Annotated in this window: 211 protein-coding genes, 6 tRNA genes, 1 other RNA gene, 4 pseudogenes and 1 riboswitch (2 of these 223 running past the window's edge); of the genes and pseudogenes, 96 read left to right on the top strand and 126 right to left on the bottom strand. The window is 46.1% G+C overall.

Features of this window, described 5'->3' with window-relative positions; all coding sequences use genetic code 11:
* A protein-coding gene (locus FD977_RS03945; protein WP_215306518.1) for a phosphomannomutase/phosphoglucomutase crosses the window boundary here: on the top strand, positions 1–442 show its 3' end. Its footprint begins 944 nt before the window's first position; only the last 442 of its 1,386 coding nucleotides appear in the window; the start codon falls outside the window, past its left edge; its stop codon occupies positions 440–442.
* A 33-nt stretch (positions 443–475) separates the two neighbouring features.
* On the opposite strand, the gene FD977_RS03940 is transcribed toward FD977_RS03945, so the two are convergent.
* Positions 476–1,897 (bottom strand): sensor histidine kinase, encoded by a 1,422-nt coding sequence (locus FD977_RS03940; RefSeq protein WP_215306517.1) that lies wholly within the window; start codon positions 1,895–1,897, stop codon positions 476–478.
* 116 nt (positions 1,898–2,013) lie between these two features.
* Between FD977_RS03940 and nadA the strand changes: the two genes are divergently transcribed.
* The 5 genes and pseudogenes from nadA to FD977_RS03915 all read left to right on the top strand — a co-directional run.
* Entirely contained in the window at positions 2,014–3,141 is a 1,128-nt protein-coding gene (nadA, locus tag FD977_RS03935; RefSeq protein WP_215306516.1) for a quinolinate synthase NadA, read from the top strand.
* 23 nt (positions 3,142–3,164) lie between these two features.
* Complete coding sequence (gene nadC / locus FD977_RS03930; RefSeq protein WP_215306515.1) at positions 3,165–4,019, top strand: carboxylating nicotinate-nucleotide diphosphorylase; 855 nt, start codon at positions 3,165–3,167, stop codon at positions 4,017–4,019.
* A 104-nt stretch (positions 4,020–4,123) separates the two neighbouring features.
* Complete coding sequence (locus tag FD977_RS03925; RefSeq protein ID WP_215307040.1) at positions 4,124–4,384, top strand: type II toxin-antitoxin system RelE/ParE family toxin; 261 nt, start codon at positions 4,124–4,126, stop codon at positions 4,382–4,384.
* A gap of 9 nt (positions 4,385–4,393) precedes the next feature.
* A complete protein-coding gene (locus tag FD977_RS03920) occupies positions 4,394–4,696 on the top strand; it encodes an addiction module antidote protein (RefSeq protein ID WP_215306514.1) in 303 nt (100 codons plus the stop codon).
* 43 nt (positions 4,697–4,739) lie between these two features.
* Positions 4,740–4,952 (top strand): annotated as a pseudogene (locus FD977_RS03915) (BrnA antitoxin family protein); the annotation flags it as partial.
* Positions 4,953–4,957: 5 nt separating this feature from the next.
* Here the strand turns inward: FD977_RS03915 and nadB are convergent.
* From nadB to FD977_RS03895, 4 genes are all read right to left on the bottom strand, one after another.
* Positions 4,958–6,619, bottom strand: coding sequence for an L-aspartate oxidase (nadB, locus tag FD977_RS03910; RefSeq protein ID WP_215306512.1), 1,662 nt, complete (start codon positions 6,617–6,619; stop codon positions 4,958–4,960).
* A gap of 97 nt (positions 6,620–6,716) precedes the next feature.
* The gene (fdhF, locus tag FD977_RS03905) at positions 6,717–9,611 is read right to left on the bottom strand and encodes a formate dehydrogenase subunit alpha (protein WP_215306510.1); all 2,895 of its coding nucleotides are present in this window, start codon (positions 9,609–9,611) and stop codon (positions 6,717–6,719) included.
* Positions 9,612–9,648: 37 nt separating this feature from the next.
* On the bottom strand, positions 9,649–11,451 hold the full coding sequence (locus FD977_RS03900) for an NAD(P)H-dependent oxidoreductase subunit E (RefSeq protein ID WP_215306508.1): 1,803 nt from the start codon (positions 11,449–11,451) through the stop codon (positions 9,649–9,651).
* Positions 11,452–11,650: 199 nt separating this feature from the next.
* A complete protein-coding gene (locus tag FD977_RS03895) occupies positions 11,651–11,875 on the bottom strand; it encodes a hypothetical protein (RefSeq protein ID WP_215306506.1) in 225 nt (74 codons plus the stop codon).
* A 126-nt stretch (positions 11,876–12,001) separates the two neighbouring features.
* Here FD977_RS03895 and FD977_RS03890 point away from each other — a divergent pair, with 126 nt between their 5' ends.
* Positions 12,002–12,598, top strand: coding sequence for a DUF1080 domain-containing protein (locus FD977_RS03890; RefSeq protein WP_251369540.1), 597 nt, complete (start codon positions 12,002–12,004; stop codon positions 12,596–12,598).
* Between the two features lie 112 nt (positions 12,599–12,710).
* Here the strand turns inward: FD977_RS03890 and FD977_RS03885 are convergent, their stop codons facing one another.
* The 8 genes from FD977_RS03885 to acs all read right to left on the bottom strand — a co-directional run bounded on the left by FD977_RS03885 (position 12,711) and on the right by acs (position 20,993).
* On the bottom strand, positions 12,711–13,058 hold the full coding sequence (locus FD977_RS03885) for a winged helix DNA-binding protein (RefSeq protein WP_215306504.1): 348 nt from the start codon (positions 13,056–13,058) through the stop codon (positions 12,711–12,713).
* A complete protein-coding gene (locus FD977_RS03880; RefSeq protein ID WP_215306502.1) occupies positions 13,055–13,408 on the bottom strand; it encodes a DUF6516 family protein in 354 nt (117 codons plus the stop codon). Before FD977_RS03880 ends, FD977_RS03885 begins: the two co-directional genes overlap by 4 nt.
* 79 nt (positions 13,409–13,487) lie before the next feature.
* Positions 13,488–13,790 (bottom strand): YciI family protein, encoded by a 303-nt coding sequence (locus FD977_RS03875; protein ID WP_215306500.1) that lies wholly within the window; start codon positions 13,788–13,790, stop codon positions 13,488–13,490.
* Positions 13,791–13,887: 97 nt separating this feature from the next.
* Complete coding sequence (locus FD977_RS03870; RefSeq protein WP_215306498.1) at positions 13,888–14,460, bottom strand: phasin family protein; 573 nt, start codon at positions 14,458–14,460, stop codon at positions 13,888–13,890.
* A gap of 567 nt (positions 14,461–15,027) precedes the next feature.
* On the bottom strand, positions 15,028–17,838 hold the full coding sequence (locus tag FD977_RS10820) for an autotransporter domain-containing protein (protein WP_251369539.1): 2,811 nt from the start codon (positions 17,836–17,838) through the stop codon (positions 15,028–15,030).
* Positions 17,839–18,112: 274 nt separating this feature from the next.
* Positions 18,113–18,694: a recombinase family protein gene (locus FD977_RS03850; RefSeq protein ID WP_215306496.1), complete on the bottom strand. Its 582-nt coding sequence runs from the start codon at positions 18,692–18,694 to the stop codon at positions 18,113–18,115.
* Between the two features lie 173 nt (positions 18,695–18,867).
* Positions 18,868–18,958: transfer RNA gene (locus FD977_RS03845), tRNA-Ser, on the bottom strand.
* A 61-nt stretch (positions 18,959–19,019) separates the two neighbouring features.
* On the bottom strand, positions 19,020–20,993 hold the full coding sequence (acs, locus tag FD977_RS03840; RefSeq protein WP_215306494.1) for an acetate--CoA ligase: 1,974 nt from the start codon (positions 20,991–20,993) through the stop codon (positions 19,020–19,022).
* A 166-nt stretch (positions 20,994–21,159) separates the two neighbouring features.
* On the opposite strand from acs, the gene FD977_RS03835 reads away from it, so the two are divergent.
* Genes FD977_RS03835 through FD977_RS03815 form a run of 5 tightly spaced genes read left to right on the top strand, consistent with a single transcriptional unit; the run spans position 21,160 to position 25,327 of the window.
* Positions 21,160–22,683 carry a fumarate hydratase gene (locus FD977_RS03835; RefSeq protein ID WP_215306491.1) on the top strand — a complete coding sequence of 508 codons (1,524 nt, stop codon included), beginning with the start codon at positions 21,160–21,162 and terminating at the stop codon, positions 22,681–22,683.
* Positions 22,680–23,522, top strand: coding sequence for a glutamate racemase (murI, locus tag FD977_RS03830; protein WP_251369537.1), 843 nt, complete (start codon positions 22,680–22,682; stop codon positions 23,520–23,522). Before FD977_RS03835 ends, murI begins: the two co-directional genes overlap by 4 nt.
* On the top strand, positions 23,519–24,214 hold the full coding sequence (locus FD977_RS03825; RefSeq protein WP_215306489.1) for an energy transducer TonB: 696 nt from the start codon (positions 23,519–23,521) through the stop codon (positions 24,212–24,214). Before murI ends, FD977_RS03825 begins: the two co-directional genes overlap by 4 nt.
* 4 nt (positions 24,215–24,218) lie before the next feature.
* Positions 24,219–24,911 (top strand): MotA/TolQ/ExbB proton channel family protein, encoded by a 693-nt coding sequence (locus FD977_RS03820; RefSeq protein ID WP_215306487.1) that lies wholly within the window; start codon positions 24,219–24,221, stop codon positions 24,909–24,911.
* A gap of 2 nt (positions 24,912–24,913) precedes the next feature.
* Positions 24,914–25,327, top strand: a complete 414-nt coding sequence (locus tag FD977_RS03815) for a biopolymer transporter ExbD (RefSeq protein WP_215306485.1) — start codon at positions 24,914–24,916, stop codon at positions 25,325–25,327.
* On the opposite strand, the gene FD977_RS03810 is transcribed toward FD977_RS03815, so the two are convergent.
* Positions 25,324–25,755 carry a hypothetical protein gene (locus FD977_RS03810; protein WP_215306484.1) on the bottom strand — a complete coding sequence of 144 codons (432 nt, stop codon included), beginning with the start codon at positions 25,753–25,755 and terminating at the stop codon, positions 25,324–25,326. The two genes, FD977_RS03815 and FD977_RS03810, sit on opposite strands and share 4 nt — an antisense overlap.
* Before the next feature lie 45 nt (positions 25,756–25,800).
* Positions 25,801–25,889: transfer RNA gene (locus tag FD977_RS03805), tRNA-Leu, on the bottom strand.
* Positions 25,890–26,022: 133 nt separating this feature from the next.
* Between FD977_RS03805 and FD977_RS03800 the strand changes: the two genes are divergently transcribed.
* From FD977_RS03800 to purU, 4 genes are all read left to right on the top strand, one after another.
* Entirely contained in the window at positions 26,023–28,488 is a 2,466-nt protein-coding gene (locus FD977_RS03800) for a penicillin acylase family protein (protein ID WP_215306483.1), read from the top strand.
* A gap of 78 nt (positions 28,489–28,566) precedes the next feature.
* Entirely contained in the window at positions 28,567–28,977 is a 411-nt protein-coding gene (locus FD977_RS03795; protein WP_251369536.1) for a surface-adhesin E family protein, read from the top strand.
* Positions 28,958–29,365, top strand: coding sequence for a hypothetical protein (locus tag FD977_RS03790; protein ID WP_215306482.1), 408 nt, complete (start codon positions 28,958–28,960; stop codon positions 29,363–29,365). Before FD977_RS03795 ends, FD977_RS03790 begins: the two co-directional genes overlap by 20 nt.
* Positions 29,366–29,413: 48 nt before the next feature.
* A complete protein-coding gene (purU, locus tag FD977_RS03785) occupies positions 29,414–30,268 on the top strand; it encodes a formyltetrahydrofolate deformylase (protein WP_215306481.1) in 855 nt (284 codons plus the stop codon).
* A gap of 7 nt (positions 30,269–30,275) precedes the next feature.
* Here purU and soxA read toward each other — a convergent pair whose 3' ends face one another.
* From soxA to FD977_RS03755, 6 genes are read right to left on the bottom strand one after another with little or no spacing between them, the layout of a single operon-like run.
* The gene (gene soxA / locus FD977_RS03780) at positions 30,276–31,061 is read right to left on the bottom strand and encodes a sulfur oxidation c-type cytochrome SoxA (protein WP_251369535.1); all 786 of its coding nucleotides are present in this window, start codon (positions 31,059–31,061) and stop codon (positions 30,276–30,278) included.
* Positions 31,058–31,387, bottom strand: coding sequence for a thiosulfate oxidation carrier complex protein SoxZ (locus FD977_RS03775; protein WP_215306480.1), 330 nt, complete (start codon positions 31,385–31,387; stop codon positions 31,058–31,060). The genes soxA and FD977_RS03775 overlap by 4 nt, the downstream gene beginning before the upstream one ends.
* On the bottom strand, positions 31,384–31,869 hold the full coding sequence (locus FD977_RS03770) for a SoxY-related AACIE arm protein (protein WP_215306479.1): 486 nt from the start codon (positions 31,867–31,869) through the stop codon (positions 31,384–31,386). The genes FD977_RS03775 and FD977_RS03770 overlap by 4 nt, the downstream gene beginning before the upstream one ends.
* A 23-nt stretch (positions 31,870–31,892) precedes the next feature.
* Complete coding sequence (soxX, locus tag FD977_RS03765; RefSeq protein ID WP_215306478.1) at positions 31,893–32,327, bottom strand: sulfur oxidation c-type cytochrome SoxX; 435 nt, start codon at positions 32,325–32,327, stop codon at positions 31,893–31,895.
* Positions 32,328–32,346: 19 nt separating this feature from the next.
* The gene (locus tag FD977_RS03760; RefSeq protein WP_215306477.1) at positions 32,347–34,569 is read right to left on the bottom strand and encodes a xanthine dehydrogenase family protein molybdopterin-binding subunit; all 2,223 of its coding nucleotides are present in this window, start codon (positions 34,567–34,569) and stop codon (positions 32,347–32,349) included.
* A 9-nt stretch (positions 34,570–34,578) separates the two neighbouring features.
* Positions 34,579–35,028: a (2Fe-2S)-binding protein gene (locus FD977_RS03755; RefSeq protein WP_215306476.1), complete on the bottom strand. Its 450-nt coding sequence runs from the start codon at positions 35,026–35,028 to the stop codon at positions 34,579–34,581.
* Between the two features lie 131 nt (positions 35,029–35,159).
* Here FD977_RS03755 and FD977_RS03750 point away from each other — a divergent pair, with 131 nt between their 5' ends.
* The 4 genes from FD977_RS03750 (at position 35,160) to FD977_RS03735 (ending at position 39,045) form a co-directional block, all read left to right on the top strand.
* Complete coding sequence (locus FD977_RS03750; RefSeq protein ID WP_215306475.1) at positions 35,160–35,513, top strand: CidA/LrgA family protein; 354 nt, start codon at positions 35,160–35,162, stop codon at positions 35,511–35,513.
* Positions 35,510–36,235, top strand: a complete 726-nt coding sequence (locus tag FD977_RS03745; protein ID WP_215306473.1) for an LrgB family protein — start codon at positions 35,510–35,512, stop codon at positions 36,233–36,235. The genes FD977_RS03750 and FD977_RS03745 overlap by 4 nt, the downstream gene beginning before the upstream one ends.
* A gap of 171 nt (positions 36,236–36,406) precedes the next feature.
* Positions 36,407–37,405, top strand: a complete 999-nt coding sequence (locus FD977_RS03740; RefSeq protein WP_251369534.1) for a tripartite tricarboxylate transporter substrate binding protein — start codon at positions 36,407–36,409, stop codon at positions 37,403–37,405.
* A 50-nt stretch (positions 37,406–37,455) separates the two neighbouring features.
* Positions 37,456–39,045 carry a gamma-glutamyltransferase family protein gene (locus tag FD977_RS03735; RefSeq protein WP_215306471.1) on the top strand — a complete coding sequence of 530 codons (1,590 nt, stop codon included), beginning with the start codon at positions 37,456–37,458 and terminating at the stop codon, positions 39,043–39,045.
* Here FD977_RS03735 and FD977_RS03730 read toward each other — a convergent pair.
* From FD977_RS03730 to FD977_RS03710, 5 genes are all read right to left on the bottom strand, one after another.
* Positions 39,042–39,242 carry an AbrB/MazE/SpoVT family DNA-binding domain-containing protein gene (locus FD977_RS03730; protein WP_215306468.1) on the bottom strand — a complete coding sequence of 67 codons (201 nt, stop codon included), beginning with the start codon at positions 39,240–39,242 and terminating at the stop codon, positions 39,042–39,044. The genes FD977_RS03735 and FD977_RS03730 overlap by 4 nt on opposite strands.
* A 430-nt stretch (positions 39,243–39,672) precedes the next feature.
* Complete coding sequence (locus tag FD977_RS10870; protein ID WP_215306466.1) at positions 39,673–40,998, bottom strand: ATP-dependent RecD-like DNA helicase; 1,326 nt, start codon at positions 40,996–40,998, stop codon at positions 39,673–39,675.
* Positions 40,999–41,001: 3 nt separating this feature from the next.
* Positions 41,002–41,787 carry an SUMF1/EgtB/PvdO family nonheme iron enzyme gene (locus tag FD977_RS03720; RefSeq protein WP_215306464.1) on the bottom strand — a complete coding sequence of 262 codons (786 nt, stop codon included), beginning with the start codon at positions 41,785–41,787 and terminating at the stop codon, positions 41,002–41,004.
* Positions 41,788–42,013: 226 nt separating this feature from the next.
* Positions 42,014–43,384 (bottom strand): HD domain-containing phosphohydrolase, encoded by a 1,371-nt coding sequence (locus tag FD977_RS03715; RefSeq protein WP_215306462.1) that lies wholly within the window; start codon positions 43,382–43,384, stop codon positions 42,014–42,016.
* A gap of 127 nt (positions 43,385–43,511) precedes the next feature.
* On the bottom strand, positions 43,512–44,633 hold the full coding sequence (locus FD977_RS03710) for an HD-GYP domain-containing protein (RefSeq protein WP_215306460.1): 1,122 nt from the start codon (positions 44,631–44,633) through the stop codon (positions 43,512–43,514).
* Positions 44,634–44,911: 278 nt separating this feature from the next.
* On the opposite strand from FD977_RS03710, the gene FD977_RS03705 reads away from it, so the two are divergent.
* Positions 44,912–45,625, top strand: a complete 714-nt coding sequence (locus FD977_RS03705) for a GGDEF domain-containing protein (protein ID WP_215306458.1) — start codon at positions 44,912–44,914, stop codon at positions 45,623–45,625.
* A 2-nt stretch (positions 45,626–45,627) separates the two neighbouring features.
* On the opposite strand, the gene FD977_RS03700 is transcribed toward FD977_RS03705, so the two are convergent.
* The 5 genes from FD977_RS03700 to FD977_RS03680 all read right to left on the bottom strand — a co-directional run bounded on the left by FD977_RS03700 (position 45,628) and on the right by FD977_RS03680 (position 50,119).
* Positions 45,628–46,572, bottom strand: coding sequence for a hypothetical protein (locus FD977_RS03700; protein WP_215306456.1), 945 nt, complete (start codon positions 46,570–46,572; stop codon positions 45,628–45,630).
* On the bottom strand, positions 46,569–47,735 hold the full coding sequence (locus FD977_RS03695; protein WP_251369533.1) for a glycosyltransferase family 2 protein: 1,167 nt from the start codon (positions 47,733–47,735) through the stop codon (positions 46,569–46,571). The genes FD977_RS03700 and FD977_RS03695 overlap by 4 nt, the downstream gene beginning before the upstream one ends.
* A gap of 259 nt (positions 47,736–47,994) precedes the next feature.
* Positions 47,995–48,070: transfer RNA gene (locus tag FD977_RS03690), tRNA-His, on the bottom strand.
* A 65-nt stretch (positions 48,071–48,135) separates the two neighbouring features.
* On the bottom strand, positions 48,136–49,218 hold the full coding sequence (dusA, locus tag FD977_RS03685; protein ID WP_215306452.1) for a tRNA dihydrouridine(20/20a) synthase DusA: 1,083 nt from the start codon (positions 49,216–49,218) through the stop codon (positions 48,136–48,138).
* Positions 49,219–49,225: 7 nt separating this feature from the next.
* Positions 49,226–50,119: a pseudouridine synthase gene (locus FD977_RS03680; protein ID WP_215306451.1), complete on the bottom strand. Its 894-nt coding sequence runs from the start codon at positions 50,117–50,119 to the stop codon at positions 49,226–49,228.
* Positions 50,120–50,235: 116 nt separating this feature from the next.
* Between FD977_RS03680 and FD977_RS03675 the strand changes: the two genes are divergently transcribed.
* The 3 genes from FD977_RS03675 to FD977_RS03665 all read left to right on the top strand — a co-directional run bounded on the left by FD977_RS03675 (position 50,236) and on the right by FD977_RS03665 (position 51,855).
* A complete protein-coding gene (locus FD977_RS03675) occupies positions 50,236–51,009 on the top strand; it encodes a TSUP family transporter (protein WP_215306449.1) in 774 nt (257 codons plus the stop codon).
* A 112-nt stretch (positions 51,010–51,121) separates the two neighbouring features.
* Entirely contained in the window at positions 51,122–51,547 is a 426-nt protein-coding gene (locus FD977_RS03670) for a universal stress protein (RefSeq protein ID WP_215306447.1), read from the top strand.
* Between the two features lie 71 nt (positions 51,548–51,618).
* Positions 51,619–51,855, top strand: coding sequence for a hypothetical protein (locus FD977_RS03665; protein ID WP_215306445.1), 237 nt, complete (start codon positions 51,619–51,621; stop codon positions 51,853–51,855).
* A gap of 34 nt (positions 51,856–51,889) precedes the next feature.
* On the opposite strand, the gene arsB is transcribed toward FD977_RS03665, so the two are convergent.
* The 15 genes from arsB to scpB form a co-directional block, all read right to left on the bottom strand.
* Positions 51,890–52,939, bottom strand: coding sequence for an ACR3 family arsenite efflux transporter (gene arsB / locus FD977_RS03660; protein WP_215306443.1), 1,050 nt, complete (start codon positions 52,937–52,939; stop codon positions 51,890–51,892).
* Between the two features lie 8 nt (positions 52,940–52,947).
* Positions 52,948–53,427 (bottom strand): arsenate reductase ArsC, encoded by a 480-nt coding sequence (locus FD977_RS03655; protein ID WP_215306441.1) that lies wholly within the window; start codon positions 53,425–53,427, stop codon positions 52,948–52,950.
* Positions 53,424–53,753, bottom strand: a complete 330-nt coding sequence (locus FD977_RS03650) for a helix-turn-helix transcriptional regulator (protein ID WP_215306440.1) — start codon at positions 53,751–53,753, stop codon at positions 53,424–53,426. Before FD977_RS03650 ends, FD977_RS03655 begins: the two co-directional genes overlap by 4 nt.
* A 37-nt stretch (positions 53,754–53,790) precedes the next feature.
* Positions 53,791–54,549 carry a molybdate ABC transporter substrate-binding protein gene (modA, locus tag FD977_RS03645; RefSeq protein ID WP_215306425.1) on the bottom strand — a complete coding sequence of 253 codons (759 nt, stop codon included), beginning with the start codon at positions 54,547–54,549 and terminating at the stop codon, positions 53,791–53,793.
* Positions 54,550–54,639: 90 nt separating this feature from the next.
* On the bottom strand, positions 54,640–55,056 hold the full coding sequence (locus tag FD977_RS03640) for a type II toxin-antitoxin system VapC family toxin (protein ID WP_215306423.1): 417 nt from the start codon (positions 55,054–55,056) through the stop codon (positions 54,640–54,642).
* Positions 55,056–55,310, bottom strand: a complete 255-nt coding sequence (locus FD977_RS03635) for a type II toxin-antitoxin system Phd/YefM family antitoxin (protein WP_215306421.1) — start codon at positions 55,308–55,310, stop codon at positions 55,056–55,058. The genes FD977_RS03640 and FD977_RS03635 overlap by 1 nt, the downstream gene beginning before the upstream one ends.
* Positions 55,311–55,391: 81 nt before the next feature.
* Complete coding sequence (locus tag FD977_RS03630) at positions 55,392–57,755, bottom strand: Tex family protein (protein ID WP_215306419.1); 2,364 nt, start codon at positions 57,753–57,755, stop codon at positions 55,392–55,394.
* A gap of 114 nt (positions 57,756–57,869) precedes the next feature.
* Positions 57,870–59,687 carry a translational GTPase TypA gene (typA, locus tag FD977_RS03625; RefSeq protein WP_215306417.1) on the bottom strand — a complete coding sequence of 606 codons (1,818 nt, stop codon included), beginning with the start codon at positions 59,685–59,687 and terminating at the stop codon, positions 57,870–57,872.
* A gap of 70 nt (positions 59,688–59,757) precedes the next feature.
* Positions 59,758–60,669 carry a tRNA pseudouridine(55) synthase TruB gene (gene truB / locus FD977_RS03620; RefSeq protein ID WP_215306415.1) on the bottom strand — a complete coding sequence of 304 codons (912 nt, stop codon included), beginning with the start codon at positions 60,667–60,669 and terminating at the stop codon, positions 59,758–59,760.
* Positions 60,670–60,675: 6 nt separating this feature from the next.
* Positions 60,676–61,044: a 30S ribosome-binding factor RbfA gene (rbfA, locus tag FD977_RS03615; protein ID WP_015420788.1), complete on the bottom strand. Its 369-nt coding sequence runs from the start codon at positions 61,042–61,044 to the stop codon at positions 60,676–60,678.
* A 14-nt stretch (positions 61,045–61,058) separates the two neighbouring features.
* Positions 61,059–63,836, bottom strand: coding sequence for a translation initiation factor IF-2 (gene infB / locus FD977_RS03610; protein WP_215306413.1), 2,778 nt, complete (start codon positions 63,834–63,836; stop codon positions 61,059–61,061).
* A 13-nt stretch (positions 63,837–63,849) separates the two neighbouring features.
* Positions 63,850–65,331 carry a transcription termination factor NusA gene (nusA, locus tag FD977_RS03605; protein WP_215306411.1) on the bottom strand — a complete coding sequence of 494 codons (1,482 nt, stop codon included), beginning with the start codon at positions 65,329–65,331 and terminating at the stop codon, positions 63,850–63,852.
* On the bottom strand, positions 65,328–65,819 hold the full coding sequence (rimP, locus tag FD977_RS03600) for a ribosome maturation factor RimP (protein ID WP_215306409.1): 492 nt from the start codon (positions 65,817–65,819) through the stop codon (positions 65,328–65,330). The genes nusA and rimP overlap by 4 nt, the downstream gene beginning before the upstream one ends.
* Before the next feature lie 174 nt (positions 65,820–65,993).
* A complete protein-coding gene (locus FD977_RS03595; protein WP_215306407.1) occupies positions 65,994–67,736 on the bottom strand; it encodes a pseudouridine synthase in 1,743 nt (580 codons plus the stop codon).
* Positions 67,737–67,742: 6 nt separating this feature from the next.
* A complete protein-coding gene (scpB, locus tag FD977_RS03590; RefSeq protein ID WP_215306405.1) occupies positions 67,743–68,468 on the bottom strand; it encodes an SMC-Scp complex subunit ScpB in 726 nt (241 codons plus the stop codon).
* 202 nt (positions 68,469–68,670) lie between these two features.
* On the opposite strand from scpB, the gene FD977_RS03585 reads away from it, so the two are divergent.
* Positions 68,671–69,585 carry a patatin-like phospholipase family protein gene (locus FD977_RS03585; protein WP_215306404.1) on the top strand — a complete coding sequence of 305 codons (915 nt, stop codon included), beginning with the start codon at positions 68,671–68,673 and terminating at the stop codon, positions 69,583–69,585.
* On the opposite strand, the gene FD977_RS03580 is transcribed toward FD977_RS03585, so the two are convergent.
* From FD977_RS03580 to FD977_RS03560, 5 genes are all read right to left on the bottom strand, one after another.
* Positions 69,582–70,265, bottom strand: a complete 684-nt coding sequence (locus FD977_RS03580) for a C40 family peptidase (protein ID WP_251369532.1) — start codon at positions 70,263–70,265, stop codon at positions 69,582–69,584. The two genes, FD977_RS03585 and FD977_RS03580, sit on opposite strands and share 4 nt — an antisense overlap.
* 126 nt (positions 70,266–70,391) lie before the next feature.
* A complete protein-coding gene (locus FD977_RS03575) occupies positions 70,392–72,071 on the bottom strand; it encodes an ABC transporter ATP-binding protein (protein WP_251369531.1) in 1,680 nt (559 codons plus the stop codon).
* Entirely contained in the window at positions 72,068–73,093 is a 1,026-nt protein-coding gene (locus FD977_RS03570) for an ABC transporter permease (protein WP_215306402.1), read from the bottom strand. The genes FD977_RS03575 and FD977_RS03570 overlap by 4 nt, the downstream gene beginning before the upstream one ends.
* Positions 73,090–74,154 (bottom strand): microcin C ABC transporter permease YejB, encoded by a 1,065-nt coding sequence (locus FD977_RS03565; protein ID WP_215307031.1) that lies wholly within the window; start codon positions 74,152–74,154, stop codon positions 73,090–73,092. The genes FD977_RS03570 and FD977_RS03565 overlap by 4 nt, the downstream gene beginning before the upstream one ends.
* An 11-nt stretch (positions 74,155–74,165) precedes the next feature.
* On the bottom strand, positions 74,166–76,034 hold the full coding sequence (locus FD977_RS03560) for an extracellular solute-binding protein (protein ID WP_215306400.1): 1,869 nt from the start codon (positions 76,032–76,034) through the stop codon (positions 74,166–74,168).
* Positions 76,035–76,084: 50 nt separating this feature from the next.
* Here FD977_RS03560 and fabI point away from each other — a divergent pair, with 50 nt between their 5' ends.
* From fabI to FD977_RS03530, 6 genes are read left to right on the top strand one after another with little or no spacing between them, the layout of a single operon-like run.
* Positions 76,085–76,870, top strand: a complete 786-nt coding sequence (fabI, locus tag FD977_RS03555; protein ID WP_215306398.1) for an enoyl-ACP reductase FabI — start codon at positions 76,085–76,087, stop codon at positions 76,868–76,870.
* Positions 76,867–78,192, top strand: coding sequence for a chromate efflux transporter (chrA, locus tag FD977_RS03550; protein ID WP_215306396.1), 1,326 nt, complete (start codon positions 76,867–76,869; stop codon positions 78,190–78,192). The genes fabI and chrA overlap by 4 nt, the downstream gene beginning before the upstream one ends.
* 31 nt (positions 78,193–78,223) lie before the next feature.
* The gene (locus FD977_RS03545; protein WP_215306394.1) at positions 78,224–79,108 is read left to right on the top strand and encodes a MaoC family dehydratase N-terminal domain-containing protein; all 885 of its coding nucleotides are present in this window, start codon (positions 78,224–78,226) and stop codon (positions 79,106–79,108) included.
* A 14-nt stretch (positions 79,109–79,122) separates the two neighbouring features.
* A complete protein-coding gene (locus FD977_RS03540) occupies positions 79,123–80,493 on the top strand; it encodes an MmgE/PrpD family protein (protein ID WP_215306392.1) in 1,371 nt (456 codons plus the stop codon).
* Positions 80,494–80,524: 31 nt separating this feature from the next.
* Entirely contained in the window at positions 80,525–81,370 is an 846-nt protein-coding gene (locus tag FD977_RS03535) for a CoA ester lyase (protein ID WP_215306390.1), read from the top strand.
* Positions 81,371–81,429: 59 nt separating this feature from the next.
* A complete protein-coding gene (locus tag FD977_RS03530) occupies positions 81,430–82,422 on the top strand; it encodes a tripartite tricarboxylate transporter substrate binding protein (protein ID WP_215306388.1) in 993 nt (330 codons plus the stop codon).
* Positions 82,423–82,490: 68 nt separating this feature from the next.
* On the opposite strand, the gene FD977_RS03525 is transcribed toward FD977_RS03530, so the two are convergent.
* The 3 genes from FD977_RS03525 to FD977_RS03515 are packed head-to-tail and all read right to left on the bottom strand — an operon-like array spanning position 82,491 to position 86,085.
* Positions 82,491–83,114 carry a hypothetical protein gene (locus FD977_RS03525; protein WP_251369530.1) on the bottom strand — a complete coding sequence of 208 codons (624 nt, stop codon included), beginning with the start codon at positions 83,112–83,114 and terminating at the stop codon, positions 82,491–82,493.
* Complete coding sequence (locus FD977_RS03520; protein WP_215307029.1) at positions 83,111–84,367, bottom strand: exo-alpha-sialidase; 1,257 nt, start codon at positions 84,365–84,367, stop codon at positions 83,111–83,113. The genes FD977_RS03525 and FD977_RS03520 overlap by 4 nt, the downstream gene beginning before the upstream one ends.
* Complete coding sequence (locus tag FD977_RS03515) at positions 84,364–86,085, bottom strand: glycosyltransferase family 39 protein (protein WP_215306386.1); 1,722 nt, start codon at positions 86,083–86,085, stop codon at positions 84,364–84,366. The genes FD977_RS03520 and FD977_RS03515 overlap by 4 nt, the downstream gene beginning before the upstream one ends.
* Before the next feature lie 183 nt (positions 86,086–86,268).
* On the opposite strand from FD977_RS03515, the gene FD977_RS03510 reads away from it, so the two are divergent.
* Positions 86,269–86,598: a c-type cytochrome gene (locus FD977_RS03510; protein ID WP_215306384.1), complete on the top strand. Its 330-nt coding sequence runs from the start codon at positions 86,269–86,271 to the stop codon at positions 86,596–86,598.
* Between the two features lie 9 nt (positions 86,599–86,607).
* Positions 86,608–87,885: an NAD(P)/FAD-dependent oxidoreductase gene (locus FD977_RS03505; protein ID WP_215306382.1), complete on the top strand. Its 1,278-nt coding sequence runs from the start codon at positions 86,608–86,610 to the stop codon at positions 87,883–87,885.
* A gap of 49 nt (positions 87,886–87,934) precedes the next feature.
* On the opposite strand, the gene FD977_RS03500 is transcribed toward FD977_RS03505, so the two are convergent.
* Positions 87,935–89,290 carry a DUF3422 domain-containing protein gene (locus FD977_RS03500; protein ID WP_215306380.1) on the bottom strand — a complete coding sequence of 452 codons (1,356 nt, stop codon included), beginning with the start codon at positions 89,288–89,290 and terminating at the stop codon, positions 87,935–87,937.
* Between the two features lie 29 nt (positions 89,291–89,319).
* Complete coding sequence (locus FD977_RS03495) at positions 89,320–90,726, bottom strand: TAXI family TRAP transporter solute-binding subunit (protein WP_215306378.1); 1,407 nt, start codon at positions 90,724–90,726, stop codon at positions 89,320–89,322.
* A gap of 72 nt (positions 90,727–90,798) precedes the next feature.
* Here FD977_RS03495 and FD977_RS03490 point away from each other — a divergent pair, with 72 nt between their 5' ends.
* The gene (locus FD977_RS03490; protein ID WP_215306376.1) at positions 90,799–91,503 is read left to right on the top strand and encodes a pirin family protein; all 705 of its coding nucleotides are present in this window, start codon (positions 90,799–90,801) and stop codon (positions 91,501–91,503) included.
* 49 nt (positions 91,504–91,552) lie between these two features.
* Here the strand turns inward: FD977_RS03490 and FD977_RS03485 are convergent, their stop codons facing one another.
* From FD977_RS03485 to FD977_RS03470, 4 genes are read right to left on the bottom strand one after another with little or no spacing between them, the layout of a single operon-like run.
* Positions 91,553–92,524 (bottom strand): tripartite tricarboxylate transporter substrate binding protein, encoded by a 972-nt coding sequence (locus FD977_RS03485; protein WP_215306374.1) that lies wholly within the window; start codon positions 92,522–92,524, stop codon positions 91,553–91,555.
* Positions 92,525–92,546: 22 nt separating this feature from the next.
* Positions 92,547–93,593, bottom strand: a complete 1,047-nt coding sequence (locus tag FD977_RS03480) for an Ldh family oxidoreductase (protein WP_215306373.1) — start codon at positions 93,591–93,593, stop codon at positions 92,547–92,549.
* Positions 93,594–93,608: 15 nt separating this feature from the next.
* Positions 93,609–94,358, bottom strand: coding sequence for a GntR family transcriptional regulator (locus tag FD977_RS03475; RefSeq protein ID WP_215306371.1), 750 nt, complete (start codon positions 94,356–94,358; stop codon positions 93,609–93,611).
* Positions 94,345–95,277 carry an SMP-30/gluconolactonase/LRE family protein gene (locus FD977_RS03470; protein ID WP_251369529.1) on the bottom strand — a complete coding sequence of 311 codons (933 nt, stop codon included), beginning with the start codon at positions 95,275–95,277 and terminating at the stop codon, positions 94,345–94,347. The genes FD977_RS03475 and FD977_RS03470 overlap by 14 nt, the downstream gene beginning before the upstream one ends.
* 144 nt (positions 95,278–95,421) lie before the next feature.
* On the opposite strand from FD977_RS03470, the gene FD977_RS03465 reads away from it, so the two are divergent.
* Positions 95,422–96,357 (top strand): 3-hydroxyacyl-CoA dehydrogenase family protein, encoded by a 936-nt coding sequence (locus FD977_RS03465; protein WP_215306369.1) that lies wholly within the window; start codon positions 95,422–95,424, stop codon positions 96,355–96,357.
* Here FD977_RS03465 and FD977_RS03460 read toward each other — a convergent pair.
* A complete protein-coding gene (locus FD977_RS03460; RefSeq protein WP_215306367.1) occupies positions 96,344–97,489 on the bottom strand; it encodes a mandelate racemase/muconate lactonizing enzyme family protein in 1,146 nt (381 codons plus the stop codon). The genes FD977_RS03465 and FD977_RS03460 overlap by 14 nt on opposite strands.
* Positions 97,490–97,555: 66 nt before the next feature.
* On the opposite strand from FD977_RS03460, the gene FD977_RS03455 reads away from it, so the two are divergent.
* The 5 genes from FD977_RS03455 (at position 97,556) to FD977_RS03435 (ending at position 102,233) form a co-directional block, all read left to right on the top strand.
* Complete coding sequence (locus FD977_RS03455; protein ID WP_215306365.1) at positions 97,556–98,518, top strand: tripartite tricarboxylate transporter substrate binding protein; 963 nt, start codon at positions 97,556–97,558, stop codon at positions 98,516–98,518.
* Between the two features lie 28 nt (positions 98,519–98,546).
* Positions 98,547–100,094, top strand: coding sequence for a UxaA family hydrolase (locus FD977_RS03450; protein ID WP_215306363.1), 1,548 nt, complete (start codon positions 98,547–98,549; stop codon positions 100,092–100,094).
* Positions 100,095–100,226: 132 nt separating this feature from the next.
* A complete protein-coding gene (locus FD977_RS03445) occupies positions 100,227–101,186 on the top strand; it encodes a DnaJ C-terminal domain-containing protein (protein WP_215306361.1) in 960 nt (319 codons plus the stop codon).
* A 5-nt stretch (positions 101,187–101,191) separates the two neighbouring features.
* Complete coding sequence (locus FD977_RS03440; RefSeq protein ID WP_215306360.1) at positions 101,192–101,509, top strand: chaperone modulator CbpM; 318 nt, start codon at positions 101,192–101,194, stop codon at positions 101,507–101,509.
* 52 nt (positions 101,510–101,561) lie between these two features.
* Positions 101,562–102,233 carry an alpha/beta hydrolase gene (locus tag FD977_RS03435; RefSeq protein WP_215306359.1) on the top strand — a complete coding sequence of 224 codons (672 nt, stop codon included), beginning with the start codon at positions 101,562–101,564 and terminating at the stop codon, positions 102,231–102,233.
* 11 nt (positions 102,234–102,244) lie between these two features.
* Here FD977_RS03435 and FD977_RS03430 read toward each other — a convergent pair whose 3' ends face one another.
* Positions 102,245–104,164 (bottom strand): ATP-binding cassette domain-containing protein, encoded by a 1,920-nt coding sequence (locus FD977_RS03430; protein ID WP_215306354.1) that lies wholly within the window; start codon positions 104,162–104,164, stop codon positions 102,245–102,247.
* A 101-nt stretch (positions 104,165–104,265) separates the two neighbouring features.
* Between FD977_RS03430 and FD977_RS03425 the strand changes: the two genes are divergently transcribed.
* The gene (locus FD977_RS03425) at positions 104,266–104,862 is read left to right on the top strand and encodes an ATP-binding protein (protein ID WP_215306352.1); all 597 of its coding nucleotides are present in this window, start codon (positions 104,266–104,268) and stop codon (positions 104,860–104,862) included.
* Between the two features lie 4 nt (positions 104,863–104,866).
* On the opposite strand, the gene FD977_RS03420 is transcribed toward FD977_RS03425, so the two are convergent.
* The gene (locus FD977_RS03420; RefSeq protein WP_215306350.1) at positions 104,867–106,477 is read right to left on the bottom strand and encodes an NAD(P)/FAD-dependent oxidoreductase; all 1,611 of its coding nucleotides are present in this window, start codon (positions 106,475–106,477) and stop codon (positions 104,867–104,869) included.
* An 89-nt stretch (positions 106,478–106,566) separates the two neighbouring features.
* Between FD977_RS03420 and FD977_RS03415 the strand changes: the two genes are divergently transcribed.
* Together FD977_RS03415 and FD977_RS03410 are read left to right on the top strand one after the other, a co-directional pair.
* Positions 106,567–107,115 (top strand): YaeQ family protein, encoded by a 549-nt coding sequence (locus FD977_RS03415; protein ID WP_215306347.1) that lies wholly within the window; start codon positions 106,567–106,569, stop codon positions 107,113–107,115.
* On the top strand, positions 107,112–107,528 hold the full coding sequence (locus FD977_RS03410; protein ID WP_215306345.1) for a putative toxin-antitoxin system toxin component, PIN family: 417 nt from the start codon (positions 107,112–107,114) through the stop codon (positions 107,526–107,528). The genes FD977_RS03415 and FD977_RS03410 overlap by 4 nt, the downstream gene beginning before the upstream one ends.
* Here the strand turns inward: FD977_RS03410 and FD977_RS03405 are convergent.
* On the bottom strand, positions 107,518–108,534 hold the full coding sequence (locus FD977_RS03405; protein ID WP_215306344.1) for an LLM class flavin-dependent oxidoreductase: 1,017 nt from the start codon (positions 108,532–108,534) through the stop codon (positions 107,518–107,520). The genes FD977_RS03410 and FD977_RS03405 overlap by 11 nt on opposite strands.
* A 33-nt stretch (positions 108,535–108,567) precedes the next feature.
* On the opposite strand from FD977_RS03405, the gene FD977_RS03400 reads away from it, so the two are divergent.
* The 5 genes from FD977_RS03400 to FD977_RS03380 all read left to right on the top strand — a co-directional run bounded on the left by FD977_RS03400 (position 108,568) and on the right by FD977_RS03380 (position 110,129).
* Positions 108,568–108,789 carry a hypothetical protein gene (locus tag FD977_RS03400; RefSeq protein WP_215306342.1) on the top strand — a complete coding sequence of 74 codons (222 nt, stop codon included), beginning with the start codon at positions 108,568–108,570 and terminating at the stop codon, positions 108,787–108,789.
* Between the two features lie 22 nt (positions 108,790–108,811).
* Complete coding sequence (locus FD977_RS03395) at positions 108,812–109,015, top strand: SlyX family protein (RefSeq protein ID WP_215306340.1); 204 nt, start codon at positions 108,812–108,814, stop codon at positions 109,013–109,015.
* 68 nt (positions 109,016–109,083) lie between these two features.
* Positions 109,084–109,416 (top strand): type II toxin-antitoxin system RelE/ParE family toxin, encoded by a 333-nt coding sequence (locus FD977_RS03390; RefSeq protein WP_215306338.1) that lies wholly within the window; start codon positions 109,084–109,086, stop codon positions 109,414–109,416.
* A complete protein-coding gene (locus FD977_RS03385; protein WP_215306336.1) occupies positions 109,413–109,718 on the top strand; it encodes a helix-turn-helix transcriptional regulator in 306 nt (101 codons plus the stop codon). The genes FD977_RS03390 and FD977_RS03385 overlap by 4 nt, the downstream gene beginning before the upstream one ends.
* Positions 109,719–109,778: 60 nt before the next feature.
* Entirely contained in the window at positions 109,779–110,129 is a 351-nt protein-coding gene (locus FD977_RS03380; protein ID WP_215307027.1) for a phage holin family protein, read from the top strand.
* A gap of 2 nt (positions 110,130–110,131) precedes the next feature.
* Here FD977_RS03380 and FD977_RS03375 read toward each other — a convergent pair whose 3' ends face one another.
* The gene (locus FD977_RS03375) at positions 110,132–111,946 is read right to left on the bottom strand and encodes an AsmA family protein (protein ID WP_215306335.1); all 1,815 of its coding nucleotides are present in this window, start codon (positions 111,944–111,946) and stop codon (positions 110,132–110,134) included.
* Between the two features lie 241 nt (positions 111,947–112,187).
* Here FD977_RS03375 and FD977_RS03370 point away from each other — a divergent pair, with 241 nt between their 5' ends.
* A complete protein-coding gene (locus FD977_RS03370) occupies positions 112,188–113,063 on the top strand; it encodes a hypothetical protein (protein WP_215306333.1) in 876 nt (291 codons plus the stop codon).
* A gap of 10 nt (positions 113,064–113,073) precedes the next feature.
* Here FD977_RS03370 and FD977_RS03365 read toward each other — a convergent pair whose 3' ends face one another.
* The 3 genes from FD977_RS03365 to FD977_RS03355 form a co-directional block, all read right to left on the bottom strand.
* A complete protein-coding gene (locus FD977_RS03365) occupies positions 113,074–113,343 on the bottom strand; it encodes a hypothetical protein (protein WP_215306331.1) in 270 nt (89 codons plus the stop codon).
* A gap of 66 nt (positions 113,344–113,409) precedes the next feature.
* A complete protein-coding gene (locus FD977_RS03360; RefSeq protein WP_215306329.1) occupies positions 113,410–114,474 on the bottom strand; it encodes an extracellular solute-binding protein in 1,065 nt (354 codons plus the stop codon).
* A 62-nt stretch (positions 114,475–114,536) separates the two neighbouring features.
* The gene (locus tag FD977_RS03355; protein WP_215306327.1) at positions 114,537–116,093 is read right to left on the bottom strand and encodes an iron ABC transporter permease; all 1,557 of its coding nucleotides are present in this window, start codon (positions 116,091–116,093) and stop codon (positions 114,537–114,539) included.
* 68 nt (positions 116,094–116,161) lie between these two features.
* Here FD977_RS03355 and FD977_RS03350 point away from each other — a divergent pair, with 68 nt between their 5' ends.
* A complete protein-coding gene (locus tag FD977_RS03350; protein ID WP_215306325.1) occupies positions 116,162–117,250 on the top strand; it encodes an ABC transporter ATP-binding protein in 1,089 nt (362 codons plus the stop codon).
* 133 nt (positions 117,251–117,383) lie between these two features.
* Here the strand turns inward: FD977_RS03350 and FD977_RS03345 are convergent, their stop codons facing one another.
* Complete coding sequence (locus tag FD977_RS03345) at positions 117,384–118,043, bottom strand: glycosyltransferase (protein ID WP_215306323.1); 660 nt, start codon at positions 118,041–118,043, stop codon at positions 117,384–117,386.
* 60 nt (positions 118,044–118,103) lie between these two features.
* Between FD977_RS03345 and FD977_RS03340 the strand changes: the two genes are divergently transcribed.
* Complete coding sequence (locus tag FD977_RS03340) at positions 118,104–118,649, top strand: YggT family protein (RefSeq protein ID WP_215306321.1); 546 nt, start codon at positions 118,104–118,106, stop codon at positions 118,647–118,649.
* A 4-nt stretch (positions 118,650–118,653) separates the two neighbouring features.
* Here FD977_RS03340 and recQ read toward each other — a convergent pair whose 3' ends face one another.
* From recQ to FD977_RS03315, 5 genes are all read right to left on the bottom strand, one after another.
* Entirely contained in the window at positions 118,654–120,495 is a 1,842-nt protein-coding gene (gene recQ, locus FD977_RS03335; protein ID WP_215306319.1) for a DNA helicase RecQ, read from the bottom strand.
* Positions 120,496–120,582: 87 nt separating this feature from the next.
* Positions 120,583–120,672: transfer RNA gene (locus FD977_RS03330), tRNA-Ser, on the bottom strand.
* A gap of 56 nt (positions 120,673–120,728) precedes the next feature.
* A complete protein-coding gene (gene serS, locus FD977_RS03325) occupies positions 120,729–122,039 on the bottom strand; it encodes a serine--tRNA ligase (RefSeq protein ID WP_215306317.1) in 1,311 nt (436 codons plus the stop codon).
* Positions 122,040–122,070: 31 nt separating this feature from the next.
* Entirely contained in the window at positions 122,071–122,751 is a 681-nt protein-coding gene (locus FD977_RS03320; RefSeq protein WP_215306315.1) for an outer membrane lipoprotein carrier protein LolA, read from the bottom strand.
* 10 nt (positions 122,752–122,761) lie between these two features.
* On the bottom strand, positions 122,762–125,074 hold the full coding sequence (locus FD977_RS03315) for a DNA translocase FtsK (protein ID WP_215306313.1): 2,313 nt from the start codon (positions 125,072–125,074) through the stop codon (positions 122,762–122,764).
* A 39-nt stretch (positions 125,075–125,113) separates the two neighbouring features.
* On the opposite strand from FD977_RS03315, the gene trxB reads away from it, so the two are divergent.
* A complete protein-coding gene (gene trxB, locus FD977_RS03310) occupies positions 125,114–126,070 on the top strand; it encodes a thioredoxin-disulfide reductase (protein ID WP_215306311.1) in 957 nt (318 codons plus the stop codon).
* A 79-nt stretch (positions 126,071–126,149) separates the two neighbouring features.
* Here trxB and FD977_RS03305 read toward each other — a convergent pair whose 3' ends face one another.
* The gene (locus tag FD977_RS03305) at positions 126,150–128,210 is read right to left on the bottom strand and encodes a sodium-translocating pyrophosphatase (protein WP_215306309.1); all 2,061 of its coding nucleotides are present in this window, start codon (positions 128,208–128,210) and stop codon (positions 126,150–126,152) included.
* 170 nt (positions 128,211–128,380) lie between these two features.
* Here FD977_RS03305 and ppa point away from each other — a divergent pair, with 170 nt between their 5' ends.
* The 3 genes from ppa to glnK are packed head-to-tail and all read left to right on the top strand — an operon-like array spanning position 128,381 to position 130,955.
* Complete coding sequence (gene ppa, locus FD977_RS03300; protein ID WP_215306307.1) at positions 128,381–128,920, top strand: inorganic diphosphatase; 540 nt, start codon at positions 128,381–128,383, stop codon at positions 128,918–128,920.
* 24 nt (positions 128,921–128,944) lie between these two features.
* Positions 128,945–130,564: an NAD+ synthase gene (locus FD977_RS03295; protein ID WP_215307026.1), complete on the top strand. Its 1,620-nt coding sequence runs from the start codon at positions 128,945–128,947 to the stop codon at positions 130,562–130,564.
* Positions 130,565–130,616: 52 nt separating this feature from the next.
* On the top strand, positions 130,617–130,955 hold the full coding sequence (glnK, locus tag FD977_RS03290; RefSeq protein ID WP_215306305.1) for a P-II family nitrogen regulator: 339 nt from the start codon (positions 130,617–130,619) through the stop codon (positions 130,953–130,955).
* A gap of 34 nt (positions 130,956–130,989) precedes the next feature.
* On the opposite strand, the gene FD977_RS03285 is transcribed toward glnK, so the two are convergent.
* Positions 130,990–132,033, bottom strand: a complete 1,044-nt coding sequence (locus FD977_RS03285) for a hypothetical protein (RefSeq protein ID WP_215306303.1) — start codon at positions 132,031–132,033, stop codon at positions 130,990–130,992.
* An 81-nt stretch (positions 132,034–132,114) separates the two neighbouring features.
* Positions 132,115–132,741: a response regulator transcription factor gene (locus FD977_RS03280; RefSeq protein WP_215306301.1), complete on the bottom strand. Its 627-nt coding sequence runs from the start codon at positions 132,739–132,741 to the stop codon at positions 132,115–132,117.
* A 228-nt stretch (positions 132,742–132,969) separates the two neighbouring features.
* Between FD977_RS03280 and ilvD the strand changes: the two genes are divergently transcribed.
* Positions 132,970–134,661, top strand: coding sequence for a dihydroxy-acid dehydratase (ilvD, locus tag FD977_RS03275; RefSeq protein WP_215307025.1), 1,692 nt, complete (start codon positions 132,970–132,972; stop codon positions 134,659–134,661).
* A 76-nt stretch (positions 134,662–134,737) separates the two neighbouring features.
* Here the strand turns inward: ilvD and FD977_RS03270 are convergent, their stop codons facing one another.
* On the bottom strand, positions 134,738–135,205 hold the full coding sequence (locus FD977_RS03270) for a copper chaperone PCu(A)C (RefSeq protein WP_215306299.1): 468 nt from the start codon (positions 135,203–135,205) through the stop codon (positions 134,738–134,740).
* Between the two features lie 81 nt (positions 135,206–135,286).
* Between FD977_RS03270 and FD977_RS03265 the strand changes: the two genes are divergently transcribed.
* Entirely contained in the window at positions 135,287–135,778 is a 492-nt protein-coding gene (locus FD977_RS03265; protein ID WP_215306297.1) for a TlpA disulfide reductase family protein, read from the top strand.
* A 4-nt stretch (positions 135,779–135,782) separates the two neighbouring features.
* On the opposite strand, the gene FD977_RS03260 is transcribed toward FD977_RS03265, so the two are convergent.
* The 8 genes from FD977_RS03260 to FD977_RS03225 all read right to left on the bottom strand — a co-directional run bounded on the left by FD977_RS03260 (position 135,783) and on the right by FD977_RS03225 (position 145,526).
* Positions 135,783–136,805, bottom strand: coding sequence for a TonB-dependent receptor (locus FD977_RS03260; RefSeq protein WP_215306295.1), 1,023 nt, complete (start codon positions 136,803–136,805; stop codon positions 135,783–135,785).
* Between the two features lie 84 nt (positions 136,806–136,889).
* Complete coding sequence (locus FD977_RS03255) at positions 136,890–137,261, bottom strand: DUF2946 domain-containing protein (RefSeq protein ID WP_215306294.1); 372 nt, start codon at positions 137,259–137,261, stop codon at positions 136,890–136,892.
* Between the two features lie 89 nt (positions 137,262–137,350).
* Positions 137,351–138,613 (bottom strand): oxalate/formate MFS antiporter, encoded by a 1,263-nt coding sequence (gene oxlT / locus FD977_RS03250; protein WP_215306292.1) that lies wholly within the window; start codon positions 138,611–138,613, stop codon positions 137,351–137,353.
* Between the two features lie 664 nt (positions 138,614–139,277).
* On the bottom strand, positions 139,278–140,777 hold the full coding sequence (locus tag FD977_RS03245) for a tripartite tricarboxylate transporter permease (RefSeq protein ID WP_215306290.1): 1,500 nt from the start codon (positions 140,775–140,777) through the stop codon (positions 139,278–139,280).
* A gap of 40 nt (positions 140,778–140,817) precedes the next feature.
* Positions 140,818–141,345, bottom strand: coding sequence for a tripartite tricarboxylate transporter TctB family protein (locus tag FD977_RS03240; RefSeq protein ID WP_215306288.1), 528 nt, complete (start codon positions 141,343–141,345; stop codon positions 140,818–140,820).
* A gap of 83 nt (positions 141,346–141,428) precedes the next feature.
* The gene (locus tag FD977_RS03235) at positions 141,429–142,427 is read right to left on the bottom strand and encodes a Bug family tripartite tricarboxylate transporter substrate binding protein (protein WP_371743121.1); all 999 of its coding nucleotides are present in this window, start codon (positions 142,425–142,427) and stop codon (positions 141,429–141,431) included.
* A gap of 310 nt (positions 142,428–142,737) precedes the next feature.
* A complete protein-coding gene (locus FD977_RS03230; protein WP_215306284.1) occupies positions 142,738–143,214 on the bottom strand; it encodes a DUF1854 domain-containing protein in 477 nt (158 codons plus the stop codon).
* Positions 143,211–145,526 (bottom strand): ABC transporter ATP-binding protein, encoded by a 2,316-nt coding sequence (locus FD977_RS03225; RefSeq protein WP_215306282.1) that lies wholly within the window; start codon positions 145,524–145,526, stop codon positions 143,211–143,213. Before FD977_RS03225 ends, FD977_RS03230 begins: the two co-directional genes overlap by 4 nt.
* A 210-nt stretch (positions 145,527–145,736) precedes the next feature.
* On the opposite strand from FD977_RS03225, the pseudogene cphA (FD977_RS03220) reads away from it, so the two are divergent.
* Together cphA (FD977_RS03220) and cphA (FD977_RS03215) are read left to right on the top strand one after the other, a co-directional pair.
* Positions 145,737–147,905: pseudogene (gene cphA / locus FD977_RS03220) on the top strand (cyanophycin synthetase); the annotation flags it as partial.
* 24 nt (positions 147,906–147,929) lie between these two features.
* Positions 147,930–150,500 (top strand): cyanophycin synthetase, encoded by a 2,571-nt coding sequence (gene cphA / locus FD977_RS03215; protein WP_215306278.1) that lies wholly within the window; start codon positions 147,930–147,932, stop codon positions 150,498–150,500.
* Between the two features lie 100 nt (positions 150,501–150,600).
* Here the strand turns inward: cphA (FD977_RS03215) and FD977_RS03210 are convergent, their stop codons facing one another.
* The 6 genes from FD977_RS03210 to FD977_RS03185 form a co-directional block, all read right to left on the bottom strand.
* Entirely contained in the window at positions 150,601–151,611 is a 1,011-nt protein-coding gene (locus tag FD977_RS03210; RefSeq protein ID WP_215306276.1) for a class 1 fructose-bisphosphatase, read from the bottom strand.
* A 60-nt stretch (positions 151,612–151,671) separates the two neighbouring features.
* The gene (gene pepN / locus FD977_RS03205) at positions 151,672–154,284 is read right to left on the bottom strand and encodes an aminopeptidase N (protein WP_215306274.1); all 2,613 of its coding nucleotides are present in this window, start codon (positions 154,282–154,284) and stop codon (positions 151,672–151,674) included.
* Between the two features lie 34 nt (positions 154,285–154,318).
* Positions 154,319–154,894, bottom strand: a complete 576-nt coding sequence (locus tag FD977_RS03200) for a TMEM165/GDT1 family protein (RefSeq protein ID WP_215306272.1) — start codon at positions 154,892–154,894, stop codon at positions 154,319–154,321.
* A gap of 74 nt (positions 154,895–154,968) precedes the next feature.
* The gene (ald, locus tag FD977_RS03195) at positions 154,969–156,087 is read right to left on the bottom strand and encodes an alanine dehydrogenase (RefSeq protein WP_215306270.1); all 1,119 of its coding nucleotides are present in this window, start codon (positions 156,085–156,087) and stop codon (positions 154,969–154,971) included.
* Between the two features lie 10 nt (positions 156,088–156,097).
* On the bottom strand, positions 156,098–157,423 hold the full coding sequence (locus tag FD977_RS03190) for an amino acid permease (protein WP_305849427.1): 1,326 nt from the start codon (positions 157,421–157,423) through the stop codon (positions 156,098–156,100).
* A gap of 305 nt (positions 157,424–157,728) precedes the next feature.
* Complete coding sequence (locus FD977_RS03185; protein WP_215306266.1) at positions 157,729–158,478, bottom strand: ThiF family adenylyltransferase; 750 nt, start codon at positions 158,476–158,478, stop codon at positions 157,729–157,731.
* A gap of 22 nt (positions 158,479–158,500) precedes the next feature.
* Between FD977_RS03185 and pdxH the strand changes: the two genes are divergently transcribed.
* Positions 158,501–159,136: a pyridoxamine 5'-phosphate oxidase gene (gene pdxH / locus FD977_RS03180; protein WP_215306264.1), complete on the top strand. Its 636-nt coding sequence runs from the start codon at positions 158,501–158,503 to the stop codon at positions 159,134–159,136.
* Positions 159,137–159,139: 3 nt separating this feature from the next.
* Here pdxH and msrA read toward each other — a convergent pair whose 3' ends face one another.
* On the bottom strand, positions 159,140–159,712 hold the full coding sequence (gene msrA / locus FD977_RS03175; RefSeq protein ID WP_215306263.1) for a peptide-methionine (S)-S-oxide reductase MsrA: 573 nt from the start codon (positions 159,710–159,712) through the stop codon (positions 159,140–159,142).
* A gap of 51 nt (positions 159,713–159,763) precedes the next feature.
* Here msrA and FD977_RS03170 point away from each other — a divergent pair, with 51 nt between their 5' ends.
* The 3 genes from FD977_RS03170 (at position 159,764) to FD977_RS03160 (ending at position 163,575) form a co-directional block, all read left to right on the top strand.
* Positions 159,764–161,167, top strand: coding sequence for a coniferyl aldehyde dehydrogenase (locus FD977_RS03170; RefSeq protein WP_251369528.1), 1,404 nt, complete (start codon positions 159,764–159,766; stop codon positions 161,165–161,167).
* 252 nt (positions 161,168–161,419) lie between these two features.
* The gene (locus FD977_RS03165; RefSeq protein WP_215306261.1) at positions 161,420–163,000 is read left to right on the top strand and encodes a DEAD/DEAH box helicase; all 1,581 of its coding nucleotides are present in this window, start codon (positions 161,420–161,422) and stop codon (positions 162,998–163,000) included.
* 2 nt (positions 163,001–163,002) lie between these two features.
* Complete coding sequence (locus FD977_RS03160) at positions 163,003–163,575, top strand: chorismate lyase (protein WP_215306259.1); 573 nt, start codon at positions 163,003–163,005, stop codon at positions 163,573–163,575.
* Here FD977_RS03160 and FD977_RS03155 read toward each other — a convergent pair.
* Both FD977_RS03155 and hemC read right to left on the bottom strand, forming a co-directional pair.
* On the bottom strand, positions 163,572–164,381 hold the full coding sequence (locus FD977_RS03155) for a uroporphyrinogen-III synthase (protein ID WP_215306257.1): 810 nt from the start codon (positions 164,379–164,381) through the stop codon (positions 163,572–163,574). The two genes, FD977_RS03160 and FD977_RS03155, sit on opposite strands and share 4 nt — an antisense overlap.
* Positions 164,382–164,417: 36 nt before the next feature.
* Entirely contained in the window at positions 164,418–165,398 is a 981-nt protein-coding gene (gene hemC / locus FD977_RS03150) for a hydroxymethylbilane synthase (protein ID WP_215306256.1), read from the bottom strand.
* Between the two features lie 43 nt (positions 165,399–165,441).
* Here hemC and argH point away from each other — a divergent pair, with 43 nt between their 5' ends.
* The 3 genes from argH to FD977_RS03135 are packed head-to-tail and all read left to right on the top strand — an operon-like array spanning position 165,442 to position 168,946.
* Positions 165,442–166,860, top strand: coding sequence for an argininosuccinate lyase (gene argH, locus FD977_RS03145; RefSeq protein WP_215306255.1), 1,419 nt, complete (start codon positions 165,442–165,444; stop codon positions 166,858–166,860).
* A 5-nt stretch (positions 166,861–166,865) separates the two neighbouring features.
* Complete coding sequence (locus FD977_RS03140) at positions 166,866–167,417, top strand: TRAP transporter small permease subunit (protein WP_215306254.1); 552 nt, start codon at positions 166,866–166,868, stop codon at positions 167,415–167,417.
* Positions 167,414–168,946, top strand: a complete 1,533-nt coding sequence (locus tag FD977_RS03135) for a TRAP transporter large permease subunit (RefSeq protein ID WP_215306252.1) — start codon at positions 167,414–167,416, stop codon at positions 168,944–168,946. Before FD977_RS03140 ends, FD977_RS03135 begins: the two co-directional genes overlap by 4 nt.
* 17 nt (positions 168,947–168,963) lie before the next feature.
* On the opposite strand, the gene FD977_RS03130 is transcribed toward FD977_RS03135, so the two are convergent.
* From FD977_RS03130 to FD977_RS03110, 5 genes are all read right to left on the bottom strand, one after another.
* Entirely contained in the window at positions 168,964–169,227 is a 264-nt protein-coding gene (locus FD977_RS03130) for a Txe/YoeB family addiction module toxin (RefSeq protein ID WP_215306250.1), read from the bottom strand.
* The gene (locus FD977_RS03125) at positions 169,217–169,474 is read right to left on the bottom strand and encodes a type II toxin-antitoxin system Phd/YefM family antitoxin (RefSeq protein ID WP_215306249.1); all 258 of its coding nucleotides are present in this window, start codon (positions 169,472–169,474) and stop codon (positions 169,217–169,219) included. The genes FD977_RS03130 and FD977_RS03125 overlap by 11 nt, the downstream gene beginning before the upstream one ends.
* A 118-nt stretch (positions 169,475–169,592) precedes the next feature.
* Positions 169,593–171,860 (bottom strand): arginine/lysine/ornithine decarboxylase, encoded by a 2,268-nt coding sequence (locus FD977_RS03120; protein ID WP_215306247.1) that lies wholly within the window; start codon positions 171,858–171,860, stop codon positions 169,593–169,595.
* A 48-nt stretch (positions 171,861–171,908) separates the two neighbouring features.
* Entirely contained in the window at positions 171,909–172,475 is a 567-nt protein-coding gene (gene dcd, locus FD977_RS03115) for a dCTP deaminase (RefSeq protein ID WP_173959774.1), read from the bottom strand.
* A gap of 41 nt (positions 172,476–172,516) precedes the next feature.
* Positions 172,517–173,359 carry a formate dehydrogenase accessory sulfurtransferase FdhD gene (locus tag FD977_RS03110; protein WP_215307023.1) on the bottom strand — a complete coding sequence of 281 codons (843 nt, stop codon included), beginning with the start codon at positions 173,357–173,359 and terminating at the stop codon, positions 172,517–172,519.
* Between the two features lie 133 nt (positions 173,360–173,492).
* Here FD977_RS03110 and metG point away from each other — a divergent pair, with 133 nt between their 5' ends.
* The 4 genes from metG (at position 173,493) to panC (ending at position 177,225) form a co-directional block, all read left to right on the top strand.
* Complete coding sequence (gene metG / locus FD977_RS03105) at positions 173,493–175,163, top strand: methionine--tRNA ligase (RefSeq protein WP_215306245.1); 1,671 nt, start codon at positions 173,493–173,495, stop codon at positions 175,161–175,163.
* Between the two features lie 151 nt (positions 175,164–175,314).
* A complete protein-coding gene (locus tag FD977_RS03100) occupies positions 175,315–175,503 on the top strand; it encodes a DUF3460 family protein (protein WP_215306243.1) in 189 nt (62 codons plus the stop codon).
* The gene (locus FD977_RS03095) at positions 175,496–176,377 is read left to right on the top strand and encodes a ScpA family protein (RefSeq protein WP_215306241.1); all 882 of its coding nucleotides are present in this window, start codon (positions 175,496–175,498) and stop codon (positions 176,375–176,377) included. The genes FD977_RS03100 and FD977_RS03095 overlap by 8 nt, the downstream gene beginning before the upstream one ends.
* A complete protein-coding gene (panC, locus tag FD977_RS03090) occupies positions 176,374–177,225 on the top strand; it encodes a pantoate--beta-alanine ligase (protein WP_215306239.1) in 852 nt (283 codons plus the stop codon). Before FD977_RS03095 ends, panC begins: the two co-directional genes overlap by 4 nt.
* Before the next feature lie 16 nt (positions 177,226–177,241).
* Here the strand turns inward: panC and FD977_RS03085 are convergent, their stop codons facing one another.
* The 7 genes from FD977_RS03085 to FD977_RS03055 all read right to left on the bottom strand — a co-directional run bounded on the left by FD977_RS03085 (position 177,242) and on the right by FD977_RS03055 (position 184,344).
* A complete protein-coding gene (locus FD977_RS03085) occupies positions 177,242–177,523 on the bottom strand; it encodes a hypothetical protein (RefSeq protein WP_215306237.1) in 282 nt (93 codons plus the stop codon).
* A gap of 15 nt (positions 177,524–177,538) precedes the next feature.
* Complete coding sequence (locus FD977_RS03080; protein WP_215306235.1) at positions 177,539–177,880, bottom strand: hypothetical protein; 342 nt, start codon at positions 177,878–177,880, stop codon at positions 177,539–177,541.
* A 170-nt stretch (positions 177,881–178,050) separates the two neighbouring features.
* Complete coding sequence (locus FD977_RS03075) at positions 178,051–178,983, bottom strand: methionyl-tRNA formyltransferase (protein WP_215306233.1); 933 nt, start codon at positions 178,981–178,983, stop codon at positions 178,051–178,053.
* 1 nt (position 178,984) lies between these two features.
* Positions 178,985–180,232: a formyl-CoA transferase gene (gene frc, locus FD977_RS03070; protein WP_215306231.1), complete on the bottom strand. Its 1,248-nt coding sequence runs from the start codon at positions 180,230–180,232 to the stop codon at positions 178,985–178,987.
* Positions 180,233–180,472: 240 nt separating this feature from the next.
* Positions 180,473–181,723, bottom strand: a complete 1,251-nt coding sequence (frc, locus tag FD977_RS03065; protein WP_215306229.1) for a formyl-CoA transferase — start codon at positions 181,721–181,723, stop codon at positions 180,473–180,475.
* An 83-nt stretch (positions 181,724–181,806) separates the two neighbouring features.
* Positions 181,807–183,516 (bottom strand): oxalyl-CoA decarboxylase, encoded by a 1,710-nt coding sequence (gene oxc / locus FD977_RS03060; protein WP_215306227.1) that lies wholly within the window; start codon positions 183,514–183,516, stop codon positions 181,807–181,809.
* Positions 183,517–183,726: 210 nt separating this feature from the next.
* Positions 183,727–184,344, bottom strand: coding sequence for a Crp/Fnr family transcriptional regulator (locus FD977_RS03055; protein ID WP_215306226.1), 618 nt, complete (start codon positions 184,342–184,344; stop codon positions 183,727–183,729).
* Positions 184,345–184,414: 70 nt separating this feature from the next.
* Positions 184,415–184,630: riboswitch (cobalamin riboswitch) on the top strand.
* 147 nt (positions 184,631–184,777) lie between these two features.
* Between FD977_RS03055 and FD977_RS03050 the strand changes: the two genes are divergently transcribed.
* The 5 genes and pseudogenes from FD977_RS03050 to FD977_RS03030 all read left to right on the top strand — a co-directional run bounded on the left by FD977_RS03050 (position 184,778) and on the right by FD977_RS03030 (position 188,696).
* Positions 184,778–186,898, top strand: coding sequence for a TonB-dependent receptor (locus FD977_RS03050; RefSeq protein WP_215306224.1), 2,121 nt, complete (start codon positions 184,778–184,780; stop codon positions 186,896–186,898).
* A gap of 171 nt (positions 186,899–187,069) precedes the next feature.
* Positions 187,070–187,354 (top strand): hypothetical protein, encoded by a 285-nt coding sequence (locus FD977_RS03045; protein WP_215306222.1) that lies wholly within the window; start codon positions 187,070–187,072, stop codon positions 187,352–187,354.
* Positions 187,329–187,559, top strand: a pseudogene (locus FD977_RS10885) (cell division protein ZapA); the annotation flags it as partial. The gene FD977_RS03045 and the pseudogene FD977_RS10885, both read left to right, overlap by 26 nt.
* Before the next feature lie 99 nt (positions 187,560–187,658).
* Positions 187,659–187,877: non-coding RNA, 6S RNA (ssrS, locus tag FD977_RS03035), on the top strand.
* The gene (locus tag FD977_RS03030; protein WP_215306220.1) at positions 187,878–188,696 is read left to right on the top strand and encodes a sulfite exporter TauE/SafE family protein; all 819 of its coding nucleotides are present in this window, start codon (positions 187,878–187,880) and stop codon (positions 188,694–188,696) included.
* A gap of 18 nt (positions 188,697–188,714) precedes the next feature.
* Here FD977_RS03030 and FD977_RS03025 read toward each other — a convergent pair whose 3' ends face one another.
* From FD977_RS03025 to FD977_RS03000, 6 genes are all read right to left on the bottom strand, one after another.
* Positions 188,715–190,238 (bottom strand): malonyl-CoA synthase, encoded by a 1,524-nt coding sequence (locus tag FD977_RS03025; RefSeq protein ID WP_215306218.1) that lies wholly within the window; start codon positions 190,236–190,238, stop codon positions 188,715–188,717.
* Between the two features lie 48 nt (positions 190,239–190,286).
* On the bottom strand, positions 190,287–191,243 hold the full coding sequence (locus tag FD977_RS03020; RefSeq protein ID WP_215307022.1) for a tripartite tricarboxylate transporter substrate binding protein: 957 nt from the start codon (positions 191,241–191,243) through the stop codon (positions 190,287–190,289).
* Positions 191,244–191,392: 149 nt separating this feature from the next.
* Entirely contained in the window at positions 191,393–192,697 is a 1,305-nt protein-coding gene (locus FD977_RS03015; RefSeq protein WP_215306216.1) for a malonyl-CoA decarboxylase domain-containing protein, read from the bottom strand.
* A 129-nt stretch (positions 192,698–192,826) separates the two neighbouring features.
* Positions 192,827–193,624 carry a prolipoprotein diacylglyceryl transferase gene (gene lgt, locus FD977_RS03010; RefSeq protein WP_215306214.1) on the bottom strand — a complete coding sequence of 266 codons (798 nt, stop codon included), beginning with the start codon at positions 193,622–193,624 and terminating at the stop codon, positions 192,827–192,829.
* Positions 193,624–194,088: a DNA polymerase III subunit chi gene (locus FD977_RS03005; RefSeq protein ID WP_215306212.1), complete on the bottom strand. Its 465-nt coding sequence runs from the start codon at positions 194,086–194,088 to the stop codon at positions 193,624–193,626. The genes lgt and FD977_RS03005 overlap by 1 nt, the downstream gene beginning before the upstream one ends.
* Before the next feature lie 3 nt (positions 194,089–194,091).
* On the bottom strand, positions 194,092–195,687 hold the full coding sequence (locus FD977_RS03000) for a leucyl aminopeptidase (RefSeq protein ID WP_371743120.1): 1,596 nt from the start codon (positions 195,685–195,687) through the stop codon (positions 194,092–194,094).
* A 124-nt stretch (positions 195,688–195,811) separates the two neighbouring features.
* Between FD977_RS03000 and lptF the strand changes: the two genes are divergently transcribed.
* The 3 genes from lptF to FD977_RS02985 all read left to right on the top strand — a co-directional run bounded on the left by lptF (position 195,812) and on the right by FD977_RS02985 (position 199,082).
* Complete coding sequence (gene lptF, locus FD977_RS02995; RefSeq protein ID WP_215306208.1) at positions 195,812–196,927, top strand: LPS export ABC transporter permease LptF; 1,116 nt, start codon at positions 195,812–195,814, stop codon at positions 196,925–196,927.
* Positions 196,924–198,078 (top strand): LPS export ABC transporter permease LptG, encoded by a 1,155-nt coding sequence (gene lptG, locus FD977_RS02990; RefSeq protein WP_215306206.1) that lies wholly within the window; start codon positions 196,924–196,926, stop codon positions 198,076–198,078. The genes lptF and lptG overlap by 4 nt, the downstream gene beginning before the upstream one ends.
* A gap of 62 nt (positions 198,079–198,140) precedes the next feature.
* Positions 198,141–199,082 (top strand): CysB family HTH-type transcriptional regulator, encoded by a 942-nt coding sequence (locus tag FD977_RS02985; protein ID WP_215306203.1) that lies wholly within the window; start codon positions 198,141–198,143, stop codon positions 199,080–199,082.
* A 42-nt stretch (positions 199,083–199,124) separates the two neighbouring features.
* On the opposite strand, the gene FD977_RS02980 is transcribed toward FD977_RS02985, so the two are convergent.
* Positions 199,125–199,209 (bottom strand) — tRNA-Leu (locus tag FD977_RS02980).
* Positions 199,210–199,350: 141 nt separating this feature from the next.
* On the opposite strand from FD977_RS02980, the gene FD977_RS02975 reads away from it, so the two are divergent.
* The 8 genes and pseudogenes from FD977_RS02975 (at position 199,351) to rng (ending at position 206,048) form a co-directional block, all read left to right on the top strand.
* On the top strand, positions 199,351–200,070 hold the full coding sequence (locus FD977_RS02975) for a YebC/PmpR family DNA-binding transcriptional regulator (RefSeq protein ID WP_215306201.1): 720 nt from the start codon (positions 199,351–199,353) through the stop codon (positions 200,068–200,070).
* A 47-nt stretch (positions 200,071–200,117) separates the two neighbouring features.
* On the top strand, positions 200,118–201,401 hold the full coding sequence (gene purD / locus FD977_RS02970) for a phosphoribosylamine--glycine ligase (protein WP_215306199.1): 1,284 nt from the start codon (positions 200,118–200,120) through the stop codon (positions 201,399–201,401).
* Positions 201,402–201,445: 44 nt separating this feature from the next.
* Positions 201,446–202,357 carry an oxygen-dependent coproporphyrinogen oxidase gene (hemF, locus tag FD977_RS02965; RefSeq protein WP_215307021.1) on the top strand — a complete coding sequence of 304 codons (912 nt, stop codon included), beginning with the start codon at positions 201,446–201,448 and terminating at the stop codon, positions 202,355–202,357.
* Positions 202,358–203,059: a nicotinate (nicotinamide) nucleotide adenylyltransferase gene (gene nadD, locus FD977_RS02960; protein ID WP_215306198.1), complete on the top strand. Its 702-nt coding sequence runs from the start codon at positions 202,358–202,360 to the stop codon at positions 203,057–203,059.
* Positions 203,060–203,113: 54 nt separating this feature from the next.
* Positions 203,114–203,500 (top strand): annotated as a pseudogene (rsfS, locus tag FD977_RS02955) (ribosome silencing factor); the annotation flags it as partial.
* A 13-nt stretch (positions 203,501–203,513) separates the two neighbouring features.
* Positions 203,514–203,957: a 23S rRNA (pseudouridine(1915)-N(3))-methyltransferase RlmH gene (rlmH, locus tag FD977_RS02950; protein ID WP_215306194.1), complete on the top strand. Its 444-nt coding sequence runs from the start codon at positions 203,514–203,516 to the stop codon at positions 203,955–203,957.
* Between the two features lie 7 nt (positions 203,958–203,964).
* Positions 203,965–204,588, top strand: a complete 624-nt coding sequence (locus FD977_RS02945) for a nucleoside triphosphate pyrophosphatase (protein ID WP_251369570.1) — start codon at positions 203,965–203,967, stop codon at positions 204,586–204,588.
* Positions 204,585–206,048 carry a ribonuclease G gene (rng, locus tag FD977_RS02940; RefSeq protein ID WP_215306190.1) on the top strand — a complete coding sequence of 488 codons (1,464 nt, stop codon included), beginning with the start codon at positions 204,585–204,587 and terminating at the stop codon, positions 206,046–206,048. Before FD977_RS02945 ends, rng begins: the two co-directional genes overlap by 4 nt.
* A 7-nt stretch (positions 206,049–206,055) precedes the next feature.
* Here rng and msbA read toward each other — a convergent pair whose 3' ends face one another.
* Complete coding sequence (gene msbA / locus FD977_RS02935) at positions 206,056–207,819, bottom strand: lipid A export permease/ATP-binding protein MsbA (protein ID WP_215306188.1); 1,764 nt, start codon at positions 207,817–207,819, stop codon at positions 206,056–206,058.
* A gap of 10 nt (positions 207,820–207,829) precedes the next feature.
* Between msbA and FD977_RS02930 the strand changes: the two genes are divergently transcribed.
* From FD977_RS02930 to FD977_RS02920, 3 genes are read left to right on the top strand one after another with little or no spacing between them, the layout of a single operon-like run.
* A complete protein-coding gene (locus FD977_RS02930) occupies positions 207,830–208,609 on the top strand; it encodes a glycosyltransferase family 2 protein (RefSeq protein ID WP_215306186.1) in 780 nt (259 codons plus the stop codon).
* Positions 208,606–209,385, top strand: coding sequence for a glycosyltransferase family 2 protein (locus FD977_RS02925; RefSeq protein WP_215306184.1), 780 nt, complete (start codon positions 208,606–208,608; stop codon positions 209,383–209,385). The genes FD977_RS02930 and FD977_RS02925 overlap by 4 nt, the downstream gene beginning before the upstream one ends.
* Positions 209,386–209,405: 20 nt before the next feature.
* Entirely contained in the window at positions 209,406–210,563 is a 1,158-nt protein-coding gene (locus FD977_RS02920; RefSeq protein ID WP_215306182.1) for a glycosyltransferase family 9 protein, read from the top strand.
* 22 nt (positions 210,564–210,585) lie between these two features.
* Here FD977_RS02920 and dnaE read toward each other — a convergent pair whose 3' ends face one another.
* Entirely contained in the window at positions 210,586–214,212 is a 3,627-nt protein-coding gene (gene dnaE / locus FD977_RS02915; protein ID WP_215306180.1) for a DNA polymerase III subunit alpha, read from the bottom strand.
* Between the two features lie 15 nt (positions 214,213–214,227).
* Between dnaE and gluQRS the strand changes: the two genes are divergently transcribed.
* Positions 214,228–215,181, top strand: a complete 954-nt coding sequence (gene gluQRS / locus FD977_RS02910) for a tRNA glutamyl-Q(34) synthetase GluQRS (RefSeq protein ID WP_251369527.1) — start codon at positions 214,228–214,230, stop codon at positions 215,179–215,181.
* On the opposite strand, the gene FD977_RS02905 is transcribed toward gluQRS, so the two are convergent.
* The 3 genes from FD977_RS02905 to FD977_RS02895 all read right to left on the bottom strand — a co-directional run bounded on the left by FD977_RS02905 (position 215,168) and on the right by FD977_RS02895 (position 218,255).
* The gene (locus FD977_RS02905) at positions 215,168–216,586 is read right to left on the bottom strand and encodes a DEAD/DEAH box helicase (RefSeq protein ID WP_215306179.1); all 1,419 of its coding nucleotides are present in this window, start codon (positions 216,584–216,586) and stop codon (positions 215,168–215,170) included. The two genes, gluQRS and FD977_RS02905, sit on opposite strands and share 14 nt — an antisense overlap.
* A 6-nt stretch (positions 216,587–216,592) precedes the next feature.
* Positions 216,593–217,000, bottom strand: coding sequence for a heme-binding protein (locus tag FD977_RS02900; protein ID WP_215306177.1), 408 nt, complete (start codon positions 216,998–217,000; stop codon positions 216,593–216,595).
* Positions 217,001–217,070: 70 nt separating this feature from the next.
* Positions 217,071–218,255, bottom strand: coding sequence for an alanine--glyoxylate aminotransferase family protein (locus FD977_RS02895; RefSeq protein WP_215306175.1), 1,185 nt, complete (start codon positions 218,253–218,255; stop codon positions 217,071–217,073).
* Positions 218,256–218,434: 179 nt separating this feature from the next.
* Here FD977_RS02895 and FD977_RS02890 point away from each other — a divergent pair, with 179 nt between their 5' ends.
* Together FD977_RS02890 and FD977_RS02885 are read left to right on the top strand one after the other, a co-directional pair.
* A complete protein-coding gene (locus FD977_RS02890) occupies positions 218,435–219,118 on the top strand; it encodes a GntR family transcriptional regulator (protein ID WP_251369526.1) in 684 nt (227 codons plus the stop codon).
* Positions 219,115–222,192, top strand: coding sequence for an FAD-binding and (Fe-S)-binding domain-containing protein (locus FD977_RS02885; protein ID WP_215306173.1), 3,078 nt, complete (start codon positions 219,115–219,117; stop codon positions 222,190–222,192). The genes FD977_RS02890 and FD977_RS02885 overlap by 4 nt, the downstream gene beginning before the upstream one ends.
* A 19-nt stretch (positions 222,193–222,211) precedes the next feature.
* Here the strand turns inward: FD977_RS02885 and FD977_RS02880 are convergent, their stop codons facing one another.
* The 3 genes from FD977_RS02880 to queG are packed head-to-tail and all read right to left on the bottom strand — an operon-like array spanning position 222,212 to position 224,482.
* Positions 222,212–222,553, bottom strand: coding sequence for an AzlD domain-containing protein (locus FD977_RS02880; RefSeq protein WP_251369525.1), 342 nt, complete (start codon positions 222,551–222,553; stop codon positions 222,212–222,214).
* 17 nt (positions 222,554–222,570) lie between these two features.
* Complete coding sequence (locus FD977_RS02875) at positions 222,571–223,356, bottom strand: AzlC family ABC transporter permease (protein ID WP_215306169.1); 786 nt, start codon at positions 223,354–223,356, stop codon at positions 222,571–222,573.
* A gap of 22 nt (positions 223,357–223,378) precedes the next feature.
* The gene (gene queG, locus FD977_RS02870; protein WP_215306167.1) at positions 223,379–224,482 is read right to left on the bottom strand and encodes a tRNA epoxyqueuosine(34) reductase QueG; all 1,104 of its coding nucleotides are present in this window, start codon (positions 224,480–224,482) and stop codon (positions 223,379–223,381) included.
* A 43-nt stretch (positions 224,483–224,525) separates the two neighbouring features.
* On the opposite strand from queG, the gene tsaE reads away from it, so the two are divergent.
* From tsaE to FD977_RS10865, 4 genes are all read left to right on the top strand, one after another.
* Positions 224,526–225,038 carry a tRNA (adenosine(37)-N6)-threonylcarbamoyltransferase complex ATPase subunit type 1 TsaE gene (gene tsaE / locus FD977_RS02865; RefSeq protein ID WP_215306165.1) on the top strand — a complete coding sequence of 171 codons (513 nt, stop codon included), beginning with the start codon at positions 224,526–224,528 and terminating at the stop codon, positions 225,036–225,038.
* Positions 225,039–225,040: 2 nt separating this feature from the next.
* The gene (locus FD977_RS02860) at positions 225,041–226,378 is read left to right on the top strand and encodes an N-acetylmuramoyl-L-alanine amidase (protein ID WP_215306163.1); all 1,338 of its coding nucleotides are present in this window, start codon (positions 225,041–225,043) and stop codon (positions 226,376–226,378) included.
* Between the two features lie 86 nt (positions 226,379–226,464).
* Positions 226,465–226,540 (top strand) — tRNA-Lys (locus FD977_RS02855).
* A gap of 289 nt (positions 226,541–226,829) precedes the next feature.
* A complete protein-coding gene (locus FD977_RS10865) occupies positions 226,830–227,339 on the top strand; it encodes a type IV pilin protein (RefSeq protein ID WP_215306161.1) in 510 nt (169 codons plus the stop codon).
* A gap of 79 nt (positions 227,340–227,418) precedes the next feature.
* On the opposite strand, the gene FD977_RS02845 is transcribed toward FD977_RS10865, so the two are convergent.
* From FD977_RS02845 to FD977_RS10860, 4 genes are all read right to left on the bottom strand, one after another.
* Positions 227,419–227,994 (bottom strand): type IV pilin protein, encoded by a 576-nt coding sequence (locus FD977_RS02845; RefSeq protein ID WP_215306160.1) that lies wholly within the window; start codon positions 227,992–227,994, stop codon positions 227,419–227,421.
* Positions 227,995–228,043: 49 nt separating this feature from the next.
* On the bottom strand, positions 228,044–230,011 hold the full coding sequence (locus FD977_RS02840; protein ID WP_215306158.1) for a tetratricopeptide repeat protein: 1,968 nt from the start codon (positions 230,009–230,011) through the stop codon (positions 228,044–228,046).
* Between the two features lie 58 nt (positions 230,012–230,069).
* On the bottom strand, positions 230,070–230,540 hold the full coding sequence (locus FD977_RS02835; protein WP_215306156.1) for an STAS domain-containing protein: 471 nt from the start codon (positions 230,538–230,540) through the stop codon (positions 230,070–230,072).
* Between the two features lie 62 nt (positions 230,541–230,602).
* Positions 230,603–230,686 carry the 3' portion of a type IV pilin protein gene (locus tag FD977_RS10860; protein ID WP_215306154.1) on the bottom strand. 537 nt of this gene lie beyond the right edge of the window, so 84 of the gene's 621 nt are visible here — the last part of the coding sequence; its start codon lies beyond the right edge, outside the window; the stop codon is at positions 230,603–230,605.

Here is a 230,686-nt window from a genome sequence, read left to right as displayed (position 1 = left end):
GACTGGTGCCCCACTCGCTGGCGAGATGAGTGGTCATATTTTCTTTAAGGATCGTTGGTTTGGTTTTGATGATGGTCTTTATACGGGTGCTCGTTTACTTGAGATCCTCAGCAAAGAGAAAAATCCAAGCGACACCCTCAATCACTTGCCTAATGCCATCTGCACTCCAGAGTTACAGTTAGCCTGTGCTGAAGGTGAGCCATTCACCATCCTAGAAACTATTAAAGCCAATGCCAAGTTCCCTACTTCTGAATCAATCAACACGATTGATGGTGTACGCGTGGAATATACCGATGGATTTGGCCTGGCTAGACCATCCAACACCACTCCAGTCGTAGTGATGCGCTTTGAAGCTGATAGTGAAGAAGCGATTAAACGAATTCAGGCGGAATTTAAGGCTGTACTGTTAGCAGCTAAGCCGGAAGCAAAACTACCGTTCTAGATTAATCGCATACTAACTGAATATAAATGATGTTCAGGAGGCTTTTGGTAGTCTGAAATGAAACTGCGCGCCACCACCCTCAACATCTTCATGCCAAATAGAACCCTTATAACGGGTAACAATATGCTTGCAGAGCCATAAGCCAAGACCCATACCAGTTTGCTTAGTAGTGCTGAGTAACTCGAATAAGTTTTGTTTAAATTCCACTGGGACACCCACGCCGGTATCACGAATACTAAGGAGCACAGAGTCCCCGTCTGCTTTAACTACAATCACGATGGATCGCAAGGATGAGTTGGCACCTTCTAATGATTGAATGGCATTGTTGAGTAAGTTCAGAATCACCTGCTCAATCTCATTCGAGCTAATTTTGACAAGGAGACCCTTATCTATACTCAGCTGCATTTGAATCCGCTTAGCCTTCAGCTCTGGCTTGACGATTTCTAATACATTCGCGATCAAGTCAGCCAGATCGTATTCTTCGAGATTGGATTCATGCTCAGTAAAGATAGATCTGAGGGAGCGCACAATCGTTGCCACTCTTTTGTTGTCTGACTCCAAAGCATCCAATACCTCTTTCCCGATTTCGAGATTTAATAAACCTCCCTCTAACTTTCTTCTCAAAAATTGAATATTGATACTAGAGGCACCCAGAGGCTGATTTAACTCGTGGGCAATGGATGCCGATAAGGCACCTGTTGCTGCGGTCTTATTAGCCTTTAATAAATTGGCAATTAAAGCTTCTCGCTCTTTAAGTAAGCTTTTGATTCTGATGTTGTCTTCAATATTTTTAGAATTTTCCTGGCTTAAGACTTCGGCCCAAAATCCCAGAATCGAAACGTAAGATAAAACAGTAAATGAAACTGCAAGCCACCTGACTAGAGAGCTTAAGAAGGGTTCTTCATATAAATTAATATTGACGATGCTTGTATTTGAAAGCACCAGCCATAAACGAATTACCCCCAGCAGTAATTCAGCAAATGTCGTGAACATTAAAAAATCAAGCTGGATGTGTGGCTTGTTTTTACGTGCAGAGTAAAGCTCAGTCAATATCCATACTAAACAGACGATCAACGTGGAAACTACAAAAAAAACTCTCACCTGGAATGTGCTGGACTGTCTTATATATTCAAATACGCAGGCAAAAACGATAAATAATAATGGAGACAATCGACTCAAAAATTGAGTTGGTCGTTGATTAATAGCTCGAGCGAATAAACCGAGGAAAAAATACCCTGCAACAAAAGAGCTGTTTGCAATGGTGAGTAAAAATGGAGAAATAGTAGACGCTGAGGCAAAGCATAAAAAGGCAAAGATATTTAACCCAAGGGCCAGCAGCCAAATATTATTGAAGTTACTAAGCTTGCGCTTACGAAAGTAAGGAATCGCGGAAATAAATAGTCCGCTCAGTAGCAAGGAAAAAACTAAAAAGAGGGTTTCATTGGCGAATTTCATACAAGTGAATCCTACTACCTTTTTTAATGCGGGATCCAATACATAGGCTAGAGCCTTTAAGGGGCCATGGCCTAAGGGCCCCTCCAAGAATAGGCTCTGCTAAGTTAAAATTAACCATGACCTTAACCGTTAGCACCCCCATTGCCTTTGACTACCCCCAGCAAAATGCTGCTGGCGCTACCTGTACCGCTCAGGCTTGGGCAAAAACACCCCCACAACTTTATGGCAGCGAGAAAGCCGCTGTCATTGCCCGAATTAAGCAATTGCTGATTCAGAAAGACGCTGCCTTAGTAGCTCACTACTATGTCGATGGTGATATTCAAGACCTTGCAATCGAGACCGGTGGATTTGTTGCTGATTCTCTAGAGATGGCTCGCTTTGGCAAAAATCACCCCGCCAAGAATCTCATTGTGGCTGGCGTACGTTTTATGGGAGAGTCTGCCAAGATTTTGAGTCCTGAGAAGCGTGTCTTTATGCCTGATCTTGATGCAACCTGCTCTTTAGATCTAGGTTGTGATGCCGCTGACTTTGCCACCTTTAAAGCATTGCATCCGGATCGTACTGTGGTTGTCTATGCCAATACGAGTGCTGCTGTTAAAGCACAAGCAGACTGGATGGTAACGAGCTCTTGCGCCTTAGCGATCGTCCACCAACTCAAAGTTGAGGGTAAGAAAATTCTATGGGCACCCGATCGTCATCTTGGAAGATATATTCAAGAGCAGACTGGCGCAGATATGTTGTTATGGAACGGCGCCTGCATTGTTCATGATGAATTCAAGGCAGTAGAACTAGAGATGTTGATCGCTGCTCATCCCAATGCCATGGTCTTAGTTCACCCTGAGTCTCCACAAGGAGTAGTAGATTTGGCAGATGTAGTGGGCTCCACCTCTGCCATGATCAAAGCCGTAGTTGATGGCTCTGCAGCTGAATATATTGTGGCTACGGATAATGGCATCTTGCATCGCATGCGCCAACTAGCTCCCAATAAAGTACTAATTGAAGCCCCTACCGCTGGTAATAGCGCAAGCTGCAAGAGTTGCGCCCATTGCCCTTGGATGGCCATGAATGGCTTGCAAGGAATTTTGAACTGTCTCGAAAACGCCTCTGGCGAAATCTTCATTGAGGAAGGTATTCGAGTTCAAGCGCTAGATTGTATCGAGCGTATGCTCGACTTTACCCAGAATCATCCCGACCTGCTTGCAAAAGCCCAGCATGGCTTTGTAAAGAATATTGGCGCCGCCTAATTTAACTTTTTGACTACATACGTATGTTTGATTACAACGAAACCTTAGAGCAGGCACGTCAACGCAATATTGCTGATGCGCTGATGGAGGATATTGGCAAGTGTGATTGGACTGCGCAATTAGTTCCCAGCAAACCTGTGCATGCACAACTGATCGTTCGTCAAGCAGCTGTTTTGTGTGGAGTAGATTGGTTTGAAGGTACGCTTAAGAAATTAGATCCCGCGGCGAGAGTAAATTGGTGCTACCTGGAGGGCGACTTGATGAAGCCCGATACCAAGGTCTGCGATATTGAGGCCGACTCTCGTGCCCTGCTCTCTGCTGAACGTCCCTGTATTAATTTCTTACAAACCTTATCTTGGACTGCAAGCATTGCTCGCCAGCACGTTAATGCAATTGCAGGTGTCAGTCCCAACCCAAAGGGTTGTGCCGTACTTGATACCCGCAAAACGATTCCCGGCTTACGTCAGGCGCAGAAATACGCAGTGCGTGTGGGTGGCGGTCAAAACCAGCGTCTTGCACTTTGGCATGGCATCTTAATTAAAGAAAATCATATTGCTGCTGCAGGTGGTGTTGCCGCCGCCGTGAAAGCTGCGCAGGCACTCAATTCTGGGGTGGATATTCAAGTGGAAGTAGAAAACTTTGCTGAATTGAAAGAGGCTTTGGATGCTGGTGCAAAAAGTATCTTGATTGACAACTTCACTACCGAGCAAATGAGAGAAGCCGTTGCCTTTACCAATGACCGCGCCTTATTGGAAGCCTCTGGTGGCATCGATTTAGATCAAATGCGTGCGATTGCTGCTACTGGCGTTGATCGCATCTCCCTTGGAAAGCTGACTAAAGATATTCAGGCAGTGGATTTCTCGATGAGATTTTTATAATCCAATCACCCTATTTCCTGGTCAACATCAAGACCATTCTTTGACTTAGTGTATCCTGATGGATACAATTAAGCATGATCGAAATTAGAAAAACATAAGATTTTATAGTTTGGCTAGATAACTTATTTGATTTGACAGCAAGAGCAAAGATACAAGCAAGAATTAAAAGGCTATCCGAAGGAAATCCAGGCAATATTGAATCAGTGGGTGAAAAAGTATTCGAGATGAAGATTGATTTTGGCCCTGGTTACCGGGTGTACTACACCAAACATGGGCAGAAAATTACTATTCTTTTAATGGGCGGAGATAAAAAAACACAAGCTAAAGATATCAAACTAGCTCAACGTTTAGCGAGAAATCTATAAATAACTATTATGAAAAAAACAATCACAACCCCATACGATGTAGCCGAGCATCTTCGCACACCAAAAGAAATCGCTGCCTACCTAGAGGCTTGCATTGATGAAGCAAATGGTGATGCTGCTTTTATTGCCAAGGCACTGGGTGATATCGCCAAAGCTAAAGGGATGACTCAAGTTGCTAAAGATTCAGGGCTCACTAGAGAGAGCTTATACAAATCCCTTTCTGGCGAGAGAATCCCCTGCTTTGACACCATACTTAAAGTCATTGCTGCGTTAGGCTTAAGCCTTCATGCTGCACCTGCTATCAAGAAATAAAAATATGTAGGAAGAATGGGTTGACCCGGATGACGCGCCAGAGTTAGATGAACAATGGTTTAAGGATGCGCACGTCTATGTTGGTGACACTCTAATCAAAAGAGGTATTGGTAGACCGCCCATTAAAAACACTAAAGAGATGCTGAGTCTCAGAATGGACTTTGATGTACTGGAGAAACTACGGGCAAGTGGGAAGGGATGGCAAACCCGACTCAATAATTACATTAAAGAAGCTGTTTTAAAAGGCGACCTTTAATGAGATTAGGTCTCGGGATTTTCTGAAGTACCTTCTGCCTGTGGGGTCAAGATTGTTGGGTAAGAGACGGCCCAAGTACCTGGGTAATCGCGACTGTAATGCAATCCCCTGCTCTCTCGGCGCATGAGCGCTGATCTCACAATCAACTCGGCACACTCCAGCAAGTTACGTAGCTCAATCAGATCCCGTGTTACTTTGAAGTTCGCGTAATACTCCTGTACTTCGTATCTGAGGAGTTTGATGCGGTGTAATGCTCGCTCTAAGCGGCGGTTGGTTCTGACGATGCCGACGTAATTCCACATCAATGAACGTAGCTCATCCCAGTTATGGGCAATTACTACCTGCTCATCTGCATCCTCGACCTGACTCTCGTCCCATAAAGGCAAATTGGGCATTACTGGTGTTTTCATTGCAGAGATATCTGCAGCAGTAGCTTTACCAATAACAATGCACTCTAATAATGAATTACTAGCCAAGCGATTGGCGCCATGCAAGCCGGTATAAGTAGCTTCGCCTACTGCATACAGACCAGGCAAATCAGTGCGCCCCTTAAGGTCAGTCACCACGCCACCACAAGTGTAATGCGCTGCCGGCACTACAGGTATCGGCTCTTTAGTAATATCTAGCCCCAAACTCATACAGCGCGCATAGATCATCGGGAAATGCTCTTTAATAAAAGCTTCACCTAAGTGGGTGGCATCGAGATGTACGTAATCGAGGCCATGCTTTTTCATCTCAAAGTCGATTGCTCTAGCCACAATATCGCGCGGCGCTAACTCATTGCGCTCATCATGCTCGGGCATAAAACGAGTACCGTTAGGGAGTTTCAGTAAACCGCCCTCACCACGCATTGCCTCGGTGATTAAAAAAGTTCTATCGCTAGGGTGATACAAGCACGTTGGATGAAACTGAATAAATTCCATATTGCCAACTCGGCAGCCTGCACGCCAGGCCATAGCAATACCATCGCCTGTAGCGGTGTCGGGGTTGCTGGTGTATTTGTACACCTTGCCAACACCACCCGTAGCCAACACCACTGACTTGGCTTCAATTGTTTCTACACGATTATTTTTAATATCGAGGGCATATACGCCATAGCAGCGATTCGGCTTAGTGCGTTGCGTCTTCGCATCTAAATGACGATTGGTAATCAGATCTAAAGCAATCCAGTGCTCTAACAGTTGAATATTTTGATGGGCTCGTGCCTTATCTAACAACACCTCATGAATAGCCTTACCAGTAGCATCAGCTACGTGTGCAATACGGCGCTGACTGTGGCCACCTTCACGCGTGAGATGCAAACCCATGGGACCAGTCTCATCGGCGGTAAATGGAACACCCTGCTCAACTAGCCAACGAATGGCTTCAGCACTTTCTTCAGCTATGTATCGGGCAGTAGATTCCACTACAAGACCAGCGCCAGCATCCAAGGTATCTGCTACATGAGAGTCAACGCTGTCATGAACTTTATCGACAACGCCAACAATACCGCCCTGCGCCCAAGCAGTTGCAGCCTCACCCAAACCACGCTTGGCCATCACAATAACGGGTTGCGTCTCTGCCATATGCAGAGCCACGGTCAGGCCGGCTAGACCTGCTCCAATAATTAGGACAGGTAATTCTGCTTTGGTATCGGATGGTGGGGTTTGTGGTTTTGAACTAGCCATGGTTGATTCTAAAGCGCAATCGCTAAAGATATATTTTAAGAGATTTAAAACAACAAAGCCCCTAATAAGGGGGCTTTGTTAGATTTTACAAAACAGCCTAGGAGATGACTTCAGGCTGCTGCCTACTAGGATCATTAGTTCCATAGCCCATCACTGGAGCGGCCTGACCACCTTTGGCGAGCTTGACGGCGCAGTACTTAAATTCTGGAATCTTGCCAAATGGATCTAGGGCAGAGTTCGTAATTAAGTTGGCTGCAGCTTCATAGTAAGCAAACGGAATGAAGATCACCCCACGCGGAGTGCCATCATCTCTACGAACGTGGATAGCTACCTCTCCACGACGAGACTGAACCGTAATGACATCACCAGCAGATACGCCTAACTGGGTCATATCTTCACCATGCATCGATACAGTAGCCATCGGCTCAATCGCATCTAAGACGGTTGCACGGCGCGTCATACTACCGGTATGCCAATGCTCTAGCTGACGTCCTGTAATCAGCACAAATGGATACTCCGCATCGGGGCGCTCATTAGCAGGAATGATATCGGCTGGCACCAACTTCACTCTGCCATCTTGAGTATCAAACTTGTCATCAAACACAATTGGGCGACCTGGATCTTCAGCGGATAAACAGGGGTAAGTCACGCTAGACTCTTTTTCTAAACGTTCCCAAGTAATGCCATTGATAGCTGCATGCATTGCTTGACGCATCTCGTCATACACCGCTGCAACACCGTCGTCAGCACCTTGATAGTTCCAGTTCAGGCCCATACGCTTCGCAATTTGCTGAATGATCCATAAATCAGGCTTAGCATCTCCCGGAGGATTAATTGCTTTCTTACCCATCTGCACCATGCGATCGGTATTGCTAGCAGTACCAACCTTCTCTGGCCATGCGCTTGCTGGCAACACCACGTCTGCCAGGAGCGCAGTCTCAGTCATGAAGATATCCTGCACGACCAATAGATCCAAAGAAGCTAAAGCATGACGAGCATGATTCAAATCGGGATCGCTCATCGCAGGGTTCTCACCCTCAACATACATGCCGCGAATCTTGTCTGGATCACTGTCTGGTGCAGTGATCTTATGCATGATCTCTACAACGGTGTAACCGGGCTTCTTATCTAACGGGGTATCCCAGAATTTCTCAAACCAGGCATGCGCTTCTGGATTGTCTACGCGTTGATAGTTCGGGAACATCATCGGGATTAATCCTGCGTCACTCGCACCCTGCACGTTATTTTGTCCACGCAGTGGGTGCAAGCCAGAACCAGGCTTACCAATTTGGCCAGTAATACTCACCAAGGCAATTAAGCAGCGGGCATTGTCAGTACCATGAACGTGCTGACTAATACCCATACCCCACAAAATCATGGCTGACTTGGTGGTAGCAAATTCTCTTGCTACTTCACGCAAAGTCTCCGCTGGAATACCGCAGATTGGCGCCATGGCTTCAGGACTATAGCCCTTGATATTTTCTTTTAATGCTTCAAAGTTATTAGAGCGGTTCTCAATAAAGTCTTTATCAACTAAGCCCTCTTCAATTACTGTGAAGATCATGGCATTAAGCATCGCCACATCAGTATCCGGCTTGAACTGCATAGTGCGCCAGGCGTGCTTACTGATATCGGTCGCACGTGGATCGCACAATACAATTTTGGCACCGCGTTTAGCGGCGTTCTTAAACCAGGTAGCTGCAACGGGGTGATTTGCTGTTGGGTTTGAGCCGATCAAGAAAATAAGGCTTGAGTGCTCAACATCGTTTACTTGATTACTTACTGCGCCTGAACCGACGCCTTCTAAAAGCGCAGCAACTGATGATGCATGGCAAAGGCGGGTGCAATGGTCAACGTTATTGCTGCCAAAACCAGTACGTACCAGTTTTTGGAATAAGTAAGCCTCTTCGTTGCTGCCTTTTGCAGAACCAAATCCAGCCAATACCTTATTGCCGTATTGATCTTTGAGTTTCTTCAGGCCGCCACCGGCAACTTCTAAGGCCTCTTCCCAAGTAGCTTCACGAAAGATATCGGACCAATCTTGTTTGCCTTCTAATAAAGCTTCATCTTTAGCAACGCCCGCCTTACGAATCAGCGGCTTTGTTAAGCGCTGTGGGTTGTGGATGTAATCCATACCAAAACGACCTTTTACGCAAAGACGGTTGTGATTGGCTGGGCCATCACGACCTTCCACGGTAACAATCTTTTCATCTTTCACGTTGTAAGTAATCTGACAACCTACACCGCAGAATGGGCAAACTGAATCTACCTTGCGATCAACCGTTTGCGAACCAATTAAGCCCTTCGGCATTAATGCACCTGTTGGGCAAGCCTGCACACACTCGCCACAAGCAACGCAAGTACTATCGCCCATTGGGTCATTCAGATCAAACACGATCTCGCTATGCGAACCGCGCATAGCATAACCAATCACATCATTGACCTGCTCTTCACGACAAGCGCGCACACAACGATTACATTGAATACAGGCATCTAAGTTCACCGCCATCGCTGGGTGAGATACGTCATGACTCACTTTTTCACGGCGCAATGCTTTGAGCTCTGGACGCACTGTGACATCCATACGGCTAGCCCAAGTACTAAGCTCTCCGTGCTGATTTTTTTGCTCTTCTTCTTTGCTGTCACCTACCCATTTAAATCCTTCATCAGGCATGTCGGACAACAACATCTCTAAGACGAGCTTTTGGCTCTTGAGTGCACGTTCGCTGTTGGCTTTGACATCCATGCCTGGAGTTGCGCTACGGCAGCAACTTGGTGCCAATGTACGTTCACCATTGATCTCCACTACACATGCACGGCAATTACCATCAGCACGATAGCCATCTTTAAAGCACAGATGCGGAATATCAATCCCGTGACGTTTAGCGGCTTTGAGAATAGTCTCGCCTTCGTAAGAAACGATGGTTTGGCCGTCTAGCTTGAACTCCACGGTTTGTAATTCAAGCTCTTTTGGATTTACTGGTGCGTTCATATTTGTCTCGTTTTTCCCTGAGTTTTTTGCTTGCTGATTAAGCGACTTCTTCTGGGAAATATTTTGCAATACAGCGAATTGGATTGGGTGCGGCTTGACCTAGACCGCAAATAGAAGCGTCAACCATCACCGTTGCTAAGTCTTCTAAGGTGTTTTGATCCCAAGATGGGGACTGCATCAACTTAGCAGCCTTGCTGGTACCCACACGACATGGCGTACATTGACCGCAGCTCTCATGCTCAAAGAAGTGCATGACGTTGAGCGCCATATCGCGCGCCTTATCTTTATCGCCAAACACCATCACCGCAGCAGAGCCAATGAAACAGCCATAAGGCTGCAAGGTATCAAAGTCAAGCGGAATGTCATTCATGGTTGCTGGCAAGATACCGCCTGAAGCACCACCAGGTAGATAGCCATAGAACTGATGGCCATCTTGCATGCCGCCACAATACTCATCAATCAACTCCTGAATCGTAATTCCGGCTGGAGCCAGTTTTACACCCGGGTTTTTAACTCGGCCGCTCACGCTGAAGCTTCGTAAGCCTTTGCGATCATGACGACCAAAAGAACTAAACCACTCGGGACCACGCTGAACAATGTCACTTACCCAGTAGAGAGTTTCAAAGTTGTGCTCTAGTGTTGGACGACCAAACAAGCCAACCTGTGCAATATATGGAGGACGCATACGGGGTTCACCGCGCTTACCTTCGATACTTTCAATCATGGCAGATTCTTCACCGCAGATATAAGCGCCCGCACCACGACGTAACTCAATCAGCGGCAATTTAAATGGGGGATTTGCTATGAGCTTAGCCAACTCCACTTCAAGCAATTCACGGCAACCATGGTACTCATCGCGCAAATAAATATAGCAAGCATTGATACCCACTACATTGGCGGCAATTAACATACCCTCCAAGAAACGATGAGGATCGCGTTCAAGATACGTGCGATCTTTAAATGTGCCCGGCTCACCTTCGTCAATGTTTACTGCCATTAACTTCGGAGCGACTTGATCTCTCACGATGCGCCACTTACGTCCTGCTGGGAAGCCTGCACCACCGAGACCACGAAGCCCTGAGCTTTCCATGATCTTGACAACGCTCTCGCCGTCTTTTTTACCTTCAACAACTTCTTTTGCCAAGGCGTAACCACCCTGTGCGCGGTAAGACTCATAACCCACATAGTCCGGTGAAACCGCTTGATTGTCACCTTGCGGAGATATGCCCTTCTCTACAAAGGCTGCGGGATCAAAACTCGCGCTGTCTTTAGCCATTGGATGGGTCGTCAAATTATTTTTGACGGCGGCAGCAACCTTATCGGTAGTTGCAAACAATACTGGATACTGATGTACAACCGCTACTGGAGCTTGCTCACAACGACCTACGCAGGGAGCAGCCTCTACCTTAATTTTTGGATTACCCAAAATTGCCGGCAACTTGGCCAATAGATCTTGCGCACCAGCTAGCTCGCAGGCGATACCATCACAGACACGCAGAGTGATGTCTGCAACCGGATCATTACCACGCACTACTTCAAAGTGGTGGTAGAAAGTAGCTACTTCGTAAACCTCAGCCATCGGCAAATTCATTTCTTTTGCGAGGGCAACTAAATGACGGTCATGCAAAGCACGGTATTCATCATTCAGCTTGTGTAAATTTTCAATGAGCAAATCGCGACGATCAGCTGCAGCACCAATTAATTGACGAACCTCTGCCAAGGAAGCATCGTCTGCTTGACGCCCTTTGAGTTTGCTCTTGCGACGAATGGTTTCCCTTAAATCATCTGCAGTTGCTACAGCAACAGCCTTGACTTCAGCCGAGGGTTTTGGGTGATTCATAGTTTTAATCTCTAATTTCTAGTCGCAATAGTGGAGCTATTTTTTTATGTTTGAAGCTACGCTTGTGAAGGTCCGAAATGGCAAGAAACAACTGAGCTTGCTCTATATAGGAAGTTCCCAAGATTACCGACGATTTTGGGTCATTTTCAGACTCAAGTCCTTGACGGCGCTCAAGTGAATCTAACTAGGGTAAACCCTATTAAATGACGGATGGGGAAGGCTTGCTGCCCGGTGGCGGAGAGTAATCCAGCTTGCGTTCGTAAACACGTGCCTTAAAGCAATCGTTATAGCCTTTGCTGCCGATTTGCCAGCCAATCGAAGTGCAGTCATCTTGGGCTGCTGACTCAATCGAGCCACACCCCGTTAAGGCAATGGCAGCAATAGAAACCAGGATGACTAAGGGGCGCAATGTAGTTGAATTCATACCTCAAGTCTACTGGATTCCTGATTCCAAGTTAAGGGAAAGTGAGTACTTGTGGAATTAGAGATAAGTCAGCAACAATGTATGGGAGCAACATTGCAGCTATACAGATAAATACATTCGGAGATCATGATGCACACAAGCCTAAAACAAGTTCTAGCAATCGCCTTTTCGCTGACTATTGCACTATTTTCTATCAACACCCCTGCTCAAGCACAAGATGGCTATACCGATCTCATCGATGGCGTCAGCTTAGACGGTTGGAACATCATCGGCAGCGCGAATTGGGTTATTGGTAAAGGGATAGTCGAGGGCAATAAGCCATCCGGGTTTTTAGTGAGCAATAAAAGCTATCGCAACTTCATTATTCGCGCTGAATTTTGGGCTGAATCTGACACCAATAGTGGAATTTTTATTCGCTGCCAGGATCCTAATAAAGTCACTGCTGGCAATGCTTATGAAATTAATATCTGGGATACCCGTCCGGGACAGGAGTACTCGACCGGAGCCATTGTTGATATTGCCAAGGTCAACCCAATTCATAAAGCAGGTGGGCGCTGGAACACCATGGAAATTACAGCCAATGGACCTGAACTCAAGGTCATGATGAATGGCGTGCTTACCGTTACAGATGCCAGAGATAGCAAGTTCTCTGAGGGGCCCATTGCACTTCAGTCTGCCGGTGGCATCATCAAGTTTAGGAAGCTCCAAATCAAACCAATCTAGAGCGTCTCTAGGTCAATTTGCTGGGGCGCCTCAAAAAGGCGCCCCTTTTTACTTAGACAGAAGCAAACCACAGAGCGTTGAAATCAGCACGAGTACTAAAGAGGCGCTTTTATTAAACATAGATTTCATACCTATCAGCACAAACTATTGGGCGTAATGCTCTTTCGTGCTTGTGCATTTTGACGATACCGTAATTCGACATCGTCTTAAGGGTGCGAGATAAATTGCCCTGCTTGCGTCCAGTTAATTCCGCCAATTCTGAAATCGAGATCGGCTTTGATTCACGAATGACATTTAATAAGGCACGATTTTCATCGCTGAGAACTTGAGCCAATGAACGCATAGAGGTAAACCATATTTTAGGATCGCTAGGCTGAACCCTCAGCTGACCCCTAGCTACCATCAGAACGCGCTGACGCATTTGTTGCTGAGATGCAATTCCTATCTTAATTACTTTCATTTGTCTCTCGCCAATCTTAAGGTCTTATCAACATCCTCAAAAAAATCCTTTAGTAATTGATAGGCATTCTTAAACTCATAACTTGTTCCCAGATCTGTCGAACAACGATGCTTGTGATCATAAGGAAGTTTACGATTTGCATAGCCAGTAAACTTTGTTGCATGCGCATTGTCATAGCCTAGTATTCGAACTCCCCGAGGGTTATGTAAAGTTAAAGAATATCGAATTCCATGGGGTATGGAATAAGTCGCCTCAACCTCCCATGCCTCTATCTTTACCCAATACCCACCCTCCTGATCCAAGACCTGCCCATGCAAATCCAATAAGACATTCTTACCAAGTGATTTCATTACCTAAATATATCAACTAATGATATATCAAAAGCATCAACCTTTACAGCAATGAGGGCAATAGCACTGCTACATGTTTTTATGCTGGCGGAAACCCAACCTTTTGTTGCCAGCTATTGTTAAACACGTGAATGACCGGCTTCTCATAGACCCCGGCTTTAGTGAATGGCTCATCCGCAAGCCAAGCCTCAACATCTGCCTTGCTAGGAAAATCCATCGCCAACAAGCTACCCACTGTTGTCTTGCCATCTTCAGATGTGAGTGGGCCAGCAAAGGCCATCTTGTCTGCAAACTTACCTAAGTAAGCGCGATGCTCGGGTCGCACCTGAATACGTAATTCTGCGGTACCGGGACGATCCATTAAAAGGATTGCAAAGATCATGTTTTCTCCTCATTAGCTCTAAAGCATCCATCTTACGGCAAGCGGAAAAAGAAAAACCGCCCGAAGGCGGTTTCTCGTGCAAAGCTATTAAAACGAATTAAGCAGCTTTACGGCTTTTAACAGCTGGCTTAGCTACTGCGTATTGGCCTTGAAAGTTAGCCATTGCAGTTTCAACACTTTTCTCAAAGTTAGCGAAAGCATCAGTTGCTGAAGCGCGAACTTGGTCAAACTGTTGGAGTGAAGTTTCAAATACAGTTTTGAATGTAGATACAAATGCCTCAGAACCAGCAGGGGCTGTCTTAGTGGCTTCTTTAACAAACTTAACCATATCAGCGCGTGCGTCATCAATAGAAGCCTCAACAACTTGAGCAACTTCTTTATTGCTGTTACGCACAACTTTGTTTACTTTAGCTTGGTAAGCAGCAGCGTACTTAGCAGCCTCTTGTGCTGTTTCTGGCTGAGCCAATTTTGCCAACTGTTGTGCATCTTTAATAGCCAACAATTGAGCGCTTGCATCTTGAGCAACAACTAAAGCATCTTTAGCGGCAGCTTGATTGATTTCAGCTAATTCTTTTGCGCTTTCAACAGCTACTTGAGCTAAGAACTTAGCGTTTTCAACAGCTTTAGTTTGAGCTTGTGTCATTTGGTCGTTTAATTGATTCTGGAACATGGTGTTTTTCCTAACTTTTATAAAATTGATAAATGTATTGCAATGCACCATTCTAAGAAGTTTTTTATTGCAGTGCAAGATTTATTTGCGGCAATGCAACAGAAACATCAAAAACCCCTTTTTTTGATTAAAAACAGGGGATTGAGGGACTAAATAATTTAGCTTGAGATGGCGATTTAGGACAAAAATCAAGAAAAAAAGCAAAGAAAAAACCACCCGAAGGTGGTTTCGGAGGGCATTGGAGCACTCTTATGGGAAGCACGATTACATCTATTACTATGAGACTATCGTAGCAAAAACAGCCTATTTGTCAATACCTATATGGGTTTCGTGATATTTACGCACTTGAAAATTAGATAAAAATCAGGGAAATTTTGTTCTTAGTGAGAACAAAATAGGTGTTCAGAAAGTCGAAAAATATGCCCCTGATTTAACGCTGTCAGGAGCATGATTTTTAATAGATTTTAAAATGTTCAGTAAGTTGATGCTTTAGATACACCAACGGCAGCTAACGGTCCAAAGTAGACCATGGCGAATACCAAATCTGAACTAATAACCACAAAAAAATCAGAAAATTAGTCGTGCATCAAGCCTAATAGAATTTGCTCGGTAAGAATTATTGCCAATGGTGCCTAGATAACCCAATTCCATGCTCATATTGCGCCTATATGAATACTTCAAGCTTACTCCCGCCGACTCCGTATAGGTTGGCAGTGAAACTGAGCTTACATAGTAAGTGCCGCCACCAGCCCCGGTATCCGCATAGTAAGCACTTTGATTGATTGAGCCACTAGAATTCCTGGAAACCATAATCTTCAGGGCTGGAGTCCATCTACTATCATCAACAAAAATTTCATACATTCCCTTTAATCCCAGAGAATTTATGGTGCTCAAGCTAGTAGCTGAGCCATAAGCCAAGGCATAGTCAGATAATCCTGATTCAGAATATGGGTTCAACTTAAACTGAGTAACCGTTGATCTAGCAAATGGTTGATATTGAAAGTTACCTGATATGAGTTGGTATCCAACTCCTAAGGAGCTAAATAAACTATTACCTGTTCTACTAATTCCAAGATTGGTATTTGAGTTATCAAAAGTTACTATACGATTACCATTGAAACCAACACTACCGTATCCCATGATGCCGTCGAGAAATATATTTTTATAAGGCTGATAGACGCCATAGGTCGATATAGTCTTTTGAATCGAATTTATATTCGATCCTAATACCCCTATATTTGTTCTATCAAAACCTAAACCTACTGCAGCTCCTATGATGATTGATTTATGTAGCTGATAATCAATACCAACTGTTACACCTGAAGCAGAAAACTTCAGTGGTGCTGAGGCACTGTTACTGCCAGTTGTTCCGAAATCAAAATTACCTAAACTCCATAGCGCATATGTTGGTACATTTTCTTCTTCATCTTTTGCAATACCTCGATATACAGCACTTAATAGATCATTTATGCCATAAGTATTAGGGTTCTTTTTAACCATACCCTCATCGCTCAAAGTAGCTTGAATCTTAGTATTGGTGGAATCGGAAACTTTTATAAGGTTGGCTAGCTGATGTTGTTTCTCAACAGCAAGCTCAGATTGACGTCGTTCTAAAACTTGGATAAGGTGCCATCCAGATTCGGTTTTTACAGGTTTACTAACCTCACCAACTTTTAATTGATTCATCGCCTGCTCAAATTCTGAATTCAAGTCTCCAGGGCTAACCCAGCCAAGCACACCAGCCTGCGACACGGAACCGTCCTCGGCCTCAGAAAACTTTTCTGCCAGCCCCCCAAAATTGGCAGATTTTGCACGAACCTGATTACGATAACCAACAAGGCGTCGCTCCATATTTTGATCCGTTAAGCCAGCATGATTACGCAATAAAATATGCCTTACTAGCGTCTGTTTAATCACAGTATTTTGGTGATTATCTTTCTCTCCACTTAAATCTGGCAAATACATTGCATTTTTTGTAGAAGCAACAAGTTGCTCTTGCTTACTAGAGCCGTTTTCTTGAGCTAGGTAATGCTCTTTTAGCTTATCCAATAGGGGCATCCAGTCTTTGGTTATGCCTTGGTTTACACCCAAAGTAAGGCCACCAGTTGTTACCCGAAAATTACTTCTAAGCGCTTCGATATGACTAGATAAATTCTGAATCTGTATAGTAGTAAATCGCTGCATTGTATTTACTTGGGCCATTAAAGCAGAGCGTACCGAAGGATCACTGGCTGCTTGCTCAATGGTTGCCCTTGGTGGGACAGCAATCACCGTTATCGTCACTATTGCCGTTGCTGCGTTATAGGTAGCATCAGCAGCTTTAGTCGCCGTGACCGTACAAGAACCCGCCGAGGATCCTGCGGTTAAAGTAGAACCTGAAATCGAGCACGTACCAGCGGTTACCGAATAACTAACCGAGCCAGTTCCAGAGCCACCAGATGTAGTCAAAATAGCAGTGCCACTGTTAACTAATATTGAAGTAGAACTAGCGCCCACTGAAAATGCAGACTGATTTGCTGCTGCCCTAGTCACTGATAATGTATAAGTTTTAGTAGTAGACCCATTCTGTGCAGTTACTATTGTAGTAACCGTATTAGATCCAACGCTTAAAGCAATCGCTCCAGACGCTGAACCCGAAGTCGCTGCCACCCCATTCACAGTGATCGTTGCATTGGCTTCGTTTCTTGTCGGCGTTACAGTAATACTAGATATAGTATTTATTACTGAAGCAGTGTAAGACGTTGTGTTACTCGCAAAAGTTGGCGATAAAGTACCGCTTGAAATAGTTAAGGCAGATAAAGTAGCATCAGTTGAAACTGGACTTGCATTAGTTACCCATGGAATTGAGCTATAAAGAAATACAGCAACACTGGCTGAGGGGTTTATTGTGATACTACCCGACGTTGCTGTAGCGATAATAGGGATCGTGCATACTTGCCAACCACTATTTAAAAGAGGAAGTGCAACTGACGATGAACCAAGATTTAACCCACTACCCGTTAAATTAAGACTATATGGAAAAGCAATAGCATTTGATCCGCATAAAAAATTCAAATCATATGAAGTATTAGCAGTAGCGCCTGTAAAACTGTAACGATCTGTGCCTCCTAAATAAACAGAAGCAAAGTCATTAACTGACGAAACAACAGTACCCCCTGCATTTGCAGCATTCACAGCATTGTTACAATTTGAGATACTTGTCGCTGAACCCGAACCAGTGATCGTATTACAGGAAGTATAGAAGGATCCTGATGAACGAGTGAAAGTGACGCCATTAACCGTAGCATAGCTAAGCGCTAAGACATAATTACTAATAAAAGCTAAAGTCACCAATATTAATAATTTCAAAAATATTTGGATATGAAATTTTTTTAGCATCTATTTATACACAATCACTTAGTTGCCTAGTTTCAGATTCAATAATAATACTAATAATAAATATAGATTTTCGTTACAAAAGTTAATAAATCCAAAAAATAACTAGTTGTCTGTGCAAAACAGTTTGTAAAGATAGATGGATGGGACTCATTTTTCAAAATCGGGGGGTGAAGTAAGCTTTGAAGCGTCCTGTATTGACGAAGAACGTCATCCTTAGACTGCTTAGAAGGGCGCAAGCATTTATTGTGTGTGCCCCTTCATGGCCGAAAGCAGGCTATTTAACCACTGAATAAACAGTCCCAATCCCAACTTTGCAGGATTTGGCTATTTGACGAATACTCATGCCGTTCTCGTGCATTGCCTGAATTGCCGATTTAATTCCATCATTCATCTTAGTTGGGCGCCCTATATGAACTCCTGATGCCTTTGCCCTTTGTTGACCTGCAATTACTCGCTCTCGCATCAAATTCCTCTCAAACTCCCCTATTGCTCCAAATACTGAGAAGATCATTCGACCGCTTGGCGTTGTTGTATCCATCCCCTGTTGCATAAAGAACAAATCAATTTTCATTGACTGGAGTTCATTGAGTATTTCAACGAGATGCTGAAGGCTTCTCCCTAGCCGATCGATTGACCAGCACATAACCATCTCAAACTTATGTTTAGCGGCTAATTTCATCATTTCATCAAGTGCAGGTCGATCTTTTCTTGATTTGGCGCCCGAAATACCGTTATCAATGAACTCTGCGTCGATTTCATAGCCCATACGCTCTGCTACTGCTAGAAGCTCTCTGAGTTGATTCTCAGACGTTTGATGAGTAGTTGACACTCGACAATACAGGCAGACTTTTTTCATCTCCAAACCCCTTCTAAATGCGTTCTAGAAGTGGTGGAAGGTAAAGGTTCTGGAGGGGATAACAAGTTTGTTCTTAGTGAGAACAAATCAACTCATGACATGGGTTGAAAACATGGGTTGAATAGATAAAAAAAGTCCTCGTAAACTATTGATTTACAAGGACTTTGCACTACTGGCGGAAGAGGCGGGATTCGAACCCGCGGTAGGCTATTAACCTACGCACGCTTTCCAGGCGTGTGACTTAAACCGCTCATCCACCCTTCCGTACAAGCCGTTGATTATACGTTTGCCAGAAGGGTTTGCCTCTAAAAGCGTAATAAGCTACTTAAACAGACTCTTTAAGCTGATCCAAAATTGCTGGATTTTCCAGGGTTGAAGTATCTTGGGTTATCTCTTCACCTTTAGCAATGACACGAAGCAAGCGACGCATGATCTTGCCTGAACGTGTTTTAGGTAAGTTATCGCCAAAACGAACATCCTTTGGCTTAGCGATCGGGCCGATCTCCTTACCTACCCAGTTCCGTAACTCAGTGGCAATCTTCTTCGCTTCATCGCCTGTTGGGCGTCCACCCTTCAGAACTACGAATACGCAAATGGCTTCACCAGTCAATTCATCAGGACGGCCCACTACTGCAGCCTCAGCAACTAATGGATTAGCAACCAAGCAAGATTCGATTTCCATCGTGCCCATGCGATGACCGGAGACGTTCAATACGTCATCGATACGACCCGTAATGGTGAAGTAGCCAGTATCTTTATTGCGAATTGCACCGTCACCAGCTAGATACAAAGTACCGCCCAACTCTTCTGGGAAATAAGATTTTACGAAGCGATCGGGATCGCCCCAGATCGTACGAATCATCGAAGGCCATGGACGCTTCACCACCAAAATACCACCGTGACCATTTGGCACATCTACACCTGCCTCATCCACAATCGCCGCCTGAATACCTGGCAATGGCAATGTGCATGAACCTGGAATCATGGGAGTTGCACCAGGTAATGGTGAAATCATATGGCCACCAGTTTCGGTTTGCCAGAAGGTATCAGCGATTGGGCAACGTGAGCCACCCACATTCTCGTAGTACCACATCCACGCTTCTGGATTAATCGGCTCACCAACCGAACCCAAGAGACGCAAGGAGGTTAAGTCATAACTCTGAGGATGCACCGCCGGATCATTGCTTGAGGCTTTGATCAATGAGCGAATCGCCGTTGGCGCGGTATAGAAAATCGTTGCCTTGTGTTTTTGAATCATGTCCCAGAAGCGACCCGCATTAGGGTAAGTTGGAACGCCCTCAAACACAATCTCGGTAGCGCCCACTGCGAGTGGGCCGTAGGTAATATAGGAGTGGCCTGTTACCCAGCCAATATCAGCAGTACACCAGAAGACGTCATTTGGCTTGATATCAAAGGTCCACTTCATTGTGAGAATCGCCCACAAGAGGTAGCCACCTGTAGAGTGCTGAACACCCTTAGGCTTGCCGGTCGAACCAGATGTATACAAAATAAATAATGGGTGCTCAGCGCTAACCCACTCTGGCTCACAAGTTGTAGATTCATTGGCGACGATTTCTTGCATCCAAACATCACGGCCCGCTGTCATGGTGACATCATTACCAGTGCGCTTGTTTACGATCACATGCTTCACATTAGGACATTCGCCAGTCGACAGGGCCTCGTCACAAATGGCCTTTAAAGGCAATGCTTTGCCACCGCGGAACTGTCCGTCTGCAGTAATCACAGCTACGGCACCAACGTCAATGATTCGATCGCGCAGGGCTTGGGCAGAAAATCCACCAAACACAACGGAGTGAATTGCACCGATACGAGCACAAGCTTGCATCGCAACAACACCTTCGATAGTCATCGCCATGTAAATGATGACGCGGTCACCAGACTTGATGCCCATTTTGCGCAGTGCATTTGCCATTTTGCAAACACGCTCAAGTAACTCTTGATAAGTTACGTTGGTTACCGAGCCATCGTCTGCTTCAAAAATAATCGCGGTCTTATTGCCAAGACCATTTTCAACTTGACGATCTAAACAGTTGTGAGAAGCATTGGTAGTGCCATCTTCAAACCACTTGTAGAAAGGTGCTTTGGATTCATCAAGAACTTTAGTAAAGGGCTTTTTCCAGAAGACATTTTCTTTAGCAAGGCGACCCCAGAAACCGTCATAATCATTGTTAGCTTCAGCACAGAGCTTGTTATAAGCATCCATTCCTGGAATAGCAGCAGACTTAACGAAGTCTGCTGGCGGGTTAAATACGCGGTTTTCTTGCATCAATGGTTCCATGCTTCACAGCCCTTCTATTCAATAATCAGTCGTCTTTTTCTGCAAAAATAGTGCAGAGTAAGGAAAACGCATCCCAAGACCTAATAAGATAAGTGAAAACACGCTAGATTTGCTCTATGGCAAACCCTTAAAATAGATTAAACCTTACATAATTAAGCCTAAAACCATGACAAATATCAAACAAAACGACCTCATCCAAAGCGTGGCGGATGCCTTTCAATTCATCTCTTACTATCACCCTAAAGATTTTATCTCCGCCCTGGGTAAGGCTTATGAGCTTGAGCAAGGTGCTGCAGCGAAGGATGCGATTGCGCAGATTTTGACTAATAGCCGGATGTGTGCAGAAGGTCACCGCCCCATGTGTCAGGACACTGGCATTGCTGTCGTTTTTCTCAAAATTGGTATGAATGTTCAATGGGGTGATGCCACTATGAGTGTTACTGATATGGTGAACGAAGGTGTCCGTCGCGCTTATATGAACCCAGATAACCCATTACGCGCATCCGTTCTGACTGATCCAGCGGGTAAACGCAAAAACACAGGCGACAACACACCAGCTGTTATTCATTATGAAATCGTCCCGGGCGATGATGTTGAAGTCATTTGCGCGGCTAAAGGTGGTGGCTCTGAGAACAAAGCCAAGATGGTCATGCTCAACCCCTCGGATTCGATCGTTGACTGGGTAGTCAAAACAGTTCCAACGATGGGTGCGGGCTGGTGCCCTCCCGGCATCTTAGGTATCGGCATTGGCGGGACCCCGGAGAAAGCGATGTTGATGGCTAAAGAGTCCTTGATGGGCCCAGTAGATATTCAAGAGCTCATTGCTCGCGGGCCAAAAAATCGTGTCGAGGAACTCCGTTTAGAGATTTTCGATGAAGTAAACAAGCTTGGTATTGGCGCCCAAGGTTTAGGTGGCCTTACTACCGTTCTTGATATCAAAATCATGGACTACCCAACCCATGCAGCCTCACTACCGGTGGCGATGATTCCGAACTGCGCCGCTACCCGCCACATTCACTTTCATTTACATGGTGACGGCCCCGCTAAATTAGAGGCCCCTTCATTGTCTGATTGGCCAGATGTCACTTGGACTCCAGACACTAAAAAATCAAAGCGTGTGAACTTAGATACTTTGACCGCTGAAGAAGTGGCCGGCTGGAAAGAAGGTGAAACACTTCTCCTGAATGGCAAAATTTTGACTGGTCGTGATGCTGCTCATAAGCGCATTGCCGACATGCTGGCCAAAGGTGAAGAATTGCCAGTGAGCTTTAAAAACCGCGTGATTTATTACGTTGGTCCAGTAGATCCAGTAGGCAATGAAGCAGTAGGTCCAGCAGGCCCAACAACCTCAACTCGTATGGATAAGTTCACCGAGATGATGCTGGCTCAAACTGGCTTGATCTCCATGATTGGTAAAGCAGAACGTGGCCCTACTGCAATTGAGGCAATCAAAAAACATAAGTCCGCTTATTTGATGGCCGTTGGTGGCGCTGCTTACTTGGTTTCTAAAGCCATTCAGACAGCGAAGGTAGTGGGCTTTGCTGACCTCGGCATGGAGGCGATTTATGAGTTCGATGTCAAAGATATGCCAGTAACAGTAGCGGTCAGCTCTGCCGGCATCTCTATGCATGAGACAGGCCCCAAAGAATGGCAAGCAAAGATTGCCGGCATTCCAGTTGTGATTGCTTGAGTCAATTAGCGCCCTTAGTTAAGCGACCTTACTTGGCACTCATCGGAGTTTTTGATTCTGGCGTTGGAGGCTTATCCATTTTGGATGAGGCTCTGCGCCAGCTTCCCGCGCATGACTACATCTATTTAGCCGACTCTATTCATGCTCCTTATGGAGAGAAGTCTAGCGAGTGGATAGCTTCGCGCAGTATGGAGCTATGCCAATACTTAGCAGCGCAAGGTTGTGATGCCATTATGGTTGCGTGCAACACTGCTACTGCCGAAGCCATTGCAGATATTCGTGATGAGCTCAGCAATATTCCGATCATCGGCGTAGAACCTGGCATCAAGCCTGCAGCAATGCAGTCAAGCAATGGGATTGTTGGGGTACTCGCAACCGAGGCCACACTCAAGAGCGATAAATTTAGCGCCTTACTAGCCACCCTGCCCAATTGTCAGTTTGTTAAACAGGCGGGTGCCGGCTTAGTTCCCCTAATTGAAGCGGGCCAAGCTCATAGTGAGCAAACTCTAGAACTACTTGCCGAACACCTAGAGCCCATTCAGGAGGCGGGGGCAGATACGCTTGTTCTAGGATGCACGCACTACCCTTTCTTGCGAAAAGCCATACGCAAATTATTGGGAGATTCGATTAATTTGATTGATACTAGTGAGGCAGTAGTACGTCAACTCAAACGAAAACTAGAGTCACAGGGCATGCAATTGGATGATGATGAATATGGCACTATCAAATTCATTAGCAGTAAAGATGCACAGAACTTGCATCATATGGCGCACGAGCTCATGCAATCAGATCTGGATAAACACAGCATTACCTCTCAATTAGTGAGTTCTTTCACATGAGCGCCTTTTTAAATCGGATGAATGCGCATCTACCATTCGATAAGACTGAGCGCATCATCATTGGCATTGTTATTGCCTTGCATTTATTGTTTCTGATTGGCTTTCAGAGTGGTATGAAGCCGGACAACGATAATAATCAAGATGATGCGCGAGTGATGGCCAATCTAGTAAGTCCTGAGGCAGCTAAGCAGCCTCAAGCTACTCCAGCTGCGCCCCCACCAAAACCTAAGCAAGAACAAAAGAAGAAAACGGTGGATGAAAAATCCACGCAGGCACCAACACCGCCACAAACCCAACAACAGACTTCCGCCCCGCCAACACCGCAGCAATCCAAAAGTGAATCACAGGCTCCGAATGCTACGGTTGCACCAGCCACCACCTCTGGATCTAGTGGCACACCGATTCAGACTGACATTGGTAAACTAGTCGTCGTATATCAACCAGATGCAGATGCTTACTACCCTTCTTTCTCTAAAAGATCTGGAGAACAAGGTGAAGTGGTGGTGAGACTGATTATTGATGAATCAGGTAATGTTGAGGATGTGGCTTTATTGCGTTCTAGCTCATTTCCAAGATTAGATAGGGCTGCAACCGAGATTGGTCGTCGTTATCGCTTTAAACCATTTTTAGTCAATGGTTCGCCCCAAAGAATTTCTACCAACCTTTTAATTAAATTTAATTTAAAGAATTAATATTATGAACACACCATTTGGCTTAGCAAATTTATGGCTCGAGGGCGATGCAGTGACCCGCTTTGTGGCTATCGCACTTCTGATCTGTTCTATTGTGACCTGGGTAATTTTGCTCTCCCGTTTTTGGGATTTGCGTAATTTACGCAAACTCCAGCCTGAGCTCGATCAGTTTTGGCGCGCCACCTCCTATGACCAGGGTCTGAATGCATTTACTAACCATGCAAGCAATCCTTACTTTCAGGTTGCTAAAGCTGCCAGTGGAGCCTCTACTCACCACCAGAGCCAATCGACCAATCATCGTGAACTATTGCAAACACTGAACTACTCCGAGTGGATGGCAAGAAGTCTTAAGAACAGTATTGATGGTGTTGCGGCCCAACTCCAAAAAGGGCTTACTTTCCTTGGCTCGACCGGTGCGACCGCACCGTTTATTGGCCTATTTGGAACAGTGTGGGGTATCTACCATGCTTTGATCGCAATCAGCAGCTCTGGTAGTGCGCAGATTGATCAGGTTGCTGGCCCCATTGGCGAAGCACTCATCATGACCGCTTTAGGCTTGGCTGTAGCGATTCCAGCAGTATTAGGCTTTAACGCAATTAATCGTGCCAATAAATTATTGCTTGCTGATCTCAATCGATTTGGCAATGACCTCCTCGCTTACTTTGTCACTGGTGCCCGTGTGAAGTCTGGAGAATAAATATGTCTTTTAATCTTCCGAACGACCAAGAAGAAAGCGGCATCATGGCCGAAATCAATATGACTCCGATGGTGGATGTCATGTTGGTGCTCCTCATCATCTTCATCATTACTCTGCCAGTCATTCAGCAGGCGGTGAAAGTGGAGCTGCCCAAAGCCAATAGCGTGCGCAATGAAGTCAAACCAGAGTCAGTGCAGCTCTCGATTGATGCCCAGGGTCAAATATTTTGGAATAGCACACCAATTGATTTGAAAACTTTTGACGGCTATGCAGAAAAAGCTGCTCAGAAGGAGCCGCAACCAGAAATCAATTTACGCGCCGATAAGTCGGTGAAGTATGAATATGTTGCTCAGGTATTAGCCGCATCCCGACGCGCTGGCTTAACAAAGCTAGGATTTGTGACTGAGCCTAATTAAGACTGATTGGCAGCGATACATTGCTCTTGATAAGTCTTCGTACCTTCGCCAAGAGTTGCTGAAAGAATTCCACCTTTAATAGTCTCGGATTTTCTGAGCTGGCCCGTTGGTCGATTAATCGCGATCACCGTGATTACAGAGCCAGCGCCATACTGAATACCATCAAAACTCTCTGGGGGAAATTGTGCTTCCATTGAAATCAGGATGGTAGATTCAGTAATAAGGACATTCTTAATGGTTTGCCGACCCAATTCGCTAGCCCGATCTAAATCTCGATCATCAATGAAGACTTTGGCCTTCTGATTTTTTGAAGCCGCCGTAACTTTGAGTTGATAGGTTTCGGTATAGTTTTTTTCCGAACGCTCACAAGTAAAAACCAGAGCGTCTGCAGCCAAACTGGGGGCGGCACAAAAAAGTAAGGGGAGCAAGGAGAGAAAGTAAAGGTATTTCAAGGATGCCTGAAATCAATCGATTGGTGCCCGAGGCCGGAATCGAACCGGCACGACTTTTTTGAGTCGGCAGATTTTAAATCTGCTGTGTCTACCGATTTCACCACTCGGGCTCGCACGAGCAATAAAGCCGTACTAAATAAATCAAGACAAGCGAAATTTTAGCATGCGAGCTCTATTAGAGACGGGAAGCCTGCTTTCATCAAGCCTGGGGTCTAGCTCAAGCAAACACATTAAAATATTCCTATGAAAATGCTTACGCCAAGATCGGGTCTTAAATCTACCTTAAAAGGCATCTTTTGGCTTGTTTCTGCAGCCCTAGTGTTGATCATCGCCGCTGGAATGATCTACTTAATCTCCGCCCAAACCAATCCTTCTGGCAAGCGGATTATCAAGTCCCTCGGGGATTCTGTTTCGATTACCTTTGATGAGAGTGACATTCCCCATATTCAAGCAAAGAGCTCTACTGATGCACTCTTTGCTTTGGGCTATTTGCATGCCAGTGAACGATCCTGGCAAATGGAAATTAATCGCCGACTAGCCAGTGGGCGACTTTCCGAAATCCTCGGGAAAGAAACTATTGCAATCGATCGTTTTATTCGGACACTGGGTATTAAGCACGCCGCAGAAAAACAGTTTGATCGCTACCCTATTGCTACCAAGCGATTGCTTCAGTCATATGCAGATGGCGTTAACGCTGGTAATGCCCACTTAGGCTGGGCATTACCAGTGGAATACTTTTTAACTGGATCTAAACCAGGGCATTGGTCACCTACTGATAGCGTGGCGTGGATGCTAATGATGGCGCTTGATCTTGGTGGTAACTGGCAAAAAGAATTACAACGACTTGAACTCGCCCAGTTTTTAACTACCAAGCAGGTATGGGAGGTGCTACCGCCCTATACACCTGGTGACCCTGTAAGTAATTTTGACTTTGCAAAAATGTATCGGGATATTAATGTCTTTAATCCCAAACCACTCACAAGAGATCAAAAGTCAAAGAATCTGCCTATAACTGAATTAGCTATCAATGAAATCCCAGGCGGTAAGGAAGGTATTGGATCAAACAACTGGGCGCTAAGCGGAAAACTCACGACCTCAGGTAAGCCCTTGCTGGCAAACGACCCGCATCTTGACCTATCAGCACCAGCGATTTGGTATATGGCTCACTTAGAAGCCCCAGGTCTCAATGTCATTGGCGCCACCCTCCCCGGCATACCGGCGGTGGTACTGGGAAGGACCGATAAGTTTGCTTGGAGTTTTACCAATACCGGCCCCGATGTTCAGGATTTATATATTGAGCAGCTCGATCCGAAAAATCCTGGAGTGTATCGAGGCCCAGAGGGTCCACTAGCTTTTAAAGTTCGCCAAGAAATCATCGATATCAAAGGCGAGTCTCCACTACGCTTCTTAGTCAAAGAAACACGGCATGGCCCAGTAATTTCTGAATCATATGCACGAGCCAAGCGGGTGATTGATACCGATCGCTTTGTCTTAGCTTTACGCTGGACCGCCTTAGATGTTGAAAATCAATCGGTTGCTGGCTTACTGGACATGAATCACGCCAAAGATTTAGAGACTTTCAAACAGGCGCTACGCAAAAACTATGCGCCAATGCAAAACGTGGTGATGGCAGATGTAGATGGAAATATTTCTTATCAGGCGGCCGGTGTCGCACCTAAACGCACTTTGCACCAAGGACTGTATGGAGTAGCGCCAGCATTGGGCTGGGAGAGACAATACGATTGGACTGGCTACGTCCCGTTTGAGCAACTACCTAATAGCAATAACCCAGAGGGCAATTGGATTGCTACGGCTAACCAGAAAATCATTGCGAGCAATGATCTGAATCCACTAACTGGCGACTGGGAGCTGCCAACCCGCTATGACAGAATTGTGGAACTCATTAATAGCAGGTCAAAACATGACATCGCCTCTATGAAAGCGATGCAAGCAGATGCCCTGTCTTTGGGCGCCACACCATTATTAGAATTATTTAAATCAGCGCAATCAACACATCCTCTAGCCCAACAAGCAATTGAGCTCAGCAAGAACTTTGATGGGGACATGAAAATTGATAGCACTGGCGCATTGATATTTAATGCTTGGGCTGACCAACTCACGCGCAAACTCTTTTCACGCTTAGGATATTTGTTCACTGAGAATTATGGTACCCGTAACTTTAGAAATCCACTGATATTGCAATTACAAAATCCTAATAGTCCTTGGTGCAACGATCCCCAAACTGAACGGATTGAGAGTTGTGCCGATACTTCAAATGCAGCATTTGATAAAGCACTTGAGCAACTGAGCGCTCAATTTGGCAGCAATCCTAAAAATTGGGTTTGGGGTAACGCACATATCGCAGTCTCAGAGCATCGTCCTTTGAGCAAGGTGCCATTCCTGGGAAGTCTCTTTAATGTGACGCAGCCTTTTCCTGGGGACAGCTTTAGCGTCAATGTGGGGCGCCTCGAACTACTGAGAACTGACAATCCTTTTGAAACCAAGCAAGCTCCTAGCCTACGAGCACTCTATGACCTCTCTGACTTGGAGCAATCACTTTTTATATACCAAACTGGACAATCTGGCTGGGTTCAGAGCAAGCTTTACCGCAATATGGCTGCGCTCTGGGCTCGAAATGAATATCTACCCCTGCAAATGAAACCCCAAAAGGTCGGGCGTCAACTAGATCTGACTATTAAGGAGAAATAAGCTGGGGGCGTTTAGAATGGTTCTCAAGATACCAACCGGTGTCTCAACTTACTTTACTAATAATGTGACAGGCCACATATGATGAAAAAAATATACGCACTTACAGCCCTTACTGCACTCTCTTTACTACCATTCTCCAGCAGCTTTGCTGAGTGGAAAGAATTGGGATCAAATGAAATGATGGTGGTGTATGTTGATCTAGATACAGTCAGCGCATCAGGCGAGACATCGCAAATCATGTCAATGCTTGACCTGAAGAAGCCTGGCATTAATCCAAAAACAAAACAGTCCGTTAGCTCAATCATCGGCATTAATGAATACAATTGCCCGGCCGTTAGCTACCGACCAATCGAATATAAAGAGTTCGCTGGTAATAAAGGTAAAGGTAAGGTAGTTTCAGATAACAAAACTCCCAGAAGTGAATTTGAGCCTGTCGTGAACGATTCTTGGACAGCAGGAGTTTTCAACGTTGTTTGCCAGCGCAAATAAACGCCCTATTTTGATTGCCTATCAAGGCAGACTAAACCTATCGGACTGGTCTGCAGTTGGAAGCATAGTTCTCTGCTTTAATTTGGGTGGTTGTGCAGCACCATTACTAGCTTTAGGAGGATCTGCCACTACAGTTGCAAGCTCTGCAGGCTCAGTAGCAGTATCGGCAGCAGTGGCCAACCCTTCGACTGCAGCTAGCGCTATCTCCACTGTAACGACTGGTAAATCCCCTTTAGAGCATGCCGCCTCAGCGGTAACCAAGCAAGACTGTAATTTTTTGAATGCCTTAGGACCAAAGCCAATTTGCTCAGATATTCCCGTTCCCAAGATTAAAGATATGAGCGAATCCTATCTGGGACCAGCAGATAGAGTGCCCATCGCCAAATAAGCAGTCTAAAATCGCGTCTCACAAGCAATCCTTCTCTTATTTAAAGCCATGACTACAGAAAATTACTACCTCACACTGACCTGCCCCAATAGACCGGGCATTGTTGCGGCTGTTTCAACCTACATCTTTGAATTAGGTGGTGACATTGAGGAAGCTCAGCAATTTGATGACAAAGCTTCTAAACGCTTCTTCATGCGCGTGAGCTTTAGCTGTGGCGCCGACAGTAAATCCCTTAAAGCTGGCTTTATAGAAATCGCTAAGCGCTTTGACCTCACTTGGGACTTGCGTGCTGTAAAAGATTTGAAGCGCGTGCTGATCATGGCATCCAAGCTCGATCATTGCTTAGTAGATCTTCTCTATCGCTGGCGTATTGGTGAGCTGCCAATGATTATTAGCGGAATTGTTTCCAATCATCCGCGTGAGGTGTACTCCAGTATTGATTTTGCGGATATTCCGTTTTATCACTTACCGGTTACGCCAGAGACGAAGTCAAAGCAAGAAGTGAAGCTCCTTAAGATTGTTGCTGATGCAAAAGTAGATATGGTTATATTGGCGCGCTACATGCAAATTCTGTCAGATGATTTATCTACTCAATTATCCGGACGCTGCATCAACGTTCACCATTCGTTCTTGCCAAGCTTTAAAGGTGCGAAGCCTTACCATCAAGCCCATGCTCGCGGTATTAAGTTGATTGGTGCGACTGCACACTTTGTGACGAGTGATTTGGATGAAGGTCCGATCATTGAGCAAGACGTCACTCGCGTTACCCATGGCGATACGCCTGAAGACTTAGTTCGTAAGGGCAGAGATTTGGAGCGCACCGTACTCTCACGCGCCCTGCGTTACTACTTGCATGACCGTGTTTTAATTAATGGTGCGACTTCAGTAGTCTTTTCAGACTAATCTCTACTTAAGGCCGGACGCCTGGAGTTTCGAGGGGCATGCCTCTGGCTCGCCACATCAGAAATAACTCTAATTGAGCCATCTCCTGCGAGCCATACTCAAACTGCTGAGCGCGCACCCCACTCATACAGTTCCGTAAACGTCTTTGTAAAGAACCCATGGTCTGCCATTCAATTCGGTAAATGGGGTAGGCAGTTGGGTGACCCTGAGGAATTAGGCTTCCACCCAACTTCAAGCCAGCGCGATCTTGGTGGCATTGGGCGCAAGATAAATTAAGCTGACCCATTCTTTCATTAAAGAACTGACGTCCTTGTTGTAGGTCTTTTTTATTCTGAGGTGTTTCTTGCACGGCGATTGGCAAACCCTTGGATTGACTAGCTACAAATGTCGTTAAGGCTAAGAGCTCTTTACTCTCATAAGCGAGTGCTGGGGCTTCTTGCCGTGATGCACGACATTGATTAATTTGCCCCTCCAAGGTCTGCAACTTTCCTTTTTGCATCTTAGGAAACTGTGTTGCTACACCAGTCATCTTTTGCCCACTATCGCCATGACAGGATGCACAAGATGCATTCTTTTTTCCGGTCTTTTCTTTCCAGAGACTATGGCCATCGAGCACCCAAAATGCAGCGGGGTTGAGATTAGCGTCATCTTGCATTGCCCGATTCTCGGGCGTCATCAAGTGATAACTCGATTGCCGGGCATCCTTTGAAGCCTCAAGCGCCAGACTAGAATTAGCCGCAATCAGAATGACTAACAGCGGTAATACACGAAGGCAGAAAACGAACAGATTCACGAGACGGTAAGTTGCGCCTGGTTCACCGCTTCATAGCCATCATCACCTACCCACTTGAATACAAGAGTACCGGAGGCTACTGCCACGGTAGTGAACATGATGAGGGGATTTGCACCGATGCCGGAATAAAAATCCGCTCTGAACACTTCTTCACCGTTGTATTGGCAAGTAAAGAGTTGAATGATGTCACGCGGGATTCGTTTGCCATCTTCAGTATATCGATAGCCCGTTTCCATATCATGCTGAACGATTGCCCGAATTTCAATAATGGCACCTTTTTTTGCCTGGGCTGGCATCGTGATACCTGTGCGGGAGGTCTTACTCATATCATCTCCGTGCAGGCTGAGAGAGTGACTAAGGTATCGGCATATCCCCGGAAAAAACTTCCGTCACTCATTTGTGCGATAGCCCATACTCGTTGTGAGTCTGCCAATCGCACACGAGTCGTTAGCTCAGCGCGGCCAGAGCGGGGTGTGAAATACGCAGTAAACATATTAGGAGATGGATTGGCCTCAGAAATCACATGTACTGACTTAACGTAATCATTTGCCGTCATTGGGCTCTCTATGGATAACTTCAGAACCACCAGATTGCCACTCTCTACCAAAGGCGGAATTACTAAGTTCACTCGGCCATCACGAATGGTGTTCGAGCCGGCAATTTTTGCGATGGCCTCCATTGCCTCTGGCTGTTTAGCTATAGTCAAACCCGAAGTCATCCAACTGGATAGACCTAAAAGACCCAGCGCAGACAAGTACATACGCCGACTCAGCTTGATAGGATTTGAACTCGGATTGAATTCAGTCATATGGATTTCATAATCTCAGTTAATTATTGAAGGCTTACTAAAAACGCAACAACATCTTCTATCTCTTGGCCAGTAAGAATAGTCTGATCGACAAACTTGGGAGCCACACGACTCAAACCTGTAGTGCGATAGTACGCCGGCATGATGCTGGATGCATTTAGGCGCCCTGGATCAACTAATCGAGCCCGTAATTGAGCTGGAGTGGATTGGCCCACACTAGCAACCAAGTCTGGCGCCAAATTACCCTGAAAGCGCTCTTCCGGAAATGGGCCACTATGGCACAGCAAACATAAACCGACTTGACGACTGGCCACAATCGCGCGCCCTTTCACGAGATCACCTGGGGAAGAAGTTAGGGGATTCACAATCGAATCCCCTACCCAAGTTTGAGAGTGCGCTAAGCAAGGCAGGAAAAGAGTCGAGGTCCCTAGCAATAAAGCTACTAGCGTTCGTCTCATTCCTGCTTGCCCATAGCCATTAAACCAACTTAATACCGCTGTTTTTCAATGGGACTGTGCGCAAGCGCTTGCCTGTTGCACGGTAGATCGCATTGAGTACAGCTGGCGCTGCAACCGCAATCGTTGGCTCACCTACACCACCCCACTCTTTGCCACCACCTTGAATGATGATGGTCTCTACTTTAGGCATCTGATACAGGCGAATGGAGTTGAAGGTATCAAAGTTCTTCTGCACAACCGCGCCCTTCTCGATCGTAATCTCTTCTTCAAAGAGAGCAGACAAACCATACACAAAAGAGCCTGATACTTGACGCTCTACTTGAGCTGGATTGACTACATAACCTGGATCAGTTGCAGCCACAATGCGATGAATTTTTACCTCATTGCCATTGGTCACGGATAACTCGCAAGCAGCAGCTACGTAGCTTCCGAATGAGCGCATTTGGGCAACGCCGCGGAATACACCTGGCTTAGCAGGTTTAGTCCAACCAATACCATCTGCTACTGCATTGAGAACGGCTACTGCACGAGGGAATTTCTCCATATGCTTGCGACGGAATTCGACAGCATCAACACCCGTAGCTTCTGCCATCTCATCCATAAAGGTTTCGAGGAAGACTGCATTTTGATTGACGTTCACGCCACGCCAGAAACCTGGCGGCACATGGGTATTACGCATTGCATGGTCAATCATCAAATTAGGGAAGCTATAAGTGATGCCATGTTCACCCGCAGGATCTAATCCCTGAAACACTACTGGATCTTTACCCTTGTTGGCCGCCACTACTGCTGGACGCACTGCCGCCAAGATAGATTGGCCTGACAAGCGCATATCTAAGCCAGTAATATTTTTCTTATCATCAATCGCAGCAGTCATTTTGCACATCATGACGGGGTGATAACGACCTTGTGTCATATCCTCTTCACGAGTCCAAATCAATTTGATTGGTGTGCCTGGCATTTGCTTGGCGATATTGACAGCTTGGGTTGTGAAATCCTGAAAAGCACCACGACGACCAAATCCACCGCCAAGGTTTACTTTGTAAGCATCGCACTTTTCTGCTGGCAAACCAGATGCTGCAATGACTGCCGCAAGTGTAGCTTCAGCATCTTGAGTAGGAACCCAGGCTTCACAAGAATCTGGCGTCCACTTCGCAGTCGCAGTTTGTGGCTCTAGAGTTGCATGGTTCAAGAATGGATAGAAATAGGTTGCTTCAATTGTTTTAGATGCTTTAGACACCGCTTCCTTAGCATCACCATTGGAGTTACCAACAAAAGTCTCGTTTGCAGTAAGCCCCTCTTCTAGCATTTTCTTAATCGATGCACTAGATACATCACCATTGCTACCGTTATCCCAAACAATATTAACCGCATCTAAACCGGTCTTTGCCTGCCAGAAAGTATCAGCAATCACGGCAATCGAAGCATCATTTACCTGAATGACCTTCTTCACCCCTTTGATGCTGGTAGCCTTGGTGGCATCGTAACTTTTGACCTTACCGCCAAATACGGGAGACTCTTTAATAGTGGCAACCAGCATGCCTGGCAACTTCAGGTCAATGGCATAGATCTGCTTACCAGTCACTTTGTCGGCCGTGCCATCAATACGATTCAATGACTTGCCAATCACAGTCCAGTCTTTAGGATCTTTGAGAGCGATCTCTTTTGGTACTTCTAACTGAGATGCAGCAACCGATACCTTACCAAAGGTAGTTTTACGACCAGATGGGGTGTGCGTAATGATGCTATCTTTAGCTACACACTCGGATGCCGGAACATTCCATTGATTGGCTGCAGCTTGAACCAACATGATGCGAGCAGCTGCTCCACCCTTACGAACATACTGTTCAGAAGTACGAATACCACGGCTTCCACCAGTGGAGTAACTTCCCCATGCTTGCTTACGCTTGAGACTCTCTCCTGGAGATGGGTATTCATAAGATACTTTTTTCCAGTTGCACTGTAATTCTTCTGCAACCATCTGGGCTAAGCCGGTAATCGTTCCTTGACCCATCTCAGAGCGAACGATACGCACAACGATGTCATCGTTTGGCTTAATGACTACCCAAACACCAATCTCTGGTGTTGCGAGGGGAGTCATAGCCGTCGTGCCAGTACCCATAGCAGCATTCGCTGATGAGATGAAAGAGAAATCAAAGCCGATTGCTAATCCAGTTGCAATCGCACTTGAGCCAACAATAAAGTGGCGACGTGAAGTATTTGTATTAATAGTTTTAGTCATGATTGCTCCTTATGCCTTGCTCACAGCATGAATAGCATCACGCACTTGTTGGAAGGTTCCGCAGCGGCAGATATTCGTTACGGCAGCATCAATCTGCGCATCAGTCGGCTTTGGGGTGTTGCGTAATAGAGCCGTAGTTGCCATCACCATGCCAGACTGACAGTAACCACATTGCGGTACCTGATTGTCTACCCATGCTTTTTGCACTTTAGAGAGCTGGCCATTTTTTTCTAAGCTCTCAATTGTTTCAATCTTCTTACCTACAGCTGCGCTCACCGGAATTGAACAACTCCGAATGGCCTGACCATCAAATAAAACAGTACATGCACCGCACTGACCTACACCGCAACCATATTTAGTACCTGTTAATCCAACATGATCACGTATCGCCCACAATAAAGGGGTTTCTGGATCAACATCCACCTTGTACTTCTTACCGTTGACGTTTAAGTCGGCCATGAGCGCTCTCCCTAGTGTTTTTGTATAAAGTCCTATCCAATAGATAAAGACCCTGCTTTTGATGTGTTTATCTTACCCAAGAAATAATTTATTGCTTTGCAACATATATTGCAGAGCAGTAAGATCAAGCCATGATCTCCGGCCTAGTCCAAATCCTTCTCTTTCAAAGCCTGGGTGAGCTTATATCCAAGTTCGTCCTTCCCACCCTTCCGGGCCCCGTGATTGGCTTGGTGCTACTCATTATTTGGCTGGTGCTCCGCAAGGGCATTGGCCATGAACTTGCATTGGTGGCGGACAGTTTTAGCCAGTACCTTGGCCTTCTATTTGTTCCTGCGGCCGTTGGGGTGGTGCTATTTTTGCCCCAACTGAAGGCTAACGCCCTAGCCATCATCAGCGCCTTGGTCGGTAGCGTAATCCTGACGATTGCCACCAGCGCGATAGTTGTCCGCTTTTTGAGCCCAAAGCCAACAGAGACTGGGCAATGAACGAAAAACATTCGATTGTGGAGATTTGGGTTTATCTCTCAGGCAGCCCTTTATTCGCCCTCTTTATTACTTTGGCAGCCTATCAAATAGGTCTGTCGATTTATAAGACTTCCAAACAGAATCCTTTAGCAAACCCGGTAGCAATCGCCATCATTCTGGTGGCCAGCATTATTCAATTTATTGAAATGCCCTATTCCACCTACTTTGAAGGTGCGCAATTTATTCATTTCTTATTAGGCTCAGCAACCGTCTCTTTAGCCATACCCATCTATAGGGGCTTAAGCAGCTTGAAGGGTCGATCCCTTCCCTTGCTAGCATCTTTAATGGCGGGTGGCTTGGTATCTATTATTGGCGCTGTAAACATCGCTAAATTATTAGGGGCTGACTCCAGCATTACGGGTGCGATGTATCCCAAATCCGTTACCGCGCCGATTGCGATGGGTATTGCTGAGCGTATCGGCGTATCCCCTACTTTGACCGCCATCTTTGCCGTCACTACCGGAATCCTCGGCGCTATTCTGGCGCCCTTTATTCTGAATGCCCTGGGTATGAAAGCATGGTGGCAACGTGGCTTTGCTATTGGTATTGGTGCGCATGGTATTGGTACCTCACGTGCATTTAGCATTCATCCTGAGGCAGGGGCTTACGCCAGTCTCGCCATGGGCATGAATGGCGTCATCAGTGCTGTAGCTATTCCAATTTTGTACCACCTGTTTAATTAGTTAACTCACTTCACTGAAATGGGGGAAAAGAGTTCAAAAATGGGTGGCATGCACTCATTGTGAGCACCAATTTCTGATTTAGCATCAAAGAAACTGTTTTCCAGATCACTACTGCTTTAAGCTTGAGTGATCAGTAGTCTCCTAAAGCAAACTATTTTTCACTTAAAGAATATGAACATGAATCACCTCAAGCTCAAAACTGCCCAAGCACTCTTAGCCTGTGTAATCACAACGATTCTGTGCGGCAACGCCTTGGCAGCATCAGATGCAGATTGGCCCAAGAAACCAATCATCGCCATCCTGCCTTTTCCTGCTGGCGGCTCCACTGATGTATTTGCGCGCGCTATTGGCGTTCCGCTTGGAGAGGCATTAGGCCAACCGATTGTGATTGAAAATAAACCAGGTGCTGGCGGCATGATTGCTTTAGGGGCGGCCGCTAAGGCTGCGCCTGATGGCTACACCCTACTTTTTAGCGCACTCACCAATCAGTCGATTTCTCAAGCACTTTTCAAAAATCCACCCGCAGATCTCACCAAAGACTTTGCGTCCATCGCGCTCGTGGGTTCGATACCGCATCTGATCGTAGTAAACCCATCGGTACCCGCTAAGAATTTACCTGAACTCATTGCCTTTATTAAATCTAAAAAGGGAGAGTTTAATTACGCATCCCAAGGTAACGGCAGTCTCTCTCACCTGGAGTCAACAATGTTCATGCAGCGGATTGGTGCTGCTGGTACCCACATCCCTTACAAAGGTAGCTCTTTTGCACTACCCGATTTAATTGCTGGCAACACACTCATGATGTTTGATAGCGTGACAGCATCTCTGCCACATATTCAAAGCGGTAAGTTGCGCCCCATTGCGATTGCCGCGCCCGAACGTTCACCATTAATGCCCAATGTCCCCACCTTGGGTCAAGATGGTATGAAGCAATTTGATGTGGAAAACTTGTATGCCATCTTTGCTCCTAAAGGAACATCTCCAGCTATTACTGCAAAACTGGAAAGAGAAATTCGGAAGATTTTGACCAATCCCGACTTTAAGAATCGTCTAGCAAACCAAGGTATCCATCCTCAATTTGCTAACTCTGAACAATTAACTGTGATCACACAAAGCGAACATGCCAAATGGGAGAAGGCCGTGAAATCAGCCAACGTTAAAATTGATTAATAGCTAATACACCCAAGCTTGCACACCCTCAAATAGAATCGATTAGATCCATGTTAATTTCCCCTCCCTTTGGTGGCGGCCGCGCCCCAGTCCTTGCTAAGAATGCGGTTGCTAGTTCACAGCCATTGGCCACACAAGCGGGTATTGAAGCTTTGCAAAATGGTGGCAATGCGGTTGATGCAGCCTTAGCTACTGCGATCACACTCACCGTAGTTGAACCCACCATGAATGGTCTTGGTGGCGATGGCTTTGCATTAATTTGGGATGGTAAAAAACTCCATGGTATGAATGCCTCTGGTCGTGCCCCAGCAGCCTGGACACCAGAATATTTTTCTGGCAAAAGTGCAATGGATTTAATTGGCTGGAATACCGTGACGGTGCCAGGTATGGTTTCGGGTTGGATTGAGTTATCTCGTCAGTTTGGTAAGCTGCCTTTTGCACAACTCTTTAAGCGTGCCATTGACTATGCTGAAAACGGCTTTCCAGTTTCACCAGTCATTGCTCGTCAATGGCGCGAAGCAATTCCCATTCTAAAGAATGAACCTGGTTTTAGTGCATCGTTTTTGATTGATGGCAAGGCGCCTGCTACCGGCCAACTCTGGCGCTACCCCGCCCAAGCCAATACCTTGCGTGAAATCGCCAATACTGAAGGTGAATCTTTTTACACCGGCAAGTTAGCCCAAAGCATGGTCGACTTTGCTCACAGCACAGGCGGCTGTTTCACCATGGCCGATTTTGCTGCCAATCAAACTGATTGGGTTGAGCCATTGGCGTTTGACTATGGTGATTACACCCTGCATGAGATTCCTCCCAATGGCTCGGGCATTGTGGCGCAGATGGCACTCGGTATTTTGCAAGCGGCTAATGTCAAACAATATCCTGCTAATTCTGCACAGCGCATTCACCTACAAGTAGAAGCGATGCGCATGGCCTTTGCCGATGCCTATGCACACATCTCTGATGCCAGTACTATGAAAGTGCCAACAAGCGCTCTATTGGATAGAGATTATTTGGCTAGCCGCGCTGCACTGATTAATCACAATCAAGCCGGTAGTTACGGTGCTGGAGATCCACATGCTGGTGGCACCGTTTACCTGTGCGCTGCCGATGATTCCGGCATGATGATTTCTTATATTCAGTCGAACTTCAAGGGCTTTGGCTCTGGAGTAGTTGCTCCTGGTGGCATTGCCTTTCATAACCGCGGCATGAGCTTTAGCTTGGTAGATGGTCATCCCAATCAAGTGGCGCCAGGTAAGCGCCCTTTCCACACGATCATTCCAGCATTCTTAACTAAGGGCAATCAACCAGCTATGGCATTTGGTGTGATGGGTGGCAATATGCAGCCACAAGGACATCTTCAGTTTGTGATGCGCTTTGTCGATGAATATCTCAATCCACAGGCCTGCTCAGATGCATCCCGCTGGAGAATTGATGATGTGGGCAAGCTCACTGTAGAAGCATCTATGCCTACTGCAGTAGTCGAAGGACTGAGGGCGATGGGGCATGAAATAAGTGTGATGCCAGCTAATAGCTTGGACTTTGGTAGTGCTCAAGCCATTGCGCTATTAGGTGAACAAACAAATGAAGCCTATATTGCTGGCAGTGATCATCGTCGCGATGGATTGGCAGCTGGGTTCTAAATAGCCCACCACCCCAGCTTTTGATCCTCTAAATTCGAGAACTCACCCAGACGTAAATAGTCGTCGCCGTCCCTGGCGATGGCTTTTGAGCTTTCGCTCCACATAGCTCTAGCTATTGATTCCCTTTTAGTCAACTTCAAAGAATCTTTATCAGCCAATACATCAAGGACCATGTCTTTCTGAAAATCTTTTTTCATATCGCTGCCCTAGTTTAATGTCCACTTCATTTTAATTGGACTCAGCCCGCAGATAATTACCTCAAATAATTCCATTAAACCAACTAGGGATTAATTGAGCTGATATTTTTAAGATTGCCTGTTTGGTAAAGTTGAAACTCAAACAACGGGAAGTTTAATGTCTAGAAAAAGTAAGGAAGCGGCGATTCAAAATACTGCCGAAGCATAGGAAAACGGCGAATTGGGTAGAGAGGCAAAGTATGCCGAGGCTTCCCCCAAAGAAGTTGGCATCCAAGTAGACAAGGCCCTCAACTTAGAAATCATATCGATCCGCCTGGAGAAAGATTTAATAGAATCTTTCAAAATTTTAGGGAAAAAATATGATGTCAGCTACAAACCACTAATGCGTCATGCCTTAAAGAGCTTTATCCAATCCCAAATTAAATGTTGATTAGCCAGGCAAGCAGTTCAAATAAAAACGCTTCACCTCTTGATCACAACTCACATCCTTGGGTTGTATGGGGCGCTCTAGAGTAATGCCCTCGATAGAGGTGCAGCGACTCAATGCGACATAAACTTGCCCCGAGGCAAATGCTCCTGAAGATAAATCTACTTTGATCTTATCGAGAGTCTTACCTTGACTCTTATGAATAGTGACAGCCCAAGCCAGCATGAGCGGAATCTGTACAAAGGTGCCAATGATGTTTGGTGAAATCTTGCCAGACATCATGTCGTGGTCATAGCGATACGATTCCCACTGATGTCCTTTGACTTCCACCGTATTGGAGTAAGGGCCGTTTTGCACCATCACCTTCACCGTGTTGGGTAGTAGTTCGCGAACAACACCAATAGTACCGTTCACCCAGCGTTTAGGGAAATTGCTATCGGTTGCCGTAAACATCACCTTTGCGCCCACTTTTAAAGTAAGTTGATTGGGCGATGGCAAATTGCGATCATCCACATTGAACTTACCAGTGCTATTGCCCATGTAAACCTTGGCATCAGTTGTCAGTGCTCGTAATCCTGCACCATTAATTTGATCTGCACGGGCGTTAGTAGTAGTTAGCGTTATAGTTTGCTCATCCACTTCTTTTTTGGTTTCATAACAGACGGTATTTAAGGTATTGAGCGCTTCTTCAATGTCTTGATTGATACGAATCTGATTGAGTAGTCCGGCAAAGTGTGCATCTTTTTGGCGGAAGATCTTAGACAGCTCCACCATCGTGACATCTTTACGATGGAGCGCATTAGCGCAAAAGAAATAAGGGCCTTCGTAACCGCGCTCAGAGAGTACTTGCATATCCGCTTGAGATACCACCGGCGGCAACTGAAACAGGTCTCCTACAAACATCACCTGTATGCCACCAAAAGGCTCACTCTTCTGTGGTCCGTTAGCGCGTAGGAATAGATCAATTGCATCCACTACATCTACCCTCACCATCGAGATCTCATCAATAATGAGTAGGCGGATATCTTTGTACAGTCGCTTATCTTTTAGAGGCTTAATATCTTCTTCAGGAAAGATTAAGCGCGGTGGCAAGCGAAAGAAGGAATGGATCGTGACACCTTTTACCTGCAATGCAGCTACGCCAGTTGGTGCCACTACGACTACGTTGCCATGAATATGCTCACGTAAATAGCCAATTAAAGTGGTCTTACCGGTGCCCGCCTTACCACTGACGAAGATATAAGGGTCATGACGCTCGATGGCGTCAATTACCTCTTGGTACTCAGGGGTGATTTCAATGGCGGATGGGTCAATTACGGGTGCGGTCATTCCTTATTGTTTCACGACATCAGCTACACAACGAAATCCAATGTAAACCACCCCAATATCTGCTGGCTTAGATTCCACATCAGATTCTTTTTGTCTATCAGGGCCGTACCACCAAGATGCGCCGCGGGTAATGTAGCCACCGTTGCGCTCAGTAGCAGTCCACTCCCATACATTGCCGCCCATATCGAATAGTCCATTGACGCCGGGTTTAGTGGTACCTGTGGGGACGTGACCAATACCTCGGTTTAGTGCACCTGCTGGAGCCACACCTTTGTAGTCACCACATCCGCTTAAGCAATGTGAAACCACTGGTGTGCTACCGCCGGGGAATGGATAACGCTCACCCTTGATAAAGCCTGCAGGTGGATTAGCTCGCTGCTCTACAAATGCTGCAGAGATCCACTCCGCTTCAGTAGGCAAGCGTTTACCAAAATAACTACAGGCGGATGCGGCTTCAGATTGATTAAGGTGAACCGCTGGCTCAGCATCTTTTGCGGGGACGCCGTAGGGGGTTTTCCAAGTCCAGCCGGGTTTCTTAACAAAACCGGATTCGTAATTGAGTCCGCCACCGTTTTTCTCGGCCTGGCTCACAAAACTAGTAGCCGTCGCAAAAGTTTTCATATCAGCAATGGTCATCTCAGTTTGATCCCAAGACACATTTCCAACTTTAACGACGGGAATACTCGATGCTGGAGCACTAGTGGCAGTCGAAGGTCTCAACATAAAAAACAGTGCAATGACTGACAGTAGTAGACCGAAAACAATAGGGAGAATGTCAAATTTTTTCATAACTAGTAATGGGCTAAAGCATTAAACAAGATGGACTAATTCTAATGAATAGATCAATACTACGTATCAAACTACCGCTAGCAGCACTTAAAAATTCCAAATTGTTAAAAGCATTGCCACCAATCAGCATCTATTTAGGTAAAAGTACTGAAATTTTATCTAGCAAAAATTGCTAAGCACTTGATTCTTATTAGAAATTCTCTATTAATAGAGCCTCACAAAGACTTCAGGAATAAAACATATCTAAGTTTTCTTTGCCCTCAAATAAAGATAGTGCCGACCTAACAACACTAGCATCGAACTTGATACCTGATTGGGCTTTAATTTCTGCAAGTGCGGCAGGCAAGCCCAAAGCTGGTCGATATGGTCGGTGCGATGACATTGCCTCAAGCGTATCAGCAACACCCAGAACCTTCGCCTCGATGGATATATCCTCCCCTTGCAAGCCAAGCGGATAACCCATTCCATCTATTCGCTCATGATGTTGTCTCACCCAATCTGCAATGGGCCATGGAAATGAAATATCTTTTAATAATTGATAGCCTTTTTCAGCATGTTCTTGCAATAGTCTTTCTTCAAGCCCAGACAACGTGGCCGGCTTTGTAAGTATCTCCGCGGGAATGCCAATCTTGCCTATGTCATGAACTAAGGCTGACATTCGTAAGCCTGAGATATGGTTCTCATCCCAGCCAAGCTCCTTTCCAATGGCACAGGCAATCAGAGCAACCTTAGCTTGATGCCCGGCCGTATAGGGATCCCTTAACTCCATCGCTTTAGACATAACATGAATGGTGGAATCCAGAGCTTTATTCAAATCCTCTATATGGTTCTTTTGCTCTAAGGCAACTCGATCTCGCTCTAGCTTTTCATTGGTAATCTCCTGATAGAAACCAAGCATTCCAGTAATGTTTTTATCATTATCGAGGAGGGGTAATTTAGAAGTTCTAAGCCAAGCTATTTTGCCGTCTGGGGATGTACTTTCCTCCTCATAATCCAGTTTTGACACATCCATTTTGATAGCTCTAGTGTCATCAGCCCGAAACATCTCAGCCTGACTACGCCAAGCCATCTCGTAGTCGCTTTTACCAATCAAGTCTGAAGGGGATGAGAAGCCTGCATCTTTTGCAAACTTAGTATTGCAACCGAGATACAGTAGATCACGACTCTTCCAAAAAATACGAGCCGGCATATTTTCTATTACCAGCTCAAGAAAATAATTTCTATGATTTAACTCGTTACTTAATCTCTTTTGCTCTGTAATATCTTGCAATATATGAATGGCATTTACAGTTTGTTGATCTTGACTTCTTTTTGAAAACGATTTTGATAAAAATGTTTTATTGCCGATAATAATTTCCTCTTTACTACAGGCATTTTTAGTATCAGACTCTATTGCCTCCCTGCAACCATCTAATGGCCCATTGCCTTTTGGAAAGAATTTCCAATAAGGCTTGCCAAGCATTACCCTAGAATCTAGGCCTGCAAGATTGCAATAAGATTTATTGACATACTTTAAAAAATAGCTTTTGTCGTGGATGAAAATCGGATCCTCAATAGCATCCAATAACTCAATCCAATCACCTTGATTAAGGTTCATTTTTAATCTACCCCCATACTCTATCTTTTGAGTATGCGCCCAATAAAGCCTTAAGACTCAATATAAAAACACTTAGGGCTCTTCTTGATAAAACAGGAGTCAATTTTGCTTAAACCGATATTTCAGGTTAAGCGATGGCTGTTGGAATCATGTAGCCCTTGTCTCGAAATAGAATAATGCAGGCATCTACAACCTTCTCATCATAAATTTTGCCACGACCAATTTCTATCTCAGCCAATCCTTTTTCAATGCCAGGTGATTCTCGATAAGGACGGTTACAGCTCATGGCATCCATAACATCGGCTACTGCCAAGATGCGCCCCTCTAGACTGATTTGATCTCCCTTAAGTCCATTGGGATAACCAGTTCCATCTAGACGCTCGTGATGCTCTAGAACTGAATGCGCAATAGGCCAAGGAAATGTCACGTTCTTGAGTAAATCGTAGCCCGCCTGAACGTGATTTTTCACTAAGCTGTACTCTTCAGGAGAAATCTTTGTAGGCTTACATAAAATCTCTACGGGCACAATGATTTTTCCTAAATCATGTAAGTAACCCGCCACCATCAATCCTTCTTGGCGGTCAGTATCAAGCCCCATCTCCTCTCCAATAGCTTTTGCCAGGTCTCCCACATGCTTCTCATGGCCTGCCGTGTAGGGATCACGTAACTCAACTAACTGCCTTGCGATATCGATAGTCTCCATTAAGGATAGCTGTAATTTTTCATGGTTAATAGCTTCAAGCTTTGAGATTACTAATTCAGCAACCATCTTGGCTTTGACTTCCATGGCTACAACTAACTCAGCCGCCCTCTTCGCCTTCTCCTCGTTAGCAATTACTAATTCATCAGCTCTCTTCACCTTTTCCTGGTTAGCTATAACTAACTCAGCAACTCTCTTAGCTTTTTCTTCATTTTGAAAAAGAAGTTCTTCATTAGCAATGACCAGCTCCGCCGCCCTCTTTGCCTTCTCTTTATTGGCAATTTTGAGCTCATCAACTCTCTTTGATTTTTCTGCATTTTGATATGCCAACTCTTCATTTGCTATCAAAAGTTCTGCCGCTCGTTTTGCCTTTTCTTCATTTGCAATCACTAGCTCAGCAACCCGCTTAGCCTTCTCTAAGTTGGCGATTACAAGTTCAGCAGCTCGCTTGGCTTTTTCTTCATTTTGAAAAAAGAGTTCTTTATTAGCAATAATTAAGTCAGCGGCTCGTTGGGCAATTTCCGCATCAGTAGTTTCTATTTTTTTCATTTAATCAACATACTCCTCTATACGAGTATTGCACCTAATCCCATTCATTTAGTGTATACCCATTAGTTCTTATATCTATGGACTTTTTATCAATTTATGGGCTTAATTAATCTGATCTAATTTAGGATGCGAGGTATATTTTGTATATAGCAATTAGCCTTTACAGCCTGTCATTACTTTGTCAAGTTTTAGCATCTTTAGTTAGCATCTCACTATTTAGGCATTCGAGCACAATCTATCGTTGGGCTTGGTTATTTCTAGCTATTGGCCTTAGCCTCATGATCAGCAGAAGAATAAATCCCATAGTTCATGTATTTGAGTCTGGGCAATATGATCTTTTAGATGCTCTTTTATCTTTACCAATTTCTGGATTTTTATTGCTAGGGGTGCTGGGCTTAAAGAGACTACTTTTAAAAACTAATGAGGCTCTGCTTGCACTTGAGACATTTTCTCAATTAGATCCGCTAACAAATAGCCTTAGTCGTACAGAAATACTTTATAGAATCACGGAAGAAATTGATCGCTCACGCAGGAATAAACATTCCTTTGCTCTTCTAGAAATAGATATTGACCACTTTAAAAATGTAAATGATCAATATGGGCATCATGTAGGGGATGAAGTATTGACAGGCTTAGTTAGGCTCTCCAAGGAAGCTCTTCGCTCCATTGATATGATTGGTCGAATTGGTGGTGAAGAGTTTCTGATTCTCTTACCTGAAACAGAAGCTAAGGGGGCCGCTCAAATTGCCGAGCGTTTGCGTGAATACATTGCTAATGCGATAAATGATACGAGCGCCCCAACGCCAATAAAAATTACCATTAGTGTTGGGGTGACAATTTTTAATCCCAATGAAAACCCAAGAATAGAGCGAGGAATAGCGCTTAATGAACTAATACAAAAAGCTGACTTAGCAATGTATCAAGCAAAAAATGGTGGGCGTAATCGTGTTGCCTTTTGGAGCGCCTCTATCCCTACCCTTAAGAAAGCATGATATTAAAACGGAATGATCAGCTCTTCCATTACATAGCGATAAAAGTAGTTAGGCCCTAAAAAGCCCGCTGACTTTCCATAACCCGCCCGAGTCTTAAAGTAATAATCATTTGAGGCTACTGGACTCGTAGCTGCGAACTCATATAGCTGTGTAGTAGTACTTGGGTCTTGATTCACTGTTTGCCGCCCAACACCTGCAGTACCGCTGAGCATCCATCCCGAAATTCTTTTTCTTGCCCCAAACGCAATCATCGTCTCGCTATAGGTTGAGGGATTAAAGTAATTATTCGCAACATTGGTATTAGTATCCCTATATTGGCGATAACGCAGTTGCGCTGTTAGTCCATAGTCTGGCACTAGGTCATATATGAGTTTTGCCCTCACTATTGGCCTAGTATTGGTATCGGAAAAATACATATTCCCCACCATGGCAATTGCAGTAAGTCTTTCAACAATTTGCTGCTCTATGCTAGCAGCACCTAAGGTGTAATAGATTCCATTGTTTAGGGAGTTTTGTGTTTCCACTCTATCGCGATTTAGTATGACTTCGGCTTTTGTAGAGTCCGTTACTCGAAATCCATAATTACTATCAGTGGTAATTAGCTTGTGGCCATTCTCAAGGTTGTAACCAATATTGGCGTTGTAACCCAAGCCTGTTCTTGGGTTAATGGCTTTGCTTATTAATGTATAAACCTCTGCTGAAGAATCCCAGCCACCTTGGGTGAAATAATTGTGTTGATAGCTAATGCCTGTATATTTTTCGCCATGCTCATAGATTGGCAAAAATCCTGCATTGTATTTATAGGTTGAAAAGCCTTCGCTATCAGAAGCAATGTATGCATTCGGAGCGGATACCGCCATTTTAGATGGCGCCTCTTCTTCACTGTATGCGTATAGAGGGAGGAACAGCAATGGGCACATGAGAAGGGTATTCACTATTTTTCTCATTTAGTTCCCCAAGATTTACGAAGATTAAACAGCTCAGAAAAATATCCATAAACACAAGCAGGCTGAAGCACTAAGCCATAGGCAAAAACATAAGATAAGAAGCCTAATATATTGGTCCGAACTGTTAAATGCTCGGCATTAAACATTGCCTTGCCTTTTAAATACATTTGCCAATTGAGTAAAAAAGCCATCGGCAATAGCGATAGTGTCATGGGGCCTGCTATCCAAAAAATTCCAAAACAAGCTAGAACCAATCCAGGAATAAAGCCAAAGGTAAAGGCAATATCCATTAGTGGAAATAATGTATTCCACCAAACATAAAGTGTGGATAGTCTTGGCTTAAAAAGAATCATCGGATTATCTTTAAAGGCCTCTATCAATCCTCGAGACCAACGCCTTCTTTGACGAATAAATTTACTTAAGGTGTTGGGGCAGTCTGTAAAGGCCAAAGCATCCTCAGCATGACCTACCCTATGCCCTGCAGACAGAATTCTCCAAGTTAACACAATATCTTCGCCAACCATCTCTGGCCATCCGCCCAGCTCCACAACCGTCTTTCGATCATATAAAGAGAAGGCGCCTTGAGCAACTAAAGTGCCTTGAAATAAAGACTGAATCCGCTTAATAGTAGCAATGCCTAAAAAGTAATCCCACTCCTGCGCCTTAGTGATCCAATTTTCTCTTGAATTGCGAATCAGAATTTCACCAGCAACTGCTTTGGTATCGATTGGATCAGAGAGGTATCGGCCAACTAAGTGGCGGACGCCATCTTTCAATATATAGCTATCAGCATCGATTGAAATAATGATATCTGTTGTACATTTTGCCAAGCCATGATTTAGAGCGGACGCTTTGCCGCCGTTATGTCCCAAATCAATAAGCTCTAAATTGGGATGGGCTGACTGTAATTCCTTAACGGAATCAACAGTCTTATCACTGGAGCCATCATTTATAACAATAATGCGGATATCTGCTGGATAGTCCTGCAGAAAAATACCCGATAAAGTTGAAGCTATTGATGCCTCTTCGTTATAGGCGGCAATTAATATTGTTACTGGTGGGTAATGTTGATCAATAATCCGTTTAGGGCGACGATCTAGCAGTAGAGCCATCGCCACAAAGGCATTCATGAAGCCAGGAATGATGGCTATAAAGGTAATCATGAAATAAGCGGGTACGCTACCTATTTCATTGCTTAGATCTGAATACCAGGGCTGGGAATACCAAAAAGAAAATCCCATCCAACCCAAGGAAAATAACAGTGAAACAATAAATTTTACTTTTACCGAAAAGTACAAAGGATTCCACCCAAAATTTATAATTATTAAGGATAGTCCTCGGTAGGCTTATTTCAAAGAGAAATCGCAGGGTGCATTTGTGAGGGGCTCACAAGAATCTAGAAATTCAAGATCTTGGGCTAAGTGGGGCGAACGACGGGGCTCGAACCCGCGACAACCAGAATCACAATCTGGGACTCTACCAACTGAGCTACGTCCGCCACTGAAGATCTAAGATTATAGCTTTTGAGCCAAAACCCTGTCAAAAATGGCTCAGGTGCATGATTTAAGCCCCATCAAACTCAAAGGCAGCCCAATCCCCTAGGGTGAGACTGGCATCGATAAAGAAGTCCAAAATGGCAGCCTTGCTTTGAACTTTAGCGAGAGCATGGTGATCAGAAAGGCGCTGGCGCCAGTAACGGGAGCCAGCTCTGCCATGAGCTAATCCAAGAATATGCCTTGTAAAAGCCCCGATATAAAACGGTTTGCCTTTGGCTTGGCACTCATCAAACCAAGCTTGTACTTGTTTCACTAATGCAATCTGTATACGATGCCACTCTGTTTCGCTAAAAAGATATCCAGCAGCCTCACCATTAGTCTTGATTAAGTCATCCCAGCCTAGCAACATCGCCGGAAAATGATAGGCCGCCCTACCCACCATAAAGCCATCAAAATCATCCCAATGGCCAGCGATTTGCTCATTGCTTTCTAGTCCGCCGTTGAGTAATACCTTCAGGTTCGGGAATTGTTTTTGTGCATCAAGGCGCAGCTTTGCAGCGACCTCATAACGCAGTGGCGGTTTACTACGATTCTCTTTGGGGGATAAACCTTTGAGTACTGCATTACGAGCATGGATGGTGACCTGACTGGCACCCGCATCTGCTACAGCCAATATGAAGTTCAGGGCAAATTGATAATCTTTATCAGAGTTAGCGGCATCCATCGAATCCAAACCGAGACGATGCTTTACTGAAATCGGAATATCGACAGCGGCCTTCATTGCTTTGACGCAATCGGCAACAAGATGCGGTTCAGCCATCAAGCAAGCACCAAAAGCACCACGTTGCACGCGCTCAGATGGACAACCACAATTAAGATCAATCTCATCGTAGCCCCACTGCTGAGCTAGCTCTGCAGCCTTCGCTAAATCAGAAGGCTCTGAGCCACCTAACTGCAATACGACGGGGTGTTGATCTTGCGAATAATCCAAATGACGCGGCACATCCCCATGAATGAGGGCGCCAGTAGTCACCATCTCGGTATACAGAATAGCCTTTTTAGTCAGCGTGCGATGAAAAGAACGGCAATGACGGTCAGTCCATTCCATCATCGGGGCTACAGCTAATCTTTTAGCGGGCTTTACAGTCATACAGATTTCAGGCTAATACTCTTTGACTCACAAAGAATCTCTCTTGTCCCGTTACCGGGTCTTTGAAATGAATCTCTTTTGCTAAGAGTTGTAGGGGTTTAGAAAAGTCCAAATCATACTCTTGATAAGGGGTCAGGATTGGATAGATCTGATCATGGCGTATTGGAACCCCGAGGGCATTAAGGTGGCAACGTAATTGGTGCTTTTTACCACTACCAGGAGTTAAGCGATATTTAGCCCAAGGTGCATTTACTTCAATCAATTCAATGTAGGTATCTGTATTTGCTATGCCATCCACTTCTTCCATTTGTAAGAAATGTTCAGACTCTTTTATATTGCTCTTATAAGTGATTGGTAGTTTTTTGAAGAGCCCTTCTGAATACGGCGCTATGGCTTCATATACTTTCTTGACCTCTCGGTCTCTAAACAGATTTTGGTATTGCGCGCGCTCTTGAGGTTGGACTGAAAAAATGACTAAGCCTGCGGTATCGCGATCAATACGATGAATAGGACTTAAGTCCTGAATGCCTGTTTTTTTCTTTAAGCGATTGAGTAGCGTTTGATGTAGATACAGTCCGCTTGGAGTTACTGGCAAAAAGTGAGGCTTATCCGCAACCAAAATATGTTCATCTTGGAATAAGATTTGCTCCTTAAAAGGAATCTCTGGCTCCCTAGCCAAGCGCCTGAAATACAGTAAATGGGTATTAGGTAGGTAAGCATCACTAGCTGCAAGTGCCACTCCCTCCGGAGTCATGATTAGACCCTCTACAAAACGAGAGTCCCATTCAGCTCTATCGATATGCGGGAAATTACTTGTGAAAAAATCCAGCAAAGAGGCATGGCTCTGCCCAGCAGGCAAATACACCCTAGATGAGGAGACTCCTTCAGAATTGACTTTCATTTGCAATCGATTATCCACGCCCACCAAGCTGGGGAACACAATCCAAGTGTGCCCAAAAAGAAACCCTCTAAAATAGGGCAGTAACATCCATTAGAACTAGAAAATGAATAGACAACATGCTTGAACTCTCTGCATTCGACCTTGGCTTATTGTTCGCCTTCGCATTATTTGCAGGATTGGTCGACTCCATTATTGGTGGCGGGGGAATGATTCAGGTTCCAGCACTGTTTGCAGCCCTACCAAGCTTTCCACCAGCCACCCTACTCTCAGTCAATAAGTTTGGCTCTATCGTTGGCACGATTGGCTCAGCTATTCAGTACAGCCGAGTTAATAAAAGCCCTTGGGGCTTGGTCATCATCTCCTCCTCCTGTGCCTTTTTTGCCTCGGTTGCGGGGGCTTACCTTGTTACTCGCTTACCAACAGAATGGCTCAGAGGCGCCCTGCCATTTTTATTACTAGCACTACTAATCTTCAATATCAAATCTGGCGCTGGTATAGTGCACGCGCCCAAACACGATCACCATAAACAAAAAGCAATCGCCTCAACTGGTGCCGGCATCATTGGTTTTTATGATGGCCTCCTAGGGCCTGGAGCGGGTGCCTTTTATAAACTCTTTTACACCCGTGTTTTGGGATTTGATTTTTTGAGGTCGGCAGCGCCTGCTAAGTTTCTCAATATTGCATCCAATCTAGGTGCGCTATGCGTCTTTTTCTATCTAGGTTACTTTGACTGGAAGCTCGGTTTACTGATGGCCAGCGCCAATCTGGTGGGCGGTCAAATTGGCACCAGGATTGCGATCAAGCATGGCAACTCCTTTATTCGCAAGGGTTTCTTTATTTTAGTAAGCATCCTCATCATCAAAACTTTTTATGATGCTTTTCTTCAATAAGCACTAGATCAATGGATAAATGGATTAGTCGGGTATTAGTGATCATTCATAGCTTTATGGTGACTTAAAGAGTACATTGAAGTCATACAGTCACTATATGAATTGATAAAAAATGAAAATACTATTACCAGTTGATGGCTCCAAATCTTCTCTCAATGCGGCTAAGTATGCCGTGAAGTTAGCAAAAGATTTACGCAGCAAGTGCACAGTGACATTAATTAGTGTTCATGACGATATTGGCCTTGGTCACGTCAAGCAATTTGTGGCGAATAGTGTCATTGATGACTACCTGCGCGAAGTGAGCGAGAAAGAGCTCAAGGGAGCCCAGAAGGTATTAGATACGGCTGGCGTAAAACACAGCATGGTCATTAAGCGCGGCAATATTGCTAATGAAATCATTACACTTGCTAATAAAGAAAAGTTTGATTTGATCGTGATGGGGTCAAAAGGTCGCAGTGGTATTGTTGATACTCTAATGGGCTCTGTTGCGCAGAGAGTAAGCAATACGGCCAAGCAAGCCGTCTTATTGATCAAGTAAGTATTTAAGTTTAATCACCAGATTAACTTCAATAGGCCGTCTATGTGACGGTCTTTTTTATGAATTCTGAAATGAGTATTTTGCTGCTCTTATTCGCGCCAGGAATATTTGCCATCTACTGGCTTATTCGCCTGCAAATATGTCTGTCTCGCATTCGCTATCTAATGGATACCTACGGAATGGACCGCAAGAAACTTCAAAAACTCAAATGCAAAGAAGTAAAAGCGCTCAGGGAGTCAATTGACCAACTCCGGCATGCGAATGATGCCTTTGGTTTAGAGAATCTGGTGAGGCCTTACAGAGCATAAAAGCTTGCAGGATTAGATCTGCGAAGCCTACAACTTAAGGGCTTCTTGAGAAATAGCGCTCCTTAAACCATAAAGCTACAGTCACCAAGCCAATCATGATGGGTACTTCTACTAGGGGGCCTATGACTGCCGCAAAGGCTGCTCCAGAATGAATTCCAAATACTGCAATCGCTACCGCAATAGCCAACTCAAAGTTATTACTCGAAGCTGTAAATGAGAGTGTGCAGCAACGCTTATAGTCGATCCCCATCTTGCCAGTGACAAAGAATGTCAGCAAGAACATGATCAGAAAGAAGATGAGCAATGGAATGGCAATAGTGAGAACATCCATCGGGAGCGTCAAGATAACTCCGCCTTTAAGACTAAACATCACGATGATGGTAAAGAGCAAGGCGATCAAGGTGAGTTTGCCAATGCGAGGCACGACATGCTCGTGATAATGCGCTTTAGTCATGAACTTGAGCATCACTACCCTAGTTAATATTCCAGCAATACAAGGAATGCCTAAATAGATAAATACGCTCTGCGCAATCTGGCCCATGCCTATGCTGACATTTGATCCAACGAGTCCGAAATACGGGGGCAAGACAGTAAGAAACAAATAAGCGTAGACACCAAAAAACAGTACCTGAAAAATGGCATTAAATGCAACTAGGCCAGCAGCATATTCAGTAGAGCCTTTGGCTAGATCATTCCAAATAATCACCATCGCAACACAAGGTGCAATACCAATCAGTATCAGGCCAGCCATGTACTCTGGCTGATCTGGAACAAAAGTAATTGCCAAGAAGAACATTAAAGTTGGCGCAATAATCCAATTCATCAATAGCGAAATCAGAAAAATACGCTTATCTTTAAAAACGTCAGGTAAGTCTTCGTAACGCACCTTAGCAAAAGGTGGGTACATCATCAATATCAAACCAATAGCAATGGGGAGATTAGTTGTGCCGACCTGAAAGAAGTTAATAAATCTTTCTATGTCCGGAATAAAGTGTCCCAAGGCAATACCTAGAGCCATTGCTGCAAAGATCCAGACCGTCAAATAGCGATCCAGAAAGGAGAGTTTTTTAGTTATGCTATTCATGCTTACATTTAGATTGATGTGTGAATCTCTTTAAGACTCATAGAGTCGAGTTTTTCTAGTGGCATGGCAGCCAAAATATCTAAACGTCTTTTCAGGCCATTCTTCACCTCATTAAAGGCTGCCTTCTTTTCCAAGTCTGTTCCTTGTACCTGCGACGGATCAGGGAAACCCCAATGGGCTGTCGCAGGCTGACCCGGCCAAAATGGGCAAACCTCGCCAGCGGCGTTATCGCAAACTGTAATAATAAAATCCATCTTTGGGGAGTCCTCACGACCAAACTCATCCCAGCTCTTCGATCTCAAAAGAGTGCGGTCCATGCCCAATTCTTCTGCAATGTCAGCGGCAATAGGATTAACACTTGTACCCGGGGTAGATCCCGCCGAATACCCTATCAACTTACCACTTGGATGAGTGGATGCTAAAGCCTCACCCAATACTGATCGAGCAGAGTTGTGAGTGCACAAGAAAAGGATGTTGTACTGTTTCATTGGGCTTTTACCTTTTTCGCAGTTTTTGTGATTTTGCATGGCATACCACCGCAGCAGTTTGCCAGCAGGAATTGGCTGAGATCTTCCACTATTCCTGGGTTTGGTCTGTAGATCAGATTGCGGCTTTGACGCTCAACAGTAATTAGATTCGCTTGATAGAGCTCTTTTAAATGAAAGCTGAGAGTCGCATTAGGAATACCCAACATTTCATGGATTTGCGAGGGCAATAAACCTTGATCACCCTTTTGAACTATAAGGCGATAGACGTTTAAGCGTGATTCTTGCCCTAGAGCGATGAATGCCAGAATAGCTTCGGTATTTTTCATAGTTCGATAATAATCGAACTATATTACAAATAGATGACTAGGGAGCGATAAAGCAATACCTGCTCATGATTTGCCGAGACTTAGGCTCTTGTAAGTATTGATAAAAATCTATAGCGCTCGATGCACTATTTTTTATCAAAGCCATCTTTTGTATTAGGGGCTTATGTGATTGATCTGGTATCAATACAGATGTAGATTGGGATTGCACTTGGGGTGATGTCGCTAAAGATAAAGCGGAAATTGCAAAATCTGCGGAGCCTGTTAAGGCAAACATGGTTGCTTGAGAAATATTCTCCCCAAACACCAACTTAGGCTTAGCTTGGTCCCAAGCTCCCATGCTGATGAGGTATTCTTTTGCGGCCCTACCGTAAGGTGCATGCTCTGGGTTAGCAATGGCGATTTTTTTGGCTTCTGTAATTGCTCTAATCAAACCATCTTTATCCGTACTGAGTTTGATTGGGTGACCCTTTTTCTGCAAGAGGGCTATTCTGCCGATAGCGTAAAGGTTTCCCTTGTCGACCGTTAAGCCATTTTTATATAAGTCATCTATATACGCCTCATCTGCAGACATCAGCAAACTAAAAGGCGCACCGTTTTTGACTTGCTGCCAGAGTACGCCAGATGAACCAAATACCAATCTGACCTCTTGTCCCTTGTCGACCTTATAGTTAGCAGCAATTTCTTCCAGGGCAAACTTGAGGTCTGACGCTGCAGCTACTGTTGGTGCAGTTTGAGCTAAAGAGGCTGATACATATAGAGCCAGCAAAGCTAAAAGAATCTGTTTAATAGGGGTCATTTGTTTTTTAACTATTTAAACTCGTAAGCATATCAACTGCACTATAAGGTAATCCTCATAGGGAGCGTCATGAATCTTCATCAGAGCTCACTAAATCCAAGGATCAAAAACCTTAACACCTGATTGACTGAAATCTGATACGTTCCTGGTAACGATAGTCATTCGACTCTCAATAGCTGAAGCTGCAATCATGGCATCTCGCTCCGATTTAGGATTCGGCACATGAAGGCTGGCGCAGCGTTGAGCAACAGCCAGATCAACTGGCAAGACTCTCTCGGAGAACGCCGGCAAGACATTCTGATTTAGCCAGCGCCTGAGTACAACTCCCTGTTTTTTATCGCGGCGCTCAATTTGTAAAACACCGATTTCTAATTCTAATATTGTGATTGCAGAGATGAACATTAATTCTGGAAAGATTGCTTCAGCCCAGGACTGAACGCCTTTATTGATTCGACCATCAGCTGATTTCCTCAACTCAGACACAACATTGGTATCTAATAAATACATTACCAAGAATCTCCAATTGACTTGATTAGGCCCTGCACTTTCGCAGGCTCAAATTGAATTACACCTGCACCTTTCATCCCTAAAAGATCACACATGTTTTTTCTTTTTCCTAGGACTCGCTGGTAGTCTGAAAAAGTCATCAATACATGTGCGGGCTTGCCACGATCGGTAATAATCACTGGGCCCGTTTCAGAGGCTTTTTTTGCCTTACCGGTGTCTTGGTTAAATTCTCGGCTGGATAAAGTGGTGATCATTGAAGCCTCCACAAGGGATAGTTAATGTAGCAATGTTACTACATTATTCTCGGCAGCTCAAACACCCCTAGAGGGAGAGATTTACCCCTTTAATTTACGTAAAGCATCAGCCATTGCATTATTCATTGGAGGCGCAGATCTTCTATCTTCTTGCGGTCTTCTAGTCTCTGGGGCTCTCGGTGTACCAGGTCTATTTGCCCTTTGCTCAGGTTTTGATCCCACCAAAACTTTAGGCGCTTCATCAGAAAGTCGCATTGTTAATGCAATCCGCTTACGCTTTTCATCCACCTCAATCACTTTGACCTTCACAACTTGTCCCGCTTTAACTACCGTATGCGGGTCTTTTACAAAGGTGTTGGCCAATGCGGAGATATGGACGAGGCCATCTTGATGAACACCAATATCAACAAAGGCTCCAAAAGCTGCCACGTTGGTGACAACGCCTTCTAAGATCATGTCTGCTTTGAGGTCACTGATCTTTTCGATGCCATCTTTAAATGTTGCCGTTGTGAACTCCGGACGTGGATCGCGACCGGGCTTTTCTAATTCTTTAATAATGTCAGTGACTGTAGGAAGACCAAACTTCTCATCGGCATATTTTTCTGGATTGAGTCCTTTGAGTATTGCTGCATCGCCAATCACTTCCTTAACGCCCTTCTTGATATCTTTCAGAATCTTCTCTACCAAAGGATAGGATTCTGGGTGGACAGCAGAAGCATCTAAAGGATCTTTGCCATTCATGATGCGCAAGAAACCGGCCGCTTGCTCAAAAGTCTTATCGCCTAAGCGTGGCACGCTACGTAAATCTGCCCGCGTCTCAAAGGCACCATTGCTATCTCGATAAGTCACGATACCTTCAGCAACCGCACTACTTAAGCCTGAGACTCTTGACAATAATGGTGCTGATGCCGTGTTTACATCAACACCTACCGCATTAACACAATCCTCCACCACTGCCACTAATGACTTGGCTAACTGGGTTTGCATCACATCGTGCTGATATTGGCCCACACCAATGGACTTTGGATCAATCTTGACTAGCTCGGCCAGTGGATCTTGTAACCTTCTGGCAATCGATACCGCTCCACGTAGAGATACATCCATTCCAGGTAATTCTTTTGAGGCGTACTCAGAGGCCGAGTAAACCGATGCCCCTGCTTCGGAGACCACAATCTTTGTTAGCTTAAGTTCGGGTTTAGCTTTGATTAAATCTTGCGCTAATTTATCAGTCTCACGTGAGGCTGTACCGTTGCCAATCGAGATTAAGCTAGCTTTATGCTTCTCGGCTAATTTAGCAAGAGTATGCAGTGAACCATCCCAGTCATTCTTGGGTTGGTGGGGATAAATGACCTCGGTATCTACCACTTTGCCGGTCGCATCTACTACGGCAACTTTGACGCCGGTTCTCATGCCGGGATCAAGACCAATGGTGACCTTTGGTCCTGCAGGTGCGGCCAACAGTAAAGCCTTCAGATTGCGTGCGAAGACATTAATCGCCTCAACTTCAGAGCGTTCACGCAAAGCACTCATCAGCTCAGACTCCAAGTGCATGGAGCACTTGATACGCCAAGTCCAGCGCACGGTCTCTGCGAGCCACTGATCGGCAGGGCGACCATCGTTTTTGATCTTGAACTGATTGGCTATACGGGACTCGCAAGGATTATGAGGTGCATCCCATTTGGGCTTTTCTTCTTCGGTGTCTAGACGCAAGTTGACCATGAGCATTTGCTCACGACGACCTCGAAATAATGCCAAGGCACGATGCGATGGAATTGCCGAGATAGGTTCTGAGTAATCGAAGTAATCTGAAAATTTCTCACCCTCTTGTTCTTTGCCAGCAATGACTTTAGATTCCACCACGCCATGCTCCTGCAAATACGTTCTAAGTGACTGCACCAGTCCAGCATCTTCAGCAAAGCGCTCCATCAAAATCTGACGTGCACCTTCAAGAGCGGCCTTGGTGTCCACCACACCGGGGTTATCACCCTGATCCGATGTAAATGCTGCTTTGAGATATTTGACTGCTTCCACCTCAGGATCTAGCATGGGATTGGCCAATAAGTCATTTGCTAGCGGCTCTAATCCAGCCTCTAGGGCGATTTGTGCTTTGGTACGACGCTTGAGCTTATAAGGGAGATAGAGATCTTCTAGGCGCGTTTTATCCTCAGCCAACATGATGGATTTAAGGAGCTCTGGCGTCATCTTGCCCTGCTCTTCAATCGAAGTAACAATCGCCTTGCGACGCTCTTCCAGCTCCCGCAAATAACCGAGACGATCTTCTAGTAAACGCAACTGCGTATCGTCTAGACCTCCAGTTGCTTCTTTGCGATAACGTGCAATAAAGGGCACTGTTGCGCCCTCATCCATTAAGGCAATGGCAGCAGCTACTTGAGCCGGTTTAGCGGATAACTCTTGGGCAAGGCGTTGTTCGATGGATGGCAGCATAAAATGATTAACTTACTAAGATTTTAAGAATATTGCTAAACAGGAAAAACAAGAGCCACCAAAAGGTGACTCTTATTTAGCAACTAGATGACTTCTGAAAGTACCTTTGAGCAATTACTCGCGGGAAGCCTTCTTACGGTCATGCTCTTTCAAATAACGCTTACGGATTCGAACGCTTTTCGGTGTTACTTCAACTAACTCATCATCACTAATGAATTCAACCGCGTATTCCAAAGTCAAATCGATTGGTGTCACCAAACGAACTGCTTCGTCAGTACCTGAAGAACGTACGTTAGTTAATTGCTTACCTTTGATCGGGTTCACAACTAAGTCATTATCGCGACTATGAATACCAATCACCATACCTTCGTAAACAGGATCACCGTGTTTTACAAACATACGACCACGATCTTGGAGCTTCCAAATAGCGTAAGCAACTGCCTCGCCATCATCTTGACTGATCAATACACCATTATGACGCTCGCCCAAGATGCCATCTTTAGCTGGAGCATAAGAATCAAACGTGTGACTCATCAAACCGTTACCGCGAGTCATAGTCATGAAATCACCTTGGAAACCAATCAAACCACGCGCAGGAATGCGGTACTCAAGACGGGTACGACCTTTTCCGTCACTCACCATATCTTGTAACTCGCCCTTACGCTTACCCAAATCTTCCATTACGGAACCTTGAGTAGCATCTTCTACATCAACCGTTAAGTTCTCGTACGGCTCCATCTTGACGCCATTCTCTTCGTGGAAGACAACGCGAGGACGGGAAACTGCCATCTCATAGCCTTCACGACGCATAGTCTCCACCAAGATGGTGAGATGCAACTCGCCACGACCGGATACTTCAAATACGGTGTCATCATCAGTTTCTTTTACGCGCAAAGCCATATTGGCCTTCAACTCACGATCAAGACGCTCACGAATCTGGCGGCTAGTCACAAACTTGCCTTCACGACCAGCTAATGGGCTAGTGTTCACCATGAAGTTCATGGTTAAAGTGGGCTCATCAATCTTGAGCATTGGCAATGGGTCTGGTTTATCAACTGCACAAACCGTTGTACCAATCGCTAACTCTTCAATACCGTTGATTAAAGCAATATCGCCAGCAAATGCTTCTTCAACGATTTCACGCTCTAAACCTTTAAATTTCAATACTTGGTTGATACGGCCTTTAAATGGCACGCCATCAGGACCGTTCATACAGACTACTTCCATGCCTGACTTCACACGTCCACGGCTAATGCGGCCAACACCAATCTTGCCGACATAGCTGTTGTAGTCGATTGAAGAAATCTGGAACTGCAAAGGACCATCTGGATCGTTATCACGCACAGGGACGTATTTCAGAACAGCGTCAAACAATGGACGCATATCACCTTCACGGACATCTTCCGTGGTTCCTGCATAGCCGTTCAGGCCTGATGCATAAATGATTGGGAAGTCGAGCTGCTCTTCTGTAGCGCCTAACTTATCAAACAATTCAAAAGTGGCGTTAATTACGTAGTCACAACGTGCACCTGGACGGTCAACCTTGTTAATCACCACAATCGGCTTCAATCCAAGAGCTAAAGCTTTCTTGGTTACAAAGCGAGTTTGTGGCATTGGGCCTTCAACCGCATCAACCAGGAGCAAAACACCGTCAACCATGGAGAGCACACGCTCTACTTCACCACCGAAGTCGGCGTGTCCTGGTGTGTCCACGATGTTAATGTGTGTGCCGTCATATTCCACCGCACAGTTCTTGGACAAAATAGTAATGCCACGCTCTTTTTCCAAGTCGTTTGAGTCCATGACGCGTTCGGTCATTTTTTCGTTTGAGCGGAATGTGCCAGATTGGCGCAAGAGTTGGTCAACCAATGTAGTTTTACCGTGGTCAACGTGGGCGATGATGGCGATATTACGGAGTGCGCGTTTAGTCATGTGAAGCTTCTAAAGTTAAGAATATGAAATTCGGGTTAATTAAGGTTAATCAGTTAATAAGTCAAAAATATTAATGGGCTGAAGAAATCAAACGCTTCGGATGCAATACCCCAGAGCGCCAATCTCCAGTGCCGATGAAATTGTGTGGAGCAGCAGTTGCACGATAAATACGCACTAGCGCCTCTATCGAAGGTAAGTTGAGCGGGACTCTTTGACCCATCTCTAAACGTTTTGCTTGCTGCTCATCTACAGTGAGGTGCGGCAAGGTTTGTAAGAGCGCATCGACTGGCAAGATATAACTTGAACTATCTTGCAAGCCTTTCTGAATAGATTCAATCGTAAAAGACTGCTCTAAATTCAAGTGTCCAACTTCAGTACGGCGTAAGCCAACTAAATGCGCACCACAACCTAATGCTTTGCCAATATCTTCTGCCATGACACGGATGTAAGTACCTTTGCTGCAGCTCACTTCTAAAGTAGCTTCAGGCCAATTGATATTGGTCCAACGGATGGCATGAATCGTAATATTTCGTGGGGCACGCTCCAACTCAACACCAGCACGAGCGTATTCATACAAAGGTTTACCATCACGCTTGAGCGCAGAATACATAGGTGGAACCTGACTAATAGGTCCTGTAAATGCTGGTAATAACGACTCTAGCGCCAGCTTCAGGGCAACTTCATCGGCGAATACTGGAAGCGGCAACTCTTCAATAATGAGTCCTTCAGCATCACCAGTATCGGTACGCTGACCAAATTTCACCTGAGCGATATAAGTCTTATCTGCTTCCAATAAATCCTGAGAGTACTTAGTTGCCTCACCCAAACAAATGGGGAGTAAGCCTGTAGCCATTGGATCTAATGTTCCAGTATGCCCAGCCTTTTCTGCATTGAATGCCCGCTTCACGGCTGTGACCGCACCTTGCGAGCTCATGCCAGCAGGCTTATCAAGCAAGACAACGCCGTCGATACGTACAGACATAGCTATTTACGCGTTCTCGTCTTTGCGATCACTATCGACCGCCTGATCAATCAAGCGAGACATCTCAATGCCGTGCTCAACAGAACTGTCGTAGTGGAAATGCAGGGTTGGCACAGTATGAATATGCAAACGCTTAAACAATAATGAGTGTAAATAACCCGCTTTATCCTGAAGCGCCTTCAATGCCACTTCAGGCTCAGCGCCTAAAACAGTAAAGAAGACTTTTGCGTGCGCCAAATCAGGCGTGAGTTCAATACTTTGTAAAGTAATTAAACCTAGGCTCGGGCTACGCAATTCACGAGGAATCAGCTCGGCCAGGTCTCGCTGAATTTGATCGGCGAGACGCTGGTTACGATGAGGGCTAGTTTTATGCATGAACTCAGTATTTCTTAGAGTGTTCTAGCGACTTCAGTCACTTCAAATGCTTCTAGTTGATCGCCCTCTTTGATGTCGTTGTAGCCCTTTAGTGACAAGCCACACTCAACACCGGCACGAACTTCTTTAGCATCATCTTTAAAGCGCTTGAGAGAATCTAACTCGCCACTCCAGATCACGACGTTTTCACGCAAGAGGCGAACGCTAGAGTTACGCTTGACAACACCATCTAATACCAAGCAACCCGCAATCGCACCAACTTTAGATACCAAGAAGACTTGACGAATCTCAACCATACCGGTGATTTCTTCTTTCTTATCTGGTGTCAACATACCGCTTAAGGCCGCTTTCACTTCATCAACAGCGTCATAAATAATGTTGTGATAACGAATATCCACACCATTATTCTCAGCTAACTTACGCGCTGCACCATCCGCACGAGAGTTAAAGCCAATAATCACTGCCTTAGAAGCAACCGCTAAGTTCACGTCAGTCTCAGTAATGCCACCCACTGCTGCATGAACGATTTGAACCTTCACCTCTGCAGTAGAGAGCTTTTGCAATGACTGTGACAATGCCTCTTGAGAGCCTTGTACGTCCGCCTTAATAATCAGTGGTAACAACTTCGCTTCGATCGCACCCTCTTCCATGTTTTCCATCATGGTTTCGAGTTTGAATGCTTGCTGTTTCGCCAACTTCACATCACGGAACTTACCTTGACGGAAGAGTGCGATCTCACGTGCTTTACGCTCGTCAGGAACTACTTGCACTGATTCACCAGCTGCAGGGACTTCGGATAAACCTTGAATCTCTACAGGGATAGATGGGCCAGCCTCATTACATGGCTTACCGTTCTCATCCAACATCGCACGAACACGACCGTAAGTTGAGCCGGCTAGCAACATATCGCCACGCTTCAGTGTTCCAGACTGAACAAGAACAGTAGCAACTGGACCACGCCCTTTATCTAAACGCGCCTCAATCACAAGGCCTTGTGCAGGAGCTTCTTTAGCTGCTTTGAGTTCCAAAACCTCTGCCTGCAAGAGTACGTTCTCGAGTAATGCATCGATACCGTCACCAGTCTTGGCAGAAACGCCAATAAATGGCACATCGCCACCATATTCTTCGGGAACTACTTGCTCGGCCACCAATTCAGTTTTGACACGCTCTAAATTAGCCTCAGGTTTATCAATCTTATTGATTGCCACAACAATTGGAACACCTGCTGCTTGAGCATGGTGAATCGCTTCTCTGGTTTGTGGCATCACGCCATCATCCGCAGCAACTACCAAGATCACGATATCCGTTGCTTTTGCACCGCGAGCACGCATAGCCGTAAAGGCTTCGTGACCCGGAGTATCAAGGAAGGTAATCATGCCGCGTGGAGTTTCGACGTGATAGGCACCAATGTGCTGAGTAATACCACCCGCTTCGCCAGTAGCAACCTTAGCCGCACGAATCTTATCGAGCAAGGATGTTTTACCGTGGTCAACGTGACCCATCACCGTGACTACTGGTGGACGCGGTAACAATTCTGCATCGTGACCAGCAATACCTAAATCCAAATCAGGATCGTCTAACTTAGCAGCATGAGCTGTGTGGCCCATTTCCTCGACGATGATCATTGCCGTATCTTGATCCAAGATCTGGTTGATCGTGACCATCTGACCCATACCCATCAAGAGCTTAATTACTTCTGCACTCTTCACAGCCATGGCATGAGCTAACTCAGCAACAGTAATGGTTTCTGGAACATTGACATCACGCACAATCGCTTCAGTAGGTACCTGGAAATTGGTATCGGTATTGGCTTCAGCAATTTGACGTTGCTTTCTTCTGCCACCACCTGAGCGCCAACCACCTACACCACCAGAGCTATCGCCACGAGTCTTGAGACCACCCGGTTTCTTGGCGCCCTCTTCTTGCCAAGTAGACGAAGTCTCTGCAGACTTAATAGTCTTTCCACCAACCTTAGCAACTGCTTTTTTCTTATCGTCAGCACCTTCAACCTTGGCAGGCTTATGTAGGGTGCCTTTTTTGGCTTCTTCAGCAGCAATTTCACTTGGTGCCTTGAGAACACGTGCAGGTGTGCTCATCATGTCGCGAATTGCTAAAGCCTCAGCTTCAGCAGCGGCACGACGTTTTGTAATATCCGCTAACTGTGCCTTGTTGGCATCAGCGATATCTTTAGCAGCCTTGTCAGCCTTCGCTTTCTTTTCAGCAGCTTTAACTGTTGCAGCATCTCCATCTGACTTAGCAGATTTTCCGTCTACTGACTCAGTTGCACTTGCAGCCGCGGCAGCATCAGCCTCTTTTTGACGAGCTTCTTCGGCCGCCTTCATTTCAGCTTCTTGACGAGCTAATAACTCAGCTTGACGAGTGGCTTCAGCCGCGCGTTTTTCTAACTCTTCAGCAGAAAGGATTGGCTTGGCAGATTTTGCAGGAGCAACTTCCTTAGCCGCTGGAGCTGGAGTCTCTTCAGGAGCTTTATCTCCCGCTTTAACTAGCACGCGTTTTTTACGAACTTCAACCTGAACGGTGCGAGTACGCCCAGCAGAGTCTGCCTGACGAATCTCGGAGTTTTCGCGCTTGATTAAAGTAATCTTTTTACGACTACCTGTATCTGCACTGCCATGCTCTTTTTGCAAATGCTCAAGCAGGACAGTCTTATCCTTTTCGGTAATGCTGTCGTCCTCAGAACCTTTTTCAATACCGGCCGCCTTCAATTGCTCCAGCAGGTCTGGCGCGGTACGTTTTAATTCTTTAGCGAGTACTTTTACTGTTGTTGCCATGCACTACTTCCTCTCATGAAGTAAACCAATGTTCGCGCGCTTTCATGATGAGCGTTTTCGCGGTTTCTTCGTCAATTTGTGTCGCCTCAACTAGCTCATCAACAGCCAGTTCAGCTAAGTCGTCACGGGTATGAACTTGATTGTCAGCAAGCTTTGCAACCAATTCAGTCGTCATTCCCTCAAGGGAACGTAAATCTTGTGAGACTTCGCCAACACGTTCTTCTTTGGCCAATTCCATGGTCAAGAGAGAATCACGTGCACGAGTACGCAACTCGTTTACGGTGTCTTCGTCAAAAGAATCGATTTCTAACATTTCAGAAAGAGGTACATAAGCAACTTCTTCCAATGTGTTGAAACCTTCTTCGATCAAGATGTCAGCCACTTCTTGGTCAACGTCCAATTTATCCATGAATAATTGACGTACAGAAGCAGCTTCTTTTTCAGTTTTCTCAGCAGACTCTTCTGGAGTCATGATGTTGATCTGCCAACCAGTCAATTCACTAGCCAAGCGAACGTTCTGTCCACTACGGCCAATCGCAATTGCCAGGTTCTCTTCATCAACCACCACATCCATGGCGTGACGCTCTTCGTCAACCACGATAGAAGATACTTGTGCTGGAGCTAAGGCACCAATCACAAACTGCGCCGGATCTTCAGACCACAACACAATATCTACCGCCTCGCCAGCCACTTCATTACGAACTGCAGTAACTCGTGTGCCACGAACGCCAACGCAAGTACCGATTGGGTCAATACGCTTGTCGTAAGTAATCACAGCAATTTTTGCGCGGATACCAGGATCGCGTGCTGCACCCTTAATCTCTAATAAACCTTGCTCCATTTCTGGAACTTCGTTCTCGAATAACTTGATCAAGAAATCTGGGCAAGTACGTGAGAGCTCAATCTGTGGGCCACGGGCTTCACGATCTACTTTCAAGATGTAAGCACGAACACGATCACCAGAACGGAGGTTCTCTTTAGGAATCATTTGATCGCGACGCAGCAGGGCTTCAACGCGACCAGACTCAATAATCAAACCATTTTTGTCAGCACGCTTCACGGTACCGGTCATGACTTTTTCGCCACGCTCAAGGTAGTCGTTCAGAATCTGCTCACGCTCAGCATCACGAATGCGTTGCAAGATCACTTGCTTGGCAGCTTGTGCGCCAATACGACCAAAGGCTAAAGATTCAATTTGCTCTTCGATGTGTTCGCCAACTTCCATATCCGGAAATTGCTCAAGCGCTTCAAAATGCAGAATTTCTTTATCTGGCTCTTGGAGACCAGCTTCATCAGGAACAACCAACCAACGACGGAAGGTTTCGTATTCACCAGACTCGCGATCAATCGCTACACGAATATCCACATCTTCTGTCGGATAACGTTTCTTGGTAGCTGATGCTAACGCCATCTCTAGCGCCTCAAACACAATTGCTTGATCTACGTTCTTTTCACGCGCTAAGGCGTCTGCCAACATGAGAACTTCTCGGCTCATGACTTTCTTCCTTTGAAATCAATAACAGGGACCAACCGAGTCTTATCGACCTCGGCTAAAGAAAACTCCAATTGAGACTCAGCGCCATCGGCGCCTTCAAACAACAAACCAAATTTCGCATCAGGTGAATCCAATTCACCACTCAGCAAACCTTGCAACACACCACGAAACTTCTTGCGATCGCTAGCGGCGACACGCAACTTCAAATCCACTTCCATTCCGGAGAAGCGCTCGTAATCAGCCGCTGACTTCACAGGGCGATCTAGGCCAGGAGAAGAGATCTCTAGACGCTCAAAGGGAATGTTTTCCACTGGCAGGGTGTAGCTCAGTTGATGACTTACCTTTTCGCAATCCTGGACATTAATCAAGCGCTCGTAATCTGGGTTTTCAATCGTGACACGCAGCAAACCTCCGGCTTCACGCTCGATGTCGACTAGCGTGTACCCTAGGTTTTCTACTTCTGCAGAAATAATCCGCTGATCCTTCACGAATACCCTTCAATCCAAAAACGGCAAAAAAAAATGGGCTTCAAAGCCCATATTCTCGAAATTCAGAACAGGCCGACTTACGTTGATCGCAACATCAGTCGGTAACCACTTAAAACAGCAGCAAACTGCCGTAAGACCAAAATTATAGCTGATTTAGAGGAAAACTCATCAAAATCAGAAGCTTTCGCTTGGATTTCGCGGTTTTCTAGGGCCTTTATTGAAGGGTTTACGCCCTTTTGGTGCTCCGCGTTTAGGGCCATTACCTGGGCTTTGGGGGCTTGCCGTTACAAAAGCAGACTGTCCATGATGAACTTTCTTGCCTTTATTCCGGTTCTGACCCTGGCCACCTTGGCCAGCACCTTGACCGCCCTGACCACCTGCGCCTGGACGCCCACCCTGGGTACGACCACGGAAAGGACCACGGCCCTCGCTCGAACCACCACCGCCAGGTTTGCCACCCCGACTTTGATGCGTAAGAGCACCATGACCACTAGCCTGGGTTAATGCATCTCGCGAACCCCAATAAGAAACCGAGGTTTGCATTGGATCCGGCTGAAAATCCCCGCTGGAAGCAGGATTACGGTCTCTTCCATGAGTTCCAGAACTTGGGCCGCGACCTTTATCTTGGGGTTGAGGCATTTTTAAGCCCGCAAACTTCATTAAGTTATAGATACCGCCGGCCTCAATCTCTTCCCATTTGCCCCGTCTCAAACGTGGAGGTAATAAGAAAATGCCGTAACGCGTACGGATCAAGCGAGAGACGACATGCCCAACTGCTTCAAACATGCGGCGCACCTCACGGTTACGACCTTCTGTCAAAGCAACGTGGTACCAGCGGTTCGCACCTTCTCCGCCACCCATAGAAAGCCGTAAGAATTTGGCTTGGCCGTCATCTAAGGTAATGCCGCTCTTTAATTGAGCCGTGTTTTCTTGACTCAGATCGCCCAAAATACGGACAGCGTATTCGCGCTCAACACCGTAACGGGGATGCATTAAGCGATTAGCCAGCTCACCTGAGGTCGTAAATAGCAATAAACCTTCGGTATTAAAGTCCAGACGCCCTACCGCAATCCAACGTCCTTGACGCGGCTTTGGCAAACGATCAAATACAGTTGGACGACCCTCTGGATCGGACTGACTCACGATTTCGCCGGAAGGCTTGTGATACATGATCACGCGTGGTGGCTTAGTCTGAATCTTGCGATGCACCGGCTTACCATTAATGCGAACTTGATCAGTAGGCCCAATACGCTGACCGATATGGGCTGGTAGTCCATTCACGGATACGCGCCCTTGAATAATCAAGTCTTCCATATCGCGACGTGAACCCATACCGACATCAGCCAATACCTTGTGCAACTTGACAGTATCTTCGTCGTCAGCTTCGTCATCTAAACCATCTAAGTCTGACCATACTTCATCACGCAAGCTGAGCGGTAAATCATCGATGTTGGCAAATTGCAAGCTACTCATCTCATCATCGCTAGGTGTATCAGCATCTTCGTCATGACGAACACGTTGTGCGCGACGCTCCGCACCAGTTTGATGAGAAATCTCATTCTCATTCACACCATCCGGATTTTTAACTTCAAGCACTTCAGGCGCATCTAATGCAGCATCAAATTCTCCAGAGACCACTGAAGCAAATAAGGCTTCACTCTCTGCTGCATTCGGTGCAAGCTTGGCAGCTGGTGGGTTAGCACCCTCGCCCTCGCGACGAGGACGATCCTTGTTAAATGGACGTTTCTTATTAAATGGCTTGCCTGCGCCTGCACCCTGACGGCGTGGACGACGTGGGCCGCCTTCGCGCCCCTCGCCTTTTGCACCCTCTGAATGATTGGGTGCAGACTCAGAACCAGGAGAGTTATCCGATGTAGGTTTAATCGGAGATGAATCGTTTTCGTTATGACTTGTCATTAATAATTATTTTTGTTCGTCTGATTTGTCTTCAGACTCTGGAGTAACTTCTTCTACTACTTCACTTGCATCTTCATTAATGGATTCTTCGTTTACCAATGCATCATCTGTTAGCTGAATGATGGGCTGACCGTGTTCATCCAACTCGATGACTGTCTCTACGGTAGCAGTAGGGTCAAACTCCATTACCGCCTGACCTAATTGCGCAGCTGCGGCCATCGGTGCAGCATCTTCTAGCATTGGCAAGCTTTGTAGATTAGTAAGACTCAAGTCATCTAAAAATTGTTTGGTGGTGGCATATAAGCCTGGGCGACCGATGGTCTCTTTATGACCAATCACCTCAACCCAACCCCGGTCCTCAAGCTGCTTCATCACATTACTGCTGACTGCAACGCCACGAATCTCTTCGATCTCGCCACGTGTAACCGGCTGACGGTAGGCAATAATTGCTAAGGTCTCCATCACCGCGCGAGAATACTTTGGCGGCTTTTCTGGAGTCAAGCGATCAAGATATTCACGCATCACTAAGCGGCTCTGAAAGCGCCAGCCTGTTGCAATGTGAACCAACTCCATGCCTTTGTCTTCCCAAGCCTTTTGAAGCTCTAAAAGGGCGCCATCAACTTCGCCAGCAGCAATATCTTCGACAAATAAGCGCGTCAGATCAGCAACTGTGAGTGGTTCTTGCGCGCACAAGAGGGCTGTTTCAATTACGCGTTTATTGTGATCATCCATAAAATTCGGGCTATCAGGTAAGGACCTGATGAGACTATAAAAAATGTATTTCAGTAATGGGTTGGTAGTGTTTTGGTGGCGCTGTGAAGCTACAACGGGCAATTGATCTCCAAAAATTCATATGGGAGAACTACCCGCGCTGAAACGAAGTCTTTTTCGCTCACCTGTCACTATTATAAGGGAGGCTCAATACAATAGCTATATGCACGAAATTACAGCCCTACCCCCTCTTTTACCCCCCGAGGCCGACACAAGACGTCGTTTTCTGGGCTTAGGCCTAGGTTTAGGGGCTCTCATTGGGAGTTCAAGCCTGACCGGGTGCAGTCTAATAAGTAGTCGCAAGCCTGTTATTGGCCTTGTCTTGGGGGCGGGTGCCGCCCGAGGTTTTGCTCATGTGGGCGTTATTAAGGCACTGGAGGCGCAAGGTATTCGCCCCGATATCGTGGTCGGCAGCAGTGCCGGAAGCGTGATTGCGGCACTACTTGCCTCTGGCGCCACCGGAAATGATCTCAATCGACTCGCCTTAACTCTTGACGAGGCAACCATTGCCGACTGGGGCCTGCCTTTTGCGGGAAGATTTGGAGGTCTGATTAAAGGGGATGCACTTCAGAACATGGTGAATCGTGAAGTACAAAATAAGTCTATCGAGCAAATGCGCATACCCCTAGGAATTGTGGCGACTGAACTGCAATCAGGCAAAGGTATTTTGTTTCGCTCTGGCAATACAGGTTTAGCGGTTAGAGCCTCCTGCAGTGTTCCAGGCGTATTCCAGCCAGCAGTCATCAGCGGCAAAGAGTATGTTGACGGCGGCCTAGTTGCTCCCGTACCTGTCAGCTATGCAAGGCAAATGGGCGCAACCATCATCATCGCGGTCAACATCTCATCAGAACCCGTTCATCAAGATGCCAGCGGAACCTTTGGCGTTATGCAACAAACCATCTCCATCATGCAGCGAAGCATCAATCAATATGAATTGAAGAGCGCGGATATTGTGATTACACCTCACCTCAAGCAAATGAGTAGCGGTGACTTCAAATCTAGAAATGCCGCCATCCTTGCTGGGGAGGTTGCGGCACAGGAGCAAATGGCGTTAATTAAAGAGCGCCTAAAGGGCTAGAGACTGCGAGACTTGCGCTTGAGCTTATTCACTTCATTCAACAACTCTTGACGCTCTGCATCACCCAAGTTGTCACTGCCGTCGAGGCGGCGAGCACCATCAAAGCGCTTATCCCAGTAGAGGCTACCAAGGTCGTCTACACGGACGCTGGTACCTTTAGATGGGGAGTGAATGAATTTATTGTCGCCAACATAAATGCCGACATGAGAGAAAGTTAAACGCATGGTGTTGAAGAACACTAAATCACCAGGTTGCAATTCTTCACGAGTAATCGGTTTGCCCACTCGGCTCATTTGAGTAGATTTGCGTGGCAATAAAAAACCCAGCTTATCTTTAAAAACATAGCCAACAAAACTACTACCGTCCAAACCAGATTGGGGTAACTCTGCATCCCAGCGATAACGTACGCCAATCACTTCCATAGCGCGATTAATTAATTCATCTGATTTGCCGGTAACGGAATCTGCCAAACGATCTGACACACGAGCAAAGTAAGACTTACCCGCCTGAAACATGGTTTCTTTGGGAGTCTCTTTAGCAACTTCTGCAGGCAGGTCTTTTGCGGCATCAGCAACAGCATCCGCAGCTCGTGCAGGATTGGCAGCCAATGTGATTGCAATCAACGCAGCGATCGGCAACAGCTTAATCAGCGTTGGCAAGAGGTCTTTTTTAAGTGACACCGGGCGATTCTAACAAAGAAGATCTATTTCACCAAGTGCTAAACCTTGGGATAACTCTTTGTTTTTAATGGCATATTTACCATTATGGGGCGTAAATGCACCACTTTAGCGCCTTGCAGGGCCTATTTAGCTCAGTTCAGCGGCTGCAAAAAGCTCTTTGGTATAAGTCTGACGAGGGTGCTTAATGAGGGTCTCGGTATCACCAAACTCCACAACTCTTCCCCCTTTGAGCACCATCACCTCATGTGACATTGCCCGAATAACCGCCAAATCATGGCTAATTATCAAATAAGCCAAGTTGTATTTTTTCTGGAGCTCAGTTAGCAAAGCGAGCACCTGTTTTTGAATCGATACATCCAATGCCGAAGTTGGCTCATCCAATACCAAGATCTGCGGCTTCAGAATCAAAGCACGAGCGATTGCAATGCGCTGCCTCTGACCACCAGAAAATTCATGGGGATAACGCGTGAGGGCGGAACGATCAATTCCCACCTCTCGCAAAATATCCAGGACGCGAGACTCACGCTCCGCCGCAGACAAATTCGGAAAGTGCACATCCAAACCCTCTGAAACAATTTGCATCACATTCATACGCGGAGAAAGTGAGCCAAATGGATCTTGAAAAATCACCTGCAAACTAGAGCGCATGGCTCGGCGCTCTAAGGGCTTTAACTTTTGCCAATCCTTACCCAGCACATCCACTGCGCCCGTGATCTCAGCTGCAGAATCACCCAATAAACCTAAAACCGCCATACCTAAAGTAGTCTTACCTGAACCAGACTCGCCAATCACTCCGATAGTCTGTCCTTGCTTTAGCTCAAAGCCAAGCTTACGCAAGACCTGATGACGTGGAGATTTTTTAAACCAAGAGGTTGACTCTGTGCCTGGATAAGAGACAGATAAGTTCTCCGTCTTCAATAAGACGGGCGCCAAAGGAATTACTGGCGCTAAATCGCGCACCGGCACACTGTTGACTAAGGCTTTTGTATACGCGTTATCTGGATGCTCAAAGACTTGCTTTGTAGTCCCCACCTCCATCAGGTTGCCCTGATTGAGAACAGCAACGCGCTGAGCAAAATGCTTAACCAAGTTGAGATCATGTGTAATCAACAGGATTGCCATACCGCCATGATCTTTAGACTCTTCTTGCAGCTCTTTAAGTAAATCTAAAATCTGTAAACGCAAGCTAACGTCCAAAGCAGTAGTAGGCTCATCTGCAATAAGTAATCTTGGCTTACACGCCAATGCCATTGCAATCATGGCGCGTTGACGCTGTCCACCAGACAATTGGTGAGGATAAGAGTGGAAGCGCTTCTCTGGCTCAGGAATACCGGTTTTTTTGAGCAACTCAATTGCAGCAGACATTCCGTCGGCCTTAGAAATTAATGGCTCATAAATCTGTACCGCCTCCACAATCTGATTGCCGATAGTAAACAAAGGATTGAGTGCAGTCATCGGCTCCTGAAACACCATTGCAATCTCACGACCCCGAATCTCACGAATAGCTTGTATTGGTAAATCCAATAAATTTACTGAAGAATTACTTGTACCTGCACTCTTGTCATTCCACAAAATTCGTCCGGATGTTTTTGCACCCTCAGGCTCAAGACGCAGTGGCGCTAAAGCAGTCAGCGTCTTGCCTGAACCAGACTCTCCAACTAGGGCAACGCGCTCACCCACGCCAATCTCCAGATCAAGATGGCTCACGGCAAATTTTTCACGCCGACCTGAACCAAATGAAATTGAGAAATCTTCATAGCGCAGTAAAGGAATTACTGGTTTATTTGAATTAGTCTTTTCACTCATGAGCGACCCCCACTCATCGGGCCTGACTTACGAGAATCAAAGGCATCGCGTAGTGCCTCGCCCATAAAAGTAAGCAAGAGTAAGGTGGCTACTAAAACAATAAAGGTTGATAGTGAAATCCACCACGCATCCAAATTACTTTTTCCTTGGGAGAGCAATTCACCAAGACTGGGCGTTCCTGGTGGCACACCCAAACCCAGGAAATCTAAACTGGTAAGCGATAAGATCGCTGCACTCATTCTGAAGGGAAGAAAGGTAATAACGGGCGTCAAACTATTTGGCAGGATATGACGACGCATGATTTGAAGATTGGTCAATCCCAATGCTCGGGCTGCACGAACATACTCCAGAGCGCGGTTACGGAAGAACTCTGCACGCACGTAGTCAGATAAACCCATCCAACCAAATGCTGCCAGCAGAATAATCAAGAGCCAAATGCTTGGATTAAAAATGGAGGCAAAGATGATGAGTAGATATAACTCTGGCATCGCCGACCAAATTTCAATCAAACGCTGAGAAACCAGATCAAACTTTCCGCCAAAAAATCCCATTAAGGAGCCAGTGATAATTCCCACACTGACACCGACAATGGTGAGCGCTAAGCCAAACAAAATCGATAGACGAAAGCCATAAATTAAACGAGATAAGACATCGCGCCCACGATCATCAGTGCCTAACCAGTTATCAAGTGATGGTGGTGCGGGATTAGGTTCTTTTGAGAAGTAATTGAGCGTCTCATAGCTATAAGGAATGGGTGGGTAAATTGCCCAATTACCATTACTCGTAATGTTATGACGAATGTCCGGATCTAAAAAATCGGTTGGCGTCGCAAAGTCACCACCAAACACTCTTTCGGGTTGTGACTTCACAATCGGGAAATAAAATTTTCCTTCATAGCGCACTACCCAAGGTTTGTCATTCGCAATCAGCTCAGCGCCCATAGAAAGGCCAAATAGAATCATGAAAATCCAAAGGCTGGCATAACCCATGCGACTATTTTTAAATCGATGCCAGCGACTCATGAGCCACCTCCCGCACCAAACTGGATGCGCGGATCAATGTAGACGTAACAAAGATCCGAAATCAACTTAGTAAATAAGCCAATCAGCGTAAAAAGATAAAGTGTTCCGAAAACTACTGGATAGTCACGTCGCATGACAGACTCATAAGAAAGTAAACCCAGTCCATCTAAAGAAAATAGGGTTTCGATCAGTAACGAGCCTGTAAAGAAAGCACCAATAAATGCTGCTGGAAATCCAGTCACCAAGGGAAGGAGCGCATTGCGGAATACATGCTTCCACAGCACTTGTTTTTCGGTGAGTCCTTTAGCTCTCGCAGTCAGTACATACTGTTTGCGGATCTCTTCTAAAAAGGAGTTCTTCGTCAGCATCGTGATCACTGCAAAGCTACCTAAAACAGAAGCGGTGATCGGCAAAACTAAATGCCACAAATAGTCCATTATCTTGCCCATCATGCTGAGCTCACTCCAGTTATCTGAAGTCAGTCCGCGTAGTGGAAAAATTTGCAAAAAACTGCCGCCACCAAAGAGGACAAGGAGGAGTACTCCCAATACAAATCCTGGAATGGCATAACCGACCAAGATGAAGCTGCTAGTAACTGCATCAAAGCGAGAGCCATCGCGCACTGCTTTGGCAATACCCAAAGGAATGGATACCAGGTATGTAATAAAGAAGGTCCACAAACCAATGCTGATCGATACGGGCAGCTTAGAAACTACTAAGCCCCAGACACTTTCGTGCTGGTAATAGCTTTGACCTAAATCGAATCTGGCAAAACGTCCCAGCATCATGAAATATCGCTCTACTGGTGGCTTATCAAATCCGTAGAGCGCCTTAACCTCTTCCAAGCGTTGTGCATCAACACCTTGACGCCCGCGATAGGTTGCTCCAGCACCCGATGACTCTGATCCACCGGTTGCTCCAGCACCCTTGCCCTTTAATTCCAAGACCATCTGCTCCACTGGGCCGCCGGGTACAAATTGGACGACTGCAAAGGTCAAGGTCAGTACACCCAATAAGGTTGGGATCATTAACAGTAGGCGTTTAAAGATATAGGCGCGCATTTGACCTTGCATTATTTAGCATCCTCTTTCCACCAGTTCTGCATAATCCAAGGCTCCGCTGAGTAGTACAAGGGAGGCTCTGGATAGCGCATCTCTTTGCGATAGGCAACCCGGTGCGTTGGGTTATACCACTGTGGAATGACGTAATAACTATTCCAGAGTACGCGATCTAAGGCTCTCGTAGCGGCACGTAACTCCTCGCGATTTTGTGCTTTAGTAATTTCCTGAATCAAGGCATCCACTACTGGTGACTTAATGCCAATAACATTATCCGATCCTTTTTCTTTGGCAGCCTGACTACCAAAGCGATCCCATAGTTCATTTCCAGGATTTTGCGAATCTGGGAAACGAACTGTCGTCATATCAAAATCAAATTCATCCATCCGCTTTTGATGAAGGGCGAAGTCGCTAGTTCGGATATCTACCTGAACTCCCAACTTCTCTAAATTACGCACATAAGCCGAAATTACCCTAAGAAAGAATCCGCCATTCTCCACCATCTCAAAACGAAATGGCTCGCCCTTTTCATTACGCAATTCGCCATCGCGATACTGCCAGCCAGCATGCATCAATAGTTCGCGGGCTTTCTTTAAATTTTGACGTAGGCTATCTGGCGACTTGGTGGATGGGGCCGGGGGCATTGGATCAAATACTGCGTCAGGCACCCATTGTGGGTATTTTATTTTTAATGGTCTTAGTAGTTTTAGTTCTGCTTCAGTGGGCTTACGCGGTCCATCAAAATTCGCACTCAAATCGCTATTCTGAAAGTAGCTATTGATACGACTGTATTGATCATAAAAAATTTGGCGATTGAGCCATTCAAAATCTAAGGCGTAACCCAAAGCTTCTCGTACTCGAGCATCCTTGAAGATTGGGCGACGAAGGTTCATTGCAAAACCCTGCATCCCTGCCCCGTTGTTATTGAGGAATGCCTTCCTCAATAGGGTACCGTTATCAAACTTGGAACCCACATAGCCCTTAGCCCAAATCTTGGCGCGGTATTCAACGATGGCGTCGAACTCACCCGCTTTGAAGGCCTCCAGACGAACAGCATCGTCACTATAGAGTTTGTAAAGCACGCGATCAAAGTTATAAAAACCAACGCGAACATTTAAAGGCTTGCTTAATTGATCGGCCCAATATTGCGGGTTTCGCTTATAGACAATGGATTTACCAGCTTTAAAGGATTCAATCAGGTAAGGCCCGCTACCCAATGGTGCTTCAAAGGCAATCTTCTCAAAAGGAATGATCGTACCGTCCGGATTCTTTCCCCAGTTACGAGAGAAGATAGGGAGTGTTCCCGCCAAAATAGGTAATTCTGTATTGTTGTTTTTGAAATCAAAACGCACTGCTCGATCGGATAACACAACCGCTTCTTTGATATCTGCGAAGGTAGTTCTATAGCGTGGATGCGCTTTACCACTCATTAATACATCAAAGCTATGTTTCACATCTGCAGCTAAGACTGGGCTACCATCAGAAAACTTTGCTTCAGGACGAATGCGAAACGTTACCGACTTATGGTCTTGAGCAACAGCAATGTCTTCAGCAAGCAAACCATAAATGCTTGATACCTCATCAGCACTTCCCTCGGCCAAAGATTCAAACATCAACTCAATTCCGGGCGCCGTTACACCCCGCAGAGTAAAAGGATTGAACTTATCAAAACTGGTTCTTTGCCCTGGGTTGGGTAAAGTGAGGGTACCTCCCCTAGGGGCATGAGGATTCACGTAATCAAAATGAGCAAATCCTTCGGCATATTTAGGCTTGCCATACTGGGAAATCCCTTGAGCTGCCTGCGCTACATTGACCCCAAGCCCCACTAGCATGGCTAGTAGCAAGAAATGGGCTATTTGGCGAATGGGGTTTAGGGTGGACATATATGCAACAATTGTAGATAGCTAATCATATTTGAAGTAAAGGAAACAACATGGGCTTTCTCTCCGGCAAAAAAATCCTGATTACCGGGCTTCTCTCTAACCGCTCTATTGCCTATGGTATTGCCAAGGCATGCCACCGCGAGGGTGCTGAACTGGCCTTTACCTACGTTGGTGAGCGCTTCAAAGACCGCATTGTCGATTTCGCCAAAGAATTCAATACCGAACTGATTTTTGACTGCGACGTTGGCAGTGATGAGCAGATTTCTGCCCTTTTTAAGGGTTTAGCTAAGACTTGGCCGCAGTTTGATGGCTTTGTCCATGCGATTGGGTTTGCACCACGCGAAGCCATTGCTGGAGACTTTTTAGAAGGTCTTTCTCGTGAAGGCTTCAAAATCGCTCATGACATCTCTGCTTACAGCTTCCCGGCGATGGCAAAAGAAGCTTTGCCCATGTTGCGCGATAAATCTTCCTTATTGACACTAACTTACCTCGGTAGCTTACGTAACGTTCCCAACTACAACACTATGGGACTTGCTAAGGCCTCACTTGAAGCTTCGGTACGCTACATCGCTGGCTCAGTTGGACCTAAAGGCATTCGCGCTAACGGAATCTCTGCTGGCCCGATTAAAACTTTGGCTGCTGCTGGCATTAAAGGCTTTGGCAAGATTTTGGAAGCAGTTGAGCAAACTGCCCCCATGCGTCGCAACGTCACAATTGATGATGTTGGCAATACCGCCGCCTTCCTATTGTCTGATTTAGCAAACGGTATTACTGCTGAAATCATTTATGTCGATAACGGCTTTAGCCAAGTGGTTGGCGGCATGGAAGAAGTTTGAGCGTTCCACTGCGCGAGGCCCTGAAGTTTTGGGCTAAGCTGGGCTTTATTAGTTTTGGTGGGCCCGCTGGACAGATAGCCGTCCTACATCAAGAGCTTGTTGAGAAGCGTCGCTGGATTTCTGAGCGGCGTTTTTTACATGCGCTCAACTATTGCATGTTGTTGCCTGGGCCTGAAGCGCAGCAGTTAGTCACTTATATCGGCTGGCTAATGCATCGCACTTGGGGTGGTGTTTTAGCGGGCACCCTCTTTGTTCTGCCTTCCCTCTTTATGTTGATCGGCCTATCTTGGATCTACCTCACCTTTGGGCAAGTGCCCTGGATTGCTGCCATCTTTTTTGGCATCAAACCAGCCGTCACCGCTATCGTCCTTCATGCAGCAGTTCGCATTGGTAAACGCACGCTTCACAATCAAGCACTACGTTGGATTGCAATCGGATCCTTTCTGGCGATCTTTGTTTTTAATTTGGCCTTCCCGATCATCGTTATCGTTGCTGCATTGATCGGCGCCTGGGGTGGCAAACGCTACCCAGAATATTTTCAGCAAACTGCCACTCACGATAAATCGACAGCGACTCACGCTCCCGCAGTAATTGATGATCACACCCCTACTCCAGACCATGCTCAGTTTTCCAAAAAGAAACTGGCACTACAGAGTTCAGTTGTTCTCGCGCTCTGGTTAATTCCATTTATTGCCTTAGTACTGATATTTGGCTGGAAAACGCTCTACCCACAAATTGCTTGGTTCTTTACTAAAGCCGCCTTCCTCACCTTTGGTGGTGCTTACGCAGTTCTGCCCTACGTCTACCAAGGTGCAGTAGATCAATTCCACTGGCTTAGCGCAGGTCAGATGATGGATGGTTTAGCGCTTGGAGAAACCACTCCCGGACCACTCATCATGGTGGTGGCTTTTGTTGGATATCTGGCTGGCCATATTCAACATCTGATTGGTAATGGAAATCCGTTTTGGTTTGGCGTGCTTGGGGCTTGTGTTGCCACCTGGTTTACTTTTTTACCTTCTTTTTTCCTGGTACTGGTCGGTGGTCCACTCATCGAATCCACCCATGGCAAGCTGAGTTTTACTGCGCCCCTGACTGCCATCTCTGCAGCAGTGGTTGGTGTCATCGCTAATCTAGGTCTGTTCTTTGCGTATCACGTCTTTTTTCCGCATGGCCTTGGTGGTTCAATCTCATGGATTTCGATTGTGATTACCTTGTTTGCAGGTTTAGCGCTCTTTAAGTATCAAAAAGGGGTTATCAGTGTGTTGATCGGTTCAGCCCTAGCTGGGCTTCTGAGTTATTTACTGACTACTTTATTGATCTAGCAAGGCTGTATTGGGGGCTGAAATTGGCATAATGGAACTTATGCGAATTGAACCCCAAACCATCACTCACCTCCAAGAATGGCTCGGTAAAACTGAGACCCTTCAAGACACTGTTACCGCTGCACCTGTCAGAGCTCTGTCAGCAACACTCGATCGGCCTGATCCCGCTCCAAATGACGGAACTTTTCTGCCAGAGTTATGGCATTGGCTCTATTTTTTACCTTGCGCTCTCCAATCAGAAATCGGCGCTGATGGTCATCCCAAGCGTGGTGGCTTTTTACCCCCCGTCCCATTGCCGCGTCGCATGTGGGCCGGTAGTCGAATTGAATGGTTGGCGCCTCTGGCAGTTGGCGATGAAATCGAGCGCACCTCCAAAATTGAATCTGTTACACACAAAGCGGGTCGCACTGGCGATCTCATCTTTGTATTAGTCAAACACACCATCTCTAATCAACATGGCTTGGCTTTAGTTGAAGAGCATGACATTGTGTATCGCGATGCTCCCGGACCAGATGATAAGCCAGTGGCACCAACACCAGCTCCTACGGGAGCCACTTGGTCTAAAACAATCGCTCCTGATGATGTTTTGTTATTCCGTTACTCAGCACTGACATTTAATGGTCATCGCATTCATTACGATCGTAAATATGTTACTGAAGTAGAGGGCTATCCCGGCTTAATTGTTCACGGCCCTTTAATTGCGACTTTGTTGGTGGATCTTGTGCGTCAGAGTATTCCAGCTTGCAAGTTAAAGAGCTTTGAGTTCCGCGCCATTCGCCCGACTTTTGATATCAATGTATTTAAGGTGAGCGCTAAGCCTGATTTGGAGAAAGATCCTTCCGGAAAAACGATCTCCATTTGGGCCGAGGATCACGAAGGCTGGCTCACCATGCAAGCCACTGCAGTTTTAGCTTAGGAAATTTTTACTCAATGACTACTCCACACTTATCCAAAGCCTTAGCGACATTTGCTGCTGAATTAAAGATTAGCGACATTCCCCCAGAGGTGATTGCACGCACCGAAGATTTACTGGTGGATTGGTTTGGCTCTGCCATTGCTGGTAAAGGTTCACGCCCAGTAGAAACGATGACACAGTTTGCACAAAACATGGGTGGCTTTAATACCGCCAATCCTGGTTCCGCTGAAATTCTGATTAGCCGTAAAAGCTCGAGCCCTTTTTTGGCAACACTCGCTAATGCTGCAGCTTCACATGTAGCTGAGCAAGATGATGTTCACAATGGCTCTGTCTTTCATCCAGGCACCGTGGTATTTCCTGCAGCATTAGCAACGGCGCAAACGATTGGCGCCTCAGGCGAAGATCTTCTGGTAGCTGCTATTGCTGGCTATGAAGTCGGTATTCGGGTTGGAGAATTTCTAGGCCGCTCACACTACAAGACATTTCATACTACGGGTACTGCGGGTACCTTAGCTGCAGCCGCTGCAGTAGGTCATCTACTAAAACTGAACCCTACTCAAATGTTGCATGCCTTCGGTTCAGCTGGCACCCAATCCGCTGGCCTTTGGGAATTTCTGCGCGATGCCGCCGACTCTAAACAATTACATACTGCACACGCTGCCTCTACCGGTTTGATGTCGGCTTATCTGGCGCAATCAGGCTTTACTGGTGCCGAACACATTTTGGAAGGCAAACAAGGTTTAGCTGCTGGTATGTCAAGCGATGCAGATCCTAGCAAGTTGATTGATCGATTAGGTAGCCGCTGGACTATTGCTGAGACGAGCTTCAAATATCACGCATCATGCCGTCACACCCACCCTGCCGCAGATGCCTTGTTACAAGTCATGCTGGCACATCACCTCAAGCCTAGCGATATCGCCAAAGTAGAAACCTTGGTTCATCAAGGCGCTATCGATGTGCTTGGCCCGGTGACCGATCCCGCGACTATTCACCAGTCTAAGTTTTCTATGGGCACTGTATTAGCCTTGATTGCTCACTATCAATTTGCAGGTCTACAAGAATTTGATCAGCACTTTCATGATCAAGCCATTTGCGCATTCCGTGATCGCGTCACTATGGTGCTGGATCCCGAAGTGGATGGCGCCTACCCTCAGCGCTGGATTGGTAAAGTCAAAGTCCATTTAAATAGTGGTGAGGTTTTAGAAGGTCGCGTAGACGAACCCAAAGGCGATCCCGGCAATACTCTGAGTCGCCCTGAAATTACCGATAAGGCTATGCGTCTGGCTGCATTTAGTGGCGGCGCAAGCCCAACTGAGATGAGCGCCGCTATTGAGCGCTTGTGGAATATCCGTAAGCAGTCCAAGATAGGTCTATTGATCTCCTAAAGCTCTTCCTCATATTTAAAAAGCCACATTCATGAATCCACTTGATACCCCTATCGGCTTTAGTAGCACTTTCTTATTTGTTCCGGGGATGCGCCCGGAGCGCTTTGTTAAAGCACTTGATAGTGGTGCCGATGGCGTCATCATCGATTTAGAGGATGCAGTTGCCCACGAAGATAAAGAATCTGCTCGTGCAGCAATACGTGCGGCCTGGCCTTCATTCACTGCAGAACAAAAAAAGCGTCTGATCATTCGCTCAAATTCTCCTGGCAGTCATTTTTATTCGGCAGACCTCATCTTGGTCCAAGAGTTAGATGCCGCTTGCTTACTCATTCCAAAAAGTGAGTCTCTCGATCAAATCAATGGCGCAGCACAAATCCTTCCAAACACGGCCATCATTCCAATGATTGAGACTGCTATCGGTCTTGATCGCCTCAATGAAATCGCAAACTCTGAACAAGTCTTGCGCTTAGCCTTAGGCAATATTGATTTGCAAGCAGACTTAGGCATGATCTGTGACGCACAAGAAACTGAACTACAAACAGCGCGCTTTCAGATTGTCCTGGCATCACGCTTAGCCCAAATTGCCCCTCCAATAGATGGGGTTACCCCCTCTACAGACAATATTGAGCGCATCACCGACGATGCCGAGCGTGCCAAAAGAATGGGCTTTGGTGGCAAGCTGTGCATTCATCCAAAACAGGTTCCCCTAGTAAAGGATTCTTTTATGCCCACTGATGCAGAGGTTTCTTGGGCTCATAGGGTCATCGAGGCTGACAAGGCGTCTAAAGGAGGCGCAGTGAAATTAGATGGCCGCATGATTGACCGTCCAGTCGTTCTGCTAGCCCAAAGAACTCTGGCGATTGCTGGTAAACCCTAGGGCTGATAGTGTTTAATAGTGGCAAAATTGGCTCGCATCACACATTAACGGAGACTTAAATGAAATTCAAGAAAACCCTTTTCGCTGGAATTGCTGCTGTTATCAGCGCCAGTACTTTATTGGGTAGCAATATTGCATCTGCCCAAAAGGATTGGCCAACTAAATCAATTCAAATGGTTGTTCCATTTGCAGCTGGTGGTCCTACTGACACTATCGCACGCTTAATTGCGGTGCCAATGGGTCAGTCTCTAGGTCAGACCGTTGTAGTTGAGAACGTGCCAGGTGCTGGCGGCACAATTGCCTCCACTAAAGTAGCCCGTGCAGCTCCAGACGGCTACACCATCTATATTCATCACATGGGGATGGCTACAGCAAATGCGCTGTATGACAAACTCCCCTATGACCCAATGACTAGCTTTGAGTACATTGGCCAAGTTGCTGACGTGCCAATGGTTTTGCTCGGTAAAAAAGATTTACCAGCAAACAACTTTAAAGAACTTGAGGCTTACATCAAGGCTAACGGCTCAAAAGTGACGATGGCTAACGCTGGTCCTGGCGCTGTTTCACAACTATGCGGTCTCTTATTCCAAAGCCGTCTTGGTGTTAAGTTGACCAATATTCCCTACAAAGGAACTGGTCCTGCTTTGACTGACCTCTTGGGTGGTCAAGTTGACCTCTTGTGCGATCAGACAACACAAACTATTCCTTATATTAAGGACGGTCGTGTAAAAGCATTTGGCACAACCACGATGAAGCGTTTGCCTGCAATTGCCAATGTTCCCACTTTGAACGAACAGGGTCTCAAAGGCTTTGAAGTCAAAGTGTGGCACGGTGTGTATGCACCAAAAGGCACTCCACAGCCAGTTCTGGACAAAATCAATGCTGCACTCAAGAAAGCATTGAATACGCCAGACGTAAAGAAGCGTTTGGATGATGCCAACATTGATATCGTGCCAATGGATAAAGTATCCGCCAAAGGCCTCAAGGATCACCTTGAAAAAGAAATCAACGTCTGGGGTCCAGTGATTCGTAAAGCCAACATTCCAGATTAATTTCGGAATAGCGGTAAACAAAAAAGCCAGCAAATCTCTGCTGGCTTTTTTATTACCTAACTCACTAATTAATCCGCCCTAAACAGATAACCTGATTGAGCTCTCTCGTGACGCTTCTGATAAATCGCGTTCGGGATTGCTAGTAAAGCCCAAATAGCCAAGAAGGGATCTAAGAGATAGTCCCAGAGATTTGCAGATTCATGCCAATGAGCTACCCACGCAATGATCGCAAAGGATAGAATCCAAACACCCTTAGTCCAGCCAGCAAGGCCGCAAACGATGGCAAAGAAAATAGTAGCGATTAAAAGGCCAATAGAACCGTAACCCCAAACATAGGGATCGAACATGCCAAGACCTAGCGCCAAGGGATAAAACATAATCGCAATCAAGGTCACTGGCACTTTAAATCCCATTGGTGTTTTTTTAGCAGCCGGAAGAATAGAACTCCAAAGCAAGAGTATTGTCACAATACTGAACTCACCAGTCACTCCGCGAACATAGGCAGATAAAGGCAATTCCAGCGACATTCCTAGTGGCCAGAAAAATAGGTTTACTAGCAACAAGACTACAAGCAAGCGAATAGCAAATGGAATCTCTTTTGAGGAAAGTTTTTGCGACAGAATAATCAGCACTACCGCGCAGGTAAGTGACATCTCTAGAAGAGCAATCAGCTGTAAATAAGGGGTCATCATTGCGCTTCCTTTTCTTTCAGACTACTGAGGGCATGCTTAAACCAGACAGCCGGAAAATACACATGCTTAATCTTTGTTCTATTCCAGGTATAGGCAAGATGTGCATCGTCACCATTCGCAGAAATCAAATATGGGTAGGAGAATTCTCGATACCGATCATTTAGTAAAGATTCATCATCCTCGAGTACCTGCACTACTTGCCATTGAGGGGAGCTTGGCTCACGCATTACCATCACCAAGCGATAGCGCGCTGCCTCGATGTTATTTAACACCATCAATCTTGTGCCATTTGCTAAAGTGAGTGCAGCAAGCGCTGAATTGGGATTTGGAATCTCCAGGTCTTTTGTTACCGTCCATGATTGCCCAGCATCCTTAGTCTCACTTGTGGGGATTTGCTTTGGCTGAGAGCTAGGTCGAGTTTGGCGAAAGAAAGCCTCTGCTGTCTGTGGGTCATCTGTAAAAACTACCGGCTGAATTGCACTTCTACCCGAACTCATGCGTCGCTTATCGATTACCTGACTCGCATCGATTCTCAAAAACTCGCCAAAGCGACCAATCCACTCGTGATATGCCGGTAAACCCAGTCGCCCATCCACAAATGCCATGGCTGGTGACTTTACTAAGGTACTCAGATTAATCAGCGGGGAGCTGATTAGGCGCTGCGGCCGATCCCAAGTCAAACCCTCATCATCTGAAATCATTGAAGAAATTGAACTACCAGCCCAACCTCCAATAGAAACCGTGACAAAAAATAATTGCATGCGGCCATCGGCCATTCTGGCTGGAACAGGATTGCCTAACTTAGCAATATAGCGAGACAAGCCTTTTTCAGCACTAACGCGATCCATCACAACTGTTGGGGCGCTCCATCGAGATGTCTGCGGATCAAAAACAGATGTATTGATGACTACGTCTGGAGCACCTTCTCGACTACCTGCGAACCAGAAGGCCCTCACTGCGCTATCCTTAAGCGCAATTAAAGAGGCGGCATGTACTGAAGGAGCGCCAGTGTCAGGCAACCAATCTGTCTGCAGGCTAGGCTGAACAGACTTTAGTGACTTTACTGGTGCAGTATTTTTCAGCGTCTTTGCTGGCTTAGCATTCTCAGTTACCTCAGATGCATCATCAAGTTGCTTTGGATTATGAATTGAGTAGTTGCTTGCAAACGGCGCCCACACTGGGCGACTGTCAATGTGGAGATAAGCCAGCACCGAGGCCAGCAATAAGAAACAAAAGGCAATCACACGGCTCATCGACAAGCATCCTTACCTACTAATGGCAACGCAATGGTTACAGGAGTAGCAATTAAATATTCATTCACAAACAAGTGTTCTCCAATATGACCCTTGAGTATCGCCTGAATTTCTGCATCAGAATGGCGTGCTCGCATCTCCATCCGCTTACCCACTATCTTGCAAGAATTGCACAGCGCGGGTTCTACGCCAATTGCTGACTGCACCGCTACTATTGGATAAGTATTCGTCAGTAAATCAATTTGACTGGCATCCTTTGCCAAATAGCCATGCAATATTGCTCCGGGCAATAAGAGTCGATACTCTTCATCCTTGGCGCGATAGTCGCAAGGCACCCAAACATCTTTTCCGGTAAGACCTTGAATAGTCGCTTGCGAGTACCGACCTAAGCTACCTTCGAGAGGCGATAAGCCACTAGTGAGTGCGCAATAGCAAAGAAAACAGCCCGCCAAAGCGATTACCTTAGTACGCTCTCGATTGAATATGCCAAGCAACACTAGGGCTATTACGGCTCCCATAAAAACCCAATGCAAAGGGGAATAACTCCAGATACCGGGCTGACCCAAGAAGTTTGACAGCTGTAAATTACCGCCTACCCAAACAAGCGCAGCAAGTAATAGCAACTGCAGTAGTAATGCAATCCGAAATCCCCATACAGGCAATCGATCCCAATACAGTGCGATCACAGCAGCAAAAGCTGGCATCACTGGAAGTAGATAACGCCCAGAGCGCTGACTTGGCAAACTAAACACAATGAAAAAGGCTAAGACCAAGAGTAGCAAAAGACTCTCTTCAAGAGACATAAAACGCCGCTCTCGCCAACATTGAATCAATGCAGAAATCAATACAAAGGTAAAGAGTCCAGCATTAGCTAAAGTCGTTAAAGCCAGCATCCAAACACTATCGCCGCCTCGTACTAAATCTAATACATAGTTAGAGCTACGCGCTTCAAACTTACCGGCATTCTCACCTAGAACAAATTCTTTCCAAACCGCTTCAGGGAAAGGATCCAGCACAAACCAAAGTGCAAACACACCCAAAGCTAGAACAGCAATCAATAAGACTTTATAAAGGTCTTGCAGTAAGACCTTGGGGATATTCCATTCACGCCAGCGCCAGTAGAATAGGCCCAAAGCAAATGCTGCAGGAACAATATAGGCAAAAGATTTTGACAGCAAGGCCATGCCAAAAGAGGCGCCTGCCAACACAGGAAATAAAAGCTTTGATTCAAAAGCGGCTCTACCCCAATACAGCAGCGCAAAGAAAGGCAGGCTTAACCAAAACACTTCGGGGGGATCTGTTAAGAATGGACGACCATAGCGGTAAGTTGCAAAAAAGGAGAGCCATACTAAAGAGGCCAATAAGCCAGTCTGCATTCTTCCGCTAAAACGAGATACAGCCATAAATAAGAAAAGTGCGGTTAAGCCGGTATACACAACACTAGGCCAACGCAGTGCGAAGAGTGTCCAGTCGCTTCCCCAACTGGTACTAGCAATGCCCTCCCAAAATACCAAAGGAGGCTTGGTATTTTTAATTCCATCCATCTCAGACTGAAGGGGTAACCAAGCGCCAGCATCCGCGGTCATTCGGACGATATGCATATAAGGGTACTCGTCCCCATTCTTAGGAGCAAAGCGACTATCTAAACCATATAGATAGGTAAATACACCTAGAAGAAGGATGAAAATAGCATTTCGGTAGGTAAATGAGCCTCGCATATTGCTAGTTTATAGGCTTAGAGTGGAATACTAAAAACTGGCATGGTCAATACCCTCATTTTTAGCTCTGAGCTTATTGAAAATCAATCTAAGTAAAACCACTAATCCCATCCCCATCTGATTAAGATAGAGTCCATCAGTAGTATCCCAAGAACAGTTGTGTGTAAGACGGAGAAAATCCCTATGCAAGTGAAGTATTTAAAACCCATTTTGGTAACTAGCGCCCTCATTGGCCTGAGCCAGTGGAGTGGCCTGGGCTTCGCCCAAACCGCTGACCAACTCTATAAACGTGGACTTGCTGCTACCTGCGCCAATTGCCACGGCACAGATGGCAAAGGCGTTGTGGATGGTGGCATGCCGCTAATAAATAACCTCACTAGCGAACAAATGCTCGCCAAACTAAAAGCTTATAAGTCTGGAGCATTAGAGGGCACGATCATGCCCCAACTAGCCAAAGGCTATTCCGACGAACAACTCACCACTATTGCCAATCAACTTGGCAAGAAACAATAAGGAGGCGCTATGGATCGTCGACATTTTATAGGTCAGAGCGCTGCAGCAGTGGGTCTGCTTGCAGGTCTCTCAAGCCAAACTAAAGCAGCTAATTTACAAAAAGCAGAAATCTTGGTCATTGGCGGCGGATATGGTGGCGCTACTGCCGCTAAATATTTGCGACTCTTTTCCAATAACACTGCCAGAGTGACTCTGATTGAGCCCAATACATCTTTTGTGTCCTGCCCAATGTCTAATTTGGTCATCGGTGGCTCACGTACGATCGCTGAAATTACCTCACCGTATGACACCCTCAGCAAACGTCATGGCATCAAGATTATTCAAGATAGCGTCAGTAGCATTGATCCAGATAAAAAGACAGTGACGCTCGCCTCTGGAAAAACTTTACGCTACGACAAAGCCATTGTGTCTCCTGGCGTTTCACTGAACTTTAAAAGCGTTGAGGGCCTTGCACAAGCCAATAAAGATGGTGTAACACTACAAGCTTGGAAAGCCGGTCCAGAAACGGTTGCCTTGCATAAGCAAATAGCTGCTATGCGTGAAGGTGGTACTTTTGCAATCAGCATTCCAGAAGCTCCCTATCGCTGCCCTCCTGGACCCTATGAGCGTGCATGTCAGGTGGCAAGCTACCTTCAGCAACACAATCCTAAGGGTAAGGTATTGATTTTGGATGCCAATCAGGATGTCGTATCTAAGGGCGCTTTGTTCAAGAAAGTTTGGGCCGAGCAATACGCTGGAATGATTGAGTACCGCCCGAAGAGCAATGTTATTGGCGTTGATGCTAAAACCAAAACACTCAAACTTGAAGTTGAGGATGATGTGAAGGCTGATGTATTGAACGTCTTACCGCAAATGGCTGCCGGTGAAATCGCCATCAAAACTGGATTAGCCAATTCCAATGGTCGCTGGGCGAATGTCAACTTCCTCAACTTTGAATCAACGGCACGCAAAGATATTCATGTGCTAGGTGACGCAATTCAAGTTGCACCACTAATGCCCAAATCTGGCCACATGGCTAATCAACATGCCAAAGTCGCAGCAGCGGCAATCGTTGCAGAATTGAATGGCTGGGAAATCAATCCAGCACCAGTTCTGACAAACACCTGCTACAGCTTTGTAAATAGCCGAGAAGTAGTACACGTTGCTAGCGTCCATCAATACAATGCCGCTGAAAAAACATTCAAGACCGTTCCTGGTTCTGGAGGTCTATCACCAGCACCCTCTGTTCTTGAGGGTATTTATGCTTGGGGCTGGGCACACAACATCTGGGCAGATAGCTTGGGTTAAAAAGTATTTACGCTTATTAAAAAAGAGGCCTCGGCCTCTTTTTTAATGTCTACAGCGATTTACCCATCTCAATGATTCGCTTGCGTCTTCGCTTGCTGATGAACAAGAAAGTAATCGCTACTACTGGAGCAGCGATAGCGGCAATAATTTCTGGATGAATAGCAAGGCCAGCTTCTTTGCCACCCTTAGCCATATAGGCCAGCAAACTTACCGCATAGTAAGTCAACACCAGAACAGATAGACTCTCAACAGTTTCCTGTAAGCGTAATTGCAAGCGCGCTCGTTGATCCATGCTAGCCAGCAATTTTTGCGTCTGCTCTTCATTTACGAATTCAATACGCGTTCTCAAGGTTTGAGTTGTCCTTGAGATTCGGTCAGATAATTCTTTTAATCTACGCTGAGTCCAAATACAAGTTCCCATCGCTGGCTGAAAACGTCGATCCATAAACTCGGAGAGGGACTGCACACCCGGAATCGGAGACTCTGCTAGCTCGTATAGGTTTTTATTCAGCAATTGGCTATAAGCCTCGGATGCAGTAAAGCGCAACCCATATCCAGAGATCCATTGCTCAGCACGTGAGGCTAGATTAGAGAGTTCACCTAAAAATTGGCCATCTTTTTCAGTATGTATACCTGGCTCAGTTTGTAGCTGAGAGATATTTTTAGATAAATCAGCTAATTCCGACTCTGTAGTTCTGAGCGGCATCGAAAGACTCTTCGCTACTGGGAAAGCAATCATTGCTGCCATTCGATACGTTTCCGCTTCAGCGATTGCACGTGCTACACGACCAGCCTGACGTGAGCCCAAAATATCGTGCGGAATAAAGTAAGAGATAAAGCCATCTTCATCTAAACGCAAGTCCGTCCACAATTGAGCCTTCTTGCTCGATGAGATATAACTACCTAGTACGGTATTTCCACTAAAGATAGAAGATACTTCTTGAGCTTCTGCAAAGAGGGGGCGATGCTCAAATGCGAGATCTAAGGCAGAAATTCTTTCGCCGCCAGCCTCAACAATAGTTGGGCAACCTAAGCTTTGAAGCAATACATCTAAACTCTTTTCTAGAGCGAGGCGTGACTCCAGTAATGGTCCAGTGATTTTGATGGGATTGTGCGTAATAGCCGCAATGGTTGCGAACTCGCCATGCAACTCCCATTTAATTAATACCCTCTCGGGCTCAGGTGCCAAGGTCAACATCTTGAAGGAGTGATCCTGCTGATGATCATTAGGAATGCCTAAGGAGACACTAAGCTTTTGAATCCACTCAATTTGAGTCTGACGAGAGCTTGCGTCAAGCAAAAAAGATTGCGATAGTACTCTTTCGTTCGGCCAAAGCGCAATAGGTGGACGCGCATGCACTTCTTCATGCAATTGTTTTCGCGCAGGATGATCGTAAGGTTTCATAGGACTTGATTTAGATGACTGTGCACAAACTATACGCCAACAGCATTCTCCTGAGATTGATATGGATGCGCACCCCGATTAAGGCAGTTACGGACATAGTCTATGCTGGTGCGTAAGGCGTAATAATCGCCAGACATACTTTTAGAGACTTTTAACTGCAATGCCTCGTACTCCAGTAAATCTAATTTCTTCAGATATTCATCTTTCACTTCTGGCAGAAAGTTTTCAGTGAGTTCTCGCTCGTAGTTCTTAAGAGCGCCATACAACTTATCGATTTTTCGCTTCATGCGTTTATTACGATAGCCTGGCAAAGTGAGCAAGACAGGATATGCCACGGCACAAAATGGCAGTAGCACAAAAATCAAGCGATTAACCAGCTCAGCCAACCAAAAAGGGAAATAGAGCATTAACAATGGCGAGCCATTTTTTTCGTAATGCAAAGCTACAGAGCTTTGTGGGAGCCCTGTATTTTTAAAGGAAGGAAATTCGCCACTCTCCGCAAAGAAGCTTGCTTTACCGTTAATGTCACGTGCAGCCTCTAAAAATAAAAATTGGAGTGCTGGATGCATTCTGTCATCAATCAGTAAATTCGTAGTTGAAGCCATCAACTTAATATCTCTTGGAGGAAAGTTCCGCGCCAGACTAAATGAGCCTGCAGGGACATTCAGTATTTGCATATATGGCAGTAACCGCGCATATGCCTCAGCTCGATCAAAGGCAACTAAATGTAAGTTAGGGTCCTTTAGCAATTTCTGGACATTCGGAGCCTCATAAGCATCCACAATGAACGCTGCATCGATCTCGCCTTTTTGCAAAGCTTCAGCCGAATGAGTACCAGAGAGATGCAGAAAATGTGATCCTTCCTCAAAGCCATTCGCTTTCAGGATATGCATTGCTTGAGCATGAGTGCCGCTACCCTTCAAGCCAACCGACATTCTGGAGTTTAGAAAGAAACTGGCACGAGCTTTAATAGCCTGAAAATCATCTACCTTAATCTCTGGGCCACGATAAAAAAGCCAAATTGGATCATAAGAAATCGTACCAAGAGATTCCACTCCAGTAACCTCATGGGGATTAAATGCGCCTGCTTGTACAAAGGCAGCCTGAACTGGATCCTCGCGATCAACTAAGTGCGCCACATTTTCTTCAGCACCCTTTGTTGGGAGCAATTCAAGAGTAATACCTTTTTTATTGAAAAAAGCAGCGTACTTTTTTCCTAAGTTGTCGTATGAGCCCCCAGGCTGACCAGTTGCCATTACTACATGTCTTGGTGGTGGCGGATCAGCGTACCACCACACTCCGAGTAAGGCCAACAAGAGAACAGCCAAAATAGGCCAAGCCTCTTTCAGGAACTGAGAAAAATCATTCCACTTTTCCTGAACGGTCTCATATAGCCCGAGATAAGTTTCTTTAATGTCTTGTTTGATACTTCCCATGGAAGGCCAATCAGCAAATATGTGAAAAGCTAATGATAATGTGCTTATTGCCCTCCAGAAAAGACTCTACCCATGCTAACCCTCCGAAAAGCTCAAGACCGCGGCTATGCCGATCATGGCTGGCTTAAAAGCTTCCATTCCTTCTCTTTTGCCGGCTATCACGATCCCCGATTTATGGGCTGGGGCAATCTAAGGGTAATTAATGAGGATCGGGTTGCCGCAGGCATGGGTTTTGGCAAGCATGGCCACCGCAATATGGAAATCATCAGCTATGTTTTGTCTGGGCAATTAGCGCACGAAGACAGCATGGGAAATATCAAAGGCATTCCGCCGGGTGACGTTCAACGCATGAGTGCCGGAACTGGAGTCACCCATAGCGAGTTCAATCACGCTAAAGATCAGACCACCCACTTCCTACAAATTTGGATAGAACCCAATGTCATGGAAATCCCACCGAGTTATGAGCAAAAATCTATTTCATCCTCAGCGAAGCAAAACAAGCTCTGCTTAATTGCCTCGCCAGATGGATTGGGAAATGCTATCAAAATTCATGCGGATGCTCGGGTATATGCCGGCCTTTTTGATGGCCACCAAGCTCAAAAATTGGATCTTGATTTACAGCGTAAGGCCTATGTACATCTGATAAGAGGCTCTCTACATGTCAACGACATACTTTTATCAAGTGGAGATGCACTACTAATAGAGAATGAAAATAGCCTACTTATTAGTGACGGCAAAGATGCTGAGGTCTTGGTGTTTGATCTCAGCAGTGAATAAAGAAGGGTATCGACTGAAGTCAATACCCTTGTAATTAAGCTAATTGAAATTAATCTAGCTTAATTTTTGCTTTTTCAATCACTACTTTCCATCTTGCAATATCAGAGACATATAAATCGGTAAATTGCTGGGTAGTCATCGGTGCAATTTGCACGCCCGCCTTCACAAAACGCTCTTTCATCTCTGGAGTCTCCAGAATTTTCAAGATTGTCTTGCTGAGGGTATTAATAATGGCAGGAGGCGTTCCTGCTGGAACAAACATGCCTTGCCACAAGGCCATTTCGTAACCCTTTACGCCAGCCTCTTGGATAGTAACTAGTTCGGGAGCTCCGCTAAATCGATTCTTACTAGTTACAGCAAGTGCATTGACTTTTTCACCCTTATATAAGGGAAGTCCCACTGGCATACCCGCAAAGTAAAAATCAATTTGACCGCCGACTAAATCCGTTGCAGCTGGTGATCCACCCTTATATGGAATATGAATCGCTTGAGTATTCGTAGTTGCCAAAAAAAGCTCTCCAGCCATGTGGTCAGAATTACCAATACCAGAGGAGCCAAAGCTCATCTTTCCGGGATCAGCTCGGAGCATAGAAATTAAATCAGCCACATTTTTAGCCTTGGAATTGGTGTTCACAATCAAAATATGTGGGGTAGCAGCTACTCCAACAACGGGTAGCAAATCTTTTTGACCATTAAACGGTAGTCTTGGATTTGCAGCTACGTTAATTGCTAAGCCATTTTGCGCAAATAACACGGTGTAACCATCTGGAGTGCTTTTAGCTACTGCGTCCGCTGCTAAGCTACCTGCAGCACCACCTCTATTTTCCACAATGACTGATTGTTTTAAGGCAATACTGAGCTCATTGGCCACCATTCTCCCAACGATATCGGTTGAGCTTCCTGGCGCATACCCAACCAACATCTTGATTGGTTTATCTGGGTAGGATGCAAACGCCGTTCCTAAAACTAATGGCAATACTAAAGAACCTAACACTATTTTTTTAATTGATTTGTTAATCATTGTTGTCTCCTCCGGTAAGTTATCAATTTAATGCTGCAATACCGCACTCTTTGGCGCAGTTATTCAATGACTCTTGTAATTCACTTGAAATCGGAATGCCATGCGAAAGTCGCTCTGCCATCACTCTTGCAGCACCATCGCCGGGCACCCGAATCTGATTCACGCCTGGTAATGTAGAAGAGGCCTTCAAATCATCAACCAATGCAATCACTCGGGCAACAAACTGCTCCGTATCTCCAAAAGCACTTGGATCAACTGCAATGATTGTTTGACCAGTATTGGTAATTAAATCATGATGCGCATTAAAGTCAATCGTGCCTTTACCAACTGCAGCATCATTGAGCGCGCCTGCTAGTAGACCAATCATGACAGCCAAACCATATCCCTTGTAGCCTCCGATAGGAAGCAACGATCCCTCACTCGATTTTTGCGGGTCTGTAATGGGTTGACCTTGTCGATCGATCATCCAAGTATCAGGAATAGATTCACCCTTTTGGGCAGCAAGCTTTACCTTGCCGTAGGCAGCGACTGTAGTTGCGATATCCAAGAGAACGATCGGCTTATCTCCAGAAGGAACCGCAATAGCAATCGGATTGGTGGACAACAATAAGTCAATACCGCCCCACGGTGCCATGTGATTGGCATTACCAACCGCCATATAGATACCGATATATCCCTGCTCGGCTAGCTTTCTCACATATACAGATGCTGCACCAGAATGATTTCCATAGTGACTACCGACCCAACAAACGCTGTGTTGCTTTACTTTTTCTATTGCAACTTCGACCGCTTTGTTCATTACCAAATGACCTAAGGCGTTATCACCATTGATTAAAGCAGTTGCACCCTGCTCACGCTCAATCTGAATATTGGGACTCAAATTAATACCGCCAGCACGTATCCTTTTAATGTAAGCAGGTAATCTAAAAATTCCGTGACCATCAGCGCCAACGAGGTCTGACTGGATCATCAGTTGGGCTACAAGCGTGGCATCCGCCAAAGGCACCTGGTTGGCGTGCAATGCTTGTGCAATAAATGCCTCGGCCTTAGTTGTAGATAAATATTTCATGTTTATTCTTACGATTTAATTCCCAGCATCACTCTTAAATTCCATCTTATAAGTGTATTTATTGTGAGGATGGTATGTGAACGTTACCTCAAAAAGCTTATCCTGATTATCAAAGTAACGCCGAACAATGACTAAACAAGGGGCATGCACCTTCAACCCAAGCTTCTTTGCAATATCAGTAGATACGTCAATGGCATAAACATCAACCTCAGCTCGATCAATTCGAGTGCCATACTTTTTCTCAATCTGCTCGAACACCATCACTTGACTGTGCTCAGGCTCCGATGTCAAGGATGCGAATTGCGGCAGAATATAAATATCAGTCCAGGCAATCACTTCCTCAGTATTTCGCTGCTTTCGAATAGCTCCAATGTGATACCAAGAGGATCCAACTGCATCACCAATCATCTCGCTGAGCGGTTTATCGAGCTCAATAAATTCTTCAATGGTGTTTTGTCGATAGGTATTTCTTGGATAACTCAAAATATCAACAGGTGAATTAAAGCTTTGCGTAAACCTTCTCACCTTGCGCCTAGAGATTACCTGAGTGGGCGCTCCTTGACGACGCAATACCATGCCATCCCGCTCCAAAGTTTGAAGGGCATGTCTTAAGGTATGGCGACTTGCTGTGAAACTTTTACAAAGTAGCGCCTCAGATGGCAAGTGAGACCCTACCGCCCATTCGCCCTCATAAATACGCCGAGCTAGCGCATTCGCTAAGGTCTTATAGAGCGGTAGAGATTCTTTCAACTTAGGAAAGGCCAAACATCTTCTTGCCAGCTACAGGTAGTCGTGCTTTCAAGATATCGCCAGAAAGAGACTCAGTAATGTATAAATCTCTACCATCTTCGCCACCAAAACACATGTTTGCTAAGTGATGGTGATGTGGGTTGTCTGAGTAGATCAAATGTGTCGGGAGCATATTGCTATCAAATCTCCAGATACCAACGCCTAAGTGGCAAACGAGCAAACCATTTTCAGAATCCATCTCAATACCATCAGGTCCGGCAACGCCGCCTGTTAACTGAATGGCAACGCCTGTCTTAGAAACAGAACCATCCGCCATCAGTGGTAAACGCCAAATTTGCTGAGATCTTGTCGCCGCAACGAATACATGCTTTTCTTGAGTATTTAAGGTGATGCCATTAGGGCTCGGTACATTAATCGCCAAACGATCTAATTGACCATTAGCACGCAATCGAAATACTCTACCTGTTGGATCTGCAATTCCAGTTTGACCCTGATCAGTAAAGTACAGGTCGCCATTGGAGGCAAAGTGCAAATCATTCAAGCCCTTGAAGTTTTCGCTATACATGGACCCGAGAATTGTTTCTACTTTTCCAGTTTTAGGATCGAGGGCCAATAAACCTAGCTTGTAATCACAAATGAACGCACGGCCATCTTTGTGGAACTTCAAGCCATTCGGCCAGCCATCAAATTGAGTTACCAAATCCCAGTCACCCTTCGGCGTAATTCTGAAGACTCGTCCAAAAGGGATATCTAGAAACCACAAGTTACCCTCACGATCAAAGGAAGGGCCCTCTAAAAAGCACTCTACTTCAGCGTTTTGGCGGTTTGGATCAGACCAGCCTGTGCGGGACTTCTTTCTGAACTTCCCGGGCATTGACATAAAGACTTCTGCCTTGATTTTCTCTACGGGCTGAAATGGGTTGTACATCGTCATAGTTGATTGCTCCTCTGTGTAGTTATACGGATAGGTTTATTTAAATGATTCACAATTAAAACATAATTGGTGATAATGTACTGTAAATATAAGCTTATGGTGAGCTCAATTTATTAAAACTTAACCGTATAAGTAAGGTTTCTTATGAACTATGTTGCCGTAATTGGTACCGGAATCATGGCCGCAGGTATTGCCGCAGGGTTTGTTGCACAAAGTATTCCCGTCGTCATTTTGGGTAGAAGTAAAGATAAAGCGGATGCATGCTTAGATAAAGCGCTAACCCTCGCTCAGAAAATAGGGATTGTCGGGACCTACGCCAGCCAGAGCCAAGATGCAATCAAGACTGAACAGAAAACTGCAGTTCTTGAGAGCTGGTCTAACTGGGATGGGTGTGATTGGGTCATCGAAACCGTGGCAGAAAATCTTGCACTGAAGCAAGAGATATTCCAATACCTTGATGAGCGTGTTCCAGCGCATATCCCTATTGGCAGCAATAGCTCAGGGTTTCCAATCAGCAAAATTGCTTCTGGACTGAAAACCGCAAATCGAATGATGGGAGCCCATTACTTTATGCCAGCCGAGGTTGTTCCTCTGGTAGAGGTGGTCATGGGAGAGAAAACGGAATTGGTATTTGCAGAACAAGCCTGCAGCCTTTACAAAAGCATTGGCAAAAAACCAGTTTTAGTAAAAAAAGATATTCCTGGGTTTTTGGCGAATCGCATTCAGCATGCACTCATGCGTGAAGCCCTATCGCTTGTACAAGAGGGAATTGCAAGCCCTGAGGATATTGATGATGCCGTACGTTACAGCTTTGGCTTTCGATATGCTGCCGTTGGCCCAATGACTCAAAAAGAAATCTCAGGCTGGGATGGGATGGCCAATGCCGCAAAAGAGATTTATCCCTCGCTCTCTAACATCACTACCCTTCCACCGAAGCTAGTGCAGCTGATGAGCGAAGGAAAAACAGGCATGAAATCTGGCGAAGGTTTTAGAAAGTGGACGCCAGAAGAAATACAGCAAGTTTCAGACTCCTACTCCAGGAGATTGAAAGCTGCATTTGATGTACTCAATATTGAATAGCCGTATATCCCTTAGCAATGGTTTCCTTTACTCGTTCAATGTTTGGAGTTACACCAAGGCCGCTGGGTGCTAGTTGGCTCACTTTGATGCTTCCCTGCTCGGCCATCAGTGGCGTGTCACAGATATCAAACTTCAAGTACTGATTTGACATGCTAAAACCCCAATTGACTTTGCCCATTGCAAATCCTAGAGATGCTGTCGCTGCCGCCGACAAAGAAGTCTCCGCAACCTTGCACGCTAAATTGAGTGAGAGTTTATGTCGCTCAAGTAATTGGGCACACTCAAGTGCCTGCATCACTCCGCCCGTTTTAATCAGCTTTAAGCTAGCCCCACTGAATGCCTTAGCCTCGATTAATTGCTCTAGCTCGGCAAGGCCATGGACTGACTCATCCAATCCGATTGGAATGGGGGAACTCTTATTGAGTAGTACAAAATCTGCCATGGGCAGCTCTGTAGCAATCAACTGCTCTGCAAACGTTAATTTACTTGCCGACTCTGACTGGCAAAATCGAAGTGCATCCGTCAAAGTAAGCGCGCAATTTGCATCAACCGAAATGACATCACCCTCCAGGGCATCACACAGCACTTTCACCCTATGCAGATCTTCATCAAGTGAGAGTGAGCCAATTTTAATTTTCCAATGCCTAAATCCAAGCTCACGAAATGCCTTGGCATCGCTGAGCTCTTTGTCCAATGGACCACCCAACATTCGCAGCAAAGGTATGGGTGCAGGTACTGCATCTGCTAAGACACCACCTTCAGTACGCAGATATCGCCATAAAGGGATGGAGCGCTCTTGCGTGTATAAATCTAATAAGGCCATTTCTAGACAAGATTTTGCTGATGCATTGGCATATAAAATTCGATTAAAAACACTTGCAAATTCGGCCGGCTCGCCCCAATCTACTGACAATGCATTTTCTACCAAGAATTTAATGCTGCCGACGAGACTGTCCAAGCTTTCCCCGGTCATCAAAGGTGCGACCGAGGCCTCACCCCAGCCCTGTCGACCCTTATCATCAGTTAGGCAGAGCAACACCGTTTTTGCATCCACTACCATTTCACGAGACATCTTGATGGGCTCGATAAGAGGAATGGATAGGGGGTAGATTTCAGCGCATTTGATTTTCATTTTTGCTTTAAGAGCTTTGACAAAATAGTTTTGATTTTAAAAAAATAATATCTAGGAGAACGATACATGAGAAAAATCATCTTTACTTTACTGGCTTTAGGAATCACTCTGCCATCGCTAGCGAGCGCACAAGGCTATCCAAGCCAAGCGATTAAGCTCATCATCCCATTTGCGGCTGGTGGACCATCAGACGTTCTCGCTCGGGGATTTGCTCCCAAGCTTGGTGAAAACCTAGGCCAGCCCATCATCATTGAAAACAAACCAGGTGCGGGCGCTAATTTAGCCGCAGAGTATGTAGTCAATTCTAAAGGCGATGGTTACACACTCTTCCTGATGCTAGTGGGTACCCAAGCAATTAATGAAACCTTATATAAAAAACTCAATTACAACGTTGTTAAAGATTTTGCCCCAGTCTCACTAGTTGCCTCCTCTTCATTGATGTTGGTAGCCAACCCTGGTGTACCTGTAAAAACGGTTGCAGAATTAATATCGTTCGATAAAGCCAATCCTGGCAAAGTCAGCTTTGGTTCTTCGGGTGCGGCCACACCACTCCATCTGGCGGGTGAGTTATTTAATACTCAGGCAGGAACTAATATTCTTCATGTGCCATACAAGGGTGCGGCTCCTGCATTAACGGATGTACTGGGTGGGCAGATTCAAACCGCTATTGTTGGCACCCCAGCGGCGCTACCTTATGTCAAATCTGGAAAGCTGACTGGATTAGGAGTTACCAGCTTAAAACGCTCACCAAATGCCCCCGAGATTCCAGCCATCTCTGAGACTCTACCTAAATTTGACGTAGAGCTGGTTTATGCCATTGTTGCGCCAGCAAGCACGCCAAAGGCAATTGTGGAAAAATTGAACGCTCAACTAGCCAATGTACTGAACAACCCTGAAATTAAATCCCAGTTGAACTCCAGAGGATTTGATGTTGTCACCAGCACTCCCGGCCAGCTTGGTGACTACATTAAATCTGAAGTTGCCAAGTGGGCGCCGATTGTCAAAAAATCAGGCGTTACTGCAGAATAATTAAAAATATAGAAATCGAAGGTCACACATGATTGAAACATCTGAAAAAAAATTAGCCGGCGCAATTATTCGCTTGCATCCAAATGACAATATTGTTGTTGCACGAGTCGATGTCGCTATTGGTGAGCAAGTGCCTAGCGAGAATTTCACGAGCCGTAGCCAAGTACCTGCGGGTTATAAGATCGCTACAAAAAAAATCTTGAAGGGTGAGCCTATCCTCAAATACAACGTTACCGTGGGCTTTGCTAATACCGATATTGAGCCTGGCATGATGGTCCACAGTCATAACACCGAGTTTCGTGAATTTGATCGTGACTATGCTTATGCAAGCGAATATAAGCCCACTACCCTTCTTCCAGAATCTGAGCGTGCAACATTTCAAGGTTATGTGCGCGCCAATGGAAAAGTAGGTACGCGTAATTTCATCGGCATCCTATCAACCGTCAATTGCTCTGCAACAGTGGTTAATAAAATTGCTGACTGGTTCACGCCTGAGAGGTTGAAAGACTATCCCAATATCGATGGCGTAGTTGCCTTTAGTCACGGCATCGGCTGTGGCATGGAAATGAGTGGCGAGCCAATGCAACTACTTCGTAGAACTATGGCGGGTTATGCACAGCATCCTAATCTTGCTGCAGCCCTCATCATTGGCTTAGGTTGCGAGCGTAATCAGCTAAAGGGCTTGATGGAGCAAGAGGCATTGCAAGAAAACTCTACTTTGCATACTTTCATCATGCAGGAGACTGGTGGTACACGTAAAACGATTGAAGCAGGAATTGAAGCCGTCAAAGCACTCCTGCCAGAAGCCAATAAAGCAAAACGTCAAACTGTTTCTGCAAGCCACTTATGCGTTGGTCTGCAATGTGGTGGATCTGATGGATTCTCTTCCATCACCGCAAACCCAGCTTTAGGCGCTGCGGTAGATATTTTGTCGCGCCATGGTGGCACAGGTATTCTTTCTGAAACACCAGAAATTTATGGGGTTGAGCACACACTTACCCGTAGAGCCGCTACTAAACAAATCGGCGAGAAGCTCATTAAACGGATTCGCTGGTGGAAAGATGAATATTCCGTTGGTCGTGATGTCCAAATTAATGGGCAAGTGAGTCCCGGTAATCAAATTGGTGGTCTTGCCAATATCTTTGAAAAGTCACTCGGCTCTTCTATGAAAGGCGGCACCGGACCCCTGATGGAAGTCTATCGATACGCAGAACCCGTCACAGCAAAAGGTTTTGTATTTATGGATACGCCTGGTTTTGATCCTGTCTCAGCAACCGGTCAAATTGCAGGTGGAGCAAACCTGATTGCCTTCACTACGGGACGCGGCTCCATGTTTGGCTCTAAACCAGCACCTTGTATTAAGCTGGCCACTAACACACCCATGTATCAAAGACTAACTGAAGACATGGATATCAATTGCGGAGAGATCTTAGATGGCACGGTTTCCGTTCAAGAGATGGGTCAACGTATTTTTGAACTCTTCCTCAGGACAGCCTCAGGAGAAGCTTCTAAAAGCGAATTATTGGGTCTAGGTGACTATGAATTCGTGCCCTGGCAAGTTGGCGTCATGAGCTAATCAAAGGATCCACCTCACAGTAGCGATCAGCGGGCATTTAGCCCGCTTTTTCTTTACCTAAAAGAAGCTAGAAATCAGCGCCGGGGACTGTAGAATTAATGCTATTGAATCAATCAGGACTTCATTAGGCTTATGAAATTCAGGGACTACTATGAAACACTCGGTGTAGCGCGTGGCGCCACTGAAGCAGAAATTAAAGCGGCTTACCGAAAGTTAGCGCGCAAATATCATCCAGACGTAAATAAAGAAGTTGGAGCGGAAGACCAATTTAAAGAAGTTGGCGAGGCCTACGCCGTTCTTAAAGATACTGAGAAGCGCGCTGCCTACGATCGTATGGGCGCTAACTGGAAAAATGGTCAAGACTTCACTCCTCCTCCAAACTGGAATGAGGGCTTTGAATATTCTGACAGCAACTTTGGTGGTGGCTACGAGAGTGATCAAAGCGAGTTCTTTGAATCTCTCTTTGGCAGAGGTCGCCACACTCAAGGTGGGCGAGGTGGTAACTCCCGCCAAGGCATGAACTTCAAAGGTCAAGATCATCATGCCAAGATATCGATTGATCTTGCGGATGCCTATAACGGTGCACAACGAACTATTGCCCTGCAAATGCCTACGCAAGATGTTAACGGCCATGTCAGCACCCAAGAACGCAAGCTCGATGTCAGCATTCCGAAGGGCATTAAGGCTGGACAAAATCTACGCTTAGCTGGTCAGGGCGGTCCGGGCATGGGCTCTGGTGGCGCAGGTGATCTATATCTTGAAATTGATTTCCACCCCAACCCCATCTATCGCGTAGATGGCAAAGACGTTTATCTTGATTTGCCGCTGGCCCCATGGGAAGCAGCGCTTGGAACAACCGTCAATATTCCAACTCCTGCAGGCTCAACTTTAGAGCTGAAGATTCCAGCGGGTACAGCAGCTGGCCGCAAGATGCGACTCAAAGAAAAGGGTATCCCTAGCAAAGAGGCGGGCGATCTATACGTAGTTCCAAGCATTGTTTTACCCGGCGCGGAAACCGATGCGCAAAAAGAAGCTTATCAAGCACTGGAGAAAGCTTTTGATTTCAAACCCAGAAACCATTTGAAGGGATGATGAATATGACACAAACACAAATCACCTGGATTACAGGTAGCGTTGTTGAAGAAGAAGTACATATGAGTATTGTGGAAATTTCACAAGCGACACGCGCACCAGAGGATCTCATCATGTCTTGGGTCTCCGAGGGCGTTCTTAGTCCTGCGGGCTCATCCCCAGAGGACTGGCGCTTTAGTGGGGAGTCCCTTAAGCGCGCAAAGACTGCTGCTCATCTAACTCATGATCTAGACCTCAATACTCCTGGAGTCGCTTTAGCACTAGATCTTCTAGACGAAATCAGTCGTCTTCGCAATCAATTGCTTCGTGAAAATATTAGCTAAGACTCTGACAGCCCTAGTAATGATGTAATTTGTAATTTAGGATAAAAAATAAATGACTGCATTGCCCTGTATTGAAATTGAAACCGCTCCCAATCCAAGTACTGCTGTCATTTGGCTGCATGGTCTAGGAGCTGATGGCAATGACTTTGTACCCATCATTCCTCAGCTCAATCTTTCCGAGTGCCCTGCTATTCGATTTGTTTTTCCAAGCGCGCCCTCGATGGCTGTCACAGTCAATGGTGGCTACGTGATGCCAGCCTGGTATGACATTACAGGGAGAACTATCAACGACCGCGAAGATCTTGCTGGTATTCACAAATCAGCAGCAGCAATCTCTGAGTTAATTGAACGAGAGGCTAGTCGTGGGATTGCCTATGAAAAAATTGTATTGGCTGGCTTCTCGCAGGGCTGTGCTATGTCTCTGCAAGTTGGTCTACGTTTTCCACATAGATTGGCCGGCATCATGGCGCTGTCAGGTTATTTGCCTTTAGCAAATTCGCTGGCCCTCGAGAGAAGCGAGGCCAATAGTAAGACGCCTATTTACATGGCACATGGTATTTGGGATACGGTGATCACTCTCGAGCGCGCAGAAGCCTCAGCCGATACTCTGGAAAAATTAGGCTATCAGGTGGATTGGAACACTTACCCGATGGAACACTCTCTTCATCCAGATGAGCTGGTAGATATCTCCAGGTTTTTGACTATGGTGCTGAGCAAGTCATAAACCAGATTGTATTAAGACTCTGAGCGGCTTAAGAGCAGCTCCCAGCGCTGTAGTTTGACATCTAGATCGGCAGTGATTTCTGATAAGCGCGCTTGCATGCTCGCCGCTAATTCAGGTTCATTCTTGTAAAGATCTGGATTACTCATGGCAATCCCAATATCAGCCTGCTCCGTCTCCAAAGTTTCGATCTGCAAAGGCAGGACTTCTAATTCCTGCCGCTCCTTACCATTGAGCTTGCTTACTCCAGTTTTTACAGCTACGGGTTTTGATTCAACCTTTGCTTCTGGTTTTGCTTCGGATTTCTCAGCAGCCTTCAGGCCACCGTTAGCTGCACGAATCTTGTCTGAGCGCGCCTTCTGAATCTTCCAGTCTTCGTAACCACCCTCATATTCGCGCCAAAATCCATCACCCTCATTTGCGATGATGCTGGTAACCACGTTATCCAAGAAGTAGCGATCATGACTGACCAAGAACACGGTGCCCTTATAGTCTTGGAGCAGTTGCTCAAGCAAGTCTAAGGTGTCGATATCCAAGTCATTAGTTGGCTCATCCAAAACCAAGACGTTCGCAGGACGTGCAAATAAGCGTGCCAATAATAAGCGGTTACGCTCGCCACCAGACAAAGTGCTTACCGGTGAATTAGTACGCTCCGGCGCAAACAAGAAATCACTTAGATAACTCTTGACATGTTTTTTATTGCCGTTGATTTCAATCCACTCGCTACCTGGGCTGATGTAATCTTCAAGCGAAGCGTTGAGATCGAGACCTTCACGCATTTGATCAAAATAGGCCACCTCAATACGAGTACCCATCGTTGCCGTTCCAGAGTCCGGAGCAATCGTTCCGAGGATCAACTTCAAGAGCGTAGTCTTACCAGCGCCGTTAGGGCCCAGAAGCCCCACTTTATCACCACGCAAAATTGTTGCTGTGAAATCCGTCACAATCGGGCGCTCGTATGACTTAGAAACATTTTGTAGATCAGCAACAATCTTGCCGCTTCTGTCTCCCGCTGAAACTGCAAGCTTGACTTGCCCAACAGCATCACGTCTTTGTGAGCGAGTAGCACGAAGATTTTCTAGGCGTGCAATACGAGCAACGCTGCGAGTGCGCCTGGCCTCAACGCCTTTGCGAATCCAGACCTCTTCTTGGGCAAGTAACTTATCTGCACGTGCATTAGCCAAAGATTCTGAATTCATTTCCTGATCTTTTAATACCTCATAGGCCGAGAAATTTCCTGGGTAGGTACGCAAGATACCGCGATCGAGTTCAACAATCTGCGTGCAGACGTTATCCAAGAAAGCGCGATCATGGGTAATCAAAATCACAGAGCCTTGGTACTCCTTCAATAAATCTTCCAACCAAGAAATCGAATCTAAATCTAAATGGTTAGTAGGCTCATCTAGTAGCAATACATCTGGCATCTCTACCAGCGCACGAGCAAGAGCAACCCGCTTTTTGGTTCCGCCCGATAAAGTATTAATCTTGAGCTCAGCTTCTAGGTGCAGACGATCTAGCGTTTCATGAACGCGTTGCTCCCAATTCCAACCGCTTAAGGCTTCGAGTTGTGACTGCACTTCATCTAAGCGATGGTGAGCGGCATCGTCCCACTCTCCAATGCTAAGGGCTTCATATTCTTCACGCAGGGCTTTGGCTTGCGCTACGCCCTTAGATACGGCATCAAAGACGGTTTCCTCAGCTTCAAAGATAGGCTCCTGTGGAACATAGGCAATGCGGAGACCTTGCTGATATTGCAGCAAGCCATCATCCATTTTTTCTATGCCAGCCAAGATCTTCAATAAAGAAGATTTGCCAGTGCCATTACGGCCAATTAAGCCAACCCGCTCCCCAGATTCCAGTGAGAAAGCAGTGTTTGCGAGGAGGTCAACGTGGCCAAAAGCCAGTTTTGCATCAGTGAGTACGATTAAAGCCATGGCAACATTATCGTCACTTCACCCAAAGTAGTGATATTTCTAATAAACATGGGATTGAGAAGTAGAATTTACTCAAGGAACACCTCCATATAAAGGGATAAATGACCTGCAAGCTCAGCCCTAGCGCTCCACGACTTATTCTCTTTGCCGGCCATGCGGGCACCGGCAAAACCACTTTAGCTAAAAAAGCACTGCCCCTCATTGTTGAGAAGACTGGGGAAAACTTTTTCTTTCTAGATAAAGATACGGTATATGGCGCCTACAGTGCCCATGTCATGGAGCTGACTACCAACAACCCCAATGATCGAGATAGCCCCTTCTATCTTCAAAACTTAAGGGATTGGGAATATGCAGGACTGATTGCTATCGCCAAAGAAAACCTACAGCTCGGGGTGAATGTCATCCTAGTGGGACCCTTCTCTAGTGAAATCCAAAGTGGTCGCATGTTTAAGCCCGAAGAGCTCGGTGTACCCAGCGTATCGAGTATCAGAATTGCCTGGATTGATTTAGACGAGAGCGAAGCTAAAAGTCGTATGGAGCGGCGTGCAGATCCGAGAGATGAATACAAACTACAGCACTGGGATGAATACACTAAGCGAAGAGTAGAGCCGCCAGAGCATGCTGCAATACAACGCTTTGATAATTTACATTTTGATGAAACTCAGTTTGAGAAATTAATCGATCACTTAATTAATTAAATAATTACCTGGATAGATAGTCGAGCGCAACTGCTTCCGCTACCTTAATGCCATCAACTCCTGCTGATAGGATGCCCCCGGCATAGCCAGCACCCTCACCTGCAGGGTAAAGACCTTTGATATTTAAGCTCTGATAATTGCCACCTCGAGTAATGCGTAATGGTGAGGATGTGCGCGTTTCAATACCAGTCAGCACTGCATCCTTCATTGAGAAGCCTTTAATCTGCTTCTCAAAAGCGGGGATCGCCTCGCGAATTGCTTCAATAGCATAAGGAGGCAAAGCATCAGCAAGATCTGTCAGGTGCACGCCGGGTTTATAAGATGGGATTACCGAACCAAATTCTGTAGAGGCTTTACCAGCCAAGAAATCACCTACTAATTGACCAGGGGCTTCATAGGTAGATCCACCTAAGTCATATGCCTTGGACTCTAAGGCTCTCTGAAAATCGATGCCTGCCAAGGGACCACCGGGATAGTCATCCGGAGTAATACCAACAACGATGCCCGCATTGGCATTGCGCTCGTTACGCGAGTACTGACTCATGCCGTTTGTAACAACCCGATTAGGTTCAGAGGTAGCCGCAACCACCGTTCCGCCAGGGCACATACAGAAGCTATAGACGGCGCGGCCATTCTTAGCATGGTGAACTAATTTGTAGTCAGCTGCGCCAATCAACTCGTTACCAGCATGGGGACCTAAGCGTGCTTTATCGATTAAGGATTGGGGATGTTCAATACGAAAGCCCACAGAAAATGGTTTGGCTTCCATATAAACACCTGCCGCATGAAGAGCCTCAAAGGTATCACGAGCGCTATGCCCTAAAGCTAGCACGACATGATTGGCAGGCAGATCAGGATGCCCTTCAATTTTTACCCCCGCAATCTGATCATCCTGAATATCAAAGCCCACCACTTTTTGTGAGAAACGAATCTCTCCACCAAGCTCAATAATTTCTTGACGCATTCTTTCGACAACGCCTACCAAGCGAAAGGTTCCAATATGTGGCTTAGCTACATAATGAATTTCTTCGGGGGCGCCCGCTTTGATGAATTCAGCAATGACTTTGCGACCGTAAAATTTTGGATCTTTAATTTGACTCCAGAGCTTGCCATCAGAAAACGTACCCGCTCCACCCTCACCAAATTGCACATTGGATTCTGGATTGAGGATATTCTTACGCCACAGGCCCCAGGTATCTTGGGTGCGCTCACGCACGGGTTTGCCGCGCTCTAATACGATTGGCTTAAAACCCATCTGCGCTAACACCAAGGCAGCAAAAATTCCACAAGGGCCAAATCCGATGACAACAGGTCGCTCAAAGCTTTCGTCCTCTACTTGTGATGCGTTGGCCACAAAGTGATAACTCATATCCGGTGATGGTCGAATATGAATATCATTCGAAAACTGCTTCAGTAATTTTTCTTCATTCTTTACTGATAGATCTACCGTATAGATAAAGGCCAGAGCCACGTTTTTTCTCGCGTCGTAGCTGCGCTTAAAAATATCAAAGCGAATCAAGTCTTGAGCCTGGATATTTAAGCGCCGTAAGATCGCCTCTTCCAATGCCTCGGGGGCATGGCTGATGGGTAGGCGAAGTTCGGTAATACGGATCATGGGTCTCTACGATACACAGTAAATTAGGGCATTTTTCCAAATAATACTGGGATAGCCCGAATGACTACGTTAAAAGGCGATAATCCTTCATGGCTCTACGCGCAACTATCCACAAAGTCGACCTTCACGTCGCTGACTCTGACCGCCACTATTACGGCAGTCACTCACTCACTATTGCTAAGCATCCTTCTGAAACCGAAGAGCGGATGATGGTACGCATCATTGCATTTGCCCTGCAAGCACAAGAAGAGTTGGCCTTCACTAAAGGCTTGAGTGATACCGATGAGCCCGACCTCTGGATAAAAGACCTCACGGATGCTATTAAGCTGTGGATTGAGATAGGCCAGCCAGACGAGAGACGTATTCTCAAAGCCTGCGGTCGATCCGATCAAGTCATCGTCTACTGCTATGGCGGACACACCAGCAAAATCTGGTGGGATGGCATTGCTAACAAATTGACTCGCGCCCGTAATCTTCAGGTGATCTCCATTCCAGCAGAGCAAGCTAAAGAACTGGATAAGCTAGTTGAGCGAAGTATGGTGCTGCATGTGAATATTCAAGATGGGGAAGCATATGTTTCTTCAGATATGGGACAAGTCACTATCACCCCAGAAATCTGGCGCAATCAACAGCAATGAGGCCCGTAGTTTTAGACACCAATATCTTGCTAGATATTTTTGTCTTTAATGACGAGAGAGCCCATCATTTAAAGAAAGTGCTTTTTGATAAAACAACACACTTCGTAGCTAGTCAAAAAACTATTGAAGAGTTTGCTGATGTTATCTCGCGCCCTCTCTTTAAACTGGATGAACAAACTCAAGTAGCTATTCTGGCTCAATGGCAATCAATCGTAGAGCAGCAGGATGATTCCAATTTAGCTCCTGCACCCTGGACATGCCAGGACCCGGATGATCAGATCTTTCTAGATCTAGCCTATCAACTGAGGCCCTCAATACTCATTAGTAAAGATAACGTAGTACTTCAAACCGCCAGCAGAGCGGCCTCGGAAGACATTCTCATTACCAGCGATTACAACGCTTTTAGGCTGTAGAGCTAAAGCGTAATCCTTTAGCTGCTTCAGCAGCAATCTCAAAGGACTTCAGGCGAGCTTGATGGTCATAAATTTGACCTGTGATGATGATTTCATTTGCGCCGGTCTGATCGAGCCAATACTGCATCTCTTTTCTTACAGTCTCTAAAGATCCAACGGCAGAACAGCGCAAAGCATGAGCAGCAGTCATTTTTTCATGCGGCTCACAAAAGTCATCTAAGTTTTCTATTGGGGGTGGTAACTGCCCGCGGGTATTGCGGCGCATACGAATAACGTTTTGTTGCAAAGTCGTAAATAGATGGGCTGCCTCCTCATCGGTATAAGCAGCGACTACGTTCATCAGAAATGCGCAATAAGGTTTGGCCAGCTTATCCGATGGCTTAAACAGTTCGCGATAGGTGGGCATCGCATCCAATAATTGCTCGGGTGCAAAATGCGAAGCAAAGGCATAGGGCAAGCCAAAGTGAGCTGCCAGTTGAGCGCCATATAAGCTAGAGCCTAATATCCAAATCGGCACCTCAGTATCCATACCCGGAATAGCTCTCACAACCTGCCCCTCCTGAAGGGGGCCGAAGTAATGTTGCAACTCGCGCACATCCTGTGGAAAGCGGTCATCGCTTCCAAGTAAATCGCGTCTCAATGCTCTAGCTGTCATTTGATCTGACCCTGGCGCACGCCCCAGGCCCAGCTCTATTCTGCCGGGATAAATAGATGCCAACGTGCCGAATTGCTCTGCGATCACCAAAGGAGCGTGATTTGGCAACATCACGCCACCAGAGCCAACACGAATAGTTTTTGTACCGCCAGCAATATAGCCAACCAAGACTGCAGTGGCAGAGCTGGCGTTACCCGTCATATTGTGGTGCTCAGCTACCCAATAGCGGGTATAACCTAAAGCCTCCGCATGCTGGGCAACATCCAATGAGTTCCGCAAGGCATCCGCAGCGGTAAATCCCTCAGGGATCGGAGATATATCTAGAATGGAGTATGGGACAGCATTTGTCATTCCTAGATCATACCGAGAAAGTATTTTTTAAACATGAATAAACCAAAAATGGCAGATGCTGATGACGGCCTCTTTAAGCCGGGTAGTAAGCTAAGACACATTAAGACCGGTGGCTTTTATAAGGTGATCTTACTTGCTAACGTGGAAGCTAATTTAGAGCCAGCCTACGTTTATGAATCCCTCCAGTCGCACGATTTTTGGATCAGACCCAAAGCGGAAATGGAAGATGGTCGATTTGAATTGATCGATGCTTAAGAGAAAGATAGGGGGAACTGACATGACTGAAGATCGCATCACCAACCTAGAAATTAAACTCAGCTTTACTGAAGACTTGATTGATCAACTCAATCAAACGATCTACAAGCAACAGCAACAAATTGAATTTTTGTATCGTGAGCTTAAATCCATCAAGGAACAGGCTAGCAACGGGGATGGCGTGGGTAATAGCAGCCCTAAAGATGAAATCCCTCCGCATTATTAAAGCCCTTGATTTATTGTTGATAAGGTTATATCATTTTTGACATATATCAATATTGATATAATTTATGGATGACCACATGGACCGTACATACCCTTAACACCACAGTTGACGATGAGCTAGAGGCCCTGCCAGTAGATATTAGAAGTAAGTTTGTCAGAGTCTCTGGATTACTTGAGCAGTTTGGCCCCCAAAATGTTGGAATGCTTCACATCGGGTCTTTGGGTGATAAATTCTGGGAAATACGAGTCTCTGGTCAGGATGGAATTGCAAGAGGAATTTATATCTACTCCAGTGGGAAAAAAATAATCGTTCTACATGTATTTATTAAGAAGACTCAGAAAACTCCACCAGCAGCTTTGCAGATGGCGACAAGAAGAGCTAAACAGGCAAAGTTAATATGACTAAGATCTCAAATTTACATAAAAAGTGGATTAAAAATCCAGATTACAAAGAAGCTTACGACGAATCTCGTGTGGAATTTGAGATTGCGAAGGAAGTTATTGAGGCCCGCATGAAGAGTGGGCTATCCCAAGAGGAGCTAGCCGCACTGATGAGCACTTCCCAATCCGCAATTGCAAGACTTGAGAGTGGAGTTAGCCTCCCCTCCCTAAGAACCTTGACTAAATTGGCGGCCGCCACAAATACGCATATTGAAATCCACTTTAAGCCAATTAAAAATTCAAAGCAAAAATTAGCTGCTTAGGACTACACTAAGATTAACTGCGATCGATATTGATTTCTAAGGCTATTAAAAAGGTTAAATATCATGGGTAACTTGGTACCGTTTTTAGTCCAATGGGGCTTAACTTCCCTATCTCTTTGGGTTGCCAGCTATCTATTTAGCGGCTTACGCTTTGCAGATGGTGGCTCACTCTTGATTGCTGCTCTACTGCTGGGGTTTGCCAATGCGGTAGTGAAGCCTTTATTAATTCTTCTCACGCTGCCACTGACTGTCCTCACGATGGGATTGTTTTTGCTGGTAGTGAACGCCTTAGTGCTGATGCTGGTGTCTTCAGTAGTGAGTGGCTTTACGATTTCTAGCTTCTGGACCGCGTTCTTTGCCAGCATCTTTATTTCATTATTCAGCCTCTTTATCAGCGGAATACTGTTTTAAATTTACTCCGCCCCAGGGTAAATATCAGACCAAGGGTGGAGTGCATCGCGGCAGGGGTGGCTTTTTGAAGTCATTGATCTGGCATTCTCAGCCAAAATGCTTGCGCCGCCAGTCAAAAAACCAAGTCCAATGGATACAGCGCTATTCACTACTCCAGCTTGATTAATGCCCGCCTGAGGGTTTGTCAGCGTCCCACCCATCTTTACCATTCCAGTTAAATCCAAGCCTGTTGTGATACCTGATTTCTCTTTTGGATCAATAGTGAGATTAATAGCCTCCGTCTTCAAATCAATAGAGCCAGCTAAAGCCACATCTAACCTATCCGTTTCAATTCCAACTGACTTAGCTATATTGATCTGTCCATTGTTAATGGATAAATAAGCGACTGCACACTCCAGAACCGTCTCACTCGTTTTTTTACGTAGTGGGTTCATCGAATCCAAAAGTGTCACTACGAAATCACCGGCATCATTTAAAAAATTCGTACCCATACGAGCCTGGTGAATACTCAACTGAATCTTGCCATTTGAATTTGATGCCATTTGGTGCAAGCTACTCCCAGATGTTTTCACATCAAATGCCATCTTCATACTGCCTCCGCTCACCTTGGATCCCGGGTCAAGCCTAGCCAGTAAATTTTCTAGCGTGAAATCCTTCGTCACTCCTCTGGCTGTGAGTGCGGGGGTAGACGTATTTAGCTCAGAGAGCTTAATTTGTAAATCAGCACTACCCTTACCCATCTCAAGCCTTAGGTTTGGAATGTCAATCACACTGCCATTCAATTGCAAAGTAGCCTGAAGATTTTCAATGGGCTTGCGTTTTGGCAAATTTAATTCGCCAATATTCATGACGACTTCTCCCTTGGCTTGCGGCAGTAGATTAAAAGGAATGCTCTCATTGCTAAATAAGTACTTAGGCTGCGGCTTTTGGGTCTGATGCACGACTACTGCTGACTTAGCGCCGCTTACAACCAGCGGAGGGTGATTGGGAGATGCCCCCAAGACGGGCCAGTCAAATGCTTTTGAGTTCAAGGTTAAATTGATCGTAGGTGGAGTTTTAGGAGTTTTACTGACCTCACCTTTAATGATCATGGACTTGCCATTCATAGTGAGGTTCAGGTCAATTGGAAATTGCGCCGACGAAACATTCCATTGTTTGAGCAGCCTAGAAAGTGAGCCCGTTTTTCCGCTGAGTTCCAGAGCTTGCTCTTGAAGTTTCATGCCGAGCGATAAGACTGTTTTATCGCCGCTGTCTGCCAAGGATAAACGCCCAATTTGATAACTCGATATGGCATTTGAAGGATCTTGATACTGAATGTGAGCATCTGCAATCGAAACACTCTCCATGGAAATAAAATCATCACTAACAGATGAGGTTTCTGTATTACTTTTAATATCAGGAGGCTCCCTGGAGGCGTCCGTACTAAAATCCCAATTCGCTTTACCAAGCCCATTTTTTTGAAGAAAGAGCTCCAGGCCAGCAAGCTTCACACTGCCAACCTCAATGCGCTTACTCAGCAATGGCAGAGTTTTAATATTTAAATCAATGCGCTTAAGGGTCAGCATGTCAGCATCAGATGCCCAAAATGCATTACTCAGACTTAAGCCCTCTGCAGCAACAGAAATCCCCGGAAAAAAACTTAAGCTGACTGGCCCAGTGATTTTGAGATCTCTGCCAGTAGCAGTCTTTACAGAGGAAGAGAGTAATTTGGTCAGCCGTACTGGATCTACCGTTGAGGCTGCGTACCATACTCCTATTGCAATTAGGATGATTACGCCTCCAAGGGCACTAATGGTGATTTTGACTAATTTACTCATTCTTTATTGATTCTAAATTACCTACCAACCTTAGACTAGGATTGATTTGTTTATTACTAGCTTTGATGGCCTAAGGGCCTTAAGTAGTGATCACTTTTTGTTGAGGCTTAAATCAATTGGATATTTACCCTTGATGTTGCAAGGTAAATCCCCATATCAGTATCAGCAAAAGTGGAAAGATCTGAAGTAATATCAGAGGTGTAATAAGCACATTAACTACCAATAGGAAGGGTAATAGACCATGGCTACAAAGAAGTCTCCAGCAAAAAAGAAAGTAGCTACTAAGGTGGTAAAAAAAGCCCCTGCAAAGAAAGCCGTTAAAAAAGTTGTTGCTAAGAAAGTAGCAGCTAAAAAGGCCGTCAAAAAGGTAGTGAAAAAACTTGCTGTCAAAAAGCCGGTTGCTAAAAAACCAGTGGCAAAAAAAGCGGCTAAAAAGGTAGCGGCGAAGAAGCCGGCTGCCAAAAAGCCAGCTCCAAAGAAAGCTGCCAAGAAATCTCCCAAAACAGCTGCGCCTAAGAAACTTAAAGTCGATCAGTACGGGCTCGAGGAAGATGATGAGTTCTACGGCTTGTACTTTGCTAAATCGACAAACAAAGGTTTAGTTGAAGTAAAACCTTGCACCTTCTCGCTGATGTATTGGTGGAAAGGCTTGCTTGGCTATCCTGACATGATTGAAATCTCTAAAGATAGCAATACTGCGATGTTGCAGTTTGAGTCTACCTTTGGTGGTGGCGATTCTGGTGAGACAGAGTTGACGGAAAAAGATGTGTTCGATGTTGACCATATTATTGAAATCGACGAACAAGAGCAGTTAGTTTCTCTCTACTCTTACGTTCCTATTCCTGTTCCAGAAAAGCTAATTGGTGCATTAGGTCTCTCTATTTTGAATATCAATCCAGAAACCCGTTATGGCAGCCTTGAGATTTGCTCTACTGATAACGAGGAAGGTGCAAATGAGCACTTCCTACGCTACCGTGCAGCTACTTATTTGCGTGGCGTGAAATCTGGCAAGGTTGAAGCCATTGAAAGTATGGTCACCAATGGTTCAGAGTTCTTTGGCTTGGCTTTAGATGCAATGTGCGTTAATAAATCGATTAAGAAATGGCTGCTAAGCTAGGCTTTATTGATTAATAGGTATTACACACAAAAATGTAGGTCATAGGAAAGCGGTCGTTCACTGTTTTACGAGTTTCGACAATAGTGGCGCCTCGCTTTCCTAGTTTTTTACACTCCTCTGCTGCGGCTGCTTGAGCCTCAGTATCTTTAGCAGATTTAGGGGCATGCACCCCAACTGTTCCATCAGACTGTCGATAGACTCCAAACTCGCTTGGTGGTGTTGCGCAAGCTAACATACCCATTGAAAAAGTAAGAACCAAAGCACCCGAGATAATTTTCATATTCAAATCCAGATCTTTTAAAGAATGGATTCATTCTAGCTATATTTAGGTCTTAGTAACTCGATTTCATTTATACCCAACTCGATCAAGCAAACGTTGCGCAGCGATTTGGTTCTTGCCAATCGCCGCAATAGAGATATTTTCTGCTTTGAATGAGCCTAACATTTTAAGGCCTTCATTTTCAATTTTGACTGACTTCACTACGGGCCACTCGTTATTACCGTTGGCAAAATACTCTTGCGCAGAGTCACTTGCCAAGTATTCAAGAAATTGTTTTGCAGCCTGTGGGTGTGGTGCACTCTTAGCAACCCCACCCCCCGCAATATTGATATGCGCGCCAGTGGTCTGTTGATTTGGCCAAATAAATCCAATCTTAGAAACAATGGCCTGATCTTCTGGCTTGGTTGATCGTAAGAGCCTGACCAAATAATAAGAATTTGTTAAAGCTAAACCGCATTCACCTGAGGCCACCGCCTTGATTTGATCGGTATCGCCACCTCTTGGAGGGCGAGCCATATTAGCCACCATGCCCTTGGCCCACTCCTCAGTAGCAGCCTCGCCGCGACGTTCGATCATGGCACCGATTAATGACAACATATAAGGATGGGCGCCTGAGCGGGTACATACCTTACCCTTATTCATAGCCTCTGCTAACTTCTCGTAAGTATCAACGTCTTGTGGATTTACTTTTGCTTTGTTATAGACCACGAGACGTGCTCTGGTTGAAAAGCCAAACCAAGTTGATCCATCTGGCTCAGGCTGAGAACGTAAGTTTGCCGGGATACGGCTCTCTAAATATTTTGACTGTATCGGCCTAAAGAAGCCATCAATTTGCGCGCGCCATAATCGAGCTGCATCTACCATCAAAATCACATCCGCTGGACTATTGGTACCTTCGCTTTTTAATCTCTCTGCTAAGGCATTGTCATCAGCCTCAATCCGGTTGATCTTGATGCCTGTCTTTTTTGTGAAGTCACTATAGAGCGCCTCATCAGTTTGATAGTGACGGGCTGAGTAGAGATTGAGTTCTTTCGCTTCTTTTATATCCTGTGCTTGCAAGGGTAAGGCTAGAAGTGCGCTCAATAACAAGCCAGAACTGCCGAGGAATTTTCTTATAAGTGGGTTTGCCATTGCTGTATTTGCGATCAGAATTAGATTAAATCTAATGTATCACAAATACGAATGATTATCAATTAGGATTTGGAAATGACCCTTGAAAGCAGCAATACTGGAAAAAGTCCAACTAAAACAATGGTTAAGGAAGGTAATGCCAGTTCAGCAAGGCGCTCATCTGCAGCCAACTGATAGGTTGCGACAGCCAAGGTATCAAAGTTAAATGGGCGCAATAAAAGCGTTGCTGGCAATTCTTTCATAACGTCGACAAAGACAAAGAGGCCTGCAGTAATCAGACTGCGCTTAAGTAGGGGCACATGAACCCGCTTCAAAATCTGCGCTTTAGAAAGACCCAAGAGTGCTGCTGAAGCATCCATCGATGGAGTGAGGCGCGCTAGACCAGCTTCTACACTCTGCAAACTAGAAGAAAGAAAGCGGACTAGGTAGGCATAGATCAGCACTAGGATGCTGGCAGACATCCACCAAGCAAGCTGAAAGATTTCTAGAAAAGAAAGGATGCCAATGGCTAAGACCGCACCGGGTAAAGCATAACCAAAGCCCAGCAATCGATTAACCCAACTTAAGCGTGCATTCATGCGCACGGAGTAAGCAAAGAAAACGGCTAACGCTACCGAGATGAGCGCCGTCAGAATCGAAACTAATAAAGAATTACTCAGCCAATCTAGATATCGAACATCGATCGTGAGGCCTTGCTTGAAGAGTAATTGCAAGAGCGCAAATGCAGGTATCAAAAATCCGCACAAGAGCGTAGCGCCACAAAATGCAAACGCAAAAAAAGCTTTCTTGCCTTCCAGAGACTTCGCGAGTGGCTTACTCCGAGTTGCAGAGGCAAAACGTAATTTGGAGCGACTACTTTGCTCGATAAAGAAAATCAGTAAGACAAAACTTAAGAGCCCTAAGGCAAGCTGCACTGCCGCTATTCGGTCTCCAAATGAGAGCCAAGCCTTAAAGATGCCAGTTGCAAAAGTCTGCACACCAAAGTAAGAGACGGCACCAAAATCAGCCAGCACCTCCATCAGCGCCAGCGCCATACCCGCAAAGATGGCTGGCCTTGCCATAGGCAATACCAATTTCACAAAACCTTGAAGCGGACTGTAGCCCAGTGTTTCTGAAACCTCTATCAATCGACCACTACGCTCTAAGAATGCTGTACGGGTAATAAGATAAACATAAGGAAAGAGGCAGAATGAAAAAGACCAAATAGCCCCACTCAGGGATCTTGGATCCGGAAAGAACCAGAGTGCATCAACTCCCAGTGCAGCACGCAGCGTACTCTGTATCGGACCCGAAAACTGCAAGAGATCAACGAAGAGGTAGGCCATGACATAAGTGGGCACTGCCAAAGGCAGAATGAGAGCCCACTCAAATATTTTCTTCCCTGGAAAATCATAGCTCGCAATGATCCAAGCATTACCTACCCCGAGGATAAAGACTCCCACTCCGACACCAAAAATAAGCACTAAGGTCGAGGCAATATAGCCACCCAGCACAAAGTTCCATAAATGACTGAGGGTGCCGGTAGCTAATAACTCCTTCCCGGGGAATAGGAAAGGTGCTGCCAGGCCAAAGAGGGGCAAAAATAACAACAGGGCAAGTGGCACCACAATACGATTCATGAAATCGGCAATCCGTTTAGACTCTAGCTATGTATTAAACCACTAGCATTAATGAGAAAATTATAGAGATGAACTCTGCTCGCACCCTACTTTCGATTCAAGCACTAGAAATCGACTACCCCAGTCAAGATGGTCAAGGTCGTGTTACTGCGGTTAAAGACCTTAATCTCGATCTGGCTCAAGGTGAGATTGGCTGCTTATTAGGCTCATCTGGCTGTGGAAAATCTACCGTCTTGAGAGCTATTTGTGGGTTTGAGCCTGTTAAAGCAGGGAAAATTCTCCTGCGTGATCAGGTGGTGAGCTCAACCTCTACTCATATCCAACCAAATCAAAGAAAAGTAGGCATGGTCTTTCAGGACTTCGCTCTCTTTCCCCATCTCAATGTTTTAGAGAATATTGCCTTTGGCTTGCAACACCTATCAAACAAGGAAAGATCTGTAGTTGCCATGGAGTGGCTTAAGAGGGTGTCGCTAGCAGATAAGGCAGATGCATATCCTCATGAGCTCAGTGGCGGCCAACAACAGCGTGTGGCACTGGCTAGGGCAATGGCACCGGAACCAGATTTAATTTTGCTAGATGAGCCCTTCTCTAGTTTGGATATTGAACTGAGAGAGCGTCTTGCAGGCGAGATGCGAGAAATCCTCAAAGCAAACAACATTACCGCCCTGCTAGTCACACACGATCAATTTGAAGCCTTTGCTATTGCCGATAAGGTCGGCGTTATGACGGATGGCAATGTATTGCAGTGGGATGTCCCTTACGAGCTCTATCACAAGCCAGCCAATCGCTATATTGCTGACTTTATTGGTCGCGGTGTGTTTCTAAAAGGTATCGTCCAAGCTAACAACAAAGTCAAAATTGAATTAGGTGAGCTTGACCTGGAAGAAGATCGTAGCGCTGAAGCTGGAAAAGAAATCGACGTACTCCTGCGCGCTGATGATATTGTGCATGATGATCACAGCACCTTGTTAGCAGAGGTTGTACGTAAGACCTTTAGGGGAGCCGACTTCTTGTACACCCTCAAGCTCGCTTCAGGTGTTGAAATTTTTGCTTTTGTACCCAGCCACCATGATCATGCGATTGGTGAAAAGATTGGCATACACCTGGTAGCCGATCACGTTGTGACTTTTACCAATGAGGCATTGCCGACTCACTAGTAATAAGTCAGCGCCGTCGCTTTACCCTTAAATATGCGGTAAGAAAATAACCCAAAGCGATTCAGTAGCTGCTGCTTGCCGCAATGTCGCCGTACCAATAATGACGGCATGAGAGTAACACTAACTTAGACGCTTAAGCCTCTTCCTCAAGATCGTCAACGAGATGGTCATACTTTAGAAAATTTTCACGATGTCTTCTGTAGTATAAAAGGCCTTCATTCAGGCTGGCTACAGTGGCGCCCTGCTCGCGCATTTTGTCCCAAAGATTCCAGTCCTCTTGCGGATGAATGCCATCGGCATATCTTTCCTTGTAGCCTACTTGTTGACCCAGTGAGGTTCGGTACATCATCGAACCATGGTGCTTTCCTTCGCGATCCCAGTAGAGATCTCCTTGGTGAGACCTAGTCTCGCCAGGAACACGATCATGAATCTCTTCTTTTAATTCGCCTGTAACAACGATGTCATAAGTAACGATATCTGCATGAGCATCAGATAGCAGCTCAATTGCATCGGATCTGAGCCAATTGTCAGCGCCAATGAACAGAACGTATTCCGTATTGACCCTCATGAGTAAATCATGGAAATTATCCACAGTACCTAAATTCTGTGGTCTGAGAATATATTCAATATCGGGATATAAGCTTGGTAAGTGGCCGCAATCATGCGCCCCATCATCGACAAATAGAATTCTGGCGGGGGCTTGTGTTTGAGATAGCACGGACTCTATGCAGTGTGCTGCAAGGTGGCCGTACTTATAAGAGGCGATAACGACAGTAATCATATTGCTGGGCATTAGAACACGAAAGTGTGATATCTAAATGAAGTCTCGCTTTAAACCCCCTACAATAGATCTATGTTGATACAAATCGCTAACCTTCTCCTCCAAGTCCTCGTGAGCATTGTCGCGGGAGCATGTCTCCTGAGGTGCTATCTCCAGTGGCTCGCCTTTAATCTCGGGTCAGGCCAAAGCAGAACCATCGGCGCATATGTGCTTCCACTGAGTAATTGGATCGTGATCCCACTTCGCAAGATAGTCCCAAGCCTTGGTCGCCTTGATGTCGCTAGCTTTTTAGCCGCCTACCTACTGGTTGCAGGAAAGATTGCAATCCTTTTATTACTATCAGGAGCTGATCTAACCAACATCTCGTGGCTCCTATTGGCCTTAATCGATTTAGTGGATCTGATACTTTCGGGATTAGTTGGCTTGGTTTTTGCAAGCGTCATTCTCTCTTGGGTTAGTGCTGGCTCCCAGATACAGTATTTGGTCTCGCTACTGGTTGACCCTCTACTGATGCCAATCAGAAAAGCAATGCCCAACTTTGGAGTCCTAGATTTATCACCTCTTCTGCTGCTGCTTATCCTGCAAGTTTTGCAGATTGTAGTGAGCAATCTGAGGTAGCTCATTAAGTCTCATTAGCTTCAAGATGCTCCGAAATGGCCTTGATAAAGTGCTCACCATAACGCTCTAGCTTAGCTTGCCCGACTCCACCAATGCGACTGAATTGATCTAAGGTAGTTGGCGTCGATTTCACCATCTCCTGCAAGGTGCTGTCATGAAAAATCACATAAGGCGGCACTCCTTGTTCGCGGGCTAATTCAGTCCGCTGAGCCTTGAGTGCTTCCCACAGTTTTTCATCTGCAATATTGCTGAAGGGATGTGTAGTGCCCTTCCTTGCCCCAGACTTCGTAGCCTTACTCTTGGAATAGCCTGTATCTTTTCGCAACCAAACTTCTTGCTCTCCACGTAGCACCGGCAGAGCAATGTCATCGACCAACTTTAAGCCGCCATGTAATTCAATGTCTGCATCTAAATAACCGCCAGCTACCAATTGACGATAGATACTGTTCCATTGAGCCCGATTAAGTTCTGCACCAATACCAAATGTACTCACTTGCTCATGAAAATATTGCTTTACTCTAGGGGTCACTTTACCCAACAGCACATCAATTAAATGGGTCACACCAAAGCGTTGGCCAGTGCGATACACACATGACAATGCTTTTTGTACCTCTTGTGTGGCATTCCAAGTTGCTACTGGTTCTAGACAGTTATCACAGTGACCACAGCTACCCGCATGCACCTCTCCAAAGTAGCGCAAGATCGTTTGATGGCGGCAGGTCGTGGATTCACAATAGCCCAGTAAAGCATTGAGTTTTTGACGCTCTACTCTCTTACGATCTTCAGAAGCTTCGCCAGAATCCACCATTTGCCGCAAGCTCACTACATCACCAAATCCGTAGGCCATCCAGGCATTGGCTGGCAAGCCATCGCGCCCCGCCCGTCCGGTTTCTTGGTAATAACCTTCCATACTTTTAGGTAGATCTAGATGAGCTACAAAGCGGACATTAGGCTTATCAATACCCATACCAAACGCTACGGTTGCGACCATGATGACGCCTTCTTCACGCAAGAAGCGTTTTTGATTAGCGCTACGTATTTCTACGCTAAGACCTGCGTGATAAGGCATGGCATCCCAACCGCGGTCTTGCAACCATTGCGCAGTCTCTTCTACACTGCGACGCGATAAGCAATAAATAATTCCAGAATCGTCGGCATGCTCAGCGTCTAAAAAATGCTCTAACTGTTGCTTGGCACTCTGCTTTTGCAGAACTCGATACTTAATGTTGGGGCGATCAAAGCTAGAGACAAACTGCTGGGCAGATTCAAGTGAAAGACGCTCAACAATTTCTGCACGGGTTGGCGCATCTGCCGTCGCTGTTAAGGCGATACGGGGTACCTTTGGAAAGCGCTCGTGCAGAATAGTTAACTGGCGATATTCAGGACGAAAATCATGGCCCCATTGCGAAACGCAGTGCGCTTCATCAATTGCAAATAATGCAATCCCAGGTCCTGCATGAAGTCGATCCAAGATGGACAGAAAGCCTGGATTCATTAAGCGTTCTGGTGCTACATAGATCAAGTCAAGATCTCCAGCCAGCAATTGAGTAGTTACCTGTTGAGAGGTACCAGCATCTAAACTGGAGTTGAGAAACGAAGCCTTTACACCCAACTGGGTTAAGGCATCCACTTGATCTTGCATCAGCGCGATTAAGGGTGAAACTACTACCCCTACACCTCGACGAACCAGTGAGGGAATTTGATAGCACAGCGACTTGCCAGCGCCAGTAGGCATGAGCACTAAAGCATCACCACCAGCAACTACATGCTCAACAATAGACGCCTGAGTACCACGAAATTGATCAAAGCCAAAAACATCATGAAGTACTTGCTGACTCGATTGCAACCGTAATACTCCTTTGAAATAAAAAGCCCCACGTCATGGCGGGGCTTGATGAATAGCTTCTCTGTGTTAACAAATACAGAATCTGGCTGGCGGAGAGGGTGGGATTCGAACCCACGGTAGGTTTGACCCTACGCCTGATTTCGAGTCAGGTACATTCGACCACTCTGCCACCTCTCCGAACCGAACAACGATTATAGCTTTCGGAAGGCTCTTTGAATTTCTTACACCTTAAGTTAAAGAGGCTTAAGTACTTCCAGACCACCCAAGTAAGGTCGCAAGGCTTTCGGTATCGCGATGCTGCCATCGGCCTGCTGGCAGTTCTCTAAAAGAGCAACACCAGTTCTGCCAACCGCAAGCCCAGAACCATTTAAGGTGTGGACTAGCTCTGGCTTACCTTGCCCAGATTTATATCTTGCCTGCATACGTCTAGCTTGGAAATCACCCATATTGGAGCAAGAGCTAATCTCACGATACGCATTTTGTGATGGGATCCATACCTCAAGGTCATAGGTCTTTGTGCTTCCAAAGCCCATATCACCGGTGCAGAGTAATACTTTTCGATAAGGCAGCTCTAGCAGCTCCAAAACTTTTTCTGCATGCGCAGTTAATTCTTCAAGCAACTGCATAGACTCTTCTGGCTTAGCAATTTGTACAAGTTCTACTTTTTCAAACTGGTGCTGGCGAATCATGCCGCGCACATCACGGCCATAACTTCCAGCTTCAGATCTAAAGCATGGAGTGTGGGCAACGAATTTCAGTGGCAACTCTTCAGCTGCAGTAATCGTGTCACGCACTAAATTGGTAACGGGCACTTCTGCGGTAGGGATGAGGTAAAAGTTTTCAACTCTTGCTTCGCCTGCCCCATCTTCGCCACCCATCTGGCGAGGAACCTTAAATAAGTCTTCTTCAAACTTTGGCAGCTGGCCAGTGCCCCGCATAGATGCAGCATTCACCATGAGGGGGACGTTAAGCTCTTCGTATCCATGTTGAGTTGAATGCAGATCGATCATGAATTGCGCTAGTGCACGATGTAGTCTGGCAGCAGGCCCCTTCAGAACCGCAAAGCGTGAGCCACTAATCTTTGCAGCAGATTCAAAATCGAGACCCAATGGCGCGCCCAAGTCGACATGATCTTTCACGGGAAATGAAAACTCGGGGATCGTACCCCAACGCTTCACTTCTTTATTCTCAGCCTCGTCCTTGCCTACTGGGACTGATTCATCAGGCAAGTTAGGAATACCCATCAAGAAATCTGCAATCTCTAACTGCAATATCGCTAAGCGTGCTGCGCCTGATTCCATATCGACGTTAATCTGCGTTGCTTCTGCCATCTCGGCAGTAGCATCTTCGCTCTTACCTTTTTTCATACCAATGGCTTTAGCCAGTTGGTTACGCTTAGCTTGCAATTCCTCAGTACGAGTTTGCAAGGATTTACGCTCGGACTCTAAGGTGTTGAATTTCTCAACATCGAGTTGAAATTTGCGCGTAGCTAAACGGGCAGCAACGGCTACGATATCTTTACGGAGTAATTGCGGATCAATCATGTGATGCTCTATTAGTTAATATGTATATACGCTAGTTTAAGCGCAAGACTTCTGCTCCAGCAGGTGGCACAAAGGTAAAGCGATTAGCAGGCAGGCTCACGTTGAGCTGAATCTTATCTAATGTGACCAGGACGACACTTCCTAGGCCATCAATGAGCTCTAGCGCTTTAGGTAAGCCGTTAGTCATTCCGACTGAGATCTTGGTGTACGGCAAGTCATTGCCATTTTTTGTATTGGGGATTTTCTTGGGCACTAGAGCAACCCATTTCATGCCTAGACGATCTTCGCTCTCAACTAAATCAAAGTGTTGGTCGAGGGAAGTCTCCCCAAATAGAATTGCAGCAGGAGTAGTGGCTAAAGCCTGACCTGCAGGCCTAAAGGTGGCTTGATTTAAATCCTTATCCCACATGATAAGTTGCTTGCCATCGGCAATCAATTTTTGCTCATAGGGCTTTTGGGTATCCCAAATGAATCGGCCTGGGCGCTGAAACACAAAACGTCCTTGCGTTTGGCGAACCACTTTCAAACCTTTGTCTTGCGGCTCATTTGCTTTGGGTGCACGCAACTGTTGTTGCACAAACTCCCCTTCTGCAGTTTTGGAGTTGCGCACAAATTGACGTAACTGCTCTGCGCCACTCTCAACCTGCGAAAGTGCCGCTCCTGAACACAGAAAAGCTATCCCAAGAAATACTGCAGAAAAGAATCTTTGCAAAATATTCGCCTTACTCTGAGGCGCGATGCAAAATCTCGCGATTACCACCGTTACCCATCTTCGATACCAAACCGGCTTTCTCCATATCCTCAAGTAAGCGGGCCGCGCGGTTATAGCCAATGCGTAAGTGGCGCTGCACTAAAGAGATCGATGGGCGCTTATTTTCTAAAACAATAGCGACTGCTTGGTCATACAAGGGATCGGCTTCGCCACCACCTTCGCCGGTCAGGGCGTCAATAGTGGATTCGTCAGCGCCTTCTAGAACGCCATCAATGTAGTTAGCTTCACTCTTCTCTTTGAGCCACTCGACCACGCGATGCACCTCGTCATCAGATACAAAGGCGCCATGAACTCGAACCGGTAAGCCAGTACCTGGCGCCATATAGAGCATGTCGCCCATACCCAGCAGCGCTTCAGCACCTTGTTGATCCAAAATCGTACGGCTATCGATCTTGCTACTCACCTGGAATGAAATACGAGTGGGTACGTTAGCCTTGATCAGGCCGGTAATCACATCCACACTAGGACGTTGCGTTGCCAAGACCAAATGAATACCTGCAGCACGTGCCTTTTGAGCAATACGGGCAATTAACTCTTCGATCTTCTTGCCGGAGACCATCATCAAATCTGCCAACTCATCAATCACGACGACTATCACTGGCGCTTTATAAATTGGCTCTGGATCATCAGGAGTCAAGCTAAATGGATTGGTAAGCTTCTCACCTTTTTCTTCAGCCTCTAAGATTTTTTTATTGAAGCCAGCAAGGTTACGCACGCCAAACTTACTCATCAGTTTGTAGCGACGCTCCATCTCATTTACAGCCCAATTGAGAGCGTTATACGCTTGCTTCATGTCAGTAACTACTGGACATAAGAGATGGGGAATCTTGTCGTACATTGCCATCTCGAGCATCTTCGGATCAATCATGATCAGACGCACTTCATCAGGCTTCGCCTTAAAAAGAATGGACAGAATCATGGCGTTGATACCAACGGACTTACCGGCACCAGTAGTACCAGCAACCAAGCAATGCGGCATCTTCGCCAAGTCAGCAACGACGGGACTACCTGAAATATCCTTACCCAAGGCAAGGGTCAAGTTAGAGTGACTGTCGTTATAAACCTGTGAACTCAAAATCTCAGAGAGGTAAACCGACTGTCGTGTTGGATTTGGTAACTCCAAAGCCATGCAGGTTTTGCCTGGAATGGTTTCTACTACACGCATACTCACCACGCCTAGCGAGCGCGCTAGGTCACGTGAGAGATTAACAATCTGACTACCCTTTACACCAACAGCGGGATCAATTTCGTAACGCGTTACCACTGGGCCTGGGTAGGCTGCAATGACTTTCACTTCGACGTTGAAGTCGGCCAACTTGCGTTCAATTAGGCGAGAGGTAAATTCCAATACATCTGCTGAAATAGTTTCTTTTACTTCCGGGACGGGATCCAATAGAGCTAGGGGTGGCAATTCTGAATCCGGAATATCCACAAACAGGGGCTGCTGTTTTTCACGCTCAACGCGGGCGCTCTTCGGAATTTCTGCTGGGGCACGAACAATCTGTACCGGCTTTGCAACTTCCACTCGCCCACGAAACTCTTCAACGAACTCTTCGCGCTCTTCAGCAGCCGCTTCACCTAACTTGCGATCTTCTTCGCTATCGCGACGCTCACGTAAATGGTTGTAAGCAAGCTCTAGGGTGCGACCTACTTTTTCAGCAACGTCTAACCAGGAAAAGTGCAGGAATAAAGACAGGCCGGCACACAGAGTGAATAGCAACACCAGGGTAGAGCCCGTAAAACCTAGTGTCATGTGTAAAGGATCGCCAATCAGCTCGCCCAAAATACCGCCAGGAGGCCTAGGAAGCTCCCAGGTCAGCGAATGAAGGCGAATGGACTCGAGACCCATGCTGCTCAATAAAGTCAGTCCAAAGCCCAACCAACGCACTACCAGGGAGTCTGGTTTAGCTTCTGGATCTAATGGAAGGGGAATACTCCAAAGTTCACGCCAACCACTCAGAACTCGGCGGCCAAAGAGCATGACCCACCAAAATGCAGAAATACCAAAGATGTAGAGCAATAAGTCAGCCAAATAGGCTCCAAAACGTCCGCCCAGGTTCCTGGGAGCCTCAAAGCTGGCATGCGACCAAGCTGGATCTGCCTTGGAATAAGTCACCAAAATAGCCAATAAACCCAAACAAAGGCCAAGAGAGATAAACCAGCGGGCTTCTAAAAGGAGGCGGGGCAACCTGCCCTGCCCTTGATTCTCAGGGGGCCGGAGGCCTAAAGGCGTTTTGGACTTCGGGTATGCGGTTCTAGCCATGTTCCCCCGATTGTAATCAAGCAATCCTATAATTTGAATATGACTACAAATACCCCAAAACACTCTAAAGTTCTCATCCTCGGCTCAGGGCCTGCTGGCTACACAGCTGCAGTGTATGCAGCTCGAGCCAATTTGAGCCCCACCCTCGTTACTGGCCTGGCGCAGGGCGGCCAATTAATGACCACTACAGATGTAGAAAACTGGCCAGCTGACCCAGATGGCGTCCAAGGCCCAGAGCTCATGGATCGTTTTTTAAAGCATGCCGAACGATTTAACACCAACATCATCTTTGATCATATTCACACTGCAGCCCTGACTGAAAAACCCATCCGTTTGGTTGGCGACTCAGGAACTTACACTTGTGATGCCTTGATTATTTCCACAGGCGCCTCTGCTCAATACCTTGGCCTTCCGAGTGAGGAAGCATTTATGGGTCGCGGTGTTTCTGGATGCGCGACCTGTGATGGATTCTTTTATCGCAATCAAGATGTCTGCGTAGTTGGTGGCGGCAACACTGCCGTTGAAGAAGCGCTCTATCTGACTGGCATCGCTAAAAAGGTTACCGTGATTCATCGGCGCGATAAATTCCGTGCAGAGCCAATTCTCAATGACCGTCTCATGGCTAAAGTAGCTGAAGGCAAAGTTGAGCTCAAATTGAACTCAACTCTTGATGAAGTCTTGGGTGATGAAAAAGGCGTTACTGGTGTACGCATTAAGAAAGCCGATGGCAGTACAGAAGATATCGCAGTAACTGGCGCCTTTATTGCGATTGGCCACAAACCGAATACCGAGCTATTTATTGGTCAGCTCGATATGAATAATGGCTACATCAAGACACACTCTGGTTTGGAAGGTAACGCTACTGCTACCAACATCCCTGGCGTATTTGCATCGGGCGATGTACAGGACCATATTTACCGTCAAGCCATTACTAGTGCAGGCACAGGCTGTATGGCTGCATTAGACGCCCAGCGTTACTTAGAGACTTTGGATTAATACAGACTGAGCAAGGGGCCAAATAAAAATGCCTAGCAATGCTAGGCATTTTTTTCTTACATTTTTTTCTTCTAAATTGTTAGCGACTCACCACTGGTAATAGCGGCACGATCAATAATGCTACGATGTTAATAATCTTGATGAGTGGGTTTACTGCAGGGCCAGCAGTGTCTTTGTAGGGATCGCCGACAGTATCACCAGTGACCGCAGCCTTGTGAGCCTCCGAACCTTTGCCGCCGAAATGGCCTTCTTCAATGTATTTTTTGGCGTTATCCCAAGCACCGCCACCGGTGCACATAGATATGGCGACAAACAAGCCCGTCACAATCGTGCCCATCAGCAAACCACCCAAAGCAGCGGGTCCCAGCAAGAGACCTACTGCGATAGGAGCCACCACCGGTAAAAGTGAAGGAACAATCATTTCTTTGATCGCGGCTGAGGTCAGCATATCTACTGCTTTGCCGTACTCAGGTTTTGCAGTGCCCGCCATAATTCCCGGGATCTCACGGAACTGTCGGCGGACCTCTTCAACCACAGCACCAGCACAACGTCCAACCGCTTCCATTGCCATCGCACCAAACAAATATGGAATCATGCCACCAATAAAGAGGCCGATGATTACCATATGGTCCGAGAGATCAAATGACACTTGCTGACCAATAGCCTCCAACGCATGGGTGTAATCTGCAAAGAGAACTAGAGCAGCAAGACCTGCTGAACCAATTGCATATCCCTTAGTTACAGCCTTAGTAGTATTGCCCACCGCATCCAATGGGTCTGTAATGTCACGAACCGATTGCGGCATGCCAGCCATTTCTGCAATACCACCGGCATTATCTGTAATCGGACCATAGGCATCAAGAGCCACCACAATGCCGGCCATAGACAGCATCGCAGTCGCTGCAATCGCAATGCCATAAATGCCTGCTAACCAGTAAGCTGCATAAATAGCGGCACAAACAAACAGTACTGGATAGGCAGTCGATTTCATCGAAATGCCTAAACCTGCAATGATGTTAGTACCGTGACCTTTGGTAGAGGCCTCAGCAATATGTTGCACTGGTTTAAATTGGGTACCCGTGTAGTACTCGGTAATCCAGACTAGGCCGGCAGTTAGCAGTAAACCAACTACAGTGGAGCCAAATAAACGCCACTGGCTTCCTGGGATACCCAGGGCATCGTCAGGCATGATGAAATTGGTTACAAAATAGAATGCAACTAAAGAAATGCTCCCAGCTATGATTAAACCTTTATACAGCGCAGGCATAACATTTTTCATACCTGGCGTTGCTTTAACAAAAGAGCATCCAATAATCGAGGCAATGATCGAAACTCCCCCCAGTAAAAGCGGGTAGACTACCGCAGCCGCTGATGCACTAGAAACCATGAGAGCACCTAATACCATTGTCGCAATTAGTGTCACTGCGTAAGTTTCAAATAAGTCAGCCGCCATACCAGCACAGTCACCGACGTTATCTCCAACATTATCGGCAATCACAGCAGGATTCCGTGGGTCATCCTCCGGAATGCCTGCCTCCACTTTTCCAACTAAGTCCGCGCCTACGTCAGCGCCTTTTGTAAAGATGCCGCCGCCCAATCGCGCGAAGATAGAAATCAAGGAAGAGCCGAATGCCAAACCGATTAAGGGGTGTAAAACCGATGATAGGTCTTTACCCACTCCAAGTGATATCAGGAACATAAAGAAAAGGCCAACACCCAGTAAGCCAAGTCCTACTACCAACATACCGGTAATAGCGCCACCTTTGAATGCCACATTGAGTGCTTCATTCATTCCTTTGGTAGCCGCTTCCGCAGTTCGGACGTTAGCCCGCACCGAAATATTCATGCCAATAAAGCCGCAGGCGCCCGAAAGCACCGCACCAATAACGAAGCCGATAGCCGTTGCAAAATCCAGAAACAGTGCTATCAAGATCGTGAGGACTACCCCAACGATGGAAATCGCCTTGTATTGGCGGGATAAATAAGCTGCAGCTCCCTGCTGGATCGCCTCAGCAATTTCTTGCATCTTTGCGTTACCAGCACTTTGCTTCAATATCCATCCACGCATCACAAAGCCATAAATCACGGCTACAACACCGCACGCCAAGGAAAAATACAAGCCTAATGTGACATTACCCATGCTTGAACCCCTTATAAATTAGATCTAAATTGTATTTATCTGCCAGCTATGTCAGACCAATTCTGAAAGCGATAAACTGGAACCTATATGCTTTATTAGTATGTAGCAGAATTACTACCCTAGCGCTTTTGTAGAATCAGGGTATTTACTAATCACTATCCGGAGTATGAATGAGTCTCGACAACGTCAAACCAGGGAAAAAAATCCCTGAAAGCTTTAATGTCATCATCGAAATCCCAATGAATGCAGATCCAATCAAGTATGAAGTTGATAAAGAAAGTGGCGCCATTTTTGTTGACCGCTTTATGGGCACTGCAATGCATTACCCATGCAACTATGGGTATATCAACAAAACTATTGCTGGTGATGGTGACCCTGTTGATGTGCTTGTTATCACTCCGTTCCCTTTGATTCCTGGTGTGGTTGTGAGTTGTCGCGCAATTGGGGTATTGATGATGGAAGATGAAGGTGGGCAAGATGCCAAATTGTTAGCCGTTCCAGAAGATAAGATTCTGCCTATTTATACCCATTGGCAAAAACCAGAAGACATCAATCCATTACGTTTAAATCAAATCCAGCATTTTTTCGAACACTACAAAGATCTCGAGCCAGGTAAGTGGGTGAAAGTTAAAGGATGGGGTGGTGTTGCTGATGCCCATAAAGAAATTCTTGAAGGTATTGAGGCATACAACAAAGAGCATCAAAGCTAATTCAAATTCAACTTGTTAAACGGATTGAGCTCGCAAAAAATCGCCCTAGCGCAAATCAACCCTCTTTTGGGTGATTTGCCTGGTAATGCGCAGCTCATTTCTCAAGCTGCTGCAGATGCTTATGCACAAGGCGCCACTGTAGTTCTCACGCCTGAGCTCTCGCTCACTGGCTACCCTCCAGAAGATTTGTTGTTGCGCCCAGCCTTTATTGAGGCCGCAGATCGAGAGCTCAGTTGTTTAATACTGGAGCTCCAGAAATTTCCGGGGCTAACTGTCATTATTGGCCACCCCAAGAAGACTACCGTTGGTTTACAAAACTATGCCTCAGTCATTCGTGATGGCAAGATCATTGCTGGCTATGCCAAACAAGAACTACCCAATCATGAAGTGTTTGATGAGGTGCGTTATTTCACGCCGGGTAATGAAGCCTGCGTCTTTGAAAACGCCGGCATTCAGTACGGACTCATTCTGTGTGAAGATGCATGGCATGCAGGTCCAGCAAAACAGGCTCATGCAGCTGGCGCCCAAGTGCTACTGGTTCTCAATGCCTCTCCTTATCACCTGCAAAAAGAAGCTTTACGCATTGAGGTACTGCGCAAACAAATTGCTCTTAGCAAGATGTCATTGGTTTATGTAAACGCAGTCGGTGGCCAAGATGAGTTGGTTTTTGATGGTGGCTCATTTGCTTTAAATAGCGCAGGCAAAGTAGTGATGACCATGCCGCAATTTGAGACTGCTCTTGGCTATGTAGATGTCAACGCCTCCGCCGATTTAGAGCCGGGAGCAATGGTGACTCCATCTAGTATGGAAGCACAGGCCTACCAAGCACTTGTTCTGGGTGTGCGTGACTATGTTCAGAAGAATCATTTCCAGGGAGTCATTATTGGGCTCTCCGGTGGAGTTGACTCTGCATTGGTACTGGCGATTGCAGTAGACGCATTGGGTGCAGATAAAGTTCGCACCGTCATGATGGCCTCGCGCTATACCGCTGACATCTCCTGGATTGATGCTAGAGAAATGGCTCAGAATCTAGGCGTTCAATATGATGAGATTCCGATTAGCGAACCCGTTGATGCTCTAGAGCATGCTTTAGCCGAGCAATTTAAAGGTCTAAAACTTGATGCTACTGAAGAAAATATTCAGGCACGAGTACGAGGCACCCTCCTGATGGCGCTCTCCAATAAAACAGGTCGCCTAGTTTTAACAACAGGCAACAAGAGTGAAATGGCTGTGGGTTACTGCACACTATACGGCGATATGGCTGGTGGCTTTGCAGTCATTAAAGATATTGCTAAAACTTTGGTCTACCGTTTGTGTGCTTATCGCAATAGTATTGCCCCAATCATTCCAGAGCGGATCTTGACTCGCGCCCCTTCCGCAGAATTACGCCCCGATCAGACCGATCAAGATAGCTTGCCATCTTACGAAGTATTGGATGGCATCGTAGAGCGTTATATGGAGCAAAACCAATCTATTGCCCAAATGATTGCCGCGGGCTTTGATCCCGACAGCGTCGAAAAAGTCACCCGCCTCATTAAGCTCAATGAGTACAAGCGCCGCCAAGCGCCTCCCGGCGTTCGAGTCACAACCCGGGCCTTTGGGCGTGACTGGCGCTACCCCATTACCTCCCAGTTTAGGGCGTAACAGGGCACTGATTTTTAGTTCTAGGTATGATTACTGTATTAAGGGGAAATATATGAAGCTAATCACATCCGTTATTAAGCCGTTCAAACTCGATGAAGTTCGTGAAGCCTTAGCTGAAGTAGGCGTTACCGGACTGACCGTTACCGAAGTTAAAGGCTTTGGCCGCCAAAAAGGGCACACTGAACTCTATCGCGGCGCCGAGTATGTAGTCGACTTTTTACCTAAAGTAAAAGTTGAAGTAGTCGTTGCCGATGATCGCGTAGATTTAGTAATTGAGGCAATTACTAAAGCCGCACGCACAGGCAAGATTGGTGATGGCAAGATTTTTGTTAGCCCAATCGAACAGGCTATTCGTATTCGCACTGGCGAAACTAACGACTCAGCGGTTTAAGCGTTTATATTCAATGCGCCAATCCCTCAGAGGGTTAGCGCAGTTGAGAATCTATCCGGTCTACGGATGGGGCCGTTACTTCAGCGGCTTCTAATATTAAAGTTTTGTAATTGAGGTTTGTTAGGCGAACTTTTACGCCCTGAAAAAACACGTCAGCCTGCGCAAGACCGCTAGTGAGAACTTTGAATGGAGGTTTGCCATAAAAAGATGCTCCCGCGCCAAGCTCAATAAGCTTGTTTTGCATCTTCCCAGAAGCATCACTGACGCAAACAACTTGCTTTGTTTTCACTTGCACGTAAACCATATCAGCCGCTTTGCGCGGTGCATCTGTTTTATAGCTAATAATGCCCTCTTCAGCAGGGCAGGCTGCTACAACTTCAGCACTGGCAACGGGAGCTGGCGGCACCACTACCACTGTTGCTACAGAGGGTGCTTGGGCTGCTGGTACTGACTCCACTGGCGCTGCCGCTGGCACAGGCTCAATGATTTCTTCTTTTACAAGGATGATTTCTGCTGGTTTTTCTGAGAAAAATAAAGGCTTCAAATTAACTACCGAAAATACTGCTGCAACAGCCACACTCAACCCAAGAAACAGATTCTTTTGTGTAGCTGATTTTGACTTTGAAATGACTTGATTCAGGGGAACTTCTTTTGCCTGAACTTTTTTTTCTTCTACGGGCAACTGAATCTCTTGCACCTGCTCTTGAGTTTGGACGGCCTCTATTTTTGCTTCTGCCTTTTTGGGGGACTCTTTTTTGGCGCCTTTAATCTTTGGAGCATCTGTTAATTTAACTTCTGCAATTGGTAGCTGCAATGCGCTTGAGGTCTCAGGGGCAGTTGCACCGAAATCAAATGCCTCTTCGTCACTCAACTTGAGCAGCTTTGCTACTTTCTTGGCAGCAGTCGCTTTGATTTGAGCGCTGTAGAAGGAGTTGGTTTCACCGCTTTCAATCTGCTCAATTTGGCGAGTGGACAGACATGCCATTCCACCAAGATCTTTAGTAGTGAGGCTCAGATTTTCGCGAGCCTTAGTAAAAGCCTCTTTGCGAATCTCAGGAAGTTTGGTATTAATATTCACAAAAGTGATTTAAGTGCTTTACTCATCATGATCGCATCCAATAATAGTGACGATTCAAAGACAGGGAAATTAGCTCAAGAGCTAATTATGCTGGAGGTTTTCTAAATCGGATTCAAGGTACTTTGCAACTAATAATTGCACTGAATCTACACTCATCTTATCCATCACTCTAGCCTTGTGAACCTTGATCGTGGCATCAGTTGTACCCAACTTGACAGCAATATCCTTGTTGAGCAATCCCTTTACCAGCCAAAAGCAGACTTCCTTCTCTCTAGGCGTGAGGGTCGCGTAGTCTTTCTTAGTCTCCACCTCTTTGGAAACCCGCTTGAGCTGACGTCTATCAAACTCAAGGGCATCTGCAACTGCCATCAGTAAATCTTCCAAATTGAAGGGCTTAAAGAGGAAATCTACAGCACCACGTTTCAGACTGGTAACAATTTGGTGGGGATGACTCTGACCACTGACAAACACAATGGGGGTTTTACGGCCCAGTTGGACTAATTTTTCCTGCAAATCTAATCCGGTCATATCTGGCATTTGCATATCGAGCAAGATGACAGCTGGCGCTACTGGCATTGAATGCTCTAAAAATGCCCCTGCGGAGGAAAAATCTTCCACGACATAACCGACATCCTTGAGCATTCTGCTTAAGGATGTGCGCATCGACTCATCGTCGTCAATTAGGTAGATGTGGCCAACTTTAGTCATTGAATTTAAAAGGAAAAGTAATAGATAAGGCAATGTACCGCAGGTTTTTTAGCAAGGATATTAGCTCTATAGCCAATAATGAGGCCAAATCAACAAATACAATAGACAAATCTCTTTGTTGCGATGCAGAACAAGGGTATGGAAATGCAGCATAAAACCCTGCATTCCGCCTTGTATCACGGCACAATAGAGCTTTTCGACAAATTCTTCTCTGGAGTCAATATCAGCATGAAACGCCTTAATGAACGCTCGCGCAATGTCACCGAAGGGGTTGCTCGCGCTCCCAATCGCTCAATGTATTACGCGATGGGCTATGAAGAGAAGGATTTTGTAAAGCCAATGGTTGGGGTTGCTAATGGCCATTCCACCATTACCCCTTGCAATAGCGGTTTACAAAAACTGGCAGATGCCGCAGTAAGCGCTCTTGAGGAAGCTGGAGCAAAAGCGCAAATGTTTGGCACTCCTACTGTGTCAGACGGCATCGGTATGGGGACTGAGGGTATGAAATACTCCCTCGTCTCACGTGAAGTCATTGCCGACAGCATCGAAGTTTGTGTAAATGGTCTATGGCAGGACGGCGTTCTAGTCATTGGCGGTTGCGATAAAAACATGCCAGGCGGAATGATGGCGATTGCCCGTACTAACGTACCAGCAATTTACGTCTATGGCGGAACCATTAAGCCCGGCCATTTCAAAGGTAAAGAGCTCAATATTGTTTCTGCATTTGAAGCTGTTGGTGAATTCACCTCAGGCCGTCTGAGCGAAGAAGATCTGAAGGGTGTTGAGCAAAATGCTTGTCCAGGTAGCGGCTCCTGTGGAGGTATGTATACCGCCAACACCATGAGCTCCTCATTCGAAGCCTTGGGTATGAGCCTGCCTTACTCATCCACTATGTCTAACGTAGATGCTGAAAAAGTTACTAGTGCCCATGATTCAGCCATTGTTTTAGTTGAGGCAATTAAAAACAATTTACGTCCTCGCGACATCATTACTAAGAAATCCATTGAGAATGCAGTGAGCGTCATCATGGCAGTGGGTGGCTCTACCAATGCAGTTCTCCATTTTCTAGCGATTACTAGCGCTGCTGAAATTGATTGGACAATTGATGACTTTGAGCGCATTCGTAAACGCGTACCCGTGATCGTGGATATGAAACCATCTGGCCAATATTTAGCAACCGACCTGCATCAGGCTGGCGGCATTCCGCAAGTGATGAAGATCTTGTTAGATGGCGGACTCTTGCATGGTGACTGCATGACTATCACTGGTAAAACCATTGCTGAAACATTGAAAGATATTCCATCAGTGCCGCGTGCCGATCAAAAAGTGATTCGCACTTTAGATACTCCACTGTACAAACAAGGTCACTTAGCCATCCTCAAGGGCAATATCTCTCCTGAAGGTTGCGTTGCCAAAATTACCGGCCTCAAGAATCCATCTATTACTGGTCCAGCGCGTGTCTTTGATTCTGAAGATGACGCAATGGCCGCCATCATGGCCCAAAAAATCAAGGACGGCGATGTTGTGATCATTCGCTACGAAGGCCCTAAAGGTGGGCCTGGAATGCGTGAGATGCTTGCCCCTACCTCTGCCCTTGTTGGCCAAGGCTTAGGCGAGACAGTAGGCCTCATCACCGATGGACGCTTCTCTGGCGGTACTTGGGGCATGGTTGTAGGTCACGTTGCTCCTGAGGCTTTTGTAGGTGGCGTAATTGCCCTAATTCATGAAGGTGACTCTGTCACGATCGATGCCCATAAGTTACTCATTCAACTCAATGTGAGTGATGATGAGATTGCGAAGCGTCGTTCTGCCTGGGTACAACCTAAGCCACGCTACACCCGTGGCTTGCTGGCTAAATATGCCAGCTTGGCAAGTAGTGCTAGCAAAGGCGCAGTCACTGATTTGGATTTAAAAATCTAAATTGACCGACCTCACTAAAAAAGCCCCTAAGTAAAACTAGGGGCTTTTTTGTTACGCATACTACTCAAGCTTCAGCTTAGTGCTTCATTGCACCCGGGTTGCCCATTGCATTCACAGGCATCTTCACTTCCACTTCACCCGCTTTAGCAAACTTCAGCTTAACTGGAACCATCTCACCAGCTGTCAATGGCGCTTTAATATTCATGAACATCAAATGCAGGCTCCCTGGCTTTAATTCAACTGCGCCACCTGCTGGCACGGGGATGTCTTTGACTTGACGCATTTTCATGACCTGTCCATCCATCGACATCTCATGTAACTGCACTTCACCTGCAATGGGTGAGCTAGCAGAAATGAGTTGATCAGCAGCGCCTTTATTTTCAATCTTCATAAAGCCACCGGCAGCCATTTGGCCTGGTACTGTAGCGCGAGTGTAGGCATTTTCAATTTGAACGCTACCTATCTTGGCAGTTTGCGCATGTGAATTACCACCACAAGCGATGATCAAAAGCGATAATGTTACTAACAAAGTATTACTCTTCATGTGTACTTCCTCCTAGTAAATTCATTTCAATATGTAATTAAAGTTAATAGTAAATTTTGTCAAATTAATTCTTTCAATCCTATGTGCATTCGCCCCATTCTCCTCATCATTATTGCCCTGAATTGCCCAATCGCTTTTGCAGCGTTAGAAATTGGACAGGCGGCACCCAATATCGAAGGCACTCTTATCAATGGCAAGGCATTTTCTATGAGCGCGAATAAGGGCAAGGTTATTTTGGTTAACTTTTGGGCCAGCTGGTGCGAGCCCTGCAGAGAAGAAATGCCCATCATCGAAGCATACCTAAAGAAAAATAAGGCAAAAGGGCTTGAGGTTTTGGCTATCACCATGGATAAACCCTCTGATATCTTGCAGGCAAATAAGATCATGAATCAATATTCCTTTTTATCGGCCGACAAAAAACAAGTCGACTTTTCTGGATACGGGAGAATTTGGCGCATACCAAGTACATTCATTATTGATAAGCAGGGAATTTTAAGAAAGAATGGTCTCACTGGCGAGCCTAAGCTTGACTTAAAAACTCTAGAAGAGATTGTTACCCCGCTTCTTCAATAGCTCCTTAAAAATGTACCCTCACCCCCATTGAGGCAATGTAGCTTGGCACTATCTGAATGCCATTCACATTTTGATAGATGGGTAGCTGTACGTTGGCATAGACCTGAGTTTTTTCACTCACCCGATATAGAAAGCCTGGCGTCAGATAAGCAAGCGTACCCCCAGTTGCGAAGGTATCAGCAGCGGTACCGCTATCGACTCTCTTATTCAGAACATTTAACTGTAAGGTTGGCACCCAAGTCTCATAGGCTTGATAGTTAATACCCAAGTTCATGTTCGTTGAATTCCCGGGTCGATAAGTGCCGCCATAGACACCATCGGGATTGGGCGCATTGGTTGGCACAGATTGCACCATCACCGCCGCTTGATATTGAAGCTGTGCAAAATACCCCCAATTCTCGCTGTCACTGATAAATCCAAACTTATAAGCCCCTACAATTAAATCAGTAGAGCCGCTACCCGCCTGTAGTCCGGGGTCGAGCATAGTCTGCCCGCCAGCCACTAGACTGCCTGTTTGATTGCGAGCGCCAGTAGGTAATTTAAGTCCGTACTGTAAGCCCCAATCCTTTTGCTCCGCAAAGCCAAAGTAGCGGCCAATAATTTTGATATCACCCACTCCGGAAGTTTTGGAGCTATAAGCACCATCACCCTGCTCAGGTGGACCGCCACCAACTACAAATGCTCCAAAAGTACTATGACTACGCATGATGTAGGGAAGGATCACAGTTACCCCCCAACTCTCACCATTGTTGTAATCCAACGAGCCGGTGACATAATTATTTTGCGTATAGTTTTCAACCTCATTACCCGTGGCAGCAGCCGCAGATTGGGATATGGGCTTTGTGCCTGATCGCAGTTTATTTTGATTCAAAGCATCGTAGCGGATGTCTAAGGTCCAACCTTCAGTCATTCCCATGCCTTGAGTGCCAATATCGGTATTCAAGCTACAGCCACAACTCGAGCAAGCGATTGATGCCGCAGAAGGCAATGCTAATGCCATCAAAACTACTATTTTTCTTAACTTCATTTTTATTTCCCCGCACAACATGACGGCAACAAATGAATTACCTTGTTACCAACTACATAGCTAGGCTATGCCCTAAATCATTTTCTAGGCTGGTGTAGGGGGTGCTGTAGAAAGTGGGGTTACCCAAACGGCAAGCGGCTTGGGTGATTGATAGAAAAGCTGTGGCAGCAAAGCTAGTGTTTGCGGCACCTGGAATGTGAGGCTAGTGTTAAACGATGGCGTAATTAAGCTTTGAGCTAAGCAATATGGACAAGGCTGCGCCCCCACGAGATCTAATTGATCATCAGTTTGCACTTGAATCTGCATCTTCATGCCGTCTGCAGAACAGATCTCCATTGCAAAACCTTGACCATGTTTTGCAAGCGATACCGCTTGAGAAACTGCTGGCGCAAGCGCACTCATTACGATTGCTAGAGCAGCAATCCAGTGCATGAGGCGGTTTTTACGGAAATTCATGATGAGTGAGATTTTATCTTAATAATATTGCAGGCTTGAAAATGCAAAAGAGGTCCCTAAGGACCTCTTTTATGCTTCATAAAACTGAATTACATCGAAGCTGAGCGCTCGATCAATTTGCGACGCATTGGACGCAATACGAACCAAGCCAAGATCGCAGCAGTTCCATTCAAGAAACTCGCAACCCAAAACACCACTTCCCAACCACCAGTAGTAGCCACCAATACGCTAGATAAAGGTACTAACAATGAAGCAGTTCCTTTTGCCGTGTAGAGAAGACCTGCGTTACCAGCAGCGTATGTTGATCCAAAAGTATCAGCGTTAGTTGATGGAAACAAGCTATAGATCTCACCCCAAGCAAAGAACACTAAACCAGTTAATAGAACAAACATCACTGGATCGCGACCGAGGTAGTACAAACCAAGAATACCTAAGCACTCAAATGTGAAGCACAGTGTCATTGTTTGCTCACGGCCAATCTTGTCTGATACCCAACCAAAGAAAGGACGTGTCAAACCATTCAATACGCGGTCAACAGTCAAAGCAAAGGTCAATGCAGGTAATGCCAAGCCCATCAAGCTCACTGTTACACCAGCAATTTGGAAGTCTTTAGCAATTGGGCCTAATTGGGCGGTAGCCATCAAGCCACCAGCAGCAACCATTACGAACATGAGGTACATGATCCAGAACACAGGCTGCTTGATCATTTCCATCGGACGGAAATCCTTGCGAGTTTGAGCAACGGTAGCTCTCACGGTAGTGATAGCGCTCTTGATCGGCTTAGACAGCAATAAGCTGAGGACAACAACGATGATGCCTTGCCAAATGCCGAAGTACCAAAACGCATCTTGATAACCTTGATTAGCAATCATGTTTGCAATTGGAATCACAGTCAATGCAGAGCCTGCACCAAAGCCAGCAGCAGTCATACCAGCTGCCAAACCGCGACGGTCCGGGAACCACTTGAGGGCGTTACCTACGCAAGTACCGTAAACAGCACCAGCGCCTACACCACTAACAGCGGCAGCTATATAGAGCATTGTTAATGTGTCTGCATGGGCATTCATCATCCAGCCTAGACCACATAAGATGCCACCGACAAATACTACTGGGCGCGGGCCAAACTTATCTACTAAGTAACCTTCAATAGGCACTAGCCAAGTTTCAGTGAGCACGAAAATGGTGAATGCAACTTGAATTGCTGCACGACCCCAACCAAACTTCGCGTCAATTGGGTTCACAAATAAAGTCCAACCATATTGCAAGTTTGCAATCATCGACATACAAATAATGCCGATTAGTAGCTGAAACCAACGACCTCCTAAAGGTCCTGCAGTTTTCTCGCCGCTCATCCTAAATCTCCTATTTTTTACTATTCACAAATACTATCTTCGCCCAAAAATTGGGATACATGATTCTTAATCATTAGAAGAATGAGTCTCTTGACAGCAATCAAGTTTTCTTTAAAACCCTACTAGTGATTACCCTTGACTTAAACATGAGAAACTTGGAGCAATTTTGGCACTTTGGACTTTATGCGGATAACTTTGGAAAACTTTTGGCAAAGAAAAAGTCACTCGGAGGTGACTTTCTTATATGCGTAATTTTTTAAATTACATGCCGCGGTAAGCGCCGTCGCAATCATAGTGACGAGCAGTTTGTTTTGGGCTAGTTTTGCTTTCAGAAAAAAGCTGGTTGATCATATTCAATAAAACGGTCATTTGAATCTCCTTAAGGGTTAATACCTAGAGTATAACCCTAATTTTATTGCTGCGCAGCACGGATAAGAAAAGTCGATTCTAGGATAAAGTTCAATTATCAATCTTATAAGCCTTTGTTTTTATTGGTTATTTAATGTAATAAAGAGGAAAGACTCATTCCAACTGAAAATAATGGACTTAGTTAAATACACGTCGTAATTCTCCTTCGTTTTCAGTATTTCAAGCACATAGACATGAAAAAAGGGCTCACGCCCCTTTCTTGCTTTTTGTCCATCACCCTTCGAATACTTTGATCCTATGCCGAAGCAGCCTTTTTCTTACCTATTAATTTACCAATCAAGGGCCAGAAAAGTAGTAATAAGGCGATAGAAGTAATGGCTGACACAAGATAGTTTGAGAAGAATATATCCAAGCTTCCCTGTGAGAACAGCATCGATTGACGGAAAGAATCTTCCGCGCGATCGCCCAGTACCAAGGCTAAGACCATAGGCGCCATTGGGTAGTCAAGCTTCTTAAAGATATAACCGAGCACACCGAAGCCCAACATCAACCATACGTCAAAGGTGGCGTTATGAACGGTATATGCACCCACAGCACAAATCACAATAATGACTGGCGCAATGATTGAGAATGGGATTCTCAAGATAGATGCAAACAATGGCACACAGGTCAATACTACAAATAGGCCAGCTAAGTTGCCAAGATACATACTAGCAATCAAGCCCCAAACAAAGTCAGGCTTCTCTACGAAGAGTAAAGGACCTGGCTGTAAACCCCAGATCAACAAACCACCAAGTAATACTGCTGCTGTTGGTGAACCCGGAATTCCTAGGGATAGCATTGGCAACAAGGCGGCGGTACCAGCAGCATGTGCTGCAGTTTCTGGAGCCACAATACCCTCCATCTTGCCGGTACCAAACTGATCGCCATCTTTGGATACACGCTTAGCAACACCATAAGCCATAAAAGATGCAGGTGTGGCACCACCAGGAGTAATACCCATCCAGCAACCAATCAAGCAGCTGCGCAATGAAGTGGCCCAGTACTTGGGTAATTGTTTCCATGTCTCAAGAACAACCTTGCCACGGATCTTGGCAGCCGCTCCTTGAAATGCGAGGCCTTCTTCCATTGATAGCAAGATCTCGCCAATACCAAATAAACCAATCACAGCAATCAAGAAGTCAAAGCCACGCATTAATTCTGGGTTACCAAAAGTTAAACGCAATTGGCCTGTGACCGTATCCATACCTACAGTTGCCAAAGCAAACCCAAGCATCATGGCAGAAATTGTTTTGAATGGTGAGCCTTTATTCATACCCACAAAACTGCAGAAGGTGAGCAGGTACACCGAGAAGAATTCGGGAGGCCCGAATTGCAATGCAAACTTAGCGACCAGTGGCGCTAAAAAAGTAATCATCACAATGGCAAAAAAAGCACCCACAAATGAAGAAGTAAACGCAGCAGTTAAAGCCTCGCCCGCCTTACCATTACGAGCCATTGGATAACCATCAAAGGTTGTCGCTACCGACCAAGGCTCGCCAGGAATATTAAACAAAACAGAGGTAATTGCACCGCCAAACAATGCGCCCCAATAAATACAGGAAAGCATAATGATTGCGGAAGTTGGCGGCATTGTGAAAGTCAATGGCAATAGAATCGCAATCCCATTTGCACCCCCAAGACCAGGCAATACGCCAATGATCACACCAAGTGTTACACCAATTAACATCAGCAATAGATTAAAGGGTGTCATTGCAATTGCAAAACCACTGAACAGAGCGTTAATTTCTTCCAACTCGTACTCCTTTGTTTCTAATCTTTTTTGATTGTATTTATTAGTTCACGCCAAAAAATTCGAGCGGGTTGAACCATGAACCATGTGGTAATGGCACTTGAAACCAGAACTCGAACATAAGGTAAAGGGCTGCACTAACCCCAACCGATACAACAATAGCTTTCCAAATTGGGTATTTGCCGAGCCAAACCATGAAGATGGCGATGTAAAAAACAGAGGAAACGTAAATACCAATTAACTGCACCCCAAGAACAAAAACAATTGCTGGTAATAAGACCGCCATTACTTGCTTGAAGGACTCCCTACTAACAAACGATTCTGCCTTCTTTTCCTTATCCACGATTGCCGCTTGATACAAAGTAACCGAGCTCGAAAGCATGATGATTAAGCTAATGTAAAAAGGAAAGTACCCTGCCTCTGGGCCATCACTACCCCAGCTAGCACCCAACTTTAAACTTCCAATCATGACTGTGAGACCCACCGCAAGAAATAAAAGGGCGGTAATGATGTCCATTACTCTTACGCTGATTACTGAGTCTTCGTTTGAATTATTTGTTTGTTCAGACATTTTTTTCACTAATTAAAGTTAATTAATACGATTACTTAAGAATAAGACCCCCTCAATACAGGGCTTATCTCATTTTTTGCAAATTACTTAGCCAAGAATCCGGCTTCAGTCATTAATTGCTTATGCAGCGCCTCATTCAGAGTCAACCAATTTCTAAACTCTTTACCAGTCATGAATGTTTGATTAAATGCACCATCGGCCATGAACTTCTTCCAGTCTGGTGTTGCGCGCACTTTCTTAAACAATTCAATGTAGAAATCAACTTGCTCTTGCGTCACACCGGGTGCCATGAAAATACCGCGCAACATGGTGTAGTCAGTCGTTACACCCGCCTCTTTGCAAGTTGGTACGTCGTACCATGATTGAGTATCCGTAATTTTTTCTTTGTATGGCATGCGGGTGTCATCAAAGACGCATAAGGCACGTAATTTATTAGCGCGCCACTGAGCCACGGCTTCAATGGGATTGTTCACAGAAGAATCAATATGGTTACCAACAAGCTGAACAGCCACATCGCCACCCCCTTTAAATGGGATGTAAGTAAACTTAGCGCCCGTTGCTTTTTCAATAGCTACGGTAATAATTTGATCTTCTTGCTTAGACCCAGTTCCACCCATCTTGAATTTACCTGGACCGGCAGCTTTAGCAGCATCGATATATTCTTTTGCTGTCTTATATGGCTTTTCTGAGTTATCCCACAAAACAAATTGATCAAGCGCCAACATAGCTACCGGCGTGATGTCTTGCCAGTTAAATGGAACGCCAGTTGCCAATGGAGTTGTGAATAAATTAGAGAGCGTGATCACAATCTTATTTGGATCGCCTTTAGCTTCTTTCATAGCCAAGAAACCTTCAGCGCCTGCACCAGCGCCTTTATTTACAGGGATGATGGCTTGCTTCATGAGATTATTTTTAGTGATGATGCCCTGAATCATGCGCGCCATTTGGTCGGCGCCACCGCCAGGACCGGCTGGAATAATAAACTCAACTGGTTTTGTTGGCTCCCATGCTGCATAAGTAGGCGAAGCAGAAAAAGTAGCCAGGGTTAATGCCGCAGAAATCAACGTGCTTTTTAAATGCATCTTCATAAAATATGCCTCCAAAAATGACTGCCAATTTATTTTGGCTAATCTTGTGTGCGAGTCAAACTTGATAACCATCAAGTATTTCAGATACCTTACACGAGCCCATCTAATTTAGTAGAAACCCTATATAACAATATCAAATTAGGGTTATAGCCGCATTAGATTTGATATTAATAAGGGCGTTTGATACTCGTAAGACATAAAAAACATTAAAAATAGGCCTATTGATTACGCTATGAATTGCAATGCAGAGCGAGATGCCCTGGTCAGGGGCTAGAGTTCAGAAGCCGTGCTTGCCAAATACTATCTAGCGGAAGCGATCTAGCAGTTTTTTACTGACTTTGTCTAGCTGGGTGGAATCTTGGATCAAAAATTGCAGGCCATTGGAGTCAGCAATCAGAAGCATATTGCCAGCAATGCGGCGAATATCTTCCTCGCCTTTGAGACGAATTCTGGTGGGGCCGCGATCGGTTTCAATATCCCAAATACTCGGGGTAGCAAAAGTAGATACCTTGGTAATTTTTTCAATCACAGGCATGAACTCACGAGCAGCCAGCTCCTCTTCAATTAGGACTAACTCGCCTTTAGGAATCGCTGCAATACCGTCAAACCAGCACAACTCTTTGCCCGACTGATCCATGATCGAGATTCCGGCGCCTGGTGCGGTAATCGGATACGCTCTTACCGGATAAACGCCAACATGGTGAGTTCCAGCTGCATCGATGAATACCAGTCGACCAAGGGCGTCACGCTCAAGCATGAGCGGCTTTTGATTCTGACTCATACAGCGCCCCCAGCTTCTTTGTGCTCAATCTCGTCAATGCTTTCACCAATAGCGCCACCTTCAACCAGCTCTGCAGCATGGCGTAATTGAGCTTGATATAAGGCGTAGTAAGCGCCCTGCGCATCCATCAACTCATCATGCGACCCAATCTCCACGATCTCGCCTTTATCAAGCACGACCAAGCGGTCTGCTTTTCTTAAAGTAGAGAGGCGATGGGCAATCGCAATCGTAGTGCGGCCCTTAACCAAATTATCTAAAGCGCGCTGAATCTCTTTTTCAGTGGTGGTATCTACCGATGAGGTAGCTTCATCCAAAATGAGAATGTTGGGATTAATCAACAACGCACGCGCAATGGAAATACGTTGACGCTCACCACCTGAGAGGGATTGACCGCGCTCACCTACTAATGAGTCATAACCCAGTGGTAAGCGAAGAATAAATTCATGGGCATGTGCAGCGCGCGCCGCTTCAATAATTTCTTCGCGAGTAGCCTCTGGCTTTCCGTAAGCAATATTCTCTGCAATCGTGCCAAAGAATAAAAATGGCTCTTGCAAAACTAAACCAATACGCTTGCGATAGTCAGCAATTCTGATGCTACGAATATCGCGCCCATCCAAGGTAATCGAACCAGCACTCACGTCATAGAAGCGGCAAATCAAGTTCACCAAAGTACTCTTACCAGAGCCGCTATGACCTACTAAACCAATCATTTCTCCAGGGGCAATATCTAGATCGATTCCTTTGGTAACCGCACGGTTGCCATAGCGGAAACCCACGCCCCGTAAGGAGATGTGGCCCTTCACTACGCCCAAAGGGGCTGGATTAATTGGCTCAGGAACACTCGATACGTGATCCAAAATATCAAAGATGCGTTTAGCACCTGCTGCTGCTTTTTGCGTATGCGAAACGATGCGACTCATTGAATCGAGTCGAATGTAAAAGCGTCCAATGTAAGCCAAGAATGCAATCAACACACCAACAGTGACCTTTTGATGTGCAACCTGCCAAATACCAAAACCCCATACTACCAAGAGGCCGGTTTCCGTTAGTAGGGTTACTGTTGGGGAGAACAATCCCCATACGCGATTGACGCGATCATTGATTTGCAAATTGTGTTTATTGGAATCCACAAAGCGTTTGAGTTCACGATCTTCTTGAGCAAATGCTTTAACTACCCGAATCCCTGGAATCGTATCAGCCAAGATATTGGTGACTTCAGACCAAACGCGATCAATCTTTTCAAAACCAAATCGCAACTTATCGCGCACTACATGAATCATCCATACGATAAATGGCAGTGGCGCCAAAGTAACCAATGCAAGCAAAGGATCGATCGACACCAAAATTGCTGCCGTCATCGTAATCATGATGACATCAGTTATAAAATCCAAAGCATATAAAGATAAGAATACGCAGATACGATCTGTCTCAGCGCCAATACGTGCAATCAAGTCGCCAGTTCTTTTGCCACCGAAATACTCTAAGGACAGCTTGAGCAAATGCTCAAAAGTCGTATTACGCAGATCTGCGCCGATACGCTCACTCACCAATGCGAGTAAGTAGGTTTTCCACCAACCAAGACCCCAAGCAACAATTGCTGCAGCAAATAAAGCGAAGAGGTATTTGCTAGCTAAATCAAAATCAATCGGATTACCTTTTTCGTATGGAATCAACACATGATCCATCAATGGCATCGTCAAATATGGCGGAATCAGTGTGGCACCGGTTGACAGTAAAGTCAGGACAAAACCCAACAAAAGCTCTTTTTTATAGGGGCGTGCAAAGCGCCACAACTTAAACAAAGTCCAAGTCGATGGAGGGGCATCCTCCTCTGGATCGCAAGTTGGACAAGTATCTGAGTTGGCAGGCTTGGGACTTAAGCACACCGGACAAACCTGTTTATCGTATTCAGAAGCCTCGGGCTCCTGACTAAGTTGATCACCCCTGATTAATTGCTTAAAACTACTCTGTAGGCGCAATACCTGAGGGTTGACAGCCAGCGTGAAGTACCAGAGTCGTAGCAGACTAGTCTCAGACTCCAGCTTGAGATGCCCTACTCCGGCGTGATCACCATGCAAAAGATGAGCTCCAGAGCTCATCGGCCAAAATTCTGAGTGAGTGCCGTCACTCCAAAATAGACCCGTAGGAATCAAACAAAGTAGGCTTTTCTCAAAGCGCATTTCACCATCGAGATCAAGCTCAACCCATGCCAGTATGGCGTTGAGGTCCTTTACTGGGGATTGGGGAGCTTCTAAAACGCTAGCCCAGTGACCTGGCAACGGTGGAGCGGATGGGGAAATTTCTGGCTTCATTAGTCTTAAAAGTATAGTGGAGCTAGATTTTTTAGATTTAGTAAGACTGTCAACTTTAGTGGGTAGAAAACCGTTAAATTGGCGAGGCAGGCTTTTTTATGCATTTTTGCTAATTTTGTGGATTTTGAATAATTACTAGAACCAGAGAGACAGTCTGAGACATCTCCGCCACCATTCTCTATGCTGGCGCTGAAATCCCCCACTCCACATATGCCCCAATTACTAGATAAAACCATTGAGATCTTGAGTGTCAAGCATCTTCGCGGCCCCAATATGTGGACTTACCATCCCGTTATTGAAGTTTGGCTTGATATTGGTGAGTTAGAAGAGTTCCCCTCCAATCTCATCCCTGGGTTTTATGACCGACTTGTTCGGGCGCTTCCCAGCCTCCAAGAGCATCGCTGCAGCTATGGTGAAGCTGGTGGATTTCTCAAAAGAGTTGAGGAAGGTACTTGGCCTGCTCACATCCTTGAGCACCTTACCCTGGAATTACAAAATTTAGCCGGCATCCCCGGCGGCTTTGGTAAAGCACGTGACGGTGATCGTCGCGGTGTTTATAAAGTCATGGTGAGCGCAATCAATGAAGAAGTAACGCTCACTGCACTCAAATACGCTCGCGATTTATATCTTGCGCTAGCGCAGGACACCAAAGATCCTGTCGCACTAGTTGCCAGCATTCTTGAAGATCTGCGTGAGCTCGGAGATGATCTATTGCTTGGCCCCAGCACAGCCTGTATCGTGAATGCAGCCGAAGAGCGGGGCATCCCCTCTATCCGACTCTCTGAGGGTAACTTAGTACAGCTCGGTTATGGCGCTAAGCAGCGTCGTATCTGGACAGCTGAGACCGATCAAACCAGTGCCATCGCTGAAACAATTTCTCGGGACAAAGATCTCACGAAGAGTCTTCTGTCAAGCGCCGGAGTTCCAACCCCTGAGGGTCGCACCGTTACTAGCCCTGATGATGCATGGGAAGCAGCTCAAGATATCGGTTTACCAGTCGTAGTCAAACCAATCGACGGCAACCACGGCCGAGGTGTATTTATCAATCTGTTCACCCAACAAGAAATTGAAGCAGCCTATGCTGTCGCAATCGATGAAGGTAGCGAAGTTTTGGTAGAGCGACACATTCTGGGTGATGAACATCGCCTGCTAGTAGTTGGTAATAAAGTAGTTGCAGCAGCCAAAGGTGAGACTGTCTGGGTTACCGGCGATAACCAGCATACTGTTTTTGAATTGATTCAAATTCAAATTAATTCCGATCCACGTCGCGGTAAAACGGAAGAATGCCCACTCAACCCAGTGCGCATTGACTCTGCGGTGGAGTTAGAGCTTGCACGCCAGAAGTTAACTGGCACGAGTGTTCCGGGTTTAGATCAAAAAGTACTGATCCAAAGTAATGGCAATGTCGCTTTTGATGTCACCGACTTAGTTCATCCAGATGTAGCCAGTCAAGTTGCTCTCGCTGCTCGCGTAGTGGGATTAGAAATTGCTGGTGTCGATCTGGTTGCGCAGGATATTAGTAAACCACTACATGAGCAGAATGCAGCTATTGTTGAAGTCAATGCTGGACCTGGTTTATTGATGCACTTAAAACCCGCCAGCGGCAAACCTCAACCGGTCGGTAAGGAAATTGCCAACCACCTCTTTCCACCGGGAGCTGATTTCCGTATCCCGGTAGTCGGAGTCTGTGGTACTCGCGGCAAAACCCCTGTAGCTGAAATGATTGCCCACTTTTTGCGACTCACGAATTTATATGTCGGTCTTTCTTGCAGCAAGGGTTTATTTTTTGGTCATCGCTCAATTCAAAAGAGCAATGCTGCTAACTGGGAAAATGCCCGCCGTACTTTATTGAATCGTGCAGTTGAAGCGGCCGTGATTGAAAATAACAATTTATCTATGCTGATAGAGGGATTAGCTTACGACCGCTGCCAGATCGGCGTTGTATTAAACGTAGATCCAAAAGCTAACTTTCCTCAGTACGCTATCTACGATGAAGACCAAGTGTTTAGTATTGTCAGAACTCAAGTAGATGTAGTGCTACCAACGGGAGTTGCTGTTCTTAATGCAGATGATCCCATGGTTGCCAGCATGGCGGAACTCTGTGACGGCGAAGTAATTTTCTTTACCCAAGACTCGACATCTCCTGTTGCACAAGAACACCTTAAGAATGGTGGTCGTGTCGTGATGATCGGTAATCAACAAATTACCCTAAAGTCCGCTAAGCATGATCAGAAGAGCATTCCAGTCCCGCATAACTCTGAGCCTAGCGCCAGTGAGCCATGGAAACCAGTAAATCTTGGTGCCGCGATTGCCGCAGCCTGGGCCTTAGACATTCCGTTCAACGTTATCGAAGCTGGTGCTGAAACTTTTGTTTTTGACGCTAGCATTCCATTAGGGGCTTAATTGGAAATCACCCGTATTCGCATGTTGCGTGGCCCCAATTTATGGAGCCGCCATACCGCTTTAGAGGCCATAGTGTCTTGCGAGGAATCAGAGCGTTCAATTGATCTGATTCCCGAATTTGAAATCAAGATTCGGGAGCGCTTTCCGCAATTGGGCAGTATGCGTCGCGGTGGGCACAATGAAATACTATCCTTAGCGCACGCCCTAGAACATGCTGCTTTAGGTCTTCAGTCTCAAGCAGGTTGTCCCGTCACCTTTAGTCGCTCGGTACAAACCATTGACGTAGGCGTATATCAAGTCGTCGTAGAGTACACCGAAGAAGTTGTCGGGCGCATGGCTTTTGACTTTGCCTTTGCCTTGATTCAGGCAACGCTTAATGATGTGCCATTTGATTTAGCAGCCGCTCTATCAGAGCTAGAAGCCCTGTATGAAGATGTGCGCCTAGGACCGAGTACTGGTTCGATTGTTGATGCTGCAGTACAGAGAAATATTCCCTATCGCCGCATGACTGAGGGCAGCATGGTGCAGTTTGGTTGGGGTAGCAAACAAAAGCGTATTCAAGCAGCTGAGACCAGTGATACTAGCGCCATTGCCGAGGCGATTGCACAAGATAAAGAGCTTACTAAAAACCTCCTGGCAGCTGCAGGCGTATCTGTCCCAACCGGTGAAGTCGTTACCACCGCAGACGATGCATGGCGTGTCGCCCAAAAAATTGGTGGCCCTATTGTTCTCAAGCCCAAGGATGGCAATCAAGGTAAAGGTGTTGTTGCCAATATTCAAACGGAAGTAGAAGTGCGTGCTGGCTTTGTAGTAACTCAGGCTTTTGGTCGCGAAACCATAGTCGAACGCTATTTACCTGGCGCCGACTATCGCCTGTTGGTCGTGGGTAATCGCTTATCCGCCGCAGCCCGTCGCGAGCCTGCGCAAGTAGTAGGTGATGGCAAGCATAGCGTTGCTGAACTGGTTGAATTAGAGAATAAAAATCCATTGCGTGGTGACGGTCATGCAACCGCATTAACAAAGATTCGTTTTGATGACATTGCGCTTGCACATTTAGCTAGCAACGGTCTAAGCCCGCAACATATACCCAATACAGGCGAACGCGTTCTCTTGCGCAATAATGCCAATCTCAGTACTGGCGGTACCGCTACCGATGTGACTGATGATGTCCATCCTGATGTTGCAGCCAGCGCTATCGCTGCTGCACAAATGATTGGACTAGACATCGCTGGTGTCGATATTTTGTGCGAGGCAATTTACAAGCCTTTAGAAGGTCAAGGTGGCGGCATCGTTGAAGTCAATGCTGCACCAGGCTTACGCATGCATCTCAAGCCTTCCTATGGCAAGAGCCGTCCTGTAGGCGAAGACATCATCAATACGATGTACCCGCTTGGAGAGGATGGCAGAATTCCAGTTGTAGCGGTAACGGGGACCAATGGTAAAACGACGACCGTACGTCTGATTGCGCATTTACTCAATGAAACTGGCTTACGCGTTGGCATGACGACTACTGATGGCGTCTATATCAACCATCGCTTAATTGATTCCGGAGACTGTAGCGGGCCTAAGAGTGCTCGTAACGTCCTCATGCACCCCGATGTGGATGCCGCTGTTTTAGAAACAGCTCGTGGTGGAATGCTGCGTGAAGGCTTAGGTTTTGATCGCTGTGAAGTTGCTGTAGTTACCAATATTGGCGAAGGAGATCATCTCGGTCTCAACTACATCACTAGCGTTGAAGACTTAGCCATTCTGAAACGGGTAGTTGTTCAAAATGTGGCGCCCTCTGGCGCTGCAGTCCTCAATGCTACCGATCCCATAGTAGTCAGGATGGGTGATGTTTGCACGGGTCGAGTGATTTTCTTTGCACAAAATCAACATCATCCTGTGATTGCTGCACATCGAGCCAAAAACAAAAAAGTGATTTACTTTGATGGCGCCTTTATCGTCTGCTCCAAAGGATCTCGCGTGCTCTTCCGCTTCCCAGTTAGCGAAATTCCCTTAACTCAAAATGGGGTCTTAGGATTCCAAATTGAAAATGCCATGGCCTCTATTGGTGCGGCCTGGGCACTAGGCTTGGATGCCGAAAAGATTGCGCGAGGCCTTCACTCCTTTGAAAGCTCTGCCAATGCAGTGCCGGGACGATTCAATCAATTCCAGCACAAAGGCGCTACTGTCATTGCTGACTATGGCCACAATCCAGATGCTATGCGCGCTTTAGCGAGCGCAATTGAGGCTATGAAACCTCAGAGGAGTCATGTAGTCATTAGTGGCGCTGGCGATCGTCGCGATGAAGATATTCGTGATCTGACCCGTATTCTTGGCAATAGCTTTGACAATGTCATCTTGTATCAAGATCAGTGTCAGCGTGGCCGCGAAGATGGTGAAGTACTCAAGCTACTTCAAGAAGGTTTAGTGGGTACTAAGAAAGCCAAACAAGTCAAAGAGATTACCGGTGAATTTCTTGCTATTGATACTGCCCTCAATGATTTATCTGCCGGTGATATCTGCCTGATTCTCATTGATCAGGTGGAAGAATCGCTTGCCTATCTCAAGAAACAGGTTCGACCATAATCATTGAATTCATTTTTCAGGCGAGCTCCTGAAGTAAAAAAGCCCAATCAATGATTGGGCTTTTTTGTTAGGCCTTAGTAGTTCAGATTGGGGTGAATACTTACGCCTGAGAATGGTAATGCTGCAAGCGCTCAATCTCTTCTTTAGACCCCAACATGACAGAGACACGCTCATGTAATTCTGTGGGAATCATATCCATGATTAATTGATTACCATTCGTTGATGCACCACCAGCCTGCTCTACTAAAAAGCTCATCGGATTAGCTTCATACATCAAGCGCAGCTTGCCTGGCTTATGGGGTTCACGCTGGTCCCATGGATACATAAAGATGCCACCTCGCGATAAGACGCGGTGAACGTCGGCAACCATAGATGCAATCCAGCGCATATTGAAATCTTTATCACGTTCGCCACTCACGCCTGCTAAGCACTCATCTACATAACGACGTACAGGCTCAGCCCAGTGGCGCATATTTGACATATTGATGGCGAACTCTTTAGTGGAATGAGAAATCTCCACTGCGCGCTTAATTAAGACGAATTCACCGGTCACTTTATTTAAAGTAAACATCACTACGCCATCGCCCAGCGTTAATGCCATAGTTGTTTGCGGGCCGTAGACAACATAACCTGCGGCCACCTGATGACGACCTGATAATAAGAAATCCGAAGTTTGTAATGGCGCTAATGGATCTTGTTTCTTGAGCACAGAAAAAATCGTGCCGATGGATACATTCACATCGATATTGGATGAGCCATCCAATGGATCAAACAATAGTAAGTAGTCGCCAGTGCCCTGAACTGGAAGTGGCAACTCCATCTCTTCAGAAGCTAGGCCGGCCAATGATTTACATCCCTGAACGCCGTCAATCAATAAGTCATTTGCAATCACATCCAGCTTTTGCTGGACTTCACCCTGGACATTGCCAGTGCCAGCAGAGCCCAAGAGGCCAATTAAGGCACCTTGTGCGACCTCATGACTCAGGGTTGAGCAAGTACCTGCAACTGCCAATAACAGCTCTTGTAGACCTGTAGGGATGTCTGCACCCTTTACCTTGGCGGATGTCAGGTATTGCTTGAAATTGGTATTAAAAGTACTTGAAGCGCTCAAAAGGAATTTCTCCGTAATGGGGTGGGTTCTGCGGTGGCTCTATTTTGCCTTGTTCTGAATCTATCCATTACCCAAGGCCTTAGAAACCACCTCTTTCACATCTGGGGAGAGGGTTTCGCAAGCCGCAACCTGCTTTAGGGCTGCCAACATGTGATCTTGGTAGGGCTTGGCAAATTGACGCCAACGATCTAATCCTCTAGCTAAACGAGCGGCAACTTGTGGATTGATTGGGTTCAAGGCCAGAACAGACTCAGCCCAAAATGCATATCCACTGCCGTCCGCCCGATGAAAGCTAGCGGGGTTGTTCATACAAAAAGCATGAATGACACTACGAACTCGGTTGGGGTTATTCATTTTGAAAGCTTCATGCTCACGCAAGCGTTTGACTTCATTTAAGGTAGATTCAGCATTTGCGACTGGCGGCCTACTCGATTGCAATGCAAACCATTTATCAATCACTAAAGCATCATCAATAAACCGGGTATAAAAATCCTCTAAACAAGTAGCTGCTGATTTTGATCCATGGATTACCAAGCCAGCTAAAGCAGCATATCGGTCAGTCATATTATCTGCATTCTGATATTGATTGACCGCCATTGGCGCCCAGACCAGGGGATCTGCTTCGAGCAACATACTTAGCGCCAGATTCTTTAAGCCACGTTTACCAGCACTTGCTGCATCAGGATTAAATGGTCCTGGTGTTTGCATCTGCTGATAGAGGGCAGCCCACTCGATGCGCAACTCACTAGCTAGGGAATGACGGAAAGCACGACGTGCGTGATAAATTTGTTGTGGATCAACACTCGCGCACTGCTCATACAGATAAGTCTCGGCAGGTAGAGTCAGCGCCAGCTCTTTGAACGCAGGATCTAAGTCCGGATCAGTTAACAAAGTGCGATAAGCCTCAATCAGGGCTTTATCAGGCAAACGATTACCCAGAATCATTTGCATTGCTAGTTTCTGACCAGCTTCCCAACGATTGAAGGCGTCATCATCACTCGAGAACATGGTGAGTAGGTCGGCCTCACTTTGATCAAAATCTAAATTAATTGGGGCTGAGAAATTCCGATTAATTGATAACACTGGGCGACTCATCACCTGATCAAAAGTCCAAGTTTGCTGACCTTGAGTCAACTCCAGCAAAGCTTCAGGCTGATCATCTTCCGATGTTAGTAAGCGCATCTTCAATGGAATATGAAAAAGCTTGCTTTCTTTGTGTGCCGTATTTGCTGAAGGGCTTTGCGTCAAAGTCACTTGATATTGTTTTTTATCTGCGTTGTAGGATTCCTCTACCCTGACCTGAGGAGTGCCAGCCTGGCTGTACCAGTTCTTAAACTGAGAAAGATCGCGATCATTGGCATCAGCCATAGCAGCCAAGAAATCATCACAAGTCACCGCTTGGCCATCATGGCGCTGAAAGTACAGATCCATGCCTTTACGGAAACCCTCAACACCCAATAGGGTTTGATACATGCGCACAACTTCAGCGCCCTTCTCATAGACCGTAACGGTATAGAAGTTATTAATCTCTTGATATTCATCTGGGCGGATTGGATGCGCCATAGGGCCCGCATCCTCAGGAAACTGTAGTTGGCGCAATAAACGCACATCTTCAATTCGCTTTACCGCCCTACCAGACTCACTTCCCATCTGATCTGCAGAAAATTCTTGATCGCGAAAGACAGTTAAGCCTTCTTTTAATGAAAGCTGAAACCAATCGCGGCAAGTAACGCGATTACCGGTCCAGTTGTGGAAGTACTCATGGGCTACCACGCTTTCAATATTGGCAAAGTCAGCATCGGTTGCAGTCTCAGCTTGAGCTAGGACATACTTAGTATTGAAAACATTCAGGCCCTTATTCTCCATCGCGCCCATATTGAAGTCACCCACTGCCACAATCATGAAGCGCTCGAGATCTAACTCAAGGCCATAGCGTTTTTCATCCCAATGAATTGAAGCAATTAAAGAATCCATCGCATGACGGGTCTTTTTCAAATCATGCGGCTCAACCCAAATTTGTAATAACTTATTTGCGCCACTGCTAGTAGTGATCGTCTCTTCAATACATTCCAGCTTGCCCGCAACTAAAGCAAATAAGTAAGACGGTTTTGGAAACGGATCCTCCCAAACGGCGCTGTGCCAACCATTCGGTAATTTTTCAGTACTAATTAGATTGCCATTGGATAACAACACGGGGCACTCCGCTTCACGAGCGCGCAGAGTCACGCGATAACGCGCCATCACATCAGGTCTATCGAGGAAGTACGTAATCTTTCTGAACCCCTCGGCTTCGCACTGGGTAAAGAAATTTCCATTGGAAACATATAAACCCATGAGTGAGGTATTTTTCTCAGGCATACAGACACAGATAATCTCAACAATGAAAGCCTGCTTACCATCATTGGGCAAAGCATGAACAGTCAGCGTTTCTGGGCTAAGTTCAAATTGACGATGGGCTACACCATTAATGCGTAGGCTCACAAACTCGAGCTCATAGCCCTGCAATACCAAAGGCATGCCAGCCTCATGACCAAGACCAGGTAGGACCTCTAGTCGACTCTTCACAATTGTCCTGGCCGGATCTAAGGCAATATCTAACTCAACCTGTGAGAATGTATAACTGGGAACACGGTATTCGAGCCTGCGAAAGCTCTGTGGAAGATCGGTTTTCATAGAGCAATTTTAAGCCCCATGGGGGAAATTCAACCTAAGCCCAAATAAGGGTGGCAACACCAATAGCGATAAAGGTGACAGCCGCTACCGCATGCACCCACTTAATGGGCATACGTTGAGTGAATTTTTGCCCAATCCAAACTGCAGGGGCATTCGCCAGCATCATCCCTAAAGTAGTGCCAACCGTTACCGCAAAGACATCAGAGTATTTAGCGCCCAAGGCAATCGTAGCGATTTGGGTCTTATCCCCCATCTCAGCTAAGAAAAAGAGCCCAACCGTCAGTATGAACACCTGAAAGGCCTTATCCGCCACCTTTGATCCGACTGCATCATCAATACGATCGGGCACCAAGAGCCATAGGCCTATTCCTAAAAAGCTCAAACCCAAGATCCACTTGAGAAGATCTGGACTCATCAAAGTGGTGAGCCAATGCCCCATTAAAGCGGCACAAGCATGATTGGCAATTGTCGCGATAAATATCCCACCAATAATGGCAAGCGCCTGCTTTGGGTAGCGTGCAGCCAACATCAAAGAAAGTAATTGAGTTTTATCACCCATCTCAGCTAAGGCGACGACGCCAGTAGAAAGTGCTAATGCAGATAAGTCCATTCTGAAGATGATAGAGGAAAGCTTGGGAGTCTAGGCTCCCAAGACATTCAACCTCCAGGACTGCACTGAAGTTACTAGGCCACTAATAACTCTTCTGCTAGTACAAAGTCGACTTTCTGTGCTTTAGCAACTGGTTCGGATGTGAGCTTACCCCGATGAACACTTAAACCATTTCTCAGATGATGATCATGAGACAGCGCCTTTACCATACCCCTGTTTGCCAAGGCCTCAATGAATGGGTAAGTGGCATTCGTTAAAGCAAAGGTGGAGGTTCTAGCAACAGCTCCTGGCATATTCGCAACGCAGTAGTGCAGCACACCATCTACGATAAAGGTGGGATCAGTGTGTGTAGTAGCTTTTGATGTCTCAAAACAACCACCTTGGTCAATTGCCACATCCACCACTACTGCGCCCGTCTTCATTTTTCGCACCATCTCGCGGGTTACTAGCTTTGGTGCTGCGGCACCAGGTAACAACACGGCACCAATCACCACGTCTGCTTCACAAACCTCGAGCTCTACCAAAAGTGGATCAGCATAAAAGGTTCTCACACGATTGCCATACAGCATGTCGATCTGTCTTAAGCAGTCGATATTACGATCAAAGATACACACATCTGCACCCATACCAACAGCCATCTGTAGCGCATTACGACCTACTACCCCGGCACCCAATATGACTACCTTTGCGGGAGCTACGCCAGGGACACCAGCCATCAATATTCCCAATCCTCCATTTGTTTTTTCTAAATGCGTTGCAGCCGCTTGTATAGACATCCGCCCTGCAACTTCACTCATTGGAGCCAGAAGCGGTAAAGCACCACTAAATGAAGTTACTGTTTCATAGGCAATACAACTTGCACCCGATGCGAGCAATGCTTTGGTCTGTTGTGGATCCGGTGCTAGATGTAAATAAGTAAAGAGAAGTTGATCCTCACGCAACATGGCACATTCTTGAGGCTGAGGCTCCTTGACCTTCACGACCATCTCCGCCTTAGCAAAAACTTCAGCAGCGCTATTGATTAAAGTAGCGCCAGCCAAGCGATAAGACTCATCGCTTAAACCAATTTGCTCACCTGCTCCACGTTGCACCAAGACAGAATGGCCTTGCTTACACAAACCCCTGACATTGCCTGGGGTCAAGCCAACACGAAATTCATTATTTTTTACTTCTTGAGGTACGCCAACAATCATTTATGTCTCCTTATTTGAATGCACGACTGAGTTTTGTTTTGCGATGCAAGCCAACGATGTAAAACATGGCGAGATACACACCTAATAAGCACGGACCTAAGACCAAGGCAATCCGCGCATCCTCATGAAAGCCCATCAACACCACTACCAAGGCAATAAATACCAATGCGAACCACGAGGAATAGGGCCACCAAGGTGTGCGATATGCCAACTCAGCAACCTGGACTTTTGTTAGTGAACGACGAAACTGAATTTGCGTGATCAAAATAGCAATCCACACCATCAACCCTACAAAGGTCACTGCGGCCATGATGTATTGGAATGCCTTATCTGGAACAAAGTAGTTCAGCACTACGCCGGTCATACAAACCCCTACAGTAGCTATCACCGCACGATGGGGAACGCCATACTTCGATAACTTGGCAAATGGCGAAGGTGCGTACCCATTGGCTGAGAGTGCGTATAGGAGTCGCCCACCACTAAAGATGCCGGCATTGCAAGATGACAAGGCAGCTGTGATCACTACGAAGTTAATAATTCCAGCAGCTTCACGTAAACCAATGCGCTCAAACATCACCACGAATGGACTGCCTTGTTGACCAACCTCGTTCCAAGGGAAGATCGCTAGGATGACAAAAATTGCGCCCATGTAGAAAATGAGGATGCGCCATGCCAATGAATCAATTGCCATCGGAATAGTTTTTTGTGGATTCTCTGCTTCACCAGCAGATAGGCCAATCATCTCAATGCCAACATACGCAAATAGGACCATCTGCAAAGAGAGCAGCATTCCACTAATACCATTAGGGAAGAAACCACCGTGTTGCCACAAGTTAGCAAGGCCAATCGGATTCCAGTCATTAGTAAAGCCAAAGAAAATGACTGAGCAGCCCAAGGCAATCATGGCAACAATGGCGACTACTTTGATGAGAGCAAACCAAAACTCAAACTCACCAAATACTTTGACAGCAATGAGGTTGATCAGGCCCATCATCACAATGGAAGATAAAGCCCAAATCCACTGCGGTGTCTCAGGAAACCAAATTCCCATATAAATACCAACCGCAGTGACTTCAGCTATACCAACGACGATCCAGTAGGTCCAGTAGCCCCACCCGACCATATAGCCAGCAAGCGGTCCTATATAAGTATTGGCATAAGCCGCAAATGAACCTGCGACTGGTTCATGCACTGCCATCTCACCCAAGGTACGAAGCACGATGAAGGCCACGATGCCAGCTAGAAGATATCCCAATAAGATTGAAGGTCCTGCGATTTGAATCGCACTTGCCGAGCCTAGAAATAATCCAACGCCAATAGTGGACCCCAAAGCCATGAGGCGAATATGCCGCACTTTGAGGTGGCGCTGTAAACCAGTTTGTTCAGTCTGCAAAAGAGACCTCCTTTCGATTTGTCGTTGGTAAATCACCAACGAAGCAAAGTCTAGGGAGGACTGCGCATCTGTACTAGGGGATGAAAATGCGCAAAGTACTTAAACGAATAAATGTGATGCGCCATAAATGAACGATCTGCATCAGCGAGGGCGCAATGGGGTATTAATAAATTGGGGATGACAGCAGAATCCGTAATTTCCTACAGGGATTCCCCTTAAGAATTGATAGATGGATTTGAAAGAATGGCTTACTGAGTAGCAATCAGATTTAAAACTTCAGCAGCAGCGGCTAAACCACAAGCTGCCGTAACCATCACGGTAGAACCATAACCAGAGCAAGCAAGGCCGCCACTAGCAGCACCAGCGCGAGGCTCATGAGAGTAGATTGCGCGAATACCGATTTTTCTTTTTAAATTTCTAGAAAAGCCATGATCTTGTCGGAGGCCTTGACGTACCTTCGCTAGCAAAGCATCTTGCTCAGTTCGCGAAAGGTCATCGCAGCGCACAGAAGTTGGATCTGACTTTCCGCCAGCAGCACCACACATGACTAAAGCGCGCTCATTTTTGTTCGCCCACACAGCCAAAGCAATTTTGGTTTGTACTGAATCCGTGGCATCTAAAACAATTGCCTTTTCCGGAATCAAGATATCTAGATTTTCTGGCTCCAAAAATCCGTCATGGGTAGTCAACATGATCTTGGGATTAATTTGGCGAATGCGATCAGTCATAACCTGTACTTTTGCCTTGCCATATTGACCCTCTAAGGCATGCAGTTGTCGATTGGTATTGCTTTCAGCGATGTGATCAAAATCGATGAGGACGAGATGTCCGATAGCAGTGCGAGCCAATGCTTCAGCGGCCCATGATCCCACTCCACCCAATCCAGCCACCACCACTGTTGCATGACGAAAGCGCTCACGCAGCTCTGAGCCGTATAGACGAGCTACTCCCCCAAAACGACGATCCTCCAAACTGTCTTCTAACTTGTCTTCTGCCATAGACTCTCTTTATACTGAAAAAATGGACTCTATTGCTCAACTCCGCAAAAACTATACCTTCGGCCAGCTTTCAGAGACTGAGGTTTCATCTAATCCACTAGACTTATTTCAGGTTTGGTTTGATCAGGCTGTCAAAGCGGAATGTCCCGAACCCAACTCCATGACTTTGGCAACTGCCGATTCAGCCGGCAATCCATCAGCCCGTATTGTCTTACTAAAAGGCGCAGATAGTACTGGCTTCACCTTCTTTACTAATTATGAAAGCCAAAAAGGTAAAGAGCTGGCTGCTCGCCCACACGCTGCCTTGTTATTTCATTGGCACGAGCTAGAGCGTCAGGTTCGCATCAAAGGGCTTGTTGAACGCGTTAGCCCTGCCGAGAGTGATGAATACTTTCACTCTCGACCAGCAGCATCTCGCATTGGTGCCTGGGCTTCACCACAAAGCTCCGAGATTCCCAATCGCGAATTTCTGGAGGAAGCTGAAAAGCGTTTTGCAGCAGACTTCGGAGATAAGCCACCACGCCCAGAACACTGGGGCGGATATCGACTACACCCTACGGAGATTGAGTTCTGGCAAGGCCGTCCTTCACGCTTGCATGACCGTATTCACTATCAACTTGAGGATGCTCAATGGCGCATTACTCGCTTAGCGCCGTAAAATCTAGCGAAACTCTGGCGCAATCAGAGATTGAAACTTCGCTCTGAATTTCGCTAATTTAGGAGCAACGACTGCCATGCAGTAGCCCTGTCCTGGATGCTGACGAAAATAATTCTGGTGATATTCCTCTGCCGGATAAATAACAGGCGCCACATCAATTTGCGTCACCACCGGATTGGAATAAATTCTGGCACTCTCTAGCTCTTTCACTACTTCATGAGCAGTTGTATTTTGGGTGTCACTGTGAGTAAAAATCACTGAACGGTATTGAGTACCGCGGTCGTTACCTTGGTAATTCAAGGTGGTTGGATCATGAATCACAAAGAAGATTTCCAATAAATCACGGAATGACACTACCGTTGGATCAAAGTAAACGTCGACGATTTCAGCATGTCCTGTTTGGCCAGAGCAAATAGATTCATAGTCTGGGTTTAGCATCACCCCTCCCGCATATCCTGAAACCACAGCACTGACGCCGGAGATTTGCTGGTAAACCGCTTCCAGACACCAGAAGCAGCCGCCACCCAAAGTAGCGCGCTCAAGGGATGAGTTGTTTTTAGAGGTAGTTTCGTTCATGGCTTTATCCTAATACCTTATTCAATCATTTGCTTGCCTCTATATAACCCTATGTCGATCAATCGCTTCACACTCCAATTAGATGAAATCAAGGCAGCCTATGCCTCAGAACCCAACCCTAGCTTAGAGGTTCGCCTTGGGCGCATTAGCCGAATAGAGCAGATGATTGCCATCAATGAAGAAAAGATCTGCAAAGTATTGACTGCGGATTTCGGCAATCGCCACCCTATTGAGAGCCGTCTACTTGAGTTTCAGATGATTTATCAGGCTTGCAAACATGTCCGCAAGCACCTCAAAGAGTGGATGAAGCCTCAGCTAGTAGCAACACCAGGATTTTTAGGCTCATCTCAGGCTTGGACTCAAATGCAGTCGATGGGAGTCGTGGGCATCATGAGTCCTTGGAACTATCCAGTGCAGCTAGCACTTGTCCCAGCCATTGCTGCCTTTGCAGCGGGTAACCGTGTTTGGCTCAAGCCTTCGGAGAGAAGTTCACGCACCTCTGGATTCTTGGCGACCTTGATTCAAGAATATTTTCACCCAAGTGAATTTTGCGTTAGCGTTGGCGGTACTGAAGTTGCAGAATCCTTTGCTGCATTGCCATTTGATCACCTCTTTTTTACTGGCTCAGGAGATATTGGTAAGAAGGTCATGCGCGCAGCTGCAGATCATCTCACTCCAATCACATTAGAGCTTGGTGGTAAATCACCAGCGATTGTTGACCCTTCAGCTAATCTTAAAGAGGCTGCCGCTAGCATTGCTTACGGCAAGCTAGTGAACGGTGGCCAGACCTGTATTGCACCTGACTACGTAGTGATTCACGCAAGTGATTGCGAAGGGTTTGTTCAAGAGTTGCAGAATGCAGCCCAAAAACAATTCTCCAACCCAGCAGAGTTCACTAGCGCCATCGACGAGCATCAACTAACACGTTGGCATCATCTTGTTCAAGATGCTGTGGATCGTGGCGCACAGGTCATCCGACTCATTGCCTCTACTGACAATGTTGAGTTGCCATTCACTCCGGTAGCTCTCCGCAATGTTCCCGAAGATGCACTCATCATGCAAGAAGAGGTATTTGGCCCTATTTTGCCAATTGTGACAATCAGCGATATCGATTCCACTATTCGCTACATCAATCATCGTCCAATGCCATTAGCTCTATATTGGTTTGGTAAGAGCAAAGAGGTAATGAAGCGTATTCTGAATGAAACTCGCTCTGGCGGAGTAACAATCAATGACACCCTTCTACATGCAGCTGTAGAGGATTTGCCATTTGGTGGCATCGGCGCAAGCGGTATGGGCGCTCATCACGGCAAAGCCGGTTTTGAGGCATTTAGCCATCGTAAATCTGTCTTAGAGGTTCGAGGTTTCTTTGGTCTTCATTTTTTACGTGGCACTCAATTGACAAGACCACCCTACGGTAAAGGTGTTGAGCGCCTATTGCGCTGGCTGCGTTGAGGGCCTTAGTTGTAATTAATTCGGGATAACCCTTGTAATACGCTTCTTAAAATGCCATAATTGGAGGCTTTTTAAAGCAATTTGATTCATCGCCCCCCAGCTATATTTCAGCGTATCGTTTAGAAGTCATAAACACCGAATTTACAAAACGCGCTGCCGCCTGTCTGATGGTCGATGCCTTTGACCATCACACTCAATAAAAAACAGAGAGTGTATACACGGAGACATCCCATTAACGGGATGTGTAATAGCATGACTTTTTCTAAAGAAACCAATCCAGCTGGAACTGAATTCCAGACTTTCGCCCTCGCGGCGCCACTCCTTAAAAACGTTGCTGAGCTGGGTTACACCCAAGCTACCGAAGTACAAGCTCAGGTTATTCCTGCTGCTCTTGCTGGTGGTGACTTGTTGGTCAGCAGCCAAACTGGTAGCGGTAAAACCGCAGCCTTCTTATTGCCTTTGATTAATCAACTCATTGAAGACAATCCAAACGGCTCACCTGTACCAGGCCGCGCACAACCTAAAGTGCTAGTGCTCTGCCCTACTCGTGAATTAGCGCAACAAGTTGCCGCTGATGCAGTGAACTTAGTTCGCGGCATGAAAGGCATTCGCATTGCAACCGTCATGGGTGGCATGCCTTACGGTAAGCAAATCCAAGCGATTAAAGGTGCAATGTTAGTTGTTGCAACTCCTGGTCGTTTACTTGATCTGACCGACAGCAAAGCAATTCGCTTAGATGACGTGAAGCAACTGGTTATTGACGAAGCTGATCGTATGCTCGACATGGGATTTGCTGATGACCTCGAGGCAATTGATAAGCGCTGCGCTAATCGCACCCAAACTTTGATGTTCTCCGCAACTTTTGCGCCAAAGATTATGTCTTTAGCTAATGAGCTAACCAGTAACGCTAAGCGTATTGAGCTGGCTCATGCTGGTGAGAAGCATGCAAACATTGAGCAGAAGCTACACTGGGCTGACAGCATGTCACACAAGCATAAATTGCTAGAGCACATTTTGGCTGATGCCTCCTTGGATCAAGCAGTAGTGTTTGCAAGCACTCAAATTGAAAGTGAAAAAATTGCTGACACCCTACGTGCCAACGGCTACGAAGCTAGTGCCTTACACGGTGCTATGCCTCAGGCTGTACGTATGCGTCGTCTTGAGTCATTGCGTAAAGGTCACACCAAGATTTTGGTTGCGACTGACGTAGCTGCTCGTGGTATTGATGTGCCACGTATTAGCCACGTAATTAACTTTGGCTTGCCAATGAAACCAGAAGACTATACGCACCGCATCGGTCGTACAGGTCGCGCTGGTCGCAATGGTGTTGCTATCACTTTGGTTGAACATCGTGATCGCGCCAAGATTCGTAATATCGAACGCTTTACACAGCAAGACATCGTTGCTTCAGTCATCGCTGGCCTCGAACCACAAGCCAAGCCTAGCTTTGGTGGTGGTGGCGGTCGCCCAGGTGGCGGTCGTTCTGGTGGTGGCTTCGGCGGTGGTAATCGCTCTGGTGGTGGCGGTGGTGGTCGTTATGGATCTGGTGCTCGCTCAGAGTCTCGCTCTGGTAGCGGTGGCGGAGGCGGTGGTAATCGCTCAGGCAATCATTTTGAATCCCGCTCTAGCGATTCACGCCCTGCTAGTGACTCACGCCCATCCGGTGATTCACGCCCTGCTGGCGCTAATCGTTTTGCTGATTCACGCCCTACGCGCTCTGGCGACTCACGTCCTGCTAACGGCAATCGCTCTGGTGACTCACGTCCGTCCGCTGGTCCACGTTTTGGTAAACCCAAAACTGGCGGTCAACGCAGAAGCTTTAGCGGTAACTAAAAATGGTTCACCGTCGTCGCCTCCGTTCTTCATGGAATCGAGTCGATTCCGGTGAATTGCATCAAGCGCCACGCCAGTGGCAGCCTTGGCTTAGCGATACCGGTTCTTTAACCCAAAAAATTGAACGTGCAATCGGGCAAAAACTAGAAGTAGTAGTTTTGCGTGATTGCCGTCAAAACCTGAATAGCGACGAGAGTCGCTATTTTCGTTTCAGGATCAAGCGTTGTCGTATCAGAGAAGTACTACTTTGTGCTAATGGCATTCCCCTGGTGATGGCACATAGCATCATCCCCAGTACTAGCTCGAGCGGCAGCAATCATGAGGTTCTGCGCTTAGGTAAGAAACCATTAGGTGCAGTGCTGTTTGCCAAAACACGCATGCGCTCCCACAAGAAACCACCCCGAGAGATTGCTCGCCTTGATAAGCAAAGCGCTCTATGGAAAAAATGTTTTCAGCAATATACAGGCTTGCCACAGGTCAGCTGGGCAAGACGTACGCTATATCAACTGAAAGGACGCCCACTCTTGGTGAGTGAAGTTTTTCTGCCAGCTCTTCTCAACTATCCTGCTAATTAAATAGAGAGCCAAGCTTGCGATGCGGCAATCAAAGCCTCATCTCCAGGCTCACAAGTCAATACCTCACCAAAACCGATTTGCTTAGCCACATCGGCAATATTGTGATGCGGGCAAATGGCTGAAGCGAGATCAAGTGGTAATTTTGCTTGACCCAAATACCTTACAGCCTCCGATGAAGTCAGAAGCCAAAGTGATTTAGCAAACTCCATCTCATAAATTTCACTCCAGGCCGAGCTGTTCATATCCAAAGGAACGCGGGCATAGACTGAAAATGCTTCAACTTGCGCACCAGCGTTTTTTAAAGTGTCGGCCAGCCAATCGCGCCCGCCCTCACCTTTAAAGATGATGACTTTTTTAGTGGGCCAATGCCAGTGCAGATTCTGTAATTCAGTCCACAAGCCCTCCGAATCCCACTGCGTATTATTCTGAGGAAGAATGACTTTCGCGGGGTTACTTTCAAGACCAATGCCATGATTTTTGAGGGCTGCCATGCTACTACCACCCATAACTCCTATGGGTACAGGCTTGTTTGACAACTCTTGCCAGGAACACTCCAATAAACGCATCGTGCATTCAATGGCATTTGGACTAACAAAGATAGCTAAGTCTGCAGTCTGTAGCGCTGCAGTAATCTGCTCCACCAAAAGATCATCACCCTTTGGGGCGATAGTCAGCAAGGGTAAAGAAATGATTTTGGGGATAGATTCGGGAGTAAAGCCGCTATTACGCAAGCTCACCTGAAGCGCCTCTGACAACTGACGCGCCTGTCCACTGGGGCGCGTAATGACAATGGTCTTATTACTCATCCGCAGCTTGTCTAATGGACTCTTACTTATAAATTCTTATTTAGGCAGGCCATTAGGCAATAAACGCTCAGCACCTTGAGCAATCAGATCTCGCGCTACTGATAGACCTAAAGCTTCTGCATCATCTAGACTCTTTACGGCACCTTGAGCGCTAGCTAGGCAACTTGCAGTGCCATCTACGCTAGCAACAAAGGAGCGGATATTCATATGATCTTTATCCCAAGTAGCATATGCAGCTAAAGGTACCTCACAAGAACCGCCTAACTGACGCGACACCATGCGCTCAGCGGTTACTGCATATAAGGTTGGCAAATCATTGAGCGGCGCAAGCCACTCTTTAATTTTGGGATACTTAATCAGGGTTTCGATACCAAGAGCACCTTGACCAGCAGCTGGCGTATAGGGATCAATGGGTAGTAAAGCCCGGATACGACTTCCTAAACCCAATCGCTTAAGACCTGCAGCAGCCAAAATAATTGCTTGGTACTCGCCGCGATCGAGCTTAGCCATGCGGGTATCTAAATTGCCACGCAAAGGCTGGATCACCAAATGCGGAAATCTGGATCTCAGAACGGACTCTCGTCGCAAACTAGAAGTGCCCACTACCGCACCTTTTGGTAAATCCTCTAGGCTGGCATATTCATTAGAGACAAATGCATCATGAGCATCTTCCCGCACCATCACACAGGACAAATCAAAGCCCTCTGGCATGACCATAGGAACGTCTTTTAGAGAATGCACCGCCAAATCTGCCCGACCATCTTCTAGGGCGGTTTCGAGTTCTTTTACAAATAAGCCCTTACCACCCACTTTAGAGAGGGCTTTATCCAGTATCTGGTCACCTCTGGTGGTCATACCTAGGATCTGTACATCGCATGCCGGATAGAGCTTTTTAAGGCAATCCCGGAGGTGTTCCGCCTGCCACATAGCGAGGCGACTCTCACGGGAGGCGATTACTAGGCGATCAGGGGTGCCAGGGTTGGAGGTTGTAGGGCTAGAAATAGGGGTTTGGGACATAGCATTTAAAATGATTAAAGATTTACATCAATATACTGCGTTTATGAGCTCATCAAAAAATTCCCTTTCCAACAAAGCCCAAGCCTGGTCGGCCCGGTTTAACGAACCTGTTGACGAACTAGTTCAACGTTATACCGCCTCTATTGGTTTTGATCAACGATTTGCATTGGTGGATATTGCCGGATCTTTAGCTCACGCTGAAATGTTAGCTACTCAAAAGATTATCGGCGCCCAAGATTTGGCGGATATTCAAAAGGGTATGGCTCAGATCAAAGCCGAAATCGAAGCTGGTGAATTTAACTGGCAACTCGCACTGGAAGATGTGCATCTGAATATCGAGGCTCGCCTGACCGAATTGGTTGGCGATGCTGGAAAGCGTCTTCATACCGGTCGTTCGCGTAATGACCAGGTGGCGACTGATTTGCGCCTGTGGTTGCGTGGCAGCGTTGATGAAATCGCAGCCACCCTCAAAACCCTCCGTCTTGCCTTGCTCAATCTTGCTGAGACTCATGCTGCCACGATCATGCCTGGCCATACGCATTTACAAGTAGCCCAGCCAATTACTTTTGGTCATCACTTAATGGCCTATTACGAAATGTTTAGTCGCGATGCGAGCCGCTTGGCTGATCTGCGCGCCCGCTTTAATCGTTTACCGCTCGGTGCAGCTGCTTTGGCTGGAACCACTTATCCCATTGATCGCGAGCAAGTTGCCAAGATTTTAGGTTTTGATGGTATCTGCAATAACTCTCTTGATGCAGTATCGGATCGCGACTTTGCAATTGAGTTCTGTGCCTTCGCATCCATCTTAATGATGCACGTGTCACGCCTGTCTGAAGAACTAGTGCTGTGGCTGAGCCCCCGCTTTGGCTTTATTGATTTGCCAGATCGCTTCTGCACCGGTAGTTCGATCATGCCGCAGAAAAAGAATCCGGACGTACCAGAATTAGCACGTGGCAAAACTGGTCGCGTCTACGGTGATTTGATTTCTTTATTAACCTTAATGAAGAGCCAGCCATTGGCATACAACAAGGATAACCAAGAAGATAAAGAGCCTTTGTTTGATGCGGTGGATACGGTACAAGATACCTTACGCATCTTCGCTGATATGGTTCCCCATATTCAGGTGAAAGCCGATGTGATGAAGGCTGCTGCTGAAGAGGGATTCGCAACCGCCACTGACTTGGCTGATTACTTAGTTAAAAAAGGTTTGGCTTTTCGTGATGCTCACGAAGCAGTCGCTCATGCAGTGAAGGCCTGTGTAGGCCGTAACTGCATGCTTACTGATTTGTCACTCTCTGAATTGCGTTTTGCTTGTGGCTTAGATAGCCGCCCGGAGCTTATAGGTGATGATGTCTTTACTCTACTGACTGTGGATGGCTCCGTGAATTCTCGTCAGCATGCTGGCGGTACTGCTCCAGCACAGGTACTTGCCGCAATTAAACGGGGTCGTGCAGATCTCTAATCCGCATGGGCTTTTGGGGAACGCTCTCAACCGGAATTGACCGCCTAAATCAATTCCTTGGCAAGGCAGCTGGCATTATGATTTTGCTGTCTTGTGTAGTATCAGCTGTTAATGCTCTACTTCGCTACAGCCTAGATATCAGCAATAACTGGCCACTAGAATTACAGTGGTATCTGTTTGCTGCCGCTGTCATGCTGGGGGCCGCATACACCCTTAAGCGCAATGAACATGTTCGAGTCGATTTAATTTACTCGCAGCTCTCTGATCGCGGACGTCTTTATATAGACCTCTTTGGCTTGATTGTTTTTTTATTACCCGCTTGCCTTTTGTTTACCTGGCTATCTTGGACTACATTGTTTTACCCGTCCTGGTTAGTATCTGAGCATTCACTTAATGCAGGTGGTTTATCACGCTACCCCATTAAGTTTGTTGTGCCTTTTGGTTTCTTCATGCTGAGTCTTCAGGGGCTATCAGAAATCATTAAACGCATTGGCGCCCTTAAAGGTAAAGCAACATTACCCGCTGTCGACCTCCATTATGAAAAGCCCATGCAATGATTCCACTTGAATGGATGCCACCGCTGATGTTTAGTGGACTCATTGTGTTTATGCTGATCGGCTTTCCGGTGGCTTTTTCTTTAATGGCTGCGGGATTATTTTTTGCCGGCATTGCAATTGCTGAGAATTTCTTTGGTATGCCGTTTTTGCAAGCCATTCCCCAGCGCATCTTTGGCAGTGTTCTGGCTAACGATCTACTTCTAGCAATCCCATTCTTCACCTTCATGGGCGCAATCTTGGAACGCTGCGGCCTTGCAGAAGAAATGCTGGACTCCATGGGTCAGCTCTTTGGGCGTATACGGGGTGGGCTTGGTTACTCCGTAATTATTGTGGGATTTATTTTGGGGGCAATTACCGGCACCGTAGCTGCTCAGGTGATCGCTATGGCAATGATTTCCCTGCCGGTGATGATGCGTTATGGATACAACATGCGCTACGCTACGGGCGTTTTAGCAGCCTCTGGGACTATTACCCAGCTAGTACCACCCTCTTTGGTGCTGATTGTGTTGGCCGACCAGTTAAAGACTCAAAGCGGCAGCGCCGATGTGGGCAGCATGTATCTAGGCGCTTGGGGCCCTTCGCTACTGCAAATTGGTCTTTTTGCGCTCTACACCTTTTTCCTTTCTCGCTTTAGACCTGATTACCTTCCAGCCGCCCCAGAAAATGAGCTCACTCTCAAAGGCTGGGCGCTCTGGAAGAAATGCCTATTAGGAATTATTCCCTCGGCGGCGTTAATTTTCTTGGTACTGGGAACCATCATGACTGGCATCGCCACCCCAACTGAGTCTGGTGCCATGGGGGCGATGGGTGCACTCATCTTGGCTTGGATGCGCAGGGCCAGCATTCCCAATCTCAAGGGCTTGATACAGCAAGCTTATCAAACCACCATGCGCATTACCGCTATGGTGGTATTTATCTTGATTGGTTCAACTTGCTTCTCAGTCGTCTTTCAAGGTGTTGATGGCGGTCGCTGGGTAGAAGCATTATTTTCAGATCTACCAGGAGGCTGGATTGGATTCTTGGTTGCTGTAAATCTGTTTGTTTTTTTCTTGGCATTCTTCTTAGACTTCTTTGAAATCGCTTTCATCGTTGTGCCGCTGCTTGCACCAGTCGCAGTCAAACTACTTGCACCAGTATTGCTTGCCTCCATGAACGGTAACCCCCAAGCAGCTGCTAGTGCCGCACTGGTGTGGTTTGGTGTCATGCTGTGTGTCAATATGCAAACCTCATTCATGCACCCCCCATTTGGGTTTGCACTGTTCTATCTGCGTGGTGTGGCACCCAAGGAAGTCAAGAGTAGCGATATCTACTGGGGCGCATTACCTTGGGTTGTTCTGCAGCTCATTATGGTTGTGATGGTTGCAGCATTCCCAGCCTTAGTCACCACCTTACTAGATAAGCCTGTAGCAGTAGTGCCAAGCCAAGACTTTAATTTCACAGGAAATGAAGAGGCTAAGCCAAACTCATTACCAAGCAAGGCTGATGAAGATGCGCCGGTAATCTTTCAGTTAGATAAGCCAGGCAAATAACCATCTTCAATCCACTATCATTGATAGTGATATCGGCAAGCAATAACCACAAGCTGATCTTTCTCGATGGCGTAGACAAGACGGTGAACATCATCAATTCGTCTAGACCAAAATCCCGATAGACTTTCCCTTAATTCCTCGGGCTTTCCAATGCCATCCTCAGGATTTCGCATGGCATCTTTTATAAGCGCATTAATACGCCTTAAAGTTTTTTTATCTTGCCCTTGCCAGTAAACGTAATCAGACCATGAAGCACTTGTCCATACAACCCTACTCAGCATCTACAAGATTCTTTTCTTTGGTTTGCCCTTTTCGATATTGCGCCAATGATTTCTCCAAATGTTTTACGTTAGCTGGAGATTTTAATAAATGGAGTGTTTCCATCATGCTGTTATAGGTATTCAAAGACATCACCACAGCATCATCAGCATCCCTACGAGAGATGATGGCTACATCGCAATCACTCACTACTTGATCGATTACTTGTTTAAATTGGTTTCTTGCGTCAGAAAAATTAATTACTCTCATGACTCATCCTTACTTGTTCAATATATTGTACAAGTATAGTTAAAAGCCTCTTCATACGCAAGCAAAAAAATACCCCGCAAAAGCAGGGTATTAAGAGGGATTGATTACTTAAACTAGATTACAAAGTGATATCTGGCTCCTGCCTTACGCAATCAACATAGTACTCGCTACTTCCATTGATATCACCCTTTACCAATCCATGGATATCAGTTTCAAAGCCTGGGAATTGCGCATTGAAGTCACGGGCAAAGTAGAGATAATCAATGATGCGTTTGTTAAAACGTTCACCCGGGATCAGGAGTGGAATACCTGGAGGATATGGCGTTACCAACATGGCAGTAATGCGATCTTCAAGTTGATCCAAAGGAACACGATCCACTTTTTTGTGCGCCATCTTTGCCCAAGCCTCTGAAGGCATCATCGCTGGCACCATATCGGAGGTATACATCTCTGTAGTCATACGGGCTACATTACGACCCTTATAGAACTCATGAATCTGCTGGCAAATATCTTTGAGGCCTACGCGCTCATAGCGAGGGTGTTTGGCGACGAACTCTGGCAATACTTTCCATAATGGAGCGTTCTTATCAAAGTGGTCTTTAAATTGCTGTAGCTCGGTTACCAGAGTATTCCAGCGACCCTTGGTGATACCGATGGTGAACATGATGAAGAAGGAGTACAAACCGCACTTCTCTACGATCACGCCGTGCTCAGCCAAGTACTTGGTCACAATACTTGCCGGAATACCCATGGAACCGAAGTTACCTTCAACATCTAAACCAGGCGTCACTACAGTCGCCTTGATGGGATCAAGCATATTGAAGTCTTTGGCCACCTTACCAAAGTCATGCCAACTGGCATTAGGCTCCAGAATCCAATCTGAACGTTCGCCAATACCCTCTTCAGCTAAATGATCTGGACCCCAAACCTTGAACCACCAGTCAGCACCAAACTTATCATCCACTTCACGCATAGCGCGGCGGAAGTCCATTGCCTCAGCGATAGATTCCTCAACGAGCGTAGTACCGCCAGGCGATTCCATCATGGCAGCAGACACATCGCAAGAGGCGATGATGGCGTACTGGGGGCTAGTAGAGGTATGCATCAAATAAGCTTCATTGAAACAGTCGCGATCAAGCTTCGTATCTTCTGCGTCCTGCACCAATACCTGTGAAGCTTGTGAGAGACCGGCCAGCAACTTATGAGTCGACTGGGTGGCAAACATCAAACTCTTCTTAGTACGCTTGCGATCGTTACCGATAGCATGCATGTCTTTGTAGAAAGGATGAAATGCAGCATGCGGCAACCAAGCTTCATCGAAATGCAATGAATCGACTTTGCCATCGAGCATGTCTTTAATCATCTCGACGTTGTAGACGATGCCGTCATAAGTACTTTGCGTGAGGGTCATGACACGTGGCACGACGTTCTTATCCTTAATGAAGGGGTTGGCATCAATTTTCTTCTTGATGTTTTTCCACTCAAACTCTTCTTTAGGAATCGGGCCAATAATGCCGAGGTGATTACGCGTTGGCATCAAGAAGATCGGAATCGCACCCATCATCGTGATCGAATGAATCACAGACTTGTGGCAGTTACGGTCTACCAGCACTACATCACCAGGGGCAACGGTAGAGTGCCAAACAATTTTGTTGGATGTCGATGTACCGTTTGTCACAAAGAATAAATGATCAGCGTTGAAAATACGTGCAGCGTTGCGCTCGCTTTGTAAGACGGGGCCAGTGTGATCTAACAGCTGACCTAATTCTTCTACTGCGTTGCAGACGTCAGCGCGCAGCATATTTTCACCAAAGAATTGATGGAACATACGCCCTACCGGGCTCTTCAAGAAAGCTACACCACCAGAGTGCCCAGGGCAATGCCACGAGTAAGAGCCTTCAGAGGCGTAATTAGTTAAGGCACGGAAGAATGGGGGGGCTAATGAATCTAGATAGACCTTTGCCTCACGAATAATGTGGCGCGCTACAAACTCTGGCGTATCTTCATTCATATGAATAAAGCCGTGCAACTCGCGCAAGATGTCATTGGGCATATGGCGTGAAGTGCGAGTCTCGCCATACAAGAAGATGGGAATATCTTCATTGCGTTTACGTACTTCAGTAATAAAAGCACGTAAATTATTTAGTGCAGGCAAGTCATGATCTTCGGAGTCAGAAACAAACTCCTCATCATCAATCGATACAATAAAACTAGAAGCGCGGGAGGCTTGTTGGGCAAAGGATGTGAGGTCACCATAGCTAGTTAAGCCAATCACTTCCATACCCTCGTTTTCAATCGCTTCCGCTAAGTCGCGAATACCCGAACCTGAAATGTTTTCAGAGCGAAAGTCCTCATCAATAATGATGATTGGAAAACGAAATTTCATGTGTACCCTTTAAAGTCGCCAATGCGGCGATTAAGCAGATTAAGCAGATTAAGTCTTCGGCAGAGTAACGCCGACTTGGCCTTGATACTTTCCACCACGATCTTTGTACGATGTGCCACATACTTCATCGCTTTCAAAGAACAGAACTTGTGCGCATCCTTCGCCAGCATAAATCTTTGCAGGCAATGGGGTCGTATTAGAAAACTCGAGTGTGACGTAACCTTCCCACTCAGGCTCGAATGGGGTGACGTTCACAATAATTCCGCAACGCGCATACGTACTCTTACCAACGCACACCGTTAAGACGCTGCGTGGGATTTTGAAGTACTCAACCGTTCTTGCCAAAGCGAAAGAGTTTGGCGGAATGATACAAACCGGACCCTTGAAATCGACAAACGATTGCTCATCGAAATTCTTAGGATCAACGATAGTGCTGTTGATGTTCGTGAAAATCTTGAACTCATCAGCACAACGAATGTCATAGCCATAGCTTGAAGTGCCATAGCTCACAATTTTTTGCCCGGCGGCATCATGGCGGACCTGCCCAGGTTCAAATGGGCTGATCATGCCTTGCTCGCCCATGCGGCGGATCCAGTGGTCAGATTTAATAGTCATGGCCGAATTGTAAAACCATCACGGGCCAGATGCCCACGAATTTACGAGGCGGCAGGTGGAGAGGTAAAAATTACCCTCTCAGGGGCATTAAAGATCTCAAAATGCTTCCCAGAACAACGGGATAGTAAGGTGAGATTGGTCTTGCGGGCAAGCTCCAGCCCCATTAAGGTCATGCCAGAGCGAGTCATGAGAAAGGGGATGCCCATCTGAGCACCTTTGATAACCATCTCCGAGGTGAGGCGTCCAGTAGTAAAGAAGATCAGGTCTTTGCCTGGCTTGTCCGCTAGCCACATCAGCCCAGAGATCGAGTCAACGGCATTGTGACGCCCAACATCCTCAATAAAATGGAGGAGGCGAACCTTGTTATTACCATCCCGCTCAAATACAGCACAAGCATGAACTGAGCCAGATTTTTTGTAGATGGTGTCATGAACTCGAATGCTATCAACCAGATCAACGATGGCCTCTTGGGTTAATTGAGGGCCATCCGGCAATCTCATCTCTGCCATCTCCTCAATCAAACCACCAAACATGGTGCCTTGGCCACAGCCCGTCGTTACAACGCGCTTGCTGGTGAGGGCGTCAATGTCAACCGTACTGCGATGAGTTTTGACTGCTGCAGAATCGGTTTCCCAATCCACCTGAATACTCGCGATATCGTCTGGCGACTCCACTAGACGTTGATTACGCAAATAGCCCAAAACTAAGGCCTCAGGGGCGCTCCCTAAGGTCATCAGGGTGACCACTTCGCGCTTGTCTAAATAAATGGTGAGAGGCCGCTCCCCAGGGATGTGGGTGGTCTTGATGCGCCCTGCCTCATCCATGACCTGCACCTCGTGCACCATGGGCACGGAAGCGTGAGACATCTGAATGTTGTGGGGCAAAGCCATAAAACGCCTCTTGAATAGGTTCAAATCGGTGTTAACTTTAACCGCAGACTAAAATTGGTGCTGAAATGAGGCCCCAAGCCCCATAATCTGGTATTCCCATTTGTTAAATTTTTCTATTTAAGTACGCATGAGTAGCCCCAAACGTCGCCTGCTAGTTACCTCCGCCTTACCTTACGCCAATGGCCAGATTCATATTGGGCATTTAGTGGAGTATGTCCAGACAGATATTTGGGTTCGCTTTCAGAGAATGCGTGGTCACGAAGTGCACTATGTTGGCGCTGATGACACCCACGGCACTCCAATCATGTTGCGTGCCGAAAAAGAGGGCATCACCCCGAAAGAACTCATTGCCAATGTTTGGAAAGAGCACAAGCGCGACTTTGATGATTTCTTAATCTCATTTGATAACTACTTCACCACAGATAGCCCTGAGAATGAAAAGCTGTCTCAAAGCATCTATCTCAAGTTACGTGATGCCGGCTTAATTGAAATGCGCTCGATTGAGCAAGCCTACGATCCCGTTAAAGAAATGTTCTTGCCAGATCGCTTTATCAAAGGCGAGTGCCCTAAGTGTGGAGCCAAAGATCAGTACGGCGACTCTTGCGAAAAGTGCGGAGCAACTTACTCTCCAACAGATTTGAAAAATCCGTTCTCAGTAGTAAGCGGTGCAACACCCATTAAAAAAGTTTCCGATCATTACTTCTTTAAGCTATCCGATCCGCGCTGCGAAACTTTCTTACGTGACTGGACTCAGGTAAGAACCCCGCTACAACCTGAAGCTCGCAACAAAATGAAGGAGTGGGTTGGACAGCCCGGAGAAAGCAAGCTAGGCGACTGGGATATCTCCCGTGATGCCCCCTACTTTGGCTTTGAGATTCCGGATGCACCAGGCAAATATTTTTATGTGTGGCTTGATGCGCCGATTGGCTATTACGCCAGCTTCCTCAATTACTGCCAAGCTAAAGGTATGAACTTTGAAGAATGGGTCAGGCCAGATACAACTACCGAGCAGTATCACTTCATCGGTAAAGATATTTTGTATTTCCACACACTCTTTTGGCCAGCAACCCTGCACTTTGCAGGCTACCGCACGCCAACCAATGTGTTTGCTCATGGCTTCCTCACGGTCGATGGCGAGAAGATGAGTAAGTCACGTGGTACTTTAATTTCTGCGCATAGCGTCATTGAATCTGGATTTAATCCTGAGTGGTTCCGCTATTACTTTGCAACCAAACTCAATGACAGCATGGAAGATTTGGATTTAAATCTCCAAGACTTTGTTGCTCGCGTGAATAGCGATCTACTAGGCAAGTACATCAATATTGCCAGTCGCAGCGCTGGTTTCTTGGTAAAGCGTTTTGGTGGTGTCGTTTCTGATGCGGCAATGAGTAATCCACTGCTTGCTGACATTGCATCTGCTAGTGAAAAAATTGCTGACCTGTACGAGGCTCGTGAATATGCCAAAGCATTGCGCACCATCATGGAACTGGCTGACAAGGTCAATGCTTTTGTTGATGAAAACAAGCCCTGGGAAATCGCCAAAGATCCTGAGCGCGAGTCTGACTTACAGCGAGTCTGCAGCGTCACCTTAGAGGCATTCCGCTTATTGAGTCTTTATCTCAAGCCAGTACTGCCACAAGTCACAGCCGGGGTTGAGGACTTCCTCTCTGTGCCAGCGATGACTTGGAATGACGTTAAAACACCTCTCTCCAGCCAAAATCCGATCAAACCCTATAAACACCTCATGACGCGCGTTGAAGCGCCTCAAATCGAGGCTTTATTGGCTGCAAATCTCTAAAAATAGGGTCAAAAGAGCGAATTTCTAGGAATTAGCCAAAAAGTCGGCAGGCTTGTAGGAAAAATCGTTAATAATGATGGCCTAAGTAATACATTGCTTCGCAGTAATTTTTTGTAAGTTATTGAATTAAATAAGAATTTTAGGAAATATGATGGCTAGGTATACATCCGAATTCACCCAGTTCTTAAATGAGCTCAAATCTGAGAAACCAGATCTCGAGGCTGGCCAGCAAGCTGGTCGCGCACTCCTTTGGGATAAAGAGCCTTTGACTATTGAAGATCAACGTCGTGCTCAGGCAGCCAAATTAAAACAACGCGCTTACGTGTATTCGAATGACTAACTCGAGCAATGACTTGGGAGCAGAGCCAAGCGTTCAAACCGAGCTGCTTGATAGCACACCATCGGTTACCGACGGGATGTCTTCGGCTTTCGCCAAACTGTATGGTGAGCCACTATTTAAGCTGCCAACAGATCTCTATATTCCACCTGATGCTCTAGAAGTTTTTCTAGAAGCATTTGAGGGCCCACTCGATCTTCTGCTTTATTTGATTCGTAAACAGAATTTCAATGTGCTTGATATTCCAATGGCACAGGTGACTCAGCAATACTTGAGTTACATTGATCAAATCCGCCATCACAACCTAGAGCTAGCTGCTGAGTATCTATTGATGGCTGCTATGTTGATCGAGATTAAATCTCGCATGCTATTGCCAATGAAGAAGGCTGATAGCGATGAAGAGGTTGAAGATCCACGCGCCGAATTAGTTCGTCGCCTCTTAGAATACGAGCGCATGAAACTGGCTGCTCAAGAGCTTGACCAAATTCCACAACAAGGACGTGATTTCCAAATCGCTCATGGATACGTTGATACCACTGTTGCAGTGACTTGGCCTGAGGTCAATCAAGATGACCTACAGATGGCTTGGCGTGACGTGTTACACCGCGCAAAACTGAATCAACACCATACGATTACCCGTGAAGAGTTGTCTGTTCGCGATTTCATGACACGTATCTTGCGTCGCCTACAAAACACGCGCTTCGTCGAGTTTGGTGAGCTATTTGAAGAAGCCATTAAATCCGGCAAAGGCATTCCGGTGGTCATCGTAAACTTTATTGCGATGCTTGAGCTCTCACGCGAAGCTCTGGTTGAAATTACCCAAGCAGAGCCATACGCTCCAATCTACGTACGCCTTGCCTATACCCCTGTTGCATGAAAATTATTAGCGATATACAAGAGTTGCGCGACCACTTGCGCGGACAAAATCGTGCCTCTTTTGTGCCAACTATGGGCAATCTCCATGAAGGTCATTTATCGCTGATGCGTCTTGCCAGGCAACATGGAGATCCAGTAGTCGCCAGCATCTTTGTGAACCGCCTACAGTTTGGTCCAAATGAAGATTTTGATAGCTACCCGCGCACTATGCAGGCAGATATTGATAAGCTCGAAAAAGAAGGTGTGTACATCTTGTTTGCACCCACTGAGCGCGACCTATATCCGCAGCCTCAGGAATATCGCGTAGATCCGCCACAGCAACTAGGCGACATCCTTGAGGGTGAATTCCGTCCCGGCTTCTTTAAAGGGGTTTGCACTGTTGTACTCAAGTTACTTTCTTGCGTACAGCCCAAAGTAGCAGTCTTTGGTAAAAAAGATTACCAGCAACTGATGATTATTCGCCAGATGGCTAAACAGTTTGCCCTCCCAGTTGACATCATCCCGGGTGAAACGATTCGCGCCGAAGATGGCCTTGCCCTCTCCTCTCGTAATGGTTATCTCTCTATTGAAGAACGTCTAGAAGCGCCCGAGCTTCAAAAAATCTTGAAGGAAGTTCGTACACGCGTATTGGATTTGAATGAGCGTAGTACCCAGTCACTGATTGAGATTGAAAAACTTGCTATAGATCTTTTAGCAGGACGCGGCTGGCAGCCAGACTATATTGCCATACGTCAGCAAAGCGATTTAGCTCCAGCCTCAAATGAGAGCCTTCAAGCTGGCGAGCCGCTAGTAATTCTGACAGCTGCAAAGCTGGGCAAAACTCGTCTGATTGATAACTTGGAAATTTAATTCAAAAAGAATAGGTTTAACTTCTCACTCTCTCAACTGAGAGTGCCCTCTTATCAACGATGAGGACTTGCTCACTTGGGCAAATTAGTACATTGCGATAACGCGCAGGTACATATTCAAATGGACCGGCATTAGCAACCTTCCATCTACTACCGTCATACAAAGTGAAGATATCTCCTGGATTGCCGTAAAAGGTGATGGGTTCTTTGATAGTTGATTTATAACAAAGGACGCTATCCTCTTTCGAGGGTTGGGCAAGGGCTAACGTAGACATCGATAGCAATCCCAATAAATCCATGCTCTACATAAAAAATCATTTCTTACGGGCTGAGGTCAGCATTTCTGAGCATTCATTTAACCAAGAGATCCCCAGCTTGGTTGGTAATATATATTTGCGCCGGCCATCTTCTTTGCAAAGCTCAGTCTTAATCAGTTTTGAGTCAATTAATAGCTTTGTAATTGAATGTAGAGTTGCTTGGGATGCAATCTCCTTCATCAGTATGAGATCCAAGACTGAGAGGGTCACACCCTCCATATGGGCAGTTAGGACGGCCTCCAACACCTTGACCTGCTTGTATTCGGTCAACTTATAACGCTTATTGATCTTCCTGATGGAATTGGAAAAATGCAGGTATTTAAGGCATGGTTCAGACATCCTTAAATCGTATTCTCCTTAGGGGTATTCACCAAGAAGAATCGAAAGTAACTTTTATATTTATAAAGTACTACTTTTATAAAAAAAATAATTAATTTTGTTCGTTATCGCACATCACAACAACGTATCAGAGCGCTAAGGTAGGGCGTAATTATTCGTGCCTAATAAATCTACAACGAGAAAAACTGACCCACTTCTAGATTTAATTCCTTAGCTAATTCAGCACCTGTTACTTTCCCTGCGGCACCTTTTGCTTTAAGGACTTCGATTTGTCCGCCATGACAGGCCACGAAGAATGAGTCCAAAGTAATTTGGGTGATTTCACCAGGCTTGCCCTTTACGGCGCTAAAGGTAGCTACTACATGCTTATGGCAGTCGTAGATCTGCACTTTTTGCTCGCCAAATTTAGCCCAAGCGCCGGGCGCTGGATTAGCCGCACGAATTAAGTTGTAGATCTGATTAATATGGGTAGCCCAATGGATTTGAGCAGCATCCACACCGAACCAGCCCTCGTAATTCGCCTTTGATTCATCTTGAACAACTTCTTGATGTTTGTTGGCAACTACTAGATCAGCAGACTCCAGTAGCGCTTTAACGCCCAATGGAAATAATTTATCAAAGTAGACTTTTCCTAAAGTGTCGTCAGGAGCAATTACCACTTCTTTTTGCAAGATCACTTCACCCTCATCCAAACCATCAGATGGGCGGAAAATAGTTAAGCCCGTCTTCTCCTCACCCAATGCGATCGCCCAGTTAATTGCGCTGGGGCCCCGATATTTCGGCAGTAATGATGGGTGATATTGAATCGTGCCGTGCTTAGGAATCTTACAAAGCTCTTGTGGCACGAACTGCAGCACATAGGCCATGACACAGATATCGGCCTTGCTATCAATCATCGCTTGTGCTGCTTCAGGGCCCTTGAGAGACGCAAATTGCAAAGGCGTTAAACCCTTTGCAATAGTAGCCTCTTTCAAAACCTCAGGCTTAGTCGATTTAGGATTATCCGGCGGACAAAATACGGCAACGATCTCATCGCCACGATCTAAAAAAGCCTCCAAGGCCGCCTTACCAAAATCAGCACTACCAATCAGCGCAACCCGCATCTTAGATCACCTTATCGTGGCGTAGAGCAATCAGCTCGTCGGTTGAGTAACCCAGTTCACTCAGAATTTCATCAGTATGCTCGCCCAATAATGGTGAACGTGTGACGTCAGTTGGGCTATCAGACATCTTAATTGGATTACCTACAGTCAGGTACTTGCCACGAATTGGGTGATCTACTTCAACTACAGTTCCAGTCGCACGCAATGCAGGCTCTTCTGCGATTTCTTTCATCGACAAAATAGGGCCGCAAGGAATATCGTATTTATTCAGAATATCCATGACTTCAAACTTAGTCTTAGTCATTGTCCATTTCTCAATTTCACCGAAAATTTCCATCAAGTGTGGCAAGCGAGCCATTGGTGATGCAAAACGCACATCCGTAATCCAATCTTCACGACCGATCACTTTACATACTGCCTCCCAAACTGGAGCTTGCACGATGACATACATATAAGAGTTTGGATCCGTTTCCCAGCCTTTGCATTTCACAATCCAGCCTGGTTGACCGCCACCAGAGGCATTACCAGCGCGGGGCACAGCATCACCAAACTCTCCATTGGGAAACTGTGGGTACTCTTGCATCAAGCCGTTACGCTCTAAGCGCTGTTGATCACGCAACTTCACGCGACATAAATTCAATACAGCATCTTGCATCGCTGCCAATACTTTTTGACCACGGCCAGAGTGTGTGCGCTGATATAAAGCCGTAACGATACCTAGAGCCAAATGTAATCCCGTACCGCTATCGCCAATCTGCGCGCCAGTCACCATTGGAGGACCATCATCAAAACCGGTAGTAGATGCTGAACCACCAGCACACTGCGCTACGTTCTCATACACTTTGCAATCTTCGTAAGGGCCAGGACCAAAACCTTTTACTGAGGCCATGATCATCATTGGATTGAGTTCCTGAATGCGCGCCCAAGAAAAACCCATGCGATCTAATGCGCCAGGAGCAAAGTTCTCAACTAGCACATCACACTCTTTAATCAGGCGTTCTAGAATTTCTTTACCCTTAAGAGTTTTAGTATTCACAGTGATTGAACGCTTGTTATGGTTCAGCATTGTGAAATACAAACTATCCGCATCCGGGATGTCGCGCAATTGACCACGGGTAGCATCACCCTCACCAGATTTTTCTACTTTGATTACATCAGCACCAAACCAAGCGAGCAGCTGAGTGCAGGTAGGTCCAGATTGAACGTGCGTGAAGTCAAGAACCTTGACTCCTTCTAATGCTTTTGCCATGATTGAAGCCCTAATAAGAATAAAATTTTGAATTGAAACAATTTTACCAGCGCCGGATTATGGTGCATTACGGGATGCCTATTTATTGGGCATCCTCGCTTTTAATGCCCGAGAATAGCCATTTGGCTACAGACTGAGGGCTTTTTTAAGATCGAGCAAGAGCTCTTTGTTGCCGATAATGAATAAAAAAGGCGCCCACCAGGAGCGCCTTTCAAGCTAAAAAAATACTGCTAATCGTTATTAAACTGCTTTTGCTGCATGCAACTTAGCGATGTCATCGGCGCTATAGCCGAGGTCAGTCAACACTTCATTCGTATGCTCACCCAATACTGGTGATGGACCTACTTCGATTTCCAAATCTGAAAACTTGATTGGGCTACCGATAGTCAAGTACTTACCGCGTACCTTGTGATCCACTTCAACGATAGAGCCACTCTTACGCAAGTCAGGTGAGTTGGCTAATTCTTTCATTGACAGCACTGGTGCGCAAGGAATGTCGAACTTACGGAGGATGTCCACAGCTTCGTACTTAGTCTTGTCCTTAAGCCACTCTTCGATTGTTGCGAAGATATCAAAAATCTTATCTTGACGTGCTTCAGCAGTCATGTACGCTGGATCAGTTGCCCACTCTGGCTTACCGATCGCACGAGTGATTGGCTCCCATGCATGACCTTGAATTGTGAAATAAATGTAGGCGTTTGGATCTGTTTCCCAACCCTTACACTTCAATACCCAACCTGGCTGACCGCCACCACCAGCGTTACCGCCACGTGGAACTACGTCAGAGAATGTACCGTGTGGGTACTGTGGGTACTCTTCGAGGTAACCAATTTTGTCCAAACGCTGTTGGTCGCGCAACTTCACGCGGCACAAGTTCAATACGGCATCTTGCATTGAGCAAGATACTTTTTGACCTTTACCAGTTTTTTGACGCTGCATCAATGCAGTCAAAATACCAATGGCCAAGTGCATACCAGTATTGCTATCGCCCAAAGCGGCAGCAGAAACTGTTGGAGGACCATCCCAGAAACCAGTTGTAGAAGCGGCACCACCAGCACACTGAGCAACGTTCTCATATACCTTTAAGTCTTCGTATGAGTGACCATCGCTAAAGCCTTTTACAGAAGCCATGATCATCTTTGGATTCAATTCCTGAATACGCGCCCAGCTAAAACCCATGCGGTCCAAAGCACCTGGACCGAAGTTCTCAACCATGACGTCAGAAGTCTTGATCATCTTCTCTAAAACTTCTTTACCTTCTTGAGTCTTAGTGTCTAAAGTCAATGAACGCTTATTACCGTTCAACATCGTGAAGTACAAAGCATCTGCACCTGGAATATCGCGCAACTGGCTACGAGTGACGTCGCCAGAGCCTGGACGCTCAACTTTAATCACGTCAGCGCCGTACCAAGCCAACAACTGAGTACATGCAGGACCAGCTTGTACGTGTGTGAAATCGATGATGCGAATACCGTCTAATGGTTTAGTCATGTTTGATTCTCCTTAAAGTATTGCTTATTTGTTACTAAATTTAGTTCAAAAATATTACGTCTTGATTACCAATTAACTTTGAATTAATGCTTAACGGCAGCAGTAGATGGATTCAAGTTAGTTAAACGTCCACTCTCTGTTCCAGCAGTTTCATCAATTACAGCATTAATCAATGCAGGCTTGCCTTCAGCAATCGCTTTAGTCAATGCAGCTTCTAACTCCGCTGGGGTAGTTACGTAGTAACCAACACCACCAAATGCCTCAATCATTTTGTCGTAACGGGCATTTTTCACGAATACTGTTGGCGCAACATCAGCACCACCAGTAGGATTCACGTCAGTACCGCGGTAAACACCATTATTGTTGAACACCACTGTAGTGATTGGCAGGTTGTAGCGACAAATAGTTTCTAACTCCATACCGCTAAAGCCAAATGCGCTATCGCCTTCAACCGCAACCGTAGGCAAGCCGCTCGTTACAGCAGCTCCAATGGCATAGCCCATACCGATACCCATAATGCCCCAGGTACCAGAGTCAAAACGTTTACGTGGCTTATACATATCCACGATTGCGCGGCAATAGTCGAGTGTGTTTGCACCTTCGTTTACCAAGTTCACATCTGGGTTTAGCTTGATCACATCACGAATGGCACGCAAAGCACCATGGAAGTTCATTGGTGAAGCTTCTTTGGCCAATGTTTCAGCCATCTTCGCCATGTTCTTATCTTTTTTCTCGTTGATCGCGCTGATCCACTCGGCAGAAGGCTTTGGAACTACAGCAATCCCCTTTAAGAGTTCGCCAACAACAGAGCCAATATCGCCAATCAATGGGGCATCGATTTGTACGTTACTGTCCACTTCGTTTGACTGAATATCGATCTGAATAAATTTCTTAGGATCTTTACCCCAGGTCTTGCCCTTACCGTGCGCAAGTAACCAGTTCAAACGCGCACCAACCAACATCACCGCATCAGCCTCAGCCAATACAAATGAACGTGCGGCAGAAGCGGATTGCGGGTGGTTGTCTGGCAACAAACCTTTAGCCATCGACATTGGTAAATATGGAATACCAGACTTCTCAATCAATGCACGAATGTCAGCATCGGCTTGAGCATAAGCAGCGCCCTTGCCTAACAAAATCAATGGGCGCTTTGCACCCTTTAATACATTCAAGGCACGCTCTACTGCATCTGCCGCAGGGATTTGACGTGGAACTGGATCGATTACCTTGAAGATGGATTTCTTCGCTTCTTCAACAGGCATTGTTTGGGCTAATAGCTGTGCCGGCAAGTCTAGGTATACACCACCTGGGCGACCAGAAACGGCCGCACGAATTGCGCGCGCAAAACCAATGCCGATGTCTTCAATGTGATTAATGCGGTATGCAGCTTTGCAATATGGCTTAGCTGCATTAAGCTGATCCATCTCTTCGTAGTCACCTTGTTGCAAGTCAACGATCTCGCGCTCACTTGAACCAGAGATCAAAATCATTGGAAAGCAGTTCACAGTGGCATTGGCTAATGCCGTTAATCCATTCAAGAAACCTGGCGCTGACACAGTCATGCAGATACCAGGCTTTTGAGTCATATAACCTGCAATCGCTGCGGCGTTACCGGCATGCTGCTCGTGACGGAAACCGATGAAACGCAAACCTTCAGCTTGAGCCAAACGGCATAAGTCGGTAATTGGAATACCAACGAGACCAAAAATGGTGTCTAAGTCATTTGCTTTTAAAGCGTCGATGACGAGATGAAAGCCATCAGTGACTTGGGTATTTTGATTATCTGTTGTCATAGAAATTTATAGTTAATTACACCGCCCGAACGTTAAGCACGCTCAGTGCAATTTAGCTTTCGCTAACTGTCTCCAATTAAGTTATTAGTGGTGCCACGGGCATCAAAAGCGCTCCCGTTAAGGCTGATATGAATCTTAGGCTCAGGGATCAAGTTCATCATTGACTTCGGTCAATTTCCCCTGAAATCTAGAAACATCTAGGCCTGCTATTTAGACAAAAAGCTCTTTATGCTTTGTTTTAAGGCGGCTCAATGTCTCTGGAGAGAGATTAAGGTAAGCGGCCAACTCTTTTTTAGGGAGCAGCTCAAACAAGTCTTCGTATTTACGTAAAAAACGCTCTACCCGACCTGGCGCATCAAGCATATGCAGGGTAATCGTATGGGCCATGATCTCGCTCATCAAGCGCATCACCTCAAACTCAAAGCTTTCTTTAAGGGGTTTGTGGACCTCCAAAAATTCAGCCCATTTCTTTAGTGGCATACGGGCAACTCGAGCCTTGGTGACCGAGGCAATGCTATATGGGGCGGCAGTCTTGAGGCGCCAGGCCGCATAACTCGTTTCAATATCTTTTTCGATGGCGAAGCGCAAAATCATCTCTTTTGCATCGGCGCTAGAGACAATTCTCTTCAAAATCCCGTCTAAAACGAAATATTGCTCCATCTGGTGGTCGCCTTGATGGAGCAGGATTTCTGATTTTTTGAGGTCTGAAATCACTAAATGGCGCTCTAAATCAGCCATTGCTTCAGGATCTAAGCTTTTTAACACCGAGTTTTGGCTCAACTGCAAACGAATGAGGTTTTTTTCGGGGTGCTTGTCTAATGCTGTCATGAATTCTTAATCCTAGAGCCAAGATTGTAGGCTTTTTTCACCCTAAAAGCAGTTTTTACCGGTTTATGAGCTATTATGAAATCGTAGTGGTGCTTTGTTGCAATGCAACAAAGTTAAACGGGAAACACTAAACGTGTGCTGCCCCCGCAACGGTAAGTAAATGCACCCTAACTTCAAAGTAAGGGTGTCAGGAGTCTGAATAAGCCACTGTGCGTGTCAATTGCATGGGAAGGCCAGATTCTGAGATTTACTAGCCCGGATACCGGCCATTACAGGTGGAATTTTGCGGACGGGGACCTTCGCGCGCCGATGAAGCATCTCCTGCTAAGCTGGCACGATGCCCAATTGACGCCTGATCTCTCACAATGTGAAATTCTGTTCGACCCAGCTTACGGGGAAGTTAGCTAGGTGATTCGAAGGCAGAAGGTTCATCATGAAACAGCAGTTCAGTAGCAAAACTTTAGTTACCCTTTTTTGCGGCGCATTTATACCACTTAGTACGACAGCAATCGCTCAAAGCAATCAATCGACGGTCATTGTGACCGGCTCGCGCTTTGAAGAAAACTTAAATCAGGTTCCAGCCAACGTCAAAGTCATCACCCGCGATGAAATAGACAACTCTAGCTCGAATACCATTCCACAAGTACTGTCGCAAATTGGCGGTCTTTTGGTGAAGGGCTTGAACTCAAGCTCGTTAAATTTAGACGCCTCTGTAGATATGGGGGGATTTGGTCCGACAGGTAACAGTACAACTGTAGTGTTGGTGGATGGAATACGGATCAATCCAATTGACTCAGGAAGTGTTGACTGGCAATCGATTCCGATCGATTCCATCGAGCGCATAGAAATCCTGCAAGGCGGTGCCAGCGTTCAATACGGAAATGGTGCAGTTGGAGGCGTTATCAACATCATCACAAATGGCAGCAAGAAAAATATTAATCAAGCCTCCTCTACCTATGGAACATGGGGGACATTAATAAATAATGCTATTTTCAAAAATACGGTTGAAAAAACTACCTACCAACTGAGCGCAAACACCTCCAACACAAATGGTTGGAGGCCAAATACCGCAGCGAATGCTTACTCAGTAGATGCAAAAATACTGCAAGATCTCGGTGGAAATGATCGAGTCTTTGTTGATGGGTACTATGGCTACACAAACTCTCAGATAGCCAGCCCAGTAGTGGGTTTAGTTGGATCAGGAAACCCCTTATCGGTGAGACCACAAAATGCCGGCAACAATTACACGGTCAATAATTCTGGATTTCGCCAAGGGCTCACGAAAACTTTAAACGAAGCTTACGTAGTTGAGCTTGATACCTCATACAACAATAAAACTACTTTCTTTTATTCACCCCAAGCAGACTATTTCACATCTCTTGATCCAACTAACCTAGACTACTATGGATACGCTGGAAGTGCTATGAACAACAAGTTGCAGGGTTGGCAATTCGCTGCATCCCCTCGACTTAAGGCAAACTTTACTGGAGTAGGTACCACAATAGTTGGGTATGATTTTTCCAAAGCAAACCAAGGTGGAGGCAATAGCTACAGCCCACTATCGCAAGGAATCATTAATGCCAACGTAAATGGCAATTATTACAACAACCTGACTAGCGACTCTCAAAGTGCTACGCAAGTTAATAACTCTGTATATGTAATGCAAAGAGTGCCGCTTGGAAATATAGTTGAGGCAAGCGGAGGTTTTCGCCGCCAAGTACAACAAGCTTCCACTAGCAACACTTCAATCAGCGCAGCTAATGGCACCGTTAGTAATACCCAGCAATTTGCGGCAAATGCTGGGGATCTTGCTGTAAATGTCAATTACCTTCCTGGCCAGCGAATATACGCAAAGTGGAATCAGTCCTTTAGATTTCCAAACATTGATGAATATTGGGGATTTGCATACGATGTAAATTGGGTTGGTAGAACAGTATTTAATGGAATCTTGCAGCCACAAACCACTCAAACCTATGAGATGGGGGGTAACTGGACGATCTCAAATGTAAGACTTACCTCTTCCATATTTAAATCTATGACTCAAAATGAAATTAGCTATAACCCAACAACGGGCTATAACTACAATTCCATTTACCAGACGAATAGAGGTGGGATTTTGTTTGATATGAGCTCAAACATCTCATCTTCTCTCAATATTGGGGCCGGAGGAAAATATCAGAAGTCTTACTATGCGAATGGGCCTTATGCTGGAAACCCCATTCCAATAGTCCCAGACACGACACTCAATGCTAGAGCCAACTATCTCATTTCAAGCAAATGGGCTATTGGCGGCGTAGTTAATTATGTAAGCAATCAGTATTACGATACGGGGCCCAATAGTTACAGCGCAGCCCCTGTTATGCCTTCATACGTTATAGGCGATGTGTTTACTTCCTATAAATTCCAAGCAATCGAAACGCGATTAACCGTCAAAAATATTGGCAATGCGCAGTATTCAAGCTATGGAGGAGTAAGCTCGTTTAGCGGGGCTCACTTTTATTATCCAAGCGAACCCAGATCGGTTTACCTAACTCTCAAATACAACCTGAATTAATGCTTAGCAATTTCAGAAACACGACCCGATCCCGCAACCCATTGGGCCCTCATAAGCCTATTTGATGGCCATATTCACCCAGAAAAGCTTGGTATTCATTGAGTGGCTTTACTCAACTAAGCCCAAAATCGGGGGTTCCACAAAGCATTTCCCTAAGGCTACAATGCCTATATGACCGAGTACAACCCTCATGTCCCAAGCGACTCCGCTGAATCTGATTCGATAGCTATATCTCTACAGAGGGTAGCCGGAAAAATTCAGCTGATTTCTGATGCCGTAAAAGCATTGCATCAGGATCGCATTCAACTGGAGACCAAAATTGAGGATGCACAAAAACGGATTCAGCATATTTTAAGTCGCTTGCCCGAGCAGAGTGATGGCCGTCAATTAAACTTACTCGGCGAACCTGCGACACCAACTAATTCAGAGGATGGCAATGAGCCAACAACGCATTGAAGTAACCCTCGCCGGTCAAAAAATTACTTTAGCTACGAGCACTGAGCATGAGCCACTGCTTCGTGCTGCTTGCACATTAGTAGATGAGCAAATTCAGCTGGCAATTAATGGTGGCAACCGCAGCATTGAACGTGCGAGCATGATGGCCGCACTGAAGATTGCAGGTGATCTCATTCAACTACAAACTGAATCTCAACTCAATTCCGCACAGAGTAGTTCATCCCGCTCCAATGCAGAAGAGATTACGCGACTCCAGAATGAAATTCATACTCTGGAAGATCAAGTGGATGCCCTGATGCAAACCCTTTCCCTGCCTGGTTCGCCAAGGCCAATAGTTCCTTGAACCGATGCGCAAGCATCAGGAACGATCTTTACACTGTGGGCGTGAGCGTTTTGAATTTTCACAGTGGCAACTTCGCGCTGTTCACTCCCTGAACTTCTTAATGCACCCGAAACAGAGTAGCCGTTCCACCTTGAACCTTAGGGTTCAGGATGACGGCCTAGCGGCTAAGGCGGGGAATTCATGTCAATAGCCGATATCGCTATGCTGATGTTATGTGGCAGCATATCGGGCTTCCTAGCGGGCCTCTTAGGTATTGGGGGCGGCATGATTTTGGTGCCCTTCATGATTGTGGTTTTTAATCATTTAGGATTTGGCCAAAACGTCATCGTACATATGGCCATCGCAACTGGTATGGCCACCATCCTCTTCACCACCACCTCCGCGATTTGGGCGCATCACAAACACAACTCGATCGATTGGAAGTTAGTGGCAGCACTCAGTCCCGGTCTAGTGATTGGCAGCCTAGTTGGTGGAAGTGAGATTTTTGAGGCAATCAACACTTCTTGGCTGTCTCTATTCTTCGCCATGTTTATTGTCTATACCTCGATCCAAATGATCATCAATAAAAAGCCTTCGGCCGGTCGAGAATTACCCGGTGCCGTTGGTCTTTTCTCATTTGGGGCACTAACGGGCGTCATTGCGAGCCTAGTAGGTGCAGGTGGGGCATTTATTACTGTGCCATTTATGCTTTGGTGCAACGTCAAACCACATACTGCGATGGCCAGTTCTTCCGGCTTAGGATTTCCGATTGCAGCTGCAGCGACGATTGGCTACATGTATGGAAGTTGGGGGAATCCCAATCTTCCTGTGGGTTCACTTGGATTTGTTTATGTTCCAGCGGTACTCTGCATTGTGGCAGTGAGTATATTTACCGCTCCACTGGGCGCAAAGATGGCCAGGAAGCTCGATGTAGCTCAACTCAAACGCATCTTTGGTGTGATGCTCTTTATGCTTGCAGCCTTCATGTTTAATGAAAGCCGCAAGGCATTTGGTTTTTAAGAAGCCCTCTTACTGCTCTTAGCTAGTGTATTGCTGACGCAGAATATTCTTCTGAACTTTACCCATTGAATTGCGAGGTAAGTCGGCAACAATCTCTAAACGCTTAGGAATCTTAAAATTAGCGATTTGTGTTTTTAGTGTCGCAATCATGGATTGGGCATCCAACTTGGCACCTGCTTTTGGCACTACTACCGCCATTACTGCTTCACCAAAATCAGGATGCGGAATACCAATCACAGCACTTTCATCTACACCATCCATATCATCGATGAAACTTTCGATCTCTTTTGGATAAACGTTATAGCCACCAGAAATAATTAAATCCTTACTACGACCAACGATACAGAGGTAATCCTGAGGTGCTTTGCCACCATTAGCTTCACCGCCCCAACGACCAACGTCACCAGTCTTAAACCAGCCGTCTTTGGTAAATTCTTCTGCAGTCTTTTCTGGCATGCGCCAGTAGCCCTTAAATATATTCGGGCCCTTCACTTGAATGCTGCCGATCTCATCAATACCGCAAGGCTTATTGCTTTCATTGACCACGCGCACTTTGACGCCCGGTAGAGGCAAGCCAACGGACCCACCTACTCGACTGCCTTTGTAGGGATTGGAAACGAGCATGACAGTTTCACTCATGCCATAGCGCTCAAGAATTGGCTGGCCAATCACTTCTTTAAACGAATTAAATGTTTCAGTCAGTAATGGCGCGGAGCCCGACACAAACAGACGCATATTGCGCGCGACGTGCTTATTAAAACCTTTATCCGCTAGCAAGCGTACATAAAATGTTGGTACACCCATCATCACGGTAGAATTCGGCATGTGATGAATCAGTTGCGCAGTATCTAAGCGTGGCAACCAAATCATTTTGCTGCCGTTAATTAATGCCCCATGCGCAGCCACAAATAATCCGTGCACATGGAAGATTGGGAGCGCATGCAATAAGACATCGCCTTTTTTCCAACCCCAGAACTTCTGCAATACCTGCGCATTGCTACCCAAGTTTTTATGAGTCAGCATGGCACCCTTGCTGCGACCGGTTGTGCCAGAGGTATACAAGATAGCGGCTAAATCATCATCCTTCACGGCAACGGTTTTGAACTTATCACTTTGACCAGCAGCACGGTCTAGTAAAGTGCCTTTGCGATCCTCATCCAGGGTAAAGACATGCTTGGTAGCAGCCTGAAAGGCAACCTTAGATACCCAAGAGAAGTTTTTGCTGCTACAAACAACTACTGCAGGCTCCGCATTCTCTAGAAAGTATTGAATCTCCGCCGCTTGATAGGCGGTATTTAGGGGCAAATAAACGTAGCCCGCCTTTACTGTAGCCAAGTACAGAAAGAGCGCCTCAGGTGACTTTTCAACCTGAGCAGCAATACGAGATCCTGCTGGTAATTTGAGGCTCTTTAGTAGGTTAGCCATCTTGGAAGTAGCGCGCTCCAGATCGCCCCAGGAGTAATACAAACCATCATGCGTTTCTAATGCACATGTCTGCTTATCTTTTGGAAAACCTGTTTCCAATAAAGAATATAAATTCATTCGAGCCTCAAAAAACCAAACAATAAAAACAATTCAAACAATAACTAATTAATCTAACGAAGCGCCAGATTTCTTAACCACTGCAGACCAACGTGTTATATCGGCACGAACCTGCTTGCCGAACGCTTCACCATATAAATTGGGCGTATCAGAGCCGTTCTTTTCCCAGATCGCCTTGAGCTTTGGCGTATTTAAGGCCTTCTGAACTTCGACAATCATTTTGTCTACGATAGGCTTAGGAGTGCCGGCGGGAGCAAACAAAGAGTACCAAGTGGAAACTTCGTAGTCAGGTAAGCCAGATTCTTTAAAGGTGGGTACGTTTGGAATCGCAGGGGAACGCTTGTTTGACGCCAAAGCAATTGCTACCAACTTTCCAGCATTAATCTGAGGAGCAGAAGTAGCAAGACCATCAAACTCCAAGTCAATCTGACCAGCCAATAAATCATTCATTGCTGGGCCAGCACCACGATATGGAATATGGGTGATGAAAGAGCCTGTTTGAATCTTAAATAATTCACCAGCCAAGTGATGAACTGTGCCACTACCCGCACTGGCAAAGTTGTATTTACCAGGATTTTTCTTCATGAGCTCAATGAACTCTTTAGCATTACGAGCACTCACGCGCTGTGGATTAATCACCAATACTTGTGGCACGTTAGCAATCATCGCAACTGGAATAAAACTCTTTTCGATATCGTAATCCAAATTCTTATACATCGAAGGAGCAATAGTGTGATGGGTAGCGCCAATGAACCAAGTATATCCGTCTGGGGCAGCCTTCGCAGCAACTGAGGCACCAACAGTACCGCCTGCACCACCACGATTATCGATAATAATTTGCTTACCAATTTGCTCTGTTAATTGAGCTGCTAATGGTCTAGCAAAAGCATCTGTGCCACCACCCGCTGGAAATGGATTCACAAAAGTGATGGTCTTCACTGGCCACTCTTGTGCGAATACAGTCAAAGGTACGGCGCAGACTAAAAAAATTACTTTCTTAAGCATGTCCGAAGAAAATGCTGATGACTTGTTTTTTGGATTAAACACTTCGTCTCCTTTTGCATCAATCTCATGATTGACTTCATATTTATAAATACAGCACCCATTTTAAGGGCACTTAAGGCTTGCTGCAAAAGTCTATGCAAGGGAAAACACTAGGGAGCCATTAGGCGAGCTACAGCCCTGGAATACACGATTTCACCATTGGCAAAGCGCTCATGGTTATCCTCCACGCTTCCTAGGTCATAAAGGTAATTGACCATCAAGCCAGCAGATTGACGCAGCCCTTTGCGCGATAAATCGCCCGCCCAGTTCACCAAATGCAATTTGGCACCATTACCCAAATGAAACTTTGCCACGGGGTTGCCATCGCGCCCGGTAGAAGCCAAGCCCAAATAGATGCTCGCCAAACTCAATAAAGCCGTTTTTTCTTTCTCGGAGGCTAGGTCGGGGTGCCATCCGCCCGCCAATTGCTCAGCCCAAGATTGCCTCTCGAGCCCTAGCACCGCCAAAGCAGCATCTCGCGCCACCCTGAGGTTCGGCTTTAATCTTTCAGCCGGGACACCATCACCTAAATTCGCACCAGCGGCTACCCAATCCATAAAACCAGGAATAGGCGATAAAGTTACAAAGGTTTTTATTCCAGGGAACTCGGCATGTAAATGCTCTGCTACCCGCTTGATTAAAAAGTTACCCATCGATACACCGCGAAGTCCAGACTCGCAATTACTAATCGAATAAAAAACGGCAACTTTATATTGCGATGCCTGATCAACTGTTTCGGCTTTCTTATCAACCAATGGCGTGATCACCGTTGGAATCTCAGGCAGGAGAGCCACCTCCACAAAGATTAAAGGCGTACTTGGAAGCTGTGGATGAAAGAAGGCAAAGCAACGACGATCAGGCTGAAGACGGCGACGTAGGTCATCCCAACCATCAATTGCATGCACTGCCTCGTGTTGAATCAGCTTCTCAAGCACCTCCGCTGGGGACTTCCAGTCCACCTGATGCATCTTCAGAAATCCGGGATTAAACCAAGAAGATAGCAAGTGGCGCATATCGAAATCCACAGCAGCCAGTTCAGGCTTTTTATCTAATAGCTGCAATAAATCACGGCGCATTTGTACTACAGCGGCGGTGCCGTGGCTGGCACGATTTAAGCGACGGAAGAATTCTTGACGCGGAGATTCAGAAACTTTTTGCAACTGAATGTAATTACGTGCATTAGAGTCGGCTACAAAATTTTGCGCTGCTTTCAGTACTGCGTCAGCTTGAGGATTGAGCTTCTCAAACAAAAAAGTAAAAAATGAGACATATTGATCTTTTGACAACTTACGGTAGTTGTTAACTACATCGTCGGCCATGCTAAGCGCATTGGATTCTCCTCGCTCCGATATCAGACGCTTGATGGCGTTATTTGCCTTAGACAAATTTCGAGCTTTAGTGAGCTTCTCCAGCATGGATTTCTTTCGATTGAGGTAGAGATAGTCTGAAATTAGGCAGAATCAGTCAAAATTCAATACATTTCCGAGATATCTAGTTAATTTTGAGAAATTAACTACAAAAGACCCAGAAAATCGGATTTTTAACTACTGATAAGTGCCTGTTTTCGTATTTACTCTCACTATAAGGTAAATTCCGAAAACGATCATGGGAACAGAAAGCCACTGACCCATAGAAAGACCTAGGCCTAGGAGCCCCAAGAAGGCGTCAGGCTCTCGAGCAAATTCCGCCAAGAAGCGGCAAACACCATAACCCAACAAAAATAAGCCTGAAATCTGCCCTACTCTGCGCGGCTTGCTGGAATAAATCCAAAGAATGATGCCCAGGCAAATGCCTTCGCCCAGAAACTGGTAGATCTGGGAGGGATGACGGGGAATAGAGTCCACCATTGGGAAAACCATAGCCCAAGGCAAGTCCGTCGGCCTTCCCCATAGCTCGCCATTAATAAAATTACCCAAGCGACCAAACGCTAAGCCAAATGGAACTAGTGGCGCAACTAAATCACTGACAACAAAGAATGAAACCTTGCGACGATAGGCGAACCAGAGCAAAGCAAGCAAGACACCCAGGAGCCCACCATGAAAAGACATGCCACCTTCCCAAATCTTAAAGATGCTCAGAGGATTTGCGAAATAGTAGCCTGGCATATAAAACAGGGTGTAACCCAAACGTCCACCAAGCACTACGCCTAAGACGCCAACAAACAAAAGATCCTCAAGGTCTTTATATGACCACCCTAAAGATTGATATCGCGGAGTGCGTATGCGCAAACGACCCAGCAATAAAAATTGAGCAAACGCTAAGAGATACATCAAGCCATACCAGTGGATGGCAAATGAACCAATTCGGATTACGGCAGGATCAAATTCAGGATGAATCAACATTACGCTTTAGATTGATCGAAGTTATGCAATTCGTGACCTAAGTCACGATAGGCTTTATAGCGCTCACGACCAGCAAGGCGCTCAGATTCATCAACAGTCACAACCTCAACGATACGAGGGAAGCGAGCAAGTAAAGCTGGAACATCAGACGGCATACGCATTCCTAAATGAATCAGCACATCTGCATGAGGAAGATGAGACAAAGCAGGTGACAGAAAATCATCTGTCAGCAAAATAGGTGTATCGATTGCTGTTTCATCTTCAATCAAGCAATGGGGCAAAAAATCCGTTGCACTAAATGCCCACAGCAGTTCATCTAACTTTTTGAGATCCGCTTTCTCGCCCACCATCACGATATTGCGAACAGGCTCGCCAACAGCTGCGGCACTCCAGATCTTGCGCGTTAAGCGGCAAGCGTATTCCAGCTTATCGCTCACGTTGCTATGAAAATCAATCCGAGCCATGAATTACTTTTGCTCTAGCAAGTAATTTACAAGTAAAGGAACTGGGCGCCCAGTTGAACCTTTGGCAGCGCCACTCTTCCAAGCAGTGCCCGCGATATCTAAGTGAGCCCATTTATATTTTTCGGTGAAGCGCGATAAGAAACAAGCGGCGGTTACGCTACCTGCTGGACGTCCACCAATATTGGCCACATCTGCAAAATTGGATTTCAGCTGTTCGTGATAAGCCGCATCCAAAGGCAAACGCCATACAGTATCTAAAGAGGCATGACCTGCCTTCGTGAGTGCATTGACTAAACCCTCGTCATCAGAGAACACGCCGCTATGTACATGACCCAAGGCAATGATGCAGGCCCCAGTCAAGGTGGCTACATCAATCACCGCTTTAGGCTTGAAGCGCTCAACATAAGTTAAGGCATCACACAGGATCAAACGACCTTCAGCATCGGTATTGAGAATCTCAATCGTTTGTCCCGACATACTCTTCACAATATCGCCAGGCCGAGTGGCATTACCGGAAGGCATATTTTCACAAGTCGGAATCACGCCGATGACGTTCTTTTTCAACTTCATTAAAGCTGTAGCGTACATCGTGCCAATCACAGAGGCAGCGCCGCACATGTCGTACTTCATTTCATCCATCGCCTCACCAGGCTTAAGAGAAATACCGCCAGTATCAAAGGTAATACCCTTGCCCACCAACACAATTGGAGCCTCACCTACTTTGCCACCGAGGTGACGCATCACAATAAATTGTGGTGGCGTATCTGAACCTTGGGCCACAGATAAAAATGAACCCATACCTAAGGCTTCAATTTGCTTGCGACCTAAAACCTCAACCTTTAATCCCGTCTTTTTACTTAAGCCTTGCGCTGCCTTACCTAAATACGTTGGCGTACAAATATTGGGAGGCAAATTACCCAAGTCCTTAGCTAAGTTCATACCCTCAACCATTGCAGCGCCCTCTGGAACTGCGGCCTTGAGCTCTTTAGCGCAAGCATCATTACCTGCAAAAGTAAGATGGTTAAACGTATCTGCTTTATCTTTGACCTTGAATTTCATCGCTGGTTGGCGAACCCCAAAGCGATATGCCTGATCACCAGCATACTGAATGGTCAAGCGCACTTCTTCGGCAATGAACTCCGCACGATGGCCCAGAGCGAAACTCGGAATAAACCACAAAGCACTTTGAATGGAGCCACCGCTGAGCTGCTTTAATGCGGCGCGCGCAATTTTTGAATATGAGTTCAGGCTACGTGCACTAGTTGGAGTAATGTCACCCAAAGACACCAAGAGAATGCGTTTTACTTTTACTCCAGATGCGGCCCAAGACTTTTCAGCACGAATCACACAGGTAGAAGCTTGCTGAGCATCGAGGTCACCAACGAGATTGGCATGGGTAACGGAACCGCCAAGCAGACGATCTAATTCGACTAGAAGTCCAGATTTAGATTTGGAGGTCGCTAGAACATCTAAGTCCGCTTTTGAGTAGGCCAAAACTAAGCAGTCTGAGCTCTGCGCCAATAAAGTGGCTAGGCTTGCTTTGAGCTGCTTAGGGTTATTCAGATCGGCTTGCGCGAAAATCTTGGTGCTAAATTGGATAGTCATGATGTCTTGAGGTATTTTTAAGTCAATTCAAGGGAAAAAATGGGTGTTTATCCATTATCCTCCGAGATGCAGGTTCACATCTTGAGTGAGCCAATAACAGTGAACTCACCATTTATTCATGATTTTTCACCAAGCCCTTCGCCGCGAACTCAGTTTTACGACTGGTGGCGTTTTTTTGGTCCTAGTAACCATCATGATTACTACTCTGGTTATCCGAATTTTGGGCTTTGCAGCCAATGGTGCCGTCAATCCAGAGGATGCGCTCGTCCTCATTGCACTAGCTACTCTGAGTTATATGGCCGTTCTTTTGACAGTCTCCCTCTTTGTGGCAGTTCTCATGGTGCTTGTACGCTGGTACAAAGACTCAGAAATGATTGTTTGGTTTGCTAGCGGACTCAGTATTGCCAGCCTCATTCGACCCATCCTGCGCTTTGCAGCGCCACTGATCATCGTGATTGCGCTCTTAGCCCTATTTGTTTGGCCCTGGGCTAACCGCGAATCCACTCTCATTAGCCAGCGCTTTCAGCAGCGCAGTGATGTCTCTATGGTTGCTGCAGGCCAGTTTAGAGAGTCAGCCAAAGCCGAGCGCGTATTTTTCATTGAAGAGTTAGATGTCAACAAAAGCGAAGTGAAAAATATCTTTGCCGCAGAAACCAAAAATGGTCGCCTGAGTGTCGCGGTTGCCTCTACAGGATTTATTGAAAATGTACAGGGTGGTGGCAAATCTATCGTGCTCAATAATGGCCGGCGCTACGAAGGAATGCCAACACAGCCTGATTTTAGGATTCTGGAGTTCGCCCAATACAGCACCCAGATTCAAAACAAGAGCGCACTCGATCCAGCGCCGCGTGATCGCGAAAAATCCGTATCTGAGTTGATAAATGATCCCAATGCGGCGGCCGTTAATCCCAATCAGGCTGAGTTACTGTGGAGGATCGGTTTACCACTAATGGCACTTGGACTTGTGTTAATCGCAATTCCTCTTGCCTATGTCAATCCAAGACTAGGCAATTACACCGCAATGTTTTATGCGGTATTGATATACCTTATTTATAGCAACCTCTTAAACCTCACGCAAAACTTTGTGTCGCAAGGTAAGGTGAATGTGTTGCTAGCGGCTTGGCCCATACATACCCTGGCTTTTGGCATCGCTTTTTTACTGATTCGTAATCGTATTAATCCATCGTTAAAATGGTGGCGCCGTCAGCTACCTTCGTTCCTGGCTAATAGATGAAATATCTCTTTCCCTATATTTTTGAACGCTATTTAGCTAGGCAAATTTATGTTGCTTTTGGCTTCATTCTCTTTGCCTTAGTTGCACTGTTCTTATTTTTTGACATCCTCAGCGAGCTCGGCTCAGTCAAAGGTCAATACACCTTACCATTGGCCTTGCTGCATGTTTTGTTGAAAGCACCAAGCCGCATTTCTGAAATTATTCCCATCGCTGGTTTGATTGGAAGCATCTATGTATTTGCGATGCTAGCAAGTCAATCTGAGTTCACCATCTTACGTATTGCTGGCTTGGATATGCGTAGGGGCTTAACTACCCTAGCGAAGATTTCTTTACCGTTAGTGATTATTACGCTCGTGATGAGTGAGTGGCTTGGGCCTTACACCGAAAACCTATCTGATCAACTTCGTATGAAGGCTTTGGGTTCGTCCTATAGCTCGCAATTTAAAACGGGGGTGTGGGTTAAAGATCGCTTACGTGATGAGGATGGTAGTGGACCAATTAGGCCAGGAGTGCGTTATGTCAACGTTGGCAAAATTGAGCAGGATAATGGAATCAAAAATATCCGCATGTATGAGTTTGATGATGCCTATCGCCTACTCTCCATTCGGAGTGCTGCATCTGGACGCTTTGATCAAACTGGAACTTGGATTTTGGATGATGTCACCGAAACTCGCTTTAAAGAAACCAAGCAGGCTGACCCACTAAACCCAGTCTATTCAGCGCAAACTTTCTCGCACCCAATTGTCAGTTTGGATTCTGAAGTCACGCCACAAATTTTGAGCGTACTTTTAGTCAGTCCAGAAAAAATGTCGATCTTTAGTTTGGGTCGCTTTATTTCTCACTTAAGAGATAACAAACAGGATGCGCAAAGACACTCCATTGCCTTTTGGAAAAAAGTAATTTATCCATTTACGATCTTTGTCATGCTGGCACTGGCCTTGCCATTTGCCTACTTAAAGGTTCGGGCAGGCAGCGTTGGCATTAAGGTATTTGGCGGCATCATGCTGGGCATGAGCTTCCAGCTTTTCAACTCCCTCTTCTCCAATGTGGGGCTTTTGGGATCATGGCCAGCGTTGCTGACTGCCCTAACGCCACCGCTGCTGTATTTCATTTTGGCGATGGTAGGTTTACGTTGGGTATCTAGAGCTTAATACCTCAAAATCATATAGAATTTGATTCCTATATCGCAGTTGATATAAAGAATGGAATTCATATGAATCTGCATCAATTTCGATTTGTTCGTGAGGCCGTCAGGCAGAACTTTAATCTCACTTCGGCCGCTAAGGCGCTCTTTACGTCTCAGCCCGGGGTCTCCAAGGCCATTATTGAGCTGGAAGATGAACTTGGCGTAGAAATATTCCGACGCCACGGCAAACGCATTCGCTCACTTACAGAGCCGGGCAAGCGTATCCTCGTCTCAATTGAGAGAATTCTGGATGAAGTGGAAACCTTAAGAAGAGTGGGCAAAGACTTTGCCAGCCAAGACCAAGGTAACTTTGTGATTGCCACCACCCATACCCAAGCTCGTTACGCCTTACCTAAAGTGCTAACTGAATTTACAAAACGCTTTCCAAAGGTAAGGGTCAGCATTCAACAAGGAAGCCCAGGTCAAATTGCGGAGCTGCTCACTCAGGATCGTGCTGATATCGCCATAGCAACTGAAGGAATTGCCAATACCCCAGGTGTGCTGGCACTTCCAGGCTACCAGTGGCACCACGTCGTTATGGTGCCACTAAGCCACCCACTCCTCAATCAATCCACAATCACACTAGAGGAGATTGCGAAGTACCCGCTAATTACCTACGACAAAGCATTTGCGGGTCGCAGCAAGATTGATGCCGCTTTTGCACAACGTAATCTCAGCCCCGATATTATTTTGGAGGCAATTGATGCGGACGTCATTAAGACCTATGTAGAAACAGGAATGGGTGTGGGTATCGTGGCGGGATTAGCTTATGACGCAGATCGAGATCGTAACCTCCGAGTCATTCAAGTTGGGCATCTCTTTGGTAATAACGTGACGCATTTAGGTGTTAAGCAAGGAGCTTACTTGCGCTCTTTTGTGTATACCTTCATCGAACTATTCTCACCCACGCTCACTAAAAAAATTGTCGAGCAAGCGATGAATAGCGAGTCAGAAACTTACGAGATTTAATATTGAGAGCATCTCTGGGCGTGAATAACAGCCTACTTGAGATGGTGCCCCGGGGCGGACTTGAACCGCCACGCCTTGCGGCACCGGATTTTGAGTCCGGCACGTCTACCAATTCCATCACCGGGGCAGGTGTTTGCAGAGGAAATACTGCATTGAAGCTTACTAAGAGGTGAGAGTGTAACAAAAAAGTTGTATGGCCCCCATTCTTAGCCTCAGAAGACCTTAAAATAGGCTCTTCAAGCCACATTACTCAAAAGGACTTACCCGTATGGCCGGCCATTCGAAATGGGCCAACATTCAGCACCGCAAAGGACGTCAAGACGAAAAGCGCGGCAAGATTTGGACCAAACTTATTAAAGAAATCACAGTCGCAGCCAAATTGGGCGGTGGCGATATCGCTACGAACCCCCGTTTGCGCCTTGCGATCGATAAGGCTAAGGATGCCAATATGCCCAACGACAACGTGCAGCGCGCAATTCAGCGCGGCACAGGTTCGCTAGAAGGTGTTAACTACGAAGAAATTCGTTACGAAGGTTACGGTCACAATGGTGCGGCCATCATTGTTGATTGCTTAACGGATAACCGTACCCGTACTGTTGCTGAAGTACGCCATGCATTTGCAAAAAATGGTGGCAATATGGGCGCCGAAGGTTCGGTTGCCTTTATGTTCAAACACTGTGGTCAGATGTTGTTTGCCCCAGGCACCAATGAAGATCAACTCATGGAGATCGCGCTAGATGCTGGCGCAGAAGATGTCATCACCCATGATGATGGTTCGCTTGAGGTGCTCACCCCAGTGCCTGATTTTCCCAAGGTACAGGACGCACTCAATCAGGCGGGTTTAAAAGCAGAACTAGCAACAGTAACGATGCGCCCCGAAACTGAAACTGAACTCGAAGGTGATCAAGCGGAGAGTATGCAAAAACTATTAGATGCGCTTGAGAACTTGGATGACGTTCAAGAAGTATTCACGAACGCCTCTTTGTAAACGACCAGCTTTTAAACATTACTTATTAATATATCTTTTAGCACTTTATGAAAATTCTTTTAATTGGTTCTGGTGGTCGTGAACATGCATTGGTATGGAAGTTAGCGCAATCTCCACAAGTTCAAACTGTATATGTGGCGCCGGGTAATGGTGGCACGGCCACTGCAAAACAAACCGCAGCTGGCATTCAAAATCTTCCGATCTCTGACCTTCAAGAATTGGCGGACTTTGCTAAGCGTGAAAAAATTCACCTCACCGTAGTTGGCCCTGAGGCGCCATTGGCTGCTGGTATCGTAGATGTCTTTCGCAATAATGGCTTGCGCATCTTTGGGCCTACTCAGCTAGCTGCTCAATTAGAGTCGTCCAAAGATTTCTCTAAAGCGTTCATGAAACGTCATGGTATCCCGACAGCGGAATACCAGACTTTTTCAAATGCATTAGAAGCACATGCTTACATTGATGTTAAAGGAGCGCCGATTGTTATCAAGGCTGATGGTCTAGCTGCCGGAAAAGGTGTAGTTGTGGCAATGGACTTGGTAGAAGCCCACGCAGCGGTCGACATGATGCTGGCCGATAACAAACTCGGAAACGCCGGTGCACGCGTTGTCATTGAAGAATTTCTGACTGGTGAAGAAGCCAGCTTTATCGTTCTTGTAGATGGCAAACATGTTTTAGCTTTAGCAACCAGTCAAGACCACAAGCGCTTGCTCGATGCCGATCAAGGTCCCAATACCGGTGGTATGGGGGCTTACTCCCCTGCTCCAGTAGTTACACCAGAAATTCATGCACGTGCTTTACGCGAAGTCATCATGCCCACCGTTAAAGGCATGGAAGCTGATGGCATTCCATACACCGGCTTTCTCTATGCAGGGCTCATGATTTCTCCCGACGGAAAGATCAAGACTTTAGAATTTAACTGCCGCATGGGTGATCCAGAAACACAGCCCATCATGGCACGCCTACGTAGTGATCTCGTCAATGCGCTAGATCATGCTGTAGACGGCACACTCAACGAAGTGGATCTAGAGTGGGATCGCCGCACTGCACTAGGCGTGGTGCTGGCAGCTCACAACTATCCTGATACTCCACGTAATGGCGATGTGATTATGGGTATCCCTACTGATACTGAAGATCAATTAACTTTTCATGCCGGTACCAAGTTACAAGATGGGAAGCTAGTCACCTCTGGTGGTCGCGTCATGTGCGTCGTAGGTTTGTCGGATACCGTGCGCGGTGCACAACAAAAAGCATATGAAGCGATTGCTCAGATCCAATTCGATGGCATGCAATATCGCAAAGATATTGGCTATCGGGCAGTGAAACAAACCTAACTACGAAGGACTTTTCATCCTTGTCATCTACTGAACAGACTCAAATTAATATTGCAGAATTAGAAGCTTACTTTTTAGGCCTGCAAGATCGCATCACTACTGCAATGAGTGCAGTCGATGGCAAAGCCTTTGTAGTGGACGCCTGGGAAAAGCCAGAAGATAGCAAGCTGCGGGGTTATGGGCGCACTTGCACTTTAGACGGCGGCAATATATTAGAAAAAGGTGGTGTAGGTTTTTCTCATGTTCGCGGTGATCAAATGCCTCCTTCAGCATCACACCATCGCCCCGAAGTTGCTGGACGTAGCTTTGAGGCTATGGGTGTTTCCTTGGTGTTTCACCCAAATAATCCCAAGGCACCAACCACCCATATGAATGTGCGCTGCTTTATCGCGCAAGCTCCTGATAAAGAGCCAGTGTGGTGGTTTGGGGGTGGTTTTGATCTTACGCCCTACTATGGTGTTGATGAGGACTGTAAACACTTCCATCAAACTGCTAAAGATGCTTTAGACCCCTTTGGTAAAGAGCTACATCCTCGATTCAAAAAATGGTGCGATGAGTACTTTTATCTCAAGCATCGTGAGGAGCCTCGCGGTATTGGTGGCGTGTTCTTTGACGATTTCAATGAACTGGGTTTTGAGCAAAGCTTTGCCATGACACGTGCTGTTGGCGATGCCTTTATTAATGCTTACTTACCGATTGTGGAGCGTCGTTATCAAGACAGCTTTACGCCCGAAGAAAAAGCGTTTCAAGAATACCGTCGTGGTCGTTATGTGGAGTACAACTTATTATTCGACCGAGGCACCATTTTTGGCCTGCACTCTGGTGGACGCACTGAATCTATTTTGATGTCCATGCCACCCGTAGTGCAGTGGTGGTACAACTGGCAACCAAAGCCAGGTACGCCAGAGGAAAAGCTGTATGACTACTACCTTAAGCCGCGCGACTGGCTTGCCTAAATGATGTCAGCAGATTTGGGCGCTCCAAAAAAAATTGGTATTCTGGGCGGCACTTTTGACCCGCCACATCTTGGTCATCTTAAACTGGCCATGCATTTTGCAAAGCTTCTGCACCTGGATACTTTGCTCCTTATCCCCAGTGGCGAGCCCTGGCAAAAAAGCTCTGGCATCACACCCGCAGAAATTCGTCTTGAACTCACTGAAGCAGCGGGCATTGATTTAGCTCGGGTATTGCTGTATCTAAAAATACCTACTCAAATTGGAGTGGATCGCATCGAGATTGATCGAGCAGGCCCAAGCTATGCAATCGATACAGCCAAAGCTCTGAGAGAGCGTTTTGGGCCTCAGGTCAACATAACTTGGTTAATGGGGGCTGACTCTCTGATTAATCTTCCGTCCTGGAAGTCTTGGGATCAATTACTGGACTTTGTTAATTTCGCAGTGGTCAGTAGACCTCACCATGAACTCTCTACCCTAATCAGCCCTGAAATGAAGGCTTTATTAGAAAAGCATCAATGTATTGATGCAAACGCTCTTGAAAAAAGCCTGTTTGGCCGCATCTACTTAGATAACAGTCTTGCAGTAGACATTTCATCCACAAAGCTTCGGAGTCAGCTGAAAAGCGCTTCTCGCAGTGATATTGCCGAGCACATTCCGTCTCATACTTTAGAAATCATTACAAATTTAGGCCTGTACAAGTAATCAGGCTAAGATCACCCTTATATTCAAAATTCTCAGAAAAATACTAAAGAAACTATGGACTTAACAAAATTACAACGTGTCGTGATTGATGCTCTCGAGGATGTCAAGGCACAAGACATTCGTGTATACGACACCACAAAGCTCAGCGAATTATTTGATCGCGTCATCATCGCCACCGGAACCTCCAATCGTCAGACTAGATCCCTAGCCATGTCGGTTAAAGAGGCTGTCAACACCAAAGGTGGTGAAGTGATCTCCGTAGAAGGTCTGGAAACTGGCGAGTGGGTACTGGTTGATTGCGGCGATATCGTAGTTCATATTTTGCAGCCTGCATTACGCGCCTACTATCAGCTTGAAGGCATGTGGGGAGCCAAACCTGTGCGAGTGAAGCTAGCAGCGGATAAGGGGCTGGTAAAGGCAAGCGAACCAGACGACGAAGAGTAATTTCTTAACAATGCGTTTAACGATTGTTTCTGTTGGTCACAAAATGCCAGAATGGGTTGCAACTGCAACCCATGATTACATTAAGCGCATGCCCACAGATTGCACTATTGAAATCAAAGAGATCAAACCTGATCTCACTCCAGCCAAAGAGGCAATCAAGATTGCAGCAGCCATTCCGAAAGGCTCGCGGGTAATTGCACTTGATGAACGCGGCAAAGATCAAACCACACAAAATCTAGCTACCCAGTTAGCAGGCTGGCGACAGGAAGGCTTTGACATTACTTTTTTGATTGGTGGTGCTGATGGGCTCGATCCCAGTCTTAAGGAGAATGCTCAAGCGATATGGCGCCTCTCGAGCCTGACCCTGCCACATGCCATGGCAAGAGTCTTATTGGTTGAGCAACTCTATCGAGCTTGGACTATTTTGCAAGGCCACCCCTATCACCGCGAGTAAGTCATTGATATTTTCTTATATTTACCTTGCCTCACAAAGCCCGCGACGCCAAGAGTTGCTTAAACAGATTGGCATCCAATTTGAGATGCTGGTTGCAGCACCTGATGAAGATACGGAAGCCCTTGAGACACCTCTCCCCAATGAAAAGGCTCGCGCTTACGTTGAACGAGTTACCTTTGCCAAAAGTGCTATTGCTTTAGCTAGGTGGCAAAACAGCGGCAAGCCTTGGGCGCCCATCCTGTGTGCAGACACTACCGTCAGCCTACCTAGCAATCCAGATGGAGAAATTCTTGGGAAACCTCATGACGCTTCTGATGCTGCGCGTATTCTAAAAATGCTTAGCGGCAAAGTACATGAGGTTTTAACTGCAGTCGTACTCACAATTGATCCCAAAACAAATCCCCTGTGCTTGATACAAGTATCCGAGGTGGAATTTGCCCATTTAACTGAAGCTCAAATTGATAGTTATATAAAGAGTGGCGAGCCCTTTGGTAAGGCTGGAGCGTATGGCATTCAGGGTCTTGGCGGGGCTTTTATTCCCTCAATTAAAGGTAGCTATAGCGGTATCATGGGATTACCTATTTTCGAAGTTAACCAATTATTAGATTTCGCTAAAGTCGCCCGCATATGAACGAAGAAATTCTGATCAACATCACTCCCCAAGAGACACGGGTAGCACTCATTCAGCAAAGTGCTGTTCAAGAGCTTCAAATCGAGCGTACACGTCAACGCGGTATCGTCGGCAATATCTATTTGGCTAAAGTGGTACGTGTGCTACCTGGCATGCAGTCCGCCTTCATTGAAATCGGCTTAGAGCGCACTGCATTTATGCACGTCGCTGACATCACTCAAAATAACCCTCAAGCTCAAATCGAAAAACTGCTTTTTGAGGGGCAAAATGTCTTAGTTCAGGTTCTCAAAGATCCCTTAGGAACTAAAGGGGCACGTCTCACCACCCAACTGAGTATTGCCGGACGAAACTTGGTGTATCTACCGCCAGCAGGAACAGATGCATCAATCGAGAAATATATTGGCGTCTCCCAAAGAATTGATCAGCCTGAAGAGCGGGAAGCCATCAAGGCACGCCTTACAGGACTGATGCCTGCCGATGAAAAAGGTGGAATCATCGTTCGCACGAGTGCACAAGATGCCAGCGATACTGAGCTCAAGCACGATATGCATTACCTGCGCACCACCTGGGAAAAAATTCGTGAGGCCGTGAATCACAAGGCCGCGCCTAGCTTGCTCTATCAGGACCTGAGTCTGGCTGAACGCGTATTACGTGACCTTGCTAGTGAAGACACTACAAAAATTCGGGTGGACTCAGCTGAGAACTTTGAAAAGCTCAAAGGGTTCGCTGCACTGTATATGCCAAACCTATTAGACAAACTGACGCTACATCGTGGTGAGCGCGCCCTATTTGATTTATTTGATGTCGATGCTGAAATTAATAAAGCACTTGGCAGAAGAGTAGATCTTAAATCGGGTGGCTACCTGATGATTGATCAAACAGAATCGATGACTACGATTGACGTCAACACCGGAAGTTATGTAGGTGCACGCAATCTGGATGACACCGTATTTAAAACCAATCTTGAAGCTGCTCAAGCTATTGCCCGTCAGCTGCGCTTGCGCAATCTTGGCGGCATCATCATCATCGACTTTATTGACATGCTGAGTAAAGACCATCAGGAATCGGTTTTACATGAACTCAATCGCAATTTAGAACGCGATCATGCTCGCACCTCGGTGAATGACTTCTCTTCACTAGGTCTAGTGGAGATGACACGTAAACGAACTCGAGAATCCTTAGCCCATATCACCTGTGAGCCTTGTGCTACTTGCCAAGGCAAAGGTGAAATCAAAACTGCGCAAACGGTTTGCTATGAGATTTTGCGAGAGATTGTGCGAGAGCATCGCCAATTTAACCCAAGAGAATTTAGAATCGTTGCCGCACCCGATGTGATTGACCTCTTCCTTGAGGAGGAGAATCAGTTTTTGGCACAGTTAGGCGACTTTGTTGCCAAACCCATCAAACTCCAGGCAGAAGGCAGCTTCCGCCAAGAACAATACGATATCGTTCTCAGCTAATCATTGATTAAGCGTTCGAAAACTGAATACGATGCAAGTTGGCATATAGGCCATCTTTAGCAATTAATGCTTCGTGTGAGCCATTCTCAATCACATGACCATGCTCTAGAACCACAATCCGATCAGCATGCTCAATGGTTGATAGGCGATGGGCAATAACTAAAGTAGTTCTACCAGCCATCAAGCGCTCCAAGGCATCTTGTACTTGACGCTCGGATTCAGAATCTAGCGCTGACGTTGCTTCATCCAAAATCAGAATAGGCGCATCTTTGTAGATAGCTCTTGCAATAGCTAAACGCTGACGTTGACCGCCTGATAGACGATTTCCGTTATCACCAATTTGGGTGTCAATGCCCTCGGGCATTTCTTTCATGAGCGCAGATAAGTTTGCCGCTTCAAGCGCTTCGATGACACGTCCACGATCAACACCATCCGCGCCGGTAGCGCCATAGGCTACGTTTGCCGCAATACTGTCATTGAATAAAATGACATCTTGACTCACAAAAGCAATCTGCTTTCGCACATCAGCCAGCACAATATCCTCGAGCGGAATATCGTCCAAGAAAATTTGTCCGCTGGTCGGCTTAAAGAAACGTGGCAATAAATTGACCAGCGTAGATTTACCACCGCCAGACGGCCCTACAAAGGCAACCACTTCACCGGGCTTAATATTCAAACTCACGCCAGTGAGAGCATCTTTACGTCCAGCCTCTTGCTGGTAAGAGAAGCCGACATCTTCAAACCGAATTCCGCCCCTGGCTTTGCCTAGAGGCTTCATATTCTCTTTTCGAGATTCATCCTCCTCAATAGGTTGATCCATAAGGGTGAAGATCATTTCCGCAGCAGTCAAGCCGCGCTGCAAGGGCTGATTAATATCAGCCAGATGCTTAATCGGGGAGATCACCAACAACATGGCAGTAATAAAAGAGGCAAAGCCACCAACCGTAGTTCCCTCGGTGGCTGACTGCATTAAGGCAATGACTAAGACGATAGACAGCGCCATAGAAGCAATGAGTTGGGTAATTGGCTGATTCAGACCGCCAGCAACCGCTGATTTCAAAGCAAATTGGCGAAGGCGATCTGCTTTTTCCATAAAGCGGCGCATCTCGTACTCCTCTGCGCCATGTACCTTCACAATCTTATATCCAGCGGCTGACTCTTCAACGATATAAGCGAGCTCACTCGTCATTGTTTGCTGCTCACGATTCAGCGAGCGCAAGCGTTTATTAATTTTTCCAATGATGAAAGCGATGATTGGGAAAATCATCAGCACTACCAATGTCAGCTGCCAATTTAAGTAAATCAGATAGCCAATCAATCCGACCACTGTAAGGGAATCACGTACCAAACTAATCAACATGCCACCCATAATGGAGAGGGCATTATTTACCTCAAAAACTACCGCATTAATTAAGCTGGATGCAGAGTTCTTTTGGAAAAAAGTAGTGCTTGAATGTAATAAGGCTTGAAACATCTGCATACGCATCTTCAGCAAAACAATGTTGATGACACGATTTAAAAGATAGCTAGATAAAAATTGCGCCATACCCCGCACAAAAGCTAGGCCGACCAAGAAAACTGGCACCAGCCAGAGTTTTTGATCCATCTGGCCAGTAAAACCTCGATCTAGCAAAGGCTTCATGAGGGCCGGAATAGAGGTTTCTGCGCCAGCAACCAGCGCCATGGCCAATAAAGATCCAATAATTAAGCCAATATGGGGCTTAAGGTACTGAATTAAGCGATTTAGGGCGGTACGGTCTTGAGCATTCATATAATGAATTATGCCCACCTTATCCGTCATACTCATCACTCGCAATGAAGAAGCCAATTTGGTCGATTGCTTGGCCTCCCTGGAGGGGATTGCCCAGCAAATCGTGGTGGTCGATACCAAAAGCACGGATAAGACCCTAGAAATCGCCAAACACCATGGGGCAATCATCAGCCAGCCAGCAGATTGGCCTGGATTTGGGCCTCAAAAGAATCGCGCCTTAGACCTGGCAACTGGCGAATGGGTGCTCTCTTTAGATGCTGATGAGCGCCTTACCCCGGCCCTCAGAAGTGAGATTCTGACAGCTATTCATCATTCAGCCCATGTTGACTGTTTTGCAATTCCACGCCTATCTTGGTATTGCGGACGTTTTATTCGGCATTCTGGCTGGAATCCAGATTATGTAGATCGATTATTTAAGCGCGGTACTGCCCGCTTCTCAGATGATCTGGTTCATGAGCGACTGATTCCTAGTGGGCAAGTTGCCAAGCTAGAAAATCCGATGCTGCATTACAGCTTCATGAACTACTCGCAAGTGCTCCAGAAGCTAGATCGCTATTCAACAGCTTCAGCAGAGCAGGCATTTTCTAAAGGCAAAAAGAGTAGTCCTTTAACTGCAGTGCTTCATGGTATCTGGGCTTTTACTCGAACCTACTTCATACGACTTGGTTTTTTAGACGGCCCTCAGGGTTTTGCATTGGCAATCTCGAATGGCCAAGGAACCTACTATCGCTACATGAAGTTATGGCAATTGCACCAAGAAGTAAACCCCAATCGTTCTGCTAGCAAATGATCTCCGTTCTTCTGGCGACCTATAACTGGCCGCAAGCCCTCAAACTCTGTCTTGAGTCACTTAGCACTCAAACCGATTTAGATTTTGAAATCATCATTGCCGATGATGGTTCCACCCAAGATACAAAAGACCTCATAGAAGCAGCCCAAAAAAATTTCCCAGTAAAAATCACCCATCTCTGGCAAGAAGATCAAGGTTTTCGCAAGACCCGTATTCTCAATCAAGCCATTCAAGCAGCGCACGGTGACTATCTCATATTTCTTGACGGTGATTGCATTGTTCAGCCGGACTTTATTGCACAACACTGTTTACTTTCTCAGGCGAACCATCTAGTGACAGGTAGTCGTGTATTACTGAACAACGAACTCAGCAAGCAGTTACTTTCATGGCCACACTGGGATTTCAAGAAATTCACTGATAACTTATTAAGCTATCGACTATCCGGTGGTATCAATAAGTACTGGCCTCTTACAATCAAGCTGGGTGATGGTGCCTGGCGCAACTACAAAAAATTTGTCTGGCGCCGTATTAAAGGCTGCAATATGGCCTGCTGGAAAGTTGATGCCCTGACCATAGGTGGATTTGATGAGACTATGACAGGCTGGGGGCATGAAGATGCCGATTTTGTTTTTAGACTTCAAAACACAGGCTTGATTCGTAAATCTGGGTCTTGGGCAACTGAAGTGCTGCATCTCTACCACCGTATCAACGATCAATCCAATGCCGCAGAAAATGCACGTCGCGTCCGTGAAAAAATTCTGGCTAAAGCTCGGTAGGATTGAGTTACATTAGCCCCATGACTGCATTCTCAGCACTGAAGCCTAAAAAAGTTTTATTTATTGCGACTCGCCAAATTGGGGATGTCCTTGTCACTACACCGCTCATTTCACAAGCTCGTGAATTGTGGCCAGATGCGGAGTTTCACTTTTTAGGCTACCGCGGTAAGCTTGAGATGCTCAAAGGCAACCCCGATATTACCCAGATAATCGAAAGTTCTGACCGCCCCAAACTCAAAGAGTATTTCTCTTTACTTTTCACACTCTTTCAACGATATGACCTAGCAGTAGTCACCCAACCCAGTGATCGCGCCTATTTTTATGGTCTCGTAGCAGCTCATCACCGCGTGGGCGTGCTGGGCGGCCATCCTCAAGGCCTCACTGAGCAAGATAAGACTAAGAAAAGTAAAAGTGATAAACAAAATGCCTGGAAAAAGGCGATCAGCTTGCACACAGTTGACGTAGATTATTTTGCGCAACATGTCATTACTGAAAAGCTTCGTCTACTAGAGATCTTTTATAAAAATCCACTGGAATTATTTAAGAAACCAATCTCAGTAACAGCTCCCGCTGGTGATCCGATTACCCCAAGCATTGCTGCTCAACTTCATTCACCTTATGTCGTAGTGCACCCTGGACCTTTAACCGCTTATAAGCGTTGGCCACTTGCGTATTGGCAAACATTGCTGACATGGATTACAAAACAAGGTTGGCAAGTGGTGCTGAGCGCATCCCCGGCCAAGCAAGATCTACAGCTCAATCAAGATATTCTTTCATTGCTTAATGAAGAAACCCGTAAGCATGTCGTTAATACCGCAGGCCTACTCTCTATCCCACAGGCAGGAACGCTGATTCGTGGAGCGATAGCTTATGTTGGGGTAGATACTTCTATCACTCACCTAGCAGCCGCATGCAATACACCTACCATTGCCTTATTTGGCCCAACGCCACCTACCAACTTTGGGCCATGGCCTAACGGTTTTGTTGGTGAACAGCCGTATCAATTAAGAGCTCGCTCGCAGACGGTTGGTAATGTCACAATCTTGCAAGGGCCTGGTGAATGTGTTCCCTGCCGCAAAGCGGGTTGCGAGGATCGCGCAAGTAGCAATAGTGAGTGCTTGGACAAGTTAGACCCAAATCAAGTAATCGAAGCACTGCAAAACGCAATGAAGAAATAAAGAAAATAAAACTGATACGCGCTTAGAGGTACTGAACTTGAACGGTATTGGATTGCTTGGCTGCCAAAATTTGATTCAAGCTGTGCAAGCAAGCATCATCTGGATAGATGCGCAACTCATCTGGGAACTGCATTAGACAGGCTCCACCACTAGTGGTTACTGCAGCAGTAAGCATCAAACCCTTCATGCCTTCGCTAGCGCTTGGCATAGAGGCTGCTGAAGGACCTAACCTGGGATCGCGTACCCGATTACTCATCAAGTAAGGTCCGATTTGGCTTCGTAAGGATTGGAGATCAATTGCTGAATCGATTGACAGATGCAGGTTACGCGCAAAACGCATACGGGCTCCCGTCATATCCATCACCGCCTCAGAAACAATTCGTACCCCACCAGAAAACTTATCGGGAGTGATATTAACCTTGGCCACCAGCAACTCATCTTCTTTGAGCCAAGAACGATTGGGTTCATAGACTTCACTATAGAGTGTCACTTCAATCGCAGCAGTACCGTCATCAATTGTTGCAATCATCATGCGGCCACGCTGACCAGTCAGCATCCGAGCAGAGGTAATAATGCCAGCGATCAACTGATCCTTGCCCTCGGTCACTTTGACTAATGGCTGGCGAATGAAATGCGCCGTCTCATCACGATAGGCATCGAACATATGACCGGTCAAACAAAGTCCTAGGGCGCTTTTCTCATCTTGGAGACGTTTCTTTTCAGACCAAGGTAATTCGCGGACTAGCTCTGGCAAATGACGATCATCTTCTCCCGCCACCTCAAACAAACTCACTTGATTAATTGAAGCTTCAGCTTGTTCGGCAGCCTCAATTGCGCGCGCAAGAGAAGCCAATAGAGTAGATCGAATATCGTAAGGATTACCACCAGCAGGAATGGAGTCCTTATACAAACTATCAAAGGCGCCAGCACGCATCAATGCCTCAATGGCGCGACGGTTCACCTGCCTACGGTCAACGCGCGCACAGAAATCAAATAGGTCCTTAAAAGGGCCGCCGGACTCGCGCGCTTTCACAATTACTTCGATTGCCGCTTCACCAGTTCCTCTTACTGCGCCTAATCCATAACGAATATGACTAATAGGGGAATCCGGCGGCGCATCGGGTGCACGCAATGGCGTGAATACATAAACGCCAGTATTGATATCAGGTGAGAACACGCGAATATTATTTGCTAAACAATCGTCATACAGAATCTTCACCTTATCGGTGTCATCCATTGCGAGCGATAAGTTGGCTGCCATAAATTCAGCTGGGTAATAGGCTTTGAGCCAAGCAGTTTGATATGCCAAGAGCGCGTAAGCAGCAGCATGGGATTTATTAAATCCATAGCCTGCAAAACGCTCCATCAAGTCATAAATCTCGTTGGCTTTGCCTTCAGTAATGCCGCCTACTTTTGCACCATCACTAAAAATTTTGCGATGCTGTGCCATCTCTTCAGGCTTCTTCTTACCCATCGCGCGACGCAACATGTCTGCGCCACCCAGTGAGTAGCCGCCGATCATCTGCGCCATCTGCATCACCTGCTCTTGGTAGACCATGATACCGTAGGTTTCTCGCAGAACCGGCTCAATACGCGGATCCGGATACTCTACTTTTTGCCGCCCGTGCTTACGTTCAATAAAGTCCGGGATCAAGTCCATTGGGCCAGGACGGTAGAGCGCAACGAGTGCAATAATATCTTCGAAGCGGTCAGGCTTAGCCTCCCGAAGCATGCCTTGCATGCCACGACTTTCTAACTGGAAGACGGCGACTGTATTAGCATTCTTTAAGACTTCAAAAGCCTTTTCATCATCGAGCAGAATTTCACCGATGCTCCAATCTTTACGGTCGGCATGTAGCGTCTTAATCCACTTCTCAGCGGCTGCCAAAATCGTTAAGGTGGTTAAACCCAGGAAGTCGAACTTCACTAAGCCGATCGCCTCCACGTCATCTTTATCAAACTGACTAATGACTGAACCGCTCTCTTGGTCCTTAGAGTCTTTCGCCTCTTGCGTATACAGCGGGCAAAAATCAGTTAGGCGACCTGGTGCAATTAATACACCACCCGCATGCATACCCACGTTACGGGTCATGCCTTCTAATTGCTGTGCAAGAGTTAAAAGCTGACGCACTTCATCTTCATTCTTTTCACGCTCGCCTAATTGCTTCTCTTCCTTCTTGGCCATTTCAATAGTCATGTACTGACCTGGCTTGTTTGGAATCAATTTTGCGATACCGTCAACGAAGTTATAGCCCTGTTCAAGCACGCGGCCCACGTCACGAATCGCCGCTCTTGCAGCCATGGTCCCGAAGGTAGCAATTTGACTAACTGCATCTTTTCCGTATTTATCTTTTACGTACTGAATAACGCGATCGCGCCCATGCTGGCAAAAGTCAATATCGAAGTCGGGCATCGATACCCGCTCAGGATTTAAGAAGCGCTCAAAGAGAAGGTTGTAACGCAGTGGGTCAAGATCGGTAATACCCAATGAATAAGCGACCAAAGAGCCAGCACCCGATCCTCGGCCTGGGCCTACTGGTACGCCATTATTTTTCGCCCAGTTAATAAAGTCCGCAACAATCAGGAAATAACCTGGGAAACCCATTTGAGCAATCGTCTTCACTTCAAAGACAAGGCGCTCGTGATAGCGAGCCTCTTCCTTGGCACGCTCAGCAGCATCCGGGAAATTGCGCTCCATATGGCGCTTCAAACCAATCTCTGATTGCTGCAATAAATAATCGTCGAGCGTAATACCCGGTGGCGTTGGGAAATCTGGCAAACGCGGCTGACCCAAAGTCAAAGAGAGATTACAGCGCTTGGCAATCTCCACTGAGTTTGCGAGTGCGACTGGTAAATCTGCAAAGCGCTTTTCCATCTCCGCTTGAGATAAAAAATATTGCTCTTCATTAAATTTCTTGGTGCGACGAGGATTGCCTAAAAGCTCACCTTCAGCAATGCAGACTCGAGCCTCATGGGCTATGAAATCACTACGCTGCATAAATTGCACAGGATGTGTGGCAACAATCGGTAAATCCATTTCACTGGCAAGGTGGCAAGCCAGCTGGAGTTGCTGTTCATCCTGAGGATGACCACCGCGCTGTACTTCAATGTAAAAAGCATTTGGAAATAAGCTTGCCCAACGCTGAGCGGCATCTTTAGCTAAATCTTCTTGACCAGCCAAGAGTGCAGCACCGACATCACCCCAACGTCCTCCTGAAAGCGCAATTAATCCATAGGACAGGGTTCTTTTTGCAGCTTTATCTTCAGCCTTTGAGGCTGGCTCACTAAACCATTTGAGATCAACCTCAGCTCGACCTCGGGATTGATTCTCGAGGGAGGCCTTACTCAAGAGCTGGCATAGGTTGAGATAGCCAGAGTGATTTTGAACCAAGAGTAATAAACGATGAGGTTGATCTGGATCTTGAGGATTACTCACCCAAACATCTGCGCCTGCAATTGGCTTGATTCCGCCAGAGCGTGCAGCAGTATAAAAACGGACCAAGCCAAATAAATTACTTAAGTCAGTGAGAGCCAAGGCTCCCATGTCATCTTTTTCAGCAGCCGCAATCGCAGCGTCAATGCGAACGACACCATCCGTAATCGAAAACTCGGAATGGACGCGTAGATGAACAAAACGGGGTGAAGCCATGAGATCATTTTAGCTGTGCCGAACTTCAAAAACCCCTCACCCCCAGCCGACGGCTATCGCGGGCGATTTGCACCCTCGCCCACCGGCCCGCTTCACGCCGGATCGCTCGTTGCCGCCCTAGGAAGCTGGTTAGATGCCCGTAAAAATCAAGGTAAATGGCTACTCAGAATTGAGGATTTAGATACTCCCCGCTGCGTTTCTGGGGCGGATCAAGAAATCCTGCGCCAATTGCTTGCTTGCGGCCTTACTTGGGACGAGGAGCCAACTTGGCAATCTCAGCACCAAGAGCGCTATAAAAAGGCTCTGGAGCGCTTAAATGAGCTCCAAATCGTCTATCACTGCACTTGCTCCCGACTAAGTATTGCAAACGCCCTAGAAGCTCGTGGCGTTATGACTCCCCGCAATCAAGAGATGGTTTACCCCGGAACCTGTCGCCCCCATCAAATTGGTACATACGATGAAGGAGAGATAGCATCGACCGAAGTGGCTTGGCGACTTGCTCTACCACCAGGGCTCACTATTGATTTTGATGACTTAGCCCTGGGTAAGCAAACTCAAGACCTCATTCAAGAAGTTGGGGATTTTGTCCTGCGTCGCCGGGATAGCATATTTACCTATCAACTAGCCGTCGTAGTGGATGATGCTGAGCAAGAAATTACACACATTGTGCGTGGGGCAGATTTACTGAACAATACAGCACGACAAATATATCTGCAAAGGGCCTTGGGATATGTAACTCCAAGTTACCTACATCTACCCTTAGTGCTTGATGAATATGGCGAGAAACTCAGTAAGCAAACTCTGGCAAGCGCCATTCATACTGAGAATACGCAGCAGACTTTACAAGAGTTACGTAAGGCCGCAAAGCATTTAGGGTTGAAGGATCTACCAGATAGAAAAGAAACTTCGATTGCTGAGTGGCTATTAGCAGCCACCCAAGCCTGGAACAGAAAAATTACTTCTTCTTAAAGCCGCCAAGTAAAGCGCCAACGGCTGGTCTAGCAGGAGTAATCCCCACTTTTTTCTCTGTAGGATTTACAGCCTCTGATGCTGGCTTCACTGCAGCACTGGACTCATAAGGCTTGTAGAAAAATGGGTCTGACATTTTTGCTGGCGCATCTGATCTCGACGAATTCCTACTGGGAGCGGGGCGTGAGCTGCCCTCAGGCAATGGCTGAATATCTAACTTTCGCTTCATCAACTTTTCAATATCGTCAAGTAAACGTTTTTCACTAGCATCGACCAGTGCAATTGCATCGCCTTTACTGCCAGCGCGACCTGTACGGCCAATACGGTGAATAAAATCTTCCGCATTAAATGGCAATTCGTGATTAATCACACAAGGCATAGACGGAATATCCAAACCACGTGCAGCTACGTCAGTAGCAACCAAGGCCTCGATCGCTCCAGATTTAAATGCATCTAAAGTAAGAGTGCGCTCACCCTGACTCTTATCTCCATGAATCGCGCCCGCTTTAATGCCATCACGCTCCAATGAGCGAGCGAGCCTTGCACAACCTAAACGGCTGTTGGTAAAGATGATGCACTGACGAGATAGGCCTTGACGAGTCCGCGCTTCAAGCACTTTCACAATCGCCTGCTGCTTATCAGCACTAGCCACCATATGAACTACTTGCTTAACAGTATCTGCTGCAGCATTTTGACGCGCCACTTCAACAGTCACTGGTGTGCGCAAATAACTTTGCGCCAACTTCTTAATCTCTGGTGAAAACGTAGCTGAGAACAATAAAGTTTGGCGCTGAGCTGGAATCAAATCAATGATGCGCTGTAAGTCAGGCAAGAAGCCCATGTCGAGCATGCGATCGGCTTCGTCTAGCACCAGAATTTCTACTTGAGATAGGTTGGCTACTTTAGAACCAATATGATCAAGCAAGCGTCCCGGGGTAGCAATCAAAATCTCTACGCCGCCACGCAGTGTGGCCACCTGCTCTTTCATATCCACGCCACCGTAAACCACGGCAGCACGCAAATCGGTGTGCTTGGAATAACTTGCTGCATTCTCGGCAACCTGAACAGCCAGTTCCCGTGTTGGCGTTAATACCAAAGCACGGATTGGATGGCGAGCAGGTGAAGCACTGCTACTAGCATGACGCAGAATCTTTTGAATAATGGGCAGTACAAAAGCGGCCGTTTTACCTGTACCCGTTTGAGCCGCACCCATCAAATCGCTTCCCGCCAAAACGTGCGGGATGGCTTGCGCTTGAATCGGAGTTGGAATACTGTAACCCTGCTCAGATACCGCTTTTTGAATCTTTGGATCTAAACCAAAGTCAGCAAAGGTAATTGTTGCCGGGGTGGCGCTACTTTCAGTACCGCCGGTAGGAGAATTTATTTCAGGAACAGTATTTGTCAAGGTAACTTACAGAATGGCTGCAATGCCGGCCTTTGCGGTTTCGGCATCCTCAGTCGATTTAACGCCGGAAACGCCGACTGCGCCGATGGTAAACCCGTTTACCTCGATATTGACGCCACCTTCCAACATGCCCGAAATATGCGGGACAGATAAAAAGGAAGTGCGGCCATTATTAATAATCTCTTCATATACACGACTCTCGCGCTTACCCATTGCAGCAGTACGCGCTTTTTCTTGAGCGATGTAAGCGGAGACAGGAGCGCATGTATCGCGACGGATCAAACCTAACAAGTGACCACCGTCGTCACAGACGGCAATCGTCACAGCCCAGTTATTTGCTGCAGCATGCTTGTCAGCTGCATCCAAAATCTTTTGAACATCAGCCTGGGTTAAATACGGTTTAGTTGCTAACATGATTAATCTCTCTGTCTCTAATGCTATTGGTATATATGGTGAATTATAGGTTGAGTCCGTCTACCAAGCCTTACTTTAGATACTCTTGGGCTGCAACTACACCGCTGGCCTTGGGTTTATAGCCAATAGCGCTAAAACTCATCTCCACACCGCTTAAGGCAGCCATGAGGCTTAGTTCATTGCAGTCGCCAAGGTGGCCGATACGGAAAATCTTACCTTTGAGCTTGCCAAGGCCAGTTCCGAGCGAAAGATTGAACTTTTCTAAGGCATGTTTACGCAGAACATCCGCATCCATTCCTTCTGGAACTACGATTGCTGTCAATACTGGTGAATAGGCATTGGGATCTAAACACTGGTTCTCCAGACCCCATGCGGCAACCGCACGACGACAAGCTTCTGCCAAACGTTGATGACGAGCAAAAATCGTATCCAAGCCCTCGGTCTGCATCATATCGATTGCTTCATGCAAACCATACATGAGATTGGTACTTGGTGTGGTTGGCCAGTAGCCCGTTTTATTGGATTCTAAAATTTCATCCCAAGCTAAATAGGCTTTTGGAATTTTGCTGTGCTTGCTTGCTTCGATCGCCCTTGGTGACAAGGCATTAAAGCCGATACCCGGAGGCAACATCAACCCTTTTTGCGAGCCTGAAACAGTTACGTCAGCACCCCATTTGTCATGTTCATAGTCGGCAGAACCTATGCCGGATACGCTATCAACCAGTAAAAGTGCTGGATGCTTTACATCATCAATCGCCTTACGAACAGCAGCAATATTGGATGTAATCCCAGTGGAAGTTTCGTTATGCACTACGCAAACTGCTTTAATTTCGTGCTGAGTATCTTTGCGTAAGCGCTCCTCAATCACGGATGCATCAACACCCCAACGCCAAGTATCGGCACCTGCTTTGCCCACTACCTCAACTTCAATGCCAATCTTTTTAGCCAAAGCACGCCACAAGTTTGCAAAGTGGCCAGTTTCATAAAACACCACCTTATCGCCAGGATTAAGAACGTTAACTAAAGCCCCTTCCCAAGAACCAGTTCCAGAAGCTGAGTAAATAATGACGGGTTGCTCTGTCTTAAAAATCTTTTTAATGCCATCCAAAACCTTGAGACCAAACACACCAAATTCTGGGCCACGGTGGTCGATGGTTTGATAGCTAATTGCCCTCAAAATGCGGGAAGGCACTGGGCTTGGACCGGGGATATGTAAGAAATGACGCCCCGAGAGGTGGTTATCTAGTTTTAGCATGCTGAGTCTCGCTTGGTTTTTGTAGTTAATCTTGCGGGCAAGTGTAAGGCACTTTTTGCTAATTTACAATTTTGTATGCAAAATATTTTCTGAATAATCAAAAAATAAGCTATTTACAGCGTTATTTATACTTATAGATGCGTTATAGTGATTATGTATACAAATTTAAGGCATTTCAAATGATGCTCCCAACACCAGCAAATACACAAAACTTGCATGAAGCCATCTTCCTTAAGCTCAGAGCTTTATTGGTAGAGGGCTCCATTGCTCCAGGAAGCAAACTCAATGAACGCGAGTTAGCAGAGCAGCTCAATGTCTCACGTACTCCTATCCGCGAGGCGATTCGACGTCTAGCTGCCGATGGCCTGGTTGAATTGATCGCCAACCGTGGCGCTATTGCCATTCAACTGAGCAAAGACGACATCATTCATACCTTTGATGTGATTGCCAATTTAGAGGGCTTCTCTGGAGAGCTCGCAGCACAAAATATTAGCGATCAAACACTAATTGAACTTGAAGCACTCCAATACGAAATGATGGCCTCGTATGCCCGCAGGGATTTATCTAGCTACTACCGGCTCAATCTTCAGATTCACCAAGCTATTAATCACGCAGCGAACAATCCCGTACTCAGCCAACTATTTAGCCAAGTCAATGCTCGCATTGAAGCACTTCGCTTTCGCTCGAATCAGGATGGTGTTAAGTGGGAAAAAGCTGTCGAGGAACATCAAGAAATGTTGGACGCATTAAAGGCACGCGACAGCGTACGGATGCGTAAAGTCATGATGCAGCATGTGATGAATAAGCGTGATGTCGTTATTCAATTGCTTGACTCAGAATCTCAAGAGAAGGTTGCGGCATGAACAAGCCAGTCGATTTGCCATTGCCAGAATTCGTTGCCAACAAGGCGGAGCTTGCTAAGCGCCTGAAACAAGAAACTTCTGGCGAGGTTATGACGGATATAGCCAGTCGCGGACGTTATGCAACCGATGCATCGATCTATCAAGCCATGCCTGTTGCTGTTTTTATTCCTAAAACAGCCGAAGATATTGCGACGGCAATTCAGATTGCAGCTGACCTAGATATTCCAGTTCTACCGCGTGGTGGAGGTACCAGTCAGTGCGGACAGACTACTGGCACATCACTTGTCATCGATAACACTAAATACTTTCGTAAACTCCTGCATGCAGATCCCGCCAAGGCCACAGTAATTGTTGAGCCGGGTATGGTGCTCGATCACCTCAACGCTGCACTCAAGCCACACGGCCTTTGGTACCCGGTAGATGTTTCTACCGGAGGGCAAGCAACCATTGGTGGCATGGCGGGTAATAACTCTTGCGGCAGTCGATCAATCGCTTATGGCAACATGGTCCACAACGTTTTAGGTATTGATGCTTGGTTATCAAACGGCCAAGTAGCTAGCTTTGGAAATTACGCCCACAGTTCTGGCGCTGCAAAACAATTGGGTGACTTTGTTAAGGGTCTCGCTGACAAGCTCCAACCAGAAATCGAAGCCCACTTTCCTAAAGTATTACGTCGTGTAGCGGGCTACAACCTAGATGTATTCCATCCACAAAGCGAACTTCCCTACACTCAAGACGGCAGTGTCAATTTGGCGCACCTTTTGGTGGGTAGCGAGGGCACATTAGCGTATTTCAAATCACTTGAACTCAAGTTAGCGCCATTACCGCAACACAAAGTGCTTGGAGTGGTGAACTTTGCAAGCTTCTTCAAGGCAATGGATAGTGCACAACACATCGTCAAACTTGGGCCTACTGCTGTCGAGTTAGTCGATCGCACCATGATTGACTTAGCGCGCCACAATCCGAGCTTTAAGAAAACCATTGAGACTGCGCTGATTGATGCTAGCGCTCAAACACCTGAAGCCATCTTATTAGTAGAGTTCTCAGGGGAAGCGCATGCGCCCTTACTTGAAAAATTAAAGTCTTTACAAGATCTGATGGGTGACCTGGGTCTACCAGGCTCGGTAGTTTCGATGCCTGACGCCAGCTTACAAAAGAACCTATGGGAAGTGCGTAAGGCTGGCCTGAATATCATGATGAGCCTCAAGGGCGATGGCAAACCAGTCAGCTTCATTGAGGATTGTGCAGTCCCACTAGAGAATCTTGCCGAATACACTCAAGCACTCACGGATGTGTTTTCTAAATACGGTTCACGTGGTACTTGGTATGCGCATGCTTCCGTCGGCACCCTCCACGTCCGCCCTATTCTAGATATGCGTCGTGATGGTGCGCAAAAGATGCGAGCAGTTGCTGAAGAGGCATCTGCTCTGGTTCGTAAGTACAAAGGTGCCTATAGCGGTGAGCACGGCGATGGACTCTGCCGCGGTGAATGGATCTCCTGGCAGTTTGGCCCAAAGATTACGCAAGCCCTTGCTGAAATCAAGCATGCCTTTGATCCAAGGGGATTATTTAATCCCGGCAAGATCGTGAACCCGCCAAAAATGGATGATGCGAGCAACTTCCGCTTTCCGCCGAGCTATAAAGTCATTCCGCTGCAGCCAGCCTTAGATTGGTCTGCCTGGAATGTACAGAACAATCCCGTTACTGAAGAGACCAGCGCACCAGGCACTGGCGGCGATCCAGCGATGGGTCTAGCCAAAGCAGTAGAGATGTGCAACAACAATGGTCATTGCCGCAAGTTCGATGCGGAAGTGATGTGCCCAAGCTATCGCGTTACTCGTGATGAAAAACACCTCACCCGTGGTCGTGCCAATACCTTTCGTCTCGCACTGTCCAATCAACTGGATATTAAAAGCGAGAGTTCACCCCTCGGTAGCGATGCCGTTAAAGAAGTGATGGAACTTTGCGTTAGCTGCAAAGCTTGTCGCCGTGAGTGCCCTACTGGCGTTGATATGGCAAAGATGAAGATCGAGTTTTTATCTGCCTACAAAAAGCGGACTGGTCATACGATGCGCGATCTCGCGGTTGCCTACCTACCGAAATATGCTCCCATCATCAGTAGTATTCCAGGACTTCCCACATTACTCAATATTCGCAATCACATTACGCCGATTGCTAAATTGCAAGAATGGCTCATGGGCATTTCTGCACAAAGAAGTCTGCCGATTTGGAAAGCAAAAACCTTTTGGAATAATCAGAGTGCTATTGCACACTATCAATTTACGCCCGCAGAACTCAGTAAAGTCGATGCGAATGGTAATAAGGGAGTGGTGTTATTGGCCGATACCTTTAATGCCTACTTTGAGGATGAAAACTTACGTGCAGCTCTGCAAGTTTTAGAAGCGGCTGGCTATCGTGTTCACATTCCTCAAAAGACTAAAACTGAGACTAAGAATGTCAATACTTGCTCTAAAGAATTTTGCTGCGGTCGCACTTACCTGGCGGCTGGCATGGTCGATAAAGCTAAAGCAAGCCTGGATGAATTAGTCAATCATCTAACTCCTTTTGCAGAAAAAGATATTCCCATAATTGGTCTAGAGCCTTCCTGTCTTTTCACATTAAAGGATGAAGCATTAGTGATGGGCTTTGGTGAGCGGGCAGTTACTGTAAGCAAGCATGCACAACTCTTAGAAGAATTTCTAGCTAATGAGGCCAAGGCGGGCAAACTCAAGTTGTCACTAAAAACTGCAACGCGCCCAGTGCTGTTTCATGGTCACTGCCATCAAAAAGCATTTGCTGCCGTTACGCCGGCAATGGAACTTCTGAGATTAATTCCGAATGCAGAGCCAAAGCTGATTGAGTCTTCCTGTTGCGGTATGGCTGGTAGCTTTGGTTACGAGGCTGAGCACATTGAAGTGTCCAAGCAAATGGCAGAAGCTAGCCTTTTACCTGCGATTCGTAAAGCACCAGATAGTTGGGTGGTTGCAGATGGCACCAGCTGTCGCCACCAAATTGCTGATGGCACCCAAAGAGACGCGGTACATATTGCCAAAATCTTGGCAGCCCATCTCTAGGACAGCTCGTCAATACGAATTAACGAATAACGCCGTAACCCACCATGAGCAGGGTCCCAGTCAACAAGGCTGGGACTAATCTTTTGGCAGGATTAGATACCATCACGCCAACCGCTAAAGCACAAATCAAAATACGCACCCATAAGGGGACGGTTGCCATTAAACCTAGTGGCATGACGATCAAGCGTATTGTGAGTGCAGCCACCATGGCGTAAGTTACGGCAGCTAACCAACGAAAAATTTCGCTCTCTTGATTAATACTCTGCGAGAGAAATACCCCGATCGCACGACAGAAATAAGTGCCTAGACAAGCTCCAACTAAAGCGATCCAAAGACCCCAACCGGAAAGAGATTCGCTCATTTGATTTAAGGCTTCCATTAACCAAGTACTCCCGCTTTTTTGCGCAAGAACTTTCGATCAATGTAGTAGGCAATAGTTCCAGCTACTAAACCAGAGCTTAATAAGCTTGTATCGGGATCCACTATAAAAAAGATTGGGCCAAAAATGCAACCCATGAACAGGGCAATTCTATTGATCCAAGGCTTCACTTCAGTAAAGGTCAATAAGAAAAATAGTGGATTGATAAACACCAACCCTAAAGTCACTGCGGGCGGCACCATCCCTGCCAAGTAAAAACCTAAAATTGTTGCAGGAACGGAGATTAGCCAGCACAGCAAACCTAAGCCAACAAAGTAACTCAAGCGATGTCTAGCTTCAATCGCCTGAAATTCCCGCATCGAAATCGCCCAGGCAGTCATGGCCAGCAAATGTACCGAAGCATAAAGACTACGATTGCGATTACTTTGATGAAACTGCGGGAAGAGTGTCACCGTCATAGTAATGAAGCGTGTAGAGGTTAGGGTCACTGCTAAGGCAATTGCCAGTACAGATGAACCGGTAATCGCCATCTCGAATAGAACAACCTGCCCTGGTAAAGCGAACATGAAAAATGAAGTAGAGGTGGTGAACCACACATCAAAACCATTGGTTTTACCCATCGCTCCAAAACCCACCATGCCGGCAAACAGTACCGCTGCAGGTGCACCAGCTGCATCTCGAATGCCGGACCAAAAAGCATCACGCGGGTTTTTAAAGCGCTGAACCGCAGTCTCTGCTAGCGGGATTTCGCTAGGATCTATATAAGGCTGCTGTGAAGATGACATGGTTTGATTGTAAGGCTTATGGCTACGCTGACTGCCCCAAAGCCCACTGAATATGCTCTGCCACCAAGGAGTCTGCACTCTCCAGCGCTGCGCTGAGGGTATGACGGATAGCATCCTCGTCTACTCCGCTAGCCAAGGCATTACCCAGAGCTACGGCGAGATTGCGACGCCAGCGGCTATAACCAATCCGACGAATGGCACTGCCCTCATGACGCTGATTAAACTGCTCTTCCGTCCAAGACCAGAGTTGTAAGAGACTCGCCCTCCCAAGGCCATGGCGTTCAGCAAAGTCTGGTAAGGCTGTTCGTTGTGCAAATTTATTCCAAGGACAAATCAATTGGCAGTCATCGCATCCGTAAATGCGATTGCCCATTGCTCTACGAAACTCCACCGGAATAGCATCTGGATTCTCAATCGTCAGATACGAGATACAACGTCGCGCATCTAATTGGTAAGGCACGGTAATCGCTTGCGTAGGACAAATGTCGATACAAGACTGACAAGTTCCACAATGCGACTCCTGCTCTTGATCTACGGGCAATGGAACATCAACTAGGATTTCGCCTAAAAAGAATGTCGATCCAGATTCACGATTCAGCAACAAAGTATGTTTTCCTCGCCAACCCAAGCCCGCCTTACGAGCCAACTCCACTTCCATCAAGGGTGCAGAATCAGTAAACACGCGATAACCAAATGCTCCAATCTGTTTCTCAATCAACTGGGCAAACTCTTGTAAACGATTGCGCATCACCTTGTGATAATCGCGCCCACGGGCATACATCGATACCACTGCTTGAGTAGGATCTCTCAATCTATCCCACTCATGGTCAAAGTCTGTTACTGGGGATAAGTAATTCATGGTGACACAAATGACCCTCACCGTACCCGGAACTAAGAGGGCTGGGTCAGAGCGTAATTGAGCATGTTTGGCCATGTATTCCATCTGACCGTGCCGCCCTTGTTCGAGCCAGTCATTCAGACGCTCAGTTGCGACGCCAAGATGGGTGTCAGTAATGCGCAAGTCATCAAAACCCAATTTTCGAGACTGCTCATCCAGCCATGCACGCAGATTGGCATGGTCAACGGAGACATAGTCAACAGAGCGAGGTATTTGAGAGGAAGTCATTAGGAATACAGAATGTAGCTTAATAATTGAATAAACTAGGCAAATGGCTCAGAATTCATTTACCCAACATTGTAGGCAAGAAGCGGACACAGCTGCCTTAGCGCAAAAGCTTGCCTCCAGCCTTGGCCATCTTTTCCAAGCCAATCAAAGCGTTCACCTCAATATCTCCCTAGAGGGCGATCTTGGGGCCGGCAAGACCACTTTTGCCCGCCATCTCATACAAGGCCTGGGATATGGGGGTCGAGTGAAGAGTCCAACCTACACCTTATGTGAACCCTACCCACTAATTATCGATAGCAAGACCCTAGCAATCAATCACTTTGATCTCTATCGCATGCGAGATCCCTTGGAATGGCAAGAGTCTGGCTTTGCAGAGCATTTTGATGAACCTGGATTCTGTTTAGTGGAGTGGCCAGAAAAAGCTGAAGGGACGCTGCCTGCTTTTGATATTGAAATTCATCTGATGGCTGGTACAAATGAAAATGAAAGAAATATCACCTTCCAAGCAAACTCAAGCCAGGGAATAATTGTTCTCGAGAAGATGCGTATCCAGTAGAGATGAGTAAGCCGCCTATTAATTTCTCCAGAAGAAAGCATCTCAAAACTTCAGCAAAGATGCTGGGCTTTATTCTCTTCTTCAGTGAGGCAGAGATTGCTTGGGGAGCTAAGATCTTGGGGGTACGCATTTGGCCCGCAGAAGATTACACACGCATCACACTGGAGTCTGATAAAGCATTGCCGATTACCCAACAACTACTTACCAACCCCGATCGCTTGGTGGTTGATGTTCAAGGTATGGAACTCAATTCCACCCTGAAAGATTTAGTCGCTAAAGTCAAACCCAATGACCCTTACGTTTCACAAATCCGGGTGGGGCAATTTCAACCAGGCATGGTCCGCTTGGTATTTGACCTCAAAGAGCCTGTGAAACCTCAACTCTTTACCTTAGAGCCCATTGCGGAATATCAATATCGTATGGTGCTAGATCTCTACCCAACTATCCCGCCAGATCCCCTGATGGAGTTAGTCAAGAGCAGCGCCCGTAAAGAAAGTGCTCTAGAAAAAGCCAATGAAGAAATCGACTTGATTGCACAATTCGCAACTAAGAGAGAGAAAGAGGCTCCGAGGGCGCCAGTGGCCCAAGCTATCCCAGACGTAAAAGAATCTTCCGTAAAAAATAAACATAAGCGCCTTATCACCATTGCAATTGATGCAGGCCATGGTGGAGAAGATCCAGGTGCTATTGGCACCATGGGCTCCAAAGAAAAACACGTAGTGCTATCGATTGCCAAACGCTTACGCGACAAAATTGAGAGCGACCCCTATATGCGCCCGTTTCTCACGCGAGATGGCGATTACTTTGTGCCGCTCCACACCAGAGTTCAAAAAGCACGTCGCGTCGAAGCCGATCTGTTTGTCTCCATTCATGCTGATGCCTTTATCGAACCGAGAGCAAAAGGTGCCTCAGTCTTTGCCTTATCTCAAATGGGTGCCAGCAGCACAACAGCACGCTGGATGGCTAATAAAGAAAATGCATCCGATCTCATTGGTGGCATCAATATCAAAACACAAGATAAGCAGGTGGCTAATTTATTACTTGATATGTCTACTACTGCCCAGATCAAAGACTCACTTCAAGTGGGTACTTCCATCCTCAAGCAAATCAGTGGATTTGCGCCCTTACATAAAGCAAAAGTTGAGCAAGCCAGCTTTGCTGTTCTAAAGGCCCCCGATATTCCATCTATTTTGGTAGAGACTGCCTTTATCAGCAATCCCCAGGAAGAAGCGCGCCTCAATGATGATGCTTACCAAGACCGAATTGCTGAAGCGATTATGAGGGGAATTAAGGACTATTTTTCCAAAAATCCACCCGTTGCCAGACGCGCAAACGCATAGCGCTCTTGTAAGTACAAGGGCTTGACGGCAGACACCTACAGACCCGGGGGCACCCATAAACTTCTTGCTATAATCTTCTTTTTACTGGGTCGGTAGCTCAGTCGGTAGAGCAGCGGACTTTTAATCCGTTGGTCGCGAGTTCGAATCTCGCCCGACCCACCAAGCATTACAAGGGGTTGCCGTCAGGTAACCCCTTTTCATTTTCTAGCACTGTGTAGTAAATGTACACCTCGCTCTAAATGGCATAAAAAATGATGCCTAGAATATCTGTTTAATTACCAAAAAATCAATACTGAGATCCAATCGTCACTGCGCTAGACATTAGCGATTCGTTGGACTTTGAATGACTACTAAAGACCAATTTTGAGTTGCCATATTTGAAAAACTGATTTAATTATGGTAATTTTAGATAATTATGACAAACTTTTTAACAACTAAGACTGGAAGATCAATGCGCACTAAACAGACTGGCTTTTCTCTGATCGAACTACTCGTTGTCGTTGCCATTATTGGAGTCCTAGCCGCAATCGGTATCGTGGGCTACCAAAAGTATATTGAATCAAGCAAAAAATCAGTCAATATTGCCAATGCGAGCACCTTAGCAAGAGGAATGGCAGCAGAACTTATACTTCCGAACGGACTCTGTAATCAGATGTTTGCTGCAATTCGATTAAATGGCCCATCTAATGCAGGAACTTGCGCTTACTCAATAATGCAAGCCAACCCTATGAAAAATCCATATACTGGGCAAAATTATTACCTTTCTAATTTTATGAGCAACACAATCTCTTCGGAGAATTTCTGCGATGCCTCTAATCCTAGCTTAAATACCCCCACCCCAGGGATTGCTGATGCGCTTGGCGGATCAGTTCGGGTTGGGGTAATTGGGAATAAGGTTGTTGTTGGAGCCTGTCAGCCGGATGGCAGTTCGCAAATCTTCAACGTGACCGAATTGCCCTGAACATTTGAAATCAAAAATATGATTTCGTAGACTCGCTTGAAACTAGTTCGTCACATTCCCTGATTTAACCAATAAAGAATTAGCCACCACAAGGGCCAACAGAGCCGTACGGTCCACTTGCTAAGCTACCAAATTTAAGCTCTTGAAAAAAAGTATCGCCATTGGATAATTTTGCAACCAAAGCCATTCTACGTACCCCAGTATTATTTGAATACTTATCATCATCCGTAGGAATAAAGCTATTTCCCCTTGTATCAGTAAAATTCCCACAAAGATCAGTGTAAATACTCATGGGATTCGCTGGTGCTGGACCTGCAGGAGTGTACATAATAGAATAAAGTGTATTCATAGGCGGCCAGTTACTCGCATCACTTTGAATTACTAAATTTTGCTGAGTATAGGCATCTTTCATGCTAGCACCCGCTGCAATCGTATTGACGCAATCTAATAGGTCAGGGGTATTCTTACATAGATTGATTTGCGCATCCTCTATCAAAAGTGCATCGGCTAATTGCTTAAAGTTCGCCTTTGTGACCGCATCTTTGGCTGAGTCAAGATATTTTTGATAACCAACAATTCCAATCGCTGCTAAAACGCCAATAATAGCAACGACTACGAGTAATTCGATCAGTGAAAAACCGGTTTTAATTTTCATATGCATTATATAAACTCCCCACTAAAAATTTATCATTAATATAACCCATTTAAGCGCTAACAAATACATCCTCGGGTACCAAGCCCTCTTGGTAGCGTTTGTAGACTCTCAAATAAGCCGATTCAATGTTGCGAGTGATTTGAGGACCATCAAATAAGGGAGTTTTACTTTTATTGCTAGCTAATCTTCTCTTTAGATCAGCTAATTTTTGAGGATTAAGTGCCAGTTCGATTGCTTTGATCTCATACTCAGCCTGGGTATGACATATGAGCTCAGGCAATTCAATGGCTTTCAGCAAGCTAGCTGCTACCCTGCTGGCAAATGATTGCCCTATGAGCGTTAATACTGGCAGACCTGACCAGAGGGAATCATTAGCAGTAGTGTGGGCGTTATATGGCAACGTATCTAGAAATAAATCAGCTAAGCGATGTCTTGCAAGATGTTGATCCAAATCCATACGCTTGGCAAATACTAGGCGACTCGGATCAACCCCCCGAAATTGTGCTTCCTTCAATAAATTGCTTACAGCAAAGGGGTTATCTAGTAAAAGCCAAAGCATACTGCCTTCGACCGATTTGAGGATGCGCATCCATATATCAAAGGTTTTAGGCAAAATCTTAAAGGGGCTGTTAAAACAGCAAAAAATAAATGCGTTATTAGCAAGGCCAAAGTCGCGCCTAGATAATTTACTTTCTGGAATAATATTTTTACTATCGTGCGTTACATAACAGCGAGGAAGGTAAATCTTTTTTTCTGAGAAAAATTCTTGGTTCTCCTCGTGGATCACGGTTGTATCTCCCATGATGTAATCAACTGCATTACTGCCGATGGTTCCTGGATAGACTAGATAGTTAATCTGCACGGGGGCGCATCTCGTCATAAATACTCCGGTTCTAGCATATTGCGTATGGCCACATAAATCAATCGCAATATCAATTCCTAAATCCTTAGAAAGTTGAACAATTTGCTCGTCACTCATTGAGGCAACCTCAATAAATTTATCGAAAACAGTACTGATATATTGCTTAGTTGAATCGTTATTTTCAGGGCCGTATGAAAGACCATAGACCTCGAACTGGCTTCGGTCATGGGATCGCAATATCTCCACGATCAATTGCGATGTCGGGTGAATGCGAAAATCTGCAGAAAAGTATCCAATCCGAATTTTTTTCTTATTGTTTATAGAGGAAGGGAGAATAGGGATGTATGTATTGGAGTATTTTTTCTTGACATAGGCAGTCGCAACCTGTTGATGCAAGTTCGGCCTATCAAATAAATTTAATGGAATAAAGGGGAAAGTAACCCACCGATTTTCAGATAATTTTTTTTCAAAAAGTAATAATTCCTCTGAAATCTCTTCCCAGAGGCACATCTTCATTTTGGCCTGTATGTAAAACCCAAATAAAAAATCATAGTTTGAGTCAATGGCAATAGCCTTTTGATAATGGATTAGAGCTAGATCGAATTTTCGCAAATCAAAAAATGCGTTAGCAAGACTAAAGTGTCCTTCAATAAAATTAAGTTGCAACTCTATCGACTTCTCGTAATCAAGTATTGCATCGTACGGGTTATTAAGCATCAGATGAATCTCTGCCCGCTTATAAAAAGCCAAGTGGTAATCTGACTTTAGGGTAATTAGCTGATTACAGCAAGCTAAGGCGTTAGACATTTGATTAAGCTTAACTAAAATCTCGATGCGCTTTAAATAGGCTAATTCGTATCCAGCCTCAATTCCAATAGCTTTATCATAACTTTCAAGGGCTCTGAACCAGTAATTTGAATCTTGTAAGACGCAGCCTAGATTAAAGTAGGCAGGCGCATAGTGCGCATTAAAAGAAATGGACTTTGTAATCAGCTCTATCGCGCTTTTAAGATCACCCTGTTGGTAATAGGTCAACCCTAATAGATGCCATCCATTAAAGTCATTTGGATTAAGTTCAATGATTTCTCGACAGATTCTTTGGGCGGCAGAAATATCTCCCCGCTGATGAAGCTTGAGTGCTTGTTCTAATTTCAATGAGAAAATTTAAAAAATATTCGGGCAGATTGGCTGATGGCCTATCCCGTTTTAGGGTTTATAGAAATGAACCAGGCTTAAAGTTTAAAGAGTCTAGACTTGTCTCAGAGTCACCTTGATTACTGGAATCATTAGTATCTTGTATGCTTTTTACACTCGCGGAATTCAAAAAACTATCACTAAATTCGAAAGTTTTTTTATCTGATTCGCCATCTTGCTCGATAACTTTTTTAACCGGAAGTAGGCTAGTGAGTTTTGCTAGCTCAATCACCCTATATCCAACTTCTGAAATATCGCTAATAGTGAACTCGCATTCAAGTTGGCTGCAGCGGCGCTTGATCATTAATAGTGCCGCAACACCTGAGGAATCGATATATTTAAGATTCTTTGCGCTCAGAAAAACTTTGACGAAATCTTTTGAAATAACGTTATCAAATTCAGACTTAATTTGATTAGAACTGGATAAATCAATAGTATCAAAAAATTCTATATTTAAAACACTGCCATTGCGAATAAACGAATGTGCCATAAAAATTAGCCCAAAAAAATCCCTGCTTTATTGCAGGGATTTAAGCATCACTTTAACTAAAATTAAAAACCATTAACAATCTGGGGAGTGATATCTGCAGGTTGTGGACGACCATCGGATCCGGGTACACAAGCAACAACACTAAT

The sequence above is a fragment of the Polynucleobacter sp. AP-Elch-400A-B2 genome (assembly GCF_018688355.1).
GTDB lineage: Bacteria > Pseudomonadota > Gammaproteobacteria > Burkholderiales > Burkholderiaceae > Polynucleobacter.
Note: the sequence above shows the minus strand (reverse complement) of the source record. Positions and strands in the feature narration are given on the sequence as shown.

Coding starts and splice junctions, on each gene's coding strand:
- FD977_RS03495 (WP_215306378.1), bottom strand. CDS start 90,726: ATGGGAAGTATCAAACAAGACATTAAAGAAACTTATCTCGGGCTATAT.
- glnK (WP_215306305.1), top strand. CDS start 130,617: ATGAAGCTAATCACATCCGTTATTAAGCCGTTCAAACTCGATGAAGTT.
- FD977_RS03560 (WP_215306400.1), bottom strand. CDS start 76,034: ATGTCCACCCTAAACCCCATTCGCCAAATAGCCCATTTCTTGCTACTA.
- serS (WP_215306317.1), bottom strand. CDS start 122,039: ATGATTGATCCGCAATTACTCCGTAAAGATATCGTAGCCGTTGCTGCC.
- queG (WP_215306167.1), bottom strand. CDS start 224,482: ATGACTTCCTCTCAAATACCTCGCTCTGTTGACTATGTCTCCGTTGAC.
- FD977_RS10820 (WP_251369539.1), bottom strand. CDS start 17,838: ATGCTAAAAAAATTTCATATCCAAATATTTTTGAAATTATTAATATTG.
- FD977_RS03360 (WP_215306329.1), bottom strand. CDS start 114,474: ATGGCAAACCCACTTATAAGAAAATTCCTCGGCAGTTCTGGCTTGTTA.
- fdhF (WP_215306510.1), bottom strand. CDS start 9,611: ATGAACGCACCAGTAAATCCAAAAGAGCTTGAATTACAAACCGTGGAG.
- FD977_RS03800 (WP_215306483.1), top strand. CDS start 26,023: ATGAAAATGCTTACGCCAAGATCGGGTCTTAAATCTACCTTAAAAGGC.
- lgt (WP_215306214.1), bottom strand. CDS start 193,624: ATGTTGATTCATCCTGAATTTGATCCTGCCGTAATCCGAATTGGTTCA.
- FD977_RS03715 (WP_215306462.1), bottom strand. CDS start 43,384: ATGAACCTTAATCAAGGTGATTGGATTGAGTTATTGGATGCTATTGAG.
- FD977_RS03075 (WP_215306233.1), bottom strand. CDS start 178,983: ATGCGGGTTGCGCTGATTGGTAGTGCTGATTTTGGTAAGGCGGCCTTG.
- FD977_RS03695 (WP_251369533.1), bottom strand. CDS start 47,735: ATGATTACCTTTATAGCCATCATTCCTGGCTTCATGAATGCCTTTGTG.
- FD977_RS03305 (WP_215306309.1), bottom strand. CDS start 128,210: ATGGGTAATGTCACATTAGGCTTGTATTTTTCCTTGGCGTGCGGTGTT.
- FD977_RS03575 (WP_251369531.1), bottom strand. CDS start 72,071: ATGAGTGAAAAGACTAATTCAAATAAACCAGTAATTCCTTTACTGCGC.
- tsaE (WP_215306165.1), top strand. CDS start 224,526: ATGGCTCAGAATTCATTTACCCAACATTGTAGGCAAGAAGCGGACACA.
- FD977_RS03120 (WP_215306247.1), bottom strand. CDS start 171,860: ATGAAATTTCGTTTTCCAATCATCATTATTGATGAGGACTTTCGCTCT.
- typA (WP_215306417.1), bottom strand. CDS start 59,687: ATGACTAAACGCGCACTCCGTAATATCGCCATCATCGCCCACGTTGAC.
- nusA (WP_215306411.1), bottom strand. CDS start 65,331: ATGAGCCGAGAAGTTCTCATGTTGGCAGACGCCTTAGCGCGTGAAAAG.
- oxlT (WP_215306292.1), bottom strand. CDS start 138,613: ATGAGCGGCGAGAAAACTGCAGGACCTTTAGGAGGTCGTTGGTTTCAG.
- frc (WP_215306229.1), bottom strand. CDS start 181,723: ATGACTAAACCATTAGACGGTATTCGCATCATCGATTTCACACACGTA.
- dnaE (WP_215306180.1), bottom strand. CDS start 214,212: ATGGCTTCACCCCGTTTTGTTCATCTACGCGTCCATTCCGAGTTTTCG.
- FD977_RS03640 (WP_215306423.1), bottom strand. CDS start 55,056: ATGTATTTATTAGATACCAATGTTGTGTCTGAGTTGAGGAAATCAGCT.
- dcd (WP_173959774.1), bottom strand. CDS start 172,475: ATGACTATTAAATCTGACCACTGGATCCGCCGCATGGGCGAGCAAGGC.
- FD977_RS03820 (WP_215306487.1), top strand. CDS start 24,219: ATGAACACACCATTTGGCTTAGCAAATTTATGGCTCGAGGGCGATGCA.
- FD977_RS02835 (WP_215306156.1), bottom strand. CDS start 230,540: ATGGCACATTCGTTTATTCGCAATGGCAGTGTTTTAAATATAGAATTT.
- FD977_RS03230 (WP_215306284.1), bottom strand. CDS start 143,214: ATGAGTCAGAATCAAAAGCCGCTCATGCTTGAGCGTGACGCCCTTGGT.
- FD977_RS03160 (WP_215306259.1), top strand. CDS start 163,003: ATGGTTCACCGTCGTCGCCTCCGTTCTTCATGGAATCGAGTCGATTCC.
- FD977_RS03520 (WP_215307029.1), bottom strand. CDS start 84,367: ATGAGCCGTGTGATTGCCTTTTGTTTCTTATTGCTGGCCTCGGTGCTG.
- FD977_RS03680 (WP_215306451.1), bottom strand. CDS start 50,119: ATGAAAGTCAATTCTGAAGGAGTCTCCTCATCTAGGGTGTATTTGCCT.
- FD977_RS03170 (WP_251369528.1), top strand. CDS start 159,764: ATGTCGATCAATCGCTTCACACTCCAATTAGATGAAATCAAGGCAGCC.
- FD977_RS02930 (WP_215306186.1), top strand. CDS start 207,830: ATGCCCACCTTATCCGTCATACTCATCACTCGCAATGAAGAAGCCAAT.
- FD977_RS03030 (WP_215306220.1), top strand. CDS start 187,878: ATGTCAATAGCCGATATCGCTATGCTGATGTTATGTGGCAGCATATCG.
- FD977_RS02900 (WP_215306177.1), bottom strand. CDS start 217,000: ATGTTAGCAACTAAACCGTATTTAACCCAGGCTGATGTTCAAAAGATT.
- FD977_RS03440 (WP_215306360.1), top strand. CDS start 101,192: ATGACACAAACACAAATCACCTGGATTACAGGTAGCGTTGTTGAAGAA.
- rng (WP_215306190.1), top strand. CDS start 204,585: ATGAACGAAGAAATTCTGATCAACATCACTCCCCAAGAGACACGGGTA.
- FD977_RS03470 (WP_251369529.1), bottom strand. CDS start 95,277: ATGACGATGTACAACCCATTTCAGCCCGTAGAGAAAATCAAGGCAGAA.
- FD977_RS03920 (WP_215306514.1), top strand. CDS start 4,394: ATGAAAAAAACAATCACAACCCCATACGATGTAGCCGAGCATCTTCGC.
- FD977_RS03720 (WP_215306464.1), bottom strand. CDS start 41,787: ATGAAAAAATTTGACATTCTCCCTATTGTTTTCGGTCTACTACTGTCA.
- purD (WP_215306199.1), top strand. CDS start 200,118: ATGAAAATTCTTTTAATTGGTTCTGGTGGTCGTGAACATGCATTGGTA.
- FD977_RS03200 (WP_215306272.1), bottom strand. CDS start 154,894: ATGGACTTATCTGCATTAGCACTTTCTACTGGCGTCGTCGCCTTAGCT.
- modA (WP_215306425.1), bottom strand. CDS start 54,549: ATGACCCCTATTAAACAGATTCTTTTAGCTTTGCTGGCTCTATATGTA.
- lptG (WP_215306206.1), top strand. CDS start 196,924: ATGAAATATCTCTTTCCCTATATTTTTGAACGCTATTTAGCTAGGCAA.
- fabI (WP_215306398.1), top strand. CDS start 76,085: ATGGGCTTTCTCTCCGGCAAAAAAATCCTGATTACCGGGCTTCTCTCT.
- FD977_RS02845 (WP_215306160.1), bottom strand. CDS start 227,994: ATGAAAATTAAAACCGGTTTTTCACTGATCGAATTACTCGTAGTCGTT.
- FD977_RS03140 (WP_215306254.1), top strand. CDS start 166,866: ATGGGCTTTTGGGGAACGCTCTCAACCGGAATTGACCGCCTAAATCAA.
- FD977_RS03080 (WP_215306235.1), bottom strand. CDS start 177,880: ATGTCTGAACCATGCCTTAAATACCTGCATTTTTCCAATTCCATCAGG.
- oxc (WP_215306227.1), bottom strand. CDS start 183,516: ATGACAACAGATAATCAAAATACCCAAGTCACTGATGGCTTTCATCTC.
- ppa (WP_215306307.1), top strand. CDS start 128,381: ATGAGTCTCGACAACGTCAAACCAGGGAAAAAAATCCCTGAAAGCTTT.
- FD977_RS03165 (WP_215306261.1), top strand. CDS start 161,420: ATGACTTTTTCTAAAGAAACCAATCCAGCTGGAACTGAATTCCAGACT.
- FD977_RS03795 (WP_251369536.1), top strand. CDS start 28,567: ATGATGAAAAAAATATACGCACTTACAGCCCTTACTGCACTCTCTTTA.
- FD977_RS03885 (WP_215306504.1), bottom strand. CDS start 13,058: ATGAAAGTAATTAAGATAGGAATTGCATCTCAGCAACAAATGCGTCAG.
- FD977_RS03530 (WP_215306388.1), top strand. CDS start 81,430: ATGAAATTCAAGAAAACCCTTTTCGCTGGAATTGCTGCTGTTATCAGC.
- FD977_RS02985 (WP_215306203.1), top strand. CDS start 198,141: ATGAATCTGCATCAATTTCGATTTGTTCGTGAGGCCGTCAGGCAGAAC.
- FD977_RS03375 (WP_215306335.1), bottom strand. CDS start 111,946: ATGAGTAAATTAGTCAAAATCACCATTAGTGCCCTTGGAGGCGTAATC.
- rbfA (WP_015420788.1), bottom strand. CDS start 61,044: ATGCATAAAACTAGCCCTCATCGTAACCAGCGTCTCGCCGATCAAATT.
- FD977_RS03570 (WP_215306402.1), bottom strand. CDS start 73,093: ATGAGTCGCTGGCATCGATTTAAAAATAGTCGCATGGGTTATGCCAGC.
- FD977_RS03005 (WP_215306212.1), bottom strand. CDS start 194,088: ATGGCTCGGATTGATTTTCATAGCAACGTGAGCGATAAGCTGGAATAC.
- FD977_RS03450 (WP_215306363.1), top strand. CDS start 98,547: ATGATTGAAACATCTGAAAAAAAATTAGCCGGCGCAATTATTCGCTTG.
- FD977_RS03435 (WP_215306359.1), top strand. CDS start 101,562: ATGACTGCATTGCCCTGTATTGAAATTGAAACCGCTCCCAATCCAAGT.
- FD977_RS03370 (WP_215306333.1), top strand. CDS start 112,188: ATGGCTACAAAGAAGTCTCCAGCAAAAAAGAAAGTAGCTACTAAGGTG.
- FD977_RS03710 (WP_215306460.1), bottom strand. CDS start 44,633: ATGAAAAAAATAGAAACTACTGATGCGGAAATTGCCCAACGAGCCGCT.
- pdxH (WP_215306264.1), top strand. CDS start 158,501: ATGGACTCTATTGCTCAACTCCGCAAAAACTATACCTTCGGCCAGCTT.
- FD977_RS03265 (WP_215306297.1), top strand. CDS start 135,287: ATGTGCATTCGCCCCATTCTCCTCATCATTATTGCCCTGAATTGCCCA.
- FD977_RS03775 (WP_215306480.1), bottom strand. CDS start 31,387: ATGAGTAAGACCTCCCGCACAGGTATCACGATGCCAGCCCAGGCAAAA.
- FD977_RS03255 (WP_215306294.1), bottom strand. CDS start 137,261: ATGAATTTCCGTAAAAACCGCCTCATGCACTGGATTGCTGCTCTAGCA.
- FD977_RS03585 (WP_215306404.1), top strand. CDS start 68,671: ATGCACGAAATTACAGCCCTACCCCCTCTTTTACCCCCCGAGGCCGAC.
- FD977_RS02875 (WP_215306169.1), bottom strand. CDS start 223,356: ATGTCATCTTCACAGCAGCCTTATATAGATCCTAGCGAAATCCCGCTA.
- FD977_RS03390 (WP_215306338.1), top strand. CDS start 109,084: ATGACCACATGGACCGTACATACCCTTAACACCACAGTTGACGATGAG.
- FD977_RS03340 (WP_215306321.1), top strand. CDS start 118,104: ATGTTGATACAAATCGCTAACCTTCTCCTCCAAGTCCTCGTGAGCATT.
- FD977_RS03015 (WP_215306216.1), bottom strand. CDS start 192,697: ATGCTGGAGAAGCTCACTAAAGCTCGAAATTTGTCTAAGGCAAATAAC.
- FD977_RS03020 (WP_215307022.1), bottom strand. CDS start 191,243: ATGCTTAAGAAAGTAATTTTTTTAGTCTGCGCCGTACCTTTGACTGTA.
- FD977_RS03365 (WP_215306331.1), bottom strand. CDS start 113,343: ATGAAAATTATCTCGGGTGCTTTGGTTCTTACTTTTTCAATGGGTATG.
- acs (WP_215306494.1), bottom strand. CDS start 20,993: ATGGAACCATTGATGCAAGAAAACCGCGTATTTAACCCGCCAGCAGAC.
- lptF (WP_215306208.1), top strand. CDS start 195,812: ATGATTTTTCACCAAGCCCTTCGCCGCGAACTCAGTTTTACGACTGGT.
- FD977_RS03880 (WP_215306502.1), bottom strand. CDS start 13,408: ATGAAATCACTTGGTAAGAATGTCTTATTGGATTTGCATGGGCAGGTC.
- FD977_RS03465 (WP_215306369.1), top strand. CDS start 95,422: ATGAACTATGTTGCCGTAATTGGTACCGGAATCATGGCCGCAGGTATT.
- FD977_RS03815 (WP_215306485.1), top strand. CDS start 24,914: ATGTCTTTTAATCTTCCGAACGACCAAGAAGAAAGCGGCATCATGGCC.
- FD977_RS03025 (WP_215306218.1), bottom strand. CDS start 190,238: ATGAATTTATATTCTTTATTGGAAACAGGTTTTCCAAAAGATAAGCAG.
- FD977_RS02860 (WP_215306163.1), top strand. CDS start 225,041: ATGAGTAAGCCGCCTATTAATTTCTCCAGAAGAAAGCATCTCAAAACT.
- FD977_RS02975 (WP_215306201.1), top strand. CDS start 199,351: ATGGCCGGCCATTCGAAATGGGCCAACATTCAGCACCGCAAAGGACGT.
- FD977_RS03480 (WP_215306373.1), bottom strand. CDS start 93,593: ATGAAATATTTATCTACAACTAAGGCCGAGGCATTTATTGCACAAGCA.
- nadC (WP_215306515.1), top strand. CDS start 3,165: ATGTTTGATTACAACGAAACCTTAGAGCAGGCACGTCAACGCAATATT.
- FD977_RS03675 (WP_215306449.1), top strand. CDS start 50,236: ATGCTTGAACTCTCTGCATTCGACCTTGGCTTATTGTTCGCCTTCGCA.
- msbA (WP_215306188.1), bottom strand. CDS start 207,819: ATGAATGCTCAAGACCGTACCGCCCTAAATCGCTTAATTCAGTACCTT.
- FD977_RS03730 (WP_215306468.1), bottom strand. CDS start 39,242: ATGAAAAAAGATTTTCAGAAAGACATGGTCCTTGATGTATTGGCTGAT.
- FD977_RS03540 (WP_215306392.1), top strand. CDS start 79,123: ATGACTACTCCACACTTATCCAAAGCCTTAGCGACATTTGCTGCTGAA.
- FD977_RS03240 (WP_215306288.1), bottom strand. CDS start 141,345: ATGTCTGAACAAACAAATAATTCAAACGAAGACTCAGTAATCAGCGTA.
- infB (WP_215306413.1), bottom strand. CDS start 63,836: ATGGCAACAACAGTAAAAGTACTCGCTAAAGAATTAAAACGTACCGCG.
- FD977_RS03385 (WP_215306336.1), top strand. CDS start 109,413: ATGACTAAGATCTCAAATTTACATAAAAAGTGGATTAAAAATCCAGAT.
- FD977_RS03130 (WP_215306250.1), bottom strand. CDS start 169,227: ATGCTGAGTAGGGTTGTATGGACAAGTGCTTCATGGTCTGATTACGTT.
- FD977_RS03940 (WP_215306517.1), bottom strand. CDS start 1,897: ATGAAATTCGCCAATGAAACCCTCTTTTTAGTTTTTTCCTTGCTACTG.
- FD977_RS03745 (WP_215306473.1), top strand. CDS start 35,510: ATGAACGAAAAACATTCGATTGTGGAGATTTGGGTTTATCTCTCAGGC.
- FD977_RS02925 (WP_215306184.1), top strand. CDS start 208,606: ATGATCTCCGTTCTTCTGGCGACCTATAACTGGCCGCAAGCCCTCAAA.
- msrA (WP_215306263.1), bottom strand. CDS start 159,712: ATGAACGAAACTACCTCTAAAAACAACTCATCCCTTGAGCGCGCTACT.
- FD977_RS03515 (WP_215306386.1), bottom strand. CDS start 86,085: ATGCGAGGCTCATTTACCTACCGAAATGCTATTTTCATCCTTCTTCTA.
- FD977_RS03430 (WP_215306354.1), bottom strand. CDS start 104,164: ATGGCTTTAATCGTACTCACTGATGCAAAACTGGCTTTTGGCCACGTT.
- FD977_RS03735 (WP_215306471.1), top strand. CDS start 37,456: ATGTTAATTTCCCCTCCCTTTGGTGGCGGCCGCGCCCCAGTCCTTGCT.
- FD977_RS03085 (WP_215306237.1), bottom strand. CDS start 177,523: ATGGATTTATTGGGATTGCTATCGATGTCTACGTTAGCCCTTGCCCAA.
- frc (WP_215306231.1), bottom strand. CDS start 180,232: ATGGCAAAAGCATTAGAAGGAGTCAAGGTTCTTGACTTCACGCACGTT.
- FD977_RS03050 (WP_215306224.1), top strand. CDS start 184,778: ATGAAACAGCAGTTCAGTAGCAAAACTTTAGTTACCCTTTTTTGCGGC.
- FD977_RS03825 (WP_215306489.1), top strand. CDS start 23,519: ATGAGCGCCTTTTTAAATCGGATGAATGCGCATCTACCATTCGATAAG.
- FD977_RS03045 (WP_215306222.1), top strand. CDS start 187,070: ATGACCGAGTACAACCCTCATGTCCCAAGCGACTCCGCTGAATCTGAT.
- FD977_RS03510 (WP_215306384.1), top strand. CDS start 86,269: ATGCAAGTGAAGTATTTAAAACCCATTTTGGTAACTAGCGCCCTCATT.
- FD977_RS03655 (WP_215306441.1), bottom strand. CDS start 53,427: ATGAAACAGTACAACATCCTTTTCTTGTGCACTCACAACTCTGCTCGA.
- soxX (WP_215306478.1), bottom strand. CDS start 32,327: ATGAGACGAACGCTAGTAGCTTTATTGCTAGGGACCTCGACTCTTTTC.
- FD977_RS03875 (WP_215306500.1), bottom strand. CDS start 13,790: ATGATCTTTGCAATCCTTTTAATGGATCGTCCCGGTACCGCAGAATTA.
- FD977_RS03545 (WP_215306394.1), top strand. CDS start 78,224: ATGGAACTTATGCGAATTGAACCCCAAACCATCACTCACCTCCAAGAA.
- FD977_RS03635 (WP_215306421.1), bottom strand. CDS start 55,310: ATGATCACCACTTTATCCAGCCGAGAATTTAACCAAGACACCGGTAAG.
- FD977_RS02890 (WP_251369526.1), top strand. CDS start 218,435: ATGATGCTCCCAACACCAGCAAATACACAAAACTTGCATGAAGCCATC.
- metG (WP_215306245.1), top strand. CDS start 173,493: ATGAGTAGCCCCAAACGTCGCCTGCTAGTTACCTCCGCCTTACCTTAC.
- FD977_RS03525 (WP_251369530.1), bottom strand. CDS start 83,114: ATGATGACCCCTTATTTACAGCTGATTGCTCTTCTAGAGATGTCACTT.
- rlmH (WP_215306194.1), top strand. CDS start 203,514: ATGCGTTTAACGATTGTTTCTGTTGGTCACAAAATGCCAGAATGGGTT.
- FD977_RS02895 (WP_215306175.1), bottom strand. CDS start 218,255: ATGCTAAAACTAGATAACCACCTCTCGGGGCGTCATTTCTTACATATC.
- FD977_RS03345 (WP_215306323.1), bottom strand. CDS start 118,043: ATGCCCAGCAATATGATTACTGTCGTTATCGCCTCTTATAAGTACGGC.
- FD977_RS03835 (WP_215306491.1), top strand. CDS start 21,160: ATGACAAATATCAAACAAAACGACCTCATCCAAAGCGTGGCGGATGCC.
- nadB (WP_215306512.1), bottom strand. CDS start 6,619: ATGGCTAGTTCAAAACCACAAACCCCACCATCCGATACCAAAGCAGAA.
- FD977_RS03315 (WP_215306313.1), bottom strand. CDS start 125,074: ATGGCTAGAACCGCATACCCGAAGTCCAAAACGCCTTTAGGCCTCCGG.
- FD977_RS03350 (WP_215306325.1), top strand. CDS start 116,162: ATGAACTCTGCTCGCACCCTACTTTCGATTCAAGCACTAGAAATCGAC.
- FD977_RS03485 (WP_215306374.1), bottom strand. CDS start 92,524: ATGATTAACAAATCAATTAAAAAAATAGTGTTAGGTTCTTTAGTATTG.
- FD977_RS03415 (WP_215306347.1), top strand. CDS start 106,567: ATGGCTCTACGCGCAACTATCCACAAAGTCGACCTTCACGTCGCTGAC.
- FD977_RS03185 (WP_215306266.1), bottom strand. CDS start 158,478: ATGGCAGAAGACAAGTTAGAAGACAGTTTGGAGGATCGTCGTTTTGGG.
- ald (WP_215306270.1), bottom strand. CDS start 156,087: ATGATTGTTGGCGTACCTCAAGAAGTAAAAAATAATGAATTTCGTGTT.
- nadA (WP_215306516.1), top strand. CDS start 2,014: ATGACCTTAACCGTTAGCACCCCCATTGCCTTTGACTACCCCCAGCAA.
- panC (WP_215306239.1), top strand. CDS start 176,374: ATGAAAATTATTAGCGATATACAAGAGTTGCGCGACCACTTGCGCGGA.
- ilvD (WP_215307025.1), top strand. CDS start 132,970: ATGAAACGCCTTAATGAACGCTCGCGCAATGTCACCGAAGGGGTTGCT.
- FD977_RS03770 (WP_215306479.1), bottom strand. CDS start 31,869: ATGACTGAATTCAATCCGAGTTCAAATCCTATCAAGCTGAGTCGGCGT.
- FD977_RS03055 (WP_215306226.1), bottom strand. CDS start 184,344: ATGACAGCATTAGACAAGCACCCCGAAAAAAACCTCATTCGTTTGCAG.
- FD977_RS03270 (WP_215306299.1), bottom strand. CDS start 135,205: ATGAAGAGTAATACTTTGTTAGTAACATTATCGCTTTTGATCATCGCT.
- trxB (WP_215306311.1), top strand. CDS start 125,114: ATGACTACAAATACCCCAAAACACTCTAAAGTTCTCATCCTCGGCTCA.
- FD977_RS03505 (WP_215306382.1), top strand. CDS start 86,608: ATGGATCGTCGACATTTTATAGGTCAGAGCGCTGCAGCAGTGGGTCTG.
- FD977_RS03280 (WP_215306301.1), bottom strand. CDS start 132,741: ATGACTAAAGTTGGCCACATCTACCTAATTGACGACGATGAGTCGATG.
- FD977_RS03630 (WP_215306419.1), bottom strand. CDS start 57,755: ATGCTGCCATCCATCGAACAACGCCTTGCCCAAGAGTTATCCGCTAAA.
- FD977_RS02885 (WP_215306173.1), top strand. CDS start 219,115: ATGAACAAGCCAGTCGATTTGCCATTGCCAGAATTCGTTGCCAACAAG.
- FD977_RS03100 (WP_215306243.1), top strand. CDS start 175,315: ATGGCTAGGTATACATCCGAATTCACCCAGTTCTTAAATGAGCTCAAA.
- FD977_RS03700 (WP_215306456.1), bottom strand. CDS start 46,572: ATGAGAAAAATAGTGAATACCCTTCTCATGTGCCCATTGCTGTTCCTC.
- FD977_RS03190 (WP_305849427.1), bottom strand. CDS start 157,423: ATGGCTTTGGGGTCCACTATTGGCGTTGGATTATTTCTAGGCTCGGCA.
- FD977_RS03125 (WP_215306249.1), bottom strand. CDS start 169,474: ATGAGAGTAATTAATTTTTCTGACGCAAGAAACCAATTTAAACAAGTA.
- FD977_RS03850 (WP_215306496.1), bottom strand. CDS start 18,694: ATGAAAAAAGTCTGCCTGTATTGTCGAGTGTCAACTACTCATCAAACG.
- FD977_RS03095 (WP_215306241.1), top strand. CDS start 175,496: ATGACTAACTCGAGCAATGACTTGGGAGCAGAGCCAAGCGTTCAAACC.
- purU (WP_215306481.1), top strand. CDS start 29,414: ATGACTACAGAAAATTACTACCTCACACTGACCTGCCCCAATAGACCG.
- FD977_RS03455 (WP_215306365.1), top strand. CDS start 97,556: ATGAGAAAAATCATCTTTACTTTACTGGCTTTAGGAATCACTCTGCCA.
- FD977_RS03395 (WP_215306340.1), top strand. CDS start 108,812: ATGACTGAAGATCGCATCACCAACCTAGAAATTAAACTCAGCTTTACT.
- dusA (WP_215306452.1), bottom strand. CDS start 49,218: ATGACTGTAAAGCCCGCTAAAAGATTAGCTGTAGCCCCGATGATGGAA.
- hemC (WP_215306256.1), bottom strand. CDS start 165,398: ATGTCCCAAACCCCTATTTCTAGCCCTACAACCTCCAACCCTGGCACC.
- scpB (WP_215306405.1), bottom strand. CDS start 68,468: ATGGATGATCACAATAAACGCGTAATTGAAACAGCCCTCTTGTGCGCG.
- FD977_RS03670 (WP_215306447.1), top strand. CDS start 51,122: ATGAAAATACTATTACCAGTTGATGGCTCCAAATCTTCTCTCAATGCG.
- FD977_RS03595 (WP_215306407.1), bottom strand. CDS start 67,736: ATGACAAGTCATAACGAAAACGATTCATCTCCGATTAAACCTACATCG.
- FD977_RS02920 (WP_215306182.1), top strand. CDS start 209,406: ATGACTGCATTCTCAGCACTGAAGCCTAAAAAAGTTTTATTTATTGCG.
- FD977_RS03755 (WP_215306476.1), bottom strand. CDS start 35,028: ATGGCCGACTTAAACGTCAACGGTAAGAAGTACAAGGTGGATGTTGAT.
- FD977_RS03870 (WP_215306498.1), bottom strand. CDS start 14,460: ATGTTCCAGAATCAATTAAACGACCAAATGACACAAGCTCAAACTAAA.
- FD977_RS03410 (WP_215306345.1), top strand. CDS start 107,112: ATGAGGCCCGTAGTTTTAGACACCAATATCTTGCTAGATATTTTTGTC.
- FD977_RS03155 (WP_215306257.1), bottom strand. CDS start 164,381: ATGAGTAATAAGACCATTGTCATTACGCGCCCCAGTGGACAGGCGCGT.
- truB (WP_215306415.1), bottom strand. CDS start 60,669: ATGTCTGTACGTATCGACGGCGTTGTCTTGCTTGATAAGCCTGCTGGC.
- FD977_RS03890 (WP_251369540.1), top strand. CDS start 12,002: ATGATGCACACAAGCCTAAAACAAGTTCTAGCAATCGCCTTTTCGCTG.
- FD977_RS03565 (WP_215307031.1), bottom strand. CDS start 74,154: ATGCGCGCCTATATCTTTAAACGCCTACTGTTAATGATCCCAACCTTA.
- FD977_RS02880 (WP_251369525.1), bottom strand. CDS start 222,553: ATGAGCGAATCTCTTTCCGGTTGGGGTCTTTGGATCGCTTTAGTTGGA.
- pepN (WP_215306274.1), bottom strand. CDS start 154,284: ATGAAAACCGATCTTCCACAGAGCTTTCGCAGGCTCGAATACCGTGTT.
- FD977_RS03705 (WP_215306458.1), top strand. CDS start 44,912: ATGATCAGCAGAAGAATAAATCCCATAGTTCATGTATTTGAGTCTGGG.
- FD977_RS03355 (WP_215306327.1), bottom strand. CDS start 116,093: ATGAATCGTATTGTGGTGCCACTTGCCCTGTTGTTATTTTTGCCCCTC.
- FD977_RS03225 (WP_215306282.1), bottom strand. CDS start 145,526: ATGAAGCCAGAAATTTCCCCATCCGCTCCACCGTTGCCAGGTCACTGG.
- FD977_RS03740 (WP_251369534.1), top strand. CDS start 36,407: ATGAACATGAATCACCTCAAGCTCAAAACTGCCCAAGCACTCTTAGCC.
- FD977_RS03500 (WP_215306380.1), bottom strand. CDS start 89,290: ATGAAACCTTACGATCATCCTGCGCGAAAACAATTGCATGAAGAAGTG.
- arsB (WP_215306443.1), bottom strand. CDS start 52,939: ATGAATAGCATAACTAAAAAACTCTCCTTTCTGGATCGCTATTTGACG.
- FD977_RS03135 (WP_215306252.1), top strand. CDS start 167,414: ATGATTCCACTTGAATGGATGCCACCGCTGATGTTTAGTGGACTCATT.
- FD977_RS03425 (WP_215306352.1), top strand. CDS start 104,266: ATGACCTGCAAGCTCAGCCCTAGCGCTCCACGACTTATTCTCTTTGCC.
- FD977_RS03535 (WP_215306390.1), top strand. CDS start 80,525: ATGAATCCACTTGATACCCCTATCGGCTTTAGTAGCACTTTCTTATTT.
- FD977_RS03665 (WP_215306445.1), top strand. CDS start 51,619: ATGAGTATTTTGCTGCTCTTATTCGCGCCAGGAATATTTGCCATCTAC.
- FD977_RS03445 (WP_215306361.1), top strand. CDS start 100,227: ATGAAATTCAGGGACTACTATGAAACACTCGGTGTAGCGCGTGGCGCC.
- FD977_RS03900 (WP_215306508.1), bottom strand. CDS start 11,451: ATGAATCACCCAAAACCCTCGGCTGAAGTCAAGGCTGTTGCTGTAGCA.
- FD977_RS03760 (WP_215306477.1), bottom strand. CDS start 34,569: ATGACTAAAACTATTAATACAAATACTTCACGTCGCCACTTTATTGTT.
- FD977_RS03420 (WP_215306350.1), bottom strand. CDS start 106,477: ATGATCCGTATTACCGAACTTCGCCTACCCATCAGCCATGCCCCCGAG.
- FD977_RS03750 (WP_215306475.1), top strand. CDS start 35,160: ATGATCTCCGGCCTAGTCCAAATCCTTCTCTTTCAAAGCCTGGGTGAG.
- FD977_RS03490 (WP_215306376.1), top strand. CDS start 90,799: ATGCTAACCCTCCGAAAAGCTCAAGACCGCGGCTATGCCGATCATGGC.
- FD977_RS03260 (WP_215306295.1), bottom strand. CDS start 136,805: ATGAAGTTAAGAAAAATAGTAGTTTTGATGGCATTAGCATTGCCTTCT.
- FD977_RS03650 (WP_215306440.1), bottom strand. CDS start 53,753: ATGAAAAATACCGAAGCTATTCTGGCATTCATCGCTCTAGGGCAAGAA.
- nadD (WP_215306198.1), top strand. CDS start 202,358: ATGATGTCAGCAGATTTGGGCGCTCCAAAAAAAATTGGTATTCTGGGC.
- argH (WP_215306255.1), top strand. CDS start 165,442: ATGAGCTCATCAAAAAATTCCCTTTCCAACAAAGCCCAAGCCTGGTCG.
- FD977_RS03400 (WP_215306342.1), top strand. CDS start 108,568: ATGAATAAACCAAAAATGGCAGATGCTGATGACGGCCTCTTTAAGCCG.
- FD977_RS10865 (WP_215306161.1), top strand. CDS start 226,830: ATGCGCACTAAACAGACTGGCTTTTCTCTGATCGAACTACTCGTTGTC.
- FD977_RS03895 (WP_215306506.1), bottom strand. CDS start 11,875: ATGAATTCAACTACATTGCGCCCCTTAGTCATCCTGGTTTCTATTGCT.
- FD977_RS03405 (WP_215306344.1), bottom strand. CDS start 108,534: ATGACAAATGCTGTCCCATACTCCATTCTAGATATATCTCCGATCCCT.
- FD977_RS03235 (WP_371743121.1), bottom strand. CDS start 142,427: ATGCATTTAAAAAGCACGTTGATTTCTGCGGCATTAACCCTGGCTACT.
- FD977_RS10870 (WP_215306466.1), bottom strand. CDS start 40,998: ATGACCGCACCCGTAATTGACCCATCCGCCATTGAAATCACCCCTGAG.
- FD977_RS03460 (WP_215306367.1), bottom strand. CDS start 97,489: ATGAAAATCAAATGCGCTGAAATCTACCCCCTATCCATTCCTCTTATC.